The organism is Streptomyces sp. NPDC101132 (genome assembly GCF_044759225.1).
Lineage (GTDB): Bacteria > Actinomycetota > Actinomycetes > Streptomycetales > Streptomycetaceae > Streptomyces.
In genome coordinates this window covers 322,379-549,256 of record NZ_JBIVYX010000003.1, presented here as the reverse complement: position 1 = coordinate 549,256, position 226,878 = coordinate 322,379, and the positions used below count along the sequence as shown (strand labels likewise).

The following is a 226,878-nucleotide window of genomic DNA, read 5'->3' as shown; positions in this document are numbered from 1 at the left end:
AAGGCCTACTGCCGGCTCATCGACGCCGCCAGCGGCGAGGAGCTGGTCCGCTTCGACCTCACCACGGCCGAGCCGCAGACCGGCGTGATGATGGCCAAGCTGATCCGGCAGTTCTCGGGCGAATGGGAGATGACGGCCATGGGCGAGTTTGTGAAGTCCCGCACAGTGCGGGGCATGGTCAAGCCCGCGGCGCAGGCACTTTGACCCCGGGCGGGCCGTCAGGTGACACATTCCACCCACCAGCCGGAGGTCACTGTCAGTGCCCGCCCGTAGCCTTGTAGGCATGTACGAGACTCCCCCGCCCACGGGTCCCGCCCGTCCGTCCGTCGCCGAGGCGAACGAGGCGATACGGCTGCTCGTGGCGACCCGTGAGGAGGGGGAGGAGTGGCCGGCGGAGGCGTACGCGTTCCTGCTGGCCGAGTGGGCCGAGGGCGTCAGCGCGGCGGCCGAGCCGGTCGCCGCCACGGACCGGTGATCGCCAGCAGGATCCCCGGGGACTGGAGGCAGGCGAAGAGCGTGCGGCCGTCCGGCGAGAAGCAGACCCCGGCGAACTCGGAGAACTCCGGCTCCTCGGGAGTGCCGATGTTCAGCTCGTTCCGCGCCAGCGGGTAGGTGCGGCCGCTCTCCGTCGCCCCGAAGAGGTGCTGCACGCCCTCGCCGTCCTCGGCGATGACCAGCCCGCCGTACGGCGAGACGGTGATGTTGTCCGGCCCGTCGTACGCCTCCGGATCGCCGCTCACGCCGAGCAGCACGGTCAGCCGGACGGTCCGCCGCTTCGGGTCGTAGAACCACACCTGCCCGTCGTGCGGGGCGCCCGGGCTCTCCTCGCGGGCGTACGAGGAGACGAAGTACGCTCCCCCGTCCGCCCACCACATGCCCTCCAGCTTCCGGCCCCGGGTGATCGTCCCGTCCGCGAACTGCCTGCGCACCGGCACGGCACGCGCGTCCCGGTCCGGCACGTCCACCCAGTCCACCCCGTAGACGGTGCCGATCCGCGTGGCACGCGACAGGTCGTCCACCAACCGCCCCGTGCTGTCGTAGCACTTGGGCGCCTGGAGCCGGCCCGCGTCACCGGCAAGCGTCCGCAGCCGCCCCCGCCCGTGCCGGAAGCCCTCCGGCGGCACCCACCGGTAGAGGAGCCCGTTGGGCCCCGAGGCGTCCTCGGTCAGGTAGACGTGCCCGGCACGCGGGTCGACGACCACCGCCTCGTGCGCGTACCGCCCGAAGGCCTTGACGGGCTGCGGATCCCGGTTGGCCCGCCGGTCCGCGGGGTCGACCTCGAACACGTACCCGTGGTCCTTGGTCATGCCGTTCTTCCCCGCGAGGTCCTCGGTCTCCTCACAGGTCAGCCAGGTTCCCCACGGGGTGCTCCCGCCCGCGCAGTTGGTGGACGTGCCGGCGATCCCGACCCACTCCGCGACCTCACCCCCACGCCGCACCTCGACGACGGTGCAGCCGCCCGCGGCGGCCGGGTCGTACACCAGCCCCTCGGCGAGCGGCACGGGCCGCTCCCACCGCGACCTCTCACCCCTCAGCTCATGGTTGTTGACCAGCAGCGTGACACCCCGCGCCCCCGCGAAGGCGGCCGTCCCGTCGTGGTTGGACGGCGTCGGCTCCCCGCCCTCCAACCGCGTCACACCGCTGTGGGTGAGCACCCGGTACGAGAATCCGGCGGGCAGCGCGAGGATCCCCGCGGGATCCGGCAGGAGCGGCCCGTACCCGAGCTCGCACGCCGTCCCGTCCTCCTCGGCGGCCAGCGCCCCCGGAGCACTGGCAAGCGCGCCCACCACACCGGTGAGCGCAACCCCGGCGGTGAATTCCCTGCGACTGAGCGGCATCGGTTCTCCTCGCAAACCTGAGTGGGAAGCCTCCCCTACGGGAGCCGGACACCCACCGAAGCACCACCGCCCGCTCTGCGGAACCGCTCCTCCGGCCACCACGAGACCGGTCCACCCCGCTCCCCGGAGCCCCACCCCGTGCTATGGGAACACCGCCCCGGCGGCGATCCCTCCCTCCGCCGGCGGCACCCCGCGGCCCGCCCGGAATCCCCCGCTACCCCCGCGAGCGAGCCTTGAAGGCGGCCTTACGCGCCTCCTTGGCAGCCTTCCGATCCGGGTGCAGCCGCCCCATCGCCTCCAGCACGTCCGCCGCGGCGGGGTGGTCCACCCGCCAGGCGGCCTCGAAGAAGCCGCTGTGGCCCCCGGTCAGCCCGGACATCAGCTCCACCAGCTCCGCCGCGTCCCCGTCCGCGGCCAGTTGAGCGGCGAGCGTGTCGAGCGCGAGCCAGAACACCAGCTCCTCGCCCGGCGGAGGCACATCGGCCGCACCCCGCTCGGCCAGCCACACCCGGGCCAGCCCGCCCAGCTCGGGATCGTCCAGCACCGCCCGTACGGCGGGCTCCGCGGCCGGCCCGACCAGCGCGAGGGCCTGCTGGCAGCCGAGCCGCCGCAGCGGGCCACCCGCGTCGCCGCCCCGGGCCGCGGCCAGCAGCTCCGCGGCGGCCCCGACCGTTTCGCGTCCGGCCAGCCAGTGCTCCACCTCGGCACGCGCCGCCGCCTCGGGGAAGCCCGGGAGCGCGTCCAGCAGCACGTCGGCCCCCTTGCCCGCGAGGTCGCCCACGGCGGGCGCGGCGATCCCCGCCTCCAGCATCCGGGCCCGCACGCCGAACAGACCGAGCGGGGTGAGGCGCACCATGCCGTAGCGGGCCACGTCCTCCGGGTCCCCGGCGTCGAGGTTGTCGACGGGCTCGTCGTCCGCCTCGGCCAGCAGCTCCGCGTCGACCGGCCGGAACTCCACGAGCCCCACCGGCTCCAGCATCCGGAACTGGTCGTCGAGCCGCATCATCACCTCGGAGACCCGCTCCAGCACCTCGTCGGTGGCCTCGTCCATGTCCTCCGGCACGACCATCGAAGCGGCGAGCACGGGCAACGGCACACCCGGCCCGGCACCACCCTCCTCCAGGCCGGCACCACCGGCCCCCGGCCCCGCGCCACCCTCGCCAACGGTCAGCAGGTACAGGTTGGCCAGCACTCCGTCGAGGAACTCCGCCTCGCGGCGGGGATCCCAGTCCAGCCGCTCGAAGTCGATCTCGCCGCCCTCGTCCAGCGCGTCCACGAGGGCGTCCAGATCCGGAACAGCGGCGTCCGCGAGCACGGCCTCCAGAACACCCAGCCACAGGTTCAGCACGTCGACCGGCGACCCGCCGGTGACCAGGGCGAGTTCCTCCCCGGCACGAGCCGTGCCGCCCTCCCCCTCGCGGCCGGGCTCCGGATCGGTCAGCTCGACCAGGCCGGTGTCAACGGCCACCCGCCACGCCTCACTCGCGTACGCGGCGCCCTCACCTTCCCCGGCATCCGCATCCGCATCCGCATCCGCACCATCCAGCCCCGGTACCAGCCCCAGGACCCGGGCCGCATCGCGCAACCGCCCGTCATCGAGCTCACCCCCCGCCCCCACGCGCATCCCGTCCCCCACCCACCGCGCCACCCGCACCGCGCGCGTCAACAGCGGTGCCCCCAGGGCATCCCGGGCCAGCTCCGCCTCGGACGGCAGCCGCACCGGCGGCAGCACCGGCGACTCGACCGGCGACAGCACTCGCGGCAGCGTGGGGCGCTCTGCGGACATGGCTGGTTCTCCTCGGATCACACGGGCGGGAGTGAAGTCGGCGCGCCCAGCGTAGACGCAATTCGCCCCATCCCGTCCGGTTCATACAGACGTCAACCCCCGTCCACCCGCCAGGCCTTGACAACCGGCCAGTAGACACAAGACATTGACGCGCGTAGATCTCAACACCGGATCCACAGACCACCTCCACTCCGCCCCTCATCCCATACCGGAGTCCTGCCCATGCGTTCCCGTCCCACCGTGACTGGATCCCACTCCCGTTCCGCCGCCGTGGCCTCCGTGGTGGCCGCCGCCCTGGCCGCCGGCCTGCTCGCCGGCAGCGCGTCCGCCGCCGAACTGTCCGAAGAGGGCACCTCCGCCGCGATACGCGTCCACGACATCCAGGGCACCACCCGGATATCCCCGCTCGCCGGCCAGCAGGTCACCGGCGTCGAGGGCATCGTCACCGGCGTCCGTACGTACGGCTCCCGCGGCTTCTGGATCCAGGACCCGCAGGCCGACGACAGCGACGCCACGAGCGAGGGCGTCTTCGTCTTCACCAGCTCCGTCCCGACCGTCGCCGTCGGCGACGCGGTCTCCGTCTCCGGTCTGGTCGGCGAGTACGTGCCCGGCGGCCTGAACTCGGGCAACCAGTCGGTCACCCAGATCTCCAAGCCCAAGGTGACCGTGCTGTCCTCGGGCAACGCACTGCCCGAGGCCGTGCTCGTCAACGAGTACGGCGTCCCGGCCGAGTACGCGCCCCAGGGCGACCCGGCCAACGGCGGCAGCATCAACGGCCTGGCCCTGGACCCGGCCACCTACGCGCTCGACTACTACGAGTCGCTGGAGGGCATGAACGTCCGCATCGGCGACTCCCGCGTCGTGGGCGCCACCGACCCGTACGCCGAGCTGTGGGTCACCGTGAAGGGCTGGGAGCACCGCGCCCCCCGCGGCGGCACGGTCTACGGCTCGTACGAGTCCCAGAACACCGGCCGCCTCCAGATCCAGCAGCTCGCTCCGCTGGCCCAGCAGCCGTTCCCCAAGGCGGACGTCGGCGACAGGCTGACCGGCACCACCGAGGGCCCGCTGGACTTCAACCAGTTCGGCGGCTACACCCTCGTCGCCCGCACCCTCGGCACCGTCGAGTCCAAGGGCCTGCAGCGCGAGAAGACCAAGGCGCAGAAGCCGGGCGAGCTGGCGGTAGCGACGTACAACGTCGAGAACCTCGACCCGACCGACCCGCAGGAGAAGTTCGACGCGCTCGCCAAGGCGGTCGTGGAGAACCTGGCCTCCCCCGACATCGTGGCCCTGGAGGAGATCCAGGACGACAACGGCGCGAAGAACGACGGCACGGTCGCCGCGGGCGAGACGCTGCGGAAGTTCACCGAGGCCATCGTGGCCGCGGGCGGCCCGGCGTACCAGTGGCGCTCGGTCGACCCGGAGAACAACAAGGACGGCGGCGAGCCCGGCGGCAACATCCGCCAGGTCTTCCTGTTCAACCCGGAGCGCGTCTCGTTCACCGACCGCGACGCGGGCGGCGCCACCACCGCCACCGGTGTCGTGACGGAGAACGGCCACGCCGCGCTGACCCACTCCCCCGGCCGCGTCGACCCGGCCAACGCCGCCTGGGAGAACAGCCGCAAGCCGCTCGCCGGCGAGTTCGTCTTCCGCGGGCGCAAGGTCATCGTCATCGCCAACCACTTCGGCTCGAAGGGCGGCGACGAGGGCCTGACCTCCCACCACCAGCCGCCGGTCCGCTCCTCGGAGGCCAAGCGGCTGCTCCAGGCGCAGTCCGTGAACTCCTTCGTGAAGGAGATCACCGCGGCGCAGCACAACGCCAACGTCGTGGTGCTGGGCGACATCAACGACTTCGAGTTCTCGGCGACCGCGCAGGCGCTGGAGGACGGCGGCGCGCTGTACTCGGCGGTCAAGTCGCTGCCGCGCGCGGAGCGGTACTCGTACGTGTACCAGGGCAACGCGCAGGTCCTGGACCAGATCCTGGTGAGCCCCGGGATCAAGAAGTTCCAGTACGACAGCGTCCACATCAACGCGGAGTTCGCGGACCAGAACAGCGACCACGACCCGCAGGTGCTGCGCTTCATCCCGTAGCCGCTTCGTCCCGTAGCCGCCGGGCGGAACGTTCCGCCCGGCTCCCGGCCAGGGGCCCCGGTCGCCGTCCCGACCGGGGCCCCTGCCACGCTCCGGACCATGATCTTCCGTACCGCGATCCGCCGTGACCTGCCCGCCGTGCTCGCGCTGCTCGCCGACGAGGAGCGGCTGGTGGACTCGGGCGGGAGCTGATGCGGCGGGCGGACGCGCACCGCTTCTACGAGTCCCTCGGATACGCGCGCAGCCACGAGGGGTTCAAGCTGCGGCTGGACGCCTGAAGAGTCGTGCCGGCACGCGTGGGCCCTCCGGAAGGCTGTCGGACATGCCGCTGAAACGCACCGAAAGAAGAGGAAAGCCTCCGAAACGGGCCCTCGGGGCGTGAAGTCGGGACTTTGGACCCTGGCGTGATCTGCGCCACATTGCTCAAGCAATCGCGCGATGTTGGTGTTGAGTGTCCTGAACGCCCGACCCGTTCCGCCCCCACCACCCCGTCGGAGGACCGCGTGTTCACCTCCATGTCGCTCGTTCAGGAGATCGGCCTGGCCGTCCTGGTGGTCGCCGCCCTCGTCTGGGTCATCGGCCTCGGCCACATGCTGTGGGACAGCCGGTTCCACCACCCGGAGCCCGGCGCCTTCGAGGGGCTCGCCTTCATCCCGGCGCAGCGCGGCACCGCCTCGCACCCGATGGAGAGCGTGGAGCTGACGGAAGAGGAGGAGCGGGCGTTCGCGGGCCTGGTCCGCTCGATCCCGCTGCACTGACCCGCCCTCGGCGCCCGACACGCCGTACCGCACGCGGTACGCGCGAAGCCCCCGTCCCGGACTCCCGGGCGGGGGCTTCGCGCGTACCGGCGGAGAACCCGCGGCGCCGCGGGTCAGTTGTGGCTGTGCAGGACCTCGTTGAGGCCGCCCCAGACCGCGTTGTTCGGGCGGGCCTCGACGGCACCGGTGACCGAGTTGCGGCGGAAGAGGATGTTGCTCGCACCGGACAGGGTGAGGGCCTTGACGACCTCGCCGTCCGGCAGCGTGACGCGGGTGCCCGCGGTGAGGTAGAGGCCGGCCTCGACGACGCACTCGTCGCCCAGCGCGATGCCGATGCCCGCCTCGGCGCCGATCAGGCAGCGCTCGCCGACCGAGATGATCTGCTTGCCGCCGCCGGACAGGGTGCCCATGGTGGAGGCGCCGCCGCCGATGTCGGAGCCGTCGCCGATGACGACGCCCGCGGAGATGCGGCCCTCGACCATCGAGGTGCCGAGGGTGCCGGCGTTGAAGTTGACGAAGCCCTCGTGCATGACGGTGGTGCCCTCGGCGAGGTGCGCGCCGAGGCGGACGCGGTCGGCGTCGGCGATGCGCACGCCCTTGGGGGCGACGTAGTCGGTCATGCGCGGGAACTTGTCGACCGAGGTGACCTGGAGGTGCAGGCCCTCGGCGCGGGCGTTCAGGCGCACGGTCTCCAGCTGGTCCACGGCGACCGGGCCGAGCGAGGTCCAGGCGACGTTGGTGAGCAGGCCGAAGACGCCGTCCAGGTTCTGGCCGTGCGGCTTGACCAGGCGGTGGCTGAGCAGGTGCAGGCGCAGGTAGGCGTCGTGCGCGTCGAGCGGCTTGTCGTCCAGGGAGGAGATGACGGTACGGACGGCGACGACCTCGACGCCACGGACGGCGTCCGTGCGGACGGCCTTGGCGGCGGCCGGGCCGAGCAGCTCGGCGGCCTGCTCGGCGGTCAGGCGCTCGGTCCCGGCCGGGCCGGCCTCCTCGGCCAGCGCGGGGGCGGGGAACCAGGTGTCGAGGACGGTGCCGTCGGCGGTGAGGGTGGCAAGTCCGGCGGCGACGGCGCCGGTGGTACGCGTAGTCATGCAGGCACGCTAACCAACGACGGCCGCCGCGGGCGAACCGGTCTCATGTGCCGGTCGCGCGGCGCGCCGTACGGTACGGGCGCCGAGCGCCAGCACGGTGCCGCCGGCCGCGACGCCGAGCAGGGCGCAGAGGGGCCAGAGCAGGCCGGGGGCGGCCCCGTACAGGAGTCCGCCGAGCGGCGCGGAGAGTACGACGCCGCTGACGGAGACCCCGGCGTACAGGCTCTGGAAGCGGCCCACGGCGTGGGCGGGGGCGACGTCGGCGACGTATGCGGTGGCGGTGGTCTTGTAGAGGATCTCGCCGAGGCTGACCAGCACCATCATCGCGACGGTGGTGGAGGTGGCGGCGCCGAGGAGCAGGGCCGCGTAGCCGCTGCCGACGAGGACGAGGCCGGTGCCGATGATGTGGAGCGGCGGGCGTGCGCGCAGGGCGAGGGCGGCCGGGATCTCCAGGAGCAGGATGACGCCGCCGTTGACGGCGATCAGGAGGCCGTAGACCCGGGTGTCCATGCCGTGGTCGGCGAGGAAGGCCGGGAAGGTCGAGTACTGCTGCCGGTAGACGACGTCGATGACGAGGATGGCGCCGAGGAGTACGAGCAGGGCGGGCCGGGCGCGCAGTTCGTGGCGGATGCCGCGGCCCCGACCCCCGTCCGGGGCCGCGGCGGTTCGGGCGGCGCCGCGCGCGGGGACGACGCGGGCGGTCCAGACGGCGAAGAAGAGGGTGCCGATGCCGTCGGCGACGAACAGCCAGTCGTACGAGAGGCCGGTCGCGACCAGGGCGCCGAGGGGCGGGCCGACGGTGAACCCGCCGTTGGAGACCGCGCGGATGACGGCGAAGGCCTGGCGGCGGGCGCCTTCGGGGACGGTGACGGCGACCAGGGCGGAGTTGGCGGCACGGATGACGCCGGCGGCGTACTGGGCCGCGGGCAGGGCGGCACAGAGCAGGGGCAGCGGCAGTGCGGGGAGGGTGACCAGGACGGCTCCGCCGAGGGCCGAGGCGGTGAGCAGGGCGCGGCGGTGGCCGTGGCGGTCGCCGAACCAGCCGCCGGTGAAGTTGCCGGCGATCAGGCCGGCGCCGCCGAGGCCGACGATCAGGCCGGCCTGCGCGGTGCCGAGGCCCCGCGGGCCGGTCAGGTACACGAACACGAAGACGAAGGTGAAGCTGACCACGGCGTTGACGAAGACGCCTCCCGCGAGCAGCCAGACCGGCCTCGGTACGTCCTTGAGCCCCCGCAGCATGTGCTCTCCCCCCGGGTGAGTTCCTTTTGGGAACTGACTCTGCCAGCATGAAACCCTCGGGTCAACGCCCGCGCGGCACCGGGCGATCTTGTGGGGAGTGGTCATGGCGCAGCGGACACGGCTGGACGGCGCGGACTGTGCGATCGCGCAGGCCCTCGACGTGGTCGGCGATTGGTGGACGCTGCTGATCGTGCGCGACGCGGCGCGCGGGCTCTCGCGGTTCGAGGAGTTCCAGCGGGAGCTCGGGGTCTCCCGGAAGGTCCTCACGGAGCGGCTGCGCCTGCTGGAGGAGGCGGGCGTGCTGGCGCGGGAGCCGTACCAGGAGCGGCCGGTGCGGCACGCCTACCGGCTGACCGCGCGGGGGCGGGCCCTGCTGCCGGTGCTGGTGGCCCTCCAGGACTGGGGCGACACCTGGGTGCTGGGCGAGGGGGAGCTGACGGCCACGGCGGCAGGGTCCTCGCGCGAGGCGGAGCGGGTGCACGCGCTCGTGGGCACGCGGGTGCCGGAGCTGCTGCTGCCGGACCAGGACGGGGAGGCACGGGACCCCCTCGGGCCGGAGGGCGCCTGGACGGTGCTGTACTGCTTCCCGGGGGCGTACGCACGGGTGGAGTCGTACCCGCCGGGCTGGGGCGGCATCCCGGGGGCGCGGGGGTGCACGCTGGAGTCGCGCAGCTACCGGGACCGGCTGGCGGAGTTCACGGCGGCGGGCGCGGCGGTACGCGGCGTCTCCACCCAGCGGCCGGACGAGCAGCGGGAGTTCGCCGAGTCGGAGGCCCTGACCTTCCCGCTGCTGTCGGACGCGGACCTGGCGCTGGTGGCCGCCCTCCGGCTGCCGACGTTCCGGGCGGCCGGCGTGAGCCGCCTCAAGCGGCTGACGCTGGTCGTCGATCCCGCCCGCACGGTGCGCGAGGTGCTCTACCCGGTCCAGGACGTCGAGGCGAGCATCGGCGCGGCGCTGGCGGCGGTGGGTGCGCGGGCCCGGACCGCCGGACCCACGCCCGTGCCCACGGGACCCTCCGGGCCCTCGCCCGCACCGCCCGCGCCGCCCCGCTAGCGCCGGTCCCGCACCGCCCGCGCCGCCCCGCTAGTGCCGGTCCCGCACCGCCCGTTCCGCCCCGCTAGTGCCGGTCCCGCACCGCCCGGCCCAGCACCCTGCGGAGCATCTCGGCGGCGTAGGCCCGGTCGTACGGGGTGTCCGTGAGCAGCGCCTGGAGCGAGAGGCCGTCCATCATGGCCACCAGCGCCCGCGCCGTGGCGGGGTCGGTGCGCGGGGCCAGCAGGGCCGCCACCGCCTCGCACCACTCCGCCGCCACCGGCCGGAGCGCGGGCCGCCGCAGGGCGGCGAGGTAGAGCTCGTACTCCAGCTCCACACCGGTGCGGTCGCCCGCGAGCCACTCCCCCAGCAGCCGCGCCAGTTCGTCCGCGAGGTCCACGTACGGGTCGTCCAGCGCGGCGCTGGCCGCCACCCGCTCCGCGAAGCCCTCGTTGATCTGCCGCAGCGCGGCGACCAGCAGCTCGTCCAGGGTGGCGAAGTGGTACGTGGTCGAGCCGAGCGGCACGTCCGCCTCCGCCGCCACCGAGCGGTGGCTCAGCCCCGCGATGCCCTTCGCGCCCACCACGCGGATCGCCGCGTCGATGATCCGGGACCGCCGGCCGGGGTCGTACCGTCGCGCGGCGGCCATCAGCGCGCGCCCCGCATCAGTGCGCACCGCCCAGGTTCAGCAGCACCACGCCCGCGATGACCAGCGCGATGCCGACCAGTCTGGCGGCGGTGGCGGCCTCCCCCAGGAAGATCATGCCGATGGCGGCGATCGCGGCCGTGCCGACGCCCGCCCAGATCGCGTACGCCGTGCCCACCGACATCGACTTCAGGGTCTGCGCGAGCAGCGTGAAGGCGATGGCGTAGCCGAGCAGGGTGCCCAGCGAGGGCCACAGCCGGCTGAAGCCGTCGCTGTACTTCATGGCGGTGGTTCCGGCGACCTCTGCCGCTATGGCCGCGGCCAGCAGAACGTAGGGCATGCGTACGCCCGTACACAACGATGTGTACGGGCGTACGCAAAGTACCTGGCGCACCACCCCTCCACCCCGGCGACCACGGCATATACGGTGCTGGCATGAAGCAGAACCAGGGGTGGGGTCCGCCGGAGCCGAACGGCGGAGCACCGCACGGCGGCCCCCAGGGCGCACCCCCGCCACACGGACAGCAGCAGCCTCCCCCGTACGGGTCGCCCTACGGGTACCCCGGCGCCTGGGGCGGCGGCTGGGCACCGCCCCCGCCCCCGCAGCCCGGTGTGATACCCCTGCGCCCGCTCGGCGTCGGCGAGGTGCTCGGCGGCTCCTTCACCACCTTCGGCCGCTACTGGAAGCAGCTGGTCGGCGTCATGCTGACCGTCCAGGGCGTCGGCATCCTGGTCGTGACCCTCGCGGTCGGCATCGGGGTCGCGGTGGTCCACCCGCACCTGCCCGGCGTGTTCGACCTCCCGGCCGGCGAGAGCCCGGCCGCCGAGGACCTCGACCCCGTGCTGTTCGCGCTCGTCCCGGTGGGCGTGCTGCTGGCCGCCGTGCTGCTGCTCGGCTGGGCCATGATCAGCGCACTGACGCCCGCCGTCCTCCAGGAGGCCGTGCTGGGCCGGCGCACCACGTACCGGGCGATGTTCCGCCGCGCCTGGTCCCGGCTGCCCTCGATGCTCGGCACCCTGCTGCTCACCGGTCTGGTGGCCGGCGGGCCGCTGCTGGTGGCCCTCGGAGTGTCCGTCGCCCTGGTCGTCACGGCCGCGGCGAACTCGGCGCACGGCGACCCCGGTGCCATCGTCCTGCTGCTGCCGCTGGCCCTGCTGATCGCGATGCCGGTGAGCGTCTGGCTGGGCGTCAAGCTCAGCTTCGCCCCGGCCGCCGTGGTCTGCGAGAACCTCGGCCCGGTCGCCGCGCTCCGGCGCTCCTCGCAGCTGGTGAGCGGCACCTGGTGGCGGGTCTTCGGCATCACCCTGCTGACCGCCCTGATCGCCACGGTCATCGGGTACATGATCCAGCTGCCCTTCACCTTCGTCGGGATGTTCGCGTTCTTCCCCACGCTGATGGTCGGCGCCGGAAGCTCCGAGCCCGACGTGGCCGCGATGGTCGGCGGCATGGTCGTCTACTTCGCCTGCATCATGCTCGGCGGCGTGGTGAGCCAGCTGTTCCAGGTGGGCTTCCCCCAGCTGGCCAGCGGCCTGCTGTACATCGACCAGCGGATCCGGCGCGAGGACCTGGCCCCCGCGCTCATGGCCGCCGCGGCGGCACCGCCCGTACCTCCGGGCGGCCCCGCCCCGGCGGGACCGTTCTAGGCCCTGTCTTTCGGATCACGCCGGGCTCGCGGGGCCTGGCACGCGCGCTCGCCGCGTTGTCGTCGGTCGCCAACGCTCCGCGTTGACTCCCTCCTCCGCCTTGCGATCGCACGCACCAGGCCCCGCTCCCTGATCCGGCCTGATCCGAAAGACAGGGCCTAGCCGAGGGTGAACCAGGCGGCCCGGGACTTCTTCCACTCCGGGCGGGTGAGGTCCTTGGCCTCGGTCCCGTCCCCGTACAGGTCCGCCGACCCGTTGTCCGTGAGCAGCTGCACCCGCGCGCCGGGCTGCGTCAGGTCGGGCACGTCGACCACGGCCTCCCAGCCTCCCGCGTCGGACGTCGGCAGGTCGGCGCGCTTGACCGGGGCGTGGCCGGGCACCCCGTCCCACGCGTAGAGGGCGTACGGGTCGGTGTTGTCGTCGGCTGCCCAGGACCCGGCCAGGATCAGGTACTGGCCGGCGGCGTTCCGGCGCAGGTCGCGGACGGACAGCCCGCCGAGGTCCAGCTCGACCGGGGCGCCGAACACCGGCTCGGCGCCGGTGGCCAGCACCTGGTCGAGGTTGGTGACAGGCACCAGCAGTGCCTTCCCGCCCGGTACCGCGGGGGCCAGCGGCGCGCGGAAGCCGAGGTAGGCGGTACCGGTCGAGCCGGGGGCGAACTCCAGGCCCTCCACGTTGAAGCCGTCGATCTGCTTGGGCACCTGGCCGGTGGCGGTGCCGGCCGCGAAGCCGTAGCGGTCGCCGTTGGCCCGGTCCCAGGCCACGAGGTCCCCGCGGAGGCCCTGGTAGGCGCGGCCGAAGGTGAGCTGGGCGGTGGAGCCGGAGCCGGTGACCCTGGTCGTGAAGACGGTGTCCCGGTCGGGCCGGTACGCGCCGTCCTTGTTGTTGCCCAGGGAGCCGGTCCAGTAGATCGTGTCGCCCACCCGGGCGGCACCCTCGATGTCGACCTCCTTGGCGACCCCCAGCTGCGCGGTGAAGTCCCAGGTCCGCACGGGAGCGCCGGACCGCGAACGGTCGTACAGGCGCAGCACGTTGGACTCGTCGTCGGCCACGACCACGTGGCCGCCGCCGAGGTCCACGGCGGCCGACGCGTCGGCGGATCCGGTCAGGTGGCGGGCGTCGGCGGGGTTCTGCACCGCCGCGGAGGCGGCGTAGTACAGGGTCTTCGTGGCGGTCTTGCCGCCCAGGCCGGTGACCTTGACGGTCAGGTTGGCGTAGCCGCGGCCCCGCGCGGTGACGGCGAGCTGCCGCACGGCGCCGGTGCCGGTGACCGTCACGTCCCCGGGCCCCGCCACGGAGGAGCGGCTGCTCGCCGACGCGGCGACGGTGAGTGCCGAGGCGTCGGCGCCGCTCTGGCCCACGGTGACCGTCACGACGGGGTCGCCGACCGCGCCGACCGCACCCGACAGGGCCGCGGACGACAGGGTGATCGTCGGTGTCCCGTAGCTCGCGGCGTCGGCCGGGCCGCCCAGCGCGACGGCTCCGAGGGCGAGGGCGGTCGCGGCGACCGCCGTCCGACGGGTGACATGGGAAACGTGACGGTGCACCGCGAGCCTCTCGTCCGGGGCGACGGCCTCCCCCTGCGGCGGCCTGCCGACGACGAGCAGACTCGGCCCCGCACCCCAACTCCCGGCACACACCCCCGGTACGGCGGGCGAACTCCGCACGCCGGAAAGGCCGAAGGCCCCGGCACACGGGGTGCCGGGGCCTTCGTGCGGACGGATCCGCTCAGACGTTGAAGCCGAGCGCGCGGAGCTGCTCGCGGCCGTCGTCGGTGATCTTGTCGGGACCCCACGGCGGCATCCAGACCCAGTTGATCCGGAGCTCGTTGACGATGCCGTCGGTGGCCGACTTCGCCTGGTCCTCGATCACGTCGGTCAGCGGGCAGGCCGCGGACGTCAGCGTCATGTCGAGGGTCGCGATGTTGGCGTCGTCGATGTGGATGCCGTAGATCAGCCCCAGGTTGACGACGTCGATGCCGAGCTCGGGGTCGACCACGTCGTAGAGGGCCTCGCGGACCTCCTCCTCGGTGGCCGGCTTCGTCGTGACGACGCCCTCGGTCTGGTCGTTCGTGGTCTCGCTCATGCCGTCTTCCTCTCGGCGCCGTCGCCCAGCGCCTGGGCGGTCGCGTCCTTCCACGCCATCCAGCTCAGCAGGGCGCACTTCACCCGTGCCGGGTACTTCGAGACGCCGGCGAACGCGACCGCGTCCTCCAGCACCTCCTCCATCGCGTCGTCGGGCTCGATCCGGCCCTTCGACTGCATCAGCTCCAGGAAGGTGGCCTGGATCTTCTGCGCCTCGGCCAGCTCCTTGCCGACCAGCAGCTCGTTCAGCACCGACGCGCTGGCCTGGCTGATGGAGCAGCCCTGGCCCTCGTACGAGACGTCGGTGAGCGTCTCGCCGTCGTACTTCACGCGCAGGGTGATCTCGTCGCCGCACGTCGGGTTGACGTGGTGCACCTCGGCGTCACCTTCGCGCAGGCCACGCCCGTGCGGGTGCTTGTAGTGGTCCAGGATCAGTTCCTGGTACATCGAATCCAGCTTCACAGCGGCCTCGTCGCCTCGTCGCCCTCGTGGTCGTCCGTCATCCGAAGAAGTTCCGTACGTGCTCCAGGCCGTCGATCAGCGCGTCGACGTCCGACGGAGAGGAGTACAGGTAGAACGACGCCCGCGTGGTCGCAGGAATTCCGTACCGCAGGCAGACGGGGCGCGCGCAGTGGTGTCCCACGCGGACCGCGATGCCCTGCTCGTCCAGCACCTGGCCGACGTCGTGCGGGTGGATGTCCCCGAGCGTGAAGGAGATCGCGGCACCGCGGTCCTCGGCCGTGGCCGGGCCGATGATCCGCAGGTCGGGCACCTCGGAGAGGCGCTTGACCGCGTACTCGGTGATCGCGTGCTCGTGCGCGGCGATCTTGTCCATGCCGATCGCGGTGAGGTAGTCCACGGCCGCGCCGAGGCCGACGGCCTGCGCGATCGGAGGCGTGCCCGCCTCGAACTTGTGCGGCGCCGGGGCGTACGTGGAGGAGTGCATCGAGACGGTCTCGATCATCTCGCCGCCACCGAGGAACGGGGGCAGGTCCTCCAGCAGCTCCTGGCGGCCCCACAGGACGCCGATGCCGGTCGGGCCGCACATCTTGTGGCCGGTGAAGGCCACGAAGTCGGCGCCGAGCTCCTGCACGTCGAGCGGCATGTGGGGGGCGGCCTGGGAGGCGTCGATCAGGACGAGCGCGCCGACCTCCTGGGCGCGGCGCACGATCGCCTCGACCGGGTTGACCGTGCCCAGGATGTTGGAGACCAGCGTGAAGGAGACGATCTTCGTCTTCTCCGTGATGATCTCTTCGATGTTCGACAGGTCGAGCCGGCCGTCGTCGGTGAGGCCGAACCACTTCAGCTTCGCGCCCGTGCGCTGCCCGAGCAGCTGCCACGGCACGATGTTGGAGTGGTGCTCCATCTCCGTGATGACGATCTCGGTCTCGCGGTCCACCCGGTAGGGCTCGTCGGCCCAGCCGAGCATGTTGGCGACCAGGTTGAGCGACTCCGAGGCGTTCTTCGTGAAGATCACCTCGTCGCGGCTCGGCGCGTTGATGAAGGCGGCGACCTTGTCGCGGGCGCCCTCGTACAGTGCCGTGGCCTCCTCGGCGAGCACGTGGACGCCACGGTGGACGTTGGCGTTGTGACGCTCGTAGTAGGCGTTCAGCGCGTCGAGCACCTGGCGCGGCTTCTGCGAGGTCGCCGCGTTGTCCAGGTAAACGATCTTCTTCCCGTCGTGGACCACACGATCCAGCAGGGGGAAGTCCTTGCGGATCGCCTCGATGTCGAGGAGGCCAGGCAGCTGTGTCACGCGGTCGTGCCACCCTTCACGTACTTGTCGTAGCCCTCGGCCTCCAGCTGGTCGGCGAGCTCGGCGCCGCCGGACTCGGCGATGCGGCCGTTCGCGAACACGTGCACGAAGTCGGGCTTGATGTAGCGCAGGATGCGCGTGTAGTGCGTGATCAGCAGGGTGCCGACCTCGCCGGTCTCGCGGACGCGGTTGACGCCCTCGGACACGATGCGGAGCGCGTCGACGTCGAGGCCGGAGTCGGTCTCGTCGAGGATCGCGATCTTCGGCTTGAGGAGCTCCAGCTGGAGGATCTCGTGGCGCTTCTTCTCACCGCCGGAGAAGCCCTCGTTGACGTTGCGCTCGGCGAAGGCGGGGTCCATGGAGAGACGCTCCATGGCCTCCTTGACCTCCTTGACCCAGGTGCGCAGCTTGGGGGCCTCGCCGCGGACGGCCGTGGCCGAGGTCCGCAGGAAGTTGGAGACGGAGACACCGGGGACCTCGACCGGGTACTGCATGGCGAGGAAGACGCCGGCGCGGGCGCGCTCGTCGACGGACATCTCCAGGACGTCCTCGCCGTCGAGGGTCACGGTGCCACCGGTGACGGTGTACTTCGGGTGACCCGCGAGGGAGTACGCCAGGGTGGACTTGCCGGAGCCGTTCGGGCCCATGATGGCGTGCGTCTCGCCCTGCTTGACGGTCAGGTCGACGCCCTTGAGGATCTCGCGGGAGCCGTTCTCCGTCTCGACGGAGACGCGCAGGTCGTTGATTTCAAGCGTAGCCATGGGTGCCTCAGGACTCCTGGGTGAGGGAGACGAGCACGTCGTCCCCTTCGATCTTTACGGGGTAAACGGGGACGGGGCGCGTCGCGGGGAGCCCGGACGGCTTGCCGGTGCGCAGGTCGAAGGCCGATCCGTGCAGCCAGCACTCGATCTGGCAGTCGTCGACCTCGCCCTCCGACAGCGAGACGTTCGCGTGCGAGCAGACGTCGTGGATCGCGAACACCTCCCCCTCGGTGGACACGATGGACAGGGGCGTACCGTCGAGTTCCACCCGCTTGGGGGTGTTCTCCTCGAGCTCGCTCAGCGCGCAGGCCTTGACGTAGGTCATCAGACGGACGCCTCGAGCTCTGCCTCGATCTTGGCGATCAGGCGCTCCTCGACGTCCTCGACACCGATCTGCTGGACCAGCTCGGCGAAGAAGCCGCGGACCACCAGGCGGCGGGCCTCGTCGGCCGGGATGCCGCGGGCCTGGAGGTAGAAGAGCTGCTCGTCGTCGAAGCGGCCGGTGGCGGAGGCGTGGCCGGCGCCGACGATCTCGCCGGTCTCGATCTCCAGGTTCGGGACGGAGTCGACCCGCGCGCCGTCGGTGAGGACGAGGTTGCGGTTGAGCTCGTAGGTGTCGGTGCCCTCGGCGGTCTTCTCGATCAGGACGTCGCCGATCCAGACCGCGTGCGCGCCCTCGCCCTGCAGCGCGCCCTTGTAGGTCACGTTGGAGGTGCAGTGCGGCACGTCGTGGTCGACCAGGAGGCGGTGCTCCTGGTGCTGGCCGGCGTCCGTGAAGTACAGGCCGAGCAGCTCGGCCTCGCCGCCGGTGCCCGCGTAGTTCACCCGGGGGTGGATGCGGACCAGGTCGCCGCCGAAGGTGACGACCACGGACTTGAAGGAGGCGTCGCGGCCGATCAGCGCGTTGTGCTGGGAGGTGTGGACGGCGGTGTCGTCCCAGTCCTGCACCGACACGAAGGTGACCTTGGCGCCGTCGCCGACCAGGATGTCGACGTTGGCGGCGCGCACGCCGTCACCGGTGTGGTCGATGACGATGACCGCTTCGGCGAAGGGCTTGATGTCGAAGACCGTGTGGCCGAAGGTCGTGCCGCCCTCGCCGTGCAGGGCGACGCGGATCGGGTCGGCGAGGACGGTCTCCTTGGGCACGGTGACGACCGTGGCCTTGGCGAACGAGGAGAAGGCCTGGGCGGCGACCCGGTCCACCGGGGTGCCGGCCTTGCCGACGCGCTCGTCGTCACGGTCGACGGACTCGACGGTGACGCCCTCGGGCGCGTCGATCTGGGCCTTCATCGTGCCGTTGGCGACCGCGGTGCCGTCGTGGAGGCCGCGCAGGCGCTCCAGCGGGGTGAAGCGCCACTCCTCCTCGCGCCCGTGGGGCACGGGGAAGTCCGCCACGTCGAAGGACGGGGGGGCGCTCATCCGGGTGGCGACGGTGGACTCTGCGGCCACCGCGATCGCGCCGGCCGTGGTCGAACCGGCCGGAATGTTCTGAGCCTCAGCCATGGCTGTCGTTCTGCTCTCTTCCTACGTCGAAAGGTGTCGATGTGCTGCGGGGGCTCCGGCGGCGATCAGCCGACCGCGCCCTCCATCTGCAGCTCGATCAGCCGGTTGAGCTCCAGCGCGTACTCCATCGGCAGCTCCTTCGCGATGGGCTCGACGAAGCCGCGCACGATCATGGCCATGGCCTCGAACTCGGTCATGCCGCGCTGCATGAGGTAGAAGAGCTGGTCGTCGGAGACCTTGGAGACGGTCGCCTCGTGGCCCATGGTCACGTCGTCCTCGCGGACGTCGACGTACGGGTACGTGTCCGAGCGGGAGATCTGGTCCACCAGCAGGGCGTCGCAGAGCACGTTGGACTTGGAGCCGGGGGCACCCTCGCCGATCTCGACCAGGCCGCGGTAGGAGGTGCGGCCGCCGCCTCGGGCCACCGACTTGGAGACGATGTTGGAGGAGGTGTTCGGCGCCATGTGGACCATCTTGGAGCCGGCGTCCTGGTGCTGGCCCTCGCCCGCGAAGGCGATGGACAGGGTCTCGCCCTTGGCGTGCTCGCCCATCAGGTAGACGGCCGGGTACTTCATGGTGACCTTGGAGCCGATGTTGCCGTCGATCCACTCCATGGTCGCGCCCTCGTACGCCACGGCGCGCTTGGTGACCAGGTTGTAGACGTTGTTCGACCAGTTCTGGATGGTCGTGTAGCGGCAGCGGCCGCCCTTCTTCACGATGATCTCGACCACGGCGCTGTGCAGCGAGTCCGAGGAGTAGATCGGCGCGGTGCAGCCCTCGACGTAGTGGACGTAGGCGTCCTCGTCGACGATGATCAGCGTCCGCTCGAACTGGCCCATGTTCTCCGTGTTGATGCGGAAGTAGGCCTGCAGCGGGATCTCGACGTGCACGCCCTTCGGCACGTAGATGAAGGAGCCGCCGGACCACACGGCGGTGTTCAGCGAGGCGAACTTGTTGTCGCCGACCGGGATGACGGTGCCGAAGTACTCCTTGAAGAGCTCCTCGTGCTCCTTCAGCGCGGTGTCGGTGTCGACGAAGATGACGCCCTGCTCCTCCAGGTCCTCGCGGATCTGGTGGTAGACGACCTCGGACTCGTACTGGGCCGCGACACCGGCGACGAGGCGCTGCTTCTCCGCCTCCGGGATGCCGAGCTTGTCGTACGTGTTCTTGATGTCCTCGGGCAGTTCCTCCCAGGAAGCGGCCTGCTTCTCGGTGGAACGCACGAAGTACTTGATGTTGTCGAAGTCGATGCCCGACAGGTCGGAGCCCCAGGTCGGCATGGGCTTCTTGTCGAAGAGCTTCAGGCCCTTGAGGCGGAGCTTCAGCATCCACTCGGGCTCGTTCTTCTTCGCCGAGATGTCGCGGACGACGTCCTCGTTCAGACCCCGCTTGGCCGCGGCACCGGCCGCGTCGGAGTCGGCCCAGCCGTACTCGTACTTGCCCAGGCCCTCGAGCTCAGGGTGAGCAATCTCCGTGGTCATGCGGGGTTCCTCCCGGCCGTGCTTGCAGATGCTGATGTGGTTGCCTGTGCGGCGCTTCGCGGAATGAAGGTGGTGCACACCCCATCGCCGTGGGCGATCGTGGCGAGTCGCTGCACGTGCGTCCCGAGCAGTCGGGAGAAGACCTCGGTCTCCGCCTCACAGAGCTGCGGGAACTGCTCGGCGACGTGGGCGACCGGGCAGTGGTGCTGACAGAGCTGTTCACCGCTGTGCGGACCGGGAGCGCTCTTCGCCGTAGCAGCGTACCCGTCCACGGTCAACGCCTTGGCCAGGGCCTCGGTGCGCTCCGCGGGGTCCGCCGCGTCGACGGCCTCCCGGTAGGTCTCGGCCTGTGCGGCCAGCCGCGCCTTGGCGAATGCGGCCACCGCCGCCTCGCCGCGCTCCCCGCCGCCCGCGGCCTGCGCGATCCAGCGCAGGGCGTCGACGGCGAGCTTGTCGTACGACTGGTCGAAGGCGTCGCGGCCGCAGTCGGTCAGCGCGAACACCTTGGCGGGCCGCCCGCGGGTCCGCGTGCCGTACACGCGCTGTTCCCGGGCCTCGACCACGTCGTCGGCGACGAGCGTGTCGAGGTGGCGGCGCACCGCGGCCTGGGTGAGGCCGAGACGCTGTGCGAGGTCGGCGACCGTGGACGGACCGTGGTCCAGGATCGAGCGCGCGACCCGGTTGCGGGTGGACCGCTCCCCGGTCGCGAGGTCCCCCTGGGGGGTCTCGATCGTCCGTGCACCGTTTTTCACAACGCCATTGTTGCTTAATTCATCGAGCCCGGACAAGCCGTGATGGAGACCACTCCTGGTGGCCTCCATCACTAAGGGTTACCTAATCTGTCGACGCAGAGTTATTCGGAATGTGTTCTTCCGGGCACCCTGCGGGACCCTCCGGCGAACCAGTAAACGGCTCCCACCAGCAATCCTCCGCCCACCACGTTGCCCGGCACGGTGAAGACGAGATTGCGCAGAAGGTCACCGAATCCGGCGCTTCCGTCCAGGATCGCGAGACTGAAAAGAGCCATGTTCGCCACGCAGTGCTCGAAACCCACGGCCACGAAGACGGCCACCGGCAGCCACAGGACGAAGATCTTCGCCGCGTCGCCCCGCGCCCGGGTGAACATCCAGATCGCCAGGCAGACGAGCATGTTGCAGAGCACCGCCCGCCAGAAGAGCTGCCCGCCCGACAGCGCCGTCTTGCCGTGCACCATCTCCGCCAGCATCGCCCGGGCCGGGCCGCCCGACACCACCCCCGAGGCGTGCACCATCGCGCCGAAGAGGAAGGCGCCGGCGAGGTTGCCGACGAGCGAGAGGGACCAGCCGGCCGCCAGGTCCCTGAGCCCGGTGCGTCCCGACAGGGCGCCCACCAGCATCACCATCACGTTGCTCGTGAACAGCTGGGCCCCGGCGAACATCACGATGGTCAGCGCGACCGGGAAGACCGCGCCCTCCAGCAGCTTCACCGCCGCCGAGCCCCGGGCCACGAACGGCGAGATCGCCACGAGCAGCAGCACCTCGCCGATGCCGATGTACGCGCCCGCCAGCATGGCGGAGACGAAATAGCGGGGCCGGTGCGCGAGGTCGTGCGCCTTGTGTTCGGCCTGGCCAGAGGTCTCTTCCACGTTCTGCGCAATGCTGTTCACCATTCGACACTAGGTTTCGGCGAGGAGCCGGCCCGCGCGAAAAGGTCACCAATTCCGGGCCCCGGGACCCCGCGCCCCCGGGACCTAGGACCCCCTCCGGGCTCCGTAGACTCGCCCCCATGAGTGAATCCCCGGCCGCCGCCGTCCGCGTACGCGGCCTGGTCCAGCGTTACGGCGACAAGACCGCGGTGGACGGGCTGGACCTGGACGTCCTGACCGGCACCGTGACCGCCGTCCTCGGCCCCAACGGGGCCGGCAAGACCACCACCGTCGAGACCTGCGAGGGCTACCGCCCCCCGGCCGCCGGCACCGTCCGCGTCCTCGGCCTCGACCCGTACGCCGACGCCGAGGCCCTGCGGCCGCGCGTCGGCGTGATGCTCCAGTCCGGCGGCGTCTACTCCGGCGCCCGCGCCGTGGAGATGCTCCGCCACATGGCGAAGCTGTACGCGCACCCCCTCGACGTCGGGTCCCTGGTCGAGCGCCTCGGCCTGGGCGGCTGCGGCCGCACCCCCTACCGCCGCCTGTCCGGCGGCCAGCAGCAGCGGCTGGCCCTCGCCATGGCCGTCGTGGGCCGCCCGGAGCTGGTCTTCCTGGACGAGCCCACCGCGGGCCTCGACCCGCAGGCCCGCCGGGCGACCTGGGACCTGGTGCGGGAGCTGCGCGCCGACGGCGTGACCGTGGTCCTCACCACCCACCACATGGACGAGGCCGAACAGCTGGCCGACGACGTGGCGATCATCGACGCCGGCAGGGTCATCGCCCAGGGCAGCCCCGAGGAGCTGTGCCGCGGCGGCGCCGAGAACACCCTGCGCTTCACCGGCCGGCCCGCCCTGGACCTCGCCGCCCTGCTCAAGGCCCTGCCCGACGGCACCGCGGCCGCCGAGCTGACCCCCGGCGCCTACCGGATCACCGGCAGCGTCGACCCCCAGCTGCTGGCCACCGTCACCTCCTGGTGCGCCCAGCACGGCGTGATGCCGGACAGCATCTCCGTCGAGCGGCACACCCTGGAGGACGTCTTCTTGGAACTCACTGGCAGGGAGCTGCGCGGATGAGCGCCGGCACGTTCGCCCCGAAGCCCGGGGCCGCCCCCCTGGCCCGCATGATCGGCGCCCAGGCGGCGCTGGAGACCCGGATGCTGCTGCGCAACGGCGAGCAGCTGCTGCTGACCGTGATCATCCCGGCCCTGCTCCTGGTGCTGTTCGCCTCCGTGGACATCGTCGACACGGGTGCGGGCCGCAGCGTGGACTTCCTGGCCCCCGGCGTGCTGGCCCTCGCCGTGATGTCCACCGCCTTCACCGGCCAGGCCATCGCCACGGGCTTCGACCGCCGCTACGGGGTCCTCAAGCGGCTGGGCGCCTCGCCGCTGCCCCGCTGGGGGCTGATGGCGGCCAAGACGCTGTCCGTCCTGGTCACCGAGGTGCTCCAGGTGGCACTGCTGACCGCCATCGCGTTCGGCCTGGGCTGGTCCCCGCAGGGCAGCCCGGTCGCCGTGGCGGCCCTGCTGCTGCTGGGCACCGCCGCCTTCTCGGGCCTGGGCCTGCTGATGGCCGGCACCCTCAAGGCCGAGGTCACGCTGGCCGCGGCGAACCTGGTCTTCCTGCTGCTGCTGGTGGCCGGCGGGGTGATCGTGCCGCTGGAGAAGTTCCCGGCGGGGGTCCGCTCCGTACTGGAGCTGCTGCCGATCTCCGCGCTCTCCGAGGGGCTGCGCGACGTGCTCCTGCACGGCGCCGGGATGCCCTGGCAGCAGCTCGGGCTGCTGGCCGGCTGGTCCGTGCTCGGCCTGGGCCTGGCGGCGCGCCACTTCCGTTGGGAGTGACCTTCCCGCCAGGATGGACCGGACCACAGACCACGGTTCCGGGGGGCGGACATGGTGCAGCGAGAGGCCGTACTACGGCTGGACGAGGAATGGACACGGATCAGGTCGGGGGCGGCGCCGGCGGATCCCGCCGAGCGTGAGGCACTGCTGGCGGAGCTGATAGCGGCCCTGCGGGAGCCGGCCCGTACGGACCCCGAGTGCGCGGCCCGGCTGGGCCTGCGGCTGAGCGACCTGGCCGCCGCGCGGTTCTCGGCCGGGGACCGGCCGGGCGCCCTGGGTGCCATCGAGGAGGCGCTGCGGTACGCCGAGCAGGCGGCCCCGCACTCCCCCGAGTACGCGCGCTGGTACGCCCGCGGGCTGATCAACCACGGGGTGTGGCTGGCCTGGCCGCTGAGCGACGGCAGCCGGCTGCCGCGCTTCCCGCTGGGGCCGGCCGCCGAGGCGGTGCCGGGGCCGATGGAGCGCGTGGCCGGCGAGCGGGCCCGTGATCTGACCCGGGCCGCGGTGGACGTCTGGCTGGGACTGGACCAGCAGGATCCGGTCAACCGGCGGGGCCTGGCCCAGGCGAAGGTGTTCCTGGGCGACCGGCTCGCCGAACTCGGGCTGACCGAGGACGCGGTGGCCTGGGCGGTCGACGCGGAGAACGATTTCCGGCGGGCGGCGCAGGCGCCCGGGCCGGGTCAGGCGGAGGCCCAGGAGGCCGTCGGCCACCTCGGGCGCCAGCTCGAACTGCGGCTGCGCTTCCTGACCTTCGAGTCGCTGGTGGCCCTGCGGGCCGAGGGCCTGCTGCCGGGGCGGCTGCTGCCGCACGCGGTGGTGGCCGCGCGGATCCAGGGCGTGGACCCGGCCGCGATCGCCGCGGGGCTCGCGGTCGACGAGGGCGCGGTACGGGCCACCCTGAGCGCCCGACCCTGGCGGGCGGCATGGCGCTTCGAGGTGCGCAACCCTGACGGATTGTGGGACGTAATAGGACATCCCTGGCGGGGCACCACCGACGTGACGGATCGCACGGCGGAGGAGGTCGGGACCGGCCTCGTCCGGCAGTTCCTGGCGTCCCCCGAGGGGCCCGAGGAGGCAACTCACTGGCGGATCCTGGTGTGGTGGCACGAGGAGGGCGATCCGGCGGGTGCCCGCTTCCGGCTGACGTCGGCCGCCGCGGCGGGGCCGGGCGCCACCCCCTCGTGAAAGTTTGCACAAGTGGCGCCCTACGATAGGGCCCGTGTTGAACCCCCTCGCATACATCGCGCAGCGCTGGACGCCCACACCCAGGACGCTCCAGCGGGCCGCGCTCGCCGCCGTCGTCATGAGCGTGGTCATCGTCGTCACGGGTGGCGCGGTGCGGCTGACCGGATCCGGTCTCGGCTGCGACACCTGGCCCAAGTGCACGGACGACAGCCTGTTCGCGACGCCCGCCCAGGGCGTGCACGGCGCCATCGAGTTCGGCAACCGGATGCTGACGTACGTGCTGTGCGCGGCGGTCGGCTGGGCCATCATCGCGGCCCGCTCGGCCAAGCCGTGGCGGCGCTCGCTGACGCGCCTGGGCTGGACGCAGTTCTTCATCGTGATGGGCAACGCCGTGCTCGGCGGCATCACGGTGTGGACGGGGCTCAACCCCTACAGCGTGGCGGGGCACTTCCTGCTGGCCACCTCCCTGATCACGGTCACCACCCTGACCTGGCAGCGCACCCGCGAGGGCGAAACCGACCCCAGGCCGCGGGTCCCGCGGCCGGTCCGCAAGCTCGGCTGGGCCCTCCTCGGCACGTCCCTCGTGCTGATCGCCGCGGGCACCGTGGTGACCGGCTCGGGGCCGCACGCGGGTGACAGCAGCGAGGTCCCGCGGATGCCGTTCGACTGGGCCACCACGGCCCACGTCCACGCCGTCGCGGCCTGGGTGGTCTGCGCGCTGGCCGTCGCGATGTGGCTGGTGCTGCGCGTGGTGGACGCCCCGGACGACACCCGGGCGCGCGCCCGCGACCTGCTGCTGGTGCTGCTGGCCCAGGGCGCGATCGGGTACGTGCAGTACTTCACGAAGCTGCCGGAGGCGCTGGTGTCCGCGCACATGCTGGGCTCGTGCCTGGTGTGGATCGCCGTCGTCCGGCTGGTGCTGAGCCTGCGGGAGCGGCCGGTGGCCGTCCCGGAGATCCCGGCGCAGACCGACCCGGCCCTCTCCACGGCCCGCTAGCGCGCGTCCGCAGGACCCCGGCCCCGCCCCGCCGCGGGGCCCCTCAGGTGCGGTCCAGGCGGTAGACGCGGCGGGCGTTGCCGGCCGCGATCATGCCGGCCACGCGTTCGGCGTCGCGCAGGGACCAGGCCCCGTCGCCCACCCAGCCGCCGAGCACGCGGGCGAGTGCCTCGCGGAACACCCGGGCGCCGACCACGTGGAGTTCGGGCAGCTCCCGGCCGCCGCTGGAGAACAGCAGCTTGCCGAAGGGCGCCAGTTCCAGCAGCTCCGCGAGCACCTCGGCGGCCCGTGCCCCGGTGTGCGCGAGGGCGGAGCCCAGGTCGGCGTACACGTGCGGGAAGGCGCCCGCGAGGTGCGCGGCGTGCCGGTGGTACGGGGAGCCGTGGAGCAGCACGATGTCGGTGCCCAGGCCCGCGGTGGCCCGTACGAAGTCGGTGAGCAGCGCCGGATCGGCGCGGTCGATGCGCTGGCGCGGGTCGCCCGCCCCGGCGTGCAGCTGGAGCGGCAGGCCGGACGCCACGGCGCTCCACAGCAGGTGCCGCAGCAGCACCGGGTCCACCCCCGCCCCCGGCACGTCCGCCCCGCCGGCGGGGGCTCCGCGCCGGGTGGCCCGGGCCAGGGCCCGGTGCTCCAGCCAGCGCCCGGCGGCGCCCCGCACCTCTCCCGGGCCGGGCGGCTCGGGGGCGAAGGCCAGGGCGCGGCCGGCGCCCGCGACGGAGGTGAAGGCCACCGCGGAGGCGGCGGCCGCGTGGACGGCCTCGGCGAGGTTGGCCAGGAAGGCCTCGACGGTGCCGGAGGTGTCGGCGACCTGGCCGGCCAGCAGCTCCAGCCGGACGATCTCGTGGGCCTCGGCGTCCCCGGCGACGGCGAGTTCGCGGGGGCCTGTGAGGTCTCCGGGCAGCCCGGTGTCGACCAGGTAGGTGGAGATCCCGGAGCCGCGCAGCAGCCGGCGGCCCGATTCGAGCACCCCGAGCTCGCGCCGGCGGGCCAGGTAGCGGGCCGGCGGGCAGTGGGGTTCGAGGCCGAGCAGGGGCGGGCACCAGCGGCGCACGGCGAAGCCGGTCTGGGTGTCGAAGAAGGTGGTGCCGGGCGCGGGCGGGCCCGAGGCACGGCCCAGGTGGGCCTCGAACGTGCCGAGGCCCAGTTCCGTGCGGAGCACCCCGTGGCAGTACTGGTCCACCAGCGACGGCGTGTCGATCATCGGGGCATCCCGTTGCGGACGTCGGGAATCCCTCGGCCGGGCGAGCCCGGGAGGGACGAGCTTCCACACGTCCTAACGGGTGACCGGGGCGTCAGGTGTTGCTGGCGCCGGTGGGCGTACCGCTGTTCGACGGGGTGCCGCGGGTCAGGAGGGGCTGCCGAGCTGGAGGCCGGCCATCCGCTTCCACTCGTACGCGCTGGTGCGGACCTTGGCGGCCAGCTCGCCGTCGAAGTCCTCGTGGAGGGTCAGCCCGGCCTTCTCGGCGGCCTGCTGTGCGATCTCGTACGAGGGGGCGACCAGGTCGCCCCAGCCGCCGTCCTCGCCGACGAGGACGATCCGGGTGCCCATCTGTCCGATGTAGGCGAGCTGCCCCTCGGCGCCGCCGTGCTCCTTGGAGAAGGCGCCGATCTGCCTGGCCAGCCTGGCCGCCTTGCGCTCCTGCTGCTTCGTGTCTGCCATGAACGGCATGCTACCGACGAGTAGGTCGGCGGAGGAAGAGACGCCCGTCACCGCCGCCCGGCCGTGCACGGGCGGCGGACGCGGGTCAACGCAGGAAGGGGTCCACGGCCACGGCGACGAAGAGCAGCGACACGTACGTGATGGACCAGTGGAACAGGCGCATCTCCTTGAGCTTGCCGCCCGTCGCGCCCGCCTTGGCGCGCGCCTGGAGCGCGTGCGCCTCCCACAGCCACCAGCCGCCCGCGGCGAGCGCCACGGCCGTGTAGAACCAGCCGGTGTACCCCAGCGGGGTGAGCGCCAGCGAGACGGCGACCATCACCCAGCTGTAGAGGACGATCTGGCGCGCCACGACCTTGTTGGAGGCGACGACGGGGAGCATCGGGACGCCCACCCGCGCGTAGTCCTCCTTGACCTTCATGGACAGCGGCCAGTAGTGCGGCGGCGTCCAGAAGAAGATGACGAGGAAGAGGATGACCGCGGCCCAGGACATCGAGTTGGTCACCGAGGACCAGCCGATGAGCACCGGCATGCAGCCCGCGATGCCGCCCCAGACGATGTTCTGGGCGGTGCGCCGCTTCAGGATCATCGTGTAGACGACCACGTAGAAGAGGAGCGCACCGAGGGACAGCGCGGCGGACAGCCAGTTGACGAGGAGTCCGAACCACAGGGTCGACACCACGGCCAGGACCAGTCCGAAGACCAGGCCCTCGCGCGGGCTGACCATGCCGGTCACCAGCGGACGCTGCGACGTGCGGTCCATCAGCGCGTCGATGTCGCGGTCGATGTACATGTTCAGCGCATTGGCGCCGCCGGCGGAGAGGTAGCCGCCCAGGCAGGTCGCGAGGACCAGCCAGAGCGAGGGCACCCCCTGCTCGGCGAGGAACATCACCGGCACTGTGGTGATCAGCAGAAGTTCGATGATCCGCGGCTTGGTCAAAGCCACGAAAGCCATGACCCGGGCCCCGAACGGCCGGTCACCGGGGCTCGTCCCGAGCACCCCCGCAGGACGGGATTCGACGGCCGTCACGCACACCCCTGACGAAAGACTCCCAGCAAGTCTTCCTGGTTCGGGCGTGAATGCCCGGTTAAGACTTGCGCGTACCACGCCACTGTAGACGTTGCCCAGAGGTCGTCCGGCGCCGGGGTCCACTCGTGTTGGACCGACCGGCTCAACTGCGAGAAGTGTGATCTCGAAGTGACAGAGCGGAGGCACTCGAATAGCTGCACGTCCCGTCGACGGTAGGCTCGGAAACGCACCCGGTGCGCGGTTCGCCGCCGGGAACCGGTGCGCCCGTCGTCACCGGGATTCGACATGTGGAGAGGAGCCCTGACCCAGGGTGAGCACCAAGCCGACCACCACAGAGCTCGACTGGACCGAGTTGGACCAGCGCGCCGTTGACACCGCTCGTGTCCTCGCCGCGGACGCCGTACAGAAGGTGGGCAACGGCCACCCGGGTACGGCGATGAGCCTCGCGCCCGCCGCGTACGTGCTGTTCCAGAAGGTCATGCGTCACGACCCCGCGGACCCCGAGTGGGTCGGCCGCGACCGTTTCGTGCTGTCCGCCGGCCACTCCTCGCTGACCCTCTACACCCAGCTGTACCTGGCCGGGTTCGGTCTGGAGCTGGACGACCTCAAGGCCTTCCGCACCTGGGGCTCCAAGACCCCGGGCCACCCGGAGTACGGCCACACCAAGGGCGTGGAGACCACCACCGGCCCGCTCGGCCAGGGCGTCGCCAACGCCGTGGGCATGGCCATGGCCGCCCGCTACGAGCGCGGTCTGTTCGACCCGGAGGCCGCGCCGGGCGCGTCGCCGTTCGACCACATGGTCTACGTGATCGCCGGTGACGGCTGCCTCCAGGAGGGCATCTCCGCCGAGGCGTCCTCGCTGGCCGGCCACCAGAAGCTGGGCAACCTCGTCCTGCTCTGGGACGACAACCACATCTCGATCGAGGGCGACACCGAGACGGCCGTCTCCGAGGACACCCTCAAGCGCTACGAGGCGTACGGCTGGCACGTCCAGCGCGTCGAGCAGCAGGCCAACGGCGACCTGGACCCCCAGGCCCTGTACGCCGCCCTGGAGGCCGCCAAGGCCGTGACCGACCGGCCGTCGTTCATCGCGGCCCGCTCGATCATCGCCTGGCCGGCCCCGCACGCGCAGAACACCGAGGCCGCGCACGGCTCGGCCCTGGGCGACGAGGAGGTCGCGGCCACCAAGCGCGTCCTCGGCTTCGACCCCGAGAAGACCTTCGAGGTCTCCGACGAGGTCATCGCGCACACCCGCAAGGCCCTCGACCGCGGCCGCGACGCCAAGGCCGAGTGGGACAAGGAGCTCGCCGCCTGGCGCACCGCCAACCCGGAGCGCGCCGCCGAGTTCGACCGCATCCAGGCCAACGAGCTGCCCGCGGGCTGGGAGGACAAGCTCCCGGTCTTCGAGGCCGGCACCGGCGTCGCCACCCGCGCGGCCTCCGGCAAGGTCCTCCAGGCGCTCGGCGCGGTCATCCCGGAGCTGTGGGGCGGGTCGGCCGACCTGGCCGGCTCCAACAACACCACCATCGACAAGAACTCCTCGTTCCTGCCGGAGGGCAACCCCCTGCCGGAGGCCGACCCGTACGGCCGCACCATCCACTTCGGCATCCGCGAGCACGCCATGGCCGCGGCCATGAACGGCATCGCGCTGCACGGCCACACCCGCATCTACGGCGGCACCTTCCTGGTGTTCTCCGACTACATGCGCAACGCCGTCCGCCTGTCCTCGCTGATGCACCTGCCGGTGACGTACGTGTGGACGCACGACTCCATCGGCCTCGGCGAGGACGGCCCGACCCACCAGCCGGTCGAGCACCTCGCCTCGCTGCGCGCCATCCCGGGCCTGAACGTGGTCCGCCCGGCCGACGCCAACGAGACCGCCATCGCCTGGCGCGAGATCCTCAAGCGCCACACCAAGGTGTTCGGCAAGGGTGCCCCGCACGGCCTGGCCCTCACCCGCCAGGGCGTGCCGACGTACGAGGCGAACGAGGACGCGGCCAAGGGCGGCTACGTGCTGTTCGAGGCGACGGGCCCGCAGGGCGAGACCGCCGACCCCCAGGTCGTCCTCATCGGCACCGGCTCCGAGGTCCAGCTGGCCGTCGCGGCCCGCGAGGCGCTGCAGGCCGAGGGCATCCCGGCCCGCGTGGTCTCCATGCCGTCCGTCGAGTGGTTCGAGGAGCAGGACCAGGCGTACAAGGACAGCGTCCTGCCGCCGTCCGTGAAGGCGCGCGTCGCGGTCGAGGCCGGCATCGGCCTGACCTGGCACCGCTACGTGGGCGACGCCGGCCGGATCGTCTCGCTGGAGCACTTCGGTGCCTCGGCGGACGCGAAGGTCCTGTTCCGCGAGTTCGGCTTCACCGCAGAGGCCGTGACCGCCGCCGCCAAGGACTCGATCGCCGCCGCGCGCTGACGCCCGGCAGCAACTCAGGTAGGAGATGCAATTCCCATGACAGACGCACTCAAGCGCCTCTCGGACGAGGGCGTGGCGATCTGGCTGGACGACCTGTCGCGCAAGCGCATCACGTCCGGCAACCTCGCCGAGCTGATCGACCAGCAGCACGTGGTGGGCGTGACCACCAACCCGTCGATCTTCCAGAAGGCGATCAGCAGCGGCGACGGCTACGAGCAGCAGCTGAAGGACCTCGCGGCCCGCAAGGTCACCGTCGACGAGGCCATCCGCATGATCACGACGGCGGACGTCCGCGACGCCGCCGACATCCTGCGTCCGGTCTACGACGCCACCGAGGGCCAGGACGGCCGGGTCTCCATCGAGGTCGACCCCCGGCTGGCCCACAACACCGTGGCCACCGTGGCCGAGGCCAAGCAGCTGGCCTGGCTGGTGGACCGGCCGAACACGCTCATCAAGATCCCGGCGACCAAGGCCGGCCTGCCGGCGATCACCGAGGTCATCGGCCTGGGCATCAGCGTCAACGTCACGCTGATCTTCTCGCTGGAGCGCTACCGCGAGGTCATGGACGCGTACCTGGCGGGCCTGGAGAAGGCCAAGGCGCGCGGCCTGGACCTGTCCAAGATCCACTCGGTGGCGTCCTTCTTCGTGTCCCGCGTGGACAGCGAGATCGACAAGCGCCTGGAGGAGCTGGGCACCGACGAGGCGAAGGCCCTGAAGGGCAAGGCGGCCCTCGCCAACGCCCGTCTGGCCTACGAGGCCTACGAGGAGGTCTTCTCCTCCGAGCGCTGGGCCGCCCTGGACAAGGCGCACGCCAACAAGCAGCGCCCGCTGTGGGCCTCCACCGGCGTCAAGGACCCCGCGTACAAGGACACCCTGTACGTGGTGGACCTGGTCGCCCCGGGCACGGTCAACACCATGCCCGAGGCCACCCTGGAGGCCACCGCCGACCACGGCGAGGTCACCGGCGACACCGTCCGCGGGACCTACGAGCAGTCGCGTGCGGAGCTCGACGCGGTCGCGAAGCTGGGCATCTCGTACGACGATGTGGTTCAGCTGCTCGAGGACGAGGGCGTCGAGAAGTTCGAGGCGTCCTGGAACGACCTGCTGAAGTCGACCGAGGCGGAGCTGTCGAAGCTCGCCCCCACGGAGGCCTGAAAACCTTGTCTGTAAACGGAGCGAACCCGCTTCGTGACGCACAGGACCGGCGGCTCCCGCGGATCGCGGGGCCGTCCGGCCTGGTCATTTTCGGCGTTACGGGCGACCTCTCGCGCAAGAAGCTGATGCCCGCCGTCTACGACCTCGCGAACCGCGGTCTGCTGCCCCCGGGCTTCTCGCTGATCGGCTTCGCCCGGCGCGAGTGGGAGCACGAGGACTTCGCCCAGGAGGTGCACGACGCCGTCAAGGAGCACTCGCGCACCCCCTTCCGCGAGGAGGTCTGGCAGCAGCTGGTCCAGGGCTGCCGGTTCGTCCAGGGCGACTTCGACGACGACCAGGCGTTCGAGACGCTGAAGGCGACGATCGAGGACCTGGACAAGGCACAGGGCACGGGCGGCAACTTCGCCTTCTACCTGTCCGTACCGCCGAAGTTCTTCCCCAAGGTGGTCCAGCAGCTCAAGAGCCACGGACTCGCCCAGAAGGAGGGCTCCTGGCGGCGTGCCGTCATCGAGAAGCCCTTCGGCCACGACCTGGCCAGCGCCCAGGAGCTCAACAAGATCGTCCACGAGGTCTTCCCCCGGGACGAGGTCTTCCGGATCGACCACTACCTGGGCAAGGAGACCGTCCAGAACATCCTGGCGCTCCGCTTCGCCAACACGATGTTCGAGCCGATCTGGAACCGGTCGTACGTCGACCACGTGCAGATCACCATGGCCGAGGACATCGGCATCGGCGGCCGGGCCGGCTACTACGACGGCATCGGCGCCGCCCGTGACGTCATCCAGAACCACCTGCTCCAGCTGCTCGCGCTGACCGCGATGGAGGAGCCCGGCTCCTTCCACCCCAAGGCGCTGGTGGCGGAGAAGCTCAAGGTGCTCAGCGCCGTCCAGATCCCCGAGGACCTGGGCAAGCACACCGTGCGCGGCCAGTACACCTCCGCGTGGCAGGGCGGCGAGAAGGTCGTCGGCTACCTCGAAGAGGACGGCATCGACCCCGGGTCGAAGACCGACACGTACGCGGCCATCCGGCTGGAGATCAACAACCGCCGCTGGGCGGGCGTGCCGTTCTACCTGCGCACGGGCAAGCGCCTGGGCCGCCGGGTCACCGAGATCGCGGTGGTCTTCAAGCGGGCCCCCTACCTGCCGTTCGAGTCCGGCGCCACGGAGGAGCTGGGCGAGAACGCCCTGGTCATCCGGGTGCAGCCGGACGAGGGCGTGACGGTGCGGTTCGGCTCCAAGGTGCCGGGCACCTCCATGGAGGTCCGGGACGTGACCATGGACTTCGCGTACGGCGAGTCCTTCACGGAGTCCAGCCCCGAGGCGTACGAGCGTCTGATCCTCGACGTCCTGCTCGGTGACGCGAACCTCTTCCCGCGCCACCAGGAGGTCGAGCTGTCCTGGAACATCCTCGACCCGATCGAGCAGTACTGGGACGAGCACGGCAAGCCGGCGCAGTACCCGGCGGGCACGTGGGGTCCTGTCGAGGCGGACGAGATGCTCGCACGAGACGGACGGAGCTGGCGCCGGCCATGAAGATCGATCTCACGGAGACCACCTCCAGCAAGATCAACGCCGCGTTGGTGCAGGCGCGCCGGGACATCGGCACGCCCGCCATCGGCATGGTGCTCACGCTGGTCATCGTCACGGACGAGGAGAACGCGTACGACGCGCTCAAGTCGGCCAACGACGCCTCGCACGAGCACCCCTCGCGGATCATCGTCGTGATCAAGCGGGTCAGCCGCTCGCCGCGCAGCCGGCGGGACGCGCGCCTGGACGCCGAGGTGCGGGTCGGCGCCGACTCGGGCACCGGTGAAACGGTTGTCCTGCGTCTGCACGGCGAGCTGGTCAACCACGCGCAGTCCGTGGTCCTGCCGCTGCTGCTGCCGGACGCCCCGGTGGTCGTGTGGTGGCCCGAGGGCGCGCCCGCGGACGTCGCGGGCGACCCGCTGGGTGCCCTCGGCCAGCGCCGGATCGTGGACACGTACGCGACGGAGGACCCGTTCGCGGAGCTGTCGTCGCGTGCGGAGACCTACGCGCCCGGCGACACCGACCTCTCCTGGACCCGGATCACCCCCTGGCGCTCGATGCTGGCGGCGGCCCTGGACCAGCAGTCGGTGCGGGTCACCTCCGCGGTCGTCGAGGGCGAGGACGAGAACCCCAGCTGCGAGCTGCTGGCCATGTGGCTGGCGGACCGGCTCCAGGTGCCCGTGCGGCGCACCCAGTCGGCCGGCCCGGGGCTCACCGCCGTCCGGCTGGAGACCGGTGACGGTGCGATCGTGCTGGACCGGGCCGACGGCTCGCTGGCGACGCTGTGCATGCCGGGTCAGCCCGACCGCGCGGTGGCGCTCAAGCGGCGCGACACCTCCGAGCTGCTCGCGGAGGAACTCCGCAGGCTGGACCCGGACAACACGTACGCGGCCTCGCTGAAGTACGGCGTGGACCGGCTGGAGGCGGAGTCCGCGGCGGCCGCCAAGGCCGTCCCCGCGGAGCCCGTTCCCGCGGAGCCGGCGCGGGCCGCGGACGCCCACGACGGGTCCGCCGCGGAGGCCGCGGACGCCCCGGAGAAGCCCGCCAAGGCGCCCGCCAAGAAGGCCCCGGCCAAGAAGGCGGCGTCCCGGTGAGCGTCCCGCAGGTCGTGGTCCACCGCGACAAGGAGCTGATGGCGCAGGCCGCCGCGGCGCGCCTGATCACGCGCATCGTGGACGCCCAGGCGGCCCGCGGCTCCGCGTCGGTGGTCCTCACCGGCGGGCGCAACGGCAACGGCCTGCTGGCCGCCCTGGCCGCCGCGCCCGCCCGGGACGCGGTCGACTGGTCGCGGCTCGACCTGTGGTGGGGCGACGAGCGGTACGTGCCGGCCGACGACCCCGAGCGCAACCACGTCCAGGCCCGTGAGGCGCTGCTGGACGCGGTGCCCGTGGACCCGGCGCGCGTGCACGTGATGCCCGCCTCGGACGGCCCGTACGGCACCGACGTGGACGCGGCGGCCGCCGCGTACGCCGAGGAGCTGGCACGGGCCGCCGGTCCCGAGGACCACGGCCCGGTGCCGCGGTTCGACGTGCTGATGCTGGGGGTGGGCCCGGACACGCACGTGGCCTCGCTCTTCCCCGGGCACCCCGGGGTGCGCGAGCAGGCCCGTACGGTGGTCGGCGTGCACGGCGCGCCGAAGCCGCCGCCGACCCGCGTCTCGCTGACCCTCCCGGCCATCCGGGCGGCGCGTGAGGTGTGGCTGCTCGCCGCGGGCGAGGACAAGGCCGGCGCGGTCGCGGTCGCCCTGGGCGGTGCGGGCGAGCTCCAGGCCCCGGCGTCGGGCGCGTACGGCCGGGTGCGCACCCTCTGGCTGCTGGACCGGGCCGCCGCCGCGAAACTGCCGCCGCAGCTCTACCCGCCGGCTTCTGCCTGACGTACCGGCGTACGCGGAAGGGCCCCGCTCCCCCTGGGAGCGGGGCCCTTCCGCTTGCCGTCAGCGGCCGCGCAGCGCGCGGTACGTGGCGACCAGGGCGGTGGTGGAGGCGTCCAGGCCGCCCACCTCCGCGCCCTCGACCAGGGCGGGCTCGATGCGCTTGGCCAGGACCTTGCCCAGCTCGACGCCCCACTGGTCGAAGGAGTCGATGTTCCACACCGCGCCCTGGACGAACACCTTGTGCTCGTAGAGCGCGACGAGCTGCCCCAGCACCGACGGCGTCAGCTCGGCGGCCAGCACCGTGGTGGTCGGGTGGTTGCCGTGGAAGGTCTTGTGCGGCACCAGCTCCTCGGGGACGCCCTCCGCGCGCACCTCGTCCGGGGTCTTGCCGAAGGCCAGGGCCTGGGTCTGGGCGAAGAAGTTGGCCATCAGCAGGTCGTGCTGGGCCGCCAGCTCCGAGGAGAGCCCCTCGACGGGCCGCGCGAAGCCGATGAAGTCCGCCGGGATCATCTTGGTGCCCTGGTGGATCAGCTGGTAGTACGCGTGCTGCCCGTTGGTGCCGGGGGTGCCCCAGACCACGGGGCCGGTCTGCCACTCGACCGGATTGCCCTCGCGGTCCACGGACTTGCCGTTGGACTCCATGTCCAGCTGCTGCAAGTAGGCGGTGAACTTGGACAGGTAGTGCGAATAGGGCAGGACCGCGTGGGACTGCGCGTCGAAGAAGGAGCCGTACCAGATGCCCAACAGGCCCATCAGGAGCGGGGCGTTCTCCTCCGGCGCGGCGGTCCGGAAGTGCTCGTCGACCAGGTGGAAGCCGGCCAGCATCTCGCGGAAGCGGTCCGGGCCGATGGCGATCATCAGCGAGAGGCCGATGGCCGAGTCGAAGGAGTAGCGGCCGCCGACCCAGTCCCAGAACTCGAACATGTTGGCCGTGTCGATGCCGAACTCGGCGACCTTCCCGGCGTTCGTCGAGAGGGCCACGAAGTGCCGGGCCACGGCCTCCCGGTCGCCGCCGAGGCCGTCCACCAGCCACTGGCGGGCCGAGGTGGCGTTGGTGATGGTCTCGACGGTGGTGAACGTCTTGGACGCGATGATGAACAGCGTCTCGGCCGGGTCCAGGCCGTGCACCGCCTCGTGCAGGTCCGCGCCGTCGACGTTGGAGACGAAGCGCACCGTGAGGTCGCGGTCGGTGAAGGTGCGCAGCACCTCGTACGCCATCGCCGGACCGAGGTCGGAGCCGCCGATGCCGATGTTGACGACGTTGCGGATGCGGCGGCCGGTGTGGCCGGTCCAGGCGCCCGAGCGGACGCGCTCGGAGAAGTCGGCCATCCGGTCGAGGACGGCGTGCACCGCGGGGACGACGTTCTCCCCGTCGACCTCGACGACCGCGCCCGCGGGGGCGCGCAGCGCGGTGTGCAGCACCGCCCGGCCCTCGGTCGTGTTGATCTTCTCGCCGCGGAACATCGCGTCCCGCAGCTCCGCCACGCCGGTCGCGGCGGCCAGGTCCCGCAGCAGCCCCAGGGTCTCGTCCGTGACCAGGTGCTTCGAGTAGTCGATGTGGAGGTCCCCGACCCGCAGGGTGTAACCGGTGCCCCGCTCCGGGTCCGCCTCGAACAGCTCCCGCAGATGCGTCCGGCCGAACTCCTCCCGGTGCTTCGCCAGCGCAGCCCACTCGGGCGTCCGGTTGAGCTTCACGCGGCCTTCTGCCTTCATCTCGGACATCAACCCACTTCTTCCTGTCCTGTTGTGCCCCGCCACCTCCCAACCTAAGGGATCACAAGGGCTCCAACCGACACAAACGGGCCCGGCCCGCGGGAGAAGGTCTCCCACGGGCCGGGCCCTGAGTCAGACGGTGCGTCCGAGCCGCGGGACGGCTCAGATCTCACCCCGGAGCTTGGCGAGCGCCTCGGCGAGGATCGCCTCGCCGTCCGCGTCCGTGCGCCGCTCCCGTACGTACGCGAGGTGCGTCTTGTACGGCTCGGTGCGCGGCGGGGCCGGGGGGTTGTCCCGGTCCTGGCCGGCCGGGAAGCCGCAGCGCGGGCAGTCCCAGGTGTCCGGTACCTGCGCGTCGCTGGCGAAGCTGGGCTGGGTCTCGTGCCCGTTGGAGCACCAGAAGGAGATGCGCAGGCGCGGCGCGGACTCGCCGCGCTCGGCCTCACCCATCGGCCCCGCTCCGACCCGGCTTCCACGGATCGCGTTGCCACTTGCCACGGTCGTAACTCCCTGCGTGATGGTGCCGCGTTCGCTGTGTTGTCCGCCGCGGGCGCCCCAGTCTACGGAAGTCCCAACGCGCGTCCAATGGCCGGAGTTACTTCCGGTCAGCTGTCGAGCTTCATCAGCAGGCCAAGCGCGACGATGCACGCGAACCACAGCAGACCGACCACGACGGTGATGCGGTCGAGGTTGCGCTCGGCCACCGAGGAGCCGCCGACGGAGGACTGCATGCCGCCGCCGAACATGTCGGAGAGGCCGCCGCCCTTGCCCTTGTGCATCAGCACCAGCAGCATCAGCAGCAGGCTGAAGACGATCAGGGCGATCGAGAACCCCATAATCACGGCTGGACCCTACTTCCTTGGTTATCGAGAGCGGGGGCCAGTGGCTGCTGATTCAGCCCCCTGGCCCCCGCAAGGGTACGACGGATCCGCCCTACCGCATACTCACTGACCTGGTCACTGGTCCCGGAAACGGACGATCTTGACGAACTCGTCCGCATCGAGGGCCGCGCCGCCGACCAGGGCGCCGTCCACGTCGGGCTGCGCCATGATCGCCGCGATGTTGCCGGCCTTCACGGAGCCGCCGTACTGGATGCGGACCTTGTCGGCCAGCTCCTGGGAGTACAGCTCGGCCAGGCGGCCGCGGATGGCCCCGCAGACCTCCTGCGCGTCCTCCGGGGTGGCGACCTCGCCGGTGCCGATGGCCCAGACCGGCTCGTACGCGATCACGATGGACTCGACCTGCTCGGCCGGGACGTCCTTGAGGCCGCCGTCGACCTGGTTCAGCGTGTACTGGACCTGCTGGCCGGCCTTGCGGATGTCCAGGCCCTCGCCGACGCACAGGATCGGGGTGATCCCGTGCTTGAAGGCGGCCTTGACCTTGGCGTTGCAGATCTCGTCGTTCTCGCCGTGGTACTGGCGGCGCTCGCTGTGGCCGACGGCCACGAACGCGCACTTCAGCTTGGCCAGCATCGGGCCGGAGATCTCACCGGTGTAGGCGCCGGAGTCGTGCGCCGAGATGTCCTGGGCGCCGTACTTGATCTTCAGCTTGTCGCCGTCGACCAGGGTCTGGACCGAGCGCAGGTCGGTGAAGGGCGGCAGGACCGCGACCTCGACCGCGTCGTAGTCCTTGTCGGCCAGGGCGAAGGCGAGCTTCTGGACGTGCGCGATGGCCTCGAGGTGGTTGAGGTTCATCTTCCAGTTGCCCGCCATCAGCGGGGTGCGAGAGGTCACGGGTCAGCCTTCCAGTGCCGCGATGCCGGGGAGTTCCTTGCCCTCGAGGTACTCGAGGGAGGCGCCGCCGCCGGTGGAGATGTGTCCGAACGCCTTCTCGTCGAAGCCGAGCGTGCGCACGGCCGCGGCCGAGTCGCCGCCGCCGACGACGGTGAAGGCCTTGCTGTCGACCAGGGCCTGCGCGACCGCGCGGGTGCCGCCGGCGTAGTCGGGGTGCTCGAAGACGCCCACCGGACCGTTCCAGAAGACGGTCTCGGCGTCGGCGATCTTCGACGCGTACAGCTCGCGCGTCTTCGGGCCGATGTCCAGGCCCTCCTTGTCGGCGGGGATCTTGTCCGCGTCGACGGTGACGAACTCGGCCGGGGTCTTGCCCTTGAGGTCCGGGAACTCGGCGGAGGCGAGGACGTCGACCGGGAGGACCAGCTCGACGCCGGTGCGCTCGGCGCGCTCCATGTACTCGGTGACCTTCTCCACCTGGTCCTTCTGGAGGAGGGAGATGCCGACCTCGTAGCCCTTGGCGTACAGGAAGGTGTACGCCATGCCGCCGCCGATCAGGATGCGGTCGGCCTTGCCGAGCAGCTCGTCGATGACGGCGAGCTTGTCGGAGACCTTGGCGCCGCCGAGCACGACCACGTAGGGGCGCTTCACGTCGGCGGTGAGCTTCTTCAGGACGCCGACCTCGGTGGCGATGAGGTAGCCGGCGGCGTGCGGGAGGCGCGCCGGGAGGTCGAACACCGAGGCGTGCCGGCGGTGCACCGCGCCGAAGCCGTCGCCGACGTACAGGTCGGCGAGCTCGGCGAGCTGGTCGGCGAAGGCGCCGCGCTCGGCGTCGTCCTTGCTGGTCTCGCCCGCGTTGAAGCGCAGGTTCTCGATGACCGCGACCTGGCCGTCGGCCAGGGCCGCGACGGTCTCCTTGGCGGAGGAGCCGACGGTGTCGGTCGCGAACGCGACCTCGGTGCCCAGCAGTTCGCCGAGGCGGCGGGCGGCCGGGGCGAGGGTGAAGGCCGGGTCGGGGGCGCCCTTGGGGCGGCCGAGGTGGGAGGCGACGACCACGCGGGCGCCGGCCTCGGCGAGCTTCGCGATGGTCGGCTGGACGGCGCGGATGCGGCCGTCGTCGGTGATCACGCCGTCCGCGAGCGGGACGTTGAGGTCGGCGCGGACGAAGACCCGCTTGCCGGAGACGCCCTCGGCGAGAAGTTCGTCGATCGTCTTCATGCTGTTTCTGACTCCTTTGGCGCCCGTACGGGGCGAAGAACGACAGGAAAACTACAGGGTCCGGGCGGCGCTCCGTTGCGCCGGCCGGACCCTGTGCTTCACATCGTGGTGTTCCTAGCCCTGCTTCAGAGCCGGCCGCCGACGAAGACCGTCAGGTCCACGAGGCGGTTGGAGTAGCCCCACTCGTTGTCGTACCAGCCGACGACCTTGACCTGCTTGCCCTGGACCATGGTCAGGGAGGAGTCGAAGGTGCAGGAGGCCGGCCAGTTCACGATGTCCGAGGAGACGATGGCGTCCTCGGTGTAGTCCAGGACGCCCTTCAGCTGGCCCTCGGCGGCCTTCTGGAAGGCGGTGTTGATCTCGTCCTTGGTGACCTCGCGGTCCAGCTCGATGACCAGGTCGGTGACCGAGCCGGTGGGGACCGGGACGCGCATGGCGATGCCGTCCAGCTTGCCCTTGAGCTGCGGGAGGACCAGGGCGGTGGCCTTCGCGGCACCCGTCGAGGTCGGGATGATGTTCTCCGCGGCGGCACGGGCGCGGCGCAGGTCCTTGTGCGGGAAGTCCAGGATGCGCTGGTCGTTGGTGTAGGCGTGGACCGTGGTCATCATGCCCTTGACGATGCCGAAGTTCTCGTCGAGGACCTTGGCCATCGGCGCCACGCAGTTGGTGGTGCAGGAGGCGTTGGAGATGACGTGGTGGTTGGCCGCGTCGTACTTGTCGTGGTTGACGCCCATCACGATGGTGATGTCCTCGTCCGTGGCCGGGGCCGAGATGAGGACCTTCTTCGCGCCCGCGGCGATGTGCTTCGCGGCGTCGGCCTTCTTCGTGAAGATGCCGGTGGACTCGATGACGATGTCGGCGCCCAGCTCGCCCCAGGGGAGGTTCGCGGGGTCGCGCTCGGCGAAGGTCTTGAAGGTGTTGCCACCGACAGTGATCGTGTCCTCGGTGTGGCTGACGTCCTGCTTCAGGCGGCCGAGGATGGTGTCGTACTTGAGCAGGTGCACCAGAGTGGCGTTGTCAGTCAGGTCGTTGACACCGACGATCTCGATGTCCGCCCCCTGCTCCAGGAGCGCCCGGAAGTAGTTGCGGCCGATGCGGCCAAAACCGTTGATACCTACGCGGATCGTCACGAACCGATCTCCTCGTATGTGCGCCGGTCTGTGCGCCGGCGAGCTGTATGGGATGTCCCCGACCGCCTCCGACCCTACCTCTCCGTGAGCCTTTGAGTGACATCGAGAGGGCGTGGACGCGCGGGGACGGCCTGTACCAATGGGGCAGGAACAGGCCGCCCGGGACCCAAGGTCCCGTCACGCAGAGTCAGCGGTGCAGGGACCTGAGGGCCTTACCGATGAGTACGGAGCGGTCCTGCGGGTTCGCGAGGTGTTCGAGCCCGAACCCGAGCAGGACCGTGTCACGCGTTGTGACCGACGCGTAGGACTTGAACAGCTCCCCGGACCGGGACCAATCTCCCGGAACTTCGGGACTTCCGGCGGGCGCGCCCTGGGCGGTCCAGCCGCCGAGGGAGGTCTCGAAGCCCTCGGTGTCGCGGTCCGCGCCGCCGACGACCAGCCGGGTCTCGTCGGCGAAGACGCCGCGGCCGCCCGATCCGGGGTCGGTGACGTAGGAGAGGGCGAGTTCCACCTTCTTGCCCGCGTACGCGCTGAGGTCGAAGGCGACCTCCTTCCAGCCGCCGGACGAGCCGGTGAAGCTGTGCCACGCGCCGCTGGAGCCGGTCGGGGAGCAGCCGCCGGACGCGAGGGTGAGGTAGCGGGAGAGGAAGGGGTGGTCGTTGATGAAGAACCCGGCCGCGCACTCCTCGGGCACGGTCGAGGAGGTCAGGCCCGAGGCCTCGGGGAGGGTGGTCCAGTCGTCGGCGCCCGACGTGTGCGCCTCCAGCAGCGCGTGGTCGTAGCCGGGTTCCGTGTTCCAGTTCAGGGCGAGGCGCAGTTCGGGCCGGTCGGCCGCGGTGACGCCGGTGAGGTCGACGGTGCGGACCAGGCGCCGCCAGTCGTCGTCCTCGTGGGTGGCGGCGGCCATGCCGCTGCCGCGGTAGGGGGCGTACGGGTTGACGACACCGGCGTACGCGCCGGCCTGCGCGCTGCCGAACTGGGGGAACGTGGCGGGCGGCAGGGTGTCGGAGGTGACGGTGTACGCGCCGGCGGCGTTCAGCGGGTTCCCGGGGTCACCGGGGGCGTCGCCGAGCGGGCCGGTCGCGCCGGCCAGGGCTCCCGCGCCGCCGAAGCCGGTGGCGCCGCGGGCGCTCGTACGGCCGTAGGCGCCGAGGTAGTACTGGCTGAAGTCGTTGGTGACGGCGCGGCCGACCTGGGCCCCGCCGCCGGCCAGCTCACCGGCCTCGACCAGCCGGCCGCCCTCGTTGAGCCAGTCGCGGAGCGCGAGCTGCGTGGGGCCCGAGGGGGCCTGGGCGCCCGTGTAGTGGACGGCGGTGCGGAAGTGGGACAGGACGCCCAGCGCGTGCGGCGCGCCCTGTGCGGCTACGTCCCAGACGGTCGCGGAGCGGCCGGCGGAGCGGAGCGCGTCGACGTACTTCTGGGCGTGCTGGGCGGCCGCGCCCTCCTCGGCGATCACGAGGACGTCCGCGCGGGGGCGCCGGGCGACGGTGTACGTGAAGTGCTCGCTGGACACCCGGGCGCCGGTGCGGGTGCGGCCGGTGAACCAGACCTCGACGGTGTCGCCGGGGCGGGCGCCCTCGACCTCGGCGCGGTACTGGTCGAAGTACAGGTTGTCGGTGCCGCCGTAGCGCTCGCCGCCCCGCCAGGGCGCCAGGTCCTCGTCGTGCGTGCGGCCGCCGTTGATCCGGTAGTTGAGTTCCTTGTTCCGCAGCGACGAGCGCGCGGTGACCGCGACCTGCTGGTCGCCGCCGCGGGCGTAGGAGGTGGTGAAGGGGTCGGGCGTGAAGTCGGCGGCGGTCAGGCCGACCGAGGAGGAGGGCCGGTCGGGGTGGGCCGCGGTCTCGGCCACCGAGAGCGCGAAGGGGATGTTCTTCGCGAACTCGCCCTGGATCAGCTTCTCGTCGTCGGGGAAGTTGAAGCCGGACGGGCAGTCCTCGGCGCGCCACTGGTCGTTCGGGTCGAGGTCGGAGGCGGTCTGGCAGGTCGTCATCTCCGGGGTGAACATCATGATCCCGTTGACGTTGCCCGCGTGGCCGTCGGCCTCGCCGTTGGTCGTGTAGAGCTCCGAGGAGACCTGCGGGTAGTAGCCGGGCACCGCCGGGTTCTCGGGCGTGCCGGCCAGCGACTTGTAGAGGACGTCGTCCGGGGTGGGGGTGGCCACCTGCCAGCCCACGCCGTAGAGGATCAGCTCCGCGGCGGAGTGGTAGTTGATGCCGTACTCGAAGCCGATGCGCTTCTGGAAGCGGTCGAGGGCGACGGTCTCGGGCTCGGAGTTGGGGCCGGAGCCGCGGTAGGTCTCACTGAACGTGACGGGCGAGGAACCCTCGTTGTCGTAGCCCCACTTGTAGGCGAAGTTGCGGTTGAGGTCGACGCCGTCGCCGGTGGTGGTCTTCCCGTCGCCGTTGTTGTCCCGGAGGTTCTTGCGCCACAGCCGCTCGCCGTCGGGGGCGTGCGTGTAGTCGTACCCGTCGGGGTTGGCGGAGATCAGGAACCAGAGCTCGGTGGTGTCCACCAGGCGGGTGATCCGCTGGTCCTTGCCGTAGTTGTCGAGGTAGTGGTGGAGCAGCCGGCGGGTCATCTCCGGGGTGATCCACTCGCGGGCGTGCTGGTTGGACATGTACAGCACGGCGGGCTTGGCGCCGTCCTTGGTGGTCCTGGCCCGCTTGGACACCTTGATCGCGAGGATGTCCTGGCCCTTGACGGTCTTGCCGATGGAGACGACCTTGGTCAGGCCCGGGTGGGACTGGCCGGTGCGGACGATCTCCTCCTGGATGTTGCCCTTGCCGCTGTACGGGCGGTACACCCCGTCCCCGGCGGCGCGGGCGCGCGCCAGGCCGCTCGGCGACACGGTGCGCTCGGTGAGCCTGACGCCCTGGGCGCCGAGGGCGCGGGCCTGGCCGCCGGTGAGGAACAGCTCGACGCGGGCGGTGCCGCCGGCGGGCGGTCGTTCGCTCAGTTCGTGTGCGTCCTGGCCGGCCGCGAGGACCAGCGGGACCTGCTGCTGGGTGATGTCTGCCTGGTAGACCCGTACCTCGTCGGCGGCCGCGGGTCCGGCCTCCGGCGCTGCGGCCGGGCCGGGCTGGGCCAGTGCCGCGGGTACGGCGGCCATCGAGCCGAGGATCAGTGCGCCGGTGGCGAGGATCGAGCCCGCTCTGCGCCTCATGTGCCCCCCTTGCTGTCGTCCGTCACGAAAGCGTGCGGACGCCAGGCTTACGGTGGTGCATGGTCATGTCAAGAAGGCCTCGGGCAGTGGGTCCGTCCGGGTGGAGGGCCCTGGTGACGCGTGGGACGGGTGGGACACCCGAGGCGTTTCGGGGCGCCCGGGGCGGTGTCCACCGCGCGTGCGGGTGGTGCGTGTCCGAGGCGTGCGCCCGGGTCCGCGGCACGGTCCCGGGCGGCGACCCCGCCCACCGGCCGGGGCCTGCGTACGGGCCCGGCCGGCGCGCGGCGTACGGGGCGGGTCCGGTGCCGGCGCGCGTACGCACGTACGTACGCGACCACCGGCCCCGGACCCGTACCGTCCGGCGCCGCCTAGCCGACCAGGTTGTCGGCCATCTCCTCGGTGAGGTTCGACTCCGTGCCCGGGATGCCCAGGTCCTGCGCCCGCTTGTCGGCCATGGCCAGCAGACGGCGGATCCGGCCGGCCACCGCGTCCTTGGTCAGCGGCGGGTCCGCGAGCGCGCCCAGCTCCTCCAGGGAGGCCTGCTTGTGCTCCATGCGCAGCCGGCCGGCCGCGGCGAGGTGCTCGGGCACCTCCTCGCCGAGGATCTCCAGGGCGCGCTGCACCCGCGCCCCGGCGGCCACGGCGGCCCGCGCCGAGCGGCGCAGGTTGGCGTCGTCGAAGTTGGCCAGCCGGTTGGCGGTGGCCCGCACCTCGCGGCGCATCCGCCGCTCCTCCCAGGCCAGCACCGACTCGTGCGCGCCGAGGCGGGTGAGCAGGGCGCCGATGGCGTCGCCGTCGCGGACGACCACCCGGTCGACCCCGCGGACCTCGCGGGCCTTGGCGGCGATGGACAGCCGGCGCGCCGCGCCGACCAGGGCAAGGGCGGCCTCCGGACCGGGGCAGGTCACCTCCAGCGAGGAGGAACGGCCGGGCTCGGTGAGCGAGCCGTGCGCGAGGAAGGCGCCGCGCCAGGCCGCCTCCGCGTCACAGGTGGCCCCGGAGACCACCTGCGGGGGCAGGCCCCGGATGGGCCGCCCGCGGCCGTCGACCAGGCCGGTCTGCCGGGCCAGCTGGTCGCCGCCGGCGACCACGCGGACCACGAAGCGGGAGCCGCGGCGCAGCCCGCCGGGCGCCATCACGATCAGCTCCGAGCTGTGCCCGAAGATCTCCAGGATGTCCTTCTTCAGCCGGCGCGCCGCGAAGCTGGTGTCCAGCTCCGCTTCGATCACGATGCGGCCGCTCACCAGGTGCAGCCCGCCCGCGAAGCGCAGGATCGCCGAGACCTCCGCCTTCCTGCAGCAGGTGCGGGTGACGGGGAGACGGGAGATCTCGTCCTTCACCGCAGGCGTCATCGCCATGGGCCGATCCTTCCATGCATCCGAAAAATACGGTCGTACGCGGCCGCCAGCAGCTCCGGGTCGTGCCTGGCAGAGCCACCCCCGGAGCCGTCGGCCTGGGAGCTGCCCCCAGACCGCGCCGCCACAGGTGCCAGCTCGACCGCGGCACCGAACCGCTTGGCGGCATCGGCGAGGGACTCGCGGTCGGGCACGGCAGCCTGGTCGGCCAGCACCACGTCCAGGGCGAGTTTAGGGGCGTGTCGGGCCAAAACCTCCAAATGACGCTGCGGTGAGAAGCCATCGGTTTCCCCGGGCTGCGGGGCGAGGTTCAGCGACAGCACCCGCCGGGCCTTGGTCTCGACCAGCGCGTCGAGCAGCTGCGGCACCAGCAGGTGCGGGATCACGGACGAGAACCAGGATCCCGGACCCAGCACCACCCAGTCCGCGTCGAGGACCGCCTCGACCGCCTCCGGCACCGCCGGCGGGTCGTGCGGCACCAGGTGCACGGACTGCACTTCGCCGGGGGTCAGGGCCACCGTGGCCTGCCCGCGCACCACGTCCACGTCGTTCGGCCGCTCCGGATCGTGCCCCTTGACCAGGGCCTGGAGCTCCAGCGGCACGGCCGACATCGGCAGCACCCGGCCCTGCGCCCCCAGCAGCCGCCCGACCAGGTCGAGGGCGCTGACGTGGTCGCCCAGCTGCTCCCAGAGCGCGACGATCAGCAGGTTGCCCACGGCGTGGCCGTGCATCTCGCCCTTGCTCGCGAAGCGGTGCTGGATGACCCGCGCCCAGGTCTGGCCCCAGTCGTCGTCCCCGCACAGCGCCGCGAGGGCCTTGCGCAGGTCGCCCGGCGGCAGCACGCCCAGCTCCTCGCGGAGCCGGCCGCTGGAGCCGCCGTCGTCGGCGACGGTCACGACGGCCGTCAGGTCGCCGGTGATCCGCCGCAGCGCGGCGAGCGAGGCGGACAGGCCCATGCCGCCGCCGAGCGCGACGACCTTGGGCTGGGCGCCGCGCCTGCGGCGCGCCCGGGCGGCGTCCTCGCCGAGCCCGGGCGTGAGCCGCCGCAGGCGGCGCAGCCGGAGGCTACGGCCGGTCACTCGCGCCCCATGTCCCGGTGTACGACGACGGTCTCGACTCCCTCGGAGGCGAGGCGGGCGGCGAGCTTCTCGGACATGGCGACGCTGCGGTGCTTGCCGCCCGTGCAGCCGACCGCGATGGTCACGTACCGCTTGCCCTCGCGGCGGTAGCCGGCGGCGATGAGCTGGAGCAGCTCGGCGTACCGGTCGAGGAACTCCTTGGCGCCGGGCTGGTTGAAGACGTAGCCCGACACCTCCTCGTTGAGGCCGGTGAAGGGGCGCAGCTCCGGGACCCAGTGCGGGTTCGGCAGGAAGCGGCAGTCCACGACGAGGTCGGCGTCGACGGGCAGGCCGTACTTGTAGCCGAAGGACATGACGGTGGCGCGCAGCTCCGGCTCCTCGTCCCCGGCGAACTGGGCGTCCATCTTGGCGCGCAGCTCGTGGACGTTGAGGCTGGAGGTGTCGATCACCAGGTCGGCGTCGCCGCGCAGCTCGCGCAGCAGGTCGCGCTCGGCGGCGATGCCGTCGACGATGCGGCCGTCGCCCTGGAGGGGGTGCGGCCGGCGGACCGACTCGAAGCGGCGGACCAGCGCGTCGTCCGAGGACTCCAGGAAGACGACGCGGTGGGTCACGCCGCGGCCGTCGAGGTCGGCCAGGGACTCGCGGAGGTTGTCGAAGAAGCGGCGGCCGCGGACGTCGACGACGACGGCGATCCGGGCGACGTTTCCCTGCGAGCGGGCGCCGAGCTCCACCATGGTGGGGATCAGCGCGGGCGGCAGGTTGTCGACCACGAACCAGCCGAGGTCCTCCAGGCACTTCGCGGCCGTACTGCGGCCGGCTCCGGACATGCCGGAGATGATCACCAGCTCGGGGATGGCCGCCTCGGCGGCTTCACCCGCCTCCACGCTCGTGCCCGTACTCACCTGTGCTCCGTCTCGGTCGTGTGCGTTCATTGCTCCGTCCCCCGTTCGGCCGAGGTCCCCGCGGGCGCGGGGGTCTCGTCCTCAATGATCTCTCCTGTCGCGGTGTTCACGGCAGGAGCCGCGGGGGCCGCCTGGGCGAGGGCCACGGCCACGGTCTCGGCCGTCTTGCGTCCTATGCCCGGGACCTCGCAGATCTGGTCGATTGTCGCCTGCCGCAGCTTCTTCACCGAACCGAAGTGCTTGATCAGCGCCAGCTTGCGGCTCTCCCCCAGGCCGGGTACGTCGTCCAGGGGGCCCGCCTTCAGGCGCTTGCCGCGCTTGTTGCGCTGGTACTGGATGGCGAAGCGGTGAGCCTCGTCACGCACCCGCTGGAGGAGGTAGAGGCCCTCGCTGGTGCGGGGCAGCACCACCGGGTCGTCCTCGCCGGGCAGCCAGACCTCCTCCAGCCGCTTGGCGAGGCCGCAGACGGCCACGTCGTCGACGCCGAGCTCCGTGAGCGCACGCTGGGCGGCCTCGACCTGCGGGCGGCCCCCGTCGACCACGACGAGCTGGGGCGGGTACGCGAACCGCTTCGGCCTGCCGTCGTCCTCGGGCCGGGGCTCGTCGCCGTCCTCCGGGCTCCACTCCCCCGTCTTCAGCTTCTCCTGGAGGTAGCGCCGGAACCGCCGGGAGACCACCTCGTGCATGGACCGCACGTCGTCCTGCCCGGTGCCGTGCCAGACCTGCGTGTCTCCGACACGGCCCTTCACCTGGAAGCGGCGGTACTCGCTCTTGCGGGCCAGCCCGTCCTCGAAGACGACCATGGAGGCGACGACGTCGTCGCCCTGGAGGTGCGAGATGTCGAAGCACTCGATGCGCAGCGGCGCGCTGTCCAGGTCCAGTGCCTCGGCGATCTCCTCCAGGGCGCGGGAGCGGGTGGTGAGGTCGCTGGCGCGCTTGGTCTTGTGCAGGGCGAGGGACTGCACCGCGTTCCGCCGGACCGTTTCCATCAGGTCCTTCTTGTCGCCGCGCTGCGGGACGCGCAGGCTGACCTGGGAGCCGCGGTGCTCGGCGAGCCACTGGGAGACGGCGGCGGAGTCCTCGGGCAGGGCGGGGACCAGGACTTCCTTGGGGACGCCCTCGCCGTGCTCCTCGCCGTACAGCTGCTGGAGGGCGTGCTCGACGAGGCCGGCGGTGTCGACGGCCTCGACCTTGTCGGTGACCCAGCCGCGCTGGCCGCGGACGCGGCCGCCGCGGACGTGGAAGATCTGGACGGCCGCCTCCAGCTCGTCCTCGCCGACGGCGATCAGGTCGGCGTCGGTGGCGTCGGCCAGGACGACGGCGTTCTTCTCCATCGCCCGGCGGAGCGCCCCTATGTCGTCGCGCAGCCGGGCGGCCTTCTCGTACTCCATCTCCTCGGCGGCCTCGTGCATGCGCTTTTCGAGGCGGGAGAGGTAGGTGCCGGTGCGGCCGGCCATGAAGTCGCAGAACTCCTCGGCCAGTTCGCGGTGGTCCTCGGGGGTGATGCGGCCGACGCAGGGGGCCGAGCACTTGCCGATGTAGCCGAGCAGGCAGGGCCGGCCGATCTGCGCGGAGCGCTTGAACACGCCGGCGGAGCAGGTCCTGACGGGGAACACCCGCAGCATCAGGTCGACGGTCTCGCGGATGGCCCAGGCGTGCGCGTAGGGGCCGAAGTAGCGCACGCCCTTCTTCTTGGGGCCGCGCATGACCTGGACGCGGGGGTACTCCTCGTTGAGCGTCACGGCGAGGGACGGATAGCTCTTGTCGTCGCGGTACTTGACGTTGAAGCGGGGGTCGTACTCCTTGATCCAGGAGTATTCCAGCTGGAGCGCCTCGACCTCGGTGGAGACCACGGTCCACTCGACGGAGGCGGCGGTGGTGACCATCGTGGCGGTGCGGGGGTGCAGGCCGGCCACGTCCTGGAAGTAGTTGGCGAGCCGCTGGCGCAGGCTCTTGGCCTTCCCGACGTAGATCACCCTGCGGTGCTCGTCACGGAACCGGTAGACACCGGGCGAGTCGGGAACCTGGCCCGGCGCGGGGCGGTAGCTGGAGGGGTCGGCCATGCCCTCCACCCTACTGGCGGGCACCGACATCCCGGCCCATCCGACGGACCCGGCAAGGGCGCCCGGAACACCGCCCGGGGGGCCACGGGTGCGCCGGTGCGGGGGCTCCGCGGGGGGGGCGGTGCGGGGGCTCCGCGGGGGGGCGGTGCGGTGCCGGGCCGCGGAGGCGCCGGGTGCCCGATCCGCGGCCGGGGCCTGCGGGTGCGCTGCCCGCGCGGGGATGCCGGTGCGCCAGCGCGGCGGTACCGGTGCGCTGCCGGCGCGGGGGTACCGGTGCGCTGCCGGCGCGGGGGTACCGGTGCGCTGCCGGCGCGGGGATGCCGGTGCGCTGCCGGCGCGGGGTGGGGGCGGAGCGCCGGGGGTGCGGGCGGAGCGCCGGGGGTGCGGGCGGAGGCTCCGGAGGCGCGGGGGGGGGAGGCTTCGGAGGCGCGGAGGGAAGCCCCGGGGGCGGGCGAAGCCCCCGGGGGCGGGCGGAGGTCCGCGGGGTGCGGGCGGAGGCTCCGCGGGGTGCGGGCGGAGCGCCCGGGGGCGGGTGGAGTGGCCCCCGGCGGGGTGTGGGGTTCGTCCCCGCCGGGGGGGCGGGGCGCGCCGGGGCGGCGCGCCCCGGGGCGTCAGGCGGAGCGGCGGCGGCGGAGCCAGAGCGCGGCGGCGGCGGTCACCGCGCCCGCCGCAGCCACCGGCAGGGCCACGGCCCCGCCGGCACCCGGAGCCGGCGCGGCCGCGTATCCACCGGCCTTGCCGGCCCGCGCGTACGCGGACCCCGGCAGCTTGTCGCCGTACGCCGCCCGCACCCGCGCCCCGTAGGCGGCGAGCGTGGTGCCCCGGGCGCCGACGGCCCGTACCGCGTCCTGGTCCAGCGGGAGCACCTTCGCCCCCTTGGCCACGTACCACGCGTCGATCTGCGGTTCGCGGAAGACGACCCCGCCCGGCAGGGCCCGGGCGCCCGCGGCGGCGTAGCGGAACTCGTCGTCGCCGGTGGCGATGTTCACCACCCGCCAGGACCCGCCCACCGGCGCGGTCCACAGCGAGGCGAGCTGCCCGTCGGCGGCGACGGCCTTGCTGGCCAGGAACTCGACCCGGGCGACGGGCGCGCCGGCCCGGCCCGCGACGAAGTCGGGCGACAGGTAGTGCACGGCGAGCGTCCCGCCCTCGACGCGCGGTCTGGCGGCCGCCGCCGAGACCTTGCCCTCGCGGGAGAAGAACCGGGACAGGGTGGAGAGGGTGGCCGGCGCGGCGGCCGCGGCCCGGGCGGCGGCCAGGCTCTCCGCGGAGGCCGGGACGGGAGCCGGCGCACCGGGCGGCTGGGGGGCTGCGGCCTGCGCCGGCGGGGCGAGGGCCAGCAGGGCCGCGGCGGCGGCACCGGTGAGGGCGGTGGCGGCGGTGGCACGGAAGGTCATGGTGCTCACGCCCCGATCCGGTAGAGCGAGTGGGTCCAGGAGAAGGAGTTGTTGTTCACGTACCAGGCGTGGGAGGCCCAGTTGTAGCGGTCGCTGGACGGCCACGGGTCGCCCCAGTAGACCCAGCTGTTCGCGTCGTCGTAGCCGTAGACCACGTGCATGTGGCCGCCGCCGCTCGACCACTGGATGCGGGTCTCGACCGGCCGGTTGTAGTTGATCTCGTTCTGCACGGTGGAGTAGCGCAGCCAGCCGTTCACGTACGAGCCGGAGCTGATGCCGGCCCAGTCCAGACCGGTCTGGACGTTGCCGAGCGTGGCCTGCCAGTTGGGGCAGTCGTACCCCTGCTGGCGGTTGAAGGCGGCGTTGCAGAACTGGTTCTGGGAGTAGTTCCGGCCGAACCACGTGGCGATCGTGTTGCCGGAGGCCGCCCAGCACCAGTTGGTCTTCTGCTGCGCCTGCATGGTGATGTTGAGCCGCTTGTAGGCGAGGGCGGCCGCCGGGGCGGCGGGTGCCGTCGGCGCGGGCCGGCTCGCCCGTACGTCGTCCTGCGGGCCGGTGGCCGCCGTGGCGGAGGCGGGGCCGGCGGGCAGGGCGACCAGCAGGGCGGTGACGAGGGCGGCCAGGGACAGCCGCCCGTTTCTGTTGCGCATCGCGTTCCTCCCGGAGTGGGGATCCCCCGGGGCCCGCCGTCCGACGGCAACCGGTCGGCGGGGCCCGGGGGGTGTGGGGATGGAGGAGCGCGTCCGGACGCTGTGGAGGAGCATCAGGTGTTGTCGCGATCAGGTCAACACGGTTCAATGCCAGGTGACATTGCAGTGTGAACGGTGACGCTGCGATGTGAACGCCCGGCCTCCGTCGACCAGGAACCCGGGCGCCACCGGTGGGACCTTCCGTCCCATCCGGCGTGAACATTCACAGAGGAGTCGCCAATGCGGCGCACCAGCGACCCCGGGGGCGATGCGGGGGCCGCGGCGGGTGAGCTCGCGCAACTGCTCCGCGCGGGCCCCTTCCACCTCGCCCTGCGCGCTGCGCTCTCCGCGCGCGGGCTCCCGCTGCACCGCGTCCAGCACCGGCTGGCGTCCCGGGGCATCAAGGTAGGCGTGACCAGCCTCAGTTACTGGCAGCAGGGTGCCCGGCGCCCGCAGCGGCCCGAGTCGCTCAAGGCGGTGCGGGCGCTGGAGACGATCCTGGAGCTGCCGTCGGGCGCGCTCACCCGGCTGCTGCTGCCCGCCGGGGCCCGTACGGAGCCCGGTCGGCCGACCGCCCGCCCGTACCCGGCGCTGCTGGCGGCGGGCGACGCGGTCGAGCGGCTGCTGGCGGAGCTGGAGTGGCCGTCGGACGGCGGCCTGCACACGGTGGGCCACCACGAGCGGGTGCGGATCGGGGCGGGGTACGAGCTGACCGGCCGCGACTCGCAGCACGTGGTGCGCGCGCACCGCGACGGGGTGGACCGGTACCTGGCGATCCACCACGGGGACCCGGGCTGCGACCCGGCGAGGGTGGAGGTGCGGGCCCACGAGAACTGCCGGACCGGGCGGGTGCGCTGGCACCGGGAGACCGGTGTGGTGGTCGCGGAGCTGTTGTTCGACGCGCGGCTGCGCTCCGGGGACACGTACCTCTTCGGGTACGGCTTCGAGGACGGCACCGGCGGCCGCAGCAGCGAGTACCTGCGGGGCTTCAGCTACGCGGGCGGCCAGTACGTGCTCCAGGTCCGCTTCGACGAGGCCGCGCTGCCGGTGCGCTGCCGGCGGTTCAGCCAGTCCGGCCCGGGCGCGCCGCGCGGGGAGGTCGCGGACCTGACCCCGAGCGGGCGGCACCGGGCCGTGCACCTGGTGGAGACCGGCGTACGGCGCGGGATCCTCGGCATCGGCTGGGACTGGGAGTAGCGGGCGGCCGGGCCCGGTGGTGTCAGCCCGCGATGAGCTTGCCGCCCTCGACCTTCACCGGGATCTCGGGCAGCGGGCTCGGGGCGGGGCCGGCGAGCACCTTGCCGGTGGCGACGTCGAAGCGGCTCATGTGGCAGGGGCAGTTGCCCTCGCCGTTCTCGATCTTGTCCAGGATGCAGCCGGCGTGGGTGCACTTGGCGCTGAAGGCCCGGTACTGCCCGGCCGAGGGCTGGCTGACCAGGAGCCGCTGCTCGCGGAACAGCTTCGCGCCGCCGACCGGCACGGCCTCCGCGGCACCCAGGTCCAGGGGCTCGCTGGGCTTCTCGGCGTCGACGGTGCTGCCGGGCTCGGTGGAGCAGGCGGCGAGCGAGATGCCGGCGCCGGCGGCACCCGCGAGCGCGGCGGCGCCCTTGAGCACGGTTCGGCGGGCGGCGGGCTGGGCCATGGTCTCTCCCGGGGTCCGGAGGGTGGTCGCGGTGGCCGCGAGGGCGCGGAAACCCCTCCGACGATACCGGCGCTGCCGGTGCGGGGGCGGTCTGGGATACGTTCGCCCCGTGATCGTCGTCGGTGGAGAAGCCCTGATCGACCTCGTGCCCGCGCCCGGGCCGGTGGAGGCCCTGCTGCCCCGCCCGGGCGGCGGGCCGTACAACACCGCCCTGGCGCTGGGGCGGCTCGGGGACCGGGTGGCGTTCTGTTCGCGGGTCTCGACGGACGCGTTCGGGGAGACGCTGCTGGCCGGGCTGCGTGCGGCGGGGGTGGACTGCTCGCTGGTGCAGCGCGGGCCCGAGCCGACGACGCTGGCGGTGGCCTCGGTCGGGCCGGACGGCTCGGCGGCGTACAGCTTCTACACCGAGGGCACGGCGGACCGTTTCTTCACCCTTCCCGAGCTGCCGTCCGGGGTACGCGGCCTGGCGCTGGGCACCTGTTCCCTGGTGCTGGAGCCCGGGGCCGGCGCGTACGAGGCGCTGCTGCGCCGGGAGGCCGGGCGGGGGGTGTTCACGCTGCTCGACCCCAACATCCGGCCGGGGCTGATCGCGGATCCCGAGGCGTACCGGGCGCGGTTCCTGGGCTGGTTGCCGTACGTCTCGCTGCTGAAGCTCTCGGAGGAGGACGCGGCCTGGCTGGGCGGGAGCGTGGACCGGTGGCTGGCGGCCGGGCCCCGGGCGGTGGTGCTGACCCGGGGTGCGGAGGGGATGACGGTGCGCACGCGGGAGGGTGCGGAGCACTCCGTGCCGGCGCGGCGGGTGGCGGTGGCGGACACGATCGGGGCCGGGGACACGGTGAACGCGGCGCTGCTGCACCGGCTGCTGGGGGCGCCGGATCCCGAACGGCCGGACTGGCCCGCCGTGCTGGACTTCGCGGCCCGGGCCGCCGCCCTGACCTGCACCCGCGCGGGGGCCGAGCCGCCGTATGCGGCGGAATTGTGACGGACCGCCAACAAGGCGGCGAAATTCCGGAGTTTACGATCACGGCACCGGTCGGCGACGCTTGGACCGGGCAATGGCACCCCAGAACGAAAAGGGACCACAGTGACGGAATTCCTGGAGTACGACGGCGGGCGGATCGCGTACGACGACAACGGGGCCGAGGGGCCGCTCGTCGTGTGCGTGCCGGGGCTGGGCAACACCCGCGCCGCGTACCGGTTCCTGGCTCCCGGTCTGGGCGAGTCGGGGTTCCGGGTGGTCACCTGCGATCTGCGCGGGTCGGGCGCGTCGAGTGCGGGTGAGCGGGAGTACGGGCAGGACGCCCTGGCGGGCGATCTGCGGGCCCTGGTGCGGCACCTGGACGCGGGGCCCGCGTTCGTGGTGGCGCATGCGAACGCGGCGGGTGCGGCGGTGGTCGCGGCCGCCGGTGAGCCGGGGCTGTTCGGCGGGCTGGTGCTGCTGGCGCCGTTCGTCCGCGCCGGGGCGGGCTCGGGGCTGCGGGCCGGGCGGTTCGTACGGTCGTGGACGCGGCAGTGGGCCGGGCTGTTCCCGAAGGACAAGCCGGAGGACTTCGCCGACGCGCGGCGGGAGCTGTCGGAGTCGCTGCGGCAGCCGGGGCACCTGGCCGCCCTGCGGGCCATGATCGCGGCGGGTGCGGGGCCGGCCGAGGCGGCGCTCGGTGCGCTGCGGGTGCCGGTGCAGGTCGTGGTGGGCGGGACGGACCCGCACTTCGGGCCGGACCCGCTGACCGAGGCGGAGTGGATCGGCGAGCGCACCGGCGGTGAGGTGGTCCTGATCGACGAGGCCGGGCACTACCCGATGCTGGACCGGCCGTCGCAGGTCGCGGCGGCCGCGGTGCCGTTCATGGCCCGGGTGGCCATGCGGCGCGCGGCGTAGCGGGCGCGGTCGCGCCGGACGCCCCTCGGGGGTCCGGCGCGGGATGCGACGCGGGATGCGACGCGGGCGGGGCCCGGTCCACACGAGTGGTGGACCGGGCCCCGCCCGCGTGCTCGGGGTGGGTGCCGGGGTGCGGCACCCGCCCGCTCAGCTCTTCTTGGCCCGGGAGGCCGCCGTGGTCTTCTTCGCGGCGGTCTTGCGCGGTGCCGCCGTCTTGCGCGGTGCCGCCTTCTTCGCGGAGCGCGCCGCCGGCACCGTCGCGTCCGAGACCCGGTCGGCCCCGAGGATGTCCCGGAGGAACTTGCCGGTGTGGCTGGCGCCGACGGAGGCGACCTGCTCGGGCGTGCCCTCGGCGACGACCATGCCGCCGCCGTAACCGCCCTCGGGTCCCATGTCGATGACCCAGTCGGCGGTCTTGATGACGTCCAGGTTGTGCTCGATGACGATCACCGAGTTGCCCTTGTCGACCAGGCCGGAGAGCACCTTGATGAGCTTCGAGATGTCCTCGAAGTGCAGGCCGGTGGTGGGCTCGTCCAGGACGTAGACCGTGCGCCCGGTCGAGCGCTTCTGCAGCTCGGAGGCGAGCTTCACGCGCTGGGCCTCGCCGCCGGAGAGGGTCGGCGCGGACTGGCCGAGGCGGACGTAGCCGAGGCCGACCTCGTTGAGCGTGCGCAGGTGCCGGGCGATGGTCGGGACGGCCTCGAAGAAGTCGAGGGCCTCCTCGATCGGCATGTCCAGGACCTCGGCGATGGACTTGCCCTTGTAGTGGACCTCCAGGGTCTCGCGGTTGTACCGGGCGCCGTGGCAGACCTCGCACGGGACGTACACGTCCGGCAGGAAGTTCATCTCGATCTTGATGGTGCCGTCGCCGGAGCAGTTCTCGCAGCGGCCGCCCTTGACGTTGAAGGAGAAGCGGCCGGGGAGGTAGCCGCGGACCTTCGCCTCCATCGTCTCGGCGAAGAGCTTGCGGACGTGGTCGAAGACGCCCGTGTAGGTGGCCGGGTTGGACCGCGGGGTGCGGCCGATCGGCGACTGGTCGACGTGGACGACCTTGTCGACCAGGTCGTCGCCGGCGACCCGGGTGTGGCGGCCGGGCACCGTGCGCGCGCCGTTCAGCTCGCGGGCCAGGTGCGTGTACAGGATGTCGTTGACCAGCGTGGACTTGCCCGATCCCGAGACGCCGGTGACGGCCGTGAACACCCCGAGCGGGAAGGACACGTCGATGTCCCGGAGGTTGTTCTCCTTGGCGCCGTGCACGGTGAGCTTCCGCTCGCCGTTCACCGGGCGGCGGACGTCGGGGACGGCGATCGACTTCTTGCCGGAGAGGTACTGGCCGGTCATCGAGTCGCCGTTCTTCAGCAGCTCCTTGAGGGAGCCGCTGTGCACGACCTTGCCGCCGTGCTCGCCGGCGCCGGGGCCGATGTCGACCACCCAGTCGGCCACCTTGATGGTGTCCTCGTCGTGCTCGACGACGATCAGGGTGTTGCCCATGTCGCGGAGCCGGACCAGGGTCTCGATGAGGCGGTGGTTGTCCCGCTGGTGCAGGCCGATGGACGGCTCGTCGAGGACGTAGAGCACGCCGACGAGGCCGGAGCCGATCTGGGTGGCCAGCCGGATGCGCTGGGCCTCGCCGCCGGAGAGGGTGCCCGCGGCGCGGTTGAGGGAGAGGTAGTCGAGGCCGACGTCCACCAGGAAGCGGAGGCGTTCGTTGACCTCCTTCAGGACGCGCTCGGCGATCTTCTTGTCGCGGGCGTCGAGGCGGAGCCGGCCGAGGAAGTCGGCGCACTCGCTGATCGACATCGCCGAGACCTCGGCGATCGACTTCTCCATGACCGTGACGGCGAGCACGATCGGCTTCAGGCGCGTGCCCTCGCAGGTCGGGCACGGCACCTCGCGCATGTACCCCTCGAAGCGCTCGCGGCTGGAGTCGCTCTCCGCCTCCGAGTGCCGCCGCTTGACGAAGGGCACGGCACCCTCGAAGGCCGTGGTGTACGCGCGCTCGCGGCCGTAGCGGTTGCGGTACCGCACCTGGATCTGGGTCTTGTGTCCGTACAGCAGCGCCTTCTTGGCCCGCTGCGGGAGGCCCGCCCAGGGGATGTCGGTCCGGAAGCCGAGCTCGTCGGCGAGGGCGCCGACCAGCCGCGCGAAGTAGTCCTTGGTGTGGCCGAGCGACCAGGGCGAGACCGCGCCCTCGTCGAGGGACTTGTCCTCGTCCGGGATGATCAGCTCCGGGTCGACCTCCATGCGCGTGCCGATGCCGGTGCACTCCGGGCAGGCGCCGAAGGGCGAGTTGAAGGAGAAGGAGCGCGGCTCCAGCTCCTCGAAGGAGAGGTCGTCGTACGGGCAGTAGAGGTGCTCGGAGTACATCCGCTCACGCTCGGGGTCGTCCTCGGCGAGGTCGACGAAGTCGAGGATGACCATGCCGCCGGAGAGGCCGAGCGCGGTCTCGACGGAGTCGGTCAGGCGGCGCTTGGCGCTGTCCTTGACGGTGAGGCGGTCGACGACCACCTCGATGGTGTGCTTCTCCTGCTTCTTCAGCGTCGGCGGCTCGGAGAGCTGGATCGTCGTGCCGTCGACCCGGGCGCGGCTGTAGCCCTTGGTCTGGAGGTCGGCGAAGAGGTCGACGAACTCGCCCTTGCGCTCGCGCACCAGCGGCGAGAGGACCTGGAAGCGGCTGCCCTCGGGCAGCGCGAGGACCTTGTCGACGATGGCCTGCGGCGACTGCCGGGAGATCGGCCGGGAGCACTCCGGGCAGTGGGGCTTGCCGATGCGGGCGAACAGCAGCCGGAGGTAGTCGTACACCTCCGTGATCGTGCCGACCGTGGAGCGGGGGTTGCGCGAGGTGGACTTCTGGTCGATCGAGACGGCCGGGGAGAGGCCCTCGATGAAGTCGACGTCGGGCTTGTCCATCTGGCCGAGGAACTGGCGGGCGTACGAGGAGAGCGACTCGACGTACCGGCGCTGCCCCTCGGCGAAGATCGTGTCGAACGCGAGGGAGGACTTGCCCGACCCGGAGAGTCCTGTGAAGACGATGAGCGAGTCGCGGGGCAGGTCGAGCGAGACGTTCTTCAGGTTGTGCTCGCGAGCGCCACGAACGATGAGACGGTCGGTCACGCCGGTCCGCACCTTTCTAGAGAGAGCGGGGGAACGGGCCCCCGTCCCAGGGTATGGGGGGTGCCACGAAGCTGTATCGAGGTTCGACTTCCGAGCGTATAGCACGCGCATTCGATTTATGGCGCGCGAAGGCTTCCTTCACCCGAAGGGGTGGCGGCGCTATCGTCGGCGCCATGATTGATCATGTGCACGACCTGCACTCCGTACGTGAGGCGACCGACCGACTGCTGAGCGCGGTCGCCAAACTGGACAACGCGTCCCTCGCCGAGCCGTCACGTCTGCCCGGCTGGACCCGGGGCCACATCCTGGCCCATCTCGCACGTAACGCGGACGCCCTCGTGAACGTGTTCGAGGACCGCCCCATGTACACGAGCGCCGAGGCCCGGGACGCGGACATCGAGCGCGACGCGGGACGCACTCTGGAAGAACAGCTGACGGACGTCCGTGATTCCGCGGACCGCTGGCAGGCCGTGACGGAGGTCCCCGCTGACTGGTCACGGACGGTCGAGCTGCGCAACGGCGTCACGGACAGCGCGGCGCGCGTCCCCTTCCGCCGCCTGGTCGAGGTCGAGCTGCACCACGTGGACCTGGGCATCGGCTACGAGCTCGCGGACCTGCCCGCCGAGTTCACCGCCCGGGAGATCGAGTTCCTGGCCGAGCGCTGGTCGGACCGCCCCGAGGTCCCGCCCGTGGCCCTGGTCGCGACGGACGGCGGCAGCTGGCACACCGGCTCCGCGGAGGGCACCCCAGTCACCGTGCGCGGCACCTCCGCCGACATCCTGGGCTGGCTGGCGGGCCGCGGCGACAAGGGCGCGGCGCTCACCGTCGACGGCGGCACGCTCCCCGCCCTGCCCCCGCTATAGGCTGCCGACATGACGTACAGCGGAGCGGTGAAGGTCGGCGGTCCGGCCGACGTGCACGAACTCACGGACCTGATGATCTCCAAGGTCGCCGTGGGCCCGATGAACAACAACGCCTACCTGCTGCGGTGCCGGGCCACCGACGAGCAGCTGCTGATCGACGCCGCGGCGGAGCCGGAGACCCTGCTGCACCTGATCGGCGACGACGGCATCGCGTCCGTGGTCACCACCCACCAGCACGGCGACCACTGGGGCGCGCTGGCCGAGGTGGTCGCGGCCACCGGTGCGCGCACGTACGCCGGCCGGTACGACGCCGAGGGCATCCCGGTGGCGACCGAGGTGCTCGTCGAGGACGGTGACACGATCACCGTCGGCCGGGTCTCGCTGACCGCGCGCCACCTGGTGGGTCACACCCCGGGCTCGATCGCCCTCGTCTACGACGACCCGCACGGCCACCCCCACGTCTTCACCGGCGACTGCCTCTTCCCCGGCGGCGTCGGCAACACCCGGGGCGACGCGGAGGCCTTCGCGTCCCTGATCGACGACGTCGAGCAGAAGCTTTTCGGCCCTCTCCCGGACGAGACCTGGGTCTACCCGGGCCACGGCAACGACACCACCCTCGGCGCCGAGCGCCCGCACCTGGCGGAGTGGCGCGAGCGCGGCTGGTAGGCCGCGCGCCCGCGTACGGAAGGCCCTCCCGCACCCCGCGGGAGGGCTTTCCGCGTACCCGGTACGGGTCCCCCCGCCCCGGTCGCGGACGCCGCGCCGCAGGTCAACCGGGCCAGGTGGATGCACTCCTTCCGGTCAAGCTGTGCGGCACCCCCTCGCGTACCGGGCGCGGAACCGGTAGGTGGAGGCCCATGCGCGCCGATCACTCGCCCCCCATGGTCCGCCTCGCCCTGGCCTCCCTCGCGGGGACGGCCATCGAGTTCTACGACTTCTTCGTCTACGGCACCGCCGCCGCCCTGGTCCTCGGCCCCCTCTTCTTCCCCACCTTCTCGCCCCTGGCCGGCACCCTGGCCGCCTTCGCGACCTTCGGTGTCGGCTTCGTGGCCCGCCCGCTGGGCTCGGCGGTCTTCGGGCACGTCGGCGACCGGTACGGCCGCCGTCCGGTGCTCTTCACGTCCCTGCTGCTGACCGGCGCCGCGACCGTGGCGATCGGCTTCCTGCCGACGTACGCCACCATCGGCGTCGGAGCGCCGGTGCTGCTCCTCGTGCTGCGCTTCCTCCAGGGCTTCGGCCTGGGCGGCGAGTGGGGCGGCGCCGTGCTGCTCACCGCCGAGCACGCGCCCGAGCGGCGGCGCGGGCTCTGGACGAGCTTCCCGCAGATCGGCCCGGCCGTCGGCTTCCTGATGGCCAACGGCGTGATGCTGGGCCTGTCCGCGGTGCTCACCGACGCGCAGTTCCGCTCCTGGGGCTGGCGGGTGCCCTTCTGGGTGGCCGGGGTGCTGGCGGTCGGCGGGCTGCTGCTGCGGGCCGCGCTGGAGGAGACCCCGGAGTTCCGGGCGCTGGCCGCGAGCGGCACGCGGGCGGCCGCGCCGCTGGCCGAGGTGTTCCGCGGGCACTGGCGGCTGGTGCTGCTGACCGGGGGCGCGCTGTCCGTGGGGTACGCGGTGTTCTACACGGTGAGCACGTGGTCGCTGGCCTACGGGACGGAGCGGCTGGGCGTCAGCCGGACCACGATGCTGACCTGCATCATGACGGCGGTCGCCCTGAAGGGGGCCACCACGCCGTTCATCGCGATGCTGAGCGACCGGTACGGCCGGCGCCCGCTGTGCCTGATCGGGTGCGCGGCGGCGACGGTGTGGATGTTCCCGCTGATCGCGCTGCTGCGGACCGGGCGGCCGCTGCTGATGACCCTGGGCTTCCTGGGCGGGCTGATGGCGATGGTCACGATGTTCGCGGTGGTGGCGGCCTACCTGCCGGAGCTGTACGAGCCCCGGGTGCGCTGCACGGGCGCCGCGGTGGGCTACAACCTGGGCGGGGTGCTGGGCGGGGCGGTGACGCCGCTGGTGGCCACGGCGCTGGCGGACGTGGACGGCCCGCCCTGGGGGGTGGCCGCGTACCTGACCGGGGTGTGCCTGGTGAGCCTGGTCTGCTTCGCGCTGCTGCCGGAGACCCGGCCTGCCTCGGTACGCGCCGCGGGGGCGGCCGAAGCGACCGCCCCCGCATAGGGCTCGTGGAGCAGGCCTCCGTACGCGGGTCCCGCGGGATCCGCGCCGGGGGTCAGGCCTCGACGCTCTCCTTCTCCGCCGCGGCGGCCTCGGCCGCCGCCTGCTTCCTGGAGGCCATCAGGCTGGTGATGGTGGTGACCACCAGGACGCCGCAGATGACCGTGAGCGAGAACGGGATGGAGATCTCGGGGACGTGGACGCCGGACTCGTGCAGCGCGTGCAGCACGAGCTTGACGCCGATGAAGCCGAGGATGATCGACAGGCCGTAGCTGAGGTGGACCAGCTTCTTGAGCAGGCCGCCGATCAGGAAGTACAGCTGGCGCAGACCCATCAGCGCGAACGCGTTGGCGGTGAACACGATGTACGGGTCCTGCGTGAGGCCGAAGATCGCCGGGATGGAGTCCAGGGCGAACAGCACGTCGGTGGTGCCGATCGCCAGCATGACGATCATCAGCGGGGTCAGCACCCGCTTGCCGTTCTCCCGGATGAAGAGCTTGGTGCCGTGGTAGCGGTCCGCGACGCCGAACTTCTTCTCGATGGACTTCAGGAGGCGGTTCTCCTCGAACTCCTCCTCGTCCTCGTCCTTGCGGGCCTCCTGGATGAGCTTCCAGGCGGTGTAGATCAGGAACGCGCCGAAGATGTAGAAGACCCAGGAGAAGCTGCTGATGATCGCGGCGCCGGCGGCGATGAAGATCGCGCGCAGGACCAGGGCGATCAGCACGCCCACGAGCAGCACCCGCTGCTGGAGGTGGGACGGGACCGCGAACTTCGCCATGATCAGGACGAAGACGAAGAGGTTGTCGACGCTCAGCGACTTCTCGGTGATGAAGCCCGCGAAGAACTCGCCGGACGCCTGGCTGTTGCCGAAGAACAGCAGGCCCAGGCCGAACAGCACGGCCAGGACGATCCAGACGACCGTCCAGATTCCGGCTTCCTTGACCGACACGTCATGCGGCTTGCGGCCGATGAAGAAGTCGGCACCGATGAGGATGCCAAGACCGAGGATGGTCAGCACCCAGACAGACAGAGAAACGTCCACTTACGCCTCCGGCAGATGGCTCGAGCACATGGTCAGCGTCATCGCTGCCGGAGGTCTCTTCCACCAGGGCGCACCGCGCTCGGGCCGGCGCCCCGGGACCGGTCACGGTCCGTATTGACGGGTACGCCGCAGCGGGAATACTCCCCTCCGCGCTCTCAGGGTACCGGCCGGACCGCCTTTTGGTAAAGACAATCCCAAGGAATGGTCAGTGGAAGGTCAGCTCGGGGCCGGTCCCGGGCGCGGCCGGGGCCGGCCCGCGGTCACCGGCCGGTGATCCTGGCCAGCACTTGCTGTGCCTCCCAGGGGGCCAGGTGCAGCGGTTCGTACGTCCAGGCGTGGCCGACCCAGGGATCGGCCAGGTGGTCGTCCGGTACGGGGCTCAGCCGCAGCAGCGAGCGCCACAGGGGGTCGAGCAGTGGCCCGTAGGCGGACGCCTCGTCACGGTCCGCGACCATCAGGAGGTGCACGCCGACCTGCGGACCCTCGTCGGCGAGGTAGCGCAGACGGGTGACGGCGCGCTCGTCGAAGCCGTGCGGGAAGTCGTGGACGATCACCAGCCGGCGCGCGGTGTCGAGGTCCGGCGGGAGGTCCTCCGGGGCACCCGCCTTGAGGGCCATCTGCACCAGGTCCACCCGGCGCGTCAGCGAGGCCAGCAGCTCGGACACCCCGGCCGCACCGGCGGCCGGGGCCTCCGCAAGCAGCCCGGACAGCGGCGCGAGGGCGGCCGCGGCCGCTCCGGCCGGGTCGATGGCGTGGACCCGGAACTCGCCCGCCGGGTGGCTCGCGAGCACCCGGATGGCGAGCGCGACGGCGGTGTCCATGGCGACCCGGCGCAGGTCGTCGGTGTCCATCGCCATGGCGGCCTCCGAGCCGGTGCGCCCGCTGTCGATCCACAGGCCGCGTTCCAGCGGCAGCCTGACCAGCATGGGGATGCGCAGCTCGGGGCTCTCGGGGAGGTGCAGGTCGCCGAGGCGGAGCGCCATCGGGCACTCGTCGGGCTGTTCCGCGCCCTGCCACTGGGGTGCGTCCCAGCGGGCGAAGGCCGGCGGCAGGGCGGGCTCGACCACCTCGGACTCGGCGACGAGCTGGGCGAGGTCGCGGTCCAGTACCGCGCGGGCCTGGGCGACCAGCTCCTCGCGGCGGGCCTGGGCGGTGTCCCGGGCGGAGTCCGCCGCGCCGCCGAGGCGGGCGCGCGGGTCGGTGAGGGTCTGGTCGAGCTCGCGCTCCAGCCGGGAGTCGGCGAACTCGACCGCGTTGCGGTACGCGGCGACGGCCCGGGCCAGGTCCTCGAACATGCCCCAGACCTGGTTGTAGAGCCGCTCCTCCAGCGTCCAGCCGGTGGCGTCGCCCGCCACCGGGCGGGGCGCCTCTCCCTCGGCGGGCTCGGGCGCCCGCGGGACGGGCGGCGGGGGCGTGGTGCGGGCGCGCCGCGGGTGGGCGTAGTCGATGCCCGACCCGCCGGTGGCGGGGCTCTCCGCGGGCCCGGCGGTGCCCTCGGGCGTGCCCTGCGCCCCGGAGGGCACGGGCGTGACGGGCCCGGTGACGGTGGGCGTGACGGGCCCGGTGACGGTGGGGCGGGCGGGGCCGGCCTCGGCGTGGACGCGCGCGGCCAGTTCCGCGGCCTCGGGAGCCGGGAGGCCGTGGTCCGCCAGCAGGGCGGCGAGGCCCCCGGCGTACCCCTGGCCGACGGCCCGCACCTTCCAGGCGTCCTGGCGGCGGTAGAGCTCCAGGGCGATCAGGGCGGTCTCGGCACCGAGACCGGTGACCGTGTACGTGGCCAGCTCGACGCCCGTGGGCTCGGTGACCGCGACGAAGGGCGCGGCGGCCGAGCCGAAGCTCACCGGCCCGGAGCCGGGGACCAGGGCCAGCAGCACGCCGACCCGGTGCACCTCGTCGGGCAGTGCGGAGAGGTCGACCGCGATCAGGTGCCGGGCGGCGGCACCGCCGGGCACGGCCACTCCGGGCAGGCCCGGGGCCCGGTGGGCCAGGGCCCCGGGCCCGGACAGGCGGCCCGCGGCGTCGCCGAGGACGGCGCCGGCCAGTACGGCGGTACCCGCCGACACCCGGATCTCGACCCGGGTCCCGGGCAGCGGGTGGTTCTGCCCCCGCGTCAGCTCGGCCGTCATCGCCGTACTCCCCCTCGTGTCACATGGCCGCGCCCGGCACCCGTGGCCGTACGCGGCGCCGCCGGTGCCCACGGGCACCGGACGGAGCGGTTCCGCGCCGGCCCCGGACGGCCGGCGGCGGGGCCCCGAAGGGCCCCGGCGGGAACCTACAGGTACCGGACGATCTCCGGCATCAGGTCCTGGAAGGTCCGCCCGTTGGCCGGGTTGCCGAGCGCGGTCATCTTCCAGCCCGCGCCCGCGCGGTGCACCTTGGCCATGATCTGCGCCGTGTACGCGCCGCCCCCGGTGAGGGTGTAGCGGGCCAGCTCCTGGCCGTTGGCCTCGTCGACGATGCGGCAGAAGGCGTTGTCCACCTCCTGGAACGTCTGGCCGGTGAAGGAGTTCACCGTGAAGACGATCTGGTCGACGTGGACCGGCACGCGCTGGAGGTCCACGAGGATGGCCTCGTCGTCCCCGCCCTGGCCGACGCCGCCGACCAGGTTGTCGCCGGTGTGCCGGACGGAGCCGTCGTCGCTGACCAGGTGCCGGAAGAAGACCACGTCCACGGGCTGTCCGTCGGCGAAGAGCACCGCGGAGGCGTCGAGGTCGATCTCCCGGGTGCGCGAGCCGAACAGCCCGCGCCGCTTGGCGGCCTGCCAGCCCAGGCCCATCCGCACCGCGGTCAGCGTGCCCCCGTCGGCCTTCTGCAGGCTGATGGCCTGGCCCTTGGTCATGTTGACCGTCACGCTCGGTCCCCTCTCGAAGCGTCCACCGCCGCGTATCACGCGGCTGCCCCAACCCTACGCACGGGCGCCGACATCGAGCCTGGTCCGGGCCGAATCTGTAGCTCTCCTGAGACACAGACCCGGCCCGGCGGAGGACCGGTCAGGCCTGGCCCGCCTCCCGCATCTGCCGCAGCTCCTTCTTGAGTTCGCCGACCTCGTCCCGCAGCCGGGCCGCGATCTCGAACTGGAGCTCCGCCGCGGCCGCGCGCATCCGCGCGGTCATCTCCTCGATCTGCTCGGCCAGTTGTGCCGCCGGACGGTCGGTGAGCACCTCGGTGCCGGCGGCCGCCTTGGCGCCGCCCTTGCCGGCCGCCGCCTTGCCCGGCGCGGCCTTCGCGGCCTTGGCCGCCCTGCCGCCGAGGGCGGGCACCGGCGCCTTGGCGGCCTTGCCCTCCTTGCCCTGGCGGTAGCCGGTGCCGAGCAGCTCCTCGGTGTCGATCTCCTCGCGGGCGATGGTCGCCACGATGTCGTTGATCTTCTTGCGGAGCGGCTGCGGGTCGATTCCGTTGGCCGTGTTGTACGCGACCTGCTTCTCGCGGCGGCGGTTGGTCTCCTCGATGGCCTTCTCCATCGCGGGCGTCATCTTGTCGGCGTACATGTGGACCTGGCCGGAGACGTTGCGCGCGGCGCGGCCGATGGTCTGGATCAGGGAGGTGCCCGAGCGCAGGAACCCCTCCTTGTCCGCGTCGAGGATCGCCACGAGGGACACCTCGGGCAGGTCGAGGCCCTCGCGCAGGAGGTTGATGCCGACCAGGACGTCGAACTCGCCGGCCCGCAGCTCGCGGAGCAGCTCGACGCGGCGCAGCGTGTCGACGTCGCTGTGGAGGTAGCGGACCTGGATGCCCAGTTCGAGGAAGTAGTCGGTGAGGTCCTCGGCCATCTTCTTGGTGAGCGTGGTGACGAGGACCCGCTCGTCCTTCTCGACCCGCTGCCGGATCTCGTGGACGAGGTCGTCGATCTGGCCCTCGGTGGGCTTGACCACCACCTCGGGGTCGATCAGGCCGGTGGGGCGGATGATCTGCTCGACGAAGCCGTCGCCGCGGGACAGCTCGTACTTGCCGGGCGTGGCCGAGAGGTAGACGGTCTGGCCGATCCGCTCCAGGAACTCCTCCCACTTCAGCGGCCGGTTGTCGAGGGCCGAGGGCAGCCGGAAGCCGTGGTCGACCAGGGTCCGCTTGCGGGAGGCGTCGCCCTCGTACATCGCGCCGATCTGGGGCACGGTCACGTGGGACTCGTCGATCACGAGGAGGAAGTCCTCGGGGAAGTAGTCGATCAGGGTGTTCGGCGCGGAGCCGGGCTCGCGGCCGTCCATGTGCAGCGAGTAGTTCTCGATGCCGGAGCAGGACCCGATCTGCTGCATCATCTCCAGGTCGTACGTGGTGCGCATGCGCAGCCGCTGGGCCTCCAGCAGCTTGCCCTGCTTCTCCAGCTCGGCCAGCCGCTCCGCCAGCTCGGCCTCGATGCCCCGGACGGCGTTGTGCATGCGCTCCGGGCCGGCGATGTAGTGGCTGGCGGGGAAGACGTACAGCTCGCGGTCCTCGCTGATCACCTCGCCGGTCAGCGGGTGCAGGGTGGACAGGGCCTCGATCTCGTCGCCGAACATCTCGATGCGGACGGCGAGTTCCTCGTAGACCGGGAAGATCTCGATGGTGTCGCCGCGGACCCGGAAGGTGCCCCGGGTGAAGGCCAGGTCGTTCCGCGTGTACTGGATGTCGACGAAGCGGCGGAGCAGCTCGTCCCGGTCGGTCTCCTCGCCGACCCGGAGCGGCACCATGCGGTCGACGTACTCCTGCGGGGTGCCCAGGCCGTAGATGCAGGAGACGGACGCGACGACGACCACGTCCCGGCGGGTGAGCAGGGAGTTGGTGGCGGAGTGGCGCAGCCGCTCCACCTCTTCGTTGATCGAGGAGTCCTTCTCGATGTACGTGTCCGACTGCGGGACGTACGCCTCGGGCTGGTAGTAGTCGTAGTACGAGACGAAGTACTCGACCGCGTTGTTCGGCAGCAGCTCGCGGAACTCGTTCGCCAGCTGGGCGGCGAGGGTCTTGTTCGGGGCCATGACCAGCGTGGGCCGCTGGAGCCTCTCGATCATCCAGGCCGTGGTGGCCGACTTGCCGGTGCCGGTGGCGCCGAGCAGGACGACGTCCTTCTCGCCGGCGCGGATGCGCCGCTCCAGCTCGTCGATGGCGGCGGGCTGGTCGCCGCTGGGCTGGTACGGGCTGACGACCTCGAAGGGCGCCACCGTGCGTTCGATCTTCGATACGGGCCGCATGGGTCCACCGTACGACCCCCCACTGACATCCCGCCCCGGACCGCCCCGGACCGCCCCCGTCCGTCCCGCTCCACCCCCGTCCGCCCCGGGGCGGACGGGGGCCCGCCGGTGCGGCTCAGCGGTCGCCCGGGCGGTACGGCCGGTCCCACGCCGGGTCGGGCCCCTGGCCGCCGTTCCGGCCGGGGAGGCGCCCGTACCCGGACCCCCTGACCTGGCCCTGGACGTGGTCGTAGGCCCGGTCGTACGCCTGGCCGTAGCCCTGGTCGGCCCGCGGGGGCACCGGGTGGACGGGGCGGCGGGGCCTGGGCGCGGGCGGCGGCGTCTCGCCGGGCTTCTTCCAGTCGGGCGTGCCCATGACCAGCAGCGGGTCGAACATCACCACCACGCCGGCGACCACCAGGAAGACCACCGGGCCGATCAGCATGGGTGCGAGGAGGGTGGCCGGCGCGGAGCCGCCGATGTCGGTGAAGCCGCCGTGCAGCCGCACCGACACGGAGGTCATCGCCGTGTAGTGCATCCCGCTGACCGCGCCGCCCATCACCAGGCTGGCTCCGACCGCCGGCAGGAAGCCGCGGACGCTGACCGCCGCCCAGAGGGCCGCAGTGGCCGCGACCACGGCGATCACCACGGAGAGGGCCACGACCTTCGTGTCGTACTCCAGGTGGCCGCGCAGCCGCATCCCCGCCATGCCGAGGTAGTGCATGGACGCGACGCCCAGTCCGGTGATCGTGCCGCCGGTGACCAGCGACATGGGGGTGCTGCCCCGGTAGCCCACGATGAAGATCCCCACGCCCACCATGACGATGGCGACGGCGAGGCTGGCGAATGTGGTCCGTTTGTCGTAGTTCAGTGGCGACTCGGCGACCGAGAACCCCATCATCGCGATGAAGTGCATGGTCCAGATGCCGGAGCCGATGGCCGTGGCCCCCAGGGCGAGCCAGCCGGGCCGCCACGAGCGCTCGACGAGGAGGGAACGAGTGGTGCAGCGCAGGCCGAGCGCCCCGCCCAGACACGCCATCAGATACGCCGCGAGGGGCGTGATCACGCCATAGCTGAACCCGTCGACCGTGCCGACCGTGCCGGTCACGACGTCCGTCCCGCCCATCCCTGCCCGCCCTTCAGCAAGTCCCGGCCGTGACCGGCGCCAACTCATCCCGCCCCGGGCCTGATTGAGGGCGAGATTAGGGCCGCCGGGCGCTCCCGCGCACTGCCAAGCGCCAGATTTCCCGCACCCGATTTCCGCCACGGCGGAGCCATGACGGCGTTCCGGACGGATTCGTTCTCCTCTCGGCCACCTCGGCCCCGCCGGGCGTTGCCGACGCACCGTCATGCTCGCCACGGCCACCCCTGTCGTCGCCGGCCGGTCCACCGGCCCCCGGCACCCGGAGCACGCCCATGTACGTACGCCCCTCCCGGCGATCCCTCTCCCTGGCCGCGGCCACCGCGCTGCTCGGCCTCGCCCTCACCCTGGCCGGAGCCACGGCCTCGCTGGCCCGGTCCTCCTCCGGACCCGCCGCGGGAACCCCGGCGCGGCCCGGCCTCCCCGGTGCGCCCGGTGCGCCCGGTGCCCTGCCGGCCCGGCTCGGCGCCCCCACCGTCTTCGCCCACCGGGGGGCTTCGGCGTACGCGCCGGAGAACACCCTCGCCGCCGTCGACCACGCCGACGGGCTCGGCATCGAGTGGGTGGAGAACGACGTCCAGCGCACCAGGGACGGCGAGCTGGTCGTCGTCCACGACGAGACCCTGGCCCGGACGACGGACGCGGAGCAGGTCTTCCCGGACCGCTCGCCCTGGCGGGTCGCGGACTTCACGGCCGCCGAGATCGCCCGGCTGGACGCGGGCAGCTGGTTCGGCGCCGGCTTCGCGGGGGCCCGCGTGCCCACGCTGCGGGAGTACCTCGACCGGCTGGAGCTGAACGGACAGCGCCTGCTGCTGGAGATCAAGCTGCCCGCCCTCTACCCGGGCATCGAGCAGGACACCGTGCGGGTGCTGGAGGAGGCCGGGTGGCTCGACCGGCGGCACGTGACGCGGCGGCTGGTGGTGCAGAGCTTCGCCGCCGACTCGATCCGGACCGTGCACGCGCTGCGGCCGGACCTGACCACCGCCTTCCTGGGCACCCCGGCGGTGGCGGAGCTGCCCGCGTACGCGGCCTTCACCGACCGGATCAACCCCTGGTACGGCGGCATCTCCGCGGAGTGGGTGGCGGCCGTGCACGACCTCACGGGCCCGCACGGCAGGCGGCTGGAGGTCGACGCCTGGACCGTGGACAACGCGGACGTCGCGGTGCGGATGGCGGACCTGGGCGTGGACGGGATCATCACGAATCGCCCGGACCGGATCAGGGACGCGGTGACCGGGCGCTGAGCGGGCGCCGACCTGCCGCTGAGCGGTCGCCGACCTGCCGCTGAGCGGGGCCCTGAGCGGGCCGGAGCGCCCCGCGGGCCGGCGGGTGGCGACCGCCGCGGACGGGCGGGGGGGGGAGGACGCCGCCGGCGGGCGGGCAGGACGCGGCGGGCGTTGTCGGCGGGGCGCCGTACGGTGGATTCGTGAACCTCGGTGAGCGCCACCTCGAATGGACCGTCGTCGACAGCGGCGTCGGCCCGCTGTTCCTCGCCGCCACGCCCGCCGGGCTGGTGCGCGTCGAGTTCCACGGCGAGGAGCGCCGGACAGCCCCGCTCGCGGCGCGCCTGGGGGCGGAGCCGGTCCGGCCGCCCGCCGGCGAGGAGGTGCTGCTGGCGGAGCCGGTGCGCCAGCTGGCCGCGTACTTCGCCGGCGAGCTCAGGCGGTTCGAGCTGGCGCTGGACTGGCGGCTGAGCGCCGGCTTCAACCGCCGGGTGCTGGGCGAGCTGGAGCGGTCGGTGCCGTACGGCTCCGTCGTGGGGTACGGCGAGCTGGCCGCCCGCGTGGGACAGCCCGGGGCGGCGCAGGCGGTGGGGGCGGCCATGGGTTCCAATCCGCTGCCGGTCGTGGTGCCCTGCCACCGGGTGCTGGAGAACGACGGGGGCATCGGCGGCTTCGGGGGCGGTCTGGAGGCCAAGCGGACGCTGCTCGCGCTGGAGGGCGTCCTGCCGGAGCCGCTGTTCTGAGCCGCCGGCGGTGGTGCCGACCGGGCGGCAGGCGGCACCGGAAAATGCCTGTTCCGCCGCGGGGTGGGGGCTGCGACACTGCGTCGGTGACCACCGATCCCGCGTGTACCGACGCCACCCCCGGCACCCCGTCCGCCGCCGCACCCGCCGCCGTGACCCCGGAGGAGCTGCCCGCGCTGCGGCGGCGCACCTCCGCGGTGCTCATCGGCAGCCAGATCCTGGGCGGGCTCGGCGTGCCCATCGCCATCGCGCTGGCCCCGGTGCTGGCCACCGAGGTGAGCGGCAGCGAGTCGATGTCCGGCCTGGCGCCGACGGCCTCGGTCACCGGCACCGCGCTGCTGTCGCTGCCGCTGGCCGCGCTGATGACCCGGCGGGGCCGGCGGGCCGGGCTGGTCCTCGCGTACCTGATCGGCGCGTTCGGCGGCGGTCTGGTGGTCCTGGGAGCGGCGCTGGACAGCTTCCCGGTGCTGCTGCTCGGCATGGCCTGCTTCGGTGCCGCCTCCTCGGCGAACCTCCAGGCCCGGTTCGCCGCGGCCGACCTGGCCGAGCCGGACCACCGGGCGCGGGCCATCTCCACGGTCGTGTGGGCGACCACGATCGGCGCGGTGCTGGGTCCGAACCTGGCGGCGCCGGCGAGCCGGAGCTTCGCCGGCAGCTCGATACCCGAGCTCGCCGGGCCCTTCCTGTGGGCGGCGGCGATCTTCCTGCTGGCCGCGCTGCTGGTCGGCGTACTGCTCCGGCCCGACCCGCTGCTCACGGCACGCGCGCTGGCCGCGCCGTCCGAGCAACGGGCCGAGGCGCGCTCGCTGAGGGCCGGGTTCGCGGCCGTGGCGGCATCGCCGCGGGCGCGGCTGGCCCTGGTCACCGTGGCCGTCTCGCACACCGCGATGGTCTCGATCATGGTGATGACGCCGGTGGACCTCGGTCACCACGGGGCGGACCTGGAACTGGTCGGCCTGGTCATCAGCGGCCACATCGCCGGCATGTACGCCTTCTCGCCCGTGTGGGGCTGGCTGGCGGACCGGGTGGGCCGCTTCTCGGTGATCGGGCTGTCGGCCGGCCTGATCGCGCTGGCCGCGCTGCTCGCCGGCACGGCGGGCCCGGACCACGGGCGGACCGCCGCCGGTCTCTTCCTGCTCGGCCTCGGCTGGTCGGCCGGCCTGGTGTCCGGCTCGGCGCTGCTGACCGACTCCGTGCCGCAGGCCGCGCGGGCCGCCGTACAGGGTCTGGCCGATCTCACCAGCAGCGCCTGCGCGGGCCTGGGCGGCGCGGCCGCGGGCCTGATCGTCGCGCAGGCGAGCTACGGCTGGCTGAACGTCATCGGCGCCTCGCTGCTGCTGCCGATGGCGGGGCTCGCGCTGTTCACGGCGCGCCGCCACCCCGTGCCGAAGACGCGGGGCGGGGAGCCGGAGGATCCGGCGTCGTAGCGGCGGCGTCCTCGTGACGTCGGCGGAGTGGTGGCGTGACAGCGGCGTGACGGCCTTCGGGGGATCGTCAGAGGCTGATGTGGTACGCCTTGCGGAGGGTCTCGTGGACGGTCCAGGTCGTACGGTCGCCCTCGCGCAGCACGGCCGCCGTGCCCGGTCCGACCTCCAGGGTGTCGCCGCCCTCCACCTCGACGGTGGCCCGGCCGCTGATCACGACGAACAGCTCGTTCGCCTCGGTGTCGGTCACCACGCCCGGGGTGATCTGCCAGATGCCGCGCAGCTGCTTGCCGTCGGCCGACTCCCAGAGCACCTTGCCGGTCACCACGGGGTCGCCGGAGACGATCTGGGCGGGGTCCAGGGGCTCGGCCTCCAGCTCGACGTCGGGGACGGAAACGGCGAAGGACGCGGGGGCGAGGTCATGGTCACGGGTGCTCATGGCCCGCCACCCTAGCTGCCCGGCGCCGCGTCATGGCTGGTCAGACCGTCCACAATCGGCCCCTTCCACGCGTCAGAGTGCCGGGCGCGTTTGACGGGGTGGATCGCGTGCCATGGATGGGGACATGCCACAACAGCCAGCGGTCCCGGTCCTGTCGGAGGAAGTGCGCGAGGCGGTGGAGCGCGGTGCTCCCGTCGTCGCCCTGGAGTCCACGATCATCGCGCACGGGCTGCCACGCCCGCGGAACCTGGCGGTGGGCGAGGAGCTGGAGGCGCTGGTCCGCGCGGAGGGCGCGGTGCCGGCCACCATCGCGGTGCTCGACGGGGTGCCGTACGCCGGCCTGGACAAGGCCGGGCTCGAACGGGTCGCGGGGGACGCCTCGGTGCGCAAGCTCGGGCACCGCGACCTCGCGCCCGCCATGGCCTCCGGGGCCTCGGGCGCGACGACCGTGTCGGCCACGGCCTTCCTCGCCGCGCGGGCCGGGCTGCGGGTCTTCGCGACCGGCGGGCTGGGCGGCGTGCACCGGGAGTGGGCGGCGAGCCAGGACGAGTCCGCCGACCTGGCGCTGCTCGCCCGGACGCGGATCACGGTGGTGTGCGCGGGGGTGAAGTCGATCCTGGACGTGCCGGCCACGCTCCAGCGGCTGGAGACCCTGGGCGTCGGCGTCCTCGGCTACCGGACGGAACGTTTCCCCGGCTTCTACCTGAGCAGTTCGGGCCTGCCGGTCGACTGGACGGTGGGTACGCCGGAGGAGGTCGCGCGCGTCATGGCCGCGCAGGACGCCCTCGGCGGGCCCGGGTCGGCGCTGCTGGTCGCCCAGCCGGTGCCGGAGGCGGACCAGCTGGACCCCGCGCTGCACGACCGGGTGCTGGCGGAGGCCCTGGAGCGCTGCCGGACGGAGGGGATCACGGGGCAGGCGGTGACGCCGTTCCTGCTGGACCGGCTGGTACGGGCGACCGGCGGGGCGTCGCTGGAGGCCAACCTGGCGGCGGTGCGCGGGAACGTGCGGCTGGCGGCCCGGGTGGCCGCGGCCTGGGCGGACCGGCGTGACGCGGGTGCGGAGGCGGGGCCCGCGCGGTGAACGGGGGGCTGCTGGTCGTCGGGGACGTGGTCACCGATGTGGTGGCGGTCCATCCAGAGCCGCTGGCCCCGGCCACCGACACGCCGGCCCGCATCCGGACGCTGCCCGGCGGCGCGGGGGCCAACGCGGCGTGCTGGGCGGCGCACGAGGGGCTGGCGGAGGTCGGCCTGCTGGCCCGGGTGGGCGCCGAGTCCGCGGCCTGGCACGAGCGCGCGCTGGCCGAGGCGGGGGTGCGGGCCCGGCTGGTGGTGGATCCGGCGGAGCCCACGGCCACCGTGGTGTCCCTGGTCGACGGTGCCGCGGAGCGCACCTTCCTGACGGACAGCGGCGCCGCCCTCTGCCTCTCCCCCGCCGACTGGGCGCCCGAGCTGCTGGACGGGGTGGCCCATCTGCACCTGTCGGGCTACCTGTTCTTCGGCGACACGAGCCGGGCGGCGGCGGTGGCGGCGCTGGGTTCCGCGCGGGCGCGGGGCGTGCCCGTGAGCGTGGACCCCGCGTCGGCGGGCTTCCTCTCCGGGCTCGGGGCGGAACGTTTCCTCGATGCGGTGGGGGACGCCGGCGTGCTGCTGCCGAACGCGGACGAGGCCCGGCTGCTGGCCGGTCTGGCGCCGGACGCGGACGCGGGGCTGGCGGCGGCGGAGCTGAGCCGGCGGGTGCCGCTGGTGGTGGTGACGCTGGGGGCGGCGGGCGCGCTGGTGGCCGAGGCGGGCGAGGTGACGGCCCGGGTGCCGGGGCGGCCGGCGCGGGCCCTGGACACGACGGGTGCGGGGGACGCGTTCACGGGCGGGTTCCTGGCGGCCCGGCTGGGCGGTGCCGGGGTGGCCGACGCGGCCCGTGCCGGGTGCCGGGCGGGCGCGGCGGCGGTGGGGCGGCTCGGCGGCCGGCCGGGGTGAGGGCGGCTTGGGGTGAGGGACGGCCGGGTGTGCGGGTGTGCGGGCCCGGCGGTCGGCGGCCCGGCGGTCGGCCGCGGGCCCGGCGGTCAGCTGCGGATGCCCGTCCAGGCCGGGTGCCGCGGGTCGTCGGCCCGTACCAGCGCGTCCGCCGCCTCCCCCGGCGCGGTCTCGGACTCGTACCGCTCGAAGGCCGGCAGCGTCCAGCGGTCCGCCTCGGGCGTGCGGCGGGCGAGCGCGCCGGGCGACAGGCTGACGTGCACGCTGAGGTCGAAGGGGAACCACCGGCCGAGCAGCAGCGGACCGTGGACGATCAGCACGCCGCCCGGCGGGAGTTCGACGTACGGGCTGCGGGTGGCCCGGTCGGTGACCGGGTCCCACAGGTCGGGCAGGACCCGTCCGCTGCCGCCCGGCTCCAGGGGGCCGAAGACCTCCCGCCACAGCGCGCCGGTGTCGTACCAGCCGCCGAGGTAGGACTCCACGTCCCGGCGGCCGAACTCGTAGCGCAGGGAGGCGGGGCGGAGGAAGCCGTCCGCGGGGACCACGAGGACGGAACGGCCGCGCAGCCGCAGCTCGTCGGCGGTGCGGGCGGCCAGGTCGCCGGTGCCGGCGGCGGGCGCGCCGTCCACCGCCAGCCGCTGCCAGGGGCCTCCGTCGCGGGTGTCGGGGTGTGTGCCGAGGTGCTCCGCGAGGGCCTCCGCCAGCCGTTCCCAGGTGATCGCTTCCATCCGCACGGTCCCATTGTCCCGGTCGTCCGCCGGGCGTTGTCAGTGGCGGGCCCTAGCGTCTTCCCCAGTGATCTCCGGCGGCGGAAATGCCGCCGGTTCCGGCCTGGGGAGGGGTCTGTCATGTCTGCGGAGTCGCTGGTCGAGGACGTCACGTACCTGGAGCTGTCGCAGGACGGCGGCGGTGCGCACAAGTTCTACGAGGTGACGGTCGCGGGCACCGCCGTCACGGTGCGGTACGGCCGGATCGGGGCCGACGGCCAGGTGCAGAGCTCGTCCTTCCCGACCGTGGAGAAGGCCCGCGCGGCCGCCGCGAAGAAGATCGGCGAGAAGGTGCGCAAGGGGTACGCCCCCGCGGTGCGCGGGCAGCGGGCCGCCCGCGCGGTGACCCGGCGTCAGGTGACGTCCTCGCGGTCGACGGCCCGGTCGGTGGCGCCGGTGCTGTGGCGCTTCCGCACGGGGGCCGCGGCCTTCGGCATCCACATCGACGCGGACCGCTGCTGGGTGGGGAACCAGGCGGGCGACGTGTACACCCTCAGCCACGGCGGCGAGGTGCTCGCCAGGTACTCGCTGCCGGACGGGGTGAAGTGCCTGGTCGCGGACGAGTTCTGGATCTACGCGGGCTGTGACGACGGCACGGTGTACGACCTGTCGTCGAAGGTGCCGTTCGGCGCGTACTCGATCGCCGACGACGTGGACATCTTCTGGCTGGACATCCACGAGGGCGTGCTCCACGTGGCCGACGCGAACGGCGGCCTGACGGTGATCGACCACGAGGACGAGTTCCAGTGGTCGCGCCGGTCCTCGGGGCGGCACGCCTGGATGGTGCGGGCGGACGCCGGCGCCGTCTACCACGGGCACGACAAGGGCGTGACGGCGTACGCACCGGACGGCGGCGGGGAGCTGTGGCACACGCCGACGAACGGCTCGGTGCTGTTCGGCTGGCAGGAGGACCACGCGGTGTACGCCGGCACGGGGCGGAGCGTGGTGCAGCGGCTGTCGAAGGCGACGGGTGCGGTGGAGGCGACGTACCGCTGCGACACGACCGTGTACTCGTGCGCCACCTCCGAGGACGGCCGGCACGTGTTCGCCGGCGACTCCTCCTCGTCGGTCTACTGCTTCGACGCGGACGGGCGGCGGCTCTGGAAGCTGGGCACCGGGGGCGGTTCCGCGCTGTCGATGCAGTACCTGGACGAGAAGCTGTACCTGGTGACCACGGACGGCTCGCTGGTCTGCGTGGACGCGAGCGAGGCGGCCATCACGGCGGCGCAGTCGGGTTCGGTGCCGACCGCGGTGGACGTGAAGCAGGCGGCCGCGCTGCCGACGTACACCCCGGCCGCGTCGGTGGCGCAGGTGGCGACGGTGACGGTGGCCCCGGCGGGCGGGATCGTGGTCGAGTGCGTACAGCAGGGCGGACGACTGCGGGTGCACGTGGTGTCGGACGGCTACGAGCCCTCGTGGAACGTGCAGTTCCCGCGCGGGATCCGGGAGCCGGGCGCCCGGTACGTGGTCGAGGGGCTGCACGCGGCCTCGTCCGGGTTCTACCGCGTGCGCGGTGAGATACGGCGCCTGGTCTGAGGGCGCGGCGGCGAATCGGCCGCGGCAGGTGAGAGCGGGCTCCCGCAGCGGTATCAACCCACCGTGAACCTCGTGGTCTTCGAACCGTTGAAGGCGGTGCACTGCGCGGAGTGCCGGGCCGGACCGCTGCGGCGGCACGTCCGGGAGAACCGCGTGCCCCGCTGCCTGGACTGTGCCGACCTGGGGCACCTGGTCTACCTGCCGCGCGGCGACACGGCGCTCACCCGCCGGGCACGGGAGGGCAGTTCGCTGTACGCCGTGGTCGTGCGGTTCAACAAGCGGCGCCGCCGGCACGAGCGGCAGGGGCTGCTGGTGGAGGGGGCCGCGCTGGCCAGGGCCGAGGCCCGGTGCCGGGCGGACGCCGGCGCGCGGGCCCGGCGGCGGGCCCGCGACCAGGTGCGCCGGGCGGCCGAGGACAGCCGGTTCACCGCCGCGTTCGCGGCGGAGATACGCCGGCTGTTCCCCGGCATCCCGCCCGAGCGGGCGCAGTCGGTCGCCGCGCACGCCTCGGTGCGGGGCAGCGGGCGGGTGGGGCGCAGCGCGGCCGGCCGCGCCCTGCACGAGGACGCGGTCGCGGTCGCGGTGCGCGCCTCCGTGCGCCACATGGACACGGAGTACGACGCGCTGCTGATGGCGGGGGTGCCCCGCTTCGAGGCCCGGGCCCGGCTGGCGGCCCGGATCGAGGCGGTGCTGGCCTCCTGGCGGGACCCGGCCGGACCCGCCGCCCGGACACCCCCGCCGGTCCTAGCGGGCGGGGCGGAACCGCCGGTAGAGCAGTGCGCCGCCCAGCAGCAGGCCGGCGCCCGCGGGGGCGAGGTAGCCGAGGGCCTCGGTCCCGGTGTGGGCGAGACCGGGGCCGCCGGGCCGCGGCGGCTGGGCCACGGGCCGGGGGGTGGGCGCGACGGGGCGCGTCACCGGCGGCTGCGGGGGCTTGAGGCCGCTGCGCACCGGGCCGGGTCCGTTGACGGAGGTGTTGCCGGTGGCGGCGTTGCCGACGCCGACGACGTTGACCGAGTTGCCGCTGACGTTCACCGGCACCTTGACGGGCAGCTGGACGCCGTTGCCGGAGAGGATCCCCGGTGAATCCTTTCCGCTGCCGCGCACCAGCACGTCCTCGCCCTGGTCCCCGGCATCGCGCCCCCCGCCGGGTTTACCGGGCCGGGCCCGGCCGTCCTCGTTCGCGCAGGTGTTGCCCGCGGCCGGGTTGAGCAGTCCGGCCACGCTCACGGTGTTGCCGCAGACGTTCACCGGCACGTCGACCGGGAGCTGCACGAGGTTCCCGGAGACCAGGCCGGGCGACCCGGCCGCCGCGCCGTCGGCGCCGCTGTCGGCCCAGGCGCCCCCGGCGAGGCCCGCGAGGGAGAGCGCACCGCCCGCAACGACCGTCGCGATCAAGCCATTTCGAGGAAGCTGCCGCATCTGTGTCCCGCCTTCCGGAGAAGTGTCCGCGGGTGACGCACCCGCACCGGAATCAACGCGATGAAGCCATTCGGGTTATGGCCGGTACGCATTTCACTCCATCGTGTCCTGGGTACTCCGTACTTCATGACCGATCGTCCGCTGCTCCTCCTCGACGTCGACGGACCCCTCAACCCCTTCCGCTCCCGCCTCTCCGGCCTGCGCGGATACACCAGTCACCGGATGTGGCCGGAGCCCTGGCTCACCCACCAGCGGCCCGGTTCGCGGAGGGCGCGGCGCGGTGTGCGGGTGCGGCTGCACCCGGGCCACGGAGCCAGGCTGACCGCACTCCCGTACGAACTCGTCTGGGCGACCGCCTGGATGCACCAGGCGAACGAGATGATCTCCCCGCACGTGGGACTGCCCGGCGACCTGCCGGTCATCGAGTGGCCGGAAATGTTCGCCCGCGATCCCGACGGCCTCTTCTGGAAGACCCGCCCCCTGCTGGAGTGGGCGGCGGGCCGGCCGTTCGCCTGGGTCGACGACATGTTCACGCACCGGGACCGGGTCTACGCCACGGCCCGGCACGACGCACCCTGCCTGCTGCTGCACGTGGACCCCCGCCGGGGCCTGCGCCCGGCGGACTTCACCGCGCTCACGGAGTGGGCGGACCGCCTGTGACGCCGGCCAGGGCCGCCACCGGATCGGCGGCCGGACGGCCCGCGGGCCACCAGACGGGCGGGGTGGCCGGCGAGGACTCGTAGGGGTACCACAGGCCGTCCCGGCCCAGCCTGAGCTGCCGGCTGCCCGAGGTCAGGTGGTTGCGGTGGGGCCGGAAGGTCCCCTCGCCCGCCGCCAGCAGCGCGGGACGGGCCCGGTCGAAGGGTCCCGCGGGCGGGTCCCAGGCCTCCTCCAGCACGGTCAGCGCCACCAGCCCGCCCTGCCGCCAGGCCGCGCCGGCCCGGGCCAGTTCCGTGGTGCTCCGGCCGGTGGCCCCGGCCAGCTCGCGGTAGAGGCCGCGGGCCGTGCCGGTCAGCCCCGAGGTGGGGTGCGCGGAGGCCAGCCGGGCCGCGTCCTGCCAGGGCGTGAGGCCGGCGACCGGGTCCGCGCCGGTGGTGAGCAGCGCGTACGCCCGTACCGCCGCGTCGGTCGCCAGCTGGTCCAGCGCCAGCGGATCCGGGGCGGCCGGATCGTCGGGACAGGCCGCCGGGTGACCGGGGGCCGCGGGCGGCGGCAACGGCACCGGGAGCGGAGGGAGTTCCCGCCGCGCGAAGGCCGTGCGGGCCAGGACCCCCGGCAGCTCGGGCTCCGCGGCGGGCCGCTCGCGGGCCGCGTGCAGGGCGTTCCGCCGCGTGAGGTCCTCCAGCACCTCCCGCTCGCCGCGCCCGCGCAGCAGCAGGAGCACGAACGGGTCCTCGTCCAGCAGCCGGGCCAGCCGGTAGCAGAGCGCGGCCGCGTGCTTGCAGGGCGGCCGGGCGAAGTCCGGGCAGGAGCAGTTGGGGATCAGGTCGCCGCGACCCGGCAGCAGCGCCCCGGACAGGGCCTGCGGAACCTCCCGGTCCAGCAGCGCGGCGAGTTGCCCGGGGTCGGCCGCCACCTCCTCCAGCAGCGCCTCCCACTCCTCGCCCGCGAAGGTGGTCAGCGCGAGCGAGGTGCGGTACGGGCGCGGCCTGCTGCCCCGCACGTAGGCCACCACCCGGCCGGGCGTGACGGTCACCGCGTCCACGTGCCCTTCGAGGGCGTACGTACGGCCGCGCGCCAGCCGCGCCGAGTCGCGCGCCCGCTCCTCCAGCGCGGCCACCCAGGCCCGGCCCCACCAGCTCTCGGGCGCCAGGCCGGCCGGCAGGGCGTCGAAGGTGCGGCGGCGGTCCTCCCGCGCGGTGGTCACGAGGGCCTCCGCAGGGAGACGAGGTCCGCCAGCTCGGCGTCGGTCAGCTCGGTCAGCGCCGCCTCGCCGTGGCCGAGCACGGCGTCGGCCAGCGCCCGCTTGGCCTCCAGGAGTTCCGCGATCCGGTCCTCGACGGTGCCCTCGGCGACCAGCCGGTGCACCTGCACCGGCTGGGTCTGCCCGATGCGGTACGCGCGGTCGGTGGCCTGCTCCTCGACGGCCGGGTTCCACCACCGGTCGTAGTGGACGACGTGCCCGGCCCGGGTGAGGTTCAGGCCCGTACCCGCCGCCTTGAGGGACAGCAGGAACACCGGCACCTCACCGGACTGGAAGCGGTCGACCAGCTCCTCGCGGCGCGCCACCGGCGTGCCACCGTGCAGCAGTTGGGCGCTCACCCCCCGGGCCTCCAGGTGGGCGGCGAGGATCCGGGCCATGGTGACGTACTGCGTGAACACCAGCACCGAACCGCCCTCGGCCAGGATCGTGTCGAGGAGTTCGTCGAGCAGCGCCAGCTTCCCCGAGCGGTGCGCGACGCGCGGCCGCTCCTCCTTGAGGAACTGCGCCGGGTGGTTGCAGATCTGCTTGAGCGAGCCCAGCAGCTTCATGACCAGGCCGCGCCGCGCGATGCCCTCGCTCGCCTCGATGAGCGCCATCGTCTCCTGCACGGTCGCCTGGTAGAGGGATGCCTGCTCGCGGGTGAGCGGCACCGGGTGGTCGGTCTCCGTCTTCGGCGGCAGCTCGGGGGCGATGCCCGGGTCCGACTTCCGGCGGCGCAGCAGGAAGGGCCGCACCAGGCGGGCCAGCCGGGCCACCGCGTCCTCGTGCCCCGGGTTCTCGTCCTGCTCGGCGGCGCGCGCGTGCCGGGCCCGGAAGGTGGTGAGCGGGCCCAGCAGGCCGGGGGTCGTCCAGTCGAGCAGCGCCCACAGCTCGGAGAGGTTGTTCTCCACCGGGGTGCCGGTCAGCGCCACCCGGGCCGGCGCCGGGATCGTGCGCAGCGCCCTGGCCGTGGCCGCGTGCGGGTTCTTCACGTGCTGCGCCTCGTCGGCCACCACCAGGCCCCAGCCCACCGCGGCCAGCCGCTCCGCGCTCGCCCGCATGGTGCCGTACGTGGTCAGCACGAAGCCGCCGTCCAGGCCCTCCAGGCTGCGCCCGGCCCCGTGGTACCGGCGGACCGGCACGCCGGGCGCGAACCGCTCGATCTCCCGCTGCCAGTTGCCCAGCAGCGAGGCGGGGCAGACCACCAGGGTGGGTTCCGGGCGGGCCCGGTGCAGGTGGAGGGCGATCAGGGTGACCGTCTTGCCCAGGCCCATGTCGTCGGCGAGACAGCCGCCGAGGCCGAGGGAGGTCATCAGGTCCAGCCAGGCCAGCCCGCGGCCCTGGTACTCGCGCAGCGTGGCCTTGAGCCCGGCCGGCTCGGGCAGCGGCGCGAGGTCGGCCGTCAGCCGCGTGCGCAGGGCGGCGAGCGCCCCGACGGGCACGGCCTCCACCGGCCCGCCCTCGGTCTCCACGGTGCCGGAGAGCGCCGCCGCGAGGGCGTCCACCGGGTCGAGGAGCCCCAACTGCCGCTTGCGGGCCTTGCGTACGAGCTCGGGATCGACCCGCACCCACTGGTCGCGCAGCCGTACGACGGGGCGGTGCGCCTGGGCCAGGGCGTCCATCTCCCCCGGGGTGAGGCGGTCGCCGCCGAGCGCGATCTCCCACTCGAAGGAGAAGAGCTCCTGCGCGTCGAAGAACGAGGTGCCGTCCGCGGCCGAGCCGGGCGCCGTCCGGCCGCGCAGCACGGCCGTCGCGCTGAGGGTGCGGGCCAGCTCGCGGGGCCAGTGCACGAGCACGCCGGCCGCCGCGAGCCGGGTCGCGGCCACGCCGAGCAGCTCCTCCAGCTCCGGGTCGGACAGCGCCAGGACGTCCGGCGCGGGCTGGTCGAGCAGCCGCAGCAGCGGCGGCCAGACCCGGCCGGCCCGGCGCAGCGCCAGCACCGCGTCGATCCTGGCCCGGGGCCCGAAGGCGTCGGCGGCGCGCCCGGCCCAGAGCAGGCCCGCGTCCGTGACCAGCGTCGGGTCGGCCAGGCTGTGCACCTGGACCACGGCCGCCCCGGCCCGCCGGAGGTGCCGGCGGGCGGCGGCCGTACGGCCGGTCCCGGCGGCGGCCGTGCCGTGCTGCCCCGGGGCGCCCGCGGACGTGCCGCCGGGCGCCTCCTCCGCCGGGTGCACCTCCGGGTCCTCGGCCGGGTCCTCGGCCGGGTCGAAGAGGCCGTACGCGGACAGGTCGAGCCGCAGCGAGACGCCGACGCCGGCGTCGGCACCCGCCGCCACCCGGGCCGCCCAGTCGCGCATCCCCGGCACGTGCTGCGGCTCCCGGGCCGCGAACGGGGCGCCGAAGGCGTGCGCCGCGGCCGGGGTGCGCGGCAGGCTGTCGGCGACGGCGTCCAGGAACGCCCGCACCAGCGCCTCCGGCTCGGGCAGCCGGAGCGGACGGCGGCCCGGGAGGGGGGTGGCGTGCGCCTCGTACGGCATGGCGGCGGCGACCGCCCGCAGGTGCGCCACGTCCTCCGCGTCCAGCGGGCCGGCCCGCCAGGCGTCCTGGTCCCCGGCGGTCAGCCCGGGCAGCAGCCGGCCGGCCGCGGTCAGCCGCAGGGCGTGCAGGGCGGCCGCGCCCCAGCAGCGCGCCGCGGGGTGCGCGGCCGGGTCGTGCCGGGCCCGGGTCAGCAGCGGGAGCGCCTCGTCGACCGGCAGCAGGACGGCCGGCACGGAACGGCTCCGGGCACCCGGGCCGTGCGGCACGACGACCGTGAGCGCACCGGACGCCCCCGGCGGCGGCTCCCCGGCCGGGGACCAGAAGGCGACCCGCCCTTCGCGGGGCACGGACGCGGGCAGGAAGGTGGCCGCCGCGAACCGCAGCGCGTCTGCCACGGCGCCTCCCTCCCGCTGTCCTCGGGCCGGCCGCCGGGCCCCTTACCCGGCGGTCACAATCCCTGTCAGCCGAGTCTAGGCCGGACCACCGACAGCCCGGCTGACCTGCGGAGACGGAAGATCACCAGCCTCCTGCCCGGGCCGGTGCCGGCCCTGGACGGTCAGCCCCGGGACCAGCGGCCGAGTTCGCTCGCGAACCCGTAGGTGGGGCGGGAGTTGGCCGCACTGGTGCGGAAGGGCCCCCCGTCGGCGCCCACCCGGGTGGTACCGGACCGGCCACCGCTGCTCCAGCGCAGCTCCAGGTACCAGTCGCAGTCACAGCCGCTGGTCGCGGCCTCCACCCGCAGCACGGCCGGGTCGTCCCCGGAGACCCGCAGTGGCAGCACCGGCGCCGGGACCTCGTGCTCGCCGTCGTGCCCGGAGACCGGGCGGGCCAGCGGGCGCGGGGCGTCGAGGTTCACGGCGAAGTGCGCGGGCGTGAGCGCTCCCCCGCACCCCTGGGACATCGTGTACACGTTCCAGGCCAGCGGCGCGCGCCGGTGCGCCACCCGTACGTGCACCGCCTGGAGCACCACCGGCTCGGCACCCCGGCCGGCCAGCGTCACCTCCACGATCTGGTCCTTGGCGTGTACGGCCCGCTGCGCGGCGGCCCACCCCGCGGCGTCCTGCTCCACCGGCGGCGGCGCCATCTCCGCGGGCCCGCGGGCACTGAGGTAGGCGTGGTCGCAGCCGTTGGCCCAGACGTGCGAGCGCACCGAGACGGCCAGCGGATCGGCTGCCGGCGCCCGGGTGGGCGGGGTCTTCGGCGCCGGGGAGGAGGGGGCGGCGGTGGGCGAGGCGCTCGCACCGGGCGTGCCGGTCGCGCCGGGGGCGGCGGTCGAGGCCGCCGCGCTCGGGGACGGGGACGCCGCCGGGCCCGTGGCCGTACCGGCCCCGCCGCCCGCCACGGCGCCGTACGTGTTCCCGGCCGGTCGTCCGGCGGCCCCGCCGGAGCCGTCCGGGAGGGTGGCCGCCAGCGCCACCACCGCGGCGATCCCGGCGGCGGCACCGGCCGCCGCCGCGCCCACGGCCCGTCGCCTGCGGTACCAGGGCGCCGGCGCCGCGGGACCCCCGCTGCCGCCCGCCGGACCACCGGCCTCCCCGTCCCGCCCGTCGGCGGCCCCGGGCCGGATGCCGAAGGTCCCGGGCAGCTCCGCGCCGCCCCGGGCCCCGGCGGCCACGGCCCCCTCACGACCTCCGCCCGGCTCCCCGGCCTCCGCAGCGCCTGGTGCGGTGCCGCTGGGCCCGGCGGAGCCGCCGAACGCGTCGGAACCTCCGGCCGCACCCGGCGACTCGGCCCCGGCGGACGAGGCCGACACGGCGGAGCCGGCGGACCCGGCCGACGTGGCCGATCCGGCAGACACGGCGGACCCCGCGGAACCCGCCGACCCAGCCGACACGGCGGAGCCGACCGATCCAGCCGACGCTGCGGGGCCGGCGGACGCGGCCGACGTGGCCGGGCCGACGGACCCGGCGCGGTCGGCGGGCGCGGCGGAGCTCGTGGGCCCGGGGGACGCTGCGGAGTGGGCGGCGGTGCTCGGAGACGCCGGTGGTTCGTCCGAGGCGCCAGGGGCGGCAGGGTCGTACGGGACGGTGGGCGCTCCGGACGCCCGCCCGGCCGTCCGGGCCGCGGCGGAGCCGTCGGCGCCCACCGAGCCGCCCGCGGCCCCCGCGCCCGCCCGGCCCGACACCGACTCGGCGCGCTGCGCCGCCCGGCGGCGGGCGTCGGCCAGCAGCCACGCGCGGTGCAGGTCCAGCGCCTCGCCCTGCCGTGCCCCGCACGCCCGCGCGAAGCGGTCCACGGCCGCGAACTCCGCCGGCACCGCCTCGCCGTTGCAGTAGCGGTGCAGCGTCGACGTACTCGTGTGCAGCTTCCGCGCGAGCGCCCCGTAGCTGAGCCCCGAACGCTCCTTCAGCTCCCGCATCAGGCGCGCGAATTCCTCCGTCTCGCCCGCCCGTTCCGTCCCGCCCACAGCTCCCCCGTCCCACAAGACCGTTCCATGCCGGGGGCGTTCCCCCAGCTGAAAGCACGTACAGCCGTTCCAGTGTCCCGGATCGCCGGCGTTCCGTCGTCAGACACCCCGGCCCCGGGGCACGCTGTCTCCGCAGCACGAACACAGACCGAAAACGGGGAGAGAACCACCATGCTCAAGCGCTCCGTCGCCATCGCCTCGGCGACCGTCGCCATCGCCACCGCCGCCGGGCTCGCCGGGCCCGCGGCCCTCGCCCACACCTCCGGCGCACCCGCCGCGGCCCCCGCGGTCACCGCGGCCGCAGCCCCCGGCTTCCTCACCGGCCGGGACCTCCCGAAGCACCCCACCTCCCCCTGGTCCACCGGCAAGGTGACCAAGGGCCTCCCGGAGTTCCTGCCGTTCTGCCTGGACCGGACGCTGCCGTCCACCGGTGCCTGGCACCGGGTGTTCGGCACGGAGTACGACACCGGCGCCGAGCAGATCTCGGTCCGCGCCGCGTCCTCCCCCGCTGCCGCCAAGCTGGCGTCCGCCCTGGAGAAGAAGGTCGCCGCCTGCGCCGCGGACTGGCTGCGCAAGACGCCCGGCGGCACCGCGAGCTGGAACGACTACGGCAAGCTCCGGGTCGAGGAGGGCGCCCACGTGTACGGCGTCCACACCGCGGTCCCGGACTCCGAGCACGGCGTCCACCTGTTCGGCATCGGCCGGGACGGCGCCACCGTCACGGTCGTCAGCTGGCACCAGATGGGCGACCTGGGCACGGCACCCGTGTCCGCCTTCAAGAAGACGACGGTGACCGCGGTCAACAAGCTCAACCCCTGACCGCCCGGACCACCGGAACCGCCGCTCCCGCCCGGCCCGGGGAGCCTTGACCCGGGCCCCGCCGGGTAGGAGCGTCGGAGGTGAAGGGCGAGGCGAGGCGAGGCGACCGCCATGCGGAGCGGAAACGAGCCGGTGAACGCCCGCAGCCCGCTGCGGCTGCGGTTCTGGCTGGGCGTGTGGGGCCTCTTGTGGGCCGGGCTGGGCACGGTGGCGTTCGCCGTCGTCGGCCGGCCCGGCTGGGCCGCCGTCTGCGGGGTGCTGCTGCTCCTGGCGGCCGTGGACCTGACGATGATCGTCCGGCACATCCACCAGGGCCCCCACTACCAGCCGGGCCGCGACGTCCCGCCCTACGAGCCCGACCACGGCAACCGCTGAGGCCGCGGGGCCTACCGAGGCGGCGGCGCCTCAGTCGTCGAAGCGCGCCGCAGCCAGGTACTCCGGCTGTGGGTCCAGCGCGGCGGCGAGCCGGAAGTGCCGGCGGGCCCGCTCGTGCCTGCCGGCCCGCTCGCAGGTGCGGGCCAGCGCGAAGTGCGCGAAGGCGTTGTCCGGCTCGCGCTCCAGCACGATCTCGAACTCCAGCTCCGCCGGGCGCAGTTGCGCGGCGGCGAAGAAGGCGCGGGCGCGCAGCAGGCGGGCCGCCGTGTTCTCCGGGTGGGCGGCTATGACCGAGTCGAGGAGTCTCACGGCGCCGCGCGGGTCACGCGCCGCCAGCAGCTGCTCGGCCGCGCGGTAGTCGATCACGTGGGTTGCCGGACTGCTGTGCAGGTTCTCGGACACGGTCACTTCCTTCCCTCGGCGGGGGCGTACGACGCCCCCGCACCCCGCGTATTTCCGTTCAGCCGCCGGTCGGAACCCCGAAGGGCCCCCGAGCGCACCCGGAACGGACCCCCACGGGCCCCGGAGAGGACCCGAACACGACCCTCAGCGCCCCCAGAGGCGGACCGGGAAGGATCCAGGGCCCGAGGCCCCGGGGCCTACCCCTTCTCCGCCGCCCGTGCCGTCAGGTCCTCCCACACCTTGCGGACCTGCGGCTCCAGGGCCTCCAGCGGCCCGTCGTTGTCGATCACCAGCGTGGCCACGGCCAGCCGCTGCTCCCGGCCGGCCTGTGCGGCCATCCGGGCCCGCGCCTCCTCCTCGGCCATCCCCCGCAGCGCGGTCAGCCGCGCCAGCTGGGTCTCCGGGGACGCGTCCACCACGACCACCAGGTCGTACAGCGGCGCGAGCCCGTTCTCCGTCAGCAGCGGTACGTCGTGCACGACGATGGCATCGGGCCCGGCGGCCGCCTCCAGTTCCGCGGAGCGGGCCCCGACCAGCGGGTGCACGATGCCGTTGAGCGTACGCAGCTTGTCCTGGTCGGCGAAGACGACGGAGCCGAGCTTCGGCCGGTCCAGACTGCCGTCCGGGGCCAGTACCGACTCCCCGAAGGCCTCCACGATCGCCGCCAGACCCGGCGTGCCGGGCTCGACGACCTCCCGCGCGATCCGGTCGGCGTCGACGACCACCGCCCCGTACCCCGCCAGCAGCCGCGAGACCTCGCTCTTGCCGGCACCGATTCCGCCCGTCAGGCCCACTTTCAGCATGGGCGGCAGCTTAGACGGACGGCCCGGGACACCCCAGAGGCGGTCACCGGAAACCCCGCACGCCCCCGAGAAACCCCCGACTCCGCCCCCGCGGCATCCCACACCCCCCGTCGCCCTGTGCTAGCCGTCGCCCTCGCGCTCCGCGAGGAAGCGCTCGAACTCCCGGCCGATCTCGTCCGCCGACGGGATCTCGGCGGGCTCGGCGATCATGTTGCCCCGGGTCTCGGCGCCCGCCGCCGCGTCGTACTGGTGCTCCAGGCCCTGCACCAGCGCGACGAGTTCGTCGTCGCCCTCCCGGATCTGCCGGTCGATCTCCGTCTGCGTCCGGTGCGCCTCGGTGCGCAGCGCGTGCGCGACACCCGGCAGCACCAGGCCGGTCGCCGCCGTGATCGCCTCCAGGGCGGTCAGCGCGGCGTCCGGGTACGGGGAGCGGGCGATGTAGTGCGGGACGTGCGCGGCGACGCCCAGGACGTCGTGGCCGGCCTGCGAGAGCCGGTACTCCAGCAGGGACTCCGCGCTGCCGGGCACCTGGGCCTCGTCGAACGGGCTGGTGTGGCCCGGCATGAGGTCGGTGCGGTTGCCGTGCGGGGTGAGGCCGACCGGCCGGGTGTGCGGCACGCCCATCGGGATGCCGTGGAAGTTCACGGAGAGCCGTACGCCGAGCCGCTCGACGACCTGCTGCACGGCCTTGGCGAAGCGCTCCCACTCGACGTCCGGCTCGGGGCCGGAGAGCAGCAGGAACGGCGCCCCGGTGGCGTCCTGGACCAGCCGGACGTCCAGCGTGGGGGCGTCGAAGGCGGTCCAGCGGTCGCGCTGGAAGGTGAGCAGCGGGCGGCGGGCGCGGTAGTCGACCAGCCGGTCGGCGTCGAAGCGGGCGACGACCTGGTGCGGCAGGGTGTCGAGCAGCCGCTCGACGATCTGCTCGCCGGTCTCACCGGCGTCGATGTACCCGTCGAAGTGGTAGAGCATGACCAGTCCGGCGGAGTCCTGTGTGAGTGCCAGGTCGACCACCGCCAGGCCCTTGGCGTCCCACTCGTACAAATCCTGCGGATCAAGCACGGTTACCACTCCTCCTCGCGTTCACAGCGAAGAACGTCCGTGCGGCCGTGACCATTCCCCGCCCCGGAAAGGCGGTAAGGCCCGCCCCCCGAAGGGGACGGGCCTTACCGTTTCAGCTTCCGGTCAGCGACCGTGCGGCTGCGCTGCGATCAGCTCTGGCCGCCGGCCAGCTTCTCGCGGAGCGCGGCCAGGGCCTCGTCGGAGGCCAGGGCGCCCGCGGTGTCGTCCGACTCCGAGGAGTACGAACCACCGGAGACGGCACCGGCACCGGCGACCGGGGCCTCGCCACCCTCGGCGGCGGCAGCGGCGTCGGCCTCGCGGCTCTTGATGACCTGCGCCTGGTGCTGCTCGAAGCGGACCTGCGCCTCGGCGTACTGGCGCTCCCACTCCTCGCGCTGCTTCTCGAAGCCCTCGAGCCAGTCGTTGGTCTCGGGGTCGAAGCCCTCGGGGTAGATGTAGTTGCCCTGGTCGTCGTAGGACGCGGCCATGCCGTACAGGGTCGGGTCGAACTCGACCGAGGCCGGGTCGGCACCGAAGGACTCGTTGGCCTGCTTCAGCGAGAGGCTGATGCGACGACGCTCGAGGTCGATGTCGATGACCTTGACGAAGATCTCGTCGTTGACCTGGACGACCTGCTCCGGGATCTCCACGTGGCGCTCGGCCAGCTCGGAGATGTGGACCAGACCCTCGATGCCCTCGTCCACGCGGACGAACGCACCGAACGGAACCAGCTTCGTGACCTTACCCGGGACGACCTGGCCGATCTGGTGGGTACGGGCGAACTGCTGCCACGGGTCCTCCTGGGTCGCCTTCAGCGACAGGGAGACGCGCTCGCGGTCCATGTCCACGTCGAGGACCTCGACGGTGACCTCCTGGCCGACCTCGACGACCTCGGACGGGTGGTCGATGTGCTTCCAGGACAGCTCGGAAACGTGGACCAGACCGTCGACGCCACCCAGGTCCACGAAGGCACCGAAGTTGACGATCGAGGAGACGACGCCGGAGCGGACCTGACCCTTCTGCAGGGTGGTGAGGAACGTCTGGCGGACCTCGGACTGGGTCTGCTCGAGCCAGGCGCGGCGGGACAGGACCACGTTGTTGCGGTTCTTGTCCAGCTCGATGATCTTGGCCTCGAGCTCCTTGCCCACGTAGGGCTGGAGGTCGCGGACACGGCGCATCTCGACCAGGGAGGCCGGGAGGAAGCCGCGGAGGCCGATGTCGAGGATGAGACCACCCTTGACGACCTCGATGACGGTACCGGTGACGATGCCGTCCTCTTCCTTGATCTTCTCGATGGTGCCCCAGGCACGCTCGTACTGGGCGCGCTTCTTCGAGAGGATCAGGCGGCCTTCCTTGTCCTCCTTCTGGAGAACCAGGGCCTCGATCTCGTCGCCGACCTTGACGACCTCGTTCGGGTCGACGTCGTGCTTGATCGAGAGCTCGCGGCTCGGGATGACGCCTTCGGTCTTGTAGCCGATGTCGAGCAGGACCTCGTCCCGGTCGACCTTCACGATGACGCCGTCGACGATGTCGCCGTCGTTGAAGTACTTGATCGTCTCGTCGATCGCGGCGAGGAAGGCTTCCTCGTTACCGATGTCGTTGACCGCAACCTGCGGGGTGGTGGCGGTGGTCTCGGTGCTGCTCGTCATGTGGGAAAGGGCTCCGGTACGGACATGAAGTCGTAGGTACTGCTACGCCGGGAGCCGTTGTCGCGTCTGCGTAAGCCGGACAGCCAAGGAGGCCCTGCACCCACGCGGACGTGGAGGGTCTCGAAAACCGAGGGGTTGCAACAGATGCGAGCGCAGCCTGCTAGGTCTGAGGAGCGCAGGCTCGCAGCGCAACTTGTAGCATACGGGGGCAGCCGGGCAGGGTCAATGCGCGAAGGCGGACACCCGGGGCGCAACGCCGCACTCCCGGCACAACTTCTGTGCAGACAAGCCCTCCAGCTGTTTGCGAAGACTACGACGACGGGCCCGATGAACCAAGAGGACGACATCGCCGAAGGCGTGTACGACGCCGAAGGTGACGCATACGACGACGCCGAGGCCACGCGCCGTGACGCCGACGACGCGGAGAGCAGCCGCGCCAGCCGGGGCTGGTGGGACCGGAACGCGGACGAGTACCAGAGCGAGCACGGCGGCTTCCTGGGCGACGACCGGTTCGTCTGGGGTCCGGAGGGCCTGGACGAGGCGGACGCCGCCCTGCTGGGCCCCGCCGCCTCCCTCAAGGGCCTGGCCGTGCTGGAGATCGGCGCCGGCGCGGCCCAGTGCTCCCGCTGGCTGGCCGCCCAGGGCGCCCGCCCGGTGGCGCTGGACCTCTCCCACCGGCAGCTCCAGCACTCGCTGCGGATCGACGGCGGCGCGGTGCCGCTGGTCGAGGCGGACGCGGGGGCGCTGCCGTTCCGCGACGGCTCCTTCGACCTCGCGTGCTCGGCGTACGGCGCCGTCCCCTTCGTGGCGGACCCGGTGAAGGTCTTCCGCGAGGTGCACCGGGTGCTCCGCCCGGGCGGCCGCTGGGTCTTCTCCGTCACCCACCCGATCCGCTGGGCCTTCCCCGACGAGCCGGGCCCCGAGGGCCTGTCCGTCTCCGCCTCGTACTTCGACCGCACCCCGTACGTCGAGCAGGACGAGCAGGGCCGCGCCGTGTACGTCGAGCACCACCGCACCCTGGGCGACCGGGTCCGGGAGATCACCGCGGGCGGCTTCCGCCTGGTGGACCTGGTGGAGCCCGAGTGGCCGGCCTGGAACACCCAGGAGTGGGGCGGCTGGTCCCCGCTGCGCGGCAACCTGATCCCGGGCACGGCGGTCTTCGTCTGCGAGAAGGCCTGACGTTGGTACGGGGGGACGCGCTCGACGCGCTGCCGGTGCGGGAGGCCGTGCCGGCGCTGACCGCCGCGCTGGAGGCGCACGGCGCGGCCGTGCTGTGCGCGCCGCCGGGGACGGGCAAGACCACGCTGGTGCCGCTGGTGCTGGCGGGGCTGGTGGGCGGTGGTGCGCCGCGTCGCGTGGTGGTGGCCGAGCCCCGCCGGATCGCGGCCCGCGCGGCGGCCCGGCGGATGGCCTGGCTGCTGGGCGAGGGCGTGGGCGGCTCGGTGGGCTTCAGCGTGCGCGGGGAGCGCGTGGTAGGGCGGGACACCCGGGTCGAGGTGGTCACCACCGGTGTGCTGCTCCAGCGGCTGCAGCGGGACCAGGAGCTGTCCGGCGTGGACGTGGTGGTGCTGGACGAGTGCCACGAGCGGCACCTGGACGCCGACACCGTCGCCGCCTTCCTGCTGGACGTACGGGCGGCCCTGCGGCCGGAGCTGCGGCTGGTTGCCGCGTCGGCGACCACCGACGCGGCGGGCTGGGCGCGGCTGCTGGGGGACGCGCCCGTGGTGGAGGCCGCGGGGACCGCGTACCCCGTGGAGGTGGTGTGGGCTCCCCCGTCCGGGCCGGTGCGGCCCCCGCACGGGATGCGGGTGGACCCGGCGCAGCTGGCGCACGTGGCGGCCACGGTGCGGCGGGCCCTGGCGGAGCGGTCCGGCGACCTGCTGTGCTTCCTGCCCGGGGTCGGGGAGATCGCCCGGGTGGCGGGGCTGCTGGCCGGGGTGGACGCCGAGGTGCTCCAGGTGCACGGCCGGGCGCCGGGGGCGGTGCAGGACGCGGTGCTGGCCGGGGGCTCCGGGCGGCGCCGGGTGATCCTGGCGACCTCCGTGGCGGAGTCCTCCCTGACCGTGCCGGGCGTGCGGGTGGTGGTCGACTCGGGGCTGGCGCGCGAGCCGCGGGTGGACCATGCCCGGGGGCTGGGCGCGTTGACGACCGTACGGGCCTCGCAGGCGGCGGCCCGCCAGCGCGCGGGGCGGGCCGGGCGCGAGGCGCCGGGCACCGTGTACCGCTGCTGGGCGGAGGCGGAGCACGGCCGGCTGCCGCTGTTCCCCGCACCGGAGATCCGGCTGGCCGACCTGACGGCCTTCGCACTCCAGGCGGCGTGCTGGGGTGATCCCGAGGCGGCCGGTCTGGCGCTGCTGGACCCGCCGCCGTCGGGGGCGATGGCGGCCGCCCGTGCGTCCCTGGCCTCGCTCGGCGCCCTCGACGGGGCGGGCCGGGTGACCGGCCGGGGCACCGCCATGTCGCGGGCCGGGGTGCACCCGCGGCTGGCGCGGGCGCTGCTGGACGGGCCGGCGGAGCTGGGCGGCTCGCGGGAGTCCGCGCGCCGGGTGGCGGAGGTGGTGGCCCTGCTGAGCGAGGAACCGCCGCGGGAGTACGGGGACGACCTGACCGCCGCGTGGCGGTCGGCCCGCGCGGGCACCGACGCGTACGGCGCCCGCTGGCGCGCGGAGGCGAAGCGCCTGGCCAGGACGGCGGAGGCGGCTGCGGGCGGGGCCGTCGGCGGGGCGCCGGCGGGGGCGGCCGACGACCACGTGGCCGGGCTGGTCGCGGCGCTGGCCTTCCCCGAGCGGGTGGCCCGGGCGCGCACCGCGGGCCAGTACCTGATGGTGTCCGGCACCGGCGCGGTCCTCGGGGAGGGGTCACGGCTGCGGACCAGCCCCTGGCTGGCGGTGGCGGTGGCCGACCGCGGCGCCGGGTCGGCGGACGCGCGGGTGCGGCTGGCCGCCGTACTGGACGAGGAGACGGCCCGTACCGCGGCCGCGCACCTCGCGGCGGCGGGCGAGGAGGTGCACTGGGAGGCCGGGGACGTGGTCGCCCGGCGCGTGGACCGGCTGGGGGCGGTCGAGCTGACCGTACGCCCGCTGCGGGACGCCGATCCGGGTCTCGTACGGGCGGCCCTGCTGGAGGGGCTGCGGGCCGAGGGCCCGGCGCTGCTGCGCTGGACCGACGACTCCCGGACGCTGCGGCAGCGGCTCGCGTTCCTGCACCGCACCCTCGGGGAGCCGTGGCCCGACGTGTCGGACGGCGCCCTGCTGGACCGGGCGGAGGACTGGCTGGAGCCCGAGCTGTCCCGGGCCCGGCGCCGTGCCGACCTCGGCCGGATCGACGCGGGCCAGGCGCTGTCCCGGCTGCTGCCGTGGGCGACCGGGGAGGCGGGGCGGCTGGACGCGCTCGCCCCGGAGCGGATCGAGGTGCCCAGCGGCTCGCGGATCCGGGTGGACTACGGGCCGGACCAGCCGGTGCTGGCGGTGAAGCTCCAGGAGCTGTTCGGGCTGGCGGAGACGCCGCGGGTGGCGGGGGTGCCGGTGCTGGTGCACCTGCTGTCGCCGGCCGGGCGGCCGGCGGCGGTCACCGCGGACCTGGCGTCCTTCTGGCGGGAGGGCTACCGGGCGGTGCGCGCCGAGCTGCGGGGGCGCTACCCGAAGCACCCGTGGCCGGAGGACCCGGCGACGGCCGAGCCCACCCGGCACACCAACGCCCGGCTCAGGCGCTGACGAGGCCCCCCTCGGCCGCGCGGTCGTCGCCCGAGGCCTCCCGGCCGGGGCGGCAGCGCCGGGCCCGGGCCTCCAGCCACAGGGACAGCGCGAGGAGGCCGGCTCCGGCGAGCGCGAGCCCGGCGGGCGCGTAGGTGTGCAGGGTGAGGACCATCGTCCGGTTCCTGGCGACCAGGTCGACGGTGTGCCTGATGTAGTCCTCGCGCATCTTGACGTGCCCGTCGAAGACCACGAGCCGCTGGTCCGGGGCGTTGCCGGCGAGCTGGCCGCCGCGCAGCTCCTCGGTGTGGACCTCCTCGCCGTTGACCGGGGCGCCGGTGACCGGTTCGACCCAGAACATGCGCTTGGTGGTGTACCAGCGGGAGGTGCCCATGGCGGACTCGATGGCGGCCGGGTCGATGCCGGGGATGGGCATCTTCTTGGGGAAGGGCACCTTGGTCCAGGGGATCGTCTGCTCGTAGTAGTAGACGTCCATGCCGCGGAACGTGCGCGGGCCCACGTAGTGGATGGGTGCGGAGGTGCGGGTCTGCGCGTCGAAGTACAGGTAGTCGCGGGGCTCGGTGAAGAAGGGGAACTTGAACTCGACGCCCTCGCGCCTGACCGGGTCGCCGTCGACCATCTCGCCGGTGGCGTGGACGGGGTCCTGGGTGTGGGCGTCGAAGATGTAGCGCTCGGGGATCTGGGACACCATCCTGCCGTCGGGGCCGACCACGTGGGAGAGGGAGTCCCAGACGACGACGTCGCGGCCGGCGCTGGCCTCGATCTCGCGGGAGCGCTCGACGTTGCCCTTGAGCGTCTGCACGATGGTGATCTTCGGGACCTTCCTGGGCTGGAGGGTGCCGTAGTCGAGGAGGGTGGCGGGCTTCGCCTCCAGGACCACCTCCTGGTACTGGCCGGCCGGGATCTTGGCCAGGCGCGGGAAGAGGTACCAGCGCATCAGGGGCGCCAGGGCCGCGCAGAACACGGCGAGTGCCAGCAGGACGAGGCTCGCTCTGCGTCGCATGACGGGGTCCTCTTCCTACTGTCCGGGGGCCTTGGGCACGGTGGTGAGGAGCGGTTTGGGCGAGGTCGTGCCCTCGGGCGAGCCGACGGCGGCGATGCCGAAGGCGAGCGCCAGCGCGGCGGCCAGCCCGATGGCGGCGGCGAGGAGTGCGCGCATGGCGGTGCCTCCGGAATCTGATACAGCGTCAGGGCTGGGGCACCGTAGCAACGCGGGGTGAAGATGAGAACCCGTCGGCCGGTGATCACCGTCGTACCCCTCGGGCGGACCCGCCGGCCACGCCTCCCGCGCTCATACTGGAAGGGCCGGTGATCACCGAGGGAGAAGGTCCATGCCGTTCACGCTCAGCCACGCGGCCGCCGTGCTGCCGGGCATCCGCCGCTCGGGCCGGGGGCGGGGGCCGCTGCTGGCCTCGGCCCTGGTGGCCGGGTCGTTCGCGCCCGACATGACGTACTTCGCGGCGAGCGCGGTGCCCGGGGCGATGGCGTTCGGGACCTTCACGCACTCGCTGCCGGGTGTCCTGACCCTGGACGCGGTGGTCGCGGCCGTGCTGGTCGGGGGGTGGCTGCTGCTGCGGGAGCCGCTGGTGGCCCTGCTGCCGGGCCGGGCGCGGGGCCGGGTGTACCGGCTGGTGCGGGGCGAGGACTGGCGGGCGGCGCCCTCGCGGGTGCGGCTCGTGCTGTGGTTCTGGGTGTCGGCGGTGACCGGCTCCCTCACGCACGTGGTGTGGGACGCCTTCACGCACCTGGACCGGTTCGGCACGGACGCGCTGCCGTGGCTGACCGAGGTGGTGGCCGGCTTCCCCTTCTACCTGTACGTGCAGTACGGCAGCTCCGCGGTGGCGCTGGCCGTCCTCGCCTGGTTCGTGGCGGGCGCGCTGCGCCGGCTGCCGGACGGGGCCGCGCCGGCGGCGGTGCCGGTGCTCGGGCGGGGCGAGCGGGCCGGGGCGTTCGCGCTGCTGGGCGCGGGGGTGGCCGCGGGGGTCGCGCAGCGGGTGGCGCGCTGGTTCACGTACTTCGACGCGGTGCACTCGCCGTTCGACATCATCCCGACGGTCTGCTTCGGCGCGGGCACCGGGCTGCTCCTGGCGCTGCCGGTGTACGCGCTGCTGGTGCGCCGGCGGCACCGGGGCGACCGGGCGCGGACCGGGCCGGACGCGCGGACGCCCGTGTCCTCGTACCGCTGAGGACACGGGCGCCCGGCCCGGGTGCGGGTCAGTGCGCGGCGGACTCCCAGTCCGTGCCGACGCCGACCGACACGTCCAGCGGGGCGCGGAGGTCGGCGGCGGCCGCCATCTCCCGCCGGACGATCTTCTCGGCCGCGGCAGCCTCGCCCGGGGCGACCTCCAGCACGATTTCGTCGTGCACCTGGAGGAGCAGCCGGGACTTCAGCCCCGCCTCGGCCAGCGCCCGGTCCACCCGGAGCATCGCGACCTTGACGATGTCGGCGGCGGTGCCCTGGATCGGGGCGTTGAGCGCCATCCGCTCGGCGGCCTCGCGGCGCTGGCGGTTGTCGCTGTTGAGGTCCGGGAGGTAGCGGCGGCGGCCCAGCATGGTGGCCGTGTAGCCGGTGGCGCGGGCCTCGTCGACCACGCGCTGGAGGTAGTCCCGCACCCCGCCGAACCGCTCGAAGAAGGTGTCCATCAGGCCGCGCGCCTCGGCGGGCTCGATGTTCAGCTGCTGCGAGAGGCCGAAGGCGGACAGCCCGTACGCCAGGCCGTACGACATGGCCTTGATCTTGCGGCGCATCTCGGCGTCGACGGCGGACCGCTCGACGCCGAACACCTGGGAGGCGACGGTGGTGTGCAGGTCCTCGCCGGAGTTGAAGGCCTCGATCAGGCCCTCGTCCTCGGAGAGGTGCGCCATCACGCGCAGCTCGATCTGGCTGTAGTCGGCCGTCATCAGCGACTCGAAGCCCTCGCCGACGACGAAGCCGCGGCGGATGGCCCGGCCCTCGTCGGTGCGGACCGGCACGTTCTGCAGGTTCGGGTCGGTCGAGGACAGGCGTCCGGTGGCCGCGACCGTCTGGCTGAAGGTGGTGTGCACCCGGCCGTCGGCGGCGATCGTCTTGATCAGGCCCTCGACGGTGGAGCGCAGCCGTGCCTGCTCCCGGTGGCGCAGCATGATCACGGGGAGTTCGTGGTCGGTCTGCTGGGCCAGCCAGGCCAGCGCGTCGGCGTCCGTGGTGTAGCCGGTCTTGGTCTTCTTCGTCTTGGGCAGGCCCAGTTCGCCGAAGAACACCTCCTGGAGCTGCTTGGGCGAGCCGAGGTTGAACTCGTGGCCGACGGTGGCGTGGGCCTCCTTGACCGCCTGCTGCACGGCGTCGGCGAACTGCCGCTCCATGGCCTCCAGGTGGTCGCGGTCGGCCGCGATGCCGTGCCGCTCCATCCGGGCCAGCAGCTCGGAGGTGGGGAGCTCCACGTCGTGCAGCAGCTCGGCCGCACCTGCCTGCCCGAGCTTCTCGGCGAAGGCGTCGCCCAGGTCGAGCACGGCACGGGCCTGCGCCATCAGCGCCTCGGCCTCGGCCGACTCGTCGGCGCCGAAGGCCAGCTGGCCGTCGGCGGCGGCCGGCTGGAGCTCCCGGCCCAGGTACTCGACCGACAGCACGTCCAGCGCGAAGGAGCGCCGGCCGGGCTTGACGAGGTAGGCGGCGAGCGCGGTGTCCATGGAGACGCCGGCCACGGTCCAGCCGTGCTCGGGGAAGACCCGCATGGCGCCCTTGGCGTTGTGCATGACCTTGAGCCGGGACGGGTCGGAGATCCACTCGGCGAAGGCCCGCTCGTCGGCCTCGTCCAGCCGCGACGGGTCGAACCAGGCCGCAGCACCGCCGGCCGCGGCCAGCGCGACCTCGGAGACGCTGCCGGTGCCCAGGCCCCACGCGTCGACCGTCGCGACGCCGAGCGGACCCGAGGAGTGGGCGGCGAGCCACGGGGCCAGCTCGCCGGCGCCCAGCACGCTGGCGTCCAGCTCGACCCCGGCGGCCGGCGCCGGCGCCGGCTCCTCGGCGGCACCCGGGTCCACCGCCAGCAGCCGCTCGCGCAGCGACGCGTTCCGGATCTCCAGCACGTCCAGGACGCCCGTGACCGCCTTGCGGTCGTACGGCAGGCGCTCCAGGTCCGCGGGGGTGCGGCCCAGCTCCACGTCGCGGACCATCTCGGTCAGCACGCGGTTGAGCTTCACCGACTCCAGGTGGTCCCGGAAGTTCTGCCCGGCCTTGCCCTTGACCTCGTCGGCCCGCTCGACCAGTTCCGCGAACGAGCCGAACTGGTTGATCCACTTCGCCGCGGTCTTCTCGCCGACGCCCGGGATGCCCGGGAGGTTGTCGGACGGGTCGCCGCGCAGGGCCGCGAAGTCCGGGTACTGCGACGGCGTCAGCCCGTACTTCTCCTGGACCTTCTCCGGGGTGAAGCGGGTCAGCTCGGAGACGCCCTTGGTCGGGTACAGCACGGTGGTGTGCTCGGACACCAGCTGGAACGAGTCCCGGTCGCCGGTGACGATCAGGACCTCGAAGCCCGCCGCCTCCGCCTGCGTGGCCAGCGTCGCGATCACGTCGTCGGCCTCGAAGCCGTCCACCGCGAACCGCGGCACGGCCATCGCGTCGAGCAGCTCGCCGATCAGCTCGACCTGCCCCTTGAACTCGTCCGGGGTCTTCGAGCGGTTCGCCTTGTACTCGGGGAACTCCTGCGAGCGCCACGTCTTGCGCGACACGTCGAACGCCACCGCGAAGTGCGTGGGCGCCTCGTCGCGCAGCGTGTTCGCCAGCATCGACGCGAACCCATAGATGGCGTTGGTCGGCTGGCCGGTCGCGGTCGTGAAGTTCTCCGCCGGCAGCGCGAAGAACGCGCGGTACGCCAGGGAGTGCCCGTCCATGAGCATCAGGCGCGGGCGCTGCCCCGCTGTCGTCTGGTCGGTCTGCTTCGATGCTGTCTCTGCCACGCCCCCGAGCCTAGTCGGCCGCACCGACAATGCCGTCGCCCACCGCCCCCGGCGGCCGTGACAGGATCGGAGGTGTACGAGAACGCGCGACGCATGCTCAAAGGGGAGCGACATGGCCACCAAGCCGCCCGCAGGTGATCCGGTACAGGACGCGCCGCAGGTCGCGCCCCCCCAGCACGCCGCCGCCGGCCTCCCCGCCATCGGCCACACGCTGCGGATCGCCCAGGCGCAGATGGGCCTCGCGCGGACCGCCCGCACCCTCCTCAAGGTCAACCAGAAGGACGGCTTCGACTGCCCCGGCTGCGCCTGGCCCGAGGGCGACAAGCGGCACACCGCCGAGTTCTGCGAGAACGGCGCCAAGGCCGTGGCCGAGGAGGCCACCCTGCGCCGGGTCACCCCCGACTTCTTCGCCGCCCACCCCCTCGCCGACCTCGCCGGCCGCTCCGGCTACTGGCTCGGCCAGCAGGGCCGCATCACCCAGCCCATGTACCTCCCCGAAGGCGCCGACCGGTACGAGGCCGTCACCTGGGAGCGCGCCTTCGCGATCATCGCCGAGGAGCTGCGCGCCCTCTCCTCCCCCGACGAGGCCCTCTTCTACACCTCCGGCCGCACCAGCAACGAGGCCGCGTTCCTCCTCCAGCTGTTCGCCCGCGAGTTCGGCACCAACAACCTGCCCGACTGCTCGAACATGTGCCACGAGTCCTCGGGCTCCGCGCTCACCGAGACCATCGGCATCGGCAAGGGCAGCGTCTCCCTGGAGGACCTCCACCAGGCCGACCTGATCATCGTCGCCGGCCAGAACCCCGGCACCAACCACCCCCGCATGCTGTCGGCCCTGGAGAAGGCCAAGGCCGCCGGCGCGAAGATCATCTCGGTGAACCCGCTGCCCGAGGCCGGCCTGGAGCGCTTCAAGAACCCCCAGACCCCCCTCGGCATGCTCCGCGGCGCCGCGCTGAACGACCTCTTCCTCCAGATCCGCATCGGCGGCGACCAGGCACTCTTCCGCCTGCTCAACAAGCTGGTCATCGAGACCCCCGGCGCCACCGACGAGCTGTTCATCCGCGAGCACACCCACGGCTACGAGGACCTCGCCGCGGCCGCCGCCAAGGCCGACTGGGACGAGACGCTCACCGCCACCGGCCTCACCCGCCCCGAGATCGAGCAGGCCCTGCGCATGGTCCTCGACTCGAAGCGCACCATCGTCTGCTGGGCGATGGGCCTCACCCAGCACAAGCACGCCGTCGCCACCATCCGCGAGGTGGTCAACCTCCTGCTGCTCCGCGGCAACATCGGCCGCCCCGGCGCCGGTGTCTGCCCGGTGCGCGGCCACTCCAACGTCCAGGGCGACCGCACCATGGGGATCTTCGAACGCCCCGCGCCGGCCTTCCTCGACGCCCTCGACCGCGAGTTCGGGATCACCTCGCCCCGCCACCACGGCTTCGACGTGGTCCGCTCCATCCAGGCCCTGCGCGACGGCGAGGCCAAGGTCTTCTTCGCCATGGGCGGCAACTTCGTCGGCGCCACACCCGACACCGAGGTCACCGAGGCCGCCATGCGCAACGCGGCCCTCACCGTCCACGTCTCCACCAAGCTCAACCGCTCCCACGCGGTCACCGGCCGGCGCGCCCTGATCCTGCCCACGCTGGGCCGCACCGACAAGGACGTCCAGGCGGCCGGCAAGCAGTTCGTCACCGTCGAGGACTCCATGGGCATGGTCCACGCCTCCCGCGGCAACCTCACCCCCGCCGGCCCCCACCTGCTGTCGGAGCCCGCCATCGTGGCCCGGATGGCGCGCGCCGTCCTCGGCGACGCCTCCCGCACCCCCTGGGAGGACTTCGAGCGGGACTACGGCACCATCCGCGACCGGATCTCCCGGGTCGTCCCCGGCTTCGAGGACTTCAACGCCCGCGCCGCCCGCCCCGAGGGCTTCGTCCTCCCGCACGCCCCCCGCGACGAGCGCCGCTTCCCGACGAAGACCGGCAAGGCGAACTTCACCGCCGCCCCCGTCGAGTACCCCCGGGTGCCCGAGGGCCGCCTGCTGCTCCAGACCCTGCGCTCCCACGACCAGTACAACACCACGATCTACGGCCTCGACGACCGCTACCGCGGCATCAGGGGCGGCCGCCGCGTGGTCCTCGTCCACCCCGACGACGCGGCCGCCCTGGGGCTGGCCGACGGCGCGTACACCGACCTGGTCTCGGAGTGGAACGACGGCGTCGAGCGCCGCGCCCCCGGCTTCCGCGTCGTCCACTACCCGACCGCGCGGGGCTGCGCGGCGGCGTACTACCCGGAGACGAACGTGCTGGTGCCCCTGGACTCCACCGCGGACACCAGCAACACCCCGGCCAGCAAGTCGGTGGTCGTCCGCTTCGAGCCGGCCGGCTGACGGGCGCGGCGGCGGCCTCGGGCGGCGCGGCGGCGGCCTCGGGCGGAACGCGTGCGGGGGAACGTGATCCGCATGACTGAGCATCCGCTCAGTCGGGTGATATGAAGAGGGCCGTTAACGGTCGTTTACGAAACGGAGCCGTCCCCATGGGCGAACAGCACGCCGTGAAGTTCCCGCAGGAAGTCCTCGACGAGTACGCCGCGTTGGGCATCGACCTGCCGGCCCTCTTCTCCGCCGGACACCTCGGCGAGCGGATGGACATCCGCATCCTGGAGGCCTCGGCCGACCGGGTCGTCGGCACCATGCCCGTCGAGGGCAACACCCAGCCCTACGGGCTCCTCCACGGCGGCGCCTCCGCCGTCCTCGCCGAGACCCTCGGCTCCGTCGGCTCCATGCTGCACGGCGGCATCAACAAGATCGCCGTCGGCGTGGACCTCAACTGCACCCACCACCGCGGCGCCCGGTCCGGCCTGGTCACCGGGGTCGCCACCCCCGTCCACCGCGGCCGTTCCACCGCCACGTACGAAATCGTCATCACGGACGAGCAGGACAAGCGGGTCTGCACCGCCCGCCTCACCTGCCTGCTCCGCGACACGAACTCGCAACAGACGGGCTGAGACAGGGCGTTGTCCCACCCCGGGGCGCCCCACTACCTTCCCCGCATGGGAGTGGTACGGGCGCCACGGGGCGCACTCACGACGCGCACCGCACGGGCCTCCGCCGCCCTGGCGCTGTGCGCGGCCGCCCTGGCCTCCTGCACCGCCCCGGACCCCGCGGGCGCCGGCTCCCCGACGGGCCCCGCCGCCCGCTCCGCCGCCGCGCCGGCCCCCGCCGCGACCACCCCGCAGGAGCTCTGCGTCCACCTGGTCTCGTACTGGGCCGCCCGCATCCTCGACGGCGGCCCGCACGCCCACTTCGACTACCAGGAGATGGGCCTCTCCGGCGGCCAGTACGAGATCCTGCGCGCCGCCCTCGCGGCCGCCCGGGCGGTCCGGCCGCCCGGGGACACCGCGGCGGCCCACCTGACCGCCGGCGAGGAGGCCCGCCGCGGCTGCGCGGACCGGTACCGGCACGGCACCCCCAGCGGCGGTCCCTGGCCATGAGCGGCATCGGCCCCCTGGAACCCGGCGAGGACACCTGGGACGCCTCCCGGCCCCGCCGCCCGCCCGCGCGCGCCCGCGGCCCGCTGGGCCGGCGGAGGCGGGCCGCGCTGGCCGCGGCCGGCGCCCTCGCACTGGCCGGATCGGGCGCCTATCTGTACGCGATCAGGCCAGATCCCGAGCCGCCCGCACCGCCCCCGCACCCCTCCCAGGTGTTCTCCGTCCGCTACGGCGCCCCGGTGCGGCCGGCCGGCCCAGCGGCGGACTTCGCCTTCACGGTCACCCTGCGCACGACGGACGGCCCGCCGGTGACCGTCCACCGGATCGGACAGCCGTCGGCGGCACTCAGCGTGACGACCGCCCCGGCCTCACCGATCACCGTGGTCAAGGGTGAGGACCGTGAGGTTGTTGTGCGGATTCGGGTCGGGGATTGCGTGCATGTAGCACGGAATGCAGGGCTCCCTTTTCTTGAGGTAACCCTCAGTAATGGCGGACCGAATGAACAGCACAGTTACATCCTCGGTGACCGATATGCGCGAGAACTCTCCAGGTCACTGATCAGCACATGTCCCGAAGATCGAGACAAGAGCACCCCGGAGACGTCATGACCAAAACCCGCTACAGTCCTGCACTGTCAGGACCCAAACCGCATGACAGTCCTGCCCCTTCTCAGCATGCGGACAAGACGAACCGGCCGGAATTCCCCCGTTCCACCCGCCAAGTTCCGCTATGTATTACGCCGTGGCATAACAAGAGCGTCACAGCCTTGGCCCGAGCCCTCCATATCTCCCGATCAGCCGCCTAGAGTCACGGCCAGTCACCGCGACCACCGGATTCCACTCAGTTCGGTTCCGCGTTTCGACTCGGCGCGTCCCGTGGGGGACGCCGTGCCTGGAAAGGACTGATCGTGCGTCAGCGTTCTCTCATTGCCGTGACGGCCGCACTCGCCGCGGGTGCCCTCACGCTCACCGCCTGTGGCTCGCGCGATGACAAGGGCGGCAGCGGCGACACCGGCTCGGGCGGCACCACGGTCGTCATCGGTGTCGACTCCCCGACCACCGGCGACCTCTCGGCCCTCGGCCTCGGCATCCGCAACTCGGTCGACCTGGCCGTCCAGCAGGCCAACGCCAAGAAGTACGTCAAGGGCGTCACCTTCAAGATCGAGGCCTACGACGACCAGGCCCAGCCGTCCTCCGGCCAGCAGAACGCCACCAAGCTCGTCGCCAACAAGGAGGTCCTCGGTGTCGTCGGCCCGCTGAACTCCTCGGTCTCGGAGTCCATGCAGAAGGTCTTCGACGACGCCAAGCTCGTCCAGATCTCCCCCGCCAACACCAACCCGGCCCTGACCCAGGGACCGAAGTGGAACACCGGCGAGAAGGTCCGCCCCTACAAGTCGTACTTCCGCACCGCGACCACGGACGCCATCCAGGGCCCGTTCGCCGCGCAGTACCTCTTCAACAAGGCGGGCAAGAAGAAGGTCTTCCTGATCGACGACAAGAAGACCTACGGCGCCGGCCTGGCCGCCACCTTCAAGCAGGAGTTCACCAAGCTCGGCGGCCAGGTCGCCGGCGAGGCCCACGTGAACCCCGACACCAAGGACTTCTCCGCGGTCGCCACCCAGGTCAAGAGCTCCGGCGCCGACGTCGTCTACTACGGCGGCGAGTACCCCGCGGCCGGCCCGCTCTCCAAGCAGATCAAGAAGGCCGGCGCGGCCATCCCGCTGGTCGGCGGCGACGGCATCTACTCCGGCGACTTCATCAAGCTGTCCGGCAAGGAGGGCCAGGGCGACCTCGCCACCTCCGTCGGCGCCCCGGTCGAGACCCTCCCCTCGGCCAAGGAGTTCGTCGAGAACTACAAGAAGGCCGGCTTCAAGGAGGCCTACGAGGCCTACGGCGGCTACTCCTACGACTCCGCCTGGGCGATCATCGAGGCCGTCAAGGCCGTCGTCGAGGCCAACAACGGCAAGCTCCCGGCCGACGCCCGCGCCAAGGTCCTCGAGGCCACCGGCAAGGTCTCCTTCGACGGCGTGACCGGCAAGGTCTCGTTCGACGAGTTCGGTGACGCGACCAACAAGCAGCTCACCGTCTACAAGTACGAGGGCGACGCCTGGAAGGCCGTCGAGTCCGGCACCTTCGCCGGCTGACCCTCTCCGATCACCACACCTGCCGCGCGGGGCGCGCACACCTAGCGCCCCGCGCGGTGTCACATCCGTCGAAAGACTCGGAGGACCTGCGGTGCACGAACTGCCGCAACAGCTGGTCAACGGCCTGCTACTGGGATCCATGTACGGGCTCGTCGCCATTGGCTACACAATGGTCTACGGCATCGTCCAGCTCATCAACTTCGCCCACGGCGAGATCTTCATGACCGGCGGGTTCGGAGCCCTCACGGTCTGGCTGATGCTCCCCTCGGGCACCACCATGTGGGTCGCCCTGCCCCTCATGCTCATAGGCGCGATCGCCGTCGCCACCACCATCGCCGTAGCGGCGGAACGGTTCGCCTACCGCCCCCTGCGCAACGCCCCCCGACTCGCCCCGCTCATCACCGCCATCGGCCTCTCCCTCGCCCTCCAGCAGGCGGTCTGGGCCTGGTACCCCGAGGCGAAGTCCTCCCGAGTCTTCCCCGAAATCCCCGGCGGCCCCTTCCACATCGGCAGCATCACCATCCAGACCGGTGACATCTTCCTGCTGATCGCCGCCCCCGTCTGCATGGTCGTCCTCGGCTGGTTCGTCATGAAGACCCGCACCGGACGCGGCATGCAGGCCACCGCCCAGGACCCGGACACCGCCAAGCTCATGGGCATCAACACCGACCGCATCATCGTGGTCGCGTTCGCCCTCGGCGCGGCCTTCGCCGCCGTCGGCGCCGTCGCCTACGGCCTGAAGTACGGCGAAGTCAACTTCAAGATGGGCTTCCTGCTCGGCCTCAAGGCCTTCACCGCAGCCGTCCTCGGCGGCATCGGCAACATCTACGGCGCCATGATCGGCGGCCTCGTCCTGGGCCTCGCCGAGACCATGGCCACCGCCTACATCGCCCACATCCCCGGCATGCAGCAGCTCGGCGGCCAGGCCTGGGCCGACGTCTGGGCGTTCGTACTCCTCATCCTCGTGCTCCTCTTCCGGCCCCAGGGCCTGCTGGGCGAGCGCGTGGCGGACAGGGCGTGATCACCATGACCACTGAGACCATCGACGTCGTCACCGCCCCGTCCGACGGCGGACACCGCGGCCTCATCGGCATCAACGAGAAGACCGCCCGTCTCCTCGCCACCGCCGGCGGCGCCCTCACCACCGTCTCCGCCTTCCTCGCCTGGACCTGGACCGACGCCTTCCCCGGCGACCTCACCGTCTACGGCTACCCCGGCGGCCTCCAGTGGCTCGTCCTCGTCGGCGGCCTGCTCACCCTGCTCTTCTCCCTCTCCTCCTACGGAGTCAAGGGCCTCCGCTGGCTCACCCCGGCCGGAGCAGACGCAGCCATCAAGCTCGCCGCCCTCGCCGCCTTCGCCACCGCCTGGTACACCGCCTTCGCCATCAGCAACACCCTCGGCGGCCTCGTCAACCTCGAGCCCGGCGGCTTCATCGCCCTCGCCGCCACCCTCATCGCCCTCGTCGGCGCCCTCGCGCTCCCCTTCGAGCACCCCGAGACCGACCCGGCCGACCCCGACGACAGCGGCTTCGACACGTTCAAGCACAACCTCGGCAACCGCTGGACCGTCGTCAAGGCCGGCTTCGCCACCGGCACCGCCCCCGCCATGAAGCGGCTCCCGGCCTACGCCGAGATCCTCATCCTCACCGGCGTACTCGCCCTCGGCCTCGCCGTCTTCACCTACGGCATCGGCACCGAGTACGACGAACTCTTCATCGGCTTCCTCATCACCGCGTGCCTCGGCTTCGCAGCGATCAACAAGGCCGGCCTCATCGCCCGCGTCTCCGCCATCGCCGCGACCCACCGCAACGTCGCGATGGTCGGCGCCTTCGCCGCCGCCGCCGCGTTCCCCTTCACCCAGACCGACGACCAGTACGCGACCATCGGCGTCAACATCCTGATCTTCGCCACCGTCGCCCTCGGCCTCAACATCGTCGTCGGCCTGGTCGGCCTCCTCGACCTCGGATACGTCGCCTTCCTCGGCGTCGGCGCCTACGCCGCCGCCATGGTCTCCGGCTCCCCGTCGTCCCCCTTCGGAGTCCACCTCCCCTTCTGGCAGGCCATCCTCATCGGCGCCGCCGCGTCCATGATCTTCGGCGTCCTCATCGGCGCCCCGACCCTGCGGCTCCGCGGCGACTACCTCGCCATCGTGACCCTCGGCTTCGGAGAGATCTTCCGCATCGCCGTCAACAACACCGACGGCACCTCCGGCCCCGACATCACCAACGGCTCCAACGGCATCTCCTCGATCCCGAACCTCGACATCCTCGGATTCGACTTCGGCGCCGAGCACACGATCGCCGGCTTCACGATCGGCCGCTTCGCCAACTACTTCTTCCTCATGCTGATCGTGACCCTCGTCGTCGTGCTGGTCTTCCGGCGCAGCGCCGAGTCCCGCATCGGCCGCTCCTGGGTCGCCATCCGCGAGGACGAGACCGCCGCCGAAGCCATGGGCATCAACGGCTTCCGCGTCAAGCTCATCGCCTTCGCCCTCGGCGCCGCCCTCGCCGGCCTCGCCGGAGCCGTCCAGGCCCACGTGACCTACACCGTCACCCCCGAGCAGTACACCTTCGCCAACGCCGTCCCGCCGAACTCGGCCTTCCTCCTCGCCGCCGTCGTCCTCGGCGGCATGGGAACCATCAGCGGACCCCTCGTCGGCGGAGCCCTGCTCTTCCTCATCCCGAACAAGCTCCAGTTCATGGGTGAGTACCAGCTCTTCGCCTTCGGCCTCGCGCTCATCCTCCTGATGCGCTTCCGCCCCGAAGGCCTCATCCCCAACCGGCGCCGCCAGCTCGAATTCCACGAGAACGAGCTCGACGAGAAGTCCGCAGACCTCAGCAAGGCAGGGGCCTGACCATGACGACGACCACCGAGACCCCCGCCGCCGCCACCGGCGAGACCGTCCTCGACGCCAGCGGAGTCACCATGCGGTTCGGCGGCCTCACCGCCGTCAACAACGTGGACCTCACCGTCAAGAGCGGCGAGATCGTCGGACTCATCGGCCCCAACGGCGCCGGCAAGACCACCTTCTTCAACTGCCTCACCGGCCTCTACATCCCCACCGAGGGCGAAGTCCGGTACAAGGGCACGGTCCTGCCGCCCAAGTCCTTCAAGGTCACCGCCGCGGGCATCGCCCGCACCTTCCAGAACATCCGTCTCTTCAACAACATGACGGTCCTGGAAAACGTCCTCGTCGGACGCCACACCCGCACCAAGGAAGGCCTCTGGTCCGCCCTCCTCCGCCTGCCCGGCTTCCACAAGGAGGAAGCCGCCAGCCGCGAGAAGGCCCTCGAACTCCTCGAGTTCATCGGACTCGCCCACAAGGCCGACCACCTCGCCCGCAACCTCCCCTACGGCGAACAGCGCAAGCTCGAAATCGCCCGCGCCCTCGCCAGCGAGCCCGGCCTCCTGCTCCTCGACGAGCCCACCGCCGGCATGAACCCGCAGGAGACCCGCGCGGCCGAAGAGCTCATCTTCGCCATCCGGGACAAGGGCATCGCGATCCTCGTGATCGAGCACGACATGCGCTTCATCTTCAACCTCTGCGACCGCGTCGCCTGCCTCGTCCAGGGCCAGAAGCTCATCGAAGGCACCGCCACCGAGGTCCAGAGCGACGAGCGCGTCATCGCCGCCTACCTCGGCGAGCCCTTCGAGGCCCCCACCGAGGAAGCCGCGGCAGCCGACACCACGGAAGCCGACACCACCGCGGACGAAGCCCCCGAGGCCGACACCGCCGACGCCCCGGAGACCGACGCCACCCAGGCCGAGGCCACCGAGGAGAGCACCACCAGCACGGACGGAGAAGCCAAGTGACCGCACTGCTCGAGGTCGAAGACCTCAAGGTCGCCTACGGCAAGATCGAGGCCGTCAAGGGCATCTCCTTCAGCGTCGAAGCCGGCCAGATCGTCACCCTCATCGGCACCAACGGCGCCGGCAAGACGACCACCCTGCGCACCCTCTCCGGGCTCATCAAGCCCAAGGGCGGCCAGATCAAGTTCAACGGCAAGAGCCTCAAGAAGGTCCCCGCCCACGACATCGTCTCGCTCGGACTCGCCCACTCCCCCGAGGGGCGGCACATCTTCCCGCGCATGTCGATCGAGGACAACCTCCTCCTCGGCGCCTTCCTCCGCAAGGACAAGGAAGGCATCCAGAAGGACGTCCAGCGCGCCTACGACCTCTTCCCGATCCTGGGAGAGCGCCGCAAGCAGGCCGCCGGCACCCTCTCCGGCGGCGAGCAGCAGATGCTCGCCATGGGCCGCGCCCTCATGTCGCAGCCCAAGCTCCTCATGCTCGACGAGCCCTCCATGGGCCTCTCCCCGATCATGATGCAGAAGATCATGGCCACCATCTCCGAGCTCAAGGCCGCCGGCACGACCATCCTCCTGGTCGAGCAGAACGCCCAGGCCGCGCTGTCCCTGGCCGACCAGGGCCACGTCATGGAGATCGGCAAGATCGTCCTCTCCGGCCCCGGCCGCGAGCTGCTGGTCAACGAGGACGTCCGCAAGGCGTACCTCGGCGAGGACTGACCCCGCCCCGGCACTCCGAAGGCCCGCCTCCCCTCGGGGGGAGGCGGGCCTTCGGGCGTCTGTGCTGCCGCGTACACCGAAGGCCACCCCGGAACGATCTCCGCGGCGGCCTTCGCGTGCGTACGAACGGGCCCCTACTGACCCTTCGCGGCCTTCTTCTCCTCGGCGTCCTCGATGACCGCCTCCGCGACCTGCTGCATCGACATGCGCCGGTCCATCGACGTCTTCTGGATCCACCGGAACGCCGCCGGCTCGGACAGCCCGTACTGCGTCTGCAGCACGCTCTTCGCCCGGTCCACCAGCTTCCGCGTCTCCAGCCGCTGCGAGAGGTCCGCGACCTCCTTCTCCAGCGCCTTCAGCTCCGCGAACCGCGACACCGCCATCTCGATGGCCGGCACCACGTCGCTCTTGCTGAACGGCTTCACCAGGTACGCCATCGCACCGGCGTCCCGGGCCCGCTCGACGAGGTCGCGCTGCGAGAACGCGGTCAGCATCAGCACGGGAGCGATGGACTCCCCCGCGATCTTCTCCGCCGCGGAGATCCCGTCCAGGACCGGCATCTTCACGTCGAGGATCACGAGGTCGGGCCGGTGCTCGCGCGCGAGCTCGACGGCCGTCTGCCCGTCCCCGGCCTCGCCGACGACGGAGTACCCCTCCTCCTCCAGCATCTCTTTGAGGTCGAGCCGGATCAGCGCCTCGTCCTCGGCGATGACGACACGGGTCGTCAGCGGCGGAACATGCGACTGGTCGGCGTCGACGGGGGTGGTCGACGGCTCGTTCTCGGCGGTCACGGGACTCCTCGTTCCAAGGCTGGTTCAGCTCCCCTGAGCCTACCTAGCTCCTGTATGTTTGAGTCACAGCAGCTTTCCGCTAACCTTCGTTTCGAAGGATGCCCCGGTAGTCCAGCGGTAGAGACACGGTGCTCAAACCACCGACAGCGTCGGTTCGAATCCGACCCGGGGTACTTTACCTTCTTTTCTAAGGCCGCCCGAGAATCGGGGGGTCTTCACTCGTCATGGTGAACGAAGCTTCGAATTCACGCTAAGCGGGCGATTCGACACCACGCTCGGGCTTGTGGAGCACACTTCTTCGACACGCGAGCACGCTCTCGTTCTCTTGCGTCAAGGCATGACGAACCAGGCCGTCGCCCAGCGCCTCGGGGTGCCGCGGGGCACAGTCGGATGGTGGCGGCATGAGGACCGCAGACGACGGCGTGAACCCTTCATCCGGCCCACCGACTGCCCTCGCTGTATAGGCCGGCCATTCGACCAGGAGGCCTATTCCTATCTCCTCGGCCTATACCTGGGGGACGGCCACATCGTCTCCAAGACCAAGCAGCACCATCTGTCGATCTTCTGCGATGCGTCCTGGACGGGGCTCGTCGACGCCGCGGAGGCCGCCATACGGCAGGTGATGAGCATGCCTCGCGTGAGCCGACGGCAGAAGCAGGGATGCGTCGAGGTGAAGTCCTACACGCAGCACTGGGTCTGCATGTTCCCCCAGCACGGCCCGGGCAAGAAGCACGAAAGGTCCATCGCCCTCGAACCCTGGCAACAGCAGGTGGTGGACGAGCACCCCTGGCCCTTCGTGCGGGGTCTCGTGCACTCGGACGGCTGCCGCATCACCAACTGGACCGTCCGCAACGGCAAGCGCTACGAGTACCCGCGGTACTGGTTCACCAACGTGTCCGACGACATCCGTCAGCTCTACACCGACACCCTGGACCGCCTCGGGGTCACCTGGACGCTCTGCACTCGCTACGGCAAGGCGTACAACATCTCCGTGGCCCGGAAGGCGTCGGTGGCGCTCATGGATGCGCACATCGGGCCGAAGTACTAGGCGTGCAGGGTGCCTTCGAGGATCGTGACGGCGCGGCCGGTGAGTTCGACGCGGTCTCGGCGTACGGCGGTGTGGACGAGGCCGGTGCGGGGGGAGGCCTGGAGGCCGGTGAGGGTGGTGCGGTCGAGGCGGGCGGCCCAGTGGGGGGCGAGGGCGGTGTGGGCGCTGCCGGTGACGGGGTCTTCGGGGATGCCGTTGGCGGGGGCGAAGAAGCGGGAGACGAAGTCGTAGCCGCGGGTGGGGTCCTGGGCGAGGGCGGTGACGATGATGCCGCGGATGCCTTCGCGGGTGGTGAGTGCGGCGATGGCGTCGAGGTCGGGGGTGAGGTGGCGGACGGCCTTTTCGTCGGTGAGGTGGACGAGGAGGTCGCCGAGGGGGCCGGTGCGGTAGGTGGGGCCGGGGATGGTGCGGAGGGCCGCGTCCAGTCCGTCGGGGGCGGGGGTCTGGGTGGTGGGGGCGGCGGGGAAGTCGAGGGTGATGGTGCCGTCGGCGTCGGCGTGGGTGGTGAGGGTGCCGTGGTGGTTGCTGGTGAAGCGGACGGTGCCGTCGAGGTGGTGGGTGGTGCGGAGCGTGTGGGCGGTGGCGAGGGTGGCGTGGCCGCAGAGGGTGGCTTCGACGGTGGGGGTGAACCAGCGGATGGCCCAGTCGGTGGGGCTGGGGGTGGGGAGGGCGAAGGCGGTTTCGGGGTGGTTGATTTCGGCGGCGATGTTCTGCATCCAGGTGTCCTCTGGCCAGGTGCCGGGTGGGAGGAGGAGGACGCCGGCGGGGTTGCCGCTGAAGGGGCGGTCGGTGAAGGCGTTGACGAGGTGGAAACGCATGGCGGGAGGTTAGTGGTCCTCGGGGCGGGTGGGGGCGGGCCAATTGGGTTCGGGTGGCCTGTTGGGTGAGACGGGTGCGGCCCGGTCCGAGTGGGTGCTCGGCCGGGCCGTGGTGGTGTGGTGCGGGGTGGTGCGGGGTGTCGCGTCAGACGGGGTCGCCGATGTGGTGGACGCGGACGAGGTTGGTGGAGCCGGGGACGCCGGGCGGGGAGCCGGCGGTGATGACGACGGTGTCGCCCCGTACGCAGCGGCCGATGCGGAGGAGTTCTTCGTCGACCTGGGCGACCATGGCGTCGGTGGAGTCGACGTGGGGGCCGAGGAAGGTTTCGACGCCCCAGGTGAGGTTGAGCTGGGAGCGGGTGGCGGGGTCGGGGGTGAAGGCGAGGAGGGGGATGGGTGAGCGGTAGCGGGAGAGCCGGCGGACGGTGTCGCCGCTCTGGGTGAAGGCGACGAGGAACTTGGCGTTGAGGAAGTCGCCGATTTCGGCTGCCGCGCGGGCGACGGCGCCGCCTTGGGTGCGGGGTTTGCTGCGCTCGGTGAGTGGGGGGAGGCCCTTGGCGAGTACGTCTTCTTCTGCGGCTTCGACGATTTTGGCCATGGTGCGGACGGTGTCGACGGGGTATTTGCCGACGCTGGTTTCGCCGGAGAGCATGACGGCGTCGGTGCCGTCGAGGACGGCGTTGGCGACGTCGGAGGCTTCTGCGCGGGTGGGCCGGCTGTTGTCGATCATCGAGTCGAGCATTTGGGTGGCGACGATGACGGGTTTGGCGTTGCGCTTGGCGAGTTTGATGGCGCGCTTCTGGACGATGGGGACTTGTTCGAGGGGCATTTCGACGCCGAGGTCGCCGCGGGCGACCATGATGCCGTCGAAGGCGGCGACGATGTCGTCGATGTTCTGGACGGCCTGGGGTTTTTCGATCTTTGCGATGACGGGGAGGCGTCGGCCTTCTTCGTCCATGATGCGGTGGACGTCGTCGATGTCGCGGCCGGTGCGGACGAAGGAGAGGGCGATGACGTCGGCTCCGGTGCGCAGGGCCCAGCGGAGGTCGTCGATGTCCTTTTCGGAGAGGGCGGGGACGGAGACGGCGACGCCGGGGAGGTTGAGTCCCTTGTGGTCGCTGACCATGCCGCCTTCGATGACGCGGGTGTGGACGCGGGGGCCGTCGATCGTGGTGACTTCGAGGCTGACGCGGCCGTCGTCGACGAGGATGCGTTCGCCGGGGGTGACGTCGGTGGCGAGGCCCTTGTAGGTGGTGCCGCAGGTGTGGCGGTCGCCGGGGACGTCGTCGACGGTGATGGTGAATTCGTCGCCGCGTTCAAGGAGTACGGGGCCTTCGGTGAAGCGGCCGAGGCGGATCTTCGGGCCTTGAAGGTCGGCGAGGATTCCGACGCTGCGGCCGGTTTCGTCGGAGGCCTTGCGCACGCGGTGGTAGCGCTCCTCGTGTTCGGCGTAGGTGCCGTGGCTGAGGTTGAGGCGGGCGATGTCCATTCCGGCTTCTACGAGGGCTTTGATCTGCTCGTACGAGTCGGTTGCGGGGCCCAGGGTGCAGACGATTTTCGCTCGGCGCATGGGTCGAGCGTATGCCCTACCGGGCGGTAGGAAGGTGGGTCCTGGTGTCTGCTCAACAACCTTCGGGTGAAGGGGTGTTGACAATTGTTGAATGGGCGCGGGGGCGCTCTGATGAGCACCCCCGCGGGCCTGTGGGCCGGGTCGTCAGAGGGCCGGCGGGGTCATGGTGAAGCGTGCGTTGACGGAGGCGTAGACGGTCTGGCGCTGGGGTTCGAGGTCGAGGGCGGGCGGGGGTTCGGCTTCGGCGGCGCCGAAGGCCATGGCGCGGAAGCGGCCGGCGGGGGCGGCCATGGCGACGGGGCGGGCGTCGTCGGCGCCGAGGTCGGCGAGTTCGACGAGGGCGGCGAGCTGGGCGCCGAGGGCGTTGGCGTATTCGCGGGCGCGTTGGACGGCTTCGAGTACGGCTTGTTTGCGGGCTTGTCCGTGGGCCGGGGAGTCGGGGCGCAGGGCCCACCAGGGTCCGTCGACGTGGGTGAGTTCGAGGTCGGCGAGGCGGGTGGTGAGTTCGCCGAGTGCGGTGAAGTCGGCGAGTTCGGCGGTGATGTGGACGCGGCCGTGGTAGGCGCGGATGCGTTCGCCGCGGCCGTGGCGGGTGAGTTCCGGGGTGATGGAGAAGGCGCCGGTTTCGAGTTTCTCGACGGCGTCGCCGTAGCTCTTGACGAGGTCGAGTACGGCGGCGTTGCGGCGGGTGAGGTCGTCGAGGGCGCTGCGGCGGTCGGTGCCGCGGGCGCTGACGCTGATGCCGATGCGGGCGATTTCGGGGTCGACTTCGAGTTGGGCTTCGCCGCGGACGGCGACGCGCGGGACTTGGGGGGTTCCGTAGGGCTGGGGCGTGGCGTCCTGGTCGGTCATGCGGTCCACTGTCGCACCGTCGGGGCGGGGAGGGCGGGTGTGTGGGGTGGTCATCGGATCGCAACCTGGCGGGGGTGTTGCGTGTGGTTGGTCGTGGGCCAGAATCTACGCGCGTTTATCTACGCGCATTGCGTTGCCTCACGAGGGAGAAGACATGCCGTTCGATCGCAGGACGTTCCTGGGCACTTCGGCCGCCACGGGTGCGGCGGTGGCCCTGGCGGGTCCGGCCGGCTCCGCCTCCGCCGCGGCTTCCGCCGCCGGGCAGGTGCCGGCGGGCCGTCCGGTGAAGCGGTACGCGTTCACGGTGATGGGGACGACCGATCTGCACGGGAATGTCTTCAACTGGGACTACTTCACTGACAAGGAGTTCGACGACAAGGCGCACAACGACGTGGGTCTGGCGAAGATCTCGACGCTGGTGGAGCGGGTGCGGGCGGAGAAGGGGCGGCGGAACACGCTGCTGATCGACGCGGGTGACACGATCCAGGGCACGCAGCTGTCGTACTACTACGCGAAGGTGGACCCGATCACGGCGCGGCGTGGTCCGGTGCACCCGATGGCGCAGGCGATGAACGCGATCGGCTATGACGCGGCGGCGCTGGGGAACCACGAGTTCAACTACGGCATTCCGGTGCTGCGGAAGTTCGAGGAGCAGTGTGACTTCCCGCTGCTGGGGGCGAACGCGCTGGATGCGAGGTCGCTGCGGCCGGCGTTCGCGCCGTACAGCATGCACCGGCTGCGGACGCCGTGCGGGCGGGACGTGAAGGTGGCGGTGCTGGGTCTGACGAATCCGGGGATCGCGATCTGGGACAAGCAGAACGTGCAGGGGAAGATGGTGTTCCCGGGCCTGGAGGAGCAGGCGGCGAAGTACGTGCCGCGGCTGCGTTCGATGGGTGCGGACGTGGTGATCGTGTCGGCGCACTCGGGTTCGAGCGGTACGTCGTCGTACGGCGACCAGCTGCCGTACATCGAGAACGCGGCGGGTCTGGTGGCGGAGCAGGTGCCGGGGATCGACGCGATCCTGGTGGGTCACGCGCACACGGAGATCCCGGAGTACCGGGTGAAGAACAGGGAGACGGGCCGGGAGGTCGTGCTGTCGGAGCCGCTGAAGTGGGGGCAGCGGCTGACGCTGTTCGACTTCGAGCTGGTCTTCGAGCGGGGCCGCTGGTCGGTGGAGAAGGTGTCGGCGCAGGTGCTGAACTCCAACACGGTGCCGGAGGACCCGAAGATCACGAAGCTGCTGTCGGACGAGCACGCCAAGGTAGTGGCGTACGTGAACCAGGTGATCGGTACGTCGACGCAGGCGATGTCGGCGGCCGAGGGGCCGGTGAAGGACGTCCCGATCATCGATCTGATCAACCACGTGCAGGCGGACACGGTGCGTGCGGCGCTGGCGGGTACGGAGTTCGCCGCGCTGCCGGTGCTGTCGCAGGCGTCGTGCTTCTCGCGTACGGCGTCGATTCCGGCGGGTCAGGTGACGATCCGGGACGCGGCGGGGCTGTACCCGTTCGAGAACACGCTGGAGGCGCGGCTGCTGACGGGTGCGCAGCTGAAGGACTACCTGGAGTACTCGGCGAAGTACTACGTGCAGACGGCGCCGGGTGAGGTGGTGGACCCGGCGAAGCTGACGAACGCGGAGGGGACGCCGGACTACAACTACGACGCGGTGTACGGGCTGTCGTACGAGATCGACGTGGCGCAGCCGAAGGGGTCGCGGATCGTGGGGCTGTCGTTCGGGGGGCGGCCGGTGGATCCGGCGGCGCAGTTCGTGCTGGCGGTGAACAACTACCGGGCGTCGGGCGGCGGGAACTTCCCGCACGTGCCCGGTGCCCGGCAGCTGTGGGCGAATTCGGACGAGATCCGGAACACGATCATTTCGTGGGTGAAGGCGAAGGGGACGGTGGATCCGGCGCAGTTCGCTTCGGTGGACTGGAAGCTGACGCGGGCGGGTGTGCCGGTGTTCTAGGGGCCGGCGGTCCCCGGGCGGCCCGGCCGTCAGGGGTGTTCGACGAGTGGGAGCAGCTCCCCCGCGGTGTGCGGGCGGGGCTGCTCTCGCGTTTGGAGGCCGAAGGTGGTGAAGGCGGTGCGTTCGGGGAGGGGGTAGGGGTCGGTGCCGGTGAGGGTGTTGAGGATGCGGGCGCTGCGCCAGGCGGCGAGGCCGAGGTCGGGGGCGCCGACGCCGTGGGTGTGGCGTTCGCCGTTCTGTACGTAGATGTGGCAGCCGGTGGCGGTGATGGTGCGGTCGAGGAGCATGCGGTAGTCGGCGTCGATGCGGGGGCGGCCGGTGGCGTCCTTGCGGAGGTAGGGGTCGAGTCCGGCGAGGAGGCCCGCGAGGGGGCGTTCGCGGTAGCCGGTGGCGAGGACGACGGCGTCGGTGGTGAGGCGGGAGCGGGTGCCCTGCTGGACGTGTTCGAGGTGGAGTTCGACCTTGGTGGTGGCGATGCGTCCTGCGGTGCGGACGGTGACGCCGGGGGTGAGGACGACGTCGGGCCAGCCGCCGTGGAGGGTGCGGCGGTAGAGCTCTTCGTGGATGGCGGCGATGGTGTCGGTGTCGATGCCCTTGTGGAGTTGCCATTGGGCGGGGACGAGGTGGTCGCGGACGTGTTCGGGGAGGGCGTGGAAGTAGCGGGTGTAGTCGGGGGTGAAGTGTTCCAGGCCGAGCTTGGAGTACTCCATGGGGGCGAAGGCGGGGGTGCGGGCGAGCCAGGTGAGGCGTTCGCGGCCGGCGGGGCGGGCGCGGAGGAGGTCGAGGAAGACTTCGGCGCCGGACTGGCCGGAGCCGATGACGGTGATGTGGTCGGCGCCGAGGACGCGGGTGCGGTGGTCGAGGTAGGCGCCGGAGTGGATGACGGGGACGGTGGGGGCGTCGGCGAGGGGCTTGAGGGGTTCGGGGACGTGGGGGGCGGTGCCGATGCCGAGGGCGAGGTTGCGGGTGTAGGTGCGGCCGAGGGCTTCGGCTTCGCCGTCGGGGTCGATCTGGGTGAAGTCGACTTCGAAGAGGGCGCGTTCGGGGTTCCAGCGGACGGCGTCGACCTGGTGGCCGAAGTGGAGGCCGGGGAGGCTGTCGGCGACCCAGCGGCAGTAGGCGTCGTATTCGGCGCGCTGGATGTGGAACTTCTCGGCGAAGTAGAAGGGGAAGAGGCGTTCCTTGTGGCGGAGCCAGCGGAGGAAGGACCAGGGGCTGGCGGGGTCGGCGAGGGTGACGAGGTCGGCGAGGAAGGGGACCTGGAGGGTGGCGCCGTCGATGAGGAGGCCGGGGTGCCAGCGGAAGTCGCGGCGCTGGTCGTAGAAGGCGGTGGAGAGCGGCCGGGTGCCGTCGGTGTGGGGGAGGCCGTGGGCGAGGGCGGCGAGGGAGAGGTTGGCGGGGCCGATGCCGATTCCGACGAGGTCATGGGGGGCTTCGGGCTGGGCGGTGGCGGTCATCGGGCCGGTCATGGGTGGGTGCTGCCTTCCGGGAGGTCCAGGAGTGTGAGGAGGTTCGCGAGGTCGCCCTCGGTGGTGTGCGGGTTGAGCAGGGTGGCCTTGAGCCAGAGGCGGCCGTCTGCGGTGGCGCGGCCGAGGACGGCGCGGCCGTGGTGGAGGAGGCTCCGGCGGAGGGCGGCGAGGTCGTCGTCGGTGGCGCCGACGGGCCGGAAGAGCACGGTGCTGATGGTGGGCGGGGCGTGGAGTTCGAAGCGGGGGTGGGCTTCGAGGAGTGCGGCGAGGCGGTGCGCGGTGGCGCAGGTGCGGTCGATGAGGTCGGTGAGTCCGTCGCGGCCGAGGGCACGGAGGGTGGTGGCGATCTTGAGGATGTCGGGGCGGCGGGTGGTGCGGAGGGAACGGCCGAGGAGGTCGGGGAGGCCGGCTTCGGTGTCGTCGTCGGCGTTGAGGTAGTCGGCCTGGTACGTGAGGGGGGTGAGGAGGGCGGGGTCGGGGACGGCGAGGAGTCCTGCGGCGACGGGCTGCCAGCCGAGTTTGTGGAGGTCGAGGGTGAGGGTGGTGGCGTGTTCGAGGCCGGTCAGGCGGTGCCGGTGGGTGGGGCTGAGGGCGAGGAGGCCGCCGTAGGCGGCGTCGACGTGGAGTTCGGCGTGGTGGCGGGCGCAGACGGCGGCGATGTCGTCGAGGGGGTCGATGAGTCCGGCGTCGGTGGTGCCGGCGGTGGCGGCGACGAGGTGGGGGCCGGGGAGTTGGGTGAGGGCGCGGTCGAGGGTGTGGGGGTCGAGGGTGCCGCGGGGGGTGGGGAGGGCGTGGGGGCGGGGCATGCCGAGGAGCCAGGTGGCGCGGGGCAGGGAGTGGTGGGCGTTGGCTCCGTGGACGAGCTGTACGGGTGCGGGGTGGCGTTCGCGGGCGAGGAGGAGGGCGAGTTGGTTGGCCTCGGTGCCGCCGGTGGTGACGAGGGCGTCGGCGGTGGGGGTGCGGAGGATGTCGCGGGCGAGGGCGCGGGTGACGAGCGCTTCGATCTCGGAGGCGGCGGGGGCCTGGTCCCAGGAGTCGAGGGAGGGGTTGAGGGCGCTCGCGGCGAGGTCGGCGGCGGTGGCGACGGCGAGCGGGGGGCAGTGCAGGTGGGCGAGGCAGTGGGGGTGGGCGGGGTCGGCGGCTCCTTCGGCGAGGGCGCGGACGAGGGTGGTGAGGGCCTCGTGGTCGCCGGTGCCGTGGTCGGGGAGTACGTCGCCCAGGGCGTCCCGTACGCGGTGGGCGACGGCGTCGGGGCCGCCGGCGGGGAGGGGGCCGCGGCGGAGGCGGGCGCCGTCTTCGAGTGCGGTGAGGACGGTGTCGAGGAGGGGGCGCAGGGCTGCGGGGCCGGCGGGGCCTCCGGCGAGGGGGGCGGGCATGGGGGTTCCTCCGGGTCGGACCGGGGCGGGGACTCTCCTCCGGTCAGCCCAACGAGAAACCCCCGGTCGGGGTAACCGGTGCCGCCGGGCGGGGGCTGTTTCCGGTGCGGGGGCCTGCCGATGCCGGGGGCTGCCGGTGCCGGGGGGCTACGGCGGCCGCGCCCCCGGGGCGGTGCGCTTCCGGCTCCCAGTGCCGGGGGGGCGGCCGATGCCGGGGGGCTGCCGGTACCCGAGGCTGCCGGTGCCGGGGGCTTGGGCGGCCGCGCCCCCGGGGCGGTGCGCTTCCGGCTCCCCGTGCCGGGGGCCCCCGGGGCCGTACCGGCCCCGGGGTGGGGTGGGGGTTCCGGGCCCGGGGTGGCGTCAGGCGGAGTCGCGGATGCGCAGGGCGCGGGACAGGTCGTCCAGTTGGTCGACGAGCTTGCGGCGGAGGGCCGGGATGAGGTCGGCGTCCTTGAGGCAGGTGCGGCCCGCTTCGAGGGCTTCGGTGTCGACGGCGTGGACGGGGAACGCGTGGCGGCCGGCGGCTTCGGCCATGGCGGGGCCGCGGCGGTCGGCGAGGGCGACGGCGTCGGTGTAGAAGCGGGTGACGTGGTCGCGGGTGAGGTCGGCCTGTTCCGGCTGCCAGAAGCCCTGGGCGGTGGCGGTGAAGAGGTAGTTGGAGAGGGAGTCGTCGGCGAACATGCGCTGCCAGGCGGCGGCCTTGGCCTCGGGGTCGGGGAGGGCGGCCCGGCAGCGGGCGGCGCCTTCCTGGCCGGTGGCGCTGGGGTCGCGGTCGAGTTCGGCGGCGATGTCGGTCTCGCCGACGGCGCCGAGTACGGAGAGGCGGGCGAGGATGCGCCAGCGCAGCTCGGGGTCGAGTTCGGGGCCGCCGGGGACGGTGCCGTCGGCGAGCCAGGCGGCGATGGTGTCGGGCTGGGTGGCGGCGCCGATGAAGGCGCGTACGGCGGCGAGGCGGAGGCCGGGGTTGTCGCCGTCCTCGGTGCGGCGGATCAGGTCGCGGCAGATGCCGGTGATGGTGGCGAGGGCGACGGGCCGCTGCGCGGGGGTGACGTACCGGTCGGCGATGTGGGTGTGGGCGAAGGCGAGGACGCCCTGGACGAGGGCGAGGTCGGTTTCGCCGGGGAGGTGCGCGCGGGCGGCTTCGAGGTAGGCGAGGGGGGCGAGTTCGCCGTCGCGGACCATGTCGCGGGCGGCGTTCCAGACCACGGCCCGGGTGAGGGGGTCGGGGATGCCGGAGAGGGCGCGCAGGGTGGTGTCCCAGGAGGCCGGGTCGAGGCGGACCTTGGCGTAGCTGAGGTCGCCGTCGTTGAGGACGATGAGGGCGGGGCGGCGGCCGAGTGCGGAGATGACCTCGCCGGCGGGTACGTCGACACCGAGGCGGTCGCGGAGTTCGAGGCGGCCGGGCGCGCCGGGTACGTCGTCGTAGGTGCCGACGGTGATGTGGTGGGGGCGGGAGCCCTGGTGGCCGACGGTGAGGGTCCAGCCGCCGTCGCGTTCGTCGACGCGGGGGGTGAGGGTGTCGACGCCGGTGGTGCGGAGCCAGGTGTCGGCCCAGGTGTGGACGTCGCGGTCGGTGGAGGCGGCGAGGGAGTCGACGAAGTCGGCGAGGGAGGCGTTGCCGAACTTGTGGCGGGCGAAGTGGGTGTTGATGCCGGCGAGGAAGTCGGCTTCGCCGAGCCAGGCGACGAGCTGGCGGAGGGCGGAGGCGCCCTTGGCGTAGGAGATGCCGTCGAAGTTGAGGAGGGCCGAGGCGGTGTCGGGGACGGCGTCGGGGTCGGGTGCGACGGGGTGGGTGGAGGGGCGCTGGTCGGCGTCGTAGCCCCAGGCCTTGCGGGAGACGCCGAAGTCGGTCCAGGTGTCGGTGAAGCGGGTGGCTTCGGTGAGGGTCTGGTAGCCCATGTACTCGGCGAAGGACTCGTTGAGCCAGATGTCGTCCCACCAGCGGAGGGTGACGAGGTCGCCGAACCACATGTGGGCCATCTCGTGGGCGATGACCATGGCGCGGGTCTGGCGTTCGGTGTCGGTGACGGCGGAGCGGTAGACGAACTCGTCGCGGAAGGTGACGAGTCCGGGGTTCTCCATGGCGCCGGCGTTGAACTCGGGGACGAAGGCCTGGTCGTACGAGTCGAAGGGGTAGGGCTCCGTGAACTTCTCGTGGTAGCGGTCGAAGCAGTCCTTGGTGATGCCGAGGATCTCGTCGGCGTCGGCGTCGAGGTGGGGTGCGAGGGAGCGGCGGCAGTGGATGCCGAAGGGCAGGCCGGCGTGTTCGGTGCGGATGCTGTGCCAGGGGCCGGCGGCGACGGCGGCGAGGTAGGTGGAGATGAGGGGGGTGGTGGCGGCGCGCCAGGTGCCGGCGCCGTCCTCGCGTTCCGAGGTGCGCTCGGTGATGCCGTTGGCGAGGACGGTCCAGCCGCGGGGTGCGGTGACCTCGATGTCGAAGCGGGCCTTGAGGTCGGGCTGGTCGAAGGCGGCGAAGACGCGCTGGACGTCGTCGAGGAAGAGCTGGGTGTAGACGTACGTCTCGCCGTCGGTGGGGTCGGTGAAGCGGTGCATGCCCTCGCCGGTGCGGGAGTAGCGCATGGCGGCGTCGACGCGGAGTTCGTGGGGGCCTTCGGTGAGGGCGGTGAGCGGCAGCCGGTTGCCGTCGCGGAGGGTGGGGTCGAGGGGCTGTCCGTCGAGCGTGGCGGAGCGCAGTTCGGCCGGTTTCAGTTCCACGAACGTGTCACCGGCGGTGTGCGCGGTGAAGGCGATGACGGTGGTGGAGTCGAAGGTGTCGTCGCCGGTGGTGAGGTCGAGTGCGATGGAGTACCGCTGTACGTCGAGGAACCGGGCTCGGGTCTGCGCTTCGTCGCGCGTCAGTACGGACATGGCCCCCATGCTGCCCGAAAGGGCCCCCTTGACGGCAGGGGCCCCGGGGTGGTCCGGGTCTCGGGGGGGGCCGGGTGGTCCCGGCGTGCGGGCCGGGGGTCCGGGCGTGGGCGCCGGTGCTCCGGGCCTGCGGGCCTGGCCTGCCGCCGCCTAGTCGTCCTGGTCCGCGGCGATGGTCTCGTGGTGCCGGATGACCTCGGCGATGATGAAGTTCAGGAGCTTCTCGGCGAAGGCGGGGTCGAGCTTGGCGTTCTCGGCGAGCTGGCGGAGGCGGGCGATCTGGCTGGCCTCGCGGCCGGGGTCGGCGGGGGGCAGGTGGTGCTTGGCCTTGAGGTGGCCGACCTGCTGGGTGCATTTGAAGCGCTCGGCGAGCATGTGGACCACGGCCGCGTCGATGTTGTCGATGCTGTCCCGCAGTCGGGACAGTTCCTCACGGACGTTCTCGTCGATGTCGCTGGTGTTCATGGGGCCTGAGCCTACCGGCGGGCGGGGATCCGATCATCGGCCAATCGGTCTGTGAGACGGGTACCGGCCACGGCTGGTCAGAGGGGCAGCAGGGCGGTGACCAGCCAGCCCCCTTCGGGGGTGGGGCCCGCGGTGAGGGAGCCGCCCATGGCCTCGGCGCGTTCGGTCATGCCGGCCAGGCCGAAGCCGCCGCCGCGGGCCTTGTCGGCGAGGCGGGCGGGGTGGCCGCCGTCGTCGGCGACGCGCACTTCGAGTCCGGTGGGGACGGTGCGTAGGCCGATGCGTACGGCGGTGGCCCCGGCGGCGTGTTTGGTGATGTTGGTGAGGGCTTCGAGGACGATGCGGTGGGCGGTGGCGGCGACGTCGCCGGGTACGCGGGTGTCGAGGCCCTGTTCGACGTGGAGGGCGACGGGCGGGCCGGTGGCCGAGAAGCGTTCGGCGAGTTCCCGGATCTGGGCGAGGCCGGCGACGGGGGCGGTGCCGGCGCCTTTGGCGTCGTCCTCGCGGAGGATGCGGACGAGGCGGCGCATGGCGCCGAGTGCTTCCTCGCCGGCGCTCTGGATGCGGTCGAGCGTACGGGCGGCCTGTTCGGCGTCGGCTCCGGTGAAGCGCGCGGCGCGGGCTTCGACGACGATGCCGGTGACGTGGTGGGCGACGAGGTCGTGGAGCTCGCGGGCGAGTTCGAGGCGTTCGGCGGTGCGTACGGCGCGCAGTTCGCGGACGCGCTGGAGCGACTGGAGGCGCAGCAGCAGGGAGTAGGCGGCGACGACGACGGTGAGGACGGAGAAGAGCAGGGTGAAGCGGCCGGGGTCGAGGTCGCGGACGGGGACGGCGGTGCAGCCGGCGCCGAGGAGGGGGCCGAGGACGGCGGCGGTGCGCGCGGGGGCGCGGAGCAGGACCTGGGAGAGGAGGACGAGGAGGGCGACGGCCTCGCCGATGCCCCAGACGCTGAGGGGTCGGTTGAGGGCGATCAGGGTGATCGTGGCGGTCCAGGTGACGGTGGCGGCGAACCATGCGCGGCCGATGAGCGGCAGGCCGGGCCAGGGTGCGGCGCTGAGGCAGACGAGGAGTCCGGCGCCCCAGACGACTGCGTGGGGGACGGTGGGCTGGCCGGCGAGGACGATGCCTTCGAGGGTGACGAGGGCGAGCAGGACGAGGGTGAGGGCGAGGCGGGCGCCGTCGGCGGTGCGGGGGTGGCGCCGGGCCCAGCGGGCGAGGGGGCTCACGGGGTGCCCGCGGCCAGTCCGCTCTCCCAGGCCCAGGCGGCGATCTCGACGCGGTTGCGGGCGTCGAGTTTGGTCTGGACGTTGGCCAGGTGGGTCTTGACGGTGGAGAGGGATACGTAGAGTTCGGCGGCGATCTCGGCGTTGGTGCGGCCGCGGGCCAGGCAGCGGACGACTTCCCGTTCGCGTTCGGTGAGGGGTTCGGCGGGGCGTCGGGCGGCCTCTGCGGCGGGGGTGCGGGGGGCCATCTCGCGGAGCAGGCGGACGGTGATGGCGGGTGAGACGAGGGAGTCGCCGACGGCCGCGGCGCGGACGGCCTCAACCAGCATGGCCGGGCTCGCGTCCTTGAGGAGGAAGCCGGAGGCGCCGCCGTGCAGGGCGGCGTGGACGTATTCGTCCAGGTCGAAGGTGGTGACGATGACGATGCGCGGGGTGGTGCGGCCGGCGAGCCGCCGGGTGACCTCCAGGCCGTCGAGCCGGGGCATCCGGATGTCGAGGAGGAGGACGTCCGGCTGGTGGCGTTCGACGGCGGCGAGGGCGGCCTCTCCGTCGACGACGTCGTCGAGGACCTCGATGTCGGGCTGGCTCTCCAGGATCATGCGGAATCCGGTCCGGACCATTTCCTGGTCGTCCGCGATGACCACCGTGATCGCCATGGGTTGCCTGCCCCTGTGTCGCCCGTCGTCAGCCAGTCCTTCCCATGGGACCGGGGGGCCGGACGGCCCGCAACCGCAGCGGGGGCCGTGGGGAGGGGCGTACGGGGCCGGGACGGGGCGGGTCCGGCTCCGGGGTGCCGGGTTCGAGGGTAGGCGGGGCCGTGGCGGGGTGCCTCGTCCTTCCGGCCGGTTCCGGCCCGGCCGGAAGGACGGGGGTGGGTGCCCCGCGGGGGGTCCGGTGGGTGGGTGCGGGCGGGGCGGGGAGTGGCTTGTCCGCTGGTGGCGGGCCCGGGGGCGGCGGGCCTGCTGGTGGCGGGTCCGGGGGTGGCGGGCGGCCGGGCCGGGGACGGGAGCCCGGCCGCCCGGAGCGGGGACCGCGGGGTCCCCGCGTACTGCGGGATCCGGGGGGTGCCGGGGAGCCACGGCGTCCGTGGGCTCCCCGGGGTCCGCGGGTCCGCTGGGGTCAGAGGCCCGCGGCCGCGCTCTTGATGGCCGCGGCGAAGGTGGAGACCTCGGTGTAGACGCCGGGGTAGCCGGCGCGGGCGCAGCCCTCGCCCCAGCTGGTGATGCCGACCTGGATCCAGGCTCCGGCCGCGTCGCGGCGGAACATGGGGCCGCCGGAGTCGCCCTGACAGGTGTCGACGCCGCCCTGCGGGAAGCCGGCGCAGATCTCCTCGCCCTTGATCAGGGAGGAGCCGTACGCGGCGGCGCAGTCGGTGTCGGAGACGAAGGGGACGTCGGCCTTGAGGAGGTAGCGCTGCTGGGCGCCGCCTTCGCGGGCGGCTCCCCAGCCGGCGACGGTGAAGGTGCCGCTGTTGTACTGGGTGGTCTCGGCGATCTTGAGGGTGGGCAGGTTGATGGGCTGGGCGAGTTTGATCAGGGCCCAGTCCTTGCCGTTGCCGTTGTAGCCGGGGGCCTGGAGGACCTTGGTGGAGCGGACCTTGATGGCGCTGGCGCTGCGCAGGTCGACGACGCCGGCGGTGGCGGTGATGGAGGTGTTGTTGCCGGAGCCGCTGACGCAGTGCGCGGCGGTGAGGACGATCTGCTGGGTGTAGAGGGCGCCGCCGCAGCCCATGGAGAGGCGGACCATCCAGGGGAATTCGCCCTGGGCGGCGCGGACGCCGCCGACGACGGGCTGGGGCGCAGCCGTGGCGGTGGCGGGCTGGAGGCTGAAGGCGGCGAGCGCGACGGCGGCCGCGGCGAGGGTGCGCCTGACGAGCCGGCGGGCGAGGGAGCTCTTCCGGTTCCGTATGGAGTTCAACACACTGCCTTTCGTGGGGGGTGGGGCCGTGCGCGGCCAGTCCGCGCGGACCGGCCGGACATGACGCGTCCATGTCACATCGCCGTGCGCGGCGGCGGCAAGAAGGGGTTTTCGGCCAATCACGGACGGAGGCGGACCGGGTGAACCGGACCAGCGAGATCGAGCACGGCTTCCCCCACCTGGAGACCGTGCGGGCGGCGGTCACCGCGCTGTACCGGCGGCTGTCCGCGGACGGGGTCCGCTCGTACGCGCCCGCCTTCGCCCCCGCCGACGCGGCGTTCTCCCCCGAGGACGACCTGTACCTCGGCGCGCAGCGGGTGGCCTCCGCCCTGGTCCGGCACTTCCGGCTGCCCGACGCCCGCGTGGTGGTGTCCTTCCGGCGGATGGAGGAGGCCGCGAGCGTCGAACCGGCCGCGGGCCCGGAGTACTTCGTCGAACTCAACGACCGCTTCCGCGAACACCGCCGGGACGTCGCCGCCGCCCTCGCCCACGAGATCGCCCACGTCTTCCTGCACCGCCTGGACCTGGGCTTCCCCGGCACCCGCGCCAACGAGATCCTCACCGACACGGCCACGGCCTACCTCGGCGCCGGCTGGCTGCTGCTCGACGCCTACCGCGAGGACGCCCTCACCCACCAGAAGCTCGGCTACCTCACGCCCGAGGAGTTCGGGTACGTGCTGGCGAAGCGGGCCGACCTGCTGGGCGAGGACCCCTCCCCCGCCTTCACCAGCCCGCAGGCCTGGCCCGCGTACCTGCGCGGCCGCGAACTCGCCCGGCGGGACGCCCGGCAGGCCCCCCTCGCCGCCGCGCCCTGGGGCGAGCGGCGCCGGTACGCGCGCGAGCGCCGCCGCGCACTCGCCCGCCCGGGGGAACCCCACGCCCCCGCCGGGCTCCCGTACCGCTTCGAGGGCCCCGCGGGCGCGCCGCGGGTGACCTTCCCCTGCCCGGTCTGCCACCAGCGGGTGCGCGTCCCGGTACGCGGCCCCGTGCGGATCCGCTGCGGACTGTGCCGCAGTCCGCTGGACTGCGACACGTGAACCGCCCGGCGCGGTGCGGGGGTTCGGCCGGCACCGCGCGCCGATTCCCCCGATCCGGTGACGGCGCTCCGCGGACGTTGATCCTTCCGGGGCGCACGGGGCGCGTGAGGGCGCGTACGACCTGCGGTGTGCTGCCGGAACCCGCCCGGAGCGGTGTCGGCGGTGCGGCCGAATGCGCTACTCCTGGACACGGAGAGTGAGAGATCCACCTCAAGGAGTAGTCGGAATGTCTGTAGACGCGGGGGCGGCGAACCCCTCGGTGACCGCCCACCAGATCCAGCTCAGCCTCAGCACCGCGGCCGCCCGGAACCTGGCGACCACGACCAAGTCCGAACCCCAGATGCAGGGCATCAGCTCGCGCTGGCTGCTGCGGAAGCTGCCCTGGGTGCACACCCCCGGCGGCGTCTACCGCGTCAACCGCCGCCTGTCGTACGTCGTCGGCGACGGCCGCGTCACCTTCGTCAAGAGCGGCTCCCAGGTCCAGGTGATCCCCGCCGAACTCGCCGAACTCCCCCTGCTGCGCGGCTTCGACGACCCCACCGCGCTCGGCGCGCTGGCCGAGAGGTTCGTCCAGCGCGAGTTCGAGCCCGGCCAGCTGATCGTCCAGGCCGGCGCCCCCGCCGACCACGTCTACCTCGTCGCGCACGGCAAGATCGAGAAGGTCGGGCGGGGCCCGTACGGCGAGGAGGCCGTGCTCGGCCGCCTCGGCGACGGCGACACCTTCGGCGGCCACACCCTGGCCGACTCCGACGGCGTCGTCTGGGACTACACCGCCCGCGCCGCCACCGCCGTGACCCTGCTCGCCCTCCCCCAGGCCGCGTACCAGGCGGTCGCCGACCAGTACCAGGGCCTGCGCGCGCACGTCACGCAGCAGCGCAACACCAGCGGCTCGAACGGCTACAAGACCAACAGGGCCGGCGAGAAGGCCATCGAGCTGAGCGCCGGCCACGTCGGCGAGGCGACGCTGCCCGGCGCCTTCGCGGACTACGAGCTGACGCCCCGCGAGTACGAGCTGAGCGTGGCCCAGACGGTCCTCAAGGTGCACAGCCGGGTCGCCGACCTCTACAACCAGCCGATGAACCAGACGCAGCAGCAGCTCCGCCTGACCATCCAGGAGCTGCGCGAGCTCCAGGAGTACGAGCTGGTGAACAACCCGGAGTTCGGGCTGCTCCACAACGCCGACTTCGACCAGCGCATCCAGACCCACTCGGGCCCGCCCACCCCGGACGACCTCGACGACCTGATCAGCATGCGGCGCGGCACCCAGTACCTGTTCGCCCACCCCAAGGCGATCGCGGCCTTCGGCAAGGAGTGCAACAAGCGCGGCCTGAACCTCGGGAACGTCGACGTGGACGGCCACCACATCCCGGCCTGGCGGGGCATCCCGATCCTCCCCTGCGGGAAGATCCCGATCTCCGACCGGCACGCGTCCTCGATCATCGCGGTGCGCACCGGCGAGGACAACGAGGGCGTGATCGGCCTCTACCAGACCGGCCTGCCGGACGAGGTCGAGCCCAGCCTGAACGTCCGCTTCATGGGCATCGACGAGCGGGCGATCATCTCCTACCTGGTCACCGCCTACTACTCCGCCGCCATCCTCGTGCCCGACGCCGTCGGCGTGCTGGAGAACGTCGAGGTCCGTCCGCGCGCCTGAGCCGGCGGCTCCCACGATGCCCCCCCCGCCCCCGCGCCCGCGACCGCGACCGGCCGTCCTGACGATCCGTCCGCCCGTCGGGGTTCAGGACGGGTGGCGGCTGGGTAAGGAGAAGGTGTCGCGTGAGTCAGAAGCCGGGCCCGACCTCCCCGCCAGGGGGCCGGGCCCGGTTCGCGTCGTACGCCGGTCAGCGCGCCCCGTAGACCGGCTGCGGCGGCTCCGCCGCGGCCAGCAGCTTCGCCGCCGCCTCCCCCGCCTCGGCCGGGGTCCAGCGGGCGCCCCTGTCCGCGGTGGGTCCCGGCCGCCAGCCCTCCATCACGGTGATCCGGCCCCCCTCGGCCTCGAAGACCCGTCCGGTCACCCCCGCGGAGGCTGCCGAACCCAGCCAGACCACCAGCGGCGAGACGTTCTCCGGTGCCATCGCATCGAACTCCCCCTCCCCCGGCGCCGCCATGGTCCCGGCGAAGGTCTGCTCGGTCATCCGGGTCCTGGCGGCCGGGGCGATGGCGTTGACCTGGACGCCGTACCGGCCCATCTCGGCGGCCGAGACCAGCGTGAGGCCGATGATCCCGGCCTTGGCGGCGCTGTAGTTGCCCTGGCCGACGGAGCCCAGCAGGCCCGCCCCCGAGCTGGTGTTGACCACCCGGGCCGCCGGCACGCGGCCCGCCTTCGCCTCGGCCCGCCAGTGCGCGGCGGCGTGCCGCAGCGGCAGGAAGTGCCCCTTGAGGTGGACCCGCATCACCGCGTCCCAGTCGTCCTCGTCGAGGTTGACCAGCATCCGGTCGCGCAGGAAGCCCGCGTTGTTCACCAGCGTGTCCAGCCGCCCGAAGGACTCCAGGGCGGCCGCGACCAGGGAGGCCGCCCCGGCGTCGGTGGCGATGTCGCCGCCGTGCGCGACGGCCCGGCCGCCCGCGGCCTCGATCTCGGCCACCACCCGGGCGGCGGGGCTCTCCGGGTCCGGCCGCCCGTCCAGGCCCACCCCGAGGTCGTTGACCACCACGCGGGCCCCCTCGGCGGCGAACGCGAGCGCGTGCGCGCGGCCCAGGCCCCGCCCGGCGCCCGTCACGATCACGACCCGGCCTTCACAGATCCCCATGTCACCGCTCCTTGTTGACGGTTGCCGCATCCAGAAACGCGGGGCGCTCGCCGCCCCCGTGCACCAGCAGGCTCGCCCCGCTGACGTAGGCCGCCCGGTCCGAGGCCAGGAAGACCGCCGCCTGGCCCACCTCGTACGGGTCGGCGAGCCGGCCGAGCGGCACGGTCGCGCCGACGGCGGCGACGCCCTGCTCGTCGCCGTAGTGCAGGTGGGCCAGTTCGGTCCGCACCATGCCCAGGACCAGGGAGTTCACCCGCACCTCGGGGGCCCATTCGACGGCCATCGAGCGGGCCAGGTTCTCCAGGCCCGCCTTGGCGGCGCCGTAGGCCGCCGTGCCCGGCGAGGGGCGGGTGCCGCTGACGCTGCCGATCATCACGACGGAGCCGCGGGCCGCGCGCAGGTGCTCGTACGCCGCGAGGGAGGCGGTGAGCGGGGCCGTCAGGTTGAGTTCGAGCACCCGGGCGTGCCGGGCCGCGCCGCCCTCGGCGAGCGGCCGGTGGGGGGTGCCGCCGGCGTTGTTGACCAGGCAGTCCAGGCGGCCGTGGCGGCGTACGGCCTCGGCGAAGAACGTGTCGGCGGCGGCCGGGTCGCGCAGGTCCAGGGGGACGTACTCGGCCGTGCCCGCATCGGTCTCGACCGGGCGGTCGGGCGGTCTGCGGGCGCACACGACGACCTTCGCGCCCGCGTCGAGGAAGGCGCGGGCGATGCCCGCGCCGACGCCCCGGGTTCCGCCGGTGACGACGGTGACCCTCCCGTCGAGCTCCATAGGCTGCTACCTTCCACGCCTAACAAATGTTTGGTGGAAAGGTAGCTGATCCGCTCATGGGTGTCTCCACCTCCAGCCCGGACAAGGGCATCGCCGTCGTCACCGTCGACTTCCCGCCCGTCAACGCGCTGCCCGTCAGCGGCTGGTACGGCCTGGCCGACGCGGTGCGTGCCGCCGGGCGCGACCCCGAGGTCCGCTGCGTGGTCCTGGCCGCCGAGGGCCGGGGCTTCAACGCGGGGGTCGACATCAAGGAGATGCAGCGCGACACCGGACACCAGGCCCTGATCGGCGCCAACCGGGGCTGCTACGAGGCCTTCGCGGCGGTCTACGAGTGCGAGGTCCCGGTGGTGGCCGAGGTGGCCGGCTTCTGCCTCGGCGGCGGCATCGGCCTGGCCGGCAACGCCGACGCCATCGTGGCGAGCGAGGACGCCACCTTCGGCCTGCCCGAGCTGGACCGCGGCGCACTCGGCGCCGCCACCCACCTGGCCCGGCTGGTCCCCCAGCACCTGATGCGGGCGCTGTACTACACGTCCCGCACGGCCACCGCGGCCGAGCTGCACGCCCACGGATCGGTCTGGCGGGTGGTGCCGCGGACGGAGCTGCGGGCGGCGTCGCTGGAACTGGCCGGCGAGATCGCCCGCAAGGACGGCTACCTGATCCGCCTGGCGAAGGCGGCCATCAACGGGATCGACCCGGTGGACGTGCGGCGCAGCTACCGCTTCGAGCAGGGCTTCACCTTCGAGGCCAACCTCAGCGGGGTGGCCGACCGGGTCCGGGACACCTTCGGCGGCAAGGAGAGCTCGTGAGCGACAAGACCATGACCCCGGACGAGGTCGCCGGGCGGCTGTGCAGCGGGATGACGCTCGGGATCGGCGGCTGGGGATCGCGGCGCAAGCCGATGGCCCTGGTCCGGGCCCTGCTGCGGACCTCCGTCACCGACCTCACGGTGATCTCGTACGGCGGGCCCGACGTGGGACTGCTGGCGGCGGCCGGCCGGATCCGCCGGCTGGTCGCGCCCTTCGCGACCCTCGACTCGATCCCGCTGGAGCCGCACTTCCGGGCCGCCCGCGAGTCCGGCGCCTTCGAGCTGACGGAGCTGGACGAGGCGATGTTCATGTGGGGGCTGCACGCGGCCGCCAACCGGCTGCCCTTCCTGCCGGTCCGGGCCGGCCTCGGCTCGGGGGTGATGGAGGTCAACCCGGGCCTGCGGACCGTGGTCTCCCCGTACGAGGACGGCGAGGAGTTCGTCGCCGTGCCCGCGCTGCGGATGGACGCGGCGCTGGTGCACCTCAACCGGGCCGACCGGCTGGGCAACGGCCAGTACCTGGGCCCCGACCCGTACTTCGACGACCTGTTCTGCGAGGCCGCCGACGCCGCGTACGTCTCCTGCGAGCAGCTGGTCGGGACGGCCGAGCTCACCAAGGAGGCGCCGCCGCAGTCGCTGCTGGTCGGCCGGCACAGCGTCACCGGCGTCGTGGAGACGCCGCACGGCGCCCACTTCACCTCCTGCGCCCCCGACTACGGGCGCGACGAGGCCTTCCAGAAGCTGTACGCGACCACGCCCTGGCCGGAGTTCGCCGGGCGCTTCCTGTCCGGCGCGAGCGAGGACGACTACCAGCGGGCCGTGGCGGCCTGGCGCGAGGAGCAGCGATGACGGCGACGACCGTGACCAGGGCCGAATACTGCGTGATCGCCTGCGCGGAGGCCTGGCGCGACAACGGCGAGGTGCTGGCCAGCCCGATGGGTCTGATCCCCTCGATCGGCGCGAAGCTGGCCCGCCGCACCTTCTCGCCCGACCTGCTGCTGACCGACGGCGAGGCGATGCTGGTCCGCGACGACGGGACCGTCGAGGGCTGGCTGCCGTACCGGCGCCACCTGACCATGGTCACCGGCGGGCGGCGGCACGTGATGATGGGCGCCTCGCAGATCGACCGGTACGGCAACCAGAACATCTCCTGCATCGGCGACTGGGCCCGGCCCGCGCGGCAGCTGCTCGGTGTCCGCGGGGCACCGGTGAACACGCTGAACAACCCGGTCAGCTACTGGATCCCGAGGCACTCGCCGCGGGTGTTCGTGGAGCGCGTCGACATGGTCTCGGGCGTCGGCCACGACCGGGCCGCCGCGGCCGGCCCCTCGGCGCTCCGCTTCCACCGCATCCCGCGGGTGGTGACCAACCTCGGCCTGTTCGACTTCGCGACCCCGGACCGGTCCATGCGGCTGGCCGCCCTGCACCCCGGGGTGGACGTGGCCGAGGTCGAGGCGGCGACCGGGTTCGCCCTCGCGGTGCCGGAGGAGGTCCCGTACACCCGGGAGCCCACCGCGGCCGAACTCCGGCTGATCCGCGAGGAGCTGGACCCGCGCGGCGCCCGTGAGCGGGAGGTGCCCGCCTGATGGAGACGGCACTGACCAAGCTCGTGGGGGTCCGGCACCCGGTCGTGCAGACCGGGATGGGCTGGGTGGCCGGACCCCGGCTGGTGTCGGCGGCGGCGAACGCCGGGGCCCTGGGCATCCTGGCCTCGGCGACCATGACCCTGGACCAGCTGCGGTCGGCGGTGCGGGAGGTGAAGTCCCGTACGGAGGAACCCTTCGGGGTCAATCTGCGGGCGGACTCCGGGGACGCCGCCGAGCGGGCCGAGCTGATCATCGCCGAGGGCGTGAGGGTCGCCTCGTTCGCGCTCGCGCCGTCCCGGGAGCTGATCCTGCGGCTGAAGGACGCGGGCGTCGTGGTGGTGCCGTCCGTCGGGGCGCGCCGGCACGCCGAGAAGGTCGCGGCCTGGGGCGCGGACGCGGTGATCGTGCAGGGCGGCGAGGGCGGCGGGCACACCGGCGAGGTGGCCACGACCGTGCTGCTGCCGCAGGTCGTGGACGCGGTGGACATCCCGGTGGTCGCCGCGGGCGGCTTCCACGACGGGCGGGGGCTGGTGGCGGCCCTGGCGTACGGGGCGGCGGGCATCGCGATGGGCACCCGGTTCCTGCTGACCTCGGACTCGACCGTGCCGGACGCGGTCAAGGCCCGCTACCTGGCGGCGGCCGTGAAGGACGTGACCGTCACCACCGCGGTCGACGGGCTGCCGCACCGGATGCTCCGTACCGAGCTGGTCGAGTCGCTGGAGCGGGCGGGCCGCGCGCGGCGGCTGGCCCGGGCGGTCCGGCACGCCGCCGGCTTCCGGCGGATCTCCGGGCTGACCTGGTCGCGGATGGTGCGCGACGGGCTGGCGATGAAGCACGGCAAGGACCTGTCCTGGAGCCAGGTCCTGCTCGCCGCGAACACCCCGATGCTCCTCAAGGCGTCCATGGTCGAGGGCCGTACGGACCTCGGAGTCATGGCATCAGGCCAGGTCGCGGGCGTGATCGAGGATCTGCCTTCGTGTGCGGAACTCGTCCGCCGGGTCATGGCCGAGGCACAGCAGGTGATGGACCAGCTGCCAAGGAGTGACACATGAGCCGTGCTCGAAGAATCCGCCTGGTGACGACCGGAGTTCTGCTCTCCGCGCTCGCCATCGGGCCACTCCCCGTGTCGGCGGCCGCCGCGCCGGGGCCGGCGGCCGCCCACCCGCGCCACGGGGCGTGGGTCGACGAAACGATCCGGCAGATACCCCTCCAGGGTGCGGTGAACGTCCGCGACCTGGGCGGGTACGCGACGTACACCGGCGGCCGGGTGCGGCCGGGGCTGGTGTACCGGGCCGACGCCCTGAGCAGGCTGACCCCGGCGGACACGACCACCGTCGCGGGTCTGGGCCTGACCAGGGCCGTGGACTTCCGCATCCCGATGGAGGTCCAGTACGACGGCGCCGACCGGCTGCCGCCCGGGCTCGCGGTGACCTCGCGCCCGGTGAGCGACCTCGGCCTGTTCGGGACGCTGGTCGGCGTGATCGGCAGCGGCGACCCCGTGAAGCAGGAGCAGATCCTCGGCGGCGGGCGGGCCGAGGCGTACATGCGCGACATCTACCGCACGTTCGTCACGAACCCCGAGAACCGGGCGCAGTTCGCGACGACGCTGCGGGAGATCGCCGACGGCGCGCAGGGGCCGCTGCTGTACCACTGCACGTCCGGGAAGGACCGGACGGGCTGGATGAGCTACGTGCTGCTGCGGGCGCTGGGGGTGCCGGAGTCCTCGGCGGTGCGGGACTACCTCGCGTCGAACACCTTCCGCGGCGCGTACGACGCGAAGGTGCGGGAGGGCCTGAAGCTGTCGGGCCGGATGCAGAACCCGGACCTGCTGATCCCGCTGCAGGAGGTGCGGCAGGACTACCTCGACGCGGCGACGGCGCAGCTGGCCGCCGACTACGGCGACTTCTACGGCTACCTCACGAGGGGGCTGGGCCTGGACCTGCGGACGCTGGCGAAGCTCCAGACCAAGCTGGTCCGCTGACCGCTGACCGCGGGCACGGGTGCGGGTGCGGGATGCCGGTGCCGGGGCGACCGCCCCGGCACCGGCATCCGCCGTTCCGTACGGCGGGCGGGTCAGGCGCCGCCGCGGCGCCGGCCCTGGGTGCCGATCCGGCTGCGGGCGGAGGCGGCGGCAGCGCCGCCGGAGCCGCTCGCGGTGCGGCCGGCGCCGGAGGCGCCCGTACGGCCGGTGCCCGGGGCGCTCGTACGGCCGGTGCCCTGCGCGGCGGAGCGGGTGGCGCCGCCGCCCTGGCGGGCCGGGGCCTGGCCGCCGCCGCCCGAGCCGCCGCGGCGGGTACGGGTGCCGGTGCCCGCGGCCGGGGCGGCGGCCTTGGCCTCGCCCGCCGCGGCGGAGCCGTTCCGGGCGCGGCGCGGGCGGGAGCCGCCGGTGGCCGCGGTGCCCTGGGCGCCGGCCCCGGCGGACCCGCGGGAGCGGCGGGGCTTCTTCGGGGCGGCCGGGGCCTGCGGGGCCGGGACCTCGATGGTGACCGGGACGCCGGAGGGCTCGCGGGCGCCGGTCAGCTCGGCCAGCGCCGCGTCGGAGGACTTGATCTGCGCCGTCTTCGGGGAGATGCCGGCGTCGGACATCAGCCGGGACACCTCCCGCTTCTGGTCCGGCAGGACGAGCGTGACCACGCTGCCGGACTCGCCGGCGCGGGCGGTGCGGCCGCCGCGGTGCAGGTAGTCCTTGTGGTCGGTCGGCGGGTCGACGTTCACGACCAGGTCGAGGTCGTCGATGTGGATGCCGCGGGCGGCCACGTTGGTGGCGACGAGCGCGGTGATCTGCCCGTTCTTGAACCAGTCCAGGGTGCGGTTGCGCTGCGGCTGGGAGCGGCCGCCGTGCAGGCCGGAGGCCCGTACGCCGCTGGCCAGGAGTCGCTTGACCAGCCGGTCCACGGAGCGCTTGGTGTCCAGGAACATGATCACGCGGCCGTCGCGCGCCGCGATGCGGGTGGTGACGGCCTTCTTGTCGGTCTCGTCCATGACGTGGAGCACGTGGTGCTCCATGGTCACGACCGCGCCGGCGGAGGGGTCGACCGAGTGCGTGACCGGGTCCACCAGGAACTGCCGGACCAGCTTGTCGACGTTCTTGTCGAGGGTCGCGGAGAACAGCATCCGCTGGCCGCCCTCCTCGACCTGCTTGAGCAGGGCGGTGACCTGGGGCAGGAAGCCCATGTCGGTCATCTGGTCGGCCTCGTCCAGCACCGTGATCGACACCTGGGCGAGGGTGCAGTCGCCGCGGTCGATGAGGTCCTTCAGCCGGCCGGGGGTGGCGACGAGCACCTCGGCGCCGCGCGCGAGGGCGCTCGCCTGCCGGTTGATCGACATGCCGCCGACGACGGTCGCGATCCGCAGGCTCAGGGAGGTGGCGTACGGGGAGAGGGCGTCGGTGACCTGCTGCGCGAGCTCGCGGGTCGGCACGAGGACCAGCGCGAGCGGCGCCCTGGGGGCGGCGCGGCGGCCGGCCGTACGGGCCAGCAGGGCCAGTCCGAAGGCCAGGGTCTTGCCGGAGCCGGTGCGGCCGCGGCCGAGCAGGTCGCGGCCCGCGAGGGAGTTCGGCAGGGTGGCGGCCTGGATGGGGAACGGCTCGGTGACGCCCTGCGCGGCCAGCGTCTTCAGGAGCGCGGCCGGCATGTCCAGGTCAGCGAAGGACGCGACCGGCGGCAGGGCCGGGGTCAGCGTCTCGGGCATGGTGAAGTCCTGCGGGCGGGTGGCGGGCCGGCGGCCCTTGTCCTGACCCTTCTTCGCGTCCGGCTTCTTCGGCGCGGCCGGGCCGTTCTTCGACGACGACGCGGGGCGCCGGCGGGCGGGACGGCGGGCGGAACGTTCGGAGCTGGAGCTGGTCATGCGGGGGAAGGCCTCCTGAGCCTGGATTTACAGCACAAGCCGGGGCCCGCACCTGGCGGTGCGGGCCCCGGCTCTCGCTCAAAGAACGCGCGGTGGGCGCGTCACTGAGATCAGGCGGGGACGATGTTCTCCGCCTGCGGGCCCTTCTGGCCCTGCGTGACGTCGAAGTTCACGCGCTGGCCCTCCTGGAGCTCACGGAAGCCCTGGGTGGCGATGTTCGAGTAGTGGGCGAAGACGTCGGGGCCGCCGCCGTCCTGCTCGATGAAGCCGAAGCCCTTTTCCGAGTTGAACCACTTCACGGTGCCGGAAGCCATAATGCTCTCCTGATAGGTGAGGGGACCCATCCGGAGTTGCCGGAAAAACAATAAAGCGCCTGCGGATCATTTCCCGTCAGGCGCACATAAAGTTCATGGGTACCACAACTGCAACACCACTACGGTAACACACGCCGGCCGGGGAGCGCTGCCGCGGCCGCCGCCCCGCGGGCAGCGGCCGCCGCACGCGGCCCGGGTCAGAGGCGTTCGACGATGGTGACGTTGGCCTGGCCGCCGCCCTCGCACATGGTCTGCAGGCCGTAGCGGCCGCCGGTGCGCTCCAGCTCGTGCAGCAGGGTGGTCATCAGCTTCACGCCGGTGGCGCCCAGCGGGTGGCCCAGCGCGATCGCGCCGCCGTTGACGTTGACCTTCTCCGGGTCGGCGCCGGTCTCCTTCAGCCAGGCGAGCACCACCGGCGCGAAGGCCTCGTTGATCTCCACCAGGTCCATGTCGCCGATGGACATGCCGGTCTTCTTCAGCGCGTAGGCGGTGGCGGGTATGGGCGCGGACAGCATTCGGATCGGGTCCTCGCCGCGCACCGAGAGGTGGTGGATGCGGGCCCGGGGCGTCAGGCCGTGCTCGGCGACGGCCCGCTCGGAGGCGATGAGCATGGCCGCCGCGCCGTCGGAGACCTGGGAGGAGCAGGCCGCCGTGATGGTGCCGCCCTCCAGCACCGGCCGGAGCCCGGCCATCTTCTCCAGGGTGGTGTCGCGGCGGGGGCCCTCGTCCGTGGTCACGTCGCCGTACGGGACCACCTCGCGCTCGAAGCGGCCCTCGTCGATCGCCCGTACCGCCCGCTGGTGCGAGCGGAGGGCGAACTCCTCCATGTCGCGGCGGGAGATGCCCCACTTCTCGGCGATCAGCTGGGCGCCGTGGAACTGGTTGACGGGCGCGTCGCCGTACCGCGCCCGCCAGCCCGCGCTGCCCAGGTACGGGCCCTCGGTGAGCCCGAGCGGGTCGGCCGCCTGCCGGGAGGCGAACGCGATGGGGATCATCGACATGTTCTGGGTGCCGCCGGCGACCACCAGGTCCTGGGTGCCGGACAGTACGCCCTGCGCGGCGAAGTGCACCGCCTGCTGCGAGGAGCCGCACTGCCGGTCGATGGTCACGCCCGGCACCTCCTCGGGGAGTCCGGCGGCCAGCCAGGCGGTCCGCGCGATGTCCCCGGCCTGCGGCCCCACGGTGTCCAGGCAGCCGAAGACCACGTCCTCGACGGCGGCCGGGTCCACTCCGGAGCGCTCCACCAGGGCCCTCAGCACGTGGGCGCCGAGGTCGGCCGGGTGCACGGCGGCCAGCCCTCCCCTGCGGCGGCCGACGGGGGTGCGGACCGCTTCGACGATGTAGGCCTCGGGCATGGCGGGGGCTCCTTCTCGGATGTGCGCGGGACGGCTTACGTGCGTACGGCGATCCCGTCCAGCACCATCGACAGGTACTGGCGGGCGATCTCCTCGGGGCTGTGCTGTCCGCCGGGCCGGTACCAGGAGGCGGCGACCCAGACGGTGTCGCGGACGAACCGGTAGGTGAGCCGGACGTCGAGGTCGGCCCGGAACACCCGGGCGGCCACCCCGCGCTCCAGCGTCCCGAGCCAGGCCTTCTCGAACTTGACCTGCGACGCGGTGAGGTAGCCGAAGCGGGGCTGGACGGCGAGGTGACGTGACTCCTTCTGGTAGATCGCGACCGCGGCGCGGTGCCGGTCGATCTCGCGGAAGGACTCGGTGACGAGGGCCTCGATGGTCTCGCGGGGGCCGAGCCCGGCGGCGAGCACGGCGTCGTAGCCCTCCCACAGCTCGGTCAGGAAGGCGGAGAGGATCTCGTCCAGCATCGATTCCTTGGAATCGAAGTGGTAGTAGAGGCTGCCGGCGAGCATGCCGGCCTCGTCCGCGATCTTCCGCACGGTGGTGGCGTTGTAGCCCTGCGCGGCGAACACCTCGGCGGCGATGGCGAGGAGTTCGGCACGGCGCTCGGGCGAGGGCGTCATCTGGGACTTCTTCGTGGGCACGCCACCATTCTGGCCCCGGCGGCCGGCCCGCCGGACGCCGCGGGCCCGGCCCGGTGCGGGAACACGCCTAGGCCCGCTGGCTGCTGACGGAGACGGTCTCGCCGGTCATGTACGACGAGTAGCCGCTGGCCAGGAAGACGATCACGTTGGCGACCTCCCAGGGTTCGGCGTAGCGGCCGAAGGCCTCGCGGGCGGTGAGTTCCGCGAGCAGTTCCGGGGTGGTGACCTTCACCAGGTGCGGGTGCATGGCCAGGCTGGGGGCCACGGCGTTCACGCGTACCCCGAACTCCGCGGCCTCCAGGGCGGCGCAGCGGGTGAGGGCCATCACGCCGGCCTTGGCGGCGGCGTAGTGGGCCTGGCCGGTCTGCGCGCGCCAGCCCACCACGGAGGCGTTGTTGACGATCACCCCGCCGCGGCCGGCGTCCCGGAAGGAGCGCAGGGCGGCGCGGGTGCAGCGGAAGGTGCCGTTCAGGGTGACGTCGAGGACCCGGGACCACTGCGCGTCGGTCATGTCGACCAGGTCGGCGGTGCCGCCGAGGCCGGCGTTGTTCACGACCAGGTCGAGGCCGCCGTGGCGTTCCCCGGCGTACGAGAAGAGGGCCTGCACCTGGGTCTCGTCGGTGACGTCGCAGGCCAGGGCGGCGACCCGGTCGGGGCCGAACTCGTCGGCGAGGGCGGCCGCGGATTCCTTGAGGCGGCGCGCGTGCGCGTCGCTGACGACGACGGCGGCGCCCTCCTCAAGGAAGCGGCGCGCGGTGGCCCCGCCGATGCCGGCTCCGGCGGCGGCGGTGATGACGGCGGTCCGGCCGTCGAGGAGGCCGTGGCCCCCCACGTACTCGACGCTGCTCATGGCGGTACGTTAACCTGCCAAACGCTTGTTAGGGAAGCGTGCCCGGGGGGCGTCCCCGGAGGCGTCCGCGCGGCGGTCCGCGCCGCGGTCACGGCAGGGGAAGGGGAGCCGCTGATGGACCTCGCGCACACGGCCGCGGAGGAGGCCTTCCGGGCCGAGGCCCGCGCCTGGCTGGCCGGCCACGTCCCGGACCGGCCGCTGCCCTCGCTGGAGACCGCGGAGGGCTTCGCCGCGCACCGGGAGTGGGAGGCGGAGCTGGCCGCCGGCCGCTGGTCGGTGGTGTCCTGGCCGGAGGAGTTCGGCGGGCGGGGCGTGGACATCGTCCACTGGCTGCTCTTCGAGGAGGAGTACTACGCGGCGGGGGCTCCCGGCCGGGTCTCGCAGAACGGCATCAACCTCCTGGCCCCCACCCTCTTCGACCACGGCACCCCCGAGCAGCGGGCCCGCGTCCTGCCGCCGATGGCCACCGGCGAGGTGATCTGGGCACAGGCGTGGTCCGAGCCGGAGGCCGGCTCCGACCTGGCGTCGCTGCGGTCCCGGGCGGTGCGCACCGGGGGCGGCTGGCTGCTGTACGGGCAGAAGACCTGGTCCTCGCGGGCGGCGTTCGCGGACCGCGCCTTCGGCATCTTCCGCACCGACCCGGACGCGCCCCGGCCCCACCAGGGGCTGACCTACCTGATGTTCGGGCTGTCGGACCCCGGGGTCACGGTGCGGCCGATCGGGCGGCTGGACGGCAAGCCGGCCTTCGCGGAGCTGTTCCTGGACGGGGTGTTCGTGCCGGACGAGGACGTGATCGGCGAGCCGGGGCAGGGCTGGCGGATCGCGATGTCGGCCACCGGCAACGAGCGCGGGCTGACCCTGCGTTCGCCGGGCCGGTTCCTGGCCGCGGCGGACCGGCTGGCCGGGCGCTGGCGGGCCTCGGCGGACCCCGCCGACACGGCGCTGCGCGACCGGGTGGCGGACGCGGTGGTGGGGGCCCGCGCCTACCAGCTGTTCACCTGGGCCGGCGCCTCCCGGTTCAGGGCGGGTTCGGCGATCGGGGCGGAGTCGAGCCTGAACAAGGTCTTCTGGTCCGAGTACGACATCGCCCTCCACGAGACGGCGCTGGACCTGCTGGGCGCGGACGGCGAGCTGGCCGACACCGAGTGGGCCGAGGGGTACGTGTTCTCGCTCGCGGGACCGGTGTACGCGGGCACGAACGAGATCCAGCGCGACATCATCGCCGAGCGGCTGCTCGGCCTGCCGAAGGGCCGCCGCTGATGCGCTTCCTGCCGACGGAGGAGCAGTCCGACTTCGCGCGTTCGCTGGGCACGATGCTGGCGGGCGCGGACGTGCCGGCCGCGGCCCGCGCCTGGGCGGCCGGGGAGCGGGGGCCGGGGCGGGCGCTGTGGGCCCGGCTCGCGGAGCTGGGCGTGTTCGCGCTGGCCGTGCCCGAGGCGTACGAGGGGCTGGGCCCGCTGCCGGTGGAGCTGGCCGTGGCCTTCGTGGAGCTGGGGCGGTACGGGGTGCCGGGCCCGGTGGTGGAGACGGCGGCGGCCGGGGTGCTGCTGGGCGGCGCCGGCGGGGGCGCGGCGAAGCGGTGGCTGCCGGGGGTGGCGGCGGGCGAGTGCGTGGTGACGCTGGCCGGGCCCGGTTCGCCGTACGCCCTGGACGCGGAGGCGGCGGACCTGGTGCTGGTGGCCGGGGACGGCGGGGGGCTGCGGGCGGCGCCGGGGCACGGGCCGGTGCGGGTGTCGGCGGATCCGGTGCGCAGGCTCGCGGAGCCGTCGGCGGGGGGCGAGGAGCTGGGTGCCGCGTCCGGGCCGGTGTGGCTCTGGCCGGCGCTGCTGACCGGGGCGCAGGCGCTGGGCGTGGGTGAGGCGCTGCTGGCCCGCACCGTGGAGTACGTCAAGCAGCGCAGCCAGTTCGGGACGCCGGTGGGCGGCTTCCAGGCGGTCAAGCACCGGCTGGCCGACACGCTGCTGGCCCTGGAGTTCGCCCGGCCGCTGGTGTTCGGGGCGGCCGTGACGCTGTCCCCGCGGGATGTCGCGGGCGCGAAGCTGGCGGCCGGCGAGGCGGCGTACCGGGCCGCCCGCACCGCCCTCCAGCTGCACGGCGCCGTGGGGTACACCGACGAGCTCGACCTCTCCCTCTGGCTGCGCAAGGCGCGCCCCCTGCGCGACGCGTGGGGCGGGCCCGGGGAGTGCCGGGCGCGGGTGCTGGCGTAGGCCCGGCGGCGGGGGGGGCCGGGCGGGAGGGGTGCCCGGCGTCCGGGCCCGCGCGGGGCCCAGGCCTCCCCGGGGGCTGGGGCTTCCCGGGGCTCAGGCCTCCCGGGGCGGTTCGTCGTCGTTGCCGCGGCGCAGTACGTGGCGGCCGGCGCCCGGGTGCCAGGTGGTGATGACCAGTTCGTCGGCGTCGGTGTCGACCGCGATGTGCACCACCTCCGTGAGGTCCGCGCGGAACAGGTGGAAGGGGTGCGGCTCGCCCGTCTCCTCCGCGTACCGGTGCAGCTCGGGCGGGTCGGTGATCTCGACCGCGCGGCCGGAGATGCGTACGTCGCCGTCCGGCATCGTGTCGTCCGGGCCCGGATTGCCGTGCAGCGCGAACCGGGGGTCGCGCCGCAGGTCCAGGGCCTTGCGGGAGCCCGGCATCATGCCGAGCCACAGCTCGCCGCCGCGGATCTCGACGTTCAGCCCGGCCACCCTCGGGGAGCCGTCCGCGCGGAGGGTGGCGAGCACGTGGTGCGGGTACTGCGCGAAGCGGGCCCGCACGGCCGCCGCGAACACGGGTTCTTCCTTCTCGAACACTGCCCAGTTGTTCGTCATGGCCCCATGTAACCGCGCGGCGCCGACCGGGGCCGTCAGCCGCGGACGATCCCCGCGCGTCGCGCGGCCGCGAGCCAGGCCGGGAACTCGCCCACCAGCCGGTCGTAGAGCTGCCCGTCCGGCACGGTGCGCGGGTCGGGGCCGGCGTGGAAGTACCCGGCGTTGTCCACGCACCGCTTGGCCGGCACCGGCAGCTCGTCGAGCCGGCGCAGGAAGTCGAACTGGCTGCTGCGGGTGTTGCCGAAGCCGATGAACTGCCAGAACAGCGGCAGCCTGGCGGCCTTGCAGAGGTACCGCTCGGCGGCGGTCTTGTCGACCGGGCCGCCGTCCGTCTGGAAGACGACCAGCGCCGGCTGCGCCGTGCCGCTGTCGAGGTGGTGGTCGATCACGGCGTCCATGGCCAGGTGGTAGCTGGTCTTCCCCATGTGGCCGAGCCCGGCGACGATCCGGTCCACCCGCCCCGCGTGGTCGCCGAGGGCGATCTCCTCGACCGCGTCGACGTCCGTGGAGAAGAACACCACCGGCACCCGGCCGTCGTCGTCGAGGTGGGCGGACAGCCCCAGCACCCGGTCGGCGAGGGCCTGCACGCTGCCGTCGGCGTAGTACGGGCGCATCGAGCCGGAGTAGTCGAGGACGAGGTAGACCGCCGCGCGCTGCCCGGCCAGCCCGTGCTTGCGCAGCGAGACCCCGGCGCTCTCGTAGAGGGGCACCAGGGCGGGTGCGGTCTCCGCCACCTTGCGCAGGCTGATCGCGCTGCCGTCGCCGTTGTCCGCCATGTTCCCAGTCTACGGACAAAGCGATATGACTATTCGTCATATCGGACGAGGGGTGGAGGGTGCGTGGACACACTGGAGGGCAAGGTGGTCGTCATCACCGGAGCGGCCCGCGGTCAGGGCGCCGCCGAGGCCGCCCGCTGCGCGGCGGCGGGCGCGCGCGTGGTGCTCACCGACCTGCTGGAGGACGAGGGCGGGGCGGTGGCGGCCGGACTGGGCGCCGGGCGGGGGCTGTTCGTCCGCCACGACGTCACCTCGGCCGACGGGTGGGCGGAGGTCGCCGGCCGGGCCCTGGAGGCGTACGGGCGGATCGACGCCCTGGTGAACAACGCGGCCCTGTGGCGCACCGCGCACGTCGGGCAGGAGACCCGGGAGAACTTCGAGGAGCTGCTGCGGGTCAACCTGATCGGGCCGTTCCTGGGCATCCAGGCCGTGCTGCCGGCTCTGCGGGAGGCGGGCGGCGGCTCGATCGTGAACATCTCCTCGACGGCCGGGCTCACCGGCATCCCCGGCCACGCGGCCTACGGCTCCACCAAGTTCGCCCTGCGCGGGCTGACCCGCTCCAGCGCCCTGGACCTGGCCCCGTACGGGATCCGCGTCAACTCCGTCCACCCGGGCGCGATCGACACACCGATGGTGGCGGCGGTGGCGGGGAAGGACTGGTCGCACGTGCCGCTCGGGCGGATGGGCCGCCCGGCCGAGGTCGCGGACCTGGTCCTGTTCCTGGTCTCGGACGCCTCTTCGTACGTCACGGGCGCCGAGTTCACCGTCGACGGCGGCCAGACGGCGGGCTAGCGCACCCGGCGGGTTCGTCCGGGTGACCGAAGGGTCACCCCTGGGGTGGAACCCCGGGGTCCAGTGGGCGCAGGGCGGCCCGGCGGGGGGCCGGGGGCGGCGGGGGCCGCAGAAAGCTGTGGGGGTCCCGAGGAACCGAGAGACGGAGTGGTCGCGGATGTCCCTGTATTCCCCCCGGCGCCGGGCCGGCCGCGGCGGCGTGGTGGGCGCCGCCGCGCTGGCGCTCGTACTCTCCCTGCCCGGCGTGGCGGCGGCCGCGCCCGGCGACCTCGACCCCGCGTTCGACGGCGACGGCAAGGTCGTCACCGACGTGGGCGGCTACTCCGGCGTCGACGGCATGGCCGTCCAGCCCGACGGGAAGATCGTCTCGGTCGGCTACGCCTGGACGTCCGAGACGTCCGGCGACTTCACCGTGGTGCGCCACAACCCCGACGGCAGCCTGGACACCACCTTCGGCGGCGGCGACGGCATCGCCTCCACCGACTTCGACCAGGCCAACGAGGAGGCCAGGGCGCTGGCGCTGCAGCCCGACGGGAAAATCGTCGTGGCCGGGGGGAGCACCGACTGGGGCGGCAACGGCGCCTGGGCGGTGGCGCGCTTCAACTCCGACGGCAGCATGGACACCGGGTTCGACGGCGACGGCAGGGCGACCCTGGAGGTCGACGTCAACGCGATCGAGACCGCGATGGCGGTGGCGGTGCAGCCCGACGGGAAGATCGTCCTGGGCGGTGAGAGCCTCGGGGTGTGGCCGCTGGCACGGCTGACCTCCGGCGGCGCCCTGGACCCGACGTTCAGCGGCGACGGGATCCTCGTCACCGACTTCGGGGGCGGCTGCTGCCAGGGGGTCACCGACCTGGTACTCCAGCCGGACGGGCGGATCGTCGCGGGCGGCTACAGCACCAACGGCTTCACGCTGGCCCGGTACACCGCCTCCGGCGACCTGGACCCGTCCTTCGACGGCGACGGGCGCGTGACCACCGGCTTCGGCTCCGGGCTCCTCGGGGTGGCGCTGCAGCCCGACGGGAAGATCGTGCTGGCCGGCAAGGACGGCAATGCGTTCGGGCTCGCACGGGTCACCTCCACCGGCGCCCTGGACCCGACCTTCGACGGCGACGGCCGGGTCACCACCTCCTTCGGCCCCTCGGACGGCGCCGCCCACGAGGTGGCGCTCCAGTCCGACGGCCGGATCGTCGCGGCCGGCCAGTACGGCGGTGACTTCGCGCTGGCCCGGTACAACACGGACGGCGCCCTCGACCCCGGCTTCCACTCCGACGGCCGGGTGACCACCGACTTCGGCGGCCCGGACGACCAGGCCCACGAAGTGCTCGTGCAGCCCGACGGCAAGATCCTGGCCGGCGGGCTCGCGGGCGAGGCGTACAGCTACTCGTCCCACATGGGCCTGGCGCGGTACCTGGGCGGCGGGGGCGTCGTGACGCCGCCCGGCGTGGACGTGTCGGTGACCAAGACCGGTACGCCGGCCACCGTCAGCATCGGCGACACGGCCGCGTACACCGTCACCGTGCGGAACAACAGCGCGTCGGCCCCGGCGACCAACGTCCAGCTGACCGACACCCTGACCGGGACGGCCACCATCCTGTCGGCCACCACCACCCGCGGCACCTGCACGGTCACCCCCGGCCGCGTCACCTGCCCGGTCGGCACGCTGACCGCCGCCGGCACCGCCGGCGCCACCGCCACCGTGACGATCACGGTCGAGCCCTCGCGGACCGGCACCCTGACCGACACCGCCACGGTCACCGCCACCGAGAGCGACCCCAGCACCTCCAACAACACCGCGACCGCCACCACCACGGTGAACAACAGCCGCGGCTGCACCATCATCGGCACCAGCGGCAACGACACCCTCAACGGCGGCTACTACACCGACGTGATCTGCGGGCTCAGCGGCAACGACACCATCCGCGCGAGCTACGGCAACGACACCGCGTACGGCGGCCCCGGCAACGACAACATCGACGGCGGCTTCGGCGACGACACCCTCAACGGCGGCACCGGCGGCGACGTCCTGACCGGTTACTACGGCAACGACCGCCTCACCACCACCGACGGCGTCGCGGGCAACGACACCGCCAACGGCGGCCCGGGCACCGACACCTGCACCACCGACACGGGCGACACCCGGATCGGCTGCCCGTAAGGCCCGCCTAGGAGCCTCCCCCGGCGGGGGTACGGACGGCGACGGCGACCGCGACGGTGGTCACGTACGGCTCGTCCAGCTCCCCGCCGGGGAACCGCCCCGCCAGGTGCGCGCGCTCCGCGGCGAGGAACTCCGCGCCGCCGGCCTCGTCGAGCAGGATGAAGGCGGAGTGCGTGGCCAGCTTCGCCAGGTGGAAGTCCACGGTCACCCGGCGCGACCAGCGCAGGACGCGGGTGGTCCAGGCGAGGGCGGGGGGCGGGGTGCAGTCGGAGATGAAGTAGCCGGGGCCGAACCGCTCCTCGATGCGGGCCCCCTGCTCGGCGACCCACGGCACGTCCGGATCGGGGTCGTTCCAGCACAGCACGAGGGCGCCCCCGGGGCGCAGCACCCGCAGCGCGGAGGGGACGGCGCGCGCCGGGTCGGTCCAGTGCCAGGACTGGCCGTACGTCAGCAGGTCGAGTGAGGCGTCGGCGAACGGCAGCGCGTTGCCGTCGCCCCGGAGCACCGGGACACCGGGCAGCTCCCGGCGGAACTGCCCGGCCATCCCGGCGCCGGGCTCCACGCCGACGACGCGGGCGCCGCGCTCGTGCAGCTGCCGGGTGAGGATGCCCGTACCGGCGCCCACGTCCGCGACCCGGGCGCCGCGCAGCCGGAGGCCGGCGGCCTCCTCGACCGTCCCGAACAGCTCCGGCGGGTACGCGGGCCGGTGCGCGGCATACGCGGCGGCGGCCCGGCTGAAGGCGAGTGCCCGCTCTCGGGCGGGGATCCCGGGGGTCATGCGTCCGAGTCTGCCGCGCGAGCCGTCCGGCGGAAACAGGGCCGGGGCGGGTCGCGGGGGTACGGGAACGGCTGCCGCGACGGGCGTGACCTGCCTGGGGCGCGAGCCGCCCGCGGCGCGGGGAGCGGTGCCGCCGCCGCGTCCGTGGCCGACCTCCCCCGCGGCCCGAGCCGCCCGCCACCGCGTCAGGAGTCGGCCGGCCGTTCCGCCGGGACCGGCCGGAGCGAGGGCCAGCGCACGGTGACGGCGGCGTGCAGGGCAGCGCAGTGGGCCCGGAACTCCCGCAGGTCCGCCCGCCCTTCGGCCAGTTCCACGACCACCGCCAGCCGGTGGGCCAGCCGCTGCCGGGCGCTGGCGGTCCCCCAGGTCCAGTCCCGGCGGCGGAGCCGCGCCAGGTGGTCGGGGCCGCCCCGCCGGGCCCGCTGGACCAGCGCGTCCCCGCGTACCAGCCAGCCGGCGCACGCGTCGGTGAGGTCGCCGTCCAGCGGGGTGATCCGCCGGTACGCGGCTTCGGCGCGCGCCACCAGCCCGGGCGCCGGCGCGGTGACGCACCAGCAGGTGGGGAAGCCGATGCGCAGGTAGGCCAGTTCCACGGCGCCGTTGCCGAGGCAGGCCTGCTCGAAGTCGACGAACCGCACCCCGTCCGGGGTGTGCAGGTCGTTGCCGGGACAGGGGTCGCCGTGCAGCAGGGCACCGGCCGGCGCCCCGGCCAGCCGGCGCACCAGCCGCGTGAGCTCGCCCCGCACCCCGGGGCCGGCCGGTACGCCGAGCCGCTCGCCCAGCCGCAGGAAGGCCTCCGCGTCCCGCTCGCCCGGCCCCTCCCAGCGGGGCAGGGAGCCGGCGTCCCACGGCCGGGCGCTGGCGTGCAGCCGGGCCAGGGCCTCCGCGTACCCGACGATCCAGTCCGGCGCGGGCGGGCGGTGCTCCAGGAACTCCAGGACGAGGACGCGTGCGGCCGGGTCGGTGCCGAGCACGGCGGGCCCGGCCCCGCGGCGGGCGGCGATCTCCAGGGCGGCCAGCTCACGGCGGTAGCGGTCCTCGGGATCCGCCCCGCCGGCGGCCTGCTTGACGATCGCGGTGCGCCCGCCGATCTCGGCCCGCCACACGCGCGACCGGGGACTGCTGTCCATCCGCCGTGCCGCGCGGGCCTCGCCGAGCTCCGCCCGCAGCTGCTCGCCGTACGGCATCCCCACAAGGCGCACCGAACGGCCTCCGCGATGAGGTGAAAGGGGGCGGGGCGGCCGGATTCGAACCGGCGTCCTCGTCCATGCTGTGTACGCGCACTACCTCTGTGCTACGACCCCGCCTTGATCACGACCCTATGCGAACGGCCCTGCAACACCAAACGATTTGCCGACCGGCCGGCGGGTGGTTGTCGGACCCCCTCGCTACGTTGGCGGCATGAGAGCCTCCGGAACGTTCAAGGTCGTCAGCTTCGTCCCGACGGACACCACGCCGGAACCGGCGGTCGAAACCGCCCTGGCCGTCGGGGTGTCAAGGATGGAGAAGCACTTCGAGGGCGAGGTCGAGGGGCGGTCGGCCACGCTGTTCACCGCCGCGTACGACCACGCGTCCGGCACCGGCACGTACGTCGCCCTGGAGTCCTTCGAGGGCGAACTCCGGGGCCGCGCGGGCACGTTCAACTTCGCCCACTCGGCCACCACCCGCGGCGGCGGCCGCGAGGCGGAGTTCTTCACGATCGTCCCCGGCAGCGGGACGGCCGCCCTGACTGGCATCACCGGAGGCGGCGGCATGACGGTCGAGGCAGACGGCACCCACCGCGTGTGGTTCGACTACGAGCTGCCCTGACCCGCCGGCCCCCGTCTCATCCGGCCGGACGCCCCGGCCAGACCGCGAAAGCCACCCAAGCCGTCTTGCCGACAGGTTCGTCGAGCACCCCGAACTCGTCGGCCACCTCCCTCACCAGCCACAAACCGCGCCCCGCCGGGGCGTCGGGCGACGCGCACTGGATGACCGGCAGCCCGGGTCCACTGTCGCGCACTTCGATGAGCAGGCGTGCCCGCTCACGTACGAGGCGCACGTTGAAGTCCCGACCCGGCGGAGCGCCGTGCAGGACGGCGTTCGCAGCGAGTTCGGACGCACAGAGCCGCATCTCGTCCCAGCGCTCGCGCACCCCCCATCCGGCGAGCGTGTCTCCGACGAACTGACGAGCCGCGCATACGGATACGCGGGCTCGCGGGAAACGCTGTTGCCGGACGTCCGACACGCCGCCACCACCTTCACGCTGAGTTCCGGTCACGCAACAGAACGTATCGCTATTCGCGAATAGTAGCAAGGTTGGTCCGCCTCCTGTTCCCGGTCGAGCCGTCGCATACGGTGGGCAGTCGACAACGGAGACGGGAGGGCCGATGGGCGACAACGGATGGATCAGCACCTCGATGCCGTACCTGAAGCCCCGGGCAGCCGGGGAGGCCGACGCCTGGAGCGGGGAGGCCGCCGCGCGTGGACGCCGTGGCGGACAACGCATCCTCCATGCCGGCGAGACACCGGCCACGGCTGAGGTCGCAGCTCTGCTCGGGCTCGCCGAAGGTGACCTGGTCGTGGCCCGCCGCCGGCTCATCGACCTGGACGGCGAACCATGCGAGTTGACCGACACGTACTACCCGTACGGCATCGCCGCCGGAACGCCGCTGGCCCGCACCGCCAGGATCCCCGGCGGAGCGGTCACACTTCTCGCTTCACTGGGCCACGTCGGGGTGCGCGCGGTGGAGCAGGTCACCGCGCTCGTGCCGGACCCGGCAGAGCGCGAACGGCTGGCACTCGATCCCGGCCAACCGGTGCTCCGCATCACGCGGGTCACGTACGACGCGGCCGACCGGCCGATCCAGGCGGACGTGATGCTCATGCCTGCCGCCCGCCAGCAGCTGCGCTACGAGATCAGGATCGGATGAGTCAGTTGCCCACCGAGCTCGGCCCGTCCGACACCAGACCCCTGCACGCCCGCATCGCGGCGGATCTCCGCGAAGAGATCATGAGCGGTGAGCTGCCGCCGGGCGCCAAACTGCCGTCCACCGTGCAGCTGAAGGCGCGGTTCAACGCCGCCAACGCGACGATCCAGAAGGCGCTGCTCCTCCTCAAGGAGGAGGGGCTGGTCATCGGCCGCGCGGGCGCCGCCGTGACCGTGAGGGAGACCCGGCAGCGCACCGTTCGCCCGGCGGGGTCGCTCGCCGCCGCGGCGCCCGGAGGCAGCTTTCCCTGGCTCCAGGAGGCTGCGGAGCCGGGGCGCGACGCAAGGAGCGAACTGCTTTCCGTGGCACCGGTCCGGGTGGCCGGAGATGTGGCCGCAGCGCTCGCCATCTCGGCCGGCAGCAGCGCCATGCTCCGGCGACAACTGATCAGCGTGGACGGCGAACCCGCGGAACTGGTGAATTCCTACTACCCCATGGAAGTCGCCGACGGCACGCCGCTCGCCGAGGCCCGGAGGATTCGCGGCGGCACCCCCACCCTGCTCACCGAGCTCGGTCACCCGCCGCGGCTCAGCGTGGACCGCGTCTCGGCACGGATCGCCACCCAGGAGCAGTACACGGCGCTCCGCCTGTCCGGCGACCTGCCGGTCCTGCGCACGCTGCGGACCGTCTACGACGCCGACGACCGCCCCGTCGAGGTCACGGTGATGGTCAAGGCCGGGCACCTGTACGAGCTCCAGTACGCGTTCGTGCCCGAGTGAGGCCGGGAACGCCACGGCGCCCGCGAGTCCGGTCGGGGACGGGCGGGCGCCGTGTCGGTGTGCCGTACCTCGTCGTACGGACCGTATGAGGGGTCGCCCCAGGGGGCGGGTACTGCGGGCCACGCCGGGCGCTGCGCGCCCGGCGTGCAGGATCAGACCGCCAGGGCGCGGTCCGTGGGCTTGACCGGGTACGGCAGCGTGCTGGAGCCGGTCAGGTAGCGGTCCACCCCGCGGGCCGCGGAGCGGCCCTCGGCGATGGCCCACACGATCAGGGACTGGCCGCGCCCGGCGTCGCCGGCGACGAAGACGCCGTCGACGTTGGTGGCGTACGCCGCGTCGCGGGCGACGTTGCCCCGCTCGTCCAGCTCCAGGCCGAACTGCTGCACCAGACCGTTGGCCTGGTCGGTTCCGGTGAAGCCCATCGCCAGGGTGACGAGCTGGGCCGGGATGCGGCGCTCGGTGCCCTCGCGCTGGACCAGCCTGCCGTCCACGAACTCGACCTCGACCAGGTGCAGGGCCTGGACGTTGCCGTCCTCGTCGCCCTCGAAGTGGGTGGTGGAGACGGAGTAGATCCGCTCGCCGCCCTCCTCGTGGGCCGAGGTGACCTTGTACAGCATGGGGAAGGTCGGCCAGGGCTGGGAGACCGCGTTCCGCTCCTCGTTGGGGCGCGGCATGATCTCCAGCTGGGTGACCGAGAGGGCGCCCTGGCGGTGGGCGGTGCCCACGCAGTCGGCACCGGTGTCGCCGCCGCCGATCACGACGACGTGCTTGCCCTCGGCCGTGATGGGGGGCGCCATGAAGTCGCCCTCCTGCACCTTGTTGGCCAGCGGCAGGTACTCCATCGCGAAGTGGACGCCGTTCAGCTCGCGGCCCGGGACCGGCAGGTCGCGGGAGACGGTGGCGCCCGCCGCGACGACCACCGCGTCGAACCGCTTGCGCAGGTCGGTGGCCGTGATGTCGCGGCCGACCTCGATGCCGGTGCGGAACTTGGTGCCCTCCGCGCGCATCTGCTCGATGCGGCGGTTGATGTGCACCTTCTCCATCTTGAACTCGGGGATGCCGTAGCGCAGCAGGCCGCCGATGCGGTCCGCGCGCTCGTACACGACCACGGTGTGGCCGGCCCGGGTCAGCTGCTGGGCGGCGGCCAGACCGGCCGGGCCCGAGCCGATGACGGCGACGGTCTTGCCCGACAGGCGCTCGGGGACCTGCGGGGTGACGTCCCCGTTGTCCCACGCCTTGTCGATGATCGAGACCTCGACGTTCTTGATGGTCACGGCCGGCTGGTTGATGCCGAGCACGCACGCCGACTCGCACGGGGCCGGGCACAGGCGGCCGGTGAACTCCGGGAAGTTGTTCGTCGCGTGCAGCCGCTCCGACGCCGCCGACCAGTCCTCGCGGTAGGCGAAGTCGTTCCACTCGGGGATCAGGTTCCCCAGCGGACAGCCGTTGTGGCAGAACGGGATGCCGCAGTCCATGCAGCGGCCGGCCTGCTTGCTGATGATCGGCAGCAGGGAACCGGGGACGTAGACCTCGTTCCAGTCCTTCAGCCGCTCCTCGACGGGGCGGGAGCAGGCGGTCTGGCGCGTGGTGGTGAGGAAGCCCTTCGGGTCAGCCATGGGTCGCCGCCTCCATCATCTTCTCGGTGGTCTCGGACTCGGAGAGTCCGGCCCGCTCAGCGGCGTCCTTGGCGGCGAGCACTGCCTTGTACGTGGTCGGGATGATCTTGCTGAAGCGGTCCACCGCGACGGACCACTCGTCGAGGAGCTTGGCGGCCACGGTCGAGCCGGTCTCCTCGTGGTGGCGGCGCACCACGTCGTGCAGCCACTGCCTGTCGTCGTCGCCGAGGGCCTCGACGGCCTCCAGGTTGCCGACGTTGACGTTGTTGCGGTCCAGGTCGATGACGTACGCGACACCGCCGGACATGCCGGCCGCGAAGTTGCGGCCCGTCTCGCCGAGGACCACCGCGCGGCCGCCGGTCATGTACTCGCAGCCGTGGTCGCCCACGCCCTCGGAGACCACCAGCGCACCGGAGTTGCGGACGCAGAAGCGCTCGCCGGTGCGGCCGCGCAGGAACATCTCGCCGCCGGTCGCGCCGTAGCCGATGGTGTTGCCGGCGATGACGCTGTACTCGGCCAGGTGGTCGGCGCCGCGGTCCGGGCGGACCACGATGCGGCCGCCGGAGAGGCCCTTGCCGACGTAGTCGTTGGCGTCGCCCTCCAGGCGGAGGGTGATGCCGCTCGGGAGGAAGGCGCCGAAGGACTGGCCGGCCGAACCCGTGAAGGTCAGGTCGATGGTGTCCTCGGGCAGGCCCGCGCCGCCGAACTTCTTGGTGACCTCGTGGCCGAGCATGGTGCCGACCGTGCGGTTGATGTTGCGGATCGCGACCTGGGCGCGGACCGGCTGCGCCTCCTCGGCGCTCGCCGCGTTCAGCGCGTCGGCCGCGAGCCTGATCAGCTCGTTGTCGAGGGCCTTCTCCAGGCCGTGGTCCTGCTCGACCAGGGCGTGGCGCACGGCGCCCTCGGGCAGCTCGGGCACGTGGAAGAGGGGCTCGAGGTCGAGGCCCTGCGCCTTCCAGTGGTGCACGGCGCGCGAGGTGTCCAGCAGCTCGGCGTGGCCGACGGCCTCCTCCAGCGTACGGAAGCCCAGCTCGGCGAGCAGCTCCCGGACCTCCTCCGCGATGAACTCGAAGAAGTTCACCACGAACTCGGGCTTGCCCGAGAAGCGGTCGCGCAGCACCGGGTTCTGCGTGGCGATGCCGACCGGACAGGTGTCCAGGTGGCAGACGCGCATCATGACGCAGCCGGAGACGACGAGCGGCGCGGTCGCGAAGCCGAACTCCTCGGCGCCGAGCAGCGCGGCGATGACGACGTCGCGGCCGGTCTTGAGCTGGCCGTCGGTCTGGACGACGATCCGGTCGCGCAGGCCGTTGAGCAGCAGGGTCTGCTGGGTCTCGGCGAGGCCGAGCTCCCAGGGGCCGCCCGCGTGCTTGAGCGAGGTCAGCGGGGAGGCGCCCGTACCGCCGTCGTGGCCGGAGATCAGGACCACGTCCGCGTGGGCCTTGGAGACGCCCGCGGCGACCGTGCCGACGCCGACCTCGGAGACGAGCTTCACGTGGATGCGCGCGACCGGGTTGGCGTTCTTGAGGTCGTGGATCAGCTGCGCCAGGTCCTCGATGGAGTAGATGTCGTGGTGCGGCGGCGGGGAGATCAGGCCGACGCCCGGGGTCGAGTGCCGGGTCTTGGCCACCCACGGGTAGACCTTGTGGCCGGGCAGCTGGCCGCCCTCGCCGGGCTTGGCGCCCTGGGCCATCTTGATCTGGATGTCGTCCGCGTTGACCAGGTACTCGCTGGTGACGCCGAAGCGGCCGGAGGCGACCTGCTTGATCGACGAGCGGCGCGCCGGGTCGTACAGGCGCTCCGGGTCCTCGCCGCCCTCACCGGTGTTGGACTTGCCGCCCAGCTGGTTCATGGCGATGGCGAGGGTCTCGTGCGCCTCCTTGGAGATGGAGCCGTACGACATGGCGCCGGTGGAGAAGCGCTTGACGATCTCGGAGACCGGCTCGACCTCGTCGACGGAGATCGACGGGCGGTCGGACTTGAAGCCGAACAGGCCGCGGAGCGTCATCAGGCGCTCGGACTGCTCGTTCACCCGGTCCGTGTACTTCTTGAAGATGTCGTACCGGCGGTTGCGGGTGGCGTGCTGGAGGCGGAAGACCGTCTCCGGGTCGAACAGGTGCGGCTCGCCCTCGCGGCGCCACTGGTACTCGCCGCCGATCTCCAGCGCGCGGTGCGCCGGGGCGATGCCGGAGGCCGGGTACGCCTTGGCGTGGCGGGCGGCCACCTCCTTGGCGACGACCTCCAGGCCCGCGCCGCCGATCTTGGTGGCGGTGCCGTTGAAGTACTGCTCGACGAAGGCCTCGTCCAGGCCGACGGCCTCGAAGACCTGGGCGCCGCGGTAGGAGGCGACGGTCGAGATGCCCATCTTGGACATGACCTTCAGGACGCCCTTGCCGAGGGCGTAGATCAGGTTCCTGATGGCCTGCTCGGGCTCGATGCCCTCGATGAAGGTGCCGGCGCGCAGCAGGTCCTCGACCGACTCCATGGCCAGGTACGGGTTGACCGCGGCGGCGCCGTAGCCGATGAGCAGCGCGACGTGGTGCACCTCGCGGACGTCGCCGGCCTCGATCAGCAGGCCCACCTGGGTGCGCTGCTTGGTGCGGATGAGGTGGTGGTGCACCGCGGAGGTGAGCAGCAGCGACGGGATCGGCGCGTGCTCGGCGTCCGAGTGGCGGTCGGAGAGGACGATCAGGCGGGCGCCGCCCTCGATGGCCGCGTCGGCCTCGGCGCAGATGGCCTCCAGGCGGGCGGCCAGGGCGTCGCCGCCGCCGCCGACCCGGTACAGGCCGGAGAGCGTGACGGCCTTCAGGCCCGGCAGGTCGCCGTCGGCGTTGATGTGGATGAGCTTGGCCAGCTCGTCGTTGTCGATCACCGGGAAGGGCAGGAGCACGTTCCGGCAGGTCGCCGCGGTCGGCTCCAGCAGGTTGGACTGCGGGCCGATGTGGGAGCGCAGCGAGGTGACGAGCTCCTCGCGGATGGCGTCCAGCGGCGGGTTGGTGACCTGTGCGAAGAGCTGCGTGAAGTAGTCGAAGAGCAGGCGCGGGCGCTCGGAGAGGGCCGCGATCGGCGAGTCCGTGCCCATGGAGCCGATCGGCTCGGCGCCGGTGCGGGCCATCGGCGCGAGGAGGACGCGGAGCTCCTCCTCGGTGTAGCCGAAGGTCTGCTGGCGGCGGGTGACCGAGGCGTGGGTGTGGACGATGTGCTCGCGCTCGGGGAGGTCCTCGAGCTCGATCTCGCCGGCCTCCAGCCACTCGGCGTAGGGGGCCTGGGCCGCGAGCGCGGACTTGATCTCGTCGTCCTCGATGATCCGCTTGGCGGCGGTGTCGACGAGGAACATCTTGCCGGGCTGCAGGCGGCCCTTGCGGACGACCTTGGCCGGGTCGATGTCGAGGACGCCGACCTCGGAGGAGAGCACGACGAAGTCGTCGTCGGTGACCCAGTAGCGGCCGGGGCGCAGGCCGTTGCGGTCGAGGACCGCGCCGACCTGGGTGCCGTCGGTGAAGGTGACGCAGGCGGGGCCGTCCCAGGGCTCCATCATCGTGGAGTGGTACTGGTAGAAGGCCTTGCGGGCCGGGTCCATCGAGGTGTGGTTCTCCCACGCCTCGGGGATCATCATCAGCACCGCGTGGGGCAGCGAGCGGCCGCCGAGGTGGAGCAGCTCCAGCACCTCGTCGAAGGAGGCCGAGTCGGAGGCGTCCGGGGTGCAGACCGGGAAGATCCGCTCCAGGTTCGCGGAGCCGAAGAGGTCCGAGGCCAGCTGGGACTCACGGGCGCGCATCCAGTTGCGGTTGCCCTTGACCGTGTTGATCTCGCCGTTGTGGGCGACGAAGCGGTACGGGTGGGCCAGCGGCCAGCTCGGGAAGGTGTTCGTCGAGAACCGCGAGTGCACCAGGGCGATCGCGGAGGCGAAGCGGCGGTCCGAGAGGTCCGGGAAGAAGGGCTCCAGCTGGCCGGTGGTCAGCATGCCCTTGTAGACGATGGTGCGGGCGGAGAGCGACGGGAAGTACGTGGCCGCCTCGCGCTCGGCGCGCTTGCGCAGCACGAACGCCTTGCGGTCCAGCTCCAGGCCGGAGGTCTCCCCGTCGGTGACGAAGAGCTGCGAGAAGGCCGGCATGGTGGCGCGCGCGCCGTTGCCCAGCAGGTCGGGGGTGACCGGGACCTCGCGCCAGCCGAGGACCGTCAGGCCCTCCTCGGCGGCGATGGCCTCGATCTGCTCCACGGCGACGGCCTGTGCGGTGCCGTCGGCGGGGAGGAAGGCGATGCCGACGGCGTACGCGCCGGCCTCGGGGAGCTCGAATCCGGCGACCTCGCGCAGGAAGGCGTCCGGCACCTGGGACAGGATGCCCGCGCCGTCACCGGAGTCCGGCTCGGAGCCGGTGGCGCCACGGTGCTCGAGGTTCCGCAGGACGGTCAGGGCCTGCTCGACGAGGGTGTGGCTGGCCTCTCCGGTGAGGTTCGCCACGAAGCCGACGCCGCAGGCGTCCTTCTCGTTGCGCGGGTCGTACATGCCCTGGGGGGCGGGGCGACCGTCCATGGGCGACCAGGCCGTGCTGCTGGGGCCGGTCGCGGAGTGCGTGGATGCGGAACGCATCGGCTCTCCCGTCGTCGTCGTGGCATTGGAACGTGCCGAGGGACGACGTTGGCCCTCTGCGAAATTTCGTGCAGGTTACATGATGACTGCAATCCCGCGAACCGGATATCGCATTCCAGCATGCGGACACTGCGCGAGGCAGAAAGGAGGGACCTCCGCGGACGGATTGAGGGTTCAACGGCCCGGCGACGAGGTCCTGGGGACGCGAGGCGGGCACCCTTGCCCGCGCGCCTTCGTCTCATGCCCGGCGGTCACACCGATGAAACCGCCGATAAACAAACACGAGAGACTACTTATGTTGCGTACCGCATAGTGTCTCACTTCCGTGCCGGGGAGCCTAGAGCGGCCGGGGCCGCCCGGGCGGGGCGTGCGTCACACTGTGCCTCCGTTTCCCGCAGTCGGCCACAGCGGTACGGAGGCTTTGCCCTGATTTTCCCCGTGAGAGCGCCGCGCGGCGCGCCCAGCGGGGGCACCACGCGGCACGGGAGCGGCGGGAGGCAGGCGGGGCGGGCCCGGCTAGCCGACCGCGCCGCCGATCCAGGAGCCGAGCAGGAAGGTGACGCCGGCCGCCGCGCCGCCCAGCACCAGCTGGCGCAGGCCGCTGTACCACCACGAGCGGGCGGTGACCCGGGAGACGACGGCACCGCAGACGAACAGGCCGAGCAGCGCCAACAGCACCGCGGGCCACAGCGCGGTCGCGCCGAGCAGGTAGGGCAGTACGGGGATCAGCGCGCCCAGCGCGAACGAGCCGAAGGACGACACCGCGGCGACCAGCGGCGAGGGCAGGTCGCCCGGGTCGATGCCCAGTTCCTCGCGGGCGTGGATCTCCAGCGCCTGCTCCGGGTCCTTGGAGAGCTGCATCGCGACCTCGCGGGCGAGGGCGGGCTCGACGCCGCGCGAGACGTACAGCGCGGCCAGCTCCTCCATCTCGTCGATGGGGTTCTTGCGCAACTCGCGCCGCTCGACGTCGAGTTCCGCCTGGACGAGCTCACGCTGCGAGGCGACCGAGGTGTACTCTCCGGCGGCCATCGAGAACGCGCCCGCGGCGAGGCCGGCCAGGCCGGTGATGACGATGGTCCCCGGGGCGACCGCGCCGCCGGCCACACCCGTCATCAGGGCGAGGTTGGAGACCAGGCCGTCCATCGCGCCGAAGACCGCGGGACGCAGCCAGCCGCCGTTCACATCGCGGTGCGTGTGGTTGTCGCGGTGGGCCGTGTGGAGCGGTGCCTCGATGTCGATGATGGACATATCGCCTGAATCCCCTCGTGCGCGGCACGCGTGCCGAGCATGCGTGCATGACGTACAAGCGAAGGCCCGTAGGCGCTCCGCTTCCCCTGAACGCCCTCGAAACTACGCACGATTTTTGTCGCCCGCCAGCAAGGAAGGCCGTACTTACCAGGGGTTTTGGGCCTCTGCCCGCCTTCGGGCAGGGGCTCGGCGACCGGGTGACGGTGGTGTTTCGCGACGCTCGGCGAACCCCCCGGCATGGCACAAATCCCCCAAGGGCACATCACCGTGCCCCACCAAGTGGAGAGGCGCGCCATGACGCAGATTGCATGCAATCCGCAGGTCCTCCTGGAACGGGCCAGGGGCGCTCTGATGGGCCTGGCGGTCGGCGACGCGCTCGGCGCCCCCGCGGAGAACATGAAACCGTCGGAGATCCGGGCGCGTTGGGGCCGGATCGAGGGCTTCGTCTCGGACGACCCGGCGGGCACGGACGACACCGAGTACGCCATCTTCTCGGGGCTGTTGCTCGCCCGGCACGGGTCCGCGCTGACCGTCTCGCACGTCGAACGCGCCTGGCACCACTGGATCGCGGACCTGGACGAGGGGCCGTTCCGGGGCGCGGGCTTCTCGGAGCGGGGCACCCTGGAGAACCTCCGCAGGGGGCTGGCCGCGCCGATCTCCGCGCAGCACCGGCACGCGTGGTCGGACGGGCTGGCGATGCGGGCGGCCCCCTTCGGGGTGTTCGCGGCGGGCCGGCCCGCCGAGGCGGCCCGGCTGGTCGCCATCGACGGCACCGTCAGCCACGACGGGGAGGGCATCTACGGCGGCCAGGCGGTGGCCGCGGGGGTCGCGGCGGCGATGGCCGGGGGCAGCCCGGGCTCGATCGTGTCGGCCGCGCTGTCGGTGATCCCGTCCGACTCCTGGACGGCCCGCTCGCTGCGCCGGGCCGTGACGGCCGCGCCGCGCGGGGAGCGGGCGGTGCGGTCGGCCGTGGTGATCGGCGGCTACCCCTGGACGGACCTGGCACCGGAGGCGGTGGGGCTGGCGTTCGGGGCCTTCGCCGCGGCCTCGGGGGACTTCACGGGGTCCGTGCTGACCGCCGTGAACATGGGCCGGGACGCCGACACCACGGCCGCGGTGGCGGGCGCGCTCGCGGGTGCCCTGTCGGGCGTCGGAGCCATCCCGGAGGCCTGGTCGTCGGCCATCGGCCCCGTACGCGGCAGTTGCCTCCCCTCGATGCGGGGCTACCACGTCCTGGACATCGCGGACCTCCTCACCCCCGAATGCGAGCCGCCCCGATGACCCCGCCGTACTCCCCCGACCCCCAGGGCCCCCACGCCCCCGCCCCCGTCCTGCCGGGCGACGACCCGGCCCCGGGTACGCCGCCCCGCGCGGCCGACGAGCCGGCCGGCGGCCGGAGGACCGACGCCCAGCGGCCGGGGCGGAGCGACCGGCCCGGCAAGACGGTACGCGCCACCGACGGCGGCCCGGAGTGCGGCGCCGGGCAGCGGCACGTGCGCCCCTCAGGCAACCCGCCCGGGGCGGACCCCGAAGCGGAGGCCGACGCCGGCCCGCGCCCCCGGGCGGGCGACCGGCCCGGTCTCCGCGAATGCGGCCACACCCGCACCGGCGGTACCGAGCCCGCCTCCGCCCGGACGGCGAGCCGGTTCCAGACGGAACCGCCGCTCCCGGACACCCCCGCCGGCGGGACGGGCCCGAGCGCGGGGCGGGGCATCTCCGGCCCGGCCCGGGGTGGCGCGGCGACCGGATCCGGAGTCAGCGCGGGGCAGGGGTTCCAGGTACGGGCGGACGCGGGCCCGGCGGCCGCGGCCGGTACGGGCGCGGACACCGCTCTCACCGGCGGCGCAGCCTCCGGCACGGGCACGGGCACGGGCACGGCGGCCGCGGCCGGTACCGGTCCGGACGCTCCGCCCCGGGGCGGCCGAGCCGCCTGGACGGACACGGACACGGCCCGGAGCCACACGGATGCCGGCCCAGGCACGGCCCGGGGCCACACGGATGCCGGGAAGGACACGGCCACGCGCCCCGAAGCCACCGGCGGCGGGACCCTCACCGCGACCGACGACGGCACCGTCACCGGCACCCGCACCGAAGCGCCCGCCCCGACGGAGCCCGGCACGGCCCGGACCGGCACCCGCGTCCACGTCCCCACCCGCTCGGAGGCCGCGACGGCCCGGACCGGTCGTTCGGCCGGAACCCCCGGCCGGACCGCGGCGGCCGGTACGGGACCCGTACCCGCCCCCGGCGACGTGTCCGGCCGGGCCGGGCGGCGGATCGAGGGGCTGTTGCTCGGGCTCGCCGCCGGGGATGCCGCCGGGTGGCCCGCCGCGCGGCACCGGGCGAGCCGGATGCCCGAGTGGACCCGCCGCCTCACCCGCGAACTCGACACCTTCGCCGAGCAGAACGCCACCACCACCCTCCCCGTCCCCATCGCCCTCAACCAGCCCCCCGAACCGCTCCGCCTCGGCCCGTCCGACGACGCCGAATGGGCCGCGTTCGCCGCCGAGTCGGTGCTCACCGCGGCCGGCGTGCTGCTCAGCGACCTCAGCAGGTCGCGCCGGATGCGCGCCGCCATCGACCTCGCCTGGAACGCCCTCGCCTCCGAGGTCGCCGCCGCGGCGGAGCGCGCCCCCGAGGTGGAGTCCGCCGTGCTCCCGCTGCGCGCGCGGATCTCCGTACGGGCCGGCCTCGGCAACCTCGCCACCGGTCTGCGGCCCCCCGCCACCGGTCACGACAACCCGCACTACTTCGACGACGCGGCCTGCGTACGGGCCGTCGTGCTGGCCGTCGTCCACCCCGGTGACCCCGAAGCGGCCGCGGACCTCGCCGAGTTCGACGCCCGCTACACCCAGGACGGCGACGGCGTGCACGGCGCCCGCGCGATGGCCGCCGCCATCGCCGCCGCCCTCGCGGGCGAGGACGTGGACGCGGCCGTCGACGCCGCGCTCGCGCAGCTCCCCGAGGCCACCGAGATCGGCCGCAACGCCCGTCACGCCGTCAAGCTGGCTCGTACCGCCGAGGCCGGCAGCGGGGCGTTCGGGCTGGTCCCGACGCTGGAACACGAGATCGTCGACCACGTCTACAGCTACGGCATCGCCGCGGCCGAGACCGTGCCCGTGGCCCTCGCCCTCGCGACCGCCGCCCGCGGCCGGGTGACGGAGGCGGTGCCGGCCGCCGCCTGCCTCTCCCGCGTGGCCGACTCCGCCCCCGCCCTCGCGGGCGCCCTGACCGGCGCGCTCGGCGGCGGCGCGAGCCTGCCGGGGCCCTGGCGGGAGGCCTGCCGGACGCTGTCCGGCTGCGCCCTGCCCCGGCTCGCCGGCACCGACCTGGTGGAACTCGCCGGGCTGCTCAGTCGCACGGAACTGACCTCACCCAAGGGATGATTCGGGACATGACGCTCACTTTGGAAGACCGAGCAGCGGGGTGTCTCGTCGGGGCCGCCGTCGGCGACGCGCTCGGCGGCCCGGTGGAGGGCTGGACCCCCGAGCAGATCAGCGAACGGCACGGCGGCCGGATCCACGGCATCGTCGGCCCCTGGTACGAGGACTGGCGTACCGCCCGCCCCATCGCGCCGTACCACAAGGGCGACGGACACGTCACCGACGACACCCTGATGACCCACGCGCTGGTACGGGTCTACGCGACGGTGCGCGACCACCTCGACGCGTACGCGGTCGCCGACCACCTCGTCCCGGACCTGGTCTCGACGCCGCGCTGGATCCCGGAGCTGGAGGCCGAGGCCCTGCCGCTCCAGCGGATCTTCCTCGCGGAGAAGTGGCTGGTCGCGCGGCTGCACTACGGGCACGTGGACCCGCGGGAGGCCGGCAGCGGGAACATCGTCAACTGCGGTGCGGCGATGTACATGGCGCCGGTCGGCGTGGTCAACGCCGGGAACCCGGCCGGCGCGTACGCGGAGGCGCTGGACATCGCGGGCGCGCACCAGTCCTCGTACGGGCGGGAGGCGGCCGGGGTGTTCGCGGCGGCCGTCGCGGCGGCGTTCGTGCCGGGCGCGACGGTGGACTCGGTGGTCGGCGCCGCCCTCGGCCTCGCCAAGGACGGCACCCGGGCCGCGATCGAGGCGGTGACCGACGTCGCGGTCCGGTACCGGGACTTCGAGTCCGCGCTCGCTCCGCTGCGGGCGGCCGTGGCGCCGTACGACTCGGTGGGCCCCGACTACCGCTCCCCCTCCCTCGCGGCGCGGCGGCCCTCGCGGCTGCACGCGATCGAGGAGCTGCCGGTGGCGCTGGGGATGCTGATGGTGGCGGGCGGCGCGTACGAGCCGGCGGTGCTGGGGGCGGTCAACTACGGCCGGGACTGCGACTCGATCGCGACGATGGCCGGTGCGCTGGCGGGGGCGCTGCACGGGGAGGCGGGGGTGCCGGAGGTGTGGGCGAAGCGGGTGGCCGAGGCCAGCCGGCTGGACCTGCACGGGCCGGCGGCGGTGATGGCGGCCGTGACGCGGGAGGTCTTCGCCCGCGACCGTGCCCGCCGCCGCGCGCACGAGTCCGCCTTCGCGACCCTGACGGCCCCCGCGTGACCGCCCCCACCCCGCCGCCCCCCGCGTCCCGGCCCGCCCCGCCCCCACCGGCCGCCGGGCCCACCGCGCCCCCCACGGCCACGCCGTCCGGCCCGTCCCGGGCACCGAACGACCCGGCGCCGGCGGACCCGCCGGTGCGGCGTGCCGCGGCCTCAGCCACCACGCAGGGCCCGGGCACCGGGAGCGGCCTGGCCGCGCCGCCACGCACCGCGGTGCCGCGGGCGGCCCTGGCCGACCACCCGGCACCGACGGCGGCCGGAACGGGTCCGGCCGCAACCGGGCGCGGGCCCGCCCGCGAGGACCGACCCGCCGCTCCGGCACGGACCACCCCGGACCACGGCGGGGCGGGCACCGCCCGTCGCTCCGGCGGGGCGGCTCCCGCCGCGCCCGTACGGTCCACCGGCCCCGGGGGCGGCCCGGAGGGCGGGGCGCTGCTGCGGCTGACGTGGGCGCAGCCCGAGGACCTGGTCGGGCACGAGCTGCGGCTGGCGGAGGAGGACGGACGGGACGCGGGAGCGGTGCGGGCGGCGTGGCTCGCGGCGGGCGGGCACCTGGCGCCGGAGCGGGCCGGGGCCTCACCCGTACCGGCCCCGGCGCACCTGAGGGACCTCGCCGTCCGGCTGCTGGACGAGCTGGCCGCCCTCCCCTCGCCGCTCGCCGCGCACGAACCGGCGGTGTGGGACTGGCCCGCCCCCGACCACGGCTCCGCGGCTCCCGGAGTACCGGCCCGCCCCTCGGCGCCTCCCTGGGCCGCATCCGCCGAGTACCGGCACCACGCCGCGCCGCCCGGGGCCTCCGCCTGCCAGGCGGCCGCGCCGGCATCCGGCGCCCGGAACACCGCCCCCGAGTCCTCCGCTCCTGCGCCGCCCGGGCCGGCGTCCGGCACCCGGGCCCCCGCACCAGCGGCCGGACCACCCACGGCCGAACGGCACGGGCTCCGGGCACCGAGGCCGTACGACCACCCCCGCGACCCGCACGAGCCCCCCGGGGCGGCCGAGCCGGCGGCGGCCGGGGCAACCCGTGCCGGAGGAACTCTCCGCGGCACCCCTCCCGCCGGGGCACCGCCCGCCGGGCGGCCCCCGCTGCAAGCGCGGCTGGAGGCCGCATGGTTGGGGCGGGCCGTCGGGTGCCTGCTCGGGAAGCCCGTCGAGAAGCTGCCGCTCGACGGCATCCGCGCCCTCGCCCGCGCCGCCGGCAACTGGCCGCTGCGCGGCTGGTTCACCGCCGTCGGCGTGCCCCGCGAGCTGCTGGCCGCGCACCCGTGGAACCGCCGGTCCGCCGGCACCTCCCTCGCCGAGAACATCGACGGGATGCCCGAGGACGACGACCTCAACTACCCGCTCCTCAACCTGCTGCTCCTCCAGCGCCACGGCAAGGACTTCCGCACCGCCGACGTGGCCCGCGTCTGGCTCGACGAGCTGCCCGCCGGCCGGGCCTTCACCGCCGAGCGCGTCGCGTACCGCAACCTCCTCCTCGGCGTCGAACCGCCGCTCACCGCCACCCGCCACAACCCGTTCCGCGAGTGGATCGGCGCCCTCATCCGCGCCGACGTGCACGGCTGGACCAACCCCGGCGACCCGGCCCGCGCCGCCTCGCAGGCGTACCGGGACGCCTGCCTCACGCACACCGCGAACGGCGTCTACGCGGCGGTGTTCGCCGCCGCCGCGCTCGCCGAGGCGGCCTCCGGCACCGCGGACGTGCACACCGCGCTCCGCACCGGGCTCGCGCACGTGCCGCCGCGCTCGCGGCTCGCCGGGGCCGTCCGCCTCGGCATCGACACCGCGGCGCGGCACGACGCGTTCGACGAGGTGGTGGACGTACTGCACCGCCGGTTCGGGCACTACCACTGGGTGCACGCCATTCCGAACACCGCGCTGCTGGCCGCCGCCCTCACCCACTCCGACGGCGAGTTCTCCGGTGCCGTCTGCCGTGCGGTGTCCGGCGGCTGGGACACCGACTCGACCGGCGCCACCGCCGGTTCGCTGGCCGGACTGCTGGCCGGCGCCCCCGACCGCATCCCCGGCCACTGGACCGCACCCTTGAAGAACCGGCTCGCGACCAGCGTCACCGGTTTCGACGGCATCGGGTTCGACGCCCTCGCCGCCCTCACCGCCCAGGAGGCGACCCGCCCGTGAACCCCACCTCCCCGCAGCGCCCCCGCATCGCCGTGCTCGGCAGTACGAACATGGACCTGGTCGCCTACGTCGCCAAGGCCCCCCGCCTCGGGGAGACGGTGACCGGCCGCGAGTTCCGCACCGTGCCCGGCGGCAAGGGCGCCAACCAGGCCGTGGCCGCGGCGCGGGCCGGCGGCGCCGTGACCATGGTCGGGGCGGTCGGCGCCGACGGGTTCGGCGTACGGCTGCGGGCCACCCTGGCCGAGGCCGGCATCGACACCGCGGGGCTGCGCACGGTCGAGGGCGCCAGCGGCACGGCGCACATCACGGTGGACGACGAGGGCGGCAACGCCATCGTCGTGGTCCCCGGCGCCAACGGCACGGTCACCGGACTGGAGCCGGGTGACGAGGCCCGGATCGCGGGCGCCGGCGCCCTGCTGCTCCAGCTGGAGCTGCCCCTGTCCGGGGTGGTGGCGGGCGCCCGGGCCGCCCGGGCGCACGGCGTCCGTACCGTGCTCACGCCGGCCCCCGCCCAGCCGCTGCCGCCCGAACTCCTGGCCGCCACCGACCTGTTGGTGCCGAACGAGCACGAGGCGGCGGCCCTCACCGGACTCACCGACCCACGGCAGGCGGCGGAGGCGCTGCTGCACGACGTGCCGGAGGTGGTGGTCACCCTGGGGGCGGCCGGCTGCCTGTACGCGGCGCGGGGCGCGGAACCGTACACGGTGCCCGCGCCGCGGGTGCGGGCCGTGGACACCACGGCGGCCGGCGACACCTTCGTCGGCGCGCTGGCGGTGGCCCTGGGCGAGGGGCGGCCGGTACGGGAGGCCCTCGGCTGGGCCTCGGCGGCGGCGGCCCTCTCGGTGCAGCGGCCCGGCGCCTCCGCCTCGATGCCCCACCGCCCCGAGATCACCGCTCTCGCCGAAGAGCACCCCCCGCACACCTGATCACCGCGCACCACCGCAACCGCCGCTCACGCCCCGGAGCACCACTCATGACCGAGAGCACCGCTCACCCCGCCACCCCGGCCGCCTCTCCCCCTCCCTCCCCCTCCACCTCCACCTCCACCTCGCCCTCCCCCGGCACCGGCCCCCTCGCCGGTCTCCGCGTCCTCGACCTGGCGACCCTCTTCGCCGGCCCCCTCGCGGCCACCCTCCTCGGCGACTTCGGCGCCGAGGTCGTCAAGATCGAGCACCCCACCCGCCCCGACCCCTCCCGCGGCCACGGCCCCGCCAAGGACGGCATCGGCCTCTGGTGGAAGCTGCTGGGCCGCAACAAGCGCACCATGACCCTCGACCTCTCCACCCCCGGCGGACGCGAGGTGCTGCTCCGCCTCGCCGCCTCCTCCGACGTCCTGATCGAAAACTTCCGCCCCGGCACCCTGGAGAAGTGGGGCCTGGGCTGGCCGGAGCTGAGCGCCGCCAACCCCCGCCTCGTGCTGGCCCGCGTCACCGGCTTCGGCCAGACGGGCCCGTACGCCCACCGCCCCGGCTTCGGCACCCTCGCCGAGGCGATGAGCGGCTTCGCCGCCATCACGGGCGAGCCGGACGGCCCGCCCACCCTGCCGCCCTTCGGGCTCGCGGACTCCATCGCCGCGCTGACCACCGCGTACGCCGTCATGACCGCCCTCGCCGCCCGGGCCGGCACCGGGCGCGGCCAGGTGGTCGACCTGGCGATCATCGAGCCGATCCTCACCGTCCTCGGCCCGCACCCGCTCTGGTACGACCAGCTCGGCTACGTCCAGCCCCGCACCGGCAACCGCTCCACGAACAACGCGCCGCGCAACACCTACCGCACCGCCGACGGCCGCTGGCTCGCAGTCTCCACCTCGGCCCAGTCCATCGCCGAGCGCGTGATGCGCCTGGTGGGCCGCCCCGACCTGATCGCCCAGCCCTGGTTCGCCACCGGCACCGGCCGGGCCCGGCACGCCGACGAGCTCGACGAGGCGGTGGGCGGCTGGATCTCCCGCCACAAGGCGGACGAGGTGGTCGCCGCCTTCGAGGAGGCCCAGGCGGCGGTGGCGCCCGTGTACGACGTACGGGACGTGATGGCCGACCCCCAGTACGCCGCCCTCGACACCGTCACCGAGGTCGAGGACCCGGAACTCGGCCCGATCCGGATGCAGAACGTGCTGTTCCGGCTCTCGGAGACCCCCGGCGGCATCCGCTGGGCCGGCCGCCCGCACGGCGCCGACACCGACGAGGTGCTGGCCGGCCTCGGCCTGCCGGCGGCGGAGATCGCCCGGCTGCGGGCCGCGGGGGCGCTGTGACCCTCCCGCTGACCTGGCTCTACGTACCCGGCGACCGGCCCGAGGTGGTCGGCAAGGCGCTGGTCTGCGGGGCGGACGTGGTGATCGTGGACCTGGAGGACGCGGTGGCCCCCGACCGCAAGCGGTACGCCCGCGACGCGACCGCCGACCTGCTCGGCGACCGCCCGCCCGTCCCCCTGCACGTCCGGGTGAACGCCCTCGGCTCCCCCTGGTTCGACGCGGACCTGCGCGCGCTGGCGCAGGCCCGGGGGCTGTCCGCGCTCCGCCTCCCCAAGATCACCGACCCGGCCCAGGTCACCGCGGTGGCGGAGCGCACCGGGGGCACGGCGATGTACGCCCTGCTGGAGTCGGCGCTGGGGGTCGAGCAGGCGTACGCGATCGCCCGCGCCCACCCGGCCCTGCGCGGGCTGGCGCTGGGCGAGGCGGACCTGCGGGCCGATCTGAACGTCACGGCGGAGGAGGGCCTGGACTGGCCGCGGTCCCGGGTGGTCGTGGCCTCCCGGGCGGCCGGCCTGCCCCCGCCGGCGCAGTCGGTGTACCCGGACGTGCGGGACCTGGACGGGCTGGCCGCGTCCTGTGCGCGGGGGCGCGCGCTGGGCTTCCTGGGACGTGCGGCGATCCACCCGCGCCAGCTGCCGGTGATCGTACGGGCCTACCTGCCGACCCCGGAGGAGGTCGACGCGGCCCGCGCCGTGGTCGGCGCCGCGGACTCCGCCCCCGGGGCGACCGCCCTCCCGGACGGCCGCTTCGTGGACCCGGCGGTGGTGGCGGGCGCCCGCCGCGTCCTGGCCCTGGCGGACCGTACCCCGGGCTGACCGTCCATATTCGGGTGCCCGGTACCCGGGCCGGGTGGCACGCTGGGCGGATGCCTGGACAGCGCAAGCGGAAACGGTCCCGGGAGCGGGAGCTCCGGCGGGCGGAGGCGGTCCTCGCCGGGGGCCACTGGGAGCGGGTGTTCCACGCCCCCACCGCCGCCGAGTGCCGGGAGTACGCGGCCCGGCTGGCCGAGGAGCGCCCCGAGCTCGCCGACCCCGCCCTGCTCCGGTTCGACATGTTCTGCGGCCGCCTGGAACACCCCACGACCTACGCCCTGAGCGTCTTCGTCCCGGACGCCGCCGGCCCCCCTGGGACCCCGGCCGGCTGACCCTGAGGCGGAAGCAGCCGTCCGCGGAAACGCCGCAGGCCCGCCACGGGGGCGGGCCTGCGGGGTGAGCCGGGAGGGCTCAGAGCTTCTTGGTGTCGGGGACGGTCGCCCCGGCCGGGGTCTTCCCGTCGTCCGCAGCGTCGGACTCGTCACCGGCACCGGCACCGGCCGCCGGGTCCTCCGGGGTGTCCGCCGGACCGTCGCCCTCGGCGTCCGCCTTCGGGGACGGGTCGGTGGCGTCGCCGTCCGGGGCGGCCTCCGCGGCGGTCCCGTCGTCGGCGGCGCCGGCCGCGTCCTCGCCGTCGCCGTCCTCGCCGGCACCGTCACCGGCCGCACCGCCCTCGGCCCCGGCCGCACCAGCGGCAGCCGCGTCCTTGCGTCCCCTGCCCGGCCGGACCTCCGGCTCCACGACCTCCTCGCGCCCCGGACGCAGCCGCGCCGAGACCACGAGGTAGACGACGGCCAGCAGGCCCACGACGATCGCGGTCCACACGTTCAGGCGCAGGCCCAGCACGTGGTGCGCCTCGTCGACGCGCATGTACTCGATCCAGCCGCGGCCCGCGCAGTAGGCGGCGACGTACAGGGCGAAGGCCCGGCCGTGGCCCAGCGTGAAGCGCCGGTCGGCCCAGATCACCAGCAGCGCGACGCCGACGCACCACAGCGACTCGTACAGGAAGGTCGGGTGGTAGGTGCCCGCGACCCGGTTGGGGCCCTCGCTGATCTCCAGCGCCCAGGGCAGGTCGGTGGCCCGGCCGTACAGCTCCTGGTTGAACCAGTTGCCCCAGCGGCCGATGGCCTGCGCCAGCGCGATGCCGGGCGCCAGGGCGTCCGCCCAGGCCGGCAGCGGGATGCCGCGGCGGCGGCAGCCGATCCAGGCACCGACCGCGCCGAGCGCGATGGCGCCCCAGATGCCGAGACCGCCCTCCCAGATCTTGAAGGCGTCGACCCAGTTCTCACCCTCGCCGAAGTACAGCTGGTAGTCGGTGATCACGTGGTACAGACGGCCGCCGACGAGGCCGAACGGCACGGCCCAGACGGCGATGTCCGCGACCGTGCCCGGCTTGCCGCCGCGCGCGATCCAGCGCTTGTTGCCGAGCCAGACGGCGACGAAGACGCCGAGGATGATGCAGAACGCGTAGCCGCGCAGCGGGACCGGTCCGAGATGGATCACGCCGGTCGACGGGCTGGGGATGAAGGCAAGAGTCATGGCAGGTCCGACGCTACCTTGCCGGGCGGTACCCAAGGCAACCGCCCGGCAGGGTCAGACGCAAAACCGTCACACACTCGCCGCCCAAACCGGGCGGGATCAGCCCTGGGCCGCCGCCTCGACCGCTTGCTTGAGCTTCTGCGGGGTCAGCGGGTTGGACTGGTCGGCGAAGATGTCCTTGCCGTTCAGCTGCACGGTCGGGGTGCCGCGGAAGTTCCCCGCCTTGAAGGCGTCGTACGACTTGTTCACCCAGCTGTTGTGGGAGCCGTCCGCCACGCACTGCCGGAACTCCGGCGTGTCCAGCCCCGGCACCTTCGCCGCCAGCTCCAGCAGCTTCTCGTCCTTGCCGTACGCGTCGTCCGGCTCGGGCGGCTGGTTCACGAAGAGCACGTCGTGGTACGGGGAGAACTTGCCCGCGTCCTGCGCGCACGCGGCCGCGTTGGCCGCCTTGAGCGAACCGCTGCCCCCCATGTTGGAGTCGATCAGCGTCACCAGGTGGTACTCGACCTTGAGCTGGCCCTTGGCCTCCAGCTCGTGGATGGTCGCGCGGTAGTTGTCCTCGAAGGACTTGCACGCGGGGCAGCGGAAGTCCTCCCACACCACGAGGGTGGACTTGGCGCCGTCCTTGCCGGTCTGGATGGCCAGGGCGTCCTTGCCGACGGCGCCCGAGGGGGCGACCACCGGCCCCGCGGTGTCCTTGCCGCCGTCCTTGCCCGCGTTGGCGGCGATCACGCCGACCACCGCCGCCAGGCCGAGCACGCCGAGGACCGCGCCGGCCACGACGAGGGTGCGCCTGCGCTTGTCCTTCGCCTTCTGCCGCTCGCGCTCCTGCGCCAGCCGCTCCCTGGCAGATCGTTTCGCTTCCGAGTTCTCGCTCACGCCCAGCGAAACGAACCGGGGAGGCACTCGCGTGCCTCCCCGGTCCGGATTCCACCCGTACGGACTACAGCACCCCGCGGGGCGCCGGGTCCGCGCCGCGCGCTAGCCCCGGCGTACGCCCTCGGCCAGCTCGCCCGCCAGCGCGCGCACCGACGCCAGGCCCGCGGCGAGGTCCGGGGCGTCAAGCAGCCGCTGCACGAAGGCGGAGCCGACGATCACGCCGTCCGCGAAGGCCGCGACCTCCTTGGCCTGCGCGGCGTTGGAGACGCCCAGGCCGACGCAGACCGGGGTGTCCGTGGTCGCGCGGGTACGGCGCACCAGGTCCTGGGCCTCGGCGCCGACGGACTCGCGGGTGCCGGTGACGCCCATCAGCGAGGCGGCGTACACGAAGCCGGTGCCGGCGGCGGTGATGGTGGCGAGGCGCTCGTCCTTGCTGCTCGGCGCGACGACGAAGACGGTGGCGAGACCGTGCTTCTCGGCGTGCTCGCGCCACAGGGCGGACTCCTGGACCGGCAGGTCCGGCAGGATGCAGCCGGCGCCGCCCGCGGCGGCGAGCTCGGCGGTGAAGCGCTCCACGCCGTAGCGGTCGATGGGGTTCCAGTACGTCATGACCAGGACGGGCGCCCCGGTGGCGTCGTGCGCCTCCTTGACCGTCCGGAACACGTCGGCGATCTTGACACCGCCGCGCAGCGCGATGTCGTCGGCGGTCTGGATGACCGGGCCGTCGAGGACCGGGTCGGAGTGGGGCAGGCCGACCTCGACGACGTCCGCGCCGCCGGCGATCGCGGCCTTGACCGCCTCGATGCCGCCGTCCACGGTCGGGAAGCCGGCCGGGAGGTAGGCGATGAGGGCGGCCCGGTTCTCGGACTTGGCCTTGGCGAGCGTGTCGCCCAGCAGGTCGATACGCCCGGTCTTGTCGGTGGCGCTCACTTGGTCTCCCCCTCGGCGTTCGCGTCGTCGTACAGGCCGAAGTAGCGGGCGGCCGTGTCCATGTCCTTGTCACCGCGGCCGGACAGGTTGACCACGATCAGGCCGTCCCTGCCCAGCTCCCTGCCCAGCTCCAGGGCTCCGGCGAGGGCGTGCGCGCTCTCGATGGCCGGGATGATGCCCTCGGTGCGCGACAGCAGGCGCAGGGCCTGCATGGCGGCGTCGTCGGTGACGGCGCGGTACTCGCCGCGGCCGATGTCCTTGAGGTAGGCGTGCTCGGGGCCGATGCCGGGGTAGTCCAGGCCGGCGGAGATCGAGTAGGGCTCGGTGATCTGGCCCTCCTCGTCCTGGAGCACGTACGAGCGGGAGCCGTGCAGGATGCCGGGCTCGCCGGCGGTGAGGGTGGCCGCGTGCTCGCCGGTCTCGACGCCGTGGCCGGCGGGCTCGAAGCCGACCAGCCGGACGTCCGCGTCGGGGACGAAGGCGTGGAACAGGCCGATGGCGTTGGAGCCGCCGCCGACGCAGGCCGCGACGGCGTCGGGCAGGCGTCCGGCGCGCTCCAGGATCTGGCGGCGGGCCTCGACGCCGATGACCCGGTGGAAGTCGCGGACCATGGCGGGGAAGGGGTGCGGGCCGGCGACCGTGCCGAAGAGGTAGTGGGTGCGGTCGACGTTGGCGACCCAGTCGCGGAAGGCCTCGTTGATGGCGTCCTTGAGGGTGCGCGAGCCGGACTTCACGGCGATGACCTCGGCGCCGAGCATGCGCATGCGGGCGACGTTCAGCGCCTGGCGCTGGGTGTCGATCTCGCCCATGTAGATGACGCATTCGAGGCCGAAGAGGGCGCAGGCGGTGGCGGTGGCGACGCCGTGCTGGCCGGCGCCGGTCTCCGCGATGACGCGGGTCTTGCCCATGCGCTTGGTGAGGAGGGCCTGGCCCAGCACGTTGTTGATCTTGTGCGAGCCGGTGTGGTTGAGGTCCTCGCGCTTGAGGAAGATGCGGGCGCCGCCCGCGTGCTCGGCGAACCGGGGCACCTCGGTGAGGGCGCTCGGGCGGCCGGTGTAGTTGACCATCAGGTCGTTGAGTTCGGCGGCGAAGGCCGGGTCGTTCTTGGCCTTCTCGTACTCGACCGCGACCTCGTCGACGGCGGCGACCAGGGCCTCGGGGATGAACTTGCCGCCGAAGTCTCCGAAGTAGCCCTCGGAGTTGGGGACCTGCCCCTGGTGGTCGGGGATGAAGAACTCGCTGGACATGCCAGTACCTCTCGGGAGCGACGGGTGTCTGTCACCGTATGCGCCGTGCGCCGCGGGGCGGCGGTGCCGCGAGGAAGCGGGCGGTGGCCCGGGGCCGTCCGGGTGGCGGGGTCTCCGCCGGTCCCGGCCCGTGGGACGGGTACGCCCGTTCCGGGACGCCGGTACGGACCGTACGCACGGACCGCCGGGCTCCGGGACGCCGGTACGGGCCCTCGGGCACGCACCGGGTGGCGGACGCCTTCCGGCACGCCGGTGTTCCGGCGTGCCGGGCGCGGCCGTGCCGTGCGGTCCCGGGTGGGCGCGTGCGACCGCCGTGGCGGCGGCCGTACGCCTGTCGGAGCCGCGGCGGCGGACCGTCCGACCGGCCGGCGGGACGCCCACGGGGTGGGCGGTACCGGCGGCGGGGAACGGCGTCGGCCGGCCCGGCAGGGGCCGTGGGACGGTGCCCGGTGCCTTCCTCTGTGGCTACAGCGCGGCGCCGGCACGCCATCGCATGCCGTTGACCTGCCCGGGCTCCGAGCCGAGGATGTAGCGGACCCGGCGGCCGAGTACCCGGCGGGCCGGCGCCCGGCAGCCGCGCGGCTTGCAGCCGCGGGCCAGCGGCGCGTGCGGGTCACGCGCCACGCCCTCCGCGCGCAGCCCGGCCAGCCCCGAGCCGAGACGGCTGGGGCGCGGGCGCGGGGCGCGGCGGGCGGTGGTCATGGCGGGGCCGTCAGCTCCGGCCGTGCCGCAGGGCGGGGTGCGCGCCGGCGGCGACGAGGTCGGCGACGGCGGCGCGGGGGTCGCGGCCGGTGACGAGGGACTCGCCCACCAGCACGGCGTCGGCGCCCTCGTTGGCGTACGCGATGAGGTCGTGGGGGCCGCGGATGCCCGACTCGGCCACCTTGACGATGCCGGCGGGGATCTCGGGCACGACGCGCTCGAAGGTGGAGCGGTCGACCTCCAGGGTCTTGAGGTTGCGCGCGTTGACGCCGATGATCTTGGCGCCGGCGGCCACCGCCCGCTCGACCTCCTCCTCGTCGTGGACCTCGACGAGCGGGGTGAGCCCGATGGACTCGGCACGCTCGATGAGGGAGACGAGGGCCTCCTGCTCCAGCGCCGCGACGATCAGCAGGGCCAGGTCGGCGCCGTACGCGCGGGCCTCCCACAGCTGGTACGCGGTGACGATGAAGTCCTTGCGGAGGATCGGGATGTCCACGCGGGCGCGGACGGCCTCCAGGTCGGCCAGGGAGCCACCGAAGCGCCGCTGCTCGGTGAGCACGGAGATGACGGCCGCGCCGCCCGCCTCGTAGTCGGCCGCCAGACCCGCCGGGTCGGCGATCGCGGCCAGCGCGCCCTTGGACGGGCTGGACCGCTTGACCTCGCAGATCACCTTGACGCCCTCGCCCCGCAGGGCCGCGACGCCGTCCTTGGCCTGGGGCGCCTTGGCGGCACGCTCCTTGAGCTCGTCGAGGCTCACGCGGGCCTGCCGTTCGGCAAGGTCTTCGCGGACCCCTTCGATGATCTCGTCGAGCACACTCACGCGAGCGGCCCCCTTCCGGGTCGGTGACGATCGATGGTCGGACCGTTCAAGGTCAGCAATGCCATGCTAGCCCGCCGTGGGCCACACCTCCGCACGCCGTCCGGCCAGTCCCACCACCTGGACATCCGGAAGCAAGGGTTCATGGGGCGAGCGCGGATCCGACGGGCAGGTTCCGGACAACCGAGAAGGCCAGTGCGGCGGCGCCCAGCAGCCACCACCAGGCCGGTTTCAGGGCGATTCGCGGGGCCGGCCGGCCCTGACCGGCGCGAACCAGCCACACGGCTGTGAAGGCCGCGAAGGCGAGGTAGCCGAGCACGGCGAGGGCGTTCGCCCCGAATGCGGTCACCAGATCGCCGTGAGCGAACGCGTGGGCGCTGCGCAGTCCGCCGCATCCGGGGCACAGCACGCCGGTGAGCCGCAGCAGCGGGCAGACCGGGTAGTGGCCGGGTTCGTTCGGGTCGACGGAGCCGACGTACGCGAAGGCGCCGACGACCCCCGCGAGGGTGACCAGGGGTACCGCCAGCCGGCGGGCGCGGGAGACCCGGACGCCGGACCCGGCGTCCCCCCACGGACCGTGCCGGCCGGCGGGCGGGGCCGGGGCCGCGGCGTCGGCGGGGGGCACGGGCGGGGTGTGAGAGGCGTCCACCCGGTGATTCTCGCCCCTCACGCCGGAAGGCGCAGCCCGTGGGGGCCGCGCCTTCAGGAGGGGAATGCCGGAGTGTCCGGGGGCGGGCCGCCCGGACGGGCGGCGCCCCGGACCCGCTCAGACCTGGGAGCGGGCCTGCGCGAGGGAGGCGGCGGGCTTCTTCATGCCCATGCCCGCGGCCTTCATCGCCATGCCGACGACACCGCCGAGCGCGACGACGGCCATGCCGGCCCAGAACCCGACCGGGTTGGCCAGCACCATGAAGGCTCCCGCGATGCAGAAACCGATGAAGGCGATGGTGACACCGGTCCAGGCGGCCGGGGTGTGTCCGTGGCTGCTGCCCGCCATGAGTTGCTCCTCGTTGCTCTGTCGAACGTGCTGAGTCGAACGCTCGGATGTCATTGTCCCGCACAGCCCGGGCGGCCTTGCGCCGGGGTGGCCGGGTGGATCAGGGGGTTGACCCGGGGGTCAGTTCCCGCCGGTGGGGTCCTCGCCGCGGTCCAGGGCCTTCCAGAGGTCCTCGGGCCGGTCCGGGTCCACCGCGGCCGGGGCCCGGCGGGGCCGGGGCGAGCCGTCGCGCTCGTACCGGCCGGACATGGCGGGCCAGCTCTTCCCGTACCGCAGGGCCAGCAGCCCGGCGACGAGGATGAGGGCGGCGCCCGCCGCCGTGACCCAGGGCCAGGCGGTGTGGGTCAGCCCGGCGACGGTGGCCGCGGTGTCGGCGGTGGTACGGGCGGCCTGGTCGTCCAGCGCGGCTCGGTCGGAGGCACCGAGCACGGCCGCGACGGCGGCACCGGCGCCGGACAGCGCGAGGAGGCCCGCCACCAGGAGCCGGCCGGCGCCCCGTACCGCGAACACGGCGACGAGGGCGGCGAGGCCGACGATGGCGAGGGCCGCGGGGACGCCGGTGACCGCGCGGCCGTCCGCCGTCAGAGGAAGCGTTCCTCCTCCGATGGCGGCGGTGCCACGCGCCCAGGTCCTGCCGGAGGCGAGGAGGACGACGGTCGCGCCGAGCGCGCCGAGCAGCAGGGCCACGGCGACGCTGCGGCGGCCGGCCGGGACGGCACTGCGGGGGGCGGTTCGGGGGTGGGGTACGGCACTCACGTACTCCACTATCCCCTACCGCCCCCGGAGCATCCCTACCGGCTCTTGAGACGTACGGCACGCTTTGCCACCGGCGCGGCTCCGCCGGTGGCCGGCGGGGGCCGCCGACGGCGCCCTACTCCAGGTAGAGGCGGTTGGCGGCGCCGACCGCGCGCAGCACGGCGGCGGCCTTGTTGCGGCACTCGGTGTCCTCGGCGACCGGGTTCGAGTCGGCCACCACGCCGGCGCCCGCCTGGACGTACGCGGTGCCGTCGCGCAGCAGGGCGGTGCGGATGGCGATGGCGGTGTCGGAGTCGCCGGCGAAGTCGAGGTAGCCGACGCAGCCGCCGTACAGCCCGCGGCGGCTGGGCTCCAGCTCCTCGATGATCTGCATGGCGCGGGGCTTGGGCGCCCCGGAGAGGGTCCCGGCCGGGAAGCAGGCGGTGAGCACGTCGAACGCGGTCCGGCCGGCGGCGACCCGGCCGGTGACGGTCGAGACGATGTGCATCACGTGCGAGTAGCGCTCGATCGACATGAAGTCGACCACCTCGACGGAGCCCGGCTCGCAGACCCGTCCCAGGTCGTTGCGGCCGAGGTCGACGAGCATCAGGTGCTCGGCGCGCTCCTTGGGGTCGGCGAGCAGTTCCTCGGCGAGGGCCTGGTCCTCCTGCGGGGTGGCGCCGCGGTGCCGGGTGCCGGCGATGGGGTGCACCATCGCCTGCCCGTCCTCGACCTTGACCAGCGCCTCAGGGCTGGAGCCGACGACGTCGAAGCCGTCGAACCGGAAGAGGTACATGTACGGGGACGGGTTCGTGGCCCGCAGCACGCGGTAGACGTCGAGCGCGGAGGCGTGGCAGGGGGTCTCGAACCGCTGGGAGGGCACCACCTGGAAGGCCTCGCCGGCCCGGATGCGCTCCTTGATGTCCTCGACGGCGTCCTGGTAGGCCTCGCCGCCCCACAGGGCGTCGAAGGGCGGCAGCTGGGACTCCGGGAGGGCGGCCGGGGTGTACGGGGCGGGGCGGGCGAGGTCCGCCTCCATCGCGTCGAGGCGGGCGACGGCGTCGGCGTAGGCCTCGTCGACGCCGGTGTCGAGGTCGTTGTGGTTGATCGCGTTGGCGATCAGCAGGACCGTGCCGTCCCAGTGGTCGAGGACCGCGAGGTCGGAGGTGAGCAGCATGGTGAGCTCGGGCAGCCGGAGGTCGTCCTGCCCGTGGTCGCCGATGCGCTCCAGGCGCCGGACGATGTCGTACCCGAGGTATCCGACCATGCCGCCGGTGAAGGGCGGCAGCCCCTGCGCGAGGTCGCGGGGGGTGTGCAGGGTCTCGATGGTCTTGCGCAGGGCTTCCAGCGGGTCGCCCGAGGTGGGGACGCCGACGGGGGCGGTGCCGGTCCAGTGGGCCTGGCCGTCGCGGGCGGTGAGGGTCGCGGAGCTGCGGACGCCGATGAAGGAGTACCGGGACCAGGAGCGGCCGTTCTCGGCGGACTCCAGGAGGAAGGTGCCGGTGCGCTCGGCCGCGAGCTTGCGGTAGAGCGCGACGGGGGTGTCGCCGTCGACGAGCAGCTTGCGGGTGACGGGCAGGACACGGCGGTCGCCCGCCAGCTTGCGGAACGTCTCAAGATCCATGGCGGCTGACCCTATCTACTCGGCGGGGGTGCCGGACTCGGCCAGCGGCAGCACGTCGGCGTCGAAACAGGTGCGGGCACCGGTGTGGCAGGCGGCGCCGACCTGGTCGACCTTCACCAGGACGGTGTCGGCGTCGCAGTCCAGCGCGACGGACTTCACGTGCTGGAAGTGGCCGGAGGTGTCGCCCTTGACCCAGTACTCGTTGCGGCTGCGGGACCAGTAGGTGCAGCGGCCGGTGGTGAGGGTGCGGTGCAGGGCCTCGTCGTCCATCCAGCCGAGCATGAGCACCTCTCCGGTGTCGTACTGCTGGGCGATGGCGGGGACCAGGCCGTCGGGGGACCGCTTCAGGCGGGCGGCGATGGCCGGGTCGAGGCTGCTGGACCGGGGGGTTGCGCTCATGGGGCCATTGTGCCGCCTGCGACCTCGCCGACTTCCATACTGTCCGCTTGCTGGGCAGCCGGGAGTGCCGCGCCGCGGGCCCCCGGTGAGGCTTTGGCCGTAGGCTGGCCGCATGTCTACCCATGCGAAGCGTGAACGACTGCTGCTGGCCGATCTGTTGGAGCAGGCGGGGCCGGACGCCCCGACCCTGTGCGAGGGCTGGCGGACGCGGGAGCTGGCCGCGCACGTGGTCGTGCGGGAGCGGCGTCCCGACGCGGCGGGCGGTCTGCTGCTGAACGTGCTCAAGGCGCGGCTGGACCAGGCGATGGCGGAGTACACGGCCAAGCCGTACGAGGAGCTGATCCGGCTGATCAGGACGGGTCCGCCGAAGATGTCGGTGTACGCGCTGAAGCAGATCGACGAGGCGGCGAACGCGGTCGAGTTCTACGTGCACGCGGAGGACGTGCGGCGGGCGCAGCCGGACTGGAGCCCGCGGGAGCTGGACCCGGTGTTCGCGGACTCGCTGTGGGCCAGGCTGGAGAAGCTGGCCCGGCTGACCGGCCGGAAGTCGCCCGTGGGCCTGGTGCTGCGGCGGCCGGACGGCCGGACGGCGGTGGCGCACAAGGGCACGCCGGTGGTGACGGTGACCGGCGAGCCGGGCGAGCTGACGCTGTTCTGCTTCGGCCGCCAGGACGCGGCCCGCATCGAGCTGGACGGCGAGAAGACCGCGGTGGCCCAGCTGACCACGGCAAAGCTCGGGATCTGATCCGGGCCAACACGCAGCCACCGCCCGCCCACCGCCTCCCCGAACCGCCCCCCTCCTCGCAGCTGCTGGGAGCCGGCCCGTGGTGTGTGGGGGAGGTGCTTGAGGCGTCGTGGCAGGCTGGTCCGGAGGCAGGCCCGGGCCTGGGGTGGCCGAAGGCCAGGGCGAAGCCCCAAAGCCCCAGGGGTGGGCCTGCCGCAGGGCCTGCAGGCCACGACGGGTCAAGCACCGAGGGGACCCACACACCACGGGCCGGCGGACGCACAACGAACCGCCGGCGGACGGCGGACGGCGGACGGACGGACGGACCACCAGCACCCCCCCGACGGACCACCAGCGGACCACCCCGACGGCCCCCCGACGGCCCCCCGACGGACCACCGGCCCCCGGCCGTCAGGCGAAGGCCAGCTCCGCCCGTCGGACGGCGGGGGCCGAGGTGCCGACGATCGCCCCGGCCATGCTGAGCAGCCCGCCCGCGAGGAAGACCGGCACGGTGCCGAAGAGGCCTGCCGCGAACCCGAAGACCGGGTAGGTCATCGGGGCCATGCCGACGGCGGTGAAGGCCATCACGGAGCTGACCCGGCCCAGGTAGCGGGGGTCGGTCGCGCTCTGGATCAGGGCGACGGCCAGGCCTCCGCAGACCCCGCAGACCTGTCCGGTGACCAGGGCCAGCACCACGGCGGCGGGCAGGCTGGGGGTCAGCGCGAGGGCGCCTATGCCGGCCGAGCCGACGATCAGGGTGGCGTTCTGCACGGCCCCGGCCTTCGGCACGCGGGGGACGAGCGTGAGGACCAGGGCGCTGGAGGCCGCGCCCACGCCGAAGGCACCGACGATCCAGCCGACGCCGGCGGGGCCCCAGTCGCGTTCCCCGGCGAGCAGGATCAGGCCGAGCGTGAGGGGCGCGGAGATGCCGAGCTGGCTGAGCGCCCCGGAGACGACCAGCGGACCGATGACGGGGTGCCGCCTGATGTAGGCGAGGCCGCGGCGCAACTGCCGCCAGGGGGACTCGGCCGGCTCGCTCCCGCGCTCCGGCGCACCGGCGGCCCCACCACCCGTGCCCCCACCAACCGCAGCCCCACCAGCGGAGGCCCCGTCGCCCGCAGTCCGGTCGGCCGCGCACCCGTCGGCCGCAGCCCCACCCCCAGCCCCCGCCCCCGCGGAACCGTCGCCCAACGTCCGGGCCGGCAGGGGGCTGATGCGTACGGCCAGCAGCAGGACCAGCGAGACGGCGAACAGCGCGCCCGCCACGGCGAAGGCCGCGCCCGGTCCGGCCACGCCCATGGCGAGGCCCGCCAGGGGTGGCCCCGCGGTGTGGCCGACGCGTTCCACGAGGTTGCGCATGCCTTGGACGCGGACGAGCTGGCCGGGGCCGGCGATCCGGGGCGGGAGGGCGCCGACCGCGGGCATGAAGAGCGCGTCGACGGCGCCGAAGACCAGGGCGACCAGCGTGAGGGCCCACAGGCCGGGGGTGCTCGTCCAGACGGCCGCGGCCACGGCGAGGACGACGGCGCAGCGCACGGCGTCCGAGGAGACCACGACCAGGCGGGGTCCGAAGCGGTCGGCGACCACTCCCCCGCCCAGCATCAGCAGGGCCCTCGGCACGGCTCCGGCGGCCATCACCACGCCGGCCTCGGCGGGCCCGGCCGCGCGGGCCGCCGCCCAGCCCAGCGCGAGGAAGTACACCCCGTCGCCGATCAGCGAGGCGGCGTACGCGAACAGCCAGCGCAGTACGTTCCCGTCGCGGTACGCGGCCTTCGGGCCCACCCGGCCTCCCCCAGTTGGTCTGGACCATTTTAGGGGCGGCACGGGCGGGCCCGGCAAGCGGTTTCCGGTCAGCGGACCGGGTGGCCCGCCTCCCGGAGGCTGTCCTTGACCTGCGAGATCCGCAGGTCGCCGAAGTGGAACACCGAGGCGGCCAGCACCGCGTCGGCCCCCGCCTCGATGGCCGGCGGGAAGTCCGCCAGCCGGCCGGCGCCGCCGGAGGCGATCACCGGGACGGTCACGTGCTTGCGGACGGCCGCGATCATCTCGATGTCGTAGCCGTCCTTGGTGCCGTCGGCATCCATCGAGTTGAGCAGGATCTCGCCCGCGCCCAGCTCCGCGGCCCGGTGGGCCCACTCGACCGCGTCGATGCCGGTGCCCCGGCGACCGCCGTGGGTGGTGACCTCGAAGGACCCGGAGGCGGTGCGGCGGGCGTCGACCGACAGGACGAGCACCTGCCGTCCGAAGCGCTCGGCGATCTCCTGGATCAGCTCCGGCCGGGCGATGGCCGCCGTGTTGACGCCCACCTTGTCCGCGCCGGCCCGCAGCAGCTTGTCCACGTCCTCCGCGGTGCGCACGCCGCCGCCCACGGTGAGCGGGATGAAGACCTGCTCCGCGGTGCGGCGCACCACGTCGTAGGTGGTCTCCCGGTTGCCGGAGGAGGCGGTGATGTCGAGGAAGGTCAGCTCGTCGGCGCCTTCGGCGTCGTAGAGCTTGGCCATCTCGACGGGGTCGCCCGCGTCGCGCAGGTTCTGGAAGTTGACGCCCTTCACGACCCGGCCGTTGTCGACGTCCAGGCAGGGGATGACGCGTACGGCCAGGGTCATGCCGCACCTCCCCGGTAGGCCTCGACCTCGACCTCGACGACCAGGTTGGGGTCGACGAGACCGGCGACGATCACCATCGTGCTGGCGGGGCGGACGGCGTCGAAGAGCTCCTTGTGGGCGCGGCCCACCTCGTCGACGTCCCGGGCGTGCGTCAGGTACATCCGGGTCCTGACCACGTGCTCGGCGCCCAGACCGACCTGGGCGAGCGCCTTCAGGGCCACGCCGAAGGCGCTGACCGTCTGCTCGTACGGGTTGCCGTGGCCGGCCGCGCCGTCGAGCGCCGAGGTGCAGCCGGACACCAGCACCATGCCGTTGGGCAGCTCGACCGCGCGGGAGTACGCGATCACGTCCTCCCAGGGGCCGCCGGAGGAGATGCGCTTGACCTCGGTCACCGGGACACCGCCTCCAGGGCCTCTTCCAGGGTGAACGCCTTGGCGTACAGGGCCTTGCCGACGATGGAGCCCTCGACGCCCAGCGGCACCAGCTCGGCGATGGCGCGCAGGTCGGCCAGCGAGGAGACGCCGCCGGAGGCGACGACGGGCCGGTCGGTGGCGGCGCAGACGTTCTTCAGCAGCTCCAGGTTGGGGCCGGTGAGCGTGCCGTCCTTGGCGATGTCGGTGACGACGTAGCGGGCGCAGCCCTCGGAGTCGAGGCGGGCGAGGGTCTCGTAGAGGTCGCCGCCGTCGCTGGTCCAGCCGCGGCCCTTGAGGGTGGTGCCGCGCACGTCGAGGCCGATGGCGATCCGGTCGCCGTGCTCGGCGATGGCCTTGGCGGCCCACTCGGGGGTCTCCAGGGCGGCGGTGCCGAGGTTGACGCGGGTGCAGCCGGTGGCCAGGGCCTTGGCGAGCGAGGCGTCGCCGCGGATGCCGCCGGACAGCTCGACCTTGATGTCCATGGCGCGGGTGATCTCCGCGACCAGGTCGCGGTTGTCGCCGGTGCCGAAGGCGGCGTCGAGGTCGACCAGGTGGAGCCACTCGGCGCCCGCCGCCTGCCAGGCGAGGGCCGCCTGGAGCGGGGAGCCGTACGAGGTCTCCGTGCCGGACTCGCCGTGGACGAGGCGGACGGCCTGGCCGTCGCGCACGTCGACGGCGGGGAGGAGTTCGAGCTTCTTGTCGGCCATCAGAGGGTGCCAATCCAGTTGGTGAGGAGCTGCGCTCCGGCGTCGCCCGACTTCTCGGGGTGGAACTGCGTGGCCCACAGGGCGCCGTTCTCCACGGCGGCGACGAAGGGCTCGCCGTGGGTGGCCCAGGTGACCTTGGGGGCGGTGATCCGCGGGTTGGTGACCTCCAGCGTCCACGCGCGCACGGCGTAGGAGTGCACGAAGTAGAAGCGGGCGTCGGCGTCGAGGCCGGCGAACAGCTCGCTGTCCGCGGGCGCGTCGACGGTGTTCCAGCCCATGTGCGGGACGACGGGCGCCTTGAGGGGCTCGACCGTGCCGGGCCACTCGTCGAGGCCCTCGGTCTCCACGCCGTGCTCGATGCCCCGCTCGAAGAGGATCTGCATGCCGACGCAGATGCCCATCACGGGGCGGCCGCCGGACAGCCGGCGGCCGACGATCCAGTCGCCGCGGGCGTCCTTGAGGCCCTGCATGCAGGCGGAGAAGGCGCCGACGCCGGGGACCAGAAGTCCGTCGGCGTCCATCGCCTTGTCGTAGTCGCGGGTGATCTCCACGTCCGCGCCGACGTGGGCCAGGGCCCGCTCGGCGGACCGGACGTTGCCGAAGCCGTAGTCGAAGACCACGACCTTCTTGCCGCTCTTCGCGCTCATTCCCAGATTCCTTGGATCCGCAGGACTCCGGCGAGCAGACACATCGCGGAGCCGATGGCCAGCAGCACGACGATGCCCTTGGGCATCTGCTGCTTCTGGAAGGAGTAGACGCCGCCGGCCAGGAAGAGGCCGACGACGATCAGGATGGTGGACAGGCCGGTCACGGTCAGAGGGCGCCCTTCGTGGAGGGCAGGATGCCGGCGGCGCGCGGGTCGCGCTCCGACGCGTAGCGCAGGGCCCGGGCCAGCGCCTTGAACTGGCACTCCACGATGTGGTGGGCGTTGCGGCCGTACGGGACGTGCACGTGCAGGGCGATCTGCGCCTGGGCCACGAAGGACTCCAGGATGTGCCGGGTCATCGTGGTGTCGTACGCGCCGATCATCGGCGCCATGTTCTCGGGCTCGGTGTGCACGAGGTACGGGCGGCCGGAGAGGTCGACGGTGACCTGGGCGAGGGACTCGTCCAGCGGCACGGTGCAGTTGCCGAAGCGGTAGATGCCGACCTTGTCGCCCAGGGCCTGCTTGAAGGCGGCGCCGAGGGCGAGGGCGGTGTCCTCGATGGTGTGGTGCGAGTCGATGTGCAGGTCGCCGTCGGTCTTGACCGTGAGGTCGAAGAGGCCGTGGCGGCCGAGCTGGTCGAGCATGTGGTCGTAGAAGCCCACGCCGGTGGAGACGTCGACCTTGCCGGTGCCGTCGAGGTCTATCTCGACGAGGACCGAGGTCTCCTTGGTGGTCCGTTCGACCCGTCCGATGCGGCTCATGCCTGCTGCTCCTTCTTCAGTGCGCGAACCGCTTCCAGGAACGCGTCGTTCTCCGCCGGGGTGCCCGCGGTCACCCGCAGCCACCCGGGTACTCCGTTGTCCCGGACCAGGACGCCCCGGTCGAGGATCCGCTGCCAGGCGGTGTGGGAGTCCTCGAACCTGCCGAACTGCACGAAGTTCGCGTCGGACTCGGTGACCTCGTAGCCGGTCGCGCGCAGTTCGGCGACCAGCCGGTCCCGCTCGGCCTTGAGCTGCTCGACGTAGCCGAGCAGGGTGTCGGTGTGCTCCAGGGCGGCCAGGGCCGTGGCCTGGGTGACGGCCGACAGGTGGTACGGCAGTCTCACCAGCTGGACCGCGTCCACGACGGCCGGGTGCGCGGCGAGGTAGCCCAGGCGCAGTCCGGCCGCGCCGAAGGCCTTGGACATGGTCCGGGAGACCACCAGGTTCGGCCGGCCCTCGATGAGGGGCAGCAGCGAGTCGCGGTGGCTGAACTCCACGTACGCCTCGTCCACGACCACCAGGGAGGGCTTGGCCGCCTGGGCCGCCTCGTAGAGGGCGAGGACCGTCCCGGCCTCGACCGCCGTGCCGGTGGGGTTGTTGGGCGAGGTGACGAAGACGACGTCCGGGGCGTGCTCGGCGATGGCCGCCGCGGCCGCCTCGACGTCGATGGTGAAGTCCTCGCGGCGGGGGCCGGAGATCCAGCCGGTGCCGGTGCCGCGGGCGATCAGGCCGTGCATCGAGTACGAGGGCTCGAAGCCGATCGCGGTGCGGCCGGGGCCGCCGAAGGTCTGCAGCAGCTGCTGGATCACCTCGTTGGAGCCGTTGGCGGCCCAGACGTTCTCCTTGGCGACCGCGTGCTTCCCGGTGCGCGTGAGGTACTTCGCCAGCTCGGTGCGCAGCTCGACCGCGTCCCGGTCGGGGTAGCGGTTGAGGGTGCGGGCCGCCTCGGCGACGCGCTCGGCGATCCGGCGTACGAGCGGCTCGGGCAGCTCGTAGGGGTTCTCGTTGGTGTTCAGCTGGACGGGCACGTCGAGCTGGGGGGCGCCGTACGGGGACTTGCCGCGCAGTTCGTCCCTGATGGGGAGGTCGTCGATGCCGACGCCGTCGTACGAGGTCACTGGCCGGGCACCTTCCAGCCGAAGCGCGCCTTGAGGGCGGCGCCGTGCGCGGGGAGGTCCTCGGCCTCGGCCAGCGTCACCACGTGGTGGGTGACCTCGGCGAGGGCGTCGCGCGTGTAGTCGACGATGTGGATGCCGCGCAGGAAGGACTGGACGGACAGGCCGGAGGAGTGGCAGGCGCAGCCGCCGGTGGGCAGCACGTGGTTGGAGCCCGCGCAGTAGTCGCCCAGGGAGACCGGTGCCCAGGGGCCGACGAAGATCGCGCCGGCGTTGCGGACCCGGGCGGCCCGGGCGGCGGCGTCGGCGGTCTGGATCTCCAGGTGCTCGGCGCCGTACGCGTCGACGACCTTCAGGCCGTCCTCCAGGTCGCGCACCAGCACGATGGCGGACTGCTTGCCGGCCAGGGCGGGCCGGATCCGGTCCTCGACGTGCCGGGTCGCCGCGACCTGCGGCTCCAGCTCCTTCTCGACGGCGGCCGCGAGCTCCTCGGAGTCCGTGACGAGCACGGCGGCGGCCAGCGGGTCGTGCTCGGCCTGGCTGATCAGGTCGGCGGCGACGTGCACCGGGTCGGCCGTCGCGTCGGCGAGGATCGCGATCTCGGTCGGGCCGGCCTCGGTGTCGATGCCGATGCGGCCGGTGAAGTAGCGCTTGGCGGCCGCGACCCAGATGTTGCCGGGGCCGGTGACCATGTTCGCGGGGGCGCACTCGTCCGTGCCGTACGCGAACATCGCGACGGCCTGGGCGCCGCCGGCGGCGTACACCTCGTCGACGCCGAGCAGCGCGCAGGCGGCCAGGATCGTCGGGTGCGGCAGGCCGTCGAACTCGGCCTGCGGCGGGGACGCGAGCGCGATGGACTCGACGCCCGCCTCCTGGGCCGGGACGACGTTCATCACGACGGACGACGGGTACACCGAGCGGCCGCCGGGCGCGTAGAGGCCCACGCGCTCGACGGGCACCCACTTCTCGGTGACGGTGCCGCCGGGGACGACCTGGGTGGTGTGCTCGGTGCGGCGCTGGTTGGCGTGGACGATGCGGGCGCGCCGGATGGACTCCTCCAGGGCGGCGCGTACGGCGGGGTCGAGCTCGGCCAGGGCCTTGGCGAGGGCCTCCGCGGGCACCCGGATGCGCTCCAGGGTGACTCCGTCGAACTTCTGCGCGTACTCGATCAGCGCCGCGGTGCCGCGATGATGCACGTCCTCGCAGATGGGCCGCACCTTGTCCAGGGCGGCTTCCACGTCGAACTCGGCACGGGGCAGCAGATCGCGCAGGGCTCCACCCTCGGGGAGGGCGTCGCCGCGCAGGTCGATACGAGAGATCACCCTCCGATTCTCTCAGACCGTCCACCACCACCGGTCGTCCGTATCACTGGCTGATACACGCCCCGGACGTCACACCCTGCGGCTACCTTGCGGGAAAGGGGCCGACGGGGAACGGGGGGGCCGTGGTGGAGGATACGCGCGCCGAGGGGGCGCCGGAGGATCTGACGGAGCCGGAGCTGCGGATGTGGCGGGCGTTCCGGACGGGCAGCGTGTGCGACCTCTCGGCGCACGCCGAGGACCTGGACGACCCCTTCGCCGACCGGGTGTGGGGGCCCGAGCGGAGCGTGCGCGCCGAGGTCGTGGCGCTGCTGCTGCTCAGCGGGCCGCCGCCGGTGCCCGGGCGGGTGCACTCGCTCAAGCTGCGCGGCGCGCGGATCATGGGGCGGCTCGACCTCTCGGGCGGCTCGGTGGAGCCGTACGTGGAGCTCCAGGCCTGCCGGTTCGACAACGAGCTGCTGCTGCCGGAGGCGAAGTTCACCACGCTGCGGCTGGTGCGCTGCGCGATACCCCGGGTCGAGGCGGCCCGGCTGCACACCGAGGGCGACCTGCACCTGCCGCGCTGCCGGGTGGCGCGCGGGATCCGGCTCACGGACGCGCAGATCGGCACGGACCTGCTGATCAGCCAGTTGGTGGTGCAGCGGGACCGGCGCGGCCGGGCGATCGCCGCGGACGGCATGTCGGTGGCGCAGGACTTCCAGGCGGAGATGCTGGAGGCGTACGGGGAGATCAGCCTGCGCGGGGCGAAGGTCGGCGTGTCGATGAGCCTGCGCGGCGCGAAGCTGCGCAACCCCTACGGCAGGCGGGCGCTGAACGCCCCGCAGCTGACCGTGGAGCGCACCCTGTACCTCACGTCGGTGGCGGTGGACTCCGAGGCCGGCTCCACTCCCCCGTACGGCATCAGCAACACGCCGGTGCGCGGGGCGCGGGTGCAGCGCTTCGACTGCCGGGGCGGGCTGCGGCTGGACGACGGCCGGTTCGGCGACGCGGTGGACTTCTACGGGGCGCGCTTCCTGCTGGCCTCGGACCAGGAGGTGTCGCTGCGCCGGATCCAGACGCCGGAGCTGCGGTTCGTCGGGGAGCGGCCGGAGCAGGGGCGGGTGGTGCTGTCGGGGGCCAAGGTGGTGAAGCTGGTGGACACCTCGCTGAGCTGGCCGGGCCCCGGCGGCTTCGCGATGGACGGCTTCTCGTACGAGCACCTCGCGCCCCGCGGGCACTTCCCGCTGGTGCGGCGGCTGGAGTGGGTGGAGGCGGCGACCCCGGAGTACTCGCCGGAGCCGTACGAGCGGCTGGCGGCGGTGCTGCGCAACAGCGGGGAGGACGCGGACGCCCGGGAGGTGCTGCTGGCCAAGCAGCGCAGGCGGCGCGAGACGCTGCCGCTGGCGGCCAAGCTGTGGGGGTTCCTGCAGGACTGGACGGTGGCCTACGGCTACCAGCCGGGCCGGGCCGCGCTGTGGATGGCGGTGCTGTGGGCGGCGGGCGCGGTGGCGTTTTCGCGCCATGATCCGCCGGCCATCAAGCCGGACGAACACCCGGAGTGGAACCCGGTCCTCTACGCCCTGGACCTCCTGCTGCCGGTGATCAACCTCGGGCAGGACGGGTACTGGCGGCTGGCGGGTGCCTGGCAGTGGGTCGCGGCCGCGCTGGTGCTGCTGGGGTGGATCCTGGCGACCACCGTGGCGGCCGGGGCCTCGCGGCTGCTCAGGCGGGGGTGACGCGTGGGCCGTCCGGGCCATTACCCTGACGCTCGTGACCACCGTTCGCCTGCCGCTCTTCCCCCTGAACTCGGTGCTGTTCCCGGGGCTCGTCCTGCCCCTGAACGTGTTCGAGGAGCGCTATCGCGCCATGATGCGCGACCTGCTGAAGTCCGGTGACGACGAGCCGCGCCGGTTCGCCGTCGTCGCGATCCGCGACGGCCGCGAGGTGGCGCCGACCGCACCCGGCCTGCCGGACCAGACGACGCTCCCGGAGAAGGGCCCGACGGCCGGCTTCGGCGCCGATCCACTCCAGGCCTTCCACCGGGTGGGCTGCATCGCGGACGCGGCCACCATCCGCGAGCGTGAGGACGGCAGCTTCGAGGTGCTGGCCACCGGCACGACCCGGGTGCGGCTGGTGTCCGTCGACGCGAGCGGCGCGTACCTGGTCGCGGAGCTGGAGGAGCTGCCGGAGGACCCGGGCGACGGGGCGGGCGCGCTGGCGGAGGGCGTGCTGCGGGCCTTCCGTACGTACCAGAAGCGGCTGGCGGGGGCGCGGGAGCGGTCCCTGACCACGGCGGCGGAGCTGCCGGACGAGCCGTCGGTGGTCTCGTACCTGGTCGCGGCGGCCGCCGTGCTCGACATCCCCGCGAAGCAGCGGCTGCTCCAGGCGCCGGACACGGCGACCCGGCTGGCGGAGGAGCTGAAGCTGCTCCGGTCCGAGACGGCCGTGATCCGTCACCTGCCGTCGCTGCCGGCGGTGGACCTGACGCGCGCGCCCACGAGCCCGAACTGAGCGGGGACGGTCATCCGGTCATGGCGAAGAAGACGAAGCAGGCGGCCGGCACTCCGGCCACGGTGGCGCTGACGGCCGCCGGCACGGACTTCACCGTGCACGCGTACGCGCACGACCCGGCGGTGGCCTCGTACGGCGACGAGGCGGCCGCCGCGCTGGGCGTCTCCCCCGACCGGGTGTTCAAGACCCTGGTCGCCGAGGTCGACGGGGCGCTCGCGGTGGCGGTCGTGCCGGTGGCGGGCACGCTGGACCTGAAGGCCCTGGCCGCGGCGCTGGGCGCGAAGAAGGCCGTGATGGCGGACCCGGCGGCGGCCGAGCGGTCCTCGGGCTACGTGCGCGGGGGCATCTCGCCGCTGGGCCAGCGCCGGAAGCTGCCCACGGTGCTGGACTCCTCCGCCTCGGGGCACACCACGATCTGCGTGTCGGCGGGGCGGCGCGGCCTGGAGGTCGAGCTGGCCCCGGCCGACCTGGCGGCGCTGACCGGCGCGGTGCTGGCGCCGATCGGGCGCGGCTAGGCCCCTCCCCCGTACGTGTGAGCCCCCGACCGGAGTGCCGGTCGGGGGCTCACACGTACCGGCGGCGCGGCCCGCCCCGCTACGACGAGGGGGTGGTGTCGCGCGGCGTGTCCCGGGCGGCGTGCACGTGGGGCGGCGGGTACTCGCCCGGCCAGGCGAGCTCGGGGGCGGGGTCGCGCGGACCCCACATCGCCACGCACGCCAGGTGCACGGCCACCGCCGTCATCGGCCAGACCAGCAGCACCCCGTGCGCCAGCAGCTGGAGCGGCGCGTCGAACGGCACGCCCTTGCCGGCGGCCTTCGCCGCGGCGACCAGGTCCCGCGACGGGCCGAGCTGGACGCCCAGGCGCCAGCCGAGCAGCGCGGCCAGCACGGACCCGACCGCCAGGCCCACCACGACGGCCACCCCGCCGCGCTTGAGCAGCAGGAACGCGAGGAGGCCGCTGAGCAGCCCGAAGCCGAGGGAGAGCAGGAAGAAGGTGCCGTCGGCGCCGATCCGGCCCTCGTTCTCGGTGTCGGCGAGGAAGACCGCCTCGCCGTTGGAGACGTACTGCACCCGGGGGGCCAGCCACGCCCACAGCAGCGCCAGCAGCGCTCCGGCGACGAAGACGGCCAGCGTGACCGCCGCGCCGTCCTTGAGGGACTGGGCCAGGGAGGGCGAGGTGGGCTGGTCCGGCTCCGGTTCGGCCGGATGGGCGGGCACGGTGTTCGCTTCGGTCACCCCGACATCGTGCCAGGTGACCGCCGTCCCCGCGTCAGCGGACCGCTGCCCGCCGGTACGCCCAGGTGGCGAGGGCCAGGGACACCACGCCCACGGCCGCGCACACGGCCAGGTCCAGCAGCACCACGGGCCAGTCCGGGTGCGGCGCGAAGGTACGGGCGAAGGCCTCCACCCCGTACGTGGAGGGCAGCAGGTCCCGCGCCCACACGATCAGGGCGGGCATCCGCTCCGGCGGCAGCACGCCCAGCAGCAGTGCGGCCGACATGCCGAGCTGACCGGCCAGCGTGGCCAGCTCCTGGCGCGGGGCCAGCAGCCCGAGGGCGGCGCCGAGCCCCGCGAGGGCGGCGCCGGCCAGCGGCACCACGGCCGCCAGCACCCACAGCCCGCCCATCGGCAGCCCGAACAGCAGACAGCCGAACACGGCCGTCACCAGCGTCCCGGGCACCGTGAAGGAGGCGTACGCGGCGGCGGCGCCCAGCACCACGGAGGCCGGCGGCACCGGCAGCGTGGCGTAGTGGTCGAGCCCGCCCCCGGCGCGCAGCTGGCCGAAGTACTGGGCCAGCAGGTTCAGCGCGACGAAGGCCACGACGAGCACCGAGGAGCCGGCCACCACGGCGCGGGCCTCGGCGCCGCCGTCCACCACGCCCCGCATCAGGATCATGATCCCGACGGACTGGAAGGTCGCGACGAAGAGCAGCGGGATCCGCGCCACCCGGGCCCGGGACAGCTGCGCCCGGTACACGGCGGCGAGGGCGGGCAGCAGCCGGGCCCGCGGGGCGAGCGGCGCCGGTCCGGCCGCACCGGCGCCCCTCGCGTCGAGAGCGGCCTCGGTCATGCCTTCACCAGCCCCTTCGTCCGCCCGCCGAGCGCGAGGTACACGTCCTCCAGGCTCGGCGTGGCGAGGGTGAAATCGTCCAGGGCCGCGAAGGCCGCCCCACCGGTCACGGCGGCGACCGCCGCCCGTGCCTCGTCCGGGCCCATCCGCAGCACCCACTTGCGCCCCGCCTCGGCGGCCAGCGGGCGCAGCGCGGCCACCTCCGGCACGTCCAGCGGCGGGGCGGAGCGCCACACCAGCTCCAGCCGCACCTCGTCCGCGACGCGCGCCTTGAGTCCGGCCGGGGTGTCGCAGGCGATGACCCGGCCCCGGTCGACGACGGCGACCCGGTCCAGGACGGTCTCGGCCTCGATCACGTTGTGGGTGACCAGCAGCACCGTCGTACCGCGCTCGGCGCGCCGCCGGTCGACGGCGGACCACACGGCCCGCCGGGCCACCGGGTCCATGCCGGTCGTGGGCTCGTCCAGCACCAGCACCGGCCGTTCCCCGACGAGGGCGGTCGCGAAGCAGGCCAGCCGCCGCTGCCCGCCGGACAGCTTCTTCAGGGGCCGGCCGGCGATCTCGGTCAGGGCCAGTTCGGTGAGGACGGCGTCCCGCTCGGCCCGCGCCCCGCGGGTGCCGAGCCCGCGCAGCCGGGCGGTGGTCTCCACCGCGAGCGACACGGTCAGCTCGTCCAGGGCCGTGGACTCCTGGCCCAGGTAGGCCAGCAGCCGGGAGGCCCGCTCGGGGTGGCGCACGAGGTCGTGGCCCAGCAGCTCGACGCTGCCGGAGTCGGGGCGGAGCAGGCCGGTCAGCTGGCGTACGAGGGTGGACTTGCCGGCGCCGTTGGGGCCGAGCAGCCCGAAGACCTCGCCGCCGCGCACCTCCAGCGAGATGCCGTCGGTGGCCCGTACCTCGGGCATGGCGGGCGTGCCCCGCCCGCCGCGCAGTGCGGGGTACGTCTTGACCAGGTCACGCACCACGCAGACGGTCCCCGAGCCACCCGGTGTCCCCGTGGAGGGGGTCCGATCGCCCTGTTCCGCCTGTGCCGTGCCCGTGCTCACGAGGGAGCAGCCTACGGGGTTGCCCCGCTCCCCACGCCGTCGGGGCGCGCCATCGGCTGCGGCTCGGGCACGCAGGCGGTCGTCTCGACCTCGCCGAGGCAGCCCCACGGCCCGCCCGCCGGCTTGGGATCCATCTGGAAGAGCAGCCGGGGCCGGGCCGGCGGACCCTCGGTGACCAGCGGCCTGCCGCCGTCCTGGATCCGCACGGCGGGGTGCCGGCCCTCGGTGTCCTCGTAGTACGCGTCGATGTGCCACCGGCAGGTCTGGCCGTTCCCGATCAGCGCCGTCACCTGGAGGCCGCCGGGGGCCTGACCGTTGCCGAGGTCGATCTGGAACTCGTCGAAGAACGGCCTGCCCTGGGCCTCCCCGTCGTCCGCGACGAGCGCCACCTCCGAGCGCTCCCCCACGTCCCAGGCGATCCCCGCGACAGGGCTGTTGCCGGCCGGGACGTTGACGACGAGCGTCCGGGCCGACGAGGGGACGCAGGAGTCGACCCTGGCCCGCATGTCCTTGACCGACAGACCGGCCTGGCGGTCGCTGAACAGGGTGAGCCGGAACCGCTGGGCGTGGGCGGAGGACGCGTTCGGGATCATCGGCGCGAACTCGATGAGCCGTCCCCCCAGCGGCCGCAGCAGCGCCCAGACCCGCCTGCCGAAGGCCTTCGAGTCGCGCTCGGGGCGGATGGCGGCCAGGCGCTCCTGCTCTGCGGCCGTGAGCCGGTGGTCCAGGACGATCATCCACACGCCGGGGAAGTCGGCGTCCGCGGTCGAGCGGTCCGGATGCGTCACCTGCGCGGTGAAGGGCTTCTCCGCCCGGTCGACCCGGTCCTCCGCGTCCTTCGTCACCTTGATGACGGTCTCCGCGGTGGCCGCGTCGAGCGCGAGGGACACGAGGTACGCACCCAGGGCCCCCGCGAAGGCCGCCGCGAGGGTGACCGCGACGTACCGCCAGCGCTGGCGCCGGGGCAGCTCGCGCACGCCCGGCGCGGCGTTGTCCAGGTACGTCGACCAGCCGGTGGGCGGTGGCGGTACGGGCGGGTCCGCCGGTGCCGCACGGTCCGGTGCCTCAGCCATCCACGCCTCCTCGGGGAGCCGTACGGCCGGCTCGGTTCCGGATGCTGGCAGCGGCCGGGGGCGCGCGGCAACGGCCCCGGGGGTGGCGGAATGCGGCAGATCGCGGCGGGCGGGTTACTCGGCGACCGGGGCCGGTGGGGCCGTCGCCGTGGCCGTGATGTGCTCCGCGGCCGCGCGTACGTCGATCTCGCGCCAGAAGCCGGCCCTGATCGCGTAGCGGTCGTGCTCGTCGATCTGGTCGTCCTTGTGGGCGAGGAGGCCGAAGCGGGCGGCGTAGCGCAGCAGCTCGCCGTCGATGCGGTGCGGGATCCGCGGGTACAGGGCCGCGAGCTTCTGGAGGTGGACGGTCTCCGGGAGGCGTTCCATCCAGCGGCGGGCGAAGACCTGGCCCACCTCGAAGGGGTCGCCGCCGACCGTGGTGATGTCCTCCTCCCGGTCGGCCCACCGCTGCTCGGCGGAGGTGAGCTGGGCGAGGGTGGGCAGGGAGGCGGTCTCGGCGGGCTCGCCCAGGGGGCCGCCGCGCTCGATCCACCCCTTGTCCGACGACCAGCGCAGGGTGGCCGTGCCGCCGGCCGGCGCGGGCGGCTGCCCGCCGGGCCCGGTGGCGGGGGCCGGGCCCGGGGCCCGGAGACCGGCGAGGTCCTTGGGGGTGGGTACGGGCCGCCCGCCGGCGGGCGCGGGTACGGGCGCCCCCGCGCCCTGGTGCCCCCCGTCGTCGGGGGCTCCGGCCGCGGGCACTCCGGGGCCGGGCACGCCCGTGCCGGGCAGGACGGGGACGCCGGGGCCGGGCACGCCCGTACCGGACAGGCCGGCCCCCGGGACGCCCGTACCCGGCAGGCCGGGGCCGGGGAGGCCGGGTGCGCCCGCGAGTCCCGGGGCGCCGCCCAGACCGGTCTCCGGGCGGCCGACGGCCACCGCGTTCCTGGCGGCCTCGGCGAGGGCCGCCTCCGGGAGCGGGGCGGAGAGGATGGCGGCGATCTCGGGGCCCGGCGCCGGGGCGGGTGCGCAGATGCCGGTGGTCTCCTTGGCCCGGACGGCCCCGGTGATCCACGCCCGGTCCAGCACGCGCCGCTCGTCGGCCTCGGCGACCAGGTCCTCCGACTGGTTGTAGTCGCCGTCGGCCGCCTGGACCGCCCAGAGGTGGACGGCCACGCCGTGTTCCTTCGCGGACATCAGGCCGGGCAGCAGGTCACCGTCGCCGGTCACCAGCACCACGTCCGAGCAGGCGCGGTTTCTGGCCAGTTCGGTGAGTTCGGCGTGCATGGCCGCGTCGACGCCCTTCTGGGCCCAGCGGCCGTCACTGCGGGTCAGGGCGCCCAGCCGGACGGTGACCCGGGGCATCACGCGCAGTCGCCGGTGCTCGGGCTGGGGCACCCGGTCGGGCGCGCCGTCGAACCAGTAGATGCGGAGCAGGGGGCGTTCGGTGTCGGCCTCGGCCCGCTCCCGCAGGCCCTGGATGAGGGCGGCGTGGTCGACGGTGATCCGGGAGCGCGAGGGCTCCCCTGCGAGGAGACTCGCGGCGGCGCCCAGCAGGTAGCCGGCGTCCACCAGGACGACGCAGCGGTCCACGCGTTCCACCCTCTTCCATGAGAGCACTGCTTCCCGGAGTTTTCCCCGAGTCTGCCCGAGAGCAAGGGGGTTGACGGCCGGAACTCGATCATCGGCGTGGCGGATCCCACGGTTCCACCGACTACGCACAGTAAAGATCCAAAATGCGCGGGTTATGGGGGTGTGTGAGTGTGAAGGCGGCCCTGGCCCCTAGACCCCCACAGGAGGCTTCACCATGGCCAAGAACAAGAACCGCCAGCAGCCCTCCAAGCCGCAGGCCCGGTCGTCCCAGCAGGAGCACGGCAGGGGCGCCCAGGAATCCGTCTCCGAGCCCGCGTCCTCGGCCCCGAGCCCGATGGACATGGCCCGGAAGGGCAAGCAGAAGCGGTTCGGCCACAACTGACGCCCCCGCTGGAGTGACGCGAAGGGCGCGCCCGGAGGATCCGGGCGCGCCCTTCGGTGCGTGTGCTAGCCGGCCAGGCAGGACGGGCCGAGCAGGACCTTCAGGTCGCCGAAGAGGGCGGGGTCGGGCTGGACCCGGTGCCGGTCGAGCCGGAGCACCGTGGTCGTGCGGGGCCCCTGGAGCTTGATCCGGACCTCGGTGTTGCCCTTGTGGTGGCGGAGGATCTCCCCCAGCCGGGTCACCATCGGCGGGGTGACCTTGAGCGCCGGGATGGTCAGGACCACGGGCGCGTTGGTGCCGGCGGACGAGAGGTCCGGGACCATCAGCTCCATGGCGACCAGCCGGGGCACGTCCTCGCGCTTGTCGAGGCGGCCCTTGACGAAGACCACGGCGTCCTCGACCAGCTGGGTGGAGACCAGCTGGTAGGTGGCCGGGAAGAACATGCACTCGATGGAGCCGGCCAGGTCCTCGACGGTGGCGATGGCCCAGGCGTTGCCCTGCTTGGTCATCTTGCGCTGGAGGCCGGAGATGATGCCGCCGATGGTGACGACCGCGCCGTCCGCGTGCTCGCCGCCGGTGAGCTGGGAGATGCCGGCGTCCGTCTTGTCGGAGAGCACGTGCTCCAGGCCGAAGAGCGGGTGGTCGGAGACGTACAGGCCGAGCATCTCGCGCTCCTGGGCGAGCAGGTAGGACTTCTCCCACTCCACGTCGGAGAACTCGACGTCCAGGCCGAAGCCCGGCTCGCTGCTGTCCTCGTCGCCCATGCCGCCGAAGAGGTCGAACTGGCCCTCGGCCTCCTTGCGCTTGACCGCCACCACGTTGTCGATCATCGGCTCGTGGTGGGCGACCAGGCCCTTGCGGGTGTGGCCCATCTCGTCGAAGGCGCCGGCCTTGATCAGCGACTCGACGGTGCGCTTGTTGCAGACCACGGCCTCGACCTTGTCGAGGAAGTCCGGGAAGGAGACGTACTTCCCCTTGGACTTGCGGGTCTTGATGATCGAGTCCACGACGTTCTGGCCGACGTTCCGGACGGCGGTGAGGCCGAAGAGGATCACGTCGTCGCCCTGGGCGGCGAAGTTCGACTCCGACTCGTTCACGTTCGGCGGGAGCACCTTGATGCCCATGCGGCGGCACTCGTTCAGGTAGATCGCGGACTTGTCCTTGTCGTCCTTGACCGAGGTGAGCAGGCCGGCCATGTACTCGGCCGGGTGGTTGGCCTTGAGGTACGCGGTCCAGTAGGAGACCAGTCCGTACGCGGCCGAGTGGGCCTTGTTGAACGCGTAGCCCGCGAAGGGGACCAGAACGTCCCAGAGGGCCTGGATGGCCTCGTCGCTGTAGCCGTTCTTCCGGGCGCCGGCCTGGAAGATCGTGAAGTTCTTCGCCAGCTCCTCGGGCTTCTTCTTGCCCATGACGCGGCGGAGGATGTCGGCCTCGCCGAGGGAGTACCCGGCGATGATCTGGGCGGCCTTCTGCACCTGCTCCTGGTAGACGATCAGGCCGTAGGTGACCGCGAGCACCTCTTCGAGCGGCTTCTCCAGCTCGGGGTGGATCGGGGTGATCTCCTGCTGCTTGTTCTTGCGCAGCGCGTAGTTCGTGTGCGAGTTCATGCCCATCGGGCCCGGCCGGTACAGGGCGGACACGGCGGAGATGTCTTCGAAGTTGTCGGGCTTCATCAGCCGCAGCAGGGACCGCATGGGCCCGCCGTCGAACTGGAAGACGCCGAGGGTGTCACCGCGCTGGAGCAGCTCGAAGGTCTTGGGGTCGTCGAGCGGCAGGGCCAGGAGATCGATGTCGATCCCCTTGTTGGCCTTCACCATCTTGACGGCGTCGTCCATGATCGTGAGGTTGCGCAGGCCGAGGAAGTCCATCTTCAGCAGGCCGAGCGACTCGCAGCTCGGGTAGTCCCACTGGGTGATGGTGACGCCGTCGGTGTGCCGCACCCAGACGGGCACGTGGTCGGTGATCGTCTCGCTGGACATGATCACGCCGGCCGCGTGCACGCCCATCTGGCGGACCAGGCCCTCGACGCCCATGGCGGTGTCGATGACCTTCTTCACGTCCGGCTCGTTCTCGTACATCGAGCGGATCTCGCCGGCCTCGCCGTACCGCGGGTGGTTGGGGTCGAGGATGCCGGAGAGCGGGATGCCCTTGCCGAGGACGTCGGCGGGCATGGCCTTGGTGAGGCGGTCGCCCATGGCGTACGGGTAGCCGAGGACGCGCGCGGAGTCCTTGATCGCGTTCTTGGCCTTGATGGTGCCGTACGTGCCGATCATGGCGACCTTGTCGGCGCCGTACTTCTCCGTCACGTACCTGATCACCTCGACGCGCCTGCGCTCGTCGAAGTCGATGTCGACATCGGGCATGGAGATGCGCTCGGGGTTGAGGAAGCGCTCGAAGATCAGGCCGTGCGGGATGGGGTCGAGGTCGGTGATGCCCATGGCGTACGCGACGATCGAGCCGGCCGCGGAGCCACGGCCGGGGCCCACCGCGATGCCCTGGTTCTTGGCCCACATGATGAAGTCGGCGACCACGAGGAAGTAGCCGGGGAAGCCCATCGAGATGATCGTGTCCATCTCGTACTCGACCTGCTTCATGCGGTCCTCGGGGATGCCGTTCGGGAACCGGCGGTGCATGCCCCGCATGGTCTCCTCGCGGAACCAGGTGACCTCGGTGTAGCCCTCCGGGATGTCGAACTTCGGCATCAGGTTCCGGAACTTGAACATGCCCTCGGTGTCGATCTGGTCCGCGACCAGCCGGGTGTTGGCGCACCCCTCCTGCCAGGCGTCCGAGGAGTCGATGGCGTACATCTCCTCCGTGGACTTGAGGTAGTAGCCGGAGCCGTCGAAGCGGAAGCGGTCCGGGTCCGAGAGGTTCTTGCCGGTCTGGATGCAGAGCAGGGCGTCGTGGGCGGTCGCCTCGCTGGCGTACGTGTAGTGGGAGTCGTTGGTCACCAGCGGCGGGATGCCGAGCTTCTTGCCGATCTCCAGCAGGCCGTCGCGGACCCGGCGCTCGATCTCGATGCCGTGGTCCATCAGCTCCAGGAAGTACCGGTCCTTGCCGAAGATGTCCTGGTACTCGGAGGCCGACTTCAGGGCCTCGTCGAACTGGCCGAGGCGGAGCCTGGTCTGCAGCTCGCCGGAGGGGCAGCCGGTGGAGGCGATCAGGCCCTCCGACCACTGGCTGATGGTCTCCTTGTCCATGCGCGGCCACTTGGTCAGCCAGCCCTCGGCGTACGCGTCGGAGGACAGCCGGAAGAGGTTGTGCAGGCCGGTGGCGTTCGCCGCCCAGATCGTCTTGTGCGTGTAACCGCCGGAGCCGGAGACGTCGTCCCGCTTCTGGTGCGGCTGGCCCCACTGGATCCTGCGCTTGTTGCGCCGGGACTCGGGGGCGACGTACGCCTCGATGCCGATGATCGGGGTGATCTCGGCCTTCTGGGCGGAGTGGAAGAAGTCGTAGGCGCCGTGGAGGTTGCCGTGGTCGGACATGGCGATGTGTGTCATGCCCATGTCCTTGCAGGCGGCGAACATGTCCTTGAGCCGCGCGGCACCGTCCAGCAGCGAGTACTGAGTGTGTACGTGCAGGTGCGTGAACGGCGTCTTGGCCACGGCGCTGGACCTCCGGAGAACGTTCGCCGACGGGATGGGGGGACAGCGTTGAAGTCTACGTCGAGCGGGTGACACAACCCGGGCACTCGCCGGTACGGTCGGGCGTTGCAGAACCAGGAACACGTGTCCGAGCGTCTGGCGGACCGAGCCTGTAACACCCCGTGCACCAGGAGGAACCCCATGGTGGTCCCCGAGACGACGTCCGAGCAGCGCGCCGAGCAGATCCTCGACGTCTTCGACACCGCCTTCGGCGAGCTCCTCGCCGCCGACCCCACGGCCTTCGAGGTGAAGTTCCGCAAGATGGCGGCCTCCGCCTTCGCCTTCTACCGGGGCACGGCCTGCCTCTTCTACGCCGACCTGGAGCGGGAGCGGCACGGCGGCCCGTACCTGGACGAGCGCACGGGCCGGGTGTGGATCCACGGCGACCTGCACGCGGAGAACTTCGGCACGTACATGGACGCCCACGGCCGCCTGGTCTTCAACGTGAACGACTTCGACGAGGCGTACGTCGGCCCCTTCACCTGGGACCTCAAGCGCTTCGCCGCCTCGGTGGCCCTGATCGGCTACACCAAGGCCCTCAGCGACGAGCAGATCAGCGAGCTGGTGCGGATCTACGCGGGCGCCTACCGCGAGCGGATCCACCGGCTGGCCACCGGCGCCAAGCACGAGGAGGTGCCCTCCTTCACGCTGGACACCGCCGAGGGCCCGCTGCTGGGCGCCCTGCGCGACGCCCGCTCCCGGACCCGCTTCGCGCTGCTGGACTCGATGACCGAGATCCGGGAGTACGAGCGGCGCTTCTCCTCGGGCGGCGGTTCGATCGAGCTGGACGCGGCCACCCGCTACAAGGTGCTCGCCGCCTTCGACGGCTACCTGGAGACCCTGCCGGAGTCCAGCCTGGTGCGCCCGGACTCGTACCGGGTCAAGGACGTGGTGGGCCGCCGCGGCGTCGGGATCGGCTCGGCCGGCCTGCCGTCGTACAACATCCTGCTGGAGGGGCACAGCGACGCCCTGGAGAACGACGTCGTGATCTACCTCAAGCAGGCGCAGACCCCGGCGGTCTCCCGGCACATCACGGACCGGGCGGTCCGTGACTACTTCCACCACGAGGGCCACCGCACGGTGATCTCCCAGCGCGCCCTCCAGGCCCACGCCGACCCCTGGCTGGGCTGGACGGAGCTGGACGGCTCCGGGCAGCTGGTGGCCGAGGTCTCCCCGTACGCCGTCGACCTGGACTGGTCGGACATCGACGACCCCGAGGAGATCGCGGCGGTCGTGGCCGACCTCGGCCGGGCCACCGCCACGATGCACGCCTCGGCGGACGAGGACGAGAGCGGGCAGTCGCTGGTGCCGTTCTCCACCGAGCGGGCCATCGACGCGGCCATCGCGGCGGACGAGGAGGGCTTCGCCGAGCTGCTGGTGGACTTCGCCCACGCGTACGGCGCCCGGGCCCGCGCCGACCACCAGCTCTTCGTGGACCTCTTCCGCAACGGCCGCCTCACCCGCTAGCCAGCCGCCCCCAGCACCTCACGCAGCCGCGCGGCGTGGCCCGCCGGGTGCGTGAGGCTGCCGTTGTGCCCGCCCGGGAACTCTGCCGTCTCCGTCCCCAGCAGCGCCGCCAGGCGCTCGGCGCAGGCGTGGTCCAGGAAGAAGTCGAAGTTCGCGACGCGCCGCGCGTCGAAGGGCTGGGGCGTGAGCCCCGGCTCCTTGTCCGCGGTGGCGGGGTCGATCCCCAGCACGCGGGCCACGTCCGCCGGCGCGGGCGCCGGCCCCTGGCGGCGGTATGTCTCCCCCGCGCCCTGGAGGTGCCGGCCCGCCACCTGCCGCCCGAGACGGTGGCCGGCCTTCGTCCCTGAGACGGCCGGAACTCCCCGTACCGGGGGGTCTTTAGGTCCGGTTCACAGGGACTCGTGGCACACTTCGGCCCGATGGACATCTCAGGGGTACGGCTCAGGGCACTGCGGGCGGCGCTGTTCAGCGCGCTCGTCGTCATGCTCTCCGGCGCCACCCACGTGCTGATGTCACGGGTGCCGCTGCCGCCCGCGCTGGTGGGCGGGATGTTCGCGGCCGTGTTCGTCCTCGCCTTCGCGCTCGCCGGCCGGGAGCGCGGCTTCTGGCACATCTCCGGGCTGATGGTGCCGCTGGAACTGGCCGCGGACACCGTCTTCACCGCCGGGCAGGACGTCTGTTACGGCCCCTCCGGCGGGCCGGTCTCCGGCCCGCTGCGGGCCATGGGCCTGGACGTGCTCTGCGGCGGCCCGCCGGTGGGCGCCCCGCTGGCCGGGGTCGCCGGCCACGCGGCCGACCCGGTGGCGCTGCTCGCCTCACCCGACCCGGCGACGCCCTGGCTGCTGCTGGCGGCGCACGTCTCGGTGGGGCTGCTGGCCTCGGCCTGGCTGCGGCGCGGCGAGCGGGCGCTGGTCCGGCTGGTGGGCGCGGTCGCCGCGGCCGCCTTCCGGCCGCTGCTGGTCGCGGTGGCCGTCGTGGCCGCCGGTGCCGCTCCGGCCCGGCGCGCGGTGCGGACCGCCCGCGCGGGCGTCCCGGCCCGTACGCGCTTCCCGGCGCACTCCGTGGGACGGCGGGGACCGCCCCGCTCGGCGCTCCTCGGCGCCTGAGCACGGCAGCACCCCACCATCGACACCTTTCACTTCCACGGAGATCCACCATGAGCAACCGCAACAGCAAGGCGAACAAGGACGCGGCCCGCGAGCGGATGCGCGCCGAGCGCGAGCGCCAGGCCAAGAAGGACAAGGCCCGCCGCCAGGTCATCGTCGCCGGCTCGGTCGTCGCGGTCCTCGCCCTGGCCGGCGGCATCGGCTTCGCGGTCATGCAGGCCAACAAGCCCGGTGTCTGGGAGGACGCGGAGAACGCGCCCCTGACCGCCCCGAAGAACACCGAGGGCACCGACGGCACCTCGGTCGTCATCGGCAAGAAGGACGCGAAGAAGACGCTGGAGCTGTACGAGGACTCCCGCTGCCCCGTCTGCGCCACCTTCGAGCAGGCCGTCGGCGACCAGGTGAAGAAGGACGTGGCGGCCGGCAAGTACAAGCTGAAGTACATCGGTGCCACCTTCATCGACAACTCCGACAACGGCAGCGGCTCGAAGGAGGCCCTGGCCGCCCTCGGCGCGGCGCTGAACGTCGGCCCCGAGGCCTTCCTGGAGTACAAGGCCGCGCTGTACTCGCCGGCGAACCACCCGGAGGAGTCCCAGGACAAGTTCGCCAAGACCGACTACCTGCTGAAGGTCGCCGACGGCGTCCCGGCCCTGAAGAACAACGAGGCGTTCAAGAAGGACGTGAACGCCGGCACCTTCCGGAAGTGGGCCCTGGAGATGTCGAAGACCTTCGACAAGAGCGGCGTCACGGGCACCCCGACCCTGAAGATGGACGGCAAGAAGATCGAGACCCCGCAGACGCCCGAGGCGTTCACCGCGGCGATCGACAAGGCCCTCAAGGGCTGACACCGGGACACGCTCCGGCAACGGGCGGGCGAACTCTAGGAGTTGGCCCGTCCGTTGTCTATACGAGGACTGATACCGGTCAGTAATATGATCATCCGTGACCAGTCTTCTCCCTTCTTCTGCCGCAGCGCCGCGCCGCCGCACGGTCGTCCTGGCCGCCGCCGCCACCGCCGCGCTCGCCCCGATCACCGCGCAGGCCGCCCTGGGGACGTCGGCCGCGTACGCGGCCGAGGGCACCGCAGCCTTCCTGCACGGCGTCGCCTCGGGCGACCCGCTTCCCGACGGGGTCCTGCTGTGGACCCGCGTCACCCCCACCCCGGAGGCCGTGCCCGGCTCCGGCCTCGGCCCGGACACGGACGTGACCTGGGAGGTGGCCGAGGACCGCGGCTTCGCCCGGATCGTGGCCTCCGGCACCACCACGGCCACGGCCGCCGCCGACCACACGGTCAAGGCCGACGTCCGCGGACTCCGCCCGGAGACCTCCTACTTCTTCCGCTTCGCGACCGGCGGCGTCACCTCCGCCACCGGCCGCACCCGCACCACGGCCGCGCACGACGCGACCACCCCCGGCGTCCGGTTCGGCGTGGTGTCCTGCGCCAACTGGGAGTCCGGCTACTTCTCCGCGTACCGCCACCTGGCCGCCCGTACCGACCTCGACGCGGTGCTGCACCTCGGCGACTACATCTACGAGTACGGCTCCGGCGGTTACCCCGAGCCCAAGTACGTGGTGCGGCAGCACGAGCCGAAGCACGAGATCGTCTCGCTCGCCGACTACCGGACCCGGCACGGCAAGTACAAGACGGACCCCGACCTCCAGGCCCTGCACGCCGCTCACCCGCTCGTCGCGATATGGGACGACCACGAGATCGCCAACGACGCCTGGTCCGGCGGCGCCGAGAACCACACCCCCGGCACCGAGGGCGACTGGGCGGCCCGCGCCGCGGCCGCCAAGCAGGCCTACTTCGAGTGGATGCCGGTACGCACCTCCACCGCCGGCACCGTCTACCGCCGCCTCCGCTTCGGCTCCCTCGCCGACCTGCACCTCCTCGACCTGCGCTCGTTCCGCTCGCAGCAGGCCAAGACGGGCAGCGGCTCGGTCGACGACCCGGAGCGCACCATCACCGGGCGCGCCCAGCTGGACTGGCTGAAGTCCGGCCTCGCCTCCTCCACCGCGGCCTGGAAGCTCGTGGGCACCTCGGTGATGATCTCGCCGGTGGCCTTCGGCTCGCTGCCGGCCCACCTGCTGGGCCCGCTGGCCGAGCTGCTGGGGCTGCCGCAGGGCGGCCTGGCCGTCAACGTCGACCAGTGGGACGGCTACACGGACGACCGCAGGGAACTCCTGGCGCACCTGACCCAGAAGAACATCCGGAACACCGTCTTCCTGACCGGCGACATCCACATGGCCTGGGCCAACGACGTGCCGGTCACGGCCGCGACGTACCCGCTCTCGAAGTCGGCCGCCACGGAGTTCGTCGTCACGTCGGTGACCTCGGACAACATCGACGACCTGCTGCACGTGGCCCCGCACACGGTCTCGCTGGCCGCCGCAACGGCCATCAAGGCGGCCAACCGGCACGTGAAGTGGGTGGACATGGACTCCCACGGCTTCGGCGTGCTGGACGTGACCGCCGAGCGCTCGCAGATGGACTACTACGTGCTGTCCGACCGCACCCGCCAGGACGCGACCGCCACCTGGGCGCGCTCCTACCGGACGCTGAACGGCACGCAGAAGGTCGAGCGGGTGAACACCCCGGTGCGCTGACCGCCCCGCCCGTGAACCCGACGGACCGTCGAGCCTCCCCCAGGGGAAGCTGACGGTCCGTCGAACATTTCCGGCCAGCGGGCCGTTCTGACGTTAACCGGGCCTCTCAAGCGTGTTTCGGCAAGAAATCCTTGACGGATCACTGACATGGACACGTAAGCTTCACGCCATCGTGAGGAGATCCCTCCGTTAACTTTGTTCGCGAGGAGCACACGTGCGCGCTTCTGCCCGCATATCCCCCACTCTGCGCCGACGCATCATGGGTACCGCCGTACTCGCTGGAGCCTTGGCCCTCTCCCCGCTTTCCGCCCCCACCGTCATCGCCGCCGCCCCGAAGACCGGCGCCGAGAAGTGCGTGGAGGACGCCACTTCGGCCAACGCCCGTGTGGCGCGCCCGAAGGACAGCCACGCGGCCGAGCCCAACGCGGTGACCGACGCCCAGGCCAAGGCCATGGACGCGGACCTCAAGGCGAAGCTGGGCAAGATCGCGAAGTCGCGCCCGCAGCAGCTGGCCGCCGCCGGTGCCAGCATCCCGGTCTACTTCCACGTCATCCACTCCGGGACCACCGGCAAGCTGACGTCGACGCAGATCAACAACCAGCTGGCCGTCCTGAACGCCGCGTACGCCGGCCAGGGCACGGGCAACGTCAACTCCGGCTTCCAGTTCACCCTGGCGGGCACGGACTACACGGACAACGCCTCCTGGTACAACCTGACCTCCGGCTCCCAGGCCGAGAAGGACATGAAGAACACCCTGCGGAAGGGCGGCGCCGGCGCGCTGAACTTCTACACCGCGAACCTGGGCGGCGGCCTGCTCGGCTGGGCGACCTTCCCGAGCTCGTACGCCTCCAGCCCGAAGATGGACGGCGTCGTGGTCCTCGACGCCTCCCTGCCGGGCGGCTCGGCCACCAACTACGACGAGGGTGACACCGCCACCCACGAGGTCGGCCACTGGATGGGCCTGTACCACACCTTCCAGGGCGGCTGTAACGGCAACGGCGACTACGTCTCCGACACCCCGGCCGAGAAGAGCGCCGCGTACCAGTGCCCGACGGGCCGTGACACCTGCGCCAGCAAGCCCGGTGCGGACCCGATCCACAACTTCATGGACTACACGTACGACGCGTGCATGTACCAGTTCACCGCCGGCCAGGTGAGCCGCATGCAGAGCAGCTGGAGCGCTTACCGCGCAGGCTGACCGGTCACTGCTCTACCCTGGCGCCATGAGCGCGCCGGGGGACGTGATCGACGAACGGTTCGAGCTGCTTGAGCGGCTCGGCAGCGGGGGCATGGGCACGGTCTGGCGAGCGCTGGACCGTGCCCTGCACCGCGAGGTCGCCCTCAAGGAGGTGCGGCCCGTCCACGGCCCGGGCCCCGACGAGGGGTCCGGGCTGCTGCGCGAGCGGGTGCTGCGCGAGGCCCGCGCGCTGGCCCGGATCAACCACCCGCACGTGGTGACCATCCATCACATCGTAGACCGGGGGCCGCACCCCTGGCTGGTGATGGAGCTGCTGCCCGGCGACACCCTGCAGAGCCGGGCCGAGCGCGCGCCGCTGACCCCCGCCGAGGCCGCGCGGACCGGCCGCGAGGTGCTGGCCGGGCTGCGCGCCGCGCACGCGGCCGGCATCCACCACCGGGACGTGAAGCCCGCCAACGTCCTGCTGCGGGCGGACGGTTCCGCGGTGCTCACCGACTTCGGCATCGCCGCCCTTCAGGACGCCTCCTCGCTGACGGTCACCGGGGAGATCATCGGCACCCCCGAGTACCTCGCCCCCGAGCGGATCCGCGGCGCCGACCTGCCGGCCTGCGACCTCTGGTCGCTGGCGATCACCCTGTACGTGTGCGTCGAGGGCGTGAGCCCCATGCGCCGCACCACCACCCTGGCCACGCTGGCCGCCGTCCTGGACGAGCCGGTGCCGGCGCCGCGCCGCGCGGGCGCGCTGGCCCCCGTACTGGCGGCCGTGCTCGTACGCGACCCCGAGGCGCGGCCCGACGCGGAGACCCTCGACGCGCTGCTGGCCGCGGTCGCGTCGCCCGGCCCCGGCGAGCCGCCCGCGCCTCCGCCGCCACCGCCGACCCAGGTCGACACCCCGGTGCCGGCACGGGAGCTGCCCGGCCCCCGCATCGCCGCACCCCTCCCGCCGCCGCCCGCGCCCCGCACCCCGGCCCCCCGGCCCGGGCCCGGTCCGGTCGCCGGCCCGGCATCCGCGGGCGGCACCCCCGGCCCGGCCGGGGACACCGGCCAGGAGCTGACGCTGGGTCCGGGGCATCCCGGCACCACCCGCCACGAAGAGCCCGGCCGCCCGGCCCGGAGCGGGACGCGCACCCCGCTGGCCGCGGCCGCCGCCGTGGTCGCCCTCGCGCTGCTGGGCCTGGGCGCGTACGCGCTGGCCGACCGCGGCGGCCGGGACCCGGGCGGCGACGCCAAGGGCGGCACCCGGCCGGGCACGTCCGCACCCGCCACCACCGCCGGACCCTCCACCGCCCCGCCCACGACCCCCGACGGCGGCCCGGCCACGCAGCCCGGGACGGAACCCGCCACCTCTCCGGCCGACGCCCCCTCGTACGACGGCTCGACGGGCGGCGGCAGCGCGGGCACCGGGACGGACGGCGGCACGGACGGCACGGGCGGGGGCTCCGGCGACGGCAGCCTGGCCGGCCGCTGGATCGCCCAGCTGTACTCCGAGCCGGTCGCCTCGGGCACCGACGCCCGCGACCGCCGCCTGACGGCCGTCCGGGCCGCCGTCCCCGAGGCGGAACTGCTGCTCAGCTCCGACTACGCCTCCCTGCGCGCCGGTTACTGGGTGGTCTACGCCCCAGGCCCCTTCGAGGACGGCCGGGCCGCGCTCGCCTTCTGCGCCGGGCGCGGCCGTACGAGCGCCGACGCCTGCATCGGCCGCTGGCTCAGCGCCGACCCGGCCGACGGCGTCTACACGTGCGTCCCGCCCGCGAGTTCCCCGGGCGGCCGCTGCCGGCGGGACTGACGCGCGGCCGGCCCGCAGGGCGCCGGCCTAGATGCTCTCCAGGAACGCCAGCACCGTCGCCCACGTCCGCTCCGCCGCCTCCGCGTCGTAGTCCGGCAGCTCCGGGTCGGTGAACAGGTGCCCCGCGCCGGAGTAGGTGTGCACCTCCACGTCCGCGCCCGCCCGCCGCATCCGCAGGTACCACGCGTTCAGCCAGTCCGACGTCTCGAACGGGTCGGGGTCCGCGATGTGCAGCTGCACCGGCAGGTCGTCCACCGCCGCGTCGTCCGCGATGTCGGCGGTGCCGTGCAGGAGCAGCAGTCCGCGCGCCTTCTCGTCGGCCAGCGCCAGTTGCTGGGCCACCGAGCCGCCGAAGGAGAAGCCCGCGTACACCAGGCCCCGGTCCGAGTGGGGGGCCACCGCCAGGACGGCCCGCTTGAGCAGCTCGTCCCGGCCGGTCTCGTCACGGAACGCCATGCCCTCCTCGACGGTGTCGAAGACCCGGCCCTCGAAGAGGTCGGGCACGTGGACCTCGTGGCCGGCCGCGCGCAGCCGGTCGGCCGCGGCGTGGACCGCGGGCCGCAGTCCGTACGTGGAGTGGAAGAGCACGATGTTCATGCGTCCATCGTGCCAGCTCCGGTGTGCGGCGGTCGGCTACGGTCGGGTCATGGAGAACGTGCTGCGCCCGTTGACCGTGATCGGCGGCTCGGTCGTGCTCACCCTGCTCGCCGGGTGGCTGCTGGACCTCCTGCTGCGCCGCGCCGACGCCCGTCACTACGAGACCCCGCTGTGGGGACTGCTGCGCCGCTGCCGCCGCCCCTTCCAACTCGTCCTGCTGGCCGCCCTGCTGAGGGGTGTCCACCGCCGGGCCGGGCTGTCGGCGGACCATGCCGTCGGCGTGGCCCGCGCGCTCACGCTGGTGCTGATCGGGGCGGCGGCCTGGCTGCTGGTCCGGATCGCCACCGCCGTCGTGGACTCGGCGTACGCGCGCTACGCGGCCGGCGCGGAGGAGTCCGCCCGGATGCGCCGGATCCGTACCCAGGTCACGCTCATCCACCGGGTGGTGACGGCGGTGATCGTGGTGGTGGCGGTCGCCGCGATGCTGCTGACCTTCCCGGCGATGCGGGCCGTCGGCGCCTCCGTGCTGGCCTCCGCCGGCATCGTCGGCATCGTGGCGGGCATCGCCGCGCAGTCCACCCTGGGCAACCTGTTCGCCGGACTCCAGATCGCCTTCGGGGACACCGTCAGGATCGGCGACACCGTGGTGGTGGACGGCGAGTGGGGCAGGGTCGAGGAGATCACCCTGACCTTCCTGGTCGTGCGGACCTGGGACGAGCGCCGGCTGACCATGCCCGTCTCGTACTTCACCGGCAAGCCGTTCGAGAACTGGTCGCGCGGCGGCGCGGAGGTCACCGGCACGGTCTTCCTGCACGTGGACCACTCCGCGCCGGTCGACCTGATGCGGGGCCGGCTGCAGGAGATCCTGGCCGCCTGCCCGGCCTGGGACGGCCGGTCGTCGAGCCTGGTCGTCACGGACTCCACGCCCACCACCATGCAGGTCAGGGCGGTGGTCACGGCGAAGGACGGCGACGACCTGTGGACGGTCCGCTGCGAGGTGCGGGAGCGGCTGATCGCCTGGCTGTGCGCGGAGCACCCGTACGCCCTGCCCAAGGTCAGCACCGGCCCCGCCGCGGCCCCGCCGGCCGGAGGTCCGGGCGGCACACCGGTCACGGGTGCCGGGGGCCCGGTCACCGGTGCCGGGGCCCCGCCGGTCACGGGCGCAGGCTCCTGACATCGAGGTGCCGCAGCACCCGGTCCACGACCTCCGGGTCGGCGCCGGGCTCGCTGCGGGCGGCGAGCACCTCGTGGCGGGCGGCGGACATCATCTCGCGCTGGATGCGCTGGAGCGTACGGAGCCGGGCGACGCGCTGCCCGTAGGCCTCGCGGCGCTCCTCCTCCACCATGTCGGGGCTGATGCGGGCGCCCACGTCGTAGGCGCGGCGCAGGAGTTGCTCGACGAGTTCCTCGGGGATCTCCTCGACGTCCTCGATCTCGCGCAGCCGGCGCTTGGCGGCCTTGGCGGCGCGGACGGCGAGGCGCCGCTCGAACTCCCGGGCGGCGTCGGTGTCGGCGCGGACGCCGAGGAGCCGGACGAGCCGGGGCAGGGTGAGGCCCTGGACGACGAGGGTCACCATGATGACGGCGAAGGCGATGTAGATGATCTCGTCGCGCATCGGGAAGGGCGCGCCGGAGTCGGTCCTGAGCGGGATGGCGAGCGCGAGGGCCACGGAGGCCACTCCGCGCATTCCGGCCCACCACATGACCACGCTCTCGCGCCAGTCGACCGGGATGTCCTCGTCCTCGCCGTGCAGCCGCTGGTGCAGGCGGCGGGCCGCCCAGGCCGCGGGGAGCAGCCAGAGGAGCCGTACGAGGACCACGGTGCCGACGACGGCCGCCGCCCACCCCGCCATCTCCCAGGCGCGTCCCTCGGTGATCCCGAAGACCTGGTGCAGCTCCAGTCCGATGAGGCCGAACGCGACGCCGGTGACCAGCATGTCGACGACCTCCCAGAAGGTGTGCCCGGCCAGCCGGCCCAGCACGTCGTCGGCGTCGGTGGCGTACTCGGCCAGGAACAGGGCGCAGGTGAGCACGGCCAGGACGCCGGAGCCGCGGAGCCCCTCGGCCAGCACGTAGGCGACGAAGGGGACGAGAAGGGTGAGGCCGATCTGGAGGGTCGCGTCGCCGAGGCGGCCCATGAGCTTGTGCGCGGTCCAGCCGAGGGCCAGTCCGACGGCGACCGCGACGGCGGCCGAGAGGACGAACTCGCCGATGGCGCCGGTCCAGGAGAACTCCCCGCCGACCGCGGCCGCGATGGCCACGTGGTAGAGCACGATGGCGGTGACGTCGTTGAAGAGCCCCTCGCCCTCCAGGATCGACACCATGCGCCGGGGCAGGCCGAGGGAGCCGGCGACGGCGGTGGCGGCGACCGGGTCGGGCGGGGCGACCAGCGCGCCCAGGGCGAGCGCGGCGGCGACGGGCAGCCCGGGTACGACGGCGTTGGCGACCCATCCGACGGCGGCGGTGGTGACGAAGACCAGGGCCACGGCGAGCAGCAGGATGGGGCGGACGTTGGCGGCGAACTGGCGCCAGGAGGTGCGCTGCACGGAGGCGTACAGCAGGGGTGGCAGGACCAGCGGGAGGATGTACTCGGGCGGGACCTGGACGTCCGGTACGAAGGGCAGCAGGGCGAGCACCACGCCGCCGAGGGTCATCAGCACCGGGGCGGGCAGCCCGAGCCGGTCGCCGAGGGGCACCGTGACGACGGCCCCGAGCAGCAGCAGGAAGAGGAGGGCGAGCTGATCCACACCGCCCAGCCTCGCAGCCGGGCGGGACGATCCGGGGCATTGCGGCGGGCAGCGCGCCCCTCGCGGCCGGCGGGGGCGGCCGGTTCAGCCCAGCGTCCGCCGCATGGCGCGGTGGGGCATGCCGGCGTCGTCGAACTCGGGGCCGTACGGCGCGTAGCCCAGCCGCTCGTAGAAGCCGAGGGCGTGGGTCTGGGCGTGCAGGTCGACGGCGGTCAGCCCGCGCCGGACCGCTTCGGCCTCGATGGCCCGGACCAGGGCCGCGCCCACGCCCAGGCCGCGGGCGGCCCGCGTGACGGCGAGCCGGCCCAGGGAGCCGACGCCCGGTCCGGCGAGCCCGGTGAGCAGGCGTCCGGTGCCGAGCGGGCCGTCCGCGCCGGTGGCCAGCACGTGCACCGCGTCCGCGTCGTGGGCGTCGTACTCGATCTCCCGGGGTACGCGCTGCTCGACGACGAAGACGGCCGCGCGGACCGCGAAGCAGGCCTCGCGGTCGGCGTCCGTCGTCGCGACGCGGACGGCGTAGGTCACTCGCTCTCCGCCCGGATGACGTCGAGGGCGTGCTGGAGGTCGGCGGGGTAGGCGCTCTCGAACTCGACCCAGCCGCCGTCGGAGGGGTGCTCGAAGCCCAGGCGCATGGCGTGCAGCCACTGGCGGGTGAGGCCCAGCCGCTTGGCGATCGTCGGGTCGGCGCCGTAGGTGAGGTCGCCGACGCAGGGGTGCCGGTGGGCGGACATGTGCACGCGGATCTGGTGCGTGCGGCCGGTCTCCAGCTTGATGTCGAGCAGGGAGGCGGCGCGGAAGGCCTCGATGAGGTCGTAGTGCGTGACGGACGGCTTGCCGTCGGAGGTCACGGCCCACTTGTAGTCGGCGCTGGGGTGCCGGCCGATGGGGGCGTCGATGGTGCCGCTCATCGGGTCCGGGTGGCCCTGGACCAGGGTGTGGTAGCGCTTGTCGACGACGCGCTCGCGGAACTGGTTCTTGAGCGAGGTGTAGGCGCGCTCGGACTTGGCGACGACCATCAGGCCCGAGGTGCCGACGTCGAGGCGGTGGACGATGCCCTGGCGCTCGGCGGCACCGGAGGTGGAGATGCGGTACCCGGCGGCGGCGAGGCCGCCGATGACGGTGGTGCCGGTCCAGCCGGGGCTGGGGTGGGCCGCGACGCCCACGGGCTTCATGATCACGACGATGTCGTCGTCGTCGTGCACGATCTCCATGCCCTCGACGGGCTCGGCCACGACCTCGACCGGCCGGGGCGCGCCCGGCATCTCGACCTCCAGCCAGGCACCGCCGTGCACGCGCTCCGACTTCCCGACGACGCTGCCGTCGACCGAGACCTTCCCCGCCGCGGCAAGCTCGGCCGCCTTGGTCCGGGAGAAACCGAACATACGGGCGATGGCGGCGTCGACGCGCTCGCCTTCGAGGCCATCGGGGACGGGCAGGGTGCGGATCTCGGGAATCGTACTCACCCGTCGAGTATGCCGGACTCCGCCGGCACACCCGGACGCGCTCAGTCCTTGTGGATCGTTCCGTCCGGGTCCAGACCCTTGAAGGAGAGCAGGACGATCAGGATCCCACCGCAGACGATGGCGGAGTCCGCGAGGTTGAAGACGGCGAAGTGGGCCGGTGCGATGAAATCCACCACAGCGCCGCGGAAGACGCCCGGCGAGCGGAAGATCCGGTCGGTGAGGTTGCCGAGCGCGCCGCCGAGCAGCCCGCCCAGCGCGATGGCCCACGGCAGGCTGTAGAGCTTGCGCGAGATCCTCACGATGACGACGATCACGGTCGCCGCGATCAGGGTGAAGATGATCGTGAAGGCCTCGCCGAAGCCGAAGGCCGCACCGGGGTTGCGGACCGCCTCGAACTTCAGCAGGTCCCCGATGACCTCGACGGGCGCCTGGTGCTCCAGCTTGGCGACCACCAGCATCTTGCTGCCCAGGTCGAGCAGGTACACGACCAGGGCGACCACGAGCAGCGCGGCGATCCGGCGCCGCCCCTTGGGCCGGTCCGCCTCAGGCTGGGCTTCCCCGATGTCCGGCGTACCGATGACGCCCTCCGCCTCTGCCACGTGAATCCCTCGAATTCAGGTCCTCGGGGCCGCCAGAAGGTGCCCGATCAGAACACGAGGGTACGTCACGCCCGCCACGGGATGCCGGGACCGCGGGCCGAGCGTGACCCGGACGACACGGCCGGGGGGCCTCAGTGCCGGCGTTCCTGCTTCTGCTTGCACTCCACGCACAGGGTGGCGCGCGGGAAGGCCTGCATGCGGGCCTTGCCGATGGGGTTGCCGCAGTTCTCGCAGACGCCGTACGTGCCCGCGTCCAGGCGCTCCAGGGCGCGCTCGGTCTGCTCCAGCATCTCGCGGGCGTTCGAGGCCAGGGCCAGCTCGTGCTCCCGCGTGATGTTCTTCGTACCGGTGTCGGCCTGGTCGTCTCCCGCGCCGTCGCCGGAGTCGCGCATCAGGCCGGTGATCGCCTCCTCGGAGTGGTGCAGTTCCTCACGCAGCCGCAGGATCTCGCTCATCAGCTCGGCCCGGGCCTCGGCGACCTCCTCGGGGGTCCACGGGTCCTCGCCCGGCCGGACCGCCAGCTCGCCGGGGGCCACGGCCGTGGCCCCGGCCCTGGGGAGGCCGCTGGTGGCGGCCAGGGCCGCCTTCCTGGCCGTCGAGGCCCTGCCCGTGCCGCTGCTCTTCTTGGCTGCCACTGTCCCGGCTCCCGTCTCTTCCGCGGTCTGTGCCGCCCCCTTGGCCGCCGCCCTCCTGGCCGGGGCCTTCTTCACCGCCGCCGTGCCGGCGGCCTCCCTGGTGGCGCCGTTCCTCGTCGCGGCCTTCCTGCCGGCGGTCGCCGCAGCGGCCTTCTTCCCGGTGGGCTTGGCGGTGGCCTTAGCGGTGGTCTTCGCCGCGGTGCCGTCCACCGCCGCGCCCTTCGCGGCCCCGGCCTTCGTGGCGGCGCCGGCCTTCGCCGCGGTGCCGTCCACCGCCGCGCCCTTCGCGGCCCCGGCCTTCGTGGCGGCGCCGGCCTTCGCGGCGGCGCCGTCCGCCGCCGCGGCCCGGGTGGCCCTCGCCTTCGTGGCCGTGGCCTTGGTGGCCGTGGCCTTGGGGGTCGTGGTCTTGGGGGTCGTGGTCTTGGGGGTCGTGGTCTTGGGGGTCTTGGTGGCCGTGGCCTTCGTGGTCCTGGCTGCTGCCCGGGTCCTGGCGGCCGTCGCCTTCTTCGCCGACGCGGTCCGCACGGACGCCCCGGCGGCCGGATCCTCCGCCGGGTCCTCCGGTGCCGGTGCCCGGGACGGCAGGGTCTTCCTGGCCGCCCTCGCGCCGGTCACCGCCCGGTCGGTCACCTCCGGCAGGTCGGCCGCCCGGTCCACCGGCGCCCGGGCCGCGGACTTCACCGCGTGCGCGCTGCCCGAGACGGCCTCCGAAGGCCCTGGCCCGCCCTTGGCGGCCTTCTTCGGCGCCGGCTTCACCACGCCCTTCGGCGGAGTGCTCGCCGAGGCGCTCTTCACCGCGGTCCCGGACGAGCCCGCCTTTCCCCGCGCCGGCTCCACGGCCCTGGCCATGCTCTTCTTCGGCGCCGGTTCGGGCGCGGGCGCCCCGGCGGGCAGGGTCTTCCTGGCCGCCCTCGCACCGGTCACCGCCCGGTCGGTCACCTCCGGCAGGTCGGCCGCCCGGTCCACCGGCGCCCGGGCCGCGGACTTCACCGCGTGCGCGCTGCCCGAGACGGCCTCCGAAGGTGCCGCCTTCGTGGCCGTGGACTTCTTCCCAGCGGACGCCGTCTTCTTCGCGGCGGTCTTCTTCGCCACCATGGCCGCGGCCCCTTCACATATTGTGATCTGCACGCGAATCGTGCTGGGACGATAAATCGGCTCATACCCCGCGGCAACGGGGCGCACGTCCTCCGAGGCCAACCTGCATCCGTTGTGCCCAGCTCAGGGCCGGGTAATCCGGTGCCGGCGCCACAACGGGCGCGGCAGGGGCGCGTCGGCCGTTCGGGTCAACACCGCCCCCGCCCCCGCGCCCCGGCCGTACCGCCTCCGAGCGCCCCGCCGACGCCGCACAAACCGGTCTGCCGACGCGTCCCCCGGCCCTTACACTGGGCCGAGCGGAAGGCATGGATGGGGACGAGTAGCGTCGTACGCAGCCAGGAGCGACCCGGGGACGGTGTGAGCCCGGGGGCGAGCGCGACGTGAAGGATCACCCCGGAGCCGCCGGAAGAACGCCCAGGGAGCCTGCAGGGCCCCGGGTCAGTAGAACCGGCCCGCGCCCCTAATGAGGGGGCCACCGGCGCGCCAGGGCGCTCCGGGGGCCAAGGAGGGTGGTACCGCGGGAGCCGAGGCTCTCGTCCCTCCGACGGAGATGGACCCGCCGTTGGAGGAAGAGCACACCCGATGAGTACGCAGAGCCAGCAGCCCACACCGTCGCAGTACCGCCCGGTGCCCGCCCAGGTCGACCTGCCCGCCCTGGAGCACGCCGTCCTCGACTTCTGGCGCGAGAACAAGACCTTCGCCAAGACGCTGGAGCAGTCCGAGGGCCGCCCCGAGTGGGTCTTCTACGAGGGCCCGCCGACCGCGAACGGCATGCCCGGCGCGCACCACATCGAGGCCCGCGTCTTCAAGGACGTCTTCCCGCGCTTCCGGACCATGCGCGGCTACCACGTGGCCCGCAAGGCCGGCTGGGACTGCCACGGTCTGCCGGTCGAGCTCGCCGTGGAGAAGGAGCTGGGCTTCAACGGCAAGCAGGACATCGAGGCGTACGGCATCGCCGAGTTCAACGCCAAGTGCCGCGAGTCGGTGACCCGGCACACGGACGCCTTCGCCGACCTCACCACCCGCATGGGCTACTGGGTGGACCTCGACGACGCGTACCGCACGATGGACCCCGAGTACGTCGAGTCCGTCTGGTGGTCGCTGAAGGAGATCTTCAACAAGGGCCTGCTGGTCCAGGACCACCGGGTCGCCCCCTGGTGCCCCCGCTGCGGCACCGGCCTCTCCGACCACGAGCTGGCCCAGGGCTACGAGACCGTGGTCGACCCCTCGGTCTACGTGCGCTTCCCCCTGACCTCGGGTCCCCTCGCCGGCCAGGCCTCGCTGGTCGTCTGGACCACCACCCCCTGGACCCTGGTCTCCAACACCGCCGTGGCGGCCCACCCCGACGTCACGTACGTCGTGGCCACCAACGGCGAGGAGCGGCTGGTCGTCGCGCAGCCGCTGCTGGAGAAGGCCCTCGGCGAGGGCTGGGAGGCCACCGGCCAGACCTTCACCGGCAAGGAGATGGAGCGCTGGACCTACCGGCGCCCCTTCGAGCTGGTTCCCTTCGACGCCCCGGCCCACTACGTGGTCAACGCCGAGTACGTCACCACCGAGGACGGCACCGGTCTGGTCCACCAGGCCCCGGCCTTCGGCGCCGACGACCTCGCGGTCTGCCGCGCGTACGGCCTGCCCGTGGTCAACCCGGTCCGCCCCGACGGCACCTTCGGCGAGGAGGTCCCGCTGGTCGGCGGCGTCTTCTTCAAGAAGGCCGACGAGCAGCTGACCGCCGACCTCGACGCCCGCGGCCTGCTCTTCAAGCACATCGCCTACGAGCACAGCTACCCGCACTGCTGGCGCTGCCACACCGCGCTGCTCTACTACGCGCAGCCGTCCTGGTACATCCGCACCACCGCCGTCAAGGACGCGATGCTGCGGGAGAACGAGAAGACCAACTGGTTCCCCGAGTCGGTCAAGCAGGGCCGCTTCGGCGACTGGCTGAACAACAACATCGACTGGGCGCTCTCCCGGAACCGCTACTGGGGCACCCCGCTGCCGATCTGGCGCTGCGAGGACAACCACCTCACCTGCGTCGGCTCGCGCGCGGAGCTCTCGGAGCTGTCCGGCCAGGACCACTCCTCCCTGGACCCGCACCGCCCGTACATCGACGACGTGACCTTCCCCTGCACGGCGGAGGGCTGCGCCCTGACCGCCGTCCGCGTCCCCGAGGTCATCGACGCCTGGTACGACTCGGGCTCGATGCCGTTCGCGCAGTGGGGCTACCCGTACAAGAACAAGGAGATCTTCGAGAAGCGCTACCCGGCGCAGTTCATCTCGGAGGCCATCGACCAGACCCGCGGCTGGTTCTACACGCTGATGGCGGTCGGCACCCTCGTCTTCGACAAGTCGTCGTACGAGAACGTGGTCTGCCTGGGCCACATCCTCGCCGAGGACGGCCGCAAGATGTCCAAGCACCTGGGCAACATCCTCCAGCCCATCCCCCTCATGGACCAGCACGGCGCCGACGCCGTCCGCTGGTTCATGGCGGCCGGCGGCTCCCCCTGGGCGGCCCGCCGCGTCGGCCACGGCACCATCCAGGAGGTCGTGCGCAAGACGCTGCTGACCTACTGGAACACGGTGGCCTTCCAGGCGCTGTACGCCCGTACGTCGGACTGGGCGCCCTCCGCCGCGGACCCGGCCCCGGCCGACCGCACCGTCCTCGACCGCTGGCTGCTCTCCGAGCTGCACCAGCTGACCGCCCAGGTCACCGAGGCCATGGAGGCGTACGACACCCAGCGCGCCGGCAAGCTGCTGTCCGCCTTCGTCGACGACCTGTCGAACTGGTACGTGCGCCGGTCGCGGCGCCGGTTCTGGCAGGGCGACAAGGCGGCGCTGCGCACCCTGCACGACGTGGTCGAGACCGTCACGCGGCTGATGGCCCCGCTGACGCCGTTCATCACCGAGCGGGTGTGGCAGGACATGATCGTCCCCGTCACGCCGGGCGCCCCGGAGTCGGTGCACCTGTCCTCCTGGCCGGAGGCGGACACCTCGGCCGTGGACACCACGCTGTCGCAGCAGATGGTGCTCGTGCGCCGGCTCGTCGAGCTGGGCCGTGCCACCCGCGCCGAGTCCGGCGTGAAGACCCGGCAGCCGCTCTCGCGCGCGCTGGTCGCGGCGGCCGGGTTCGAGGCCCTCTCGACCGAGCTCCACGCGCAGATCACCGAGGAACTGAACGTCTCCTCGCTGGCCTCGCTGTCCGAGGTGGGCGGCTCGCTGGTGGACACCACCGCCAAGGCGAACTTCCGGGCCCTCGGCAAGCGCTTCGGCAAGGGCGTCCAGGACGTGGCCAAGGCCGTCGCGGCCGCCGACGCCGCCGCGCTGTCGCTGGCGCTGCGCTCGGGCGAGGCCACGGTCGAGGTCAACGGCGAGACCGTGACCCTCTCCCCGGAGGAGGTCATCATCACCGAGACCCCGCGCGAGGGCTGGTCCGTCGCCTCGGACTCCGGCGCGACGGTCGCGCTCGACCTGGAGATCACGCCCGACCTGAAGCTGGCGGGTCTGGCGCGTGACGCGATCCGGCTGATCCAGGAGGCCCGGAAGAACTCCGGCCTGGACGTGGCCGACCGCATCGCGCTCCGCTGGTCCGCGGCCGACGCCGAGCTGACCACGGCCCTCACGGACCACGCCGCCCTGATCGCGGACGAGGTCCTGGCCACGGACTTCGCCTCCGGCGCGGGCGACGACTCGTACGGCGCCGCCTTCGAGGACGAGGCCCTCGGCCTCACCTTCCGCCTCCGCAAGGCCTGACCCACCCCTGTGGCCCGGACCCCGCCGGGGTCCGGGCCACAGCCATGTCCCCTCCCCCGGTCCCGGAGCCTCCCGAGGCCGCCGGCAGCCGGCCCCGCACCCCGACGGAAACGGGCCGGGCCCGGACTCCCCGAAGGGGTCCGGGCCCGGCCCGTGCAGACTGCCGACGCTGCCGAGGGCTACGTCAGTGCCGTCCTCAGTTGTCGTCCTCGTCGATCAGGAAGCCCCGCATCGGGGACGGAGCCTGCTGCATCGGCTGCGGCGCGGCCGGCCGCACCGGCGCCATCGGCTGCGTCATGGCCGGAGACATCTGCTGCTGACCGCCGTAGGACGGGGCACCCATCGGCGACGGAGCGCCACCCATGGTGTGGCCCATCGCGCCGGCCGGGGCCATCGACGGCGCCGGCGACGGCGGCAGCGAGGCGGTGGCCGGGGTGCGCGGCGGGGCGAGCGAGTCGTCGGCCTGGGTCTCCAGCTGGCGCAGCTGCGACTCCAGGTAGGACTTCAGACGCGTGCGGTACTCACGCTCGAAGCCCCGCAGGTCCTCGACCTTGCGCTCCAGCGTGGCGCGGGCGGACTCCAGGGAGCCCATCGCGACGCGGTGCTTCTCCTGCGCGTCCCGCTCCAGGGCGTCGGCCTTGGCACGGGCGTCCCGCTCCAGGCCCTCGGCGCGCGAACGGGCCTCGCCGACGATCTTGTTGGCCTCGGAGCGGGCCTCCGCGATCGCCTGGTCGGCGGTCTGCTGCGCCAGGGAGAGGACGCGGGCGGCGCTGTCGCCACCGGGGCCCTGGCCGGGCTGCGGCAGCTGCGGCGGCTGGTGGCCCATCGGCTGGCCCATCGGCTGGCCCATCGGGTTCTGGCCACCCATGGTGTGCGGGGGCTGCATCGGGCCGCCCATGGGGCCCTGCTGCATCGGGCCGGGACCCTGCTGCATCGGACCGGGGCCCTGCTGCATCGCGCCGGGACCCGGCGGGAGCTGCGGAGCGCCGCCCGGCAGCTGGGGCGGACCCATCTGCGGGGGGCCCTGCTGGACCGGCGGGCCGGATATGGCGGCGGGCACGGGCGCACCGGGGCCACGCTGGTCCTGGGGCTCCGGCTTGCGCATGTTCTGCTGCTGCTGGTTCTGCGCGGCGGCACGCGTGGCGGCGGCCAGCTTCGCGCGCAGGTCCTCGTTCTCGCGCAGCAGGCGCGTCAGTTCGGCCTCGACCTCGTCGAGGAAGGCATCGACCTCGTCCTCGTCATAGCCTTCTCGGAGGCGGACGGTCGTGAACTGCTTGTTCCGCACGTCCTCGGGGGTCAGCGGCATCTCTTCTTCACCTCTACGTAGTCGTCGGCAGTCGGCAAGACCGGATCGTTCACACGCTTCTCGCAACGTTGCTCACGATGCTGATCAGGATGTAAACGATGATCATCAGCACGAAGAAGGACAGGTCGAGTGCCACGCCCCCGAGACGCAGCGGCGGAATGAACCGCCGCAGAAGCTTGAGCGGTGGATCGGTGACAGTGTAGGTGGCCTCCAGGACCACCACCATCGCCTTGCCAGGTTCCCAGGAGCGGGCGAACTGGAAGACGTAGTCCATGACCAACCGGAAGATCAGCACGATGAGGAAGCACATCAGCGCGATGTAGATCACCTGCAGCGCCACGCCCATCCCGTACTTCCCTCTCCCCTTGCTCCCACTGTCCGGCCGATCGGCCGGGCCCCGTATCCCGGTGTCGTGTTACTCAATCGGTCTAGCTTTGGTTGAAGAACCCGCCCTCTGCGATGCGGGCCTTGTCCTCCGCCGTGACATCGACGTTAGCAGGCGAGAGCAGAAACACCTTCTGTGTCACGCGTTCAATGCTGCCGTGCAGACCGAACACCAGACCGGCCGCGAAGTCCACGAGACGCTTCGCGTCCGTGTCGTCCATCTCCGTGAGGTTCATGATCACCGGGGTGCCCTCGCGGAAGTGTTCCCCGATGGTACGGGCCTCGTTGTAGGTCCGGGGGTGGAGCGTCGTGATGCGGTACGGCTCCCGCTCGGACACGACCTTGGGCATGATCACCGGTGCGTTCTTCTCCTGGCTCGGGCGTTCAGGTGTGATGGATGCCACGGGGGCGATTCGCGCCGGACGTCCGCTTTCGACGGGCAGCGGAGCGGGCTCACGCTGCGCCGGGGGCTGTACGGCTCGTACCGGTTCGTCCCGAACCGGGGCCTGGTGCGGAGGCTCGTGCCGCCGACGGTCCCGCTCGGGCTCGGGCTCGGGTTCGAACTCGTCGTCGGGGTCGAACCCCGGGCCGTCGTACCCATCGTCCTCCACGAGGCCGAGGTAGACCGCCATCTTGCGCATCGCGCCGGCCATTCTCTGAGTCCTCCGCTCTGTGGTGGATCGCCCTCGTCACCGATGGCGCTGGGCTCCAACCGCCCGCGATCCACGTGGCCTGTCCGCCCATCGGCGGGAATGACCATATTTTCTGCTGTGGTCCGACTTGCTTCGCGACGTTACCCGAGCCTGGGTCGGCTTCCGAGTACCGCGGTGCCGACGCGTACGTGTGTCGCTCCCGCCGCCACGGCCTCTTCCAGGTCCCCGCTCATACCGGCCGAGACCATCGTGGCAGCCGGATGGTCGGCGCGCAGGCGGGATGACAATTCCATCAGCCGCTCGAACGCCGCGCGTTCGCGTCCCGCGTACGGACCGGTCAGCGGAGCGACGGTCATCAGTCCGCCGATCCGGAGTCCGGGGGCCGCCGCGACCAGTTCCGCCAGCTCGGCGACGCCGTCGGGGGCCACTCCCCCGCGTTCGCCGCGGCCGCCCTCCTCGGCGTCGAGCGCGACCTGCACCAGACAGCCGAGTTCGCGGCCGGCCTTCTCCGCCGCCGCCGAGAGGGTGGTGACGAGCCGGGGGCGGTCGACCGACTGCACCACGTGCGCGTAACCGGCCACCGAACGGACTTTGTTCGTCTGCAACTGGCCCACGAAGTGCCACGTGAGGGGCAGATCCGCGCAGGCCGCGGCCTTCGGGGCGGCGTCCTGGTCGCGGTTCTCCGCCACGTGGCGGACGCCGAGCTCCGCCAGCAGCCGTACGTCGCTCGCGGGGTAGGTCTTGGTGACCACGATGAGGGTCACCTCCTCCCTCTTGCGCCCCGCGCCGGCGCAGGCGGTGGAGATGCGTTCCTCCACCCGCGCGAGGTTGGCGGCCAGCTCCGCCTTACGGTCCGTCATCGATCAGTCCAACCAGACATATCCGGCGAGCCGTCCGGTGATCCGGTCACGGCGGTACGAGAAGTGGTCGAGGGATTCGAGCGTGCAGACCTCGGAGCGCTCCAGGTCGGTCACCCCGAGTGCCGCGAGCTGCGCGTGCACCCCGGCCACCACGTCGACGGCCGGGGTGCCCCAGCTGGTGGTGGCGTGGGCCTCGGGCACCACGGCGGCGACGTCCTCGCGCATCGCCGCGGGCACCTCGTAGCAGCGTCCGCAGACCGCCGGGCCCGTGCGGGCCGTGATCCTGGAGGGTTCGGCGCCGAGCCGCACCATCGCCTCGACCGCGGCGGGCACCACCCCGGCCACCAGGCCGGGTCTGCCCGCGTGGGCCGCGGCCGCGACCCCGGCGACGGGGTCGGCCAGCAGGACCGGGGTGCAGTCGGCGGTCAGTACGGCGAGGGCGAGCCCGCGCCGGGCGGTGACCACCGCGTCGACGGCCGGCGGCGGGGTGTCGCCCCAGGGGGCGTCGACCACCGCCACGTCGCGGCCGTGCACCTGGTTCATCCAGACCACCCGGTCCGGCGCGATGTCCAGGGCCCCGGCGGCGAGCGCCCGGTTGGTGCCGACGGCCGCCGGGTCGTCGCCCACCGCGCCGCCGAGGTTGAGCTCCTCGTACGGAACGGCGCTCACCCCGCCCCACCGGTCGGTGAAGGCGAAGTGCGCGCCGCTCGCGTGGTGCCGCTCGCTTATCACTTCAAGAAGTCCGGGACATCCAGCTCTTCGGCGGGGCTGTCCTGGTAGGGGCGGGCCGTCGGCACCTGGGGCGCGGTGACGGTCGGGACGACCGGGACCTCGGCGACCGGAGCCGCCTCGACCGGGGCCGGGGGCTCCTCACGCGGGGTGACCGAACCCAGGCCGCCGAAGGCGGGGCGGACCGGCTCGGCCGGGCGGACCGGGGCCGGGGGCTCCTCGCGCTTGGTGGACGCGGCGCCGATCACGTTGTCCCTGCGGGCCGGGGGCTGGCCGCCGTCGAAGCCGGCCGCGATCACGGTGACCCGTACCTCGTCGCCCAGGGCGTCGTCGATGACGGCGCCGAAGATGATGTTCGCCTCCGGGTGGGCCGCCTCGCTGACCAGCTGGGCCGCCTCGTTGATCTCGAAGAGACCGAGGTCGGAGCCGCCGGAGATGGAGAGCAGGACGCCGCGGGCGCCGTCGATGGACGCCTCCAGCAGCGGCGAGGAGATCGCCATCTCGGCCGCGGCCACGGCGCGGTCGTCGCCGCGGGCGGAGCCGATGCCCATGAGGGCCGAGCCGGCCTCGGACATCACGGACTTCACGTCGGCGAAGTCGAGGTTGATCAGACCCGGGGTGGTGATCAGGTCGGTGATGCCCTGGACGCCGGAGAGCAGCACCTGGTCCGCGGACTTGAACGCGTCGAGCACGCTGACCTGGCGGTCCGAGATGGACAGCAGCCGGTCGTTCGGGATGACGATGAGGGTGTCGACCTCTTCGCGGAGCTCGGCGATGCCGTCCTCCGCCTGGTTCGCGCGGCGGCGGCCCTCGAAGGTGAACGGGCGGGTGACCACGCCGATCGTGAGGGCGCCCAGCGAGCGCGCGATGTTGGCGACGACCGGGGCGCCGCCGGTGCCGGTGCCACCGCCCTCTCCGGCGGTGACGAAGACCATGTCGGCCCCCTTGAGGACCTCCTCGATCTCCTCGCGGTGGTCCTCTGCCGCCTTGCGGCCGACTGCCGGGTTGGCGCCGGCGCCGAGGCCGCGGGTGAGTTCGCGGCCGACGTCGAGCTTGACGTCGGCGTCGCTCATCAACAGCGCCTGGGCGTCGGTGTTGATGGCGATGAACTCGACGCCCTTGAGGCCGACCTCGATCATTCGGTTGATGGCATTGACACCACCGCCGCCGACACCGATGACCTTGATGACTGCGAGGTAGTTCTGCGGTGCTGCCACGTCGAAGGCCTCTCGCCTCGAGTTACGTGTCGCCGCCTCGCGGGCCTGCGGTGCGACGACTGATGCCGAAAAATGGGACGGCCCGACCAGCCTGACTCGCCGACCCGAACCCTAACCCTGAAGTTTAGGGTTAACAGTGTGTCTGTTCCTTGGACTCTTCCGGACAGGACACTAAGTCGACAAGTGGCGCGCGTTCAACGAACACGCCGAACCTCCCGTTTTTCTTTTCACCCTATGTGATCACCCATATCCCTGGCCAACCAGGGTGCTTCCCTGTTCGACCCCGCGTCAACTCCCGGAGACCGCCGGGGCCGTGGGGGCGCTCACGTCGAAGTGCCGTGCGGAGCGCGCGGCTTTCATCAGGGCGGTGAGCGCACGCCCCTTCGCGGCCCCCTGCTCGGGGCTCCCCCACCTGACGGTCCGGCCGCCGGTCAACTCCAGTACGACGGAGTCGTACGAGCGCACGCGGACCACCCGGGTGTCCGCGGCCACGGCCGCCGGGAGGTCGACGGCGACGCCCACCGCCTCGTGCAGCAGCCGCTCCTCGTCGAAGCGGCGCAGGCTCGGTGACCGTTTCGCCGTCAATTCCAGTACGGGCACGCCCTTGGGGGCTTTCGGCACCGTGGCGAAGCGGACGCCCGAAGCGTCCACTTCCACGAACTTGGCGCCCTTTTCAATGAGCAGGACGGGTTTGCGCTCGGTCACTTTGAGACCGATTCCGTGCGGCCAGGCGCGCACCACGTCGACCGAATCGATCCGCGGGAGCCGGCCGCGCAGCCGGGCCTCGATCTCGTCGGTGTCCACCGCGGCCATCGGGGCACCGAGCGGCACGGCGGCCGCCGCGCGGACCTGCTCGGGGGTGAGCACCTCGGTGCCGGTGATGCCGACCTTCTCGACCCGCAGCCAGGAGGAGCCGTAGAGGGCCCAGGTGCCGCCGCCGGCGAGGAGCACGGCGGCGGCCAGCCCGAGCAGTACGGGCCCCCGGCGGAACCAGGGGCCGCGGGGGGAGCCGGAGGGGCCGGACGCGGACGGTTTCGAGGACTTCGCCGCCCGGGCGGGCTTCGACGCCTTCGGTCCGCCGCGTTCCGCGGTCGTCGGTCCGGCCACTCCTGCTCGCCTCCTGCGTCAGCGGTTCCTGTGGGCTGCGATCGCCTCGTACACCATGCCGACCAGCAACTCGTCGGCGTCCCGGCGGCCGAACTCGGCGGCGGCGCGGGACATCTCGTACAGCCGGTGCGGATCGGCGAGCACGGGCAGGACCTGGCTCTGGATCCACTCCGGGGTCAGCTCCGCGTCGTCGACGAGCAGGCCGCCGCCGGCCTTGACCACCGGCTGGGCGTTGAGCCGCTGCTCACCGTTGCCGATCGGCAGCGGGACGTACGCGGCGGGGAGCCCGACGGCGGAGAGTTCGGCGACGGTCATCGCGCCCGCGCGGCACAGCATCATGTCCGCGGCGGCGTACGCGAGGTCCATCCGGTCCACGTACGGTACCGGCACATAGGGGGGCATCCCGGGCATGTTGTCCACGCGCGGCAGTTCGTTCTTCGGGCCGACCGCGTGGAGGATCTGGATGCCGGAGCGCTGGAGGGTCGGCGCGATGCCCTGGACGACCTCGTTGAGGCGCCGGGCGCCCTGCGAGCCGCCGGAGACCAGCAGGGTCGGCAGGTTCGGGTCCAGGCCGAAGGCGGCGCGGGCCTCGGGGCGGGCCGCGGCGCGGTCCAGGGTGGCGATGGAGCGGCGCAGCGGGATGCCGATGTAGCGGGCGTTGCGGAGCTTGCTGTCGGGCGTGGAGACCGCGACGGCGTCCGCGTACCGGGAGCCGATCTTGTTGGCCAGGCCGGGCCGGGCGTTGGCCTCGTGGACCACGATCGGCACGCCGAGCCGCTTGGCGGCCAGGTAGCCCGGCAGGGCCACGTACCCGCCGAAGCCGACGACGCAGTCGGCCTTGGTCCGCTCCAGGATCTGCTCGGCGGCCTTGATGGTGCCGCGCAGCCGTCCCGGAACGGTGATCAGCTCGGGTGTGGGCTTGCGGGGCAGCGGCACGGCGGGGATGAGCCCCAGCTCGTAACCGCGCTCGGGCACCAGACGGGTCTCGAGTCCGCGCTCCGTGCCGAGGGCAGTGATGCCCACGCTCGGGTCCTGCCTGCGCAGGGCGTCCGCGAGGGCGAGCGCCGGCTCGATGTGGCCGGCGGTCCCCCCACCGGCGAGTACGACATGCACCGAAATTCACCGCTCTCCGGACGGACGCTTCTTGACGCGCCGTCTCATCGACTTCCATCTCAGCCCGGCCCGCTTCCAGCCGAACCTCGGCTGGCGCATGGCGAGCGCCGCGCGTGCCGCCGGCTCCTCACGCGCGAACGCGATGAGCAGTCCGATGGCGAACATGGTCGGCAGCAGGGCCGACCCCCCGTAGGAGAACAGCGGGAGCGGGACCCCGGCGATCGGCAGCAGACCGAGCACCGCACCGATGTTGATCACGGCCTGCGCCGTGATCCAGGTGGTCACGCCTCCCGCGGCATACCTGACGAAGGAGTCCTCCGTGCGTCCGGCCACGCGGATACCCGCATAGCCTAGAGCCGCGAACAGGGCCAGCACCGACAGCGTCCCCGCCAGCCCCAGTTCCTCCCCGGTGACGGCGAAGATGAAGTCGGTGTGGGCTTCGGGCAGTTGTCCCCATTTTTCCACACTGGCGCCGAGGCCGGAACCGAACCATCCGCCCGAGGCCAGAGCATAGATCCCGTGCACGGCCTGCCAGCACAGGTCCCCCTTGCCGGGATCGGTGGCGCCGAGGCAGGCGAGCCGGTCCATGCGGTGCGGACTGGTCTTGATGAGGACCGCGACGATCAGGCCGGCGAGCGCGAGCACGCCGACGAACAGCCGGGTGGGGGCGCCGGCCAGCCAGAGCAGGCCGAAGAGGATCGCGGTGAGGATCATCGCGGTGCCCATGTCGCCGCCGAGCATGATGAGTCCCAGCAGCAGGAAGGCCACCGGGATCAGCGGCACCAGCAGGTGCTTCCACTGGGTCAGCAGGCCCCGGTCGCCCTTGCGGGCGAGCAGGTCGGCGCCCCACAGGATCAGCGCCAGCTTGCCGAACTCGCTGGGCTGGAGCATGAACGGGCCGCCGAGGGAGATCCAGTTCTGGTTGCCGCCGACCGAGACCCCTATCCCGGGGACCTGGACGAGCACCATGAGGAACACGGTTCCGGCCAGCACCGGGTAGGACAGCGCCCGGTGCAGCTTCACCGGCATCCGGGAGGCGACCAGCAGCAGCCCGGCGCCGAGCAGGGCGGCGAAGAGCTGCTTCTGGAAGAAGTACGAGGCGGACAGGCCCTTCTGGAGGGCCGTGATCATCGAGGCCGAGTAGACCATCACCAGTCCGAGGACGGTGATCAGCAGCGCGCTGCCGAAGATCAGGTAATACGCCGTGAGCGGCCGGTCCCAGGTGCGGCGCAGTTGCCGGTAGGTCCGCCGCACCCGCTCGAACGGGCCGCGCCCGGACGGCTTCTGCGGCCGTCCGGACCTCTTGCGGCCCAGCGTCCTGGGAGCCCTGGGCACCGAAGGGCGCCTGCCCGCGCCCACCGCCACGCGCTGCATTTTCTGTTCCCCTCCACTCTGGACGAGCAGCCGGCCGGAGGGACCCGCCCCCGGACCTACGCGCTCTCCGCGGCCAGTTCGCGCACGGCGTCGGCGAAGGCGTCGCCGCGCTTGCCGTAGTTCACGAACATGTCCATGGAGGCGCAGGCGGGGGCCAGCAGGACCGTGTCGCCGGGCTGCGCGAGCCGGGCCGCTTCCCGGACCGCCGCAAGCATCGCCCCAGTGTCGGTCCGGTCGAGGTCGACGACCGGGACCTCGGGCGCGTGTCGCGCGAGCGCTTCGCGGATCAGCTCCCGGTCGGCGCCGATCAGCACCGCGCCGCGGAGCCGCTTGGCGGAGGTGGCCACCAGCTCGTCGAAGGTCGCGCCCTTGGCGAGCCCGCCCGCGATCCACACGATGGACTCGTAGGCGGCCAGGGAGGCCTCGGCGGCGTGGGTGTTGGTGGCCTTGGAGTCGTCGATGTACGTGACCCCGGCGACCTCCGCCACGTGCGCGATCCGGTGCGCGTCGGGGCGGAAGTTCCGCAGTCCGTCGCGCACGGCGCGCGGCTCGACGCCGAAGGCGCGGGCCAGGGCGGCCGCCGCGAGGGCGTTGGCGATGTTGTGCGGGGCGGGCGGGTTGACGTCCGAGACCTCGGCCAGCTCCTGCGCGTTCTTCTGCCGGTTCTCGACGAAGGCGCGGTCCACGAGGATGCCGTCGACGACGCCGAGCATCGAGGGGGCCGGGGCGCCGAGGGTGAAGCCGATCGCCCGGCAGCCCTCCTCCACGTCCGCCTCGACGACCAGGTCCTCGGTGGCCTTGTCGGCCACGTTGTAGACGCAGGCCACCGTGTTGCCCTCGTAGATCCGGCCCTTGTCGGCGGCGTACGCCTCCATGGAGCCGTGCCAGTCGAGGTGGTCCGGGGCGAGGTTGAGGACGGCCGCGGAGTGGGCGCGCACGCTGGGCGCCCAGTGCAGCTGGTAGCTGGAGAGTTCGACGGCGAGGACGTCGTACTCCTGCTCGCCGAGGACCACGTCGACGATCGGGGTGCCGATGTTGCCGACCGCGGCGGTGCGCAGGCCGGCGGCCTTCAGGATGGAGGCCAGCATCTGGGTGGTCGTGGTCTTGCCGTTGGTGCCGGTGACGGCCAGCCAGGGCGCCGCCCCGGGGCCGCGCAGCCGCCAGGCGACCTCCACGTCCCCGATGACCTCGACCCCGGCCGCCGCGGCGGCCTCGAAGAGCGGGCTGGAGGGCTTCCAGCCGGGCGAGGTGACGACCAGCTCGGTGCCCTCGGGGAGGGTCTCGGCGTCGCCGAGGCGTACGGCGATGCCCTGGCCCTCGACCTCGGCGGCCCGGGTGCGGTGGGCCTCGCTGTCGCCGCCGTCGACGACCGTCACGTGCGCGCCGAAGCCGGCCAGGGCGCGGGCGGCGCTGATGCCGCTCACGCCGAGACCGGCGACGGTGATGTTCATGCCCTGCCAGGACGTCACTTGTCGGCTGCCCATCCCGCGTAGAAGAGACCGAGGCCCAC

202 protein-coding genes, 2 tRNA genes and 1 pseudogene (2 of these 205 only partly in view) are annotated in these 226,878 nt (G+C 73.2%); 82 read left to right on the top strand and 123 right to left on the bottom strand.

Going from position 1 to position 226,878, the window contains the following annotated elements; translation table 11 throughout:
* Together ACIQUR_RS10045 and ACIQUR_RS10040 are read left to right on the top strand one after the other, a co-directional pair.
* Positions 1-204, top strand: the end of a protein-coding gene (locus tag ACIQUR_RS10045) for a TerD family protein (protein WP_403661174.1). Its footprint begins 1,023 nt before the window's first position; the window shows 204 of its 1,227 coding nt (coding positions 1,024-1,227); the start codon falls outside the window, past its left edge; the stop codon is at positions 202-204.
* A gap of 79 nt (positions 205-283) precedes the next feature.
* Positions 284-475: a hypothetical protein gene (locus tag ACIQUR_RS10040; RefSeq protein ID WP_403661171.1), complete on the top strand. Its 192-nt coding sequence runs from the start codon at positions 284-286 to the stop codon at positions 473-475.
* Here the strand turns inward: ACIQUR_RS10040 and ACIQUR_RS10035 are convergent.
* Complete coding sequence (locus tag ACIQUR_RS10035; protein ID WP_403661168.1) at positions 435-1,838, bottom strand: alkaline phosphatase PhoX; 1,404 nt, start codon at positions 1,836-1,838, stop codon at positions 435-437. The genes ACIQUR_RS10040 and ACIQUR_RS10035 overlap by 41 nt on opposite strands.
* Positions 1,839-2,052: 214 nt before the next feature.
* Positions 2,053-3,624: a hypothetical protein gene (locus tag ACIQUR_RS10030; protein ID WP_403661165.1), complete on the bottom strand. Its 1,572-nt coding sequence runs from the start codon at positions 3,622-3,624 to the stop codon at positions 2,053-2,055.
* Between the two features lie 222 nt (positions 3,625-3,846).
* On the opposite strand from ACIQUR_RS10030, the gene ACIQUR_RS10025 reads away from it, so the two are divergent.
* Complete coding sequence (locus tag ACIQUR_RS10025) at positions 3,847-5,712, top strand: endonuclease/exonuclease/phosphatase family protein (RefSeq protein ID WP_403661162.1); 1,866 nt, start codon at positions 3,847-3,849, stop codon at positions 5,710-5,712.
* Positions 5,713-6,215: 503 nt separating this feature from the next.
* A complete protein-coding gene (locus ACIQUR_RS10020) occupies positions 6,216-6,470 on the top strand; it encodes a hypothetical protein (RefSeq protein ID WP_403661159.1) in 255 nt (84 codons plus the stop codon).
* Between the two features lie 113 nt (positions 6,471-6,583).
* Here the strand turns inward: ACIQUR_RS10020 and dapD are convergent, their stop codons facing one another.
* Both dapD and ACIQUR_RS10010 read right to left on the bottom strand, forming a co-directional pair.
* On the bottom strand, positions 6,584-7,561 hold the full coding sequence (gene dapD / locus ACIQUR_RS10015; protein WP_403661156.1) for a 2,3,4,5-tetrahydropyridine-2,6-dicarboxylate N-succinyltransferase: 978 nt from the start codon (positions 7,559-7,561) through the stop codon (positions 6,584-6,586).
* 9 nt (positions 7,562-7,570) lie between these two features.
* On the bottom strand, positions 7,571-8,800 hold the full coding sequence (locus ACIQUR_RS10010; protein WP_403661153.1) for an MFS transporter: 1,230 nt from the start codon (positions 8,798-8,800) through the stop codon (positions 7,571-7,573).
* 103 nt (positions 8,801-8,903) lie between these two features.
* Between ACIQUR_RS10010 and ACIQUR_RS10005 the strand changes: the two genes are divergently transcribed.
* Positions 8,904-9,854 (top strand): winged helix-turn-helix transcriptional regulator, encoded by a 951-nt coding sequence (locus ACIQUR_RS10005; protein ID WP_403661150.1) that lies wholly within the window; start codon positions 8,904-8,906, stop codon positions 9,852-9,854.
* Positions 9,855-9,918: 64 nt separating this feature from the next.
* Here ACIQUR_RS10005 and ACIQUR_RS10000 read toward each other — a convergent pair whose 3' ends face one another.
* Together ACIQUR_RS10000 and ACIQUR_RS09995 are read right to left on the bottom strand one after the other, a co-directional pair.
* On the bottom strand, positions 9,919-10,482 hold the full coding sequence (locus tag ACIQUR_RS10000) for a TetR/AcrR family transcriptional regulator (protein WP_403661147.1): 564 nt from the start codon (positions 10,480-10,482) through the stop codon (positions 9,919-9,921).
* Between the two features lie 16 nt (positions 10,483-10,498).
* A complete protein-coding gene (locus tag ACIQUR_RS09995) occupies positions 10,499-10,819 on the bottom strand; it encodes a DMT family transporter (RefSeq protein ID WP_403661144.1) in 321 nt (106 codons plus the stop codon).
* Positions 10,820-10,914: 95 nt separating this feature from the next.
* On the opposite strand from ACIQUR_RS09995, the gene ACIQUR_RS09990 reads away from it, so the two are divergent.
* Entirely contained in the window at positions 10,915-12,123 is a 1,209-nt protein-coding gene (locus ACIQUR_RS09990) for a hypothetical protein (protein WP_403661141.1), read from the top strand.
* Positions 12,124-12,281: 158 nt separating this feature from the next.
* Here ACIQUR_RS09990 and ACIQUR_RS09985 read toward each other — a convergent pair whose 3' ends face one another.
* From ACIQUR_RS09985 to ACIQUR_RS09940, 10 genes are all read right to left on the bottom strand, one after another.
* Positions 12,282-13,670 carry a hypothetical protein gene (locus ACIQUR_RS09985; RefSeq protein WP_403661138.1) on the bottom strand — a complete coding sequence of 463 codons (1,389 nt, stop codon included), beginning with the start codon at positions 13,668-13,670 and terminating at the stop codon, positions 12,282-12,284.
* Between the two features lie 181 nt (positions 13,671-13,851).
* Complete coding sequence (locus ACIQUR_RS09980; protein WP_403661135.1) at positions 13,852-14,208, bottom strand: metal-sulfur cluster assembly factor; 357 nt, start codon at positions 14,206-14,208, stop codon at positions 13,852-13,854.
* Positions 14,205-14,669 carry a Fe-S cluster assembly sulfur transfer protein SufU gene (sufU, locus tag ACIQUR_RS09975; RefSeq protein WP_403661132.1) on the bottom strand — a complete coding sequence of 155 codons (465 nt, stop codon included), beginning with the start codon at positions 14,667-14,669 and terminating at the stop codon, positions 14,205-14,207. The genes ACIQUR_RS09980 and sufU overlap by 4 nt, the downstream gene beginning before the upstream one ends.
* Positions 14,670-14,706: 37 nt before the next feature.
* Positions 14,707-15,963, bottom strand: a complete 1,257-nt coding sequence (locus ACIQUR_RS09970; protein ID WP_403661129.1) for a cysteine desulfurase — start codon at positions 15,961-15,963, stop codon at positions 14,707-14,709.
* A complete protein-coding gene (gene sufC, locus ACIQUR_RS09965; RefSeq protein ID WP_399940232.1) occupies positions 15,960-16,724 on the bottom strand; it encodes a Fe-S cluster assembly ATPase SufC in 765 nt (254 codons plus the stop codon). Before sufC ends, ACIQUR_RS09970 begins: the two co-directional genes overlap by 4 nt.
* A gap of 7 nt (positions 16,725-16,731) precedes the next feature.
* A complete protein-coding gene (locus ACIQUR_RS09960; protein ID WP_399940229.1) occupies positions 16,732-17,049 on the bottom strand; it encodes a non-heme iron oxygenase ferredoxin subunit in 318 nt (105 codons plus the stop codon).
* Entirely contained in the window at positions 17,049-18,227 is a 1,179-nt protein-coding gene (gene sufD, locus ACIQUR_RS09955; RefSeq protein WP_403661124.1) for a Fe-S cluster assembly protein SufD, read from the bottom strand. Before sufD ends, ACIQUR_RS09960 begins: the two co-directional genes overlap by 1 nt.
* 65 nt (positions 18,228-18,292) lie before the next feature.
* Positions 18,293-19,708, bottom strand: coding sequence for a Fe-S cluster assembly protein SufB (gene sufB, locus ACIQUR_RS09950; protein ID WP_403661122.1), 1,416 nt, complete (start codon positions 19,706-19,708; stop codon positions 18,293-18,295).
* Positions 19,705-20,496: a helix-turn-helix transcriptional regulator gene (locus ACIQUR_RS09945; protein ID WP_403661463.1), complete on the bottom strand. Its 792-nt coding sequence runs from the start codon at positions 20,494-20,496 to the stop codon at positions 19,705-19,707. Before ACIQUR_RS09945 ends, sufB begins: the two co-directional genes overlap by 4 nt.
* A gap of 65 nt (positions 20,497-20,561) precedes the next feature.
* Positions 20,562-21,356, bottom strand: coding sequence for a formate/nitrite transporter family protein (locus tag ACIQUR_RS09940; protein WP_403661119.1), 795 nt, complete (start codon positions 21,354-21,356; stop codon positions 20,562-20,564).
* Positions 21,357-21,472: 116 nt separating this feature from the next.
* Between ACIQUR_RS09940 and ACIQUR_RS09935 the strand changes: the two genes are divergently transcribed.
* The 4 genes from ACIQUR_RS09935 to ACIQUR_RS09920 are packed head-to-tail and all read left to right on the top strand — an operon-like array spanning position 21,473 to position 25,351.
* Positions 21,473-22,405 (top strand): ABC transporter ATP-binding protein, encoded by a 933-nt coding sequence (locus ACIQUR_RS09935; protein ID WP_403661116.1) that lies wholly within the window; start codon positions 21,473-21,475, stop codon positions 22,403-22,405.
* Entirely contained in the window at positions 22,402-23,169 is a 768-nt protein-coding gene (locus ACIQUR_RS09930) for an ABC transporter permease (protein WP_403661113.1), read from the top strand. The genes ACIQUR_RS09935 and ACIQUR_RS09930 overlap by 4 nt, the downstream gene beginning before the upstream one ends.
* Before the next feature lie 51 nt (positions 23,170-23,220).
* Positions 23,221-24,354: a hypothetical protein gene (locus ACIQUR_RS09925; protein ID WP_403661110.1), complete on the top strand. Its 1,134-nt coding sequence runs from the start codon at positions 23,221-23,223 to the stop codon at positions 24,352-24,354.
* A 4-nt stretch (positions 24,355-24,358) separates the two neighbouring features.
* Positions 24,359-25,351: a heme A synthase gene (locus tag ACIQUR_RS09920; protein WP_403661107.1), complete on the top strand. Its 993-nt coding sequence runs from the start codon at positions 24,359-24,361 to the stop codon at positions 25,349-25,351.
* A gap of 43 nt (positions 25,352-25,394) precedes the next feature.
* Here the strand turns inward: ACIQUR_RS09920 and ACIQUR_RS09915 are convergent, their stop codons facing one another.
* The 3 genes from ACIQUR_RS09915 to ACIQUR_RS09905 all read right to left on the bottom strand — a co-directional run bounded on the left by ACIQUR_RS09915 (position 25,395) and on the right by ACIQUR_RS09905 (position 28,038).
* Complete coding sequence (locus ACIQUR_RS09915; protein ID WP_403661104.1) at positions 25,395-26,552, bottom strand: amidohydrolase family protein; 1,158 nt, start codon at positions 26,550-26,552, stop codon at positions 25,395-25,397.
* A gap of 144 nt (positions 26,553-26,696) precedes the next feature.
* The gene (locus ACIQUR_RS09910; RefSeq protein WP_403661101.1) at positions 26,697-27,011 is read right to left on the bottom strand and encodes a hypothetical protein; all 315 of its coding nucleotides are present in this window, start codon (positions 27,009-27,011) and stop codon (positions 26,697-26,699) included.
* A gap of 85 nt (positions 27,012-27,096) precedes the next feature.
* On the bottom strand, positions 27,097-28,038 hold the full coding sequence (locus ACIQUR_RS09905) for a heme o synthase (protein ID WP_403661098.1): 942 nt from the start codon (positions 28,036-28,038) through the stop codon (positions 27,097-27,099).
* A 310-nt stretch (positions 28,039-28,348) separates the two neighbouring features.
* Here ACIQUR_RS09905 and tkt point away from each other — a divergent pair, with 310 nt between their 5' ends.
* Genes tkt through pgl form a run of 5 tightly spaced genes read left to right on the top strand, consistent with a single transcriptional unit; the run spans position 28,349 to position 35,002 of the window.
* Positions 28,349-30,448, top strand: coding sequence for a transketolase (gene tkt, locus ACIQUR_RS09900; RefSeq protein WP_403661095.1), 2,100 nt, complete (start codon positions 28,349-28,351; stop codon positions 30,446-30,448).
* A 36-nt stretch (positions 30,449-30,484) separates the two neighbouring features.
* Positions 30,485-31,603 (top strand): transaldolase, encoded by a 1,119-nt coding sequence (gene tal / locus ACIQUR_RS09895; RefSeq protein WP_403661092.1) that lies wholly within the window; start codon positions 30,485-30,487, stop codon positions 31,601-31,603.
* Positions 31,604-31,608: 5 nt separating this feature from the next.
* Positions 31,609-33,135 carry a glucose-6-phosphate dehydrogenase gene (gene zwf, locus ACIQUR_RS09890; RefSeq protein WP_403661089.1) on the top strand — a complete coding sequence of 509 codons (1,527 nt, stop codon included), beginning with the start codon at positions 31,609-31,611 and terminating at the stop codon, positions 33,133-33,135.
* Positions 33,132-34,223, top strand: coding sequence for a glucose-6-phosphate dehydrogenase assembly protein OpcA (gene opcA, locus ACIQUR_RS09885; RefSeq protein WP_403661086.1), 1,092 nt, complete (start codon positions 33,132-33,134; stop codon positions 34,221-34,223). The genes zwf and opcA overlap by 4 nt, the downstream gene beginning before the upstream one ends.
* A complete protein-coding gene (pgl, locus tag ACIQUR_RS09880) occupies positions 34,220-35,002 on the top strand; it encodes a 6-phosphogluconolactonase (protein ID WP_403661083.1) in 783 nt (260 codons plus the stop codon). Before opcA ends, pgl begins: the two co-directional genes overlap by 4 nt.
* A gap of 60 nt (positions 35,003-35,062) precedes the next feature.
* On the opposite strand, the gene pgi is transcribed toward pgl, so the two are convergent.
* From pgi to ACIQUR_RS09815, 13 genes are all read right to left on the bottom strand, one after another.
* A complete protein-coding gene (pgi, locus tag ACIQUR_RS09875) occupies positions 35,063-36,715 on the bottom strand; it encodes a glucose-6-phosphate isomerase (protein WP_403661460.1) in 1,653 nt (550 codons plus the stop codon).
* Positions 36,716-36,877: 162 nt separating this feature from the next.
* On the bottom strand, positions 36,878-37,213 hold the full coding sequence (locus ACIQUR_RS09870; protein ID WP_007263454.1) for an RNA polymerase-binding protein RbpA: 336 nt from the start codon (positions 37,211-37,213) through the stop codon (positions 36,878-36,880).
* Positions 37,214-37,320: 107 nt separating this feature from the next.
* Complete coding sequence (gene secG, locus ACIQUR_RS09865) at positions 37,321-37,551, bottom strand: preprotein translocase subunit SecG (RefSeq protein ID WP_226735004.1); 231 nt, start codon at positions 37,549-37,551, stop codon at positions 37,321-37,323.
* Between the two features lie 120 nt (positions 37,552-37,671).
* On the bottom strand, positions 37,672-38,448 hold the full coding sequence (gene tpiA / locus ACIQUR_RS09860) for a triose-phosphate isomerase (RefSeq protein WP_403661080.1): 777 nt from the start codon (positions 38,446-38,448) through the stop codon (positions 37,672-37,674).
* 3 nt (positions 38,449-38,451) lie between these two features.
* Positions 38,452-39,663: a phosphoglycerate kinase gene (locus ACIQUR_RS09855; RefSeq protein WP_403661077.1), complete on the bottom strand. Its 1,212-nt coding sequence runs from the start codon at positions 39,661-39,663 to the stop codon at positions 38,452-38,454.
* Positions 39,664-39,788: 125 nt separating this feature from the next.
* Positions 39,789-40,793 (bottom strand): type I glyceraldehyde-3-phosphate dehydrogenase, encoded by a 1,005-nt coding sequence (gene gap, locus ACIQUR_RS09850; RefSeq protein WP_403661074.1) that lies wholly within the window; start codon positions 40,791-40,793, stop codon positions 39,789-39,791.
* Between the two features lie 187 nt (positions 40,794-40,980).
* Entirely contained in the window at positions 40,981-43,956 is a 2,976-nt protein-coding gene (locus ACIQUR_RS09845; protein WP_403661071.1) for a M14 family zinc carboxypeptidase, read from the bottom strand.
* 368 nt (positions 43,957-44,324) lie between these two features.
* Complete coding sequence (gene whiA / locus ACIQUR_RS09840; RefSeq protein WP_399940174.1) at positions 44,325-45,314, bottom strand: DNA-binding protein WhiA; 990 nt, start codon at positions 45,312-45,314, stop codon at positions 44,325-44,327.
* Positions 45,305-46,390: a uridine diphosphate-N-acetylglucosamine-binding protein YvcK gene (yvcK, locus tag ACIQUR_RS09835; protein ID WP_403661067.1), complete on the bottom strand. Its 1,086-nt coding sequence runs from the start codon at positions 46,388-46,390 to the stop codon at positions 45,305-45,307. The genes whiA and yvcK overlap by 10 nt, the downstream gene beginning before the upstream one ends.
* Positions 46,387-47,322 (bottom strand): RNase adapter RapZ, encoded by a 936-nt coding sequence (gene rapZ, locus ACIQUR_RS09830; protein WP_403661064.1) that lies wholly within the window; start codon positions 47,320-47,322, stop codon positions 46,387-46,389. Before rapZ ends, yvcK begins: the two co-directional genes overlap by 4 nt.
* On the bottom strand, positions 47,319-49,355 hold the full coding sequence (gene uvrC / locus ACIQUR_RS09825; protein ID WP_403661061.1) for an excinuclease ABC subunit UvrC: 2,037 nt from the start codon (positions 49,353-49,355) through the stop codon (positions 47,319-47,321). The genes rapZ and uvrC overlap by 4 nt, the downstream gene beginning before the upstream one ends.
* Positions 49,356-49,966: 611 nt before the next feature.
* Complete coding sequence (locus tag ACIQUR_RS09820) at positions 49,967-50,752, bottom strand: hypothetical protein (RefSeq protein ID WP_403661457.1); 786 nt, start codon at positions 50,750-50,752, stop codon at positions 49,967-49,969.
* A gap of 5 nt (positions 50,753-50,757) precedes the next feature.
* Positions 50,758-51,402 (bottom strand): papain-like cysteine protease family protein, encoded by a 645-nt coding sequence (locus ACIQUR_RS09815; protein ID WP_403661058.1) that lies wholly within the window; start codon positions 51,400-51,402, stop codon positions 50,758-50,760.
* Positions 51,403-51,681: 279 nt separating this feature from the next.
* Here ACIQUR_RS09815 and ACIQUR_RS09810 point away from each other — a divergent pair, with 279 nt between their 5' ends.
* Positions 51,682-52,638: a hypothetical protein gene (locus tag ACIQUR_RS09810; RefSeq protein WP_403661055.1), complete on the top strand. Its 957-nt coding sequence runs from the start codon at positions 51,682-51,684 to the stop codon at positions 52,636-52,638.
* A 22-nt stretch (positions 52,639-52,660) separates the two neighbouring features.
* Here ACIQUR_RS09810 and ACIQUR_RS09805 read toward each other — a convergent pair whose 3' ends face one another.
* On the bottom strand, positions 52,661-53,083 hold the full coding sequence (locus tag ACIQUR_RS09805) for a Rieske (2Fe-2S) protein (RefSeq protein WP_403661052.1): 423 nt from the start codon (positions 53,081-53,083) through the stop codon (positions 52,661-52,663).
* A gap of 109 nt (positions 53,084-53,192) precedes the next feature.
* Here ACIQUR_RS09805 and ACIQUR_RS09800 point away from each other — a divergent pair, with 109 nt between their 5' ends.
* The gene (locus ACIQUR_RS09800; RefSeq protein WP_403661049.1) at positions 53,193-54,065 is read left to right on the top strand and encodes a carbohydrate kinase; all 873 of its coding nucleotides are present in this window, start codon (positions 53,193-53,195) and stop codon (positions 54,063-54,065) included.
* Between the two features lie 102 nt (positions 54,066-54,167).
* Positions 54,168-54,959 carry an alpha/beta fold hydrolase gene (locus ACIQUR_RS09795; protein WP_403661046.1) on the top strand — a complete coding sequence of 264 codons (792 nt, stop codon included), beginning with the start codon at positions 54,168-54,170 and terminating at the stop codon, positions 54,957-54,959.
* A gap of 147 nt (positions 54,960-55,106) precedes the next feature.
* On the opposite strand, the gene uvrA is transcribed toward ACIQUR_RS09795, so the two are convergent.
* Entirely contained in the window at positions 55,107-58,073 is a 2,967-nt protein-coding gene (gene uvrA / locus ACIQUR_RS09790) for an excinuclease ABC subunit UvrA (protein ID WP_403661043.1), read from the bottom strand.
* Between the two features lie 173 nt (positions 58,074-58,246).
* Here uvrA and ACIQUR_RS09785 point away from each other — a divergent pair, with 173 nt between their 5' ends.
* The 3 genes from ACIQUR_RS09785 to ACIQUR_RS09775 all read left to right on the top strand — a co-directional run bounded on the left by ACIQUR_RS09785 (position 58,247) and on the right by ACIQUR_RS09775 (position 61,107).
* Positions 58,247-58,936 (top strand): maleylpyruvate isomerase family mycothiol-dependent enzyme, encoded by a 690-nt coding sequence (locus ACIQUR_RS09785; RefSeq protein WP_403661040.1) that lies wholly within the window; start codon positions 58,247-58,249, stop codon positions 58,934-58,936.
* A 9-nt stretch (positions 58,937-58,945) separates the two neighbouring features.
* A complete protein-coding gene (locus ACIQUR_RS09780; protein WP_403661037.1) occupies positions 58,946-59,602 on the top strand; it encodes an MBL fold metallo-hydrolase in 657 nt (218 codons plus the stop codon).
* A gap of 215 nt (positions 59,603-59,817) precedes the next feature.
* Entirely contained in the window at positions 59,818-61,107 is a 1,290-nt protein-coding gene (locus ACIQUR_RS09775; protein ID WP_403661454.1) for an MFS transporter, read from the top strand.
* Between the two features lie 52 nt (positions 61,108-61,159).
* Here the strand turns inward: ACIQUR_RS09775 and ACIQUR_RS09770 are convergent, their stop codons facing one another.
* From ACIQUR_RS09770 to ACIQUR_RS09750, 5 genes are all read right to left on the bottom strand, one after another.
* Positions 61,160-62,146 (bottom strand): TerC/Alx family metal homeostasis membrane protein, encoded by a 987-nt coding sequence (locus tag ACIQUR_RS09770; RefSeq protein WP_403661034.1) that lies wholly within the window; start codon positions 62,144-62,146, stop codon positions 61,160-61,162.
* A 260-nt stretch (positions 62,147-62,406) separates the two neighbouring features.
* Positions 62,407-64,272 (bottom strand): TerD family protein, encoded by a 1,866-nt coding sequence (locus tag ACIQUR_RS09765; protein WP_403661031.1) that lies wholly within the window; start codon positions 64,270-64,272, stop codon positions 62,407-62,409.
* Between the two features lie 146 nt (positions 64,273-64,418).
* A complete protein-coding gene (locus ACIQUR_RS09760; RefSeq protein ID WP_399940136.1) occupies positions 64,419-64,997 on the bottom strand; it encodes a TerD family protein in 579 nt (192 codons plus the stop codon).
* 139 nt (positions 64,998-65,136) lie between these two features.
* Positions 65,137-67,308 carry an excinuclease ABC subunit UvrB gene (gene uvrB / locus ACIQUR_RS09755; protein ID WP_403661028.1) on the bottom strand — a complete coding sequence of 724 codons (2,172 nt, stop codon included), beginning with the start codon at positions 67,306-67,308 and terminating at the stop codon, positions 65,137-65,139.
* A gap of 115 nt (positions 67,309-67,423) precedes the next feature.
* On the bottom strand, positions 67,424-68,413 hold the full coding sequence (locus tag ACIQUR_RS09750; protein ID WP_403661025.1) for an MHYT domain-containing protein: 990 nt from the start codon (positions 68,411-68,413) through the stop codon (positions 67,424-67,426).
* Between the two features lie 290 nt (positions 68,414-68,703).
* On the opposite strand from ACIQUR_RS09750, the gene ACIQUR_RS09745 reads away from it, so the two are divergent.
* The 3 genes from ACIQUR_RS09745 (at position 68,704) to ACIQUR_RS09735 (ending at position 71,821) form a co-directional block, all read left to right on the top strand.
* Entirely contained in the window at positions 68,704-69,672 is a 969-nt protein-coding gene (locus ACIQUR_RS09745) for a glycerophosphodiester phosphodiesterase (RefSeq protein ID WP_403661022.1), read from the top strand.
* A gap of 182 nt (positions 69,673-69,854) precedes the next feature.
* The gene (locus ACIQUR_RS09740) at positions 69,855-70,394 is read left to right on the top strand and encodes a methylated-DNA--[protein]-cysteine S-methyltransferase (protein WP_403661019.1); all 540 of its coding nucleotides are present in this window, start codon (positions 69,855-69,857) and stop codon (positions 70,392-70,394) included.
* 86 nt (positions 70,395-70,480) lie between these two features.
* Positions 70,481-71,821, top strand: a complete 1,341-nt coding sequence (locus tag ACIQUR_RS09735) for an MFS transporter (RefSeq protein WP_403661016.1) — start codon at positions 70,481-70,483, stop codon at positions 71,819-71,821.
* Between the two features lie 67 nt (positions 71,822-71,888).
* On the opposite strand, the gene ACIQUR_RS09730 is transcribed toward ACIQUR_RS09735, so the two are convergent.
* A complete protein-coding gene (locus tag ACIQUR_RS09730; protein ID WP_403661013.1) occupies positions 71,889-72,257 on the bottom strand; it encodes a cupin domain-containing protein in 369 nt (122 codons plus the stop codon).
* A 124-nt stretch (positions 72,258-72,381) separates the two neighbouring features.
* On the opposite strand from ACIQUR_RS09730, the gene ACIQUR_RS09725 reads away from it, so the two are divergent.
* Together ACIQUR_RS09725 and ACIQUR_RS09720 are read left to right on the top strand one after the other, a co-directional pair.
* Complete coding sequence (locus ACIQUR_RS09725) at positions 72,382-73,338, top strand: pseudouridine-5'-phosphate glycosidase (RefSeq protein ID WP_403661010.1); 957 nt, start codon at positions 72,382-72,384, stop codon at positions 73,336-73,338.
* Positions 73,335-74,231: a carbohydrate kinase family protein gene (locus tag ACIQUR_RS09720; RefSeq protein WP_403661007.1), complete on the top strand. Its 897-nt coding sequence runs from the start codon at positions 73,335-73,337 to the stop codon at positions 74,229-74,231. Before ACIQUR_RS09725 ends, ACIQUR_RS09720 begins: the two co-directional genes overlap by 4 nt.
* A gap of 86 nt (positions 74,232-74,317) precedes the next feature.
* On the opposite strand, the gene ACIQUR_RS09715 is transcribed toward ACIQUR_RS09720, so the two are convergent.
* Positions 74,318-74,962 carry a uridine kinase gene (locus ACIQUR_RS09715; protein WP_403661004.1) on the bottom strand — a complete coding sequence of 215 codons (645 nt, stop codon included), beginning with the start codon at positions 74,960-74,962 and terminating at the stop codon, positions 74,318-74,320.
* Between the two features lie 114 nt (positions 74,963-75,076).
* Here ACIQUR_RS09715 and ACIQUR_RS09710 point away from each other — a divergent pair, with 114 nt between their 5' ends.
* Together ACIQUR_RS09710 and ACIQUR_RS09705 are read left to right on the top strand one after the other, a co-directional pair.
* Complete coding sequence (locus ACIQUR_RS09710; protein WP_403661001.1) at positions 75,077-76,531, top strand: WGR domain-containing protein; 1,455 nt, start codon at positions 75,077-75,079, stop codon at positions 76,529-76,531.
* 63 nt (positions 76,532-76,594) lie between these two features.
* A pseudogene (locus tag ACIQUR_RS09705) lies at positions 76,595-77,242 on the top strand (DUF2293 domain-containing protein); the annotation flags it as partial.
* 33 nt (positions 77,243-77,275) lie between these two features.
* Here ACIQUR_RS09705 and ACIQUR_RS09700 read toward each other — a convergent pair.
* The gene (locus ACIQUR_RS09700; protein WP_403660999.1) at positions 77,276-77,926 is read right to left on the bottom strand and encodes a chaplin; all 651 of its coding nucleotides are present in this window, start codon (positions 77,924-77,926) and stop codon (positions 77,276-77,278) included.
* 150 nt (positions 77,927-78,076) lie between these two features.
* Here ACIQUR_RS09700 and ACIQUR_RS09695 point away from each other — a divergent pair, with 150 nt between their 5' ends.
* Positions 78,077-78,610 (top strand): hypothetical protein, encoded by a 534-nt coding sequence (locus tag ACIQUR_RS09695; RefSeq protein WP_403660996.1) that lies wholly within the window; start codon positions 78,077-78,079, stop codon positions 78,608-78,610.
* Here ACIQUR_RS09695 and ACIQUR_RS09690 read toward each other — a convergent pair.
* From ACIQUR_RS09690 to ACIQUR_RS09680, 3 genes are all read right to left on the bottom strand, one after another.
* A complete protein-coding gene (locus tag ACIQUR_RS09690) occupies positions 78,585-79,817 on the bottom strand; it encodes an SWIM zinc finger family protein (protein WP_403660993.1) in 1,233 nt (410 codons plus the stop codon). The two genes, ACIQUR_RS09695 and ACIQUR_RS09690, sit on opposite strands and share 26 nt — an antisense overlap.
* A complete protein-coding gene (locus ACIQUR_RS09685) occupies positions 79,814-82,726 on the bottom strand; it encodes an SNF2-related protein (RefSeq protein ID WP_403660990.1) in 2,913 nt (970 codons plus the stop codon). Before ACIQUR_RS09685 ends, ACIQUR_RS09690 begins: the two co-directional genes overlap by 4 nt.
* Before the next feature lie 161 nt (positions 82,727-82,887).
* Entirely contained in the window at positions 82,888-84,738 is a 1,851-nt protein-coding gene (locus tag ACIQUR_RS09680) for a helix-turn-helix domain-containing protein (RefSeq protein ID WP_403660987.1), read from the bottom strand.
* Between the two features lie 171 nt (positions 84,739-84,909).
* Here ACIQUR_RS09680 and ACIQUR_RS09675 point away from each other — a divergent pair, with 171 nt between their 5' ends.
* Together ACIQUR_RS09675 and ACIQUR_RS09670 are read left to right on the top strand one after the other, a co-directional pair.
* Positions 84,910-85,557: a hypothetical protein gene (locus ACIQUR_RS09675; protein WP_403660984.1), complete on the top strand. Its 648-nt coding sequence runs from the start codon at positions 84,910-84,912 to the stop codon at positions 85,555-85,557.
* Positions 85,558-85,668: 111 nt separating this feature from the next.
* Positions 85,669-85,932 (top strand): DUF6343 family protein, encoded by a 264-nt coding sequence (locus ACIQUR_RS09670; protein ID WP_403660981.1) that lies wholly within the window; start codon positions 85,669-85,671, stop codon positions 85,930-85,932.
* Positions 85,933-85,962: 30 nt separating this feature from the next.
* On the opposite strand, the gene ACIQUR_RS09665 is transcribed toward ACIQUR_RS09670, so the two are convergent.
* From ACIQUR_RS09665 to rpsA, 4 genes are all read right to left on the bottom strand, one after another.
* Complete coding sequence (locus tag ACIQUR_RS09665; RefSeq protein ID WP_403660978.1) at positions 85,963-86,334, bottom strand: tetratricopeptide repeat protein; 372 nt, start codon at positions 86,332-86,334, stop codon at positions 85,963-85,965.
* Positions 86,335-86,531: 197 nt separating this feature from the next.
* The gene (gene coaE / locus ACIQUR_RS09660; RefSeq protein ID WP_403660975.1) at positions 86,532-87,137 is read right to left on the bottom strand and encodes a dephospho-CoA kinase; all 606 of its coding nucleotides are present in this window, start codon (positions 87,135-87,137) and stop codon (positions 86,532-86,534) included.
* Positions 87,138-87,257: 120 nt separating this feature from the next.
* On the bottom strand, positions 87,258-88,196 hold the full coding sequence (locus ACIQUR_RS09655) for a PAC2 family protein (RefSeq protein WP_403660972.1): 939 nt from the start codon (positions 88,194-88,196) through the stop codon (positions 87,258-87,260).
* Between the two features lie 149 nt (positions 88,197-88,345).
* Complete coding sequence (rpsA, locus tag ACIQUR_RS09650; protein WP_403660969.1) at positions 88,346-89,845, bottom strand: 30S ribosomal protein S1; 1,500 nt, start codon at positions 89,843-89,845, stop codon at positions 88,346-88,348.
* A gap of 327 nt (positions 89,846-90,172) precedes the next feature.
* Between rpsA and ACIQUR_RS09645 the strand changes: the two genes are divergently transcribed.
* Positions 90,173-91,024, top strand: a complete 852-nt coding sequence (locus ACIQUR_RS09645; protein WP_403660965.1) for a class I SAM-dependent methyltransferase — start codon at positions 90,173-90,175, stop codon at positions 91,022-91,024.
* A 2-nt stretch (positions 91,025-91,026) separates the two neighbouring features.
* Entirely contained in the window at positions 91,027-93,558 is a 2,532-nt protein-coding gene (hrpB, locus tag ACIQUR_RS09640) for an ATP-dependent helicase HrpB (protein ID WP_403660962.1), read from the top strand.
* Here the strand turns inward: hrpB and ACIQUR_RS09635 are convergent.
* Together ACIQUR_RS09635 and ACIQUR_RS09630 are read right to left on the bottom strand one after the other, a co-directional pair.
* On the bottom strand, positions 93,548-94,561 hold the full coding sequence (locus ACIQUR_RS09635) for a DUF3068 domain-containing protein (protein ID WP_403660959.1): 1,014 nt from the start codon (positions 94,559-94,561) through the stop codon (positions 93,548-93,550). The genes hrpB and ACIQUR_RS09635 overlap by 11 nt on opposite strands.
* 15 nt (positions 94,562-94,576) lie before the next feature.
* A complete protein-coding gene (locus ACIQUR_RS09630) occupies positions 94,577-94,717 on the bottom strand; it encodes an SPW_0924 family protein (protein WP_403660956.1) in 141 nt (46 codons plus the stop codon).
* A 172-nt stretch (positions 94,718-94,889) separates the two neighbouring features.
* On the opposite strand from ACIQUR_RS09630, the gene ACIQUR_RS09625 reads away from it, so the two are divergent.
* Positions 94,890-95,744: a DUF4184 family protein gene (locus tag ACIQUR_RS09625; protein ID WP_403660953.1), complete on the top strand. Its 855-nt coding sequence runs from the start codon at positions 94,890-94,892 to the stop codon at positions 95,742-95,744.
* Positions 95,745-95,772: 28 nt separating this feature from the next.
* On the opposite strand, the gene polA is transcribed toward ACIQUR_RS09625, so the two are convergent.
* Complete coding sequence (polA, locus tag ACIQUR_RS09620; protein ID WP_403660950.1) at positions 95,773-98,493, bottom strand: DNA polymerase I; 2,721 nt, start codon at positions 98,491-98,493, stop codon at positions 95,773-95,775.
* A 112-nt stretch (positions 98,494-98,605) separates the two neighbouring features.
* Here polA and ACIQUR_RS09615 point away from each other — a divergent pair, with 112 nt between their 5' ends.
* The 9 genes from ACIQUR_RS09615 to ACIQUR_RS09575 all read left to right on the top strand — a co-directional run bounded on the left by ACIQUR_RS09615 (position 98,606) and on the right by ACIQUR_RS09575 (position 108,647).
* Entirely contained in the window at positions 98,606-100,879 is a 2,274-nt protein-coding gene (locus ACIQUR_RS09615; RefSeq protein WP_403660947.1) for an FdhF/YdeP family oxidoreductase, read from the top strand.
* 146 nt (positions 100,880-101,025) lie between these two features.
* Complete coding sequence (locus ACIQUR_RS09610) at positions 101,026-101,496, top strand: PaaI family thioesterase (RefSeq protein ID WP_403660944.1); 471 nt, start codon at positions 101,026-101,028, stop codon at positions 101,494-101,496.
* Positions 101,497-101,541: 45 nt separating this feature from the next.
* On the top strand, positions 101,542-101,982 hold the full coding sequence (locus tag ACIQUR_RS09605) for a hypothetical protein (protein WP_403660941.1): 441 nt from the start codon (positions 101,542-101,544) through the stop codon (positions 101,980-101,982).
* On the top strand, positions 101,979-102,587 hold the full coding sequence (locus tag ACIQUR_RS09600; protein WP_403660938.1) for a Tat pathway signal sequence domain protein: 609 nt from the start codon (positions 101,979-101,981) through the stop codon (positions 102,585-102,587). The genes ACIQUR_RS09605 and ACIQUR_RS09600 overlap by 4 nt, the downstream gene beginning before the upstream one ends.
* Positions 102,588-102,886: 299 nt before the next feature.
* Positions 102,887-104,122 carry a branched-chain amino acid ABC transporter substrate-binding protein gene (locus ACIQUR_RS09595; RefSeq protein ID WP_403660935.1) on the top strand — a complete coding sequence of 412 codons (1,236 nt, stop codon included), beginning with the start codon at positions 102,887-102,889 and terminating at the stop codon, positions 104,120-104,122.
* A 91-nt stretch (positions 104,123-104,213) separates the two neighbouring features.
* Positions 104,214-105,143 carry a branched-chain amino acid ABC transporter permease gene (locus ACIQUR_RS09590; protein ID WP_403660932.1) on the top strand — a complete coding sequence of 310 codons (930 nt, stop codon included), beginning with the start codon at positions 104,214-104,216 and terminating at the stop codon, positions 105,141-105,143.
* Between the two features lie 5 nt (positions 105,144-105,148).
* Entirely contained in the window at positions 105,149-106,975 is a 1,827-nt protein-coding gene (locus tag ACIQUR_RS09585) for a branched-chain amino acid ABC transporter permease (RefSeq protein WP_403660929.1), read from the top strand.
* A gap of 2 nt (positions 106,976-106,977) precedes the next feature.
* Positions 106,978-107,934 carry an ABC transporter ATP-binding protein gene (locus ACIQUR_RS09580; RefSeq protein ID WP_403660926.1) on the top strand — a complete coding sequence of 319 codons (957 nt, stop codon included), beginning with the start codon at positions 106,978-106,980 and terminating at the stop codon, positions 107,932-107,934.
* Positions 107,931-108,647: an ABC transporter ATP-binding protein gene (locus tag ACIQUR_RS09575; protein ID WP_403660923.1), complete on the top strand. Its 717-nt coding sequence runs from the start codon at positions 107,931-107,933 to the stop codon at positions 108,645-108,647. The genes ACIQUR_RS09580 and ACIQUR_RS09575 overlap by 4 nt, the downstream gene beginning before the upstream one ends.
* A 134-nt stretch (positions 108,648-108,781) precedes the next feature.
* Here ACIQUR_RS09575 and ACIQUR_RS09570 read toward each other — a convergent pair whose 3' ends face one another.
* Positions 108,782-109,438 (bottom strand): ANTAR domain-containing response regulator, encoded by a 657-nt coding sequence (locus tag ACIQUR_RS09570; RefSeq protein WP_403660920.1) that lies wholly within the window; start codon positions 109,436-109,438, stop codon positions 108,782-108,784.
* A gap of 100 nt (positions 109,439-109,538) precedes the next feature.
* Here ACIQUR_RS09570 and ACIQUR_RS09565 point away from each other — a divergent pair.
* Positions 109,539-109,611: transfer RNA gene (locus ACIQUR_RS09565), tRNA-Leu, on the top strand.
* A gap of 110 nt (positions 109,612-109,721) precedes the next feature.
* Positions 109,722-110,486 carry a helix-turn-helix domain-containing protein gene (locus tag ACIQUR_RS09560; protein WP_403660917.1) on the top strand — a complete coding sequence of 255 codons (765 nt, stop codon included), beginning with the start codon at positions 109,722-109,724 and terminating at the stop codon, positions 110,484-110,486.
* Here the strand turns inward: ACIQUR_RS09560 and ACIQUR_RS09555 are convergent.
* The 3 genes from ACIQUR_RS09555 to ACIQUR_RS09545 form a co-directional block, all read right to left on the bottom strand.
* Positions 110,483-111,304: a PhzF family phenazine biosynthesis protein gene (locus ACIQUR_RS09555; RefSeq protein ID WP_403660914.1), complete on the bottom strand. Its 822-nt coding sequence runs from the start codon at positions 111,302-111,304 to the stop codon at positions 110,483-110,485. The two genes, ACIQUR_RS09560 and ACIQUR_RS09555, sit on opposite strands and share 4 nt — an antisense overlap.
* Before the next feature lie 145 nt (positions 111,305-111,449).
* Positions 111,450-112,874: a pyruvate kinase gene (pyk, locus tag ACIQUR_RS09550; RefSeq protein WP_403660910.1), complete on the bottom strand. Its 1,425-nt coding sequence runs from the start codon at positions 112,872-112,874 to the stop codon at positions 111,450-111,452.
* Positions 112,875-113,018: 144 nt separating this feature from the next.
* On the bottom strand, positions 113,019-113,726 hold the full coding sequence (locus ACIQUR_RS09545; RefSeq protein WP_403660907.1) for an SIMPL domain-containing protein: 708 nt from the start codon (positions 113,724-113,726) through the stop codon (positions 113,019-113,021).
* 154 nt (positions 113,727-113,880) lie between these two features.
* Here ACIQUR_RS09545 and ACIQUR_RS09540 point away from each other — a divergent pair, with 154 nt between their 5' ends.
* Positions 113,881-115,692: a bifunctional metallophosphatase/5'-nucleotidase gene (locus ACIQUR_RS09540; RefSeq protein WP_403660904.1), complete on the top strand. Its 1,812-nt coding sequence runs from the start codon at positions 113,881-113,883 to the stop codon at positions 115,690-115,692.
* Positions 115,693-115,721: 29 nt separating this feature from the next.
* On the opposite strand, the gene ACIQUR_RS09535 is transcribed toward ACIQUR_RS09540, so the two are convergent.
* The 7 genes from ACIQUR_RS09535 to ACIQUR_RS09505 all read right to left on the bottom strand — a co-directional run bounded on the left by ACIQUR_RS09535 (position 115,722) and on the right by ACIQUR_RS09505 (position 125,010).
* Positions 115,722-117,149 carry a lysine N(6)-hydroxylase/L-ornithine N(5)-oxygenase family protein gene (locus ACIQUR_RS09535; protein ID WP_403661451.1) on the bottom strand — a complete coding sequence of 476 codons (1,428 nt, stop codon included), beginning with the start codon at positions 117,147-117,149 and terminating at the stop codon, positions 115,722-115,724.
* 8 nt (positions 117,150-117,157) lie between these two features.
* Positions 117,158-118,537, bottom strand: coding sequence for a pyridoxal phosphate-dependent decarboxylase family protein (locus tag ACIQUR_RS09530; protein ID WP_403660901.1), 1,380 nt, complete (start codon positions 118,535-118,537; stop codon positions 117,158-117,160).
* Positions 118,538-118,897: 360 nt separating this feature from the next.
* The gene (gene pepN, locus ACIQUR_RS09525; protein ID WP_403660898.1) at positions 118,898-121,405 is read right to left on the bottom strand and encodes an aminopeptidase N; all 2,508 of its coding nucleotides are present in this window, start codon (positions 121,403-121,405) and stop codon (positions 118,898-118,900) included.
* A 150-nt stretch (positions 121,406-121,555) separates the two neighbouring features.
* Positions 121,556-121,870 carry a chorismate mutase gene (locus ACIQUR_RS09520; RefSeq protein WP_399940021.1) on the bottom strand — a complete coding sequence of 105 codons (315 nt, stop codon included), beginning with the start codon at positions 121,868-121,870 and terminating at the stop codon, positions 121,556-121,558.
* A 77-nt stretch (positions 121,871-121,947) separates the two neighbouring features.
* On the bottom strand, positions 121,948-123,096 hold the full coding sequence (locus ACIQUR_RS09515; protein ID WP_403660894.1) for a sensor histidine kinase: 1,149 nt from the start codon (positions 123,094-123,096) through the stop codon (positions 121,948-121,950).
* Positions 123,093-123,749, bottom strand: a complete 657-nt coding sequence (locus ACIQUR_RS09510; protein WP_403660891.1) for a response regulator — start codon at positions 123,747-123,749, stop codon at positions 123,093-123,095. Before ACIQUR_RS09510 ends, ACIQUR_RS09515 begins: the two co-directional genes overlap by 4 nt.
* A 463-nt stretch (positions 123,750-124,212) precedes the next feature.
* Entirely contained in the window at positions 124,213-125,010 is a 798-nt protein-coding gene (locus tag ACIQUR_RS09505; RefSeq protein ID WP_399940013.1) for a serine protease, read from the bottom strand.
* A gap of 140 nt (positions 125,011-125,150) precedes the next feature.
* On the opposite strand from ACIQUR_RS09505, the gene ACIQUR_RS09500 reads away from it, so the two are divergent.
* Both ACIQUR_RS09500 and ACIQUR_RS09495 read left to right on the top strand, forming a co-directional pair.
* Positions 125,151-126,047 (top strand): hypothetical protein, encoded by an 897-nt coding sequence (locus ACIQUR_RS09500; protein ID WP_403660888.1) that lies wholly within the window; start codon positions 125,151-125,153, stop codon positions 126,045-126,047.
* 226 nt (positions 126,048-126,273) lie between these two features.
* Entirely contained in the window at positions 126,274-127,701 is a 1,428-nt protein-coding gene (locus tag ACIQUR_RS09495; protein WP_403660885.1) for a family 2B encapsulin nanocompartment shell protein, read from the top strand.
* Between the two features lie 187 nt (positions 127,702-127,888).
* Here the strand turns inward: ACIQUR_RS09495 and ACIQUR_RS09490 are convergent, their stop codons facing one another.
* Together ACIQUR_RS09490 and ACIQUR_RS09485 are read right to left on the bottom strand one after the other, a co-directional pair.
* A complete protein-coding gene (locus ACIQUR_RS09490; protein ID WP_403660882.1) occupies positions 127,889-128,797 on the bottom strand; it encodes an SDR family oxidoreductase in 909 nt (302 codons plus the stop codon).
* 1 nt (position 128,798) lies between these two features.
* Positions 128,799-129,563, bottom strand: coding sequence for an SDR family oxidoreductase (locus ACIQUR_RS09485; RefSeq protein ID WP_403660879.1), 765 nt, complete (start codon positions 129,561-129,563; stop codon positions 128,799-128,801).
* A 56-nt stretch (positions 129,564-129,619) separates the two neighbouring features.
* Here ACIQUR_RS09485 and ACIQUR_RS09480 point away from each other — a divergent pair, with 56 nt between their 5' ends.
* The 5 genes from ACIQUR_RS09480 to ACIQUR_RS09460 are packed head-to-tail and all read left to right on the top strand — an operon-like array spanning position 129,620 to position 133,935.
* On the top strand, positions 129,620-130,369 hold the full coding sequence (locus ACIQUR_RS09480) for an enoyl-CoA hydratase family protein (protein WP_403660876.1): 750 nt from the start codon (positions 129,620-129,622) through the stop codon (positions 130,367-130,369).
* A complete protein-coding gene (locus ACIQUR_RS09475) occupies positions 130,366-131,217 on the top strand; it encodes a CoA transferase subunit A (protein WP_403660873.1) in 852 nt (283 codons plus the stop codon). Before ACIQUR_RS09480 ends, ACIQUR_RS09475 begins: the two co-directional genes overlap by 4 nt.
* Positions 131,214-131,954 carry a CoA-transferase subunit beta gene (locus ACIQUR_RS09470; RefSeq protein ID WP_403660870.1) on the top strand — a complete coding sequence of 247 codons (741 nt, stop codon included), beginning with the start codon at positions 131,214-131,216 and terminating at the stop codon, positions 131,952-131,954. The genes ACIQUR_RS09475 and ACIQUR_RS09470 overlap by 4 nt, the downstream gene beginning before the upstream one ends.
* The gene (locus ACIQUR_RS09465) at positions 131,954-133,006 is read left to right on the top strand and encodes an NAD(P)H-dependent flavin oxidoreductase (RefSeq protein WP_403660867.1); all 1,053 of its coding nucleotides are present in this window, start codon (positions 131,954-131,956) and stop codon (positions 133,004-133,006) included. The genes ACIQUR_RS09470 and ACIQUR_RS09465 overlap by 1 nt, the downstream gene beginning before the upstream one ends.
* A complete protein-coding gene (locus tag ACIQUR_RS09460) occupies positions 133,003-133,935 on the top strand; it encodes a tyrosine-protein phosphatase (RefSeq protein WP_403660864.1) in 933 nt (310 codons plus the stop codon). The genes ACIQUR_RS09465 and ACIQUR_RS09460 overlap by 4 nt, the downstream gene beginning before the upstream one ends.
* Before the next feature lie 92 nt (positions 133,936-134,027).
* Here ACIQUR_RS09460 and ACIQUR_RS09455 read toward each other — a convergent pair whose 3' ends face one another.
* The 5 genes from ACIQUR_RS09455 to ACIQUR_RS09435 form a co-directional block, all read right to left on the bottom strand.
* A complete protein-coding gene (locus ACIQUR_RS09455) occupies positions 134,028-135,800 on the bottom strand; it encodes a DEAD/DEAH box helicase (RefSeq protein WP_403660861.1) in 1,773 nt (590 codons plus the stop codon).
* Positions 135,801-135,910: 110 nt separating this feature from the next.
* Positions 135,911-136,114 carry a cold-shock protein gene (locus tag ACIQUR_RS09450; protein WP_399939986.1) on the bottom strand — a complete coding sequence of 68 codons (204 nt, stop codon included), beginning with the start codon at positions 136,112-136,114 and terminating at the stop codon, positions 135,911-135,913.
* 197 nt (positions 136,115-136,311) lie between these two features.
* Complete coding sequence (locus ACIQUR_RS09445) at positions 136,312-137,469, bottom strand: acetyl-CoA C-acetyltransferase (RefSeq protein ID WP_403660857.1); 1,158 nt, start codon at positions 137,467-137,469, stop codon at positions 136,312-136,314.
* A 35-nt stretch (positions 137,470-137,504) separates the two neighbouring features.
* Positions 137,505-138,092 carry a TetR/AcrR family transcriptional regulator gene (locus tag ACIQUR_RS09440; RefSeq protein ID WP_403661448.1) on the bottom strand — a complete coding sequence of 196 codons (588 nt, stop codon included), beginning with the start codon at positions 138,090-138,092 and terminating at the stop codon, positions 137,505-137,507.
* 88 nt (positions 138,093-138,180) lie between these two features.
* Positions 138,181-138,963 carry an SDR family oxidoreductase gene (locus tag ACIQUR_RS09435; protein WP_403660854.1) on the bottom strand — a complete coding sequence of 261 codons (783 nt, stop codon included), beginning with the start codon at positions 138,961-138,963 and terminating at the stop codon, positions 138,181-138,183.
* 114 nt (positions 138,964-139,077) lie between these two features.
* On the opposite strand from ACIQUR_RS09435, the gene ACIQUR_RS09430 reads away from it, so the two are divergent.
* Together ACIQUR_RS09430 and ACIQUR_RS09425 are read left to right on the top strand one after the other, a co-directional pair.
* Positions 139,078-140,223 carry an acyl-CoA dehydrogenase family protein gene (locus ACIQUR_RS09430; protein ID WP_403660851.1) on the top strand — a complete coding sequence of 382 codons (1,146 nt, stop codon included), beginning with the start codon at positions 139,078-139,080 and terminating at the stop codon, positions 140,221-140,223.
* Complete coding sequence (locus tag ACIQUR_RS09425) at positions 140,223-141,170, top strand: acyl-CoA dehydrogenase family protein (RefSeq protein ID WP_403660848.1); 948 nt, start codon at positions 140,223-140,225, stop codon at positions 141,168-141,170. Before ACIQUR_RS09430 ends, ACIQUR_RS09425 begins: the two co-directional genes overlap by 1 nt.
* Before the next feature lie 93 nt (positions 141,171-141,263).
* Here ACIQUR_RS09425 and ACIQUR_RS09420 read toward each other — a convergent pair whose 3' ends face one another.
* Together ACIQUR_RS09420 and ACIQUR_RS09415 are read right to left on the bottom strand one after the other, a co-directional pair.
* Complete coding sequence (locus ACIQUR_RS09420) at positions 141,264-141,767, bottom strand: pyridoxamine 5'-phosphate oxidase family protein (RefSeq protein WP_403660845.1); 504 nt, start codon at positions 141,765-141,767, stop codon at positions 141,264-141,266.
* 35 nt (positions 141,768-141,802) lie between these two features.
* On the bottom strand, positions 141,803-142,543 hold the full coding sequence (locus ACIQUR_RS09415) for a vWA domain-containing protein (protein ID WP_403660842.1): 741 nt from the start codon (positions 142,541-142,543) through the stop codon (positions 141,803-141,805).
* Positions 142,544-142,606: 63 nt separating this feature from the next.
* On the opposite strand from ACIQUR_RS09415, the gene ACIQUR_RS09410 reads away from it, so the two are divergent.
* On the top strand, positions 142,607-143,335 hold the full coding sequence (locus ACIQUR_RS09410) for an SDR family NAD(P)-dependent oxidoreductase (RefSeq protein ID WP_403660839.1): 729 nt from the start codon (positions 142,607-142,609) through the stop codon (positions 143,333-143,335).
* Positions 143,336-143,492: 157 nt separating this feature from the next.
* Complete coding sequence (locus tag ACIQUR_RS09405) at positions 143,493-145,493, top strand: calcium-binding protein (protein WP_403660836.1); 2,001 nt, start codon at positions 143,493-143,495, stop codon at positions 145,491-145,493.
* Positions 145,494-145,500: 7 nt separating this feature from the next.
* Here the strand turns inward: ACIQUR_RS09405 and ACIQUR_RS09400 are convergent, their stop codons facing one another.
* The 3 genes from ACIQUR_RS09400 to ACIQUR_RS09390 all read right to left on the bottom strand — a co-directional run bounded on the left by ACIQUR_RS09400 (position 145,501) and on the right by ACIQUR_RS09390 (position 147,577).
* Positions 145,501-146,271 carry a class I SAM-dependent methyltransferase gene (locus ACIQUR_RS09400; protein ID WP_403660833.1) on the bottom strand — a complete coding sequence of 257 codons (771 nt, stop codon included), beginning with the start codon at positions 146,269-146,271 and terminating at the stop codon, positions 145,501-145,503.
* Positions 146,272-146,456: 185 nt separating this feature from the next.
* Entirely contained in the window at positions 146,457-147,458 is a 1,002-nt protein-coding gene (locus ACIQUR_RS09395; RefSeq protein WP_403661445.1) for an aminoglycoside phosphotransferase family protein, read from the bottom strand.
* 44 nt (positions 147,459-147,502) lie between these two features.
* A tRNA-Ala gene (locus tag ACIQUR_RS09390) sits at positions 147,503-147,577 on the bottom strand.
* Positions 147,578-147,672: 95 nt separating this feature from the next.
* Between ACIQUR_RS09390 and ACIQUR_RS09385 the strand changes: the two genes are divergently transcribed.
* Positions 147,673-148,080 (top strand): DUF3224 domain-containing protein, encoded by a 408-nt coding sequence (locus tag ACIQUR_RS09385; protein ID WP_403660830.1) that lies wholly within the window; start codon positions 147,673-147,675, stop codon positions 148,078-148,080.
* A gap of 16 nt (positions 148,081-148,096) precedes the next feature.
* Here the strand turns inward: ACIQUR_RS09385 and ACIQUR_RS09380 are convergent, their stop codons facing one another.
* Complete coding sequence (locus ACIQUR_RS09380) at positions 148,097-148,531, bottom strand: ATP-binding protein (protein WP_403660827.1); 435 nt, start codon at positions 148,529-148,531, stop codon at positions 148,097-148,099.
* A gap of 109 nt (positions 148,532-148,640) precedes the next feature.
* Here ACIQUR_RS09380 and ACIQUR_RS09375 point away from each other — a divergent pair, with 109 nt between their 5' ends.
* The gene (locus tag ACIQUR_RS09375; protein ID WP_403660824.1) at positions 148,641-149,183 is read left to right on the top strand and encodes a GntR family transcriptional regulator; all 543 of its coding nucleotides are present in this window, start codon (positions 148,641-148,643) and stop codon (positions 149,181-149,183) included.
* Positions 149,180-149,959 carry a GntR family transcriptional regulator gene (locus ACIQUR_RS09370; protein WP_403660821.1) on the top strand — a complete coding sequence of 260 codons (780 nt, stop codon included), beginning with the start codon at positions 149,180-149,182 and terminating at the stop codon, positions 149,957-149,959. The genes ACIQUR_RS09375 and ACIQUR_RS09370 overlap by 4 nt, the downstream gene beginning before the upstream one ends.
* A gap of 152 nt (positions 149,960-150,111) precedes the next feature.
* Here ACIQUR_RS09370 and ACIQUR_RS09365 read toward each other — a convergent pair whose 3' ends face one another.
* The 3 genes from ACIQUR_RS09365 to ACIQUR_RS09355 form a co-directional block, all read right to left on the bottom strand.
* Positions 150,112-151,575 carry a glutamate synthase subunit beta gene (locus ACIQUR_RS09365; protein WP_403660818.1) on the bottom strand — a complete coding sequence of 488 codons (1,464 nt, stop codon included), beginning with the start codon at positions 151,573-151,575 and terminating at the stop codon, positions 150,112-150,114.
* Positions 151,568-156,109 (bottom strand): glutamate synthase large subunit, encoded by a 4,542-nt coding sequence (gltB, locus tag ACIQUR_RS09360; RefSeq protein WP_403661442.1) that lies wholly within the window; start codon positions 156,107-156,109, stop codon positions 151,568-151,570. Before gltB ends, ACIQUR_RS09365 begins: the two co-directional genes overlap by 8 nt.
* 573 nt (positions 156,110-156,682) lie before the next feature.
* The gene (locus ACIQUR_RS09355) at positions 156,683-157,414 is read right to left on the bottom strand and encodes a VIT1/CCC1 transporter family protein (protein WP_403660815.1); all 732 of its coding nucleotides are present in this window, start codon (positions 157,412-157,414) and stop codon (positions 156,683-156,685) included.
* 294 nt (positions 157,415-157,708) lie between these two features.
* On the opposite strand from ACIQUR_RS09355, the gene ACIQUR_RS09350 reads away from it, so the two are divergent.
* The 8 genes from ACIQUR_RS09350 (at position 157,709) to ACIQUR_RS09315 (ending at position 167,478) form a co-directional block, all read left to right on the top strand.
* Positions 157,709-158,695: an ADP-ribosylglycohydrolase family protein gene (locus ACIQUR_RS09350; RefSeq protein WP_403660812.1), complete on the top strand. Its 987-nt coding sequence runs from the start codon at positions 157,709-157,711 to the stop codon at positions 158,693-158,695.
* Positions 158,677-160,797 carry an ADP-ribosylglycohydrolase family protein gene (locus tag ACIQUR_RS09345; RefSeq protein ID WP_403660809.1) on the top strand — a complete coding sequence of 707 codons (2,121 nt, stop codon included), beginning with the start codon at positions 158,677-158,679 and terminating at the stop codon, positions 160,795-160,797. Before ACIQUR_RS09350 ends, ACIQUR_RS09345 begins: the two co-directional genes overlap by 19 nt.
* Before the next feature lie 8 nt (positions 160,798-160,805).
* A complete protein-coding gene (locus ACIQUR_RS09340) occupies positions 160,806-161,951 on the top strand; it encodes an ADP-ribosylglycohydrolase family protein (RefSeq protein ID WP_403660806.1) in 1,146 nt (381 codons plus the stop codon).
* Between the two features lie 674 nt (positions 161,952-162,625).
* The gene (locus ACIQUR_RS09335; protein WP_403661439.1) at positions 162,626-164,086 is read left to right on the top strand and encodes an ADP-ribosylglycohydrolase family protein; all 1,461 of its coding nucleotides are present in this window, start codon (positions 162,626-162,628) and stop codon (positions 164,084-164,086) included.
* A gap of 50 nt (positions 164,087-164,136) precedes the next feature.
* Positions 164,137-165,012 (top strand): ribokinase, encoded by an 876-nt coding sequence (locus ACIQUR_RS09330; protein WP_403661436.1) that lies wholly within the window; start codon positions 164,137-164,139, stop codon positions 165,010-165,012.
* A 47-nt stretch (positions 165,013-165,059) separates the two neighbouring features.
* The gene (locus ACIQUR_RS09325) at positions 165,060-166,334 is read left to right on the top strand and encodes a CaiB/BaiF CoA transferase family protein (protein WP_403660803.1); all 1,275 of its coding nucleotides are present in this window, start codon (positions 165,060-165,062) and stop codon (positions 166,332-166,334) included.
* Positions 166,331-167,149 carry an HpcH/HpaI aldolase/citrate lyase family protein gene (locus ACIQUR_RS09320; RefSeq protein ID WP_403660800.1) on the top strand — a complete coding sequence of 273 codons (819 nt, stop codon included), beginning with the start codon at positions 166,331-166,333 and terminating at the stop codon, positions 167,147-167,149. Before ACIQUR_RS09325 ends, ACIQUR_RS09320 begins: the two co-directional genes overlap by 4 nt.
* 50 nt (positions 167,150-167,199) lie before the next feature.
* A complete protein-coding gene (locus ACIQUR_RS09315; RefSeq protein ID WP_403660797.1) occupies positions 167,200-167,478 on the top strand; it encodes a hypothetical protein in 279 nt (92 codons plus the stop codon).
* Positions 167,479-167,557: 79 nt separating this feature from the next.
* Here ACIQUR_RS09315 and lgt read toward each other — a convergent pair whose 3' ends face one another.
* The 11 genes from lgt to hisI all read right to left on the bottom strand — a co-directional run bounded on the left by lgt (position 167,558) and on the right by hisI (position 177,015).
* On the bottom strand, positions 167,558-168,685 hold the full coding sequence (gene lgt, locus ACIQUR_RS09310) for a prolipoprotein diacylglyceryl transferase (protein WP_403660794.1): 1,128 nt from the start codon (positions 168,683-168,685) through the stop codon (positions 167,558-167,560).
* A gap of 99 nt (positions 168,686-168,784) precedes the next feature.
* Entirely contained in the window at positions 168,785-169,564 is a 780-nt protein-coding gene (locus ACIQUR_RS09305) for a DsbA family protein (RefSeq protein WP_403660791.1), read from the bottom strand.
* Between the two features lie 102 nt (positions 169,565-169,666).
* Positions 169,667-170,494, bottom strand: coding sequence for a tryptophan synthase subunit alpha (trpA, locus tag ACIQUR_RS09300; RefSeq protein WP_403660788.1), 828 nt, complete (start codon positions 170,492-170,494; stop codon positions 169,667-169,669).
* Positions 170,491-171,741, bottom strand: a complete 1,251-nt coding sequence (gene trpB / locus ACIQUR_RS09295; RefSeq protein WP_403660785.1) for a tryptophan synthase subunit beta — start codon at positions 171,739-171,741, stop codon at positions 170,491-170,493. Before trpB ends, trpA begins: the two co-directional genes overlap by 4 nt.
* A gap of 465 nt (positions 171,742-172,206) precedes the next feature.
* Positions 172,207-172,443, bottom strand: coding sequence for a tryptophan biosynthesis modulator TrpM (trpM, locus tag ACIQUR_RS09290; RefSeq protein ID WP_399939925.1), 237 nt, complete (start codon positions 172,441-172,443; stop codon positions 172,207-172,209).
* A gap of 10 nt (positions 172,444-172,453) precedes the next feature.
* Positions 172,454-173,263 (bottom strand): indole-3-glycerol phosphate synthase TrpC, encoded by an 810-nt coding sequence (gene trpC / locus ACIQUR_RS09285; RefSeq protein WP_399939923.1) that lies wholly within the window; start codon positions 173,261-173,263, stop codon positions 172,454-172,456.
* Positions 173,264-173,402: 139 nt separating this feature from the next.
* Positions 173,403-173,909: a DUF2752 domain-containing protein gene (locus ACIQUR_RS09280; RefSeq protein WP_403660780.1), complete on the bottom strand. Its 507-nt coding sequence runs from the start codon at positions 173,907-173,909 to the stop codon at positions 173,403-173,405.
* 117 nt (positions 173,910-174,026) lie between these two features.
* Positions 174,027-174,257, bottom strand: a complete 231-nt coding sequence (locus ACIQUR_RS09275) for an HGxxPAAW family protein (RefSeq protein ID WP_403660777.1) — start codon at positions 174,255-174,257, stop codon at positions 174,027-174,029.
* A 120-nt stretch (positions 174,258-174,377) separates the two neighbouring features.
* Complete coding sequence (locus ACIQUR_RS09270) at positions 174,378-175,022, bottom strand: TIGR02234 family membrane protein (protein ID WP_403660774.1); 645 nt, start codon at positions 175,020-175,022, stop codon at positions 174,378-174,380.
* Between the two features lie 106 nt (positions 175,023-175,128).
* On the bottom strand, positions 175,129-176,616 hold the full coding sequence (locus ACIQUR_RS09265) for an anthranilate synthase component I (RefSeq protein ID WP_403660771.1): 1,488 nt from the start codon (positions 176,614-176,616) through the stop codon (positions 175,129-175,131).
* Positions 176,617-176,631: 15 nt separating this feature from the next.
* Positions 176,632-177,015 (bottom strand): phosphoribosyl-AMP cyclohydrolase, encoded by a 384-nt coding sequence (hisI, locus tag ACIQUR_RS09260; protein WP_403660768.1) that lies wholly within the window; start codon positions 177,013-177,015, stop codon positions 176,632-176,634.
* Between the two features lie 112 nt (positions 177,016-177,127).
* On the opposite strand from hisI, the gene ACIQUR_RS09255 reads away from it, so the two are divergent.
* A complete protein-coding gene (locus ACIQUR_RS09255; protein ID WP_403660765.1) occupies positions 177,128-177,760 on the top strand; it encodes a TIGR03085 family metal-binding protein in 633 nt (210 codons plus the stop codon).
* 390 nt (positions 177,761-178,150) lie between these two features.
* On the opposite strand, the gene ACIQUR_RS09250 is transcribed toward ACIQUR_RS09255, so the two are convergent.
* From ACIQUR_RS09250 to hisD, 9 genes are all read right to left on the bottom strand, one after another.
* Entirely contained in the window at positions 178,151-179,521 is a 1,371-nt protein-coding gene (locus ACIQUR_RS09250; RefSeq protein WP_403660762.1) for an MFS transporter, read from the bottom strand.
* Positions 179,522-179,589: 68 nt separating this feature from the next.
* Entirely contained in the window at positions 179,590-180,345 is a 756-nt protein-coding gene (hisF, locus tag ACIQUR_RS09245) for an imidazole glycerol phosphate synthase subunit HisF (protein ID WP_403660759.1), read from the bottom strand.
* A complete protein-coding gene (locus ACIQUR_RS09240; RefSeq protein ID WP_403660756.1) occupies positions 180,342-180,737 on the bottom strand; it encodes a RidA family protein in 396 nt (131 codons plus the stop codon). The genes hisF and ACIQUR_RS09240 overlap by 4 nt, the downstream gene beginning before the upstream one ends.
* A complete protein-coding gene (priA, locus tag ACIQUR_RS09235) occupies positions 180,734-181,465 on the bottom strand; it encodes a bifunctional 1-(5-phosphoribosyl)-5-((5-phosphoribosylamino)methylideneamino)imidazole-4-carboxamide isomerase/phosphoribosylanthranilate isomerase PriA (protein WP_403660753.1) in 732 nt (243 codons plus the stop codon). The genes ACIQUR_RS09240 and priA overlap by 4 nt, the downstream gene beginning before the upstream one ends.
* Entirely contained in the window at positions 181,465-182,112 is a 648-nt protein-coding gene (gene hisH / locus ACIQUR_RS09230; protein WP_403660751.1) for an imidazole glycerol phosphate synthase subunit HisH, read from the bottom strand. The genes priA and hisH overlap by 1 nt, the downstream gene beginning before the upstream one ends.
* Entirely contained in the window at positions 182,109-182,276 is a 168-nt protein-coding gene (locus tag ACIQUR_RS09225) for a hypothetical protein (protein ID WP_403660748.1), read from the bottom strand. Before ACIQUR_RS09225 ends, hisH begins: the two co-directional genes overlap by 4 nt.
* A 2-nt stretch (positions 182,277-182,278) precedes the next feature.
* Positions 182,279-182,872: an imidazoleglycerol-phosphate dehydratase HisB gene (gene hisB, locus ACIQUR_RS09220; protein WP_030209395.1), complete on the bottom strand. Its 594-nt coding sequence runs from the start codon at positions 182,870-182,872 to the stop codon at positions 182,279-182,281.
* Positions 182,869-183,990, bottom strand: a complete 1,122-nt coding sequence (locus ACIQUR_RS09215) for a histidinol-phosphate transaminase (RefSeq protein ID WP_403660745.1) — start codon at positions 183,988-183,990, stop codon at positions 182,869-182,871. The genes hisB and ACIQUR_RS09215 overlap by 4 nt, the downstream gene beginning before the upstream one ends.
* Complete coding sequence (hisD, locus tag ACIQUR_RS09210) at positions 183,987-185,309, bottom strand: histidinol dehydrogenase (RefSeq protein WP_403660742.1); 1,323 nt, start codon at positions 185,307-185,309, stop codon at positions 183,987-183,989. The genes ACIQUR_RS09215 and hisD overlap by 4 nt, the downstream gene beginning before the upstream one ends.
* A 182-nt stretch (positions 185,310-185,491) precedes the next feature.
* On the opposite strand from hisD, the gene ACIQUR_RS09205 reads away from it, so the two are divergent.
* Genes ACIQUR_RS09205 through ybaK form a run of 3 tightly spaced genes read left to right on the top strand, consistent with a single transcriptional unit; the run spans position 185,492 to position 188,311 of the window.
* Entirely contained in the window at positions 185,492-187,021 is a 1,530-nt protein-coding gene (locus tag ACIQUR_RS09205) for an oxidoreductase (RefSeq protein ID WP_403661433.1), read from the top strand.
* 34 nt (positions 187,022-187,055) lie between these two features.
* Positions 187,056-187,796 carry an LON peptidase substrate-binding domain-containing protein gene (locus ACIQUR_RS09200; protein WP_403660738.1) on the top strand — a complete coding sequence of 247 codons (741 nt, stop codon included), beginning with the start codon at positions 187,056-187,058 and terminating at the stop codon, positions 187,794-187,796.
* 20 nt (positions 187,797-187,816) lie between these two features.
* Positions 187,817-188,311, top strand: a complete 495-nt coding sequence (gene ybaK, locus ACIQUR_RS09195; protein ID WP_403660735.1) for a Cys-tRNA(Pro) deacylase — start codon at positions 187,817-187,819, stop codon at positions 188,309-188,311.
* Between the two features lie 79 nt (positions 188,312-188,390).
* Here ybaK and ACIQUR_RS09190 read toward each other — a convergent pair whose 3' ends face one another.
* The 5 genes from ACIQUR_RS09190 to ACIQUR_RS09170 all read right to left on the bottom strand — a co-directional run bounded on the left by ACIQUR_RS09190 (position 188,391) and on the right by ACIQUR_RS09170 (position 193,561).
* Positions 188,391-189,032 carry a hypothetical protein gene (locus tag ACIQUR_RS09190; RefSeq protein ID WP_403660732.1) on the bottom strand — a complete coding sequence of 214 codons (642 nt, stop codon included), beginning with the start codon at positions 189,030-189,032 and terminating at the stop codon, positions 188,391-188,393.
* A gap of 34 nt (positions 189,033-189,066) precedes the next feature.
* Positions 189,067-189,867 carry an ABC transporter permease gene (locus ACIQUR_RS09185; protein WP_403660729.1) on the bottom strand — a complete coding sequence of 267 codons (801 nt, stop codon included), beginning with the start codon at positions 189,865-189,867 and terminating at the stop codon, positions 189,067-189,069.
* Positions 189,864-190,910: an ABC transporter ATP-binding protein gene (locus tag ACIQUR_RS09180; protein ID WP_403660726.1), complete on the bottom strand. Its 1,047-nt coding sequence runs from the start codon at positions 190,908-190,910 to the stop codon at positions 189,864-189,866. The genes ACIQUR_RS09185 and ACIQUR_RS09180 overlap by 4 nt, the downstream gene beginning before the upstream one ends.
* Positions 190,911-190,921: 11 nt before the next feature.
* Positions 190,922-191,983 (bottom strand): hypothetical protein, encoded by a 1,062-nt coding sequence (locus ACIQUR_RS09175; RefSeq protein ID WP_403660723.1) that lies wholly within the window; start codon positions 191,981-191,983, stop codon positions 190,922-190,924.
* Between the two features lie 114 nt (positions 191,984-192,097).
* Positions 192,098-193,561: an NYN domain-containing protein gene (locus ACIQUR_RS09170; RefSeq protein ID WP_403660721.1), complete on the bottom strand. Its 1,464-nt coding sequence runs from the start codon at positions 193,559-193,561 to the stop codon at positions 192,098-192,100.
* 205 nt (positions 193,562-193,766) lie between these two features.
* Between ACIQUR_RS09170 and ACIQUR_RS09165 the strand changes: the two genes are divergently transcribed.
* Positions 193,767-193,934: a hypothetical protein gene (locus tag ACIQUR_RS09165; RefSeq protein ID WP_403660719.1), complete on the top strand. Its 168-nt coding sequence runs from the start codon at positions 193,767-193,769 to the stop codon at positions 193,932-193,934.
* A 65-nt stretch (positions 193,935-193,999) separates the two neighbouring features.
* Here the strand turns inward: ACIQUR_RS09165 and dnaE are convergent, their stop codons facing one another.
* The gene (gene dnaE, locus ACIQUR_RS09160; RefSeq protein ID WP_403660717.1) at positions 194,000-197,539 is read right to left on the bottom strand and encodes a DNA polymerase III subunit alpha; all 3,540 of its coding nucleotides are present in this window, start codon (positions 197,537-197,539) and stop codon (positions 194,000-194,002) included.
* A gap of 180 nt (positions 197,540-197,719) precedes the next feature.
* Between dnaE and ACIQUR_RS09155 the strand changes: the two genes are divergently transcribed.
* Positions 197,720-199,045: a DUF2252 domain-containing protein gene (locus tag ACIQUR_RS09155; RefSeq protein WP_403660714.1), complete on the top strand. Its 1,326-nt coding sequence runs from the start codon at positions 197,720-197,722 to the stop codon at positions 199,043-199,045.
* Here ACIQUR_RS09155 and ACIQUR_RS09150 read toward each other — a convergent pair.
* Entirely contained in the window at positions 199,042-199,275 is a 234-nt protein-coding gene (locus ACIQUR_RS09150) for a hypothetical protein (protein ID WP_403660712.1), read from the bottom strand. The genes ACIQUR_RS09155 and ACIQUR_RS09150 overlap by 4 nt on opposite strands.
* 189 nt (positions 199,276-199,464) lie before the next feature.
* Between ACIQUR_RS09150 and ACIQUR_RS09145 the strand changes: the two genes are divergently transcribed.
* The 5 genes from ACIQUR_RS09145 (at position 199,465) to ACIQUR_RS09125 (ending at position 205,742) form a co-directional block, all read left to right on the top strand.
* On the top strand, positions 199,465-200,151 hold the full coding sequence (locus ACIQUR_RS09145; protein WP_403660709.1) for a hypothetical protein: 687 nt from the start codon (positions 199,465-199,467) through the stop codon (positions 200,149-200,151).
* Between the two features lie 50 nt (positions 200,152-200,201).
* The gene (locus ACIQUR_RS09140) at positions 200,202-200,996 is read left to right on the top strand and encodes a thioredoxin domain-containing protein (RefSeq protein ID WP_403660706.1); all 795 of its coding nucleotides are present in this window, start codon (positions 200,202-200,204) and stop codon (positions 200,994-200,996) included.
* 97 nt (positions 200,997-201,093) lie between these two features.
* The gene (locus ACIQUR_RS09135; protein ID WP_403660703.1) at positions 201,094-202,758 is read left to right on the top strand and encodes an alkaline phosphatase D family protein; all 1,665 of its coding nucleotides are present in this window, start codon (positions 201,094-201,096) and stop codon (positions 202,756-202,758) included.
* Between the two features lie 259 nt (positions 202,759-203,017).
* Positions 203,018-203,956: a zinc metalloprotease gene (locus ACIQUR_RS09130; RefSeq protein ID WP_403660700.1), complete on the top strand. Its 939-nt coding sequence runs from the start codon at positions 203,018-203,020 to the stop codon at positions 203,954-203,956.
* Between the two features lie 25 nt (positions 203,957-203,981).
* Positions 203,982-205,742, top strand: a complete 1,761-nt coding sequence (locus tag ACIQUR_RS09125) for a protein kinase (RefSeq protein ID WP_403660697.1) — start codon at positions 203,982-203,984, stop codon at positions 205,740-205,742.
* 27 nt (positions 205,743-205,769) lie between these two features.
* On the opposite strand, the gene ACIQUR_RS09120 is transcribed toward ACIQUR_RS09125, so the two are convergent.
* The gene (locus tag ACIQUR_RS09120; protein WP_403660694.1) at positions 205,770-206,339 is read right to left on the bottom strand and encodes a dienelactone hydrolase family protein; all 570 of its coding nucleotides are present in this window, start codon (positions 206,337-206,339) and stop codon (positions 205,770-205,772) included.
* Positions 206,340-206,388: 49 nt separating this feature from the next.
* On the opposite strand from ACIQUR_RS09120, the gene ACIQUR_RS09115 reads away from it, so the two are divergent.
* Positions 206,389-207,513 carry a mechanosensitive ion channel family protein gene (locus tag ACIQUR_RS09115; protein ID WP_403660691.1) on the top strand — a complete coding sequence of 375 codons (1,125 nt, stop codon included), beginning with the start codon at positions 206,389-206,391 and terminating at the stop codon, positions 207,511-207,513.
* Here the strand turns inward: ACIQUR_RS09115 and ACIQUR_RS09110 are convergent.
* From ACIQUR_RS09110 to ACIQUR_RS09090, 5 genes are all read right to left on the bottom strand, one after another.
* Positions 207,494-209,086 (bottom strand): Na+/H+ antiporter, encoded by a 1,593-nt coding sequence (locus tag ACIQUR_RS09110; RefSeq protein ID WP_403660688.1) that lies wholly within the window; start codon positions 209,084-209,086, stop codon positions 207,494-207,496. The genes ACIQUR_RS09115 and ACIQUR_RS09110 overlap by 20 nt on opposite strands.
* Positions 209,087-209,170: 84 nt before the next feature.
* On the bottom strand, positions 209,171-209,611 hold the full coding sequence (locus ACIQUR_RS09105) for a GNAT family N-acetyltransferase (RefSeq protein ID WP_403660685.1): 441 nt from the start codon (positions 209,609-209,611) through the stop codon (positions 209,171-209,173).
* Positions 209,608-210,549 carry an RluA family pseudouridine synthase gene (locus ACIQUR_RS09100; protein ID WP_403660683.1) on the bottom strand — a complete coding sequence of 314 codons (942 nt, stop codon included), beginning with the start codon at positions 210,547-210,549 and terminating at the stop codon, positions 209,608-209,610. Before ACIQUR_RS09100 ends, ACIQUR_RS09105 begins: the two co-directional genes overlap by 4 nt.
* 41 nt (positions 210,550-210,590) lie before the next feature.
* On the bottom strand, positions 210,591-211,148 hold the full coding sequence (lspA, locus tag ACIQUR_RS09095) for a signal peptidase II (RefSeq protein WP_403660680.1): 558 nt from the start codon (positions 211,146-211,148) through the stop codon (positions 210,591-210,593).
* Between the two features lie 131 nt (positions 211,149-211,279).
* Positions 211,280-211,783 (bottom strand): TraR/DksA family transcriptional regulator, encoded by a 504-nt coding sequence (locus ACIQUR_RS09090; protein WP_403660676.1) that lies wholly within the window; start codon positions 211,781-211,783, stop codon positions 211,280-211,282.
* A 40-nt stretch (positions 211,784-211,823) separates the two neighbouring features.
* Between ACIQUR_RS09090 and ACIQUR_RS09085 the strand changes: the two genes are divergently transcribed.
* Positions 211,824-212,933, top strand: a complete 1,110-nt coding sequence (locus ACIQUR_RS09085) for a hypothetical protein (protein ID WP_403660673.1) — start codon at positions 211,824-211,826, stop codon at positions 212,931-212,933.
* A gap of 527 nt (positions 212,934-213,460) precedes the next feature.
* On the top strand, positions 213,461-216,625 hold the full coding sequence (ileS, locus tag ACIQUR_RS09080; RefSeq protein WP_403660670.1) for an isoleucine--tRNA ligase: 3,165 nt from the start codon (positions 213,461-213,463) through the stop codon (positions 216,623-216,625).
* Positions 216,626-216,821: 196 nt separating this feature from the next.
* On the opposite strand, the gene ACIQUR_RS09075 is transcribed toward ileS, so the two are convergent.
* The 11 genes from ACIQUR_RS09075 to mraY all read right to left on the bottom strand — a co-directional run.
* The gene (locus tag ACIQUR_RS09075) at positions 216,822-217,931 is read right to left on the bottom strand and encodes a DivIVA domain-containing protein (RefSeq protein ID WP_403660667.1); all 1,110 of its coding nucleotides are present in this window, start codon (positions 217,929-217,931) and stop codon (positions 216,822-216,824) included.
* Positions 217,932-217,980: 49 nt separating this feature from the next.
* Entirely contained in the window at positions 217,981-218,277 is a 297-nt protein-coding gene (locus ACIQUR_RS09070) for a YggT family protein (protein ID WP_399939810.1), read from the bottom strand.
* 82 nt (positions 218,278-218,359) lie between these two features.
* The gene (locus ACIQUR_RS09065; protein WP_399939808.1) at positions 218,360-218,968 is read right to left on the bottom strand and encodes a cell division protein SepF; all 609 of its coding nucleotides are present in this window, start codon (positions 218,966-218,968) and stop codon (positions 218,360-218,362) included.
* Positions 218,969-219,108: 140 nt separating this feature from the next.
* Entirely contained in the window at positions 219,109-219,828 is a 720-nt protein-coding gene (locus tag ACIQUR_RS09060; RefSeq protein WP_403660664.1) for a YggS family pyridoxal phosphate-dependent enzyme, read from the bottom strand.
* Positions 219,829-219,831: 3 nt separating this feature from the next.
* Positions 219,832-220,560 (bottom strand): peptidoglycan editing factor PgeF, encoded by a 729-nt coding sequence (gene pgeF, locus ACIQUR_RS09055; protein ID WP_403660661.1) that lies wholly within the window; start codon positions 220,558-220,560, stop codon positions 219,832-219,834.
* Entirely contained in the window at positions 220,557-221,774 is a 1,218-nt protein-coding gene (gene ftsZ, locus ACIQUR_RS09050; protein ID WP_403660658.1) for a cell division protein FtsZ, read from the bottom strand. The genes pgeF and ftsZ overlap by 4 nt, the downstream gene beginning before the upstream one ends.
* A gap of 288 nt (positions 221,775-222,062) precedes the next feature.
* On the bottom strand, positions 222,063-222,881 hold the full coding sequence (locus ACIQUR_RS09045) for a cell division protein FtsQ/DivIB (protein WP_403660655.1): 819 nt from the start codon (positions 222,879-222,881) through the stop codon (positions 222,063-222,065).
* A gap of 18 nt (positions 222,882-222,899) precedes the next feature.
* The gene (gene murG / locus ACIQUR_RS09040; RefSeq protein WP_403660652.1) at positions 222,900-223,994 is read right to left on the bottom strand and encodes an undecaprenyldiphospho-muramoylpentapeptide beta-N-acetylglucosaminyltransferase; all 1,095 of its coding nucleotides are present in this window, start codon (positions 223,992-223,994) and stop codon (positions 222,900-222,902) included.
* A 6-nt stretch (positions 223,995-224,000) separates the two neighbouring features.
* Positions 224,001-225,368 carry a putative lipid II flippase FtsW gene (gene ftsW, locus ACIQUR_RS09035; protein ID WP_403660649.1) on the bottom strand — a complete coding sequence of 456 codons (1,368 nt, stop codon included), beginning with the start codon at positions 225,366-225,368 and terminating at the stop codon, positions 224,001-224,003.
* Positions 225,369-225,424: 56 nt separating this feature from the next.
* Entirely contained in the window at positions 225,425-226,852 is a 1,428-nt protein-coding gene (murD, locus tag ACIQUR_RS09030) for a UDP-N-acetylmuramoyl-L-alanine--D-glutamate ligase (protein ID WP_403660646.1), read from the bottom strand.
* Positions 226,834-226,878: the final stretch of a phospho-N-acetylmuramoyl-pentapeptide-transferase gene (gene mraY, locus ACIQUR_RS09025; RefSeq protein WP_399939789.1), read on the bottom strand. 1,026 nt of this gene lie beyond the right edge of the window; only the last 45 of its 1,071 coding nucleotides appear in the window; its start codon lies beyond the right edge, outside the window; it ends in the stop codon at positions 226,834-226,836. The genes murD and mraY overlap by 19 nt, the downstream gene beginning before the upstream one ends.

What these genes read in the sequence shown, in the direction of transcription:
- murD (WP_403660646.1), bottom strand. Translation starts at nt 226,852, where the DNA reads ATGGGCAGCCGACAAGTGACGTCCTGGCAGGGCATGAACATCACCGTC.
- ACIQUR_RS09115 (WP_403660691.1), top strand. Translation starts at nt 206,389, where the DNA reads ATGGAGAACGTGCTGCGCCCGTTGACCGTGATCGGCGGCTCGGTCGTG.
- ACIQUR_RS09345 (WP_403660809.1), top strand. Translation starts at nt 158,677, where the DNA reads ATGCGAGCCGCCCCGATGACCCCGCCGTACTCCCCCGACCCCCAGGGC.
- ACIQUR_RS09435 (WP_403660854.1), bottom strand. Translation starts at nt 138,963, where the DNA reads ATGAGCAGCGTCGAGTACGTGGGGGGCCACGGCCTCCTCGACGGCCGG.
- ACIQUR_RS09600 (WP_403660938.1), top strand. Translation starts at nt 101,979, where the DNA reads ATGAGCGGCATCGGCCCCCTGGAACCCGGCGAGGACACCTGGGACGCC.
- secG (WP_226735004.1), bottom strand. Translation starts at nt 37,551, where the DNA reads ATGGGGTTCTCGATCGCCCTGATCGTCTTCAGCCTGCTGCTGATGCTG.
- ACIQUR_RS09645 (WP_403660965.1), top strand. Translation starts at nt 90,173, where the DNA reads ATGAACCAAGAGGACGACATCGCCGAAGGCGTGTACGACGCCGAAGGT.
- hisB (WP_030209395.1), bottom strand. Translation starts at nt 182,872, where the DNA reads ATGAGCCGCATCGGACGGGTCGAACGGACCACCAAGGAGACCTCGGTC.
- ACIQUR_RS09165 (WP_403660719.1), top strand. Translation starts at nt 193,767, where the DNA reads ATGGCCAAGAACAAGAACCGCCAGCAGCCCTCCAAGCCGCAGGCCCGG.
- ACIQUR_RS09120 (WP_403660694.1), bottom strand. Translation starts at nt 206,339, where the DNA reads ATGAACATCGTGCTCTTCCACTCCACGTACGGACTGCGGCCCGCGGTC.
- ACIQUR_RS09450 (WP_399939986.1), bottom strand. Translation starts at nt 136,114, where the DNA reads ATGGCTTCCGGCACCGTGAAGTGGTTCAACTCGGAAAAGGGCTTCGGC.
- ftsW (WP_403660649.1), bottom strand. Translation starts at nt 225,368, where the DNA reads ATGCAGCGCGTGGCGGTGGGCGCGGGCAGGCGCCCTTCGGTGCCCAGG.
- ACIQUR_RS09765 (WP_403661031.1), bottom strand. Translation starts at nt 64,272, where the DNA reads ATGACGGCCGAGCTGACGCGGGGGCAGAACCACCCGCTGCCCGGGACC.
- ACIQUR_RS09710 (WP_403661001.1), top strand. Translation starts at nt 75,077, where the DNA reads ATGTCTGCGGAGTCGCTGGTCGAGGACGTCACGTACCTGGAGCTGTCG.
- ACIQUR_RS10040 (WP_403661171.1), top strand. Translation starts at nt 284, where the DNA reads ATGTACGAGACTCCCCCGCCCACGGGTCCCGCCCGTCCGTCCGTCGCC.
- ACIQUR_RS09350 (WP_403660812.1), top strand. Translation starts at nt 157,709, where the DNA reads ATGACGCAGATTGCATGCAATCCGCAGGTCCTCCTGGAACGGGCCAGG.
- ACIQUR_RS09935 (WP_403661116.1), top strand. Translation starts at nt 21,473, where the DNA reads ATGAGTGAATCCCCGGCCGCCGCCGTCCGCGTACGCGGCCTGGTCCAG.
- trpB (WP_403660785.1), bottom strand. Translation starts at nt 171,741, where the DNA reads ATGTCCAGCGAGTTCTTCATCCCCGACCACCAGGGGCAGGTCCCCAAC.
- ACIQUR_RS09855 (WP_403661077.1), bottom strand. Translation starts at nt 39,663, where the DNA reads ATGAAGACGATCGACGAACTTCTCGCCGAGGGCGTCTCCGGCAAGCGG.
- ACIQUR_RS09545 (WP_403660907.1), bottom strand. Translation starts at nt 113,726, where the DNA reads ATGACCGACCAGGACGCCACGCCCCAGCCCTACGGAACCCCCCAAGTC.
- ACIQUR_RS09730 (WP_403661013.1), bottom strand. Translation starts at nt 72,257, where the DNA reads ATGAGCACCCGTGACCATGACCTCGCCCCCGCGTCCTTCGCCGTTTCC.
- ACIQUR_RS09990 (WP_403661141.1), top strand. Translation starts at nt 10,915, where the DNA reads ATGAAGCAGAACCAGGGGTGGGGTCCGCCGGAGCCGAACGGCGGAGCA.
- ACIQUR_RS09490 (WP_403660882.1), bottom strand. Translation starts at nt 128,797, where the DNA reads ATGGGGATCTGTGAAGGCCGGGTCGTGATCGTGACGGGCGCCGGGCGG.
- ACIQUR_RS09925 (WP_403661110.1), top strand. Translation starts at nt 23,221, where the DNA reads ATGGTGCAGCGAGAGGCCGTACTACGGCTGGACGAGGAATGGACACGG.
- ACIQUR_RS09265 (WP_403660771.1), bottom strand. Translation starts at nt 176,616, where the DNA reads ATGGATCTTGAGACGTTCCGCAAGCTGGCGGGCGACCGCCGTGTCCTG.
- ACIQUR_RS09420 (WP_403660845.1), bottom strand. Translation starts at nt 141,767, where the DNA reads ATGACGAACAACTGGGCAGTGTTCGAGAAGGAAGAACCCGTGTTCGCG.
- ACIQUR_RS09400 (WP_403660833.1), bottom strand. Translation starts at nt 146,271, where the DNA reads ATGACCCCCGGGATCCCCGCCCGAGAGCGGGCACTCGCCTTCAGCCGG.
- ACIQUR_RS09070 (WP_399939810.1), bottom strand. Translation starts at nt 218,277, where the DNA reads ATGGGCGTGGCGCTGCAGGTGATCTACATCGCGCTGATGTGCTTCCTC.
- ACIQUR_RS09510 (WP_403660891.1), bottom strand. Translation starts at nt 123,749, where the DNA reads ATGGCGATCACGGTGGTCATCGCGGACGACCAGGAAATGGTCCGGACC.
- ACIQUR_RS09175 (WP_403660723.1), bottom strand. Translation starts at nt 191,983, where the DNA reads ATGGCTGAGGCACCGGACCGTGCGGCACCGGCGGACCCGCCCGTACCG.
- pyk (WP_403660910.1), bottom strand. Translation starts at nt 112,874, where the DNA reads ATGCGCCGAGCGAAAATCGTCTGCACCCTGGGCCCCGCAACCGACTCG.
- ACIQUR_RS10025 (WP_403661162.1), top strand. Translation starts at nt 3,847, where the DNA reads ATGCGTTCCCGTCCCACCGTGACTGGATCCCACTCCCGTTCCGCCGCC.
- lgt (WP_403660794.1), bottom strand. Translation starts at nt 168,685, where the DNA reads ATGACTCTTGCCTTCATCCCCAGCCCGTCGACCGGCGTGATCCATCTC.
- ACIQUR_RS09555 (WP_403660914.1), bottom strand. Translation starts at nt 111,304, where the DNA reads ATGCGTTTCCACCTCGTCAACGCCTTCACCGACCGCCCCTTCAGCGGC.
- ACIQUR_RS09205 (WP_403661433.1), top strand. Translation starts at nt 185,492, where the DNA reads ATGTGGCGGGCGTTCCGGACGGGCAGCGTGTGCGACCTCTCGGCGCAC.
- ACIQUR_RS09810 (WP_403661055.1), top strand. Translation starts at nt 51,682, where the DNA reads ATGCGGCGCACCAGCGACCCCGGGGGCGATGCGGGGGCCGCGGCGGGT.
- rpsA (WP_403660969.1), bottom strand. Translation starts at nt 89,845, where the DNA reads ATGACGAGCAGCACCGAGACCACCGCCACCACCCCGCAGGTTGCGGTC.
- ACIQUR_RS09425 (WP_403660848.1), top strand. Translation starts at nt 140,223, where the DNA reads ATGCGCTTCCTGCCGACGGAGGAGCAGTCCGACTTCGCGCGTTCGCTG.
- ACIQUR_RS10030 (WP_403661165.1), bottom strand. Translation starts at nt 3,624, where the DNA reads ATGTCCGCAGAGCGCCCCACGCTGCCGCGAGTGCTGTCGCCGGTCGAG.
- sufD (WP_403661124.1), bottom strand. Translation starts at nt 18,227, where the DNA reads ATGGCTGAGGCTCAGAACATTCCGGCCGGTTCGACCACGGCCGGCGCG.
- ACIQUR_RS09940 (WP_403661119.1), bottom strand. Translation starts at nt 21,356, where the DNA reads ATGGTGAACAGCATTGCGCAGAACGTGGAAGAGACCTCTGGCCAGGCC.
- ACIQUR_RS09585 (WP_403660929.1), top strand. Translation starts at nt 105,149, where the DNA reads ATGACCACTGAGACCATCGACGTCGTCACCGCCCCGTCCGACGGCGGA.
- ACIQUR_RS09375 (WP_403660824.1), top strand. Translation starts at nt 148,641, where the DNA reads ATGGGCGACAACGGATGGATCAGCACCTCGATGCCGTACCTGAAGCCC.
- ACIQUR_RS09315 (WP_403660797.1), top strand. Translation starts at nt 167,200, where the DNA reads ATGCCTGGACAGCGCAAGCGGAAACGGTCCCGGGAGCGGGAGCTCCGG.
- ACIQUR_RS09485 (WP_403660879.1), bottom strand. Translation starts at nt 129,563, where the DNA reads ATGGAGCTCGACGGGAGGGTCACCGTCGTCACCGGCGGAACCCGGGGC.
- ACIQUR_RS09605 (WP_403660941.1), top strand. Translation starts at nt 101,542, where the DNA reads ATGGGAGTGGTACGGGCGCCACGGGGCGCACTCACGACGCGCACCGCA.
- ACIQUR_RS09780 (WP_403661037.1), top strand. Translation starts at nt 58,946, where the DNA reads ATGACGTACAGCGGAGCGGTGAAGGTCGGCGGTCCGGCCGACGTGCAC.
- ACIQUR_RS09255 (WP_403660765.1), top strand. Translation starts at nt 177,128, where the DNA reads ATGTCTACCCATGCGAAGCGTGAACGACTGCTGCTGGCCGATCTGTTG.
- ACIQUR_RS09540 (WP_403660904.1), top strand. Translation starts at nt 113,881, where the DNA reads ATGCCGTTCGATCGCAGGACGTTCCTGGGCACTTCGGCCGCCACGGGT.
- ybaK (WP_403660735.1), top strand. Translation starts at nt 187,817, where the DNA reads ATGGCGAAGAAGACGAAGCAGGCGGCCGGCACTCCGGCCACGGTGGCG.
- ACIQUR_RS09610 (WP_403660944.1), top strand. Translation starts at nt 101,026, where the DNA reads ATGGGCGAACAGCACGCCGTGAAGTTCCCGCAGGAAGTCCTCGACGAG.
- ACIQUR_RS09275 (WP_403660777.1), bottom strand. Translation starts at nt 174,257, where the DNA reads ATGGCGGGCAGCAGCCACGGACACACCCCGGCCGCCTGGACCGGTGTC.
- ACIQUR_RS09075 (WP_403660667.1), bottom strand. Translation starts at nt 217,931, where the DNA reads ATGCCGCTGACCCCCGAGGACGTGCGGAACAAGCAGTTCACGACCGTC.
- ACIQUR_RS09930 (WP_403661113.1), top strand. Translation starts at nt 22,402, where the DNA reads ATGAGCGCCGGCACGTTCGCCCCGAAGCCCGGGGCCGCCCCCCTGGCC.
- ACIQUR_RS09355 (WP_403660815.1), bottom strand. Translation starts at nt 157,414, where the DNA reads ATGTCCATCATCGACATCGAGGCACCGCTCCACACGGCCCACCGCGAC.
- gltB (WP_403661442.1), bottom strand. Translation starts at nt 156,109, where the DNA reads ATGGACGGTCGCCCCGCCCCCCAGGGCATGTACGACCCGCGCAACGAG.
- ACIQUR_RS09460 (WP_403660864.1), top strand. Translation starts at nt 133,003, where the DNA reads ATGAGCCGTGCTCGAAGAATCCGCCTGGTGACGACCGGAGTTCTGCTC.
- ACIQUR_RS09960 (WP_399940229.1), bottom strand. Translation starts at nt 17,049, where the DNA reads ATGACCTACGTCAAGGCCTGCGCGCTGAGCGAGCTCGAGGAGAACACC.
- ACIQUR_RS09340 (WP_403660806.1), top strand. Translation starts at nt 160,806, where the DNA reads ATGACGCTCACTTTGGAAGACCGAGCAGCGGGGTGTCTCGTCGGGGCC.
- uvrB (WP_403661028.1), bottom strand. Translation starts at nt 67,308, where the DNA reads ATGCGGCCCGTATCGAAGATCGAACGCACGGTGGCGCCCTTCGAGGTC.
- sufC (WP_399940232.1), bottom strand. Translation starts at nt 16,724, where the DNA reads ATGGCTACGCTTGAAATCAACGACCTGCGCGTCTCCGTCGAGACGGAG.
- ACIQUR_RS09675 (WP_403660984.1), top strand. Translation starts at nt 84,910, where the DNA reads ATGCTCAAGCGCTCCGTCGCCATCGCCTCGGCGACCGTCGCCATCGCC.
- ACIQUR_RS09465 (WP_403660867.1), top strand. Translation starts at nt 131,954, where the DNA reads ATGGAGACGGCACTGACCAAGCTCGTGGGGGTCCGGCACCCGGTCGTG.
- ACIQUR_RS09065 (WP_399939808.1), bottom strand. Translation starts at nt 218,968, where the DNA reads ATGGCCGGCGCGATGCGCAAGATGGCGGTCTACCTCGGCCTCGTGGAG.
- ACIQUR_RS09805 (WP_403661052.1), bottom strand. Translation starts at nt 53,083, where the DNA reads ATGGCCCAGCCCGCCGCCCGCCGAACCGTGCTCAAGGGCGCCGCCGCG.
- ACIQUR_RS09385 (WP_403660830.1), top strand. Translation starts at nt 147,673, where the DNA reads ATGAGAGCCTCCGGAACGTTCAAGGTCGTCAGCTTCGTCCCGACGGAC.
- ACIQUR_RS09325 (WP_403660803.1), top strand. Translation starts at nt 165,060, where the DNA reads ATGACCGAGAGCACCGCTCACCCCGCCACCCCGGCCGCCTCTCCCCCT.
- ACIQUR_RS09415 (WP_403660842.1), bottom strand. Translation starts at nt 142,543, where the DNA reads ATGGCGGACAACGGCGACGGCAGCGCGATCAGCCTGCGCAAGGTGGCG.
- ACIQUR_RS09445 (WP_403660857.1), bottom strand. Translation starts at nt 137,469, where the DNA reads ATGCCCGAGGCCTACATCGTCGAAGCGGTCCGCACCCCCGTCGGCCGC.
- sufB (WP_403661122.1), bottom strand. Translation starts at nt 19,708, where the DNA reads ATGACCACGGAGATTGCTCACCCTGAGCTCGAGGGCCTGGGCAAGTAC.
- pepN (WP_403660898.1), bottom strand. Translation starts at nt 121,405, where the DNA reads ATGTCCGTACTGACGCGCGACGAAGCGCAGACCCGAGCCCGGTTCCTC.
- ACIQUR_RS09440 (WP_403661448.1), bottom strand. Translation starts at nt 138,092, where the DNA reads ATGACGCCCTCGCCCGAGCGCCGTGCCGAACTCCTCGCCATCGCCGCC.
- rapZ (WP_403661064.1), bottom strand. Translation starts at nt 47,322, where the DNA reads ATGAACGCACACGACCGAGACGGAGCACAGGTGAGTACGGGCACGAGC.
- ACIQUR_RS09615 (WP_403660947.1), top strand. Translation starts at nt 98,606, where the DNA reads ATGGCCACCAAGCCGCCCGCAGGTGATCCGGTACAGGACGCGCCGCAG.
- ACIQUR_RS09980 (WP_403661135.1), bottom strand. Translation starts at nt 14,208, where the DNA reads ATGAGCGAGACCACGAACGACCAGACCGAGGGCGTCGTCACGACGAAG.
- ACIQUR_RS09365 (WP_403660818.1), bottom strand. Translation starts at nt 151,575, where the DNA reads ATGGCTGACCCGAAGGGCTTCCTCACCACCACGCGCCAGACCGCCTGC.
- ACIQUR_RS09845 (WP_403661071.1), bottom strand. Translation starts at nt 43,956, where the DNA reads ATGAGGCGCAGAGCGGGCTCGATCCTCGCCACCGGCGCACTGATCCTC.
- coaE (WP_403660975.1), bottom strand. Translation starts at nt 87,137, where the DNA reads ATGCTGAAAGTGGGCCTGACGGGCGGAATCGGTGCCGGCAAGAGCGAG.
- dapD (WP_403661156.1), bottom strand. Translation starts at nt 7,561, where the DNA reads ATGACTACGCGTACCACCGGCGCCGTCGCCGCCGGACTTGCCACCCTC.
- ACIQUR_RS09130 (WP_403660700.1), top strand. Translation starts at nt 203,018, where the DNA reads ATGGGTACCGCCGTACTCGCTGGAGCCTTGGCCCTCTCCCCGCTTTCC.
- ACIQUR_RS09910 (WP_403661101.1), bottom strand. Translation starts at nt 27,011, where the DNA reads ATGGCAGACACGAAGCAGCAGGAGCGCAAGGCGGCCAGGCTGGCCAGG.
- ACIQUR_RS09155 (WP_403660714.1), top strand. Translation starts at nt 197,720, where the DNA reads ATGGTGGTCCCCGAGACGACGTCCGAGCAGCGCGCCGAGCAGATCCTC.
- ACIQUR_RS09535 (WP_403661451.1), bottom strand. Translation starts at nt 117,149, where the DNA reads ATGACCGCCACCGCCCAGCCCGAAGCCCCCCATGACCTCGTCGGAATC.
- ACIQUR_RS09530 (WP_403660901.1), bottom strand. Translation starts at nt 118,537, where the DNA reads ATGCCCGCCCCCCTCGCCGGAGGCCCCGCCGGCCCCGCAGCCCTGCGC.
- ACIQUR_RS09745 (WP_403661022.1), top strand. Translation starts at nt 68,704, where the DNA reads ATGTACGTACGCCCCTCCCGGCGATCCCTCTCCCTGGCCGCGGCCACC.
- uvrC (WP_403661061.1), bottom strand. Translation starts at nt 49,355, where the DNA reads ATGGCCGACCCCTCCAGCTACCGCCCCGCGCCGGGCCAGGTTCCCGAC.
- ACIQUR_RS09370 (WP_403660821.1), top strand. Translation starts at nt 149,180, where the DNA reads ATGAGTCAGTTGCCCACCGAGCTCGGCCCGTCCGACACCAGACCCCTG.
- ACIQUR_RS09495 (WP_403660885.1), top strand. Translation starts at nt 126,274, where the DNA reads ATGTCTGTAGACGCGGGGGCGGCGAACCCCTCGGTGACCGCCCACCAG.
- ACIQUR_RS09995 (WP_403661144.1), bottom strand. Translation starts at nt 10,819, where the DNA reads ATGCCCTACGTTCTGCTGGCCGCGGCCATAGCGGCAGAGGTCGCCGGA.
- ACIQUR_RS09750 (WP_403661025.1), bottom strand. Translation starts at nt 68,413, where the DNA reads ATGGGCGGGACGGACGTCGTGACCGGCACGGTCGGCACGGTCGACGGG.
- ACIQUR_RS10005 (WP_403661150.1), top strand. Translation starts at nt 8,904, where the DNA reads ATGGCGCAGCGGACACGGCTGGACGGCGCGGACTGTGCGATCGCGCAG.
- ACIQUR_RS09630 (WP_403660956.1), bottom strand. Translation starts at nt 94,717, where the DNA reads ATGCGCGCACTCCTCGCCGCCGCCATCGGGCTGGCCGCCGCGCTGGCG.
- ACIQUR_RS09695 (WP_403660996.1), top strand. Translation starts at nt 78,077, where the DNA reads ATGACCGATCGTCCGCTGCTCCTCCTCGACGTCGACGGACCCCTCAAC.
- trpM (WP_399939925.1), bottom strand. Translation starts at nt 172,443, where the DNA reads ATGACCACCGCCCGCCGCGCCCCGCGCCCGCGCCCCAGCCGTCTCGGC.
- ACIQUR_RS09405 (WP_403660836.1), top strand. Translation starts at nt 143,493, where the DNA reads ATGTCCCTGTATTCCCCCCGGCGCCGGGCCGGCCGCGGCGGCGTGGTG.
- ACIQUR_RS09145 (WP_403660709.1), top strand. Translation starts at nt 199,465, where the DNA reads ATGGACATCTCAGGGGTACGGCTCAGGGCACTGCGGGCGGCGCTGTTC.
- ACIQUR_RS09395 (WP_403661445.1), bottom strand. Translation starts at nt 147,458, where the DNA reads ATGCCGTACGGCGAGCAGCTGCGGGCGGAGCTCGGCGAGGCCCGCGCG.
- opcA (WP_403661086.1), top strand. Translation starts at nt 33,132, where the DNA reads ATGAAGATCGATCTCACGGAGACCACCTCCAGCAAGATCAACGCCGCG.
- ACIQUR_RS09635 (WP_403660959.1), bottom strand. Translation starts at nt 94,561, where the DNA reads ATGCGACGCAGAGCGAGCCTCGTCCTGCTGGCACTCGCCGTGTTCTGC.
- ACIQUR_RS09775 (WP_403661454.1), top strand. Translation starts at nt 59,818, where the DNA reads ATGGTCCGCCTCGCCCTGGCCTCCCTCGCGGGGACGGCCATCGAGTTC.
- ACIQUR_RS09455 (WP_403660861.1), bottom strand. Translation starts at nt 135,800, where the DNA reads ATGACCAGCTCCAGCTCCGAACGTTCCGCCCGCCGTCCCGCCCGCCGG.
- ACIQUR_RS09125 (WP_403660697.1), top strand. Translation starts at nt 203,982, where the DNA reads ATGAGCGCGCCGGGGGACGTGATCGACGAACGGTTCGAGCTGCTTGAG.
- ACIQUR_RS09625 (WP_403660953.1), top strand. Translation starts at nt 94,890, where the DNA reads ATGCCGTTCACGCTCAGCCACGCGGCCGCCGTGCTGCCGGGCATCCGC.
- hisH (WP_403660751.1), bottom strand. Translation starts at nt 182,112, where the DNA reads ATGAGCGCGAAGAGCGGCAAGAAGGTCGTGGTCTTCGACTACGGCTTC.
- pgi (WP_403661460.1), bottom strand. Translation starts at nt 36,715, where the DNA reads ATGAAGGCAGAAGGCCGCGTGAAGCTCAACCGGACGCCCGAGTGGGCT.
- hisI (WP_403660768.1), bottom strand. Translation starts at nt 177,015, where the DNA reads ATGAGCGCAACCCCCCGGTCCAGCAGCCTCGACCCGGCCATCGCCGCC.
- whiA (WP_399940174.1), bottom strand. Translation starts at nt 45,314, where the DNA reads ATGGCGATGACGCCTGCGGTGAAGGACGAGATCTCCCGTCTCCCCGTC.
- ACIQUR_RS10035 (WP_403661168.1), bottom strand. Translation starts at nt 1,838, where the DNA reads ATGCCGCTCAGTCGCAGGGAATTCACCGCCGGGGTTGCGCTCACCGGT.
- hisF (WP_403660759.1), bottom strand. Translation starts at nt 180,345, where the DNA reads ATGACCCTGGCCGTACGCGTCATCCCCTGCCTGGACGTCGACAACGGC.
- ACIQUR_RS09520 (WP_399940021.1), bottom strand. Translation starts at nt 121,870, where the DNA reads ATGAACACCAGCGACATCGACGAGAACGTCCGTGAGGAACTGTCCCGA.
- ACIQUR_RS09785 (WP_403661040.1), top strand. Translation starts at nt 58,247, where the DNA reads ATGATTGATCATGTGCACGACCTGCACTCCGTACGTGAGGCGACCGAC.
- ACIQUR_RS09725 (WP_403661010.1), top strand. Translation starts at nt 72,382, where the DNA reads ATGCCACAACAGCCAGCGGTCCCGGTCCTGTCGGAGGAAGTGCGCGAG.
- ACIQUR_RS09670 (WP_403660981.1), top strand. Translation starts at nt 85,669, where the DNA reads ATGCGGAGCGGAAACGAGCCGGTGAACGCCCGCAGCCCGCTGCGGCTG.
- ACIQUR_RS09430 (WP_403660851.1), top strand. Translation starts at nt 139,078, where the DNA reads ATGGACCTCGCGCACACGGCCGCGGAGGAGGCCTTCCGGGCCGAGGCC.
- priA (WP_403660753.1), bottom strand. Translation starts at nt 181,465, where the DNA reads ATGGCCGACAAGAAGCTCGAACTCCTCCCCGCCGTCGACGTGCGCGAC.
- ACIQUR_RS09820 (WP_403661457.1), bottom strand. Translation starts at nt 50,752, where the DNA reads ATGACCTTCCGTGCCACCGCCGCCACCGCCCTCACCGGTGCCGCCGCC.
- ACIQUR_RS09580 (WP_403660926.1), top strand. Translation starts at nt 106,978, where the DNA reads ATGACGACGACCACCGAGACCCCCGCCGCCGCCACCGGCGAGACCGTC.
- ACIQUR_RS09815 (WP_403661058.1), bottom strand. Translation starts at nt 51,402, where the DNA reads ATGCGCAACAGAAACGGGCGGCTGTCCCTGGCCGCCCTCGTCACCGCC.
- ACIQUR_RS09330 (WP_403661436.1), top strand. Translation starts at nt 164,137, where the DNA reads ATGGACCTGGTCGCCTACGTCGCCAAGGCCCCCCGCCTCGGGGAGACG.
- tal (WP_403661092.1), top strand. Translation starts at nt 30,485, where the DNA reads ATGACAGACGCACTCAAGCGCCTCTCGGACGAGGGCGTGGCGATCTGG.
- ACIQUR_RS09185 (WP_403660729.1), bottom strand. Translation starts at nt 189,867, where the DNA reads ATGACCGAGGCCGCTCTCGACGCGAGGGGCGCCGGTGCGGCCGGACCG.
- ACIQUR_RS09140 (WP_403660706.1), top strand. Translation starts at nt 200,202, where the DNA reads ATGAGCAACCGCAACAGCAAGGCGAACAAGGACGCGGCCCGCGAGCGG.
- ACIQUR_RS09480 (WP_403660876.1), top strand. Translation starts at nt 129,620, where the DNA reads ATGGGTGTCTCCACCTCCAGCCCGGACAAGGGCATCGCCGTCGTCACC.
- ACIQUR_RS09915 (WP_403661104.1), bottom strand. Translation starts at nt 26,552, where the DNA reads ATGATCGACACGCCGTCGCTGGTGGACCAGTACTGCCACGGGGTGCTC.
- ACIQUR_RS10000 (WP_403661147.1), bottom strand. Translation starts at nt 10,482, where the DNA reads ATGGCCGCCGCGCGACGGTACGACCCCGGCCGGCGGTCCCGGATCATC.
- ACIQUR_RS09060 (WP_403660664.1), bottom strand. Translation starts at nt 219,828, where the DNA reads ATGACGGACCGTAAGGCGGAGCTGGCCGCCAACCTCGCGCGGGTGGAG.
- ileS (WP_403660670.1), top strand. Translation starts at nt 213,461, where the DNA reads ATGAGTACGCAGAGCCAGCAGCCCACACCGTCGCAGTACCGCCCGGTG.
- ACIQUR_RS10010 (WP_403661153.1), bottom strand. Translation starts at nt 8,800, where the DNA reads ATGCTGCGGGGGCTCAAGGACGTACCGAGGCCGGTCTGGCTGCTCGCG.
- ACIQUR_RS09470 (WP_403660870.1), top strand. Translation starts at nt 131,214, where the DNA reads ATGACGGCGACGACCGTGACCAGGGCCGAATACTGCGTGATCGCCTGC.